The following is a 202506-nucleotide window of genomic DNA, read 5'->3' as shown; positions in this document are numbered from 1 at the left end:
GCTCATGGGGGACCGTTCTCGAGGGGGAGGACGGTGGGGGAGCCGTCGGTGCTGACGCTAGGGGAGCGGCGCCCCGAATGACCCCGAACGGGTGACCCCAGAACGGGCCGGATGTGCGCGACGGCAGCGGATCCGGTCGTCCGGCGGGCGGAACCGTTTGGAAGGCGAGCGTCCTCTCAGCCGCCTGCCACCGGCACGATCCGCAGCCGGCTCATCGCCCAGACCAGCGCCCCCGACGCGAGGAACGCGACCGCGATCCCGACGACGAACACCGACACCTGCCCGTACCCGGTCGCGGGATCCAGGAACGGATAGGGCACCCAGCCGTCCGTCGCTCCGCGGATCAGCACCACGACGAGCCAGACGATCGGGTAGACCACGACCAGCCAGAGCCTGCGCCACGGCAGCGGAGGGCGATCCGCGAGCAGCAGCCAGTCGAGCAGTCCGTAGACGGGGAACAGCACGTGCATGACGGTGTTGGCCCACGGCAGCGCCACTCCGCCCGCCACATCGGTGAGGAGGGTGTTGTAGACGAGGCCGACGACGATGATGTACCCGGTGAAGGCACCCCGCACCAGTAGGAGCCCGCCGGGCGCAGGACGGCGGCGGAGCGCGAGCACGGCGGTGGCTCCGAGCACGACGGCCAGCACGATGTTGCTCTGGATGGTGAAGAAGCCGAAGAAGTTGAACGGGTTCAGCGGCGTCCGAGAGGTGGTGTCGACGGCCGTCGCGATCACGGCGACGAGCACGGCGGCGGCCACGAGGAGGCGGAGGAGCGCGACCGGCACGCGGGCCGACTCCGCCCGGGAGGAGGAAGCGGGCGGCGTCATCGCTCGAGCGTAGCGCCGGAGCGCCTACCCTGTCCCCGTGCTCACGATCGGTGTCGACCTCGCTGCGGAGCCGGTGCGCACCGCTCTCGCCGCCCTCGAGTTCTCCGGCGGTCGGGCCGTCGTCCGCTCGCTCGCCCTCGGCGCCGAGGACGCGATGATCGTCGAGGCGTCACGGGACGCGGCGGTCATCGGGATCGACTGCGCGTTCGGCTGGCCGGTGGAGTTCGCGGCGTTCGTCTCCGCGCACACGCGGCGGGAGGTCTCGCCGCGGACGCTCGCGGGACGCGACTGGCGCCGCCGCCTCGCGTACCGCGAGACGGACCGGGTGGCGCGCGAGGTCACGGGTCGGTGGCCGCTCAGCGTCTCGACCGACCGGCTCGGGATGACCGCGATGCGCTGCGCGGAGCTGTTCGACGCCTTCGCCGCGAGCGGGGAGGACGTCGACCGCTCCGGGCGCGGACGGCTCGTCGAGGCGTACCCGGCGGCGGCGCTGCGGCTCTGGGGAGTGGACACCACGGGGTACAAGACGCGACCGGAGGCCGTGGCGCTCGCCGTGGAGTCGCTGCGACGGGCCGCGCCCTGGCTCGATGTGCCGGCGCCCGCGCTCGCGCTGATGAGCCGCTCCGACGACGCGTTCGACGCCGTCGTCGCCGCTCTCAACGCCCGCGCCCACGCCCTGGGCGCGACCATGCCCGTGCCTCCCGAACTGCAGGAGGCGGCGGAGGCCGAGGGGTGGATCGCGGTCCCGACCGGATCGCTCGCGGAGCTCGCGGGCTGATCCGGCCGTCTCGACGGGTGTGAACTCAGGCCGGGATCTTCGCCCCCAGCAGGCCGGCGGCGACCTCGGCGGCCCGCTCGGCCTCCTCGACGGTCGAGAAGGGTCCGGTGGGGACGAGGGAGGGCGCGGTGGTCAGTCGGGCGTCGATCTCGAGTCGGAACCGGGGCAGCTCCGCCCCGGGAACGACGACGATCCTGACTCCGTTCCGGCTCCATCGCGCGGGTTGGATAGAAGAAATCTGTGTCATGGTGCTCTCCGCTTTCGCGATCATCCGCACGGGTGGCTGACGCCTCGACCGTGCACGCTTCACGCTACGTCCGGTGCCCGTCTCTCCGAACGGGCTTGACCTCTCAGGCTCGTCGGGCGTAGCGCCTCACTGCAGTCGGTCGAGGGTGTCGCTGATCCGCCGCAGGCACTCGATGAGGACCGACACCTGCGCGGCGTCCAGGTCGGCGAGCACCTCGCCCTCGGCGGCGACGAGATTCCGCATCGCCTCGTCGACCCGCTTCATGCCCCGCGGGGTGAGCGAGACGATCTTGCTGCGCGAGTCGGCGGCGTTCTGCTCGCGGACCACGAGCCCGCGAGCCCCGAGGCGGTCGACGCGGCTGGCGAGGTTGCCGCTGGACAGCGCGAGGTGCGTGGCCAGGGCCGAGGGCGTCATCCCGCCCTCCCCGCGCTGCCGCAGCAGCGAGAGGAGCTCGAACTCCCACGGGGCGAGATCGCTGACGGCGAAGGACTGCCGCCGCACCTCCTGCACGCGCGGACTGAGGCGGCGGAGGCGGGAGACGACGTCCAGAGGCGCGAAATCGAGGTCGGGCAGGGCCCCGGCCCACGCGTCGATCACCAGATCGACATCGTCGTCTTCGCGCATGCCCCGATTATCCCCGCACGGCGCGGGCGCCGACGACGGGTGGTCCGGGGAGGCCGGCGGGCCTAGCCTGTGCGGACGACGGGCGGGCCGGTCAGGCGCGGGCGGCCCGGACGTAGGCGACGATCGCGTTGGCGTGGCCATGGCCCAGGCCGTGCTCGGTCTTCAGCCAGGTGACGACCTGCATGTGCGGCTCGGAGCGCAGACGCTCGTCGGCGAGGTCGAGCCAGTCCTGGACGGGACGGCCGTAGGTCTTCTCGATGCTCGGGAAGTACGAGGCCGGTCCCTTCGGCTTCGCACCGTCGGCGGGCGGTTCGGGAGCGAGCACGCGGTCGGTCATGCGGTCACGATAGCGAGCCGCGGTCAGGTCGTGTAGGCCGAGGGGTCGAACCGGCCGAGCTCCTCGCGGAAGGCGAAGGCGAAGTCGGGCCAGAGCAGGGTGAGTCGCCGGTTGTCGTCCAGGTACCAGCTCTCGCAGCCGCCGTTGGTCCAGACGGTGTCGGCGCTGAGGGCGTCGAGGCGGGCGACGGAGGCGGCCTCGGCCTCGGCGGTGACCTCGAGCCGGTCGGCGCCGGAGACGGCGAGGTGGTCGAGCGCGGCGAGCACGTAGTCGATCTGCGTCTCGATCATGTGCACCGCGGAGTTGTGGCCGAGGCTCGCGTTGGGGCCGTTGACGACGAAGAGGCTCGGGAACCCGTGGACCGCGGTCGACTCGTACGCGACCATGCCGTCGGCCCAGCGGTCGGCGAGGAGGACGCCGCCGCGGCCGCGGATGCGCCGGGCGAAGGGCGGCCGCGTGGAGTGGAAGCCGGTCGCGAAGACGAGCACGTCGACCCTGTGCGGGACGCCGTCGTCGCCGAGCGCGGCGCCCTCCTCGATGCGCCGGAGCGGACCGGGGACGACGCGGACGTGCGGCTGCGCGAGAGCGGGGTAGTAGTCGTCCGAGAGGAGCACGCGCTTGCAGCCGATCTCGTAGTCCGGAGTCAGCACGGCGCGGAGCGCGGGATCGATGATCTGCGCCTCGAGGTGGCCGAGCGCCTCCGCCCGCAGCCGGTCGATGGCCTCGGGCACGGCGACGCGGCCGGCGAAGCCGAGCTCGGCGCGCCAGAACAGCTCCTCGCGGAGCCTCGCCAGGGCCCCGGGCGCGCGGGAGAGGGTTCGGCGCTCCTCCGGCGGGTACGGGCGGTTCCGGCGGGGGACGACGTACGGGGCCGAGCGCTGGAAGAGCACCACCTCGGCGGCGCGCTCGGCGAGGTGCGGCACGATCTGCACGGCGGAGGCACCCGAGCCGACGATGCCGACGCGCTTCCCGTCGAGATCGACGTCGTCCCGCCAGCGGGCGGAGTGGAAGGCAGGACCCGCGAACGAATCCAGGCCCGGGACGGCCGGGAGGCGTGGCTCGGAGAGGCGCCCCGCGCAGATGAGGAGGACCGCGGCGGAGTAGTCGCCCCGGGAGGTGCGCACCCGCCAGCGGTGCGCCTCCTCGTCGAAGACCGCCTCGAGCACCTCGGTCCCCAATCGGAGTCGCGGCGTCAGACCCTCCTTCTCGACGACGCGCTCGAGGTAGGACTGGATCTCGGCCCCGGGGGCGTAGAACGCCGACCAGTCGGCCTCGGGGGCGAAGGAGTAGGAGTAGAGGTGCGAGGGGATGTCGCAGGAGACTCCGGGGTAGACGTTGTCCCGCCAGGTCCCGCCGATCCGCTCGGCGCGCTCCAGCACGACGAACGAGGTCCCGCCGCGGCGCTCCAGGCGGACCGCGGCTCCGAGCCCGGCGAACCCGGCGCCGATCACGACGACGTCGACGTCCATCAGACCGTCGTCCTCGCCATGACGCTGCCCGCCGGGTCGCGGTGCGGATCGGCGAGGAAGTGCTCGAGGACGGCGAGGAGCTCGGCGGGCCGCTCGGCGAGCACCGCGTGACCGGAGTCGAGGACGACGTAGCGGGCGTCGTCGATCGCGCCGAGCAGGGCCTCGGCGCCCTCGACGCCGGCGACGGCGTCGGCGGAGCAGCCGACCACGAGGGCGGGAACCCGGCAGTCCGAGGCGGCCGCAGCGACGTCGGCCTGGGCGGAGGCGGCGAGCATCCGCGCGGCGTCGGCGCCCCACGGGGAGGAGGCGGTGGCCGAGCGGACGGCGAGGAGCCGAGCGGCCTCCTCCTGCGCGTCGGGCGGCAGCATCGGCCAGAGGCGCGCCGTGCGGAGGAGGCGCTCCGTCGGGCGCAGCCATCCGGCCACGAGGGCGAGGGCGCGCACCCGCCGATCGCCCGCGGCGAGGGCCACGGCGGCTCCGAGCGAGTGGCCGATCAGGACGGCCTCCTCGGCGCCGAGCGCGTCCAGGGAGGCGCGGACCGCGGCGGGTCCGTCGAGCCAGGGATCGCCGAGATCGGCGAGCTCGAGCGCGGCGACGCGGTGGCGCCGCGCCAGCATCGGCAGCAGTAGCCCGGTGTCGCTCCGCGCGCCCCGGCCGACCCCGGTCAGCAGCAGGACCGCGCGCGGGCTCTCGGCGCCCGCGGTCAGCAGCCGCACGGTGGCGCTGCCCGACTCGATCCGCTCCTCCCGGACCAGGTCGGCCTGGCGCCGCAGGTACTCGGAGCGGGTCATGACGCCCGGCGGGTCCCGCGGACCGGGAGGCGCATCCGCTGCGGACCCGCCGCTGCGACGGGCTCCGCCCGCAGCGCCCTCTCCGGCGCGACCACGCCGTACGTCGTGGTGCGCTGGCGCCAGCCGCGGCCGATCTCGCCGCTCAGCCGGGCGACGGTCGCGATGTCGAGCGAGCGGTAGGCCTCCGCTCCGGCCTCGGGCCGCAGGGCGCCGTCGAGCAGCAGGCCGCCGAGGTCGTCCGCCCCGCCGCGGAGGAGGACCTGCGCCGCGTGCAGTCCGAGCTTGGTCCAGGCGGTCTGCACGTGGGCGATCCGGCCGTGGAGGACGAGCCGTGCGACGGCGTGCACGGCGCGGGTCTCGCGGAGGGTCGGCCCGCCCCGGCTCGCGCGCACCACGGAAGGAGGCGCCTCCGCCGGGACGAAGGGCATCGCGATGAACTCGGTGAAGCCGCCCGTCTCGTCCTGGATCGCCGCGAGCGTGCGCAGGTGCGCGAGCTGCTGCTCGGGGGTCTCGACGTGTCCGTAGACCATGGTCGAGGTGGAGCGGAGGCCGCTGCGGTGCGCGGCCGTGATCGCCTCGCGCCACTCGGCCACGGTCGGGTCCGTCCCCTCGCTCAGGACGGTGCGGACGTCGTCGTCGAGGATGCGGGCGGCGGTCCCCGGGACGGAGTCCACGCCGGCCTCGCGCAGAGCGTCGAGCATCGCGGGCAGGGTTCGGCCCGTGCGCCGGGCGACCTCGAGGATCTCGCCGGGCCGGTAGGCGTGCAGGTGCAGCGAGGGCTGCCGCTCCTTCAGCGTGCGGACGATCAGCAGCAGATCGTCGCCCGGGTGCTCCGGTCCGATCGCGCCCTGGAGGCAGAGCTCGGTGGCGCCGAGCGCGACCGCCTCGTCGGCGAGCTCCTCCAGCCGCTCGACGGTCAGCCCGCCGTCTCCCCAGAGGGAGGTGTCGATGTTGCGGTTGACGACGACCGAGACCTCGTCGCCGGCGGCGTCGTGCCGCAGGTCGTCCGCCAGAGCGGAGAGGGCGTCGAGGTCGTCGCCGTCGGCTGCGAGCAGGGCGAGGTAGTCGGCGTCCTCGAGACCGGCGGGGTCCGTCTCCGCCCGGGCGAGCACGGCGCCGAGGGCGGGCGCGACCGGTCGGGGCAGGGCGTCGAGCGAGTCGCGGTAGGGCCGGGGGAGGACCGCTGCCGCCTCGTCGGCGAGCCAGGTCCCGCGGTCGGCGAGCGCCTCGACGTAGGGAGCGACCCGCGGATCGATCCAGGTGGCCGAGTCGCGGAGGTACTGCGGGTGGGCGGTCAGCCGCTCGTGCAGCCGGTAGCCGGCCGCCGCGGTGAGCCGCGCGAGGTCGTCGATGTTCGGCCAGGGGCGCTCCGGATTCACGTGATCCGCCGTGAGCGGGCTGACACCGCCCCAGTCGTCGACCCCGGCGCGCAGCAGCAGCCCGAGCTCCTGCTCGTCGGTGAGGTTCGGCGGCGCCTGGATCGTCGCCTCGGCGCCCAGCACGAGGCGCGCGACCGCGACGTTGGCCACGTACTCCTGCAGCTCGAGGTCGACCTCGTTCTGCATGGCCGTCCGCGGCTTCGCGCGGAAGTTCTGAACGATGCACTCCTGCACGTGGCCCCACCGCTCGTGGGACTCGCGGATCGCGAAGAGGGCGTCCGCCCGCTCCGCCGCGTTCTCGCCGATGCCCAGCAGCACGCCGGTGGTGAAGGGGATGCGGCTGCGTCCCGCGTCCTCGAGCACGCGCAGGCGCAGCGCCGGGTCCTTGTCCGGGGAGCCGTAGTGCACGCCGCCCTTCTCGGACCAGAGGCGCTCGGCGGTCGTCTCGAGCATCATGCCCATCGAGGGCGCGACCGGGCGGAGCCGCTGCAGTTCGGCCCACGACATCACGCCGGGGTTCAGATGCGTGACCATGCCCGTCTCGCTCATCACCAGGACGGCCATCGCGCGCACGTACTCGAGCGTCGAGGCGTAGCCGTGCTCGGCGAGCCAGGCGCGGGCGACCGGCCACCGGTCCTCCGGGCGGTCGCCGAGCGTGAACAGGGCCTCCTTGCAGCCGAGCGCGGCACCGGCGCGGGCGACCTCGAGGATCTCCTCCGGCTCCATGAAGGTCGACTCGCGCTTGGCCGCGAGCCCGCCCGGTGTCTCCACGAAGACGCAGTAGTGGCACCGGTCGCGGCAGAGCTTGGTCAGCGGGACGAAGACCTTCCGAGAGTAGGTGACGACGCCGGGCCGTCCGCGGCGGGCGAGTCCGTCGTCGCGCAGGCGGCCGGCGGCCTCCAGCAGCAGGTCGAGGTCGTCGCCGCGCGCGCCGAGGAGCTCTTCTGCGGTCTCGCGCGTCAGCGCCTCGCCGTGGTCGAGCCGGGCGAGCAGGGTGGCCGTGGTCATGCGGGAGCGGCCCTTCCGAAGGGGGTCGTGGCGGAGGCGGAGGTCAGAGCGCGCGCAGCCGCGGCGCGAGGTCGCGCTCGAAGGCGTCGAAGAAGCGCTGCTGGTCGTCGCCCGGGGCGTGGAAGACCAGGTGGGTGAAGCCCGCGTCGACGTAGGGCTTGATCTGCGCGACCGTCTCCTCGGGGTCGGAGCCGACGATCCAGCGCTTCGCGACCTGCTCGATCGGCAGCTCGTCGGCGGCGCGCTCCATGTCGACCGGATCAGTCAGCGAGTGCTTCTGCTCCGGCGACAGCGAGAGCGGCGCCCAGAAGCGCGTGTTCTCGAGCGCGAGCGCCGGATCGGGATCGTAGGAGAGCTTGATCTCGATCATGCGGTCGATGGTCGAGGAGTCGCGATCGGCCGCCGCGGCGCCCTCCTCGACGGCGGGGAGCAGCTTCTCGGTGTAGAGCTCCATGCCCTTGCCCGATGTGCAGATGAAGCCGTCGCCCGCGCGGCCGGCGTACTTGGCGACGACGGGGCCGCCCGCCGCGATGTAGACCGGCACGCCGCTCTCGGGCTTGTCGTAGATCGACGCCTCGTGAGTGGAGTAGTACTCGCCGTCGAAGGTGACGCGGTCGCCCGCCCAGAGCGCGCGCATCAGCCGCACGGCCTCGCGCAGGCGGGCGAAGCGCTCCTTGAAGTCCGGCCAGGTCTGCTCGCCCGCGCCCTGGTAGCCGGTGGCGACCTCGTTCAGCGCCTCGCCGGTGCCGACGCCGAGCATGATCCGCTCGGGGTAGAGCACGCCGAGCGTGCCGAACGCCTGGGCGATGACGGCGGGGTTGTAGCGGTAGTGCGGGGTCATCACGGAGGTGCCGAGGGTGATGGTGGAGGTGCGCTCACCGGCCGCGGCGAGCCAGGCGAGGGAGAACGGCGCGTGCCCGCCCGTGTGCCGCCACGGCTGGAAGTGGTCCGAGACGACCGCGGTCTCGAAGCCGTGCCGTTCGGCGCCGACCGCGAGCTCGACGAGCTCCCGGGCGCCGAACTGCTCCGCCGATGCCTTGTACCCGAGCGTGATCGTCATCTGCAGCCTTCGTGAGGGGTGGGACGGCTCCCGGAGCGGGAGCCGTCCCTCCATTCTGCGCCTGCCGCGGCGCCCGGCGGGACGGGTGGACGCACCCGGGGGAGGCGTGCCCCGACCCCGCGCTGGGGAGGAGCGTCAGGCCGGCGGAGCGGCGATGTTCACCATCCAGCCGACGCCGTAGCGGTCGACCAGCATCCCGAAGCGGTCGCCCCAGGGCGAGGCGACCAGCGGCTCGACGACCGTGCCGCCCTCGGCCAGGCCGTCCCAGTAGCCGCTCAGCTCGGCCTCGTCGTCGCCGAAGAGCGCGATCGTGATGCGGGCGCCGCTCTCGGCCGGGCTCGAGGAGGGGGAGTCGGAGCCCATCAGGATCATCCCGCTCGGCGTGACGAGCTGGGCGTGCATGATCCGGTCCTGGTCGGCCGGATCCGCGCTCATCCCGAAGTCGCCGAAGCGGCTGGAGCTGAGCTCGCCGCCGAGGACGTCCCGGTAGAACTCCATCGCCTCCTGCGCGGAGCCGTCGAAGCCGATGTAGGGGCTCAGTGAAGTGGGCACGGCACGCCTTTCCGTCGAGGTGCGCCCAGTATCTCCGCGTCCCGACGCGAGCACCAGGGGCGTCCTGCAGAAGGTCCGCCCCCGGTCCTCAGAGCTCGTCGCGGGTGGGCGGGTTCGCGCCGGAGCGGGAGGTCGTGATGCCGGCGACGTGCGCGGCGTGGCGGCCGATCGCGTGCAGGGCGGGGCCGTCGAGGAGCATCCCGTTCGCGGCGCCGAGGCCCTGGCGGAACGCCTCGTCGAGGATCGCGCCCATCGCGGAGTCGCCGGCGCCGATCGTGTCCGCCACCACGATCCGGGCGGCGGGCACGGTCACCCGCGTGACGGCCGAGGCCAGCAGAAGTCCCTCCGCGCCGCGGGTGACGACCGCGAGCTGCGACCCGAGGGAGAGCAGCCGGCTGAGGACCTCGTCGAGCTGCATCGTCGGGTAGAGCCACTCCGCGTCCTCGTCGCTGAGCTTCACGACCTCGCACGCGGCGGCGATCCGCTCGAAGCGCGCGAGCGCCTCGGCGTGCGCGCCGACCAGAGCCGGACGGATGTTCGCGTCGACGCTCGCCGTCACTCCGGCGGGCAGAGCCTCGAGGAGCCCGAGCACGGCGGATCCGCCCGGCTCGAGGAAGATCGCGATGGAGCCGGTGTGGACGTGGGAGGCGCCCTCCGGGTCCGCCGCCGGCGGGTTCCAGGAGAGGTCGAAGACGTAGCGGGCCGACCCGTCCGCGGCGAGGACCGCCCGAGCGGTGCTGGTGCGCTCCGAGTCGCCGTGCCGGACCTCCACTCCGGAGGCCTCGAGGTGGGCGCTGATGCGGCGGCCGCGCTCGTCGTCGGCGATGTCAGTGACGAGGGTCGCGGGTCGCCCGAGTCGGGCGAGCGTGAGGGCGACGTTGGCCGGGGAGCCGCCGACGTGCTCCGTGGCGCTGCCGTCGCGCTCGACGATGTCGATCAGCGCCTCGCCGATGACCAGGGTGCGGGAAGCCGGGCTGACGCGCTCGTCGGTGGAGGACATGCCGACATCATGCCGGGTGACGGGGTCGCCCCGCGACGCGCGGGGCCGACCGGCGCAAGCGGCTCGCGTCCCGACCGCGGTCTCAGCCCCGGGCGCGCAGGTCCGCCAGCACCGCGTCCACGGTCGTGATCTCGATCAGCGGCGCGTACAGGGACATGGCGTCGAGCGCGCGCTGGTGGTCGGCCTCGGAGGCGCCCGCGCAGGCGTCCGCGGCGACCCTGACCCGCACTCCGGCGTCCGCGGCCGCCAGCGCCGTCGAGAGCACGCAGCAGTCGGTCGAGACGCCGGTGAGCACGAGCTCGCGGGAGTCGTCGAGCTCGGCCTCGAGCTCGGGCCCCCACTTGCCGAAGGTCGTGGCGGTGATCGTGCGGTGGCCCTCGAACCCGGCCGCGAGCTCGTAGAGCCGGTCGCTCTCGGGGACGAGCGCGAACGGCCATTCGCGGTAGTAGGGGATCCACGCGCCGGCGGGCCGCTCCGGGGCGACGAAGCGGGTGGTCACGACCCGCTCGCCGAACGCCGGGAGGAGCCGGCGGGTCCCCTCGGCCGCGCGCTCGAATCCGCCGGATCCCCACGGCGACTCGGCGTCGGCGAAGACGTGCTGCAGGTCGATCGCGACGAGCAGGCTCACGCCGAGGCCTCCTGGCGGCGGACGGCCCCGCGCGAGAGGGCGAGCGTTCCCGCGAAGCCGATCACGAGCGCCACGAGGACGCCGAGGTTGGCGCCGGCCCAGTCGCCGTCGCGGCCGCCGAGCGGGCCGAGGAGGTAGCCCTCCCACTCGAACCCGGGGGAGTAGTTGACCACCAGGCCCCAGCCGACGACCGCGCCGATCAGCACGAGGGCCACGGGGACCGCCGAGACGCTGCCGTAGCGGCCGCGGGAGTCGTACAGGGCCTCCTGGTCGTAGTCGCGCCGGCGGAGGAGGAGGTCGGCGAGGAACACGCCGAGCCAGGCCGCGATCGGCACGCCGAGGGTGATCAGGAAGCCCTGGAACGGGCCGAGGAAGTCGCCCGCGACGAACACGACGTAGACCGCTCCGAGGACCATCAGCACGCCGTCGATCCCGGCGGCCACCGGCCGCGAGACCTTGAGCCCCGTGCTGAGCAGCGCCAGGCCCGAGGAGTAGATGTCCATCACGGCCCCGCCGATCAGGCCGAGCAGCGCGACGACGATGAAGGGGAGCAGGAACCAGGTCGGCAGGATCCCGGCGAGCGCTCCGATCGGGTCCGCGGCGATCGCGTCCGAGAGCTCCTGCGAGGAGCCGGCCAGCAGCAGGCCGACGACCACCAGCACGACGGGCGCGACCGCTCCGCCGATCGTCGTCCACGCGATCACTCCGCTCGTGCGGGCACCGCGGGGGAGGTAGCGGGAGTAGTCGGCCGCGGCGTTCACCCAGCCCAGCCCGAAGCCGGTCATCATGAACACGAGCCCGCCGATGACCGCGGCGGCCGAGCCCGCGGGCAGGGCGCCGACGGCGGCGAGGTCGATCCGGTCGAGGACGAGCACGACGTAGACCACGGTCAGCACGGCGGTCGCGACGGTGATCGCGAGCTGGAGCCGCATGATCAGGCGGAAGCCCGCGATCCCGGCGATCACGATGAGCGCGGCGACCACGATGAGCGCGACCACCTTGGTGAGCACGCCCCCGTCCCAGCCGAACTCCTCGAACACCGTCGCCGTCGCGAGCACCGCGAGGGAGGCCAGCACCGTCTCCCAGCCCACCGTGAGCAGCCAGGAGATCACCGAGACGAGGCGGTTGCCGTCGACCCCGAAGGCCGCTCGGCTGAGCACCATCGTCGGGGCGGAGCCGCGCTTGCCGGCGACGGCGACCAGACCGCAGAAGAGGAACGAGACGACGATCCCGATCACGCTGACGAGCGTCGCCTGCCCGAAGGAGAGGCCGAAGCCGAGGAGGAAGGAGCCGTAGCTCAGCCCGAGCACGGACACGTTCGCGGCGAACCACGGCCAGAACAGGTCGCGAGGGCGGCCGTGCCGCTCCGACTCCTGGATCGTGTCGAGGCCGTTGAGCTCGATGCCGCCGGCGGGGCGGGTGCTCGGACGATCGGGGGAGGTCATCGCGTCCTCGTTCTCACGGGTGCCGGCCCTGCGCCGGAGCTGTGACGAACCTACAGCGCCCCGCGCTCGAACAGCAGCCGGAGCGATTCGAGGTCGTCCGCGACCCGCGCGCAGTCCTCGTCCCAGTCGTCGAGGCTCATCCCGGGGCGCCGCCGCACGGTGAAGGCCACCTCGGCGCCGTCCCCGTTCACGAGCACCCGGAGCGGATTGTCCACCACCGTCCCGTCGGGGAGCGTGACCTCGTGGTCCGCGACGCCGAACGGGTTCTGCGGGGCGAAGCGCACCTCGACCCGGCCCATCGGCGAGTCGGCGAACCAGCGTCCGTCGACCTGCTCGAGCGCGGAGGAGGCGAGGCCCGCGGCCCACCGCGGGAGGTTCGCCGGGTCGGAGACGAAGGCGTACACCTCCGCGGCCGGAGCCTCGATCACGACGCCCACGGGGCGCGATTCGTACAGGGTCATCCGCTCGTCCTTCCTCTGCGGCCGGTCAGTGCTCGTCGCCGAAGCTGGCGACCAGCAGCGCGGCGAGCGCCGTCCGCTCCAGCATGCCCTCGATGCCGATCGCCTCGCTGCGCGCGTGCGCACCCTCGCCCGGGGCGCCGAGCCCGTCGAGGACCGGCAGGCCCAGCGCGGCGACGAGGTTGCCGTCGCTCGCCCCGCCGACCGCGATCTCGCGGAGGGGGACGTCGATCCGCTTCGCGACCCGCTCGGCCCTGCGGTAGAGCGCGGCGACGGAGGCGGTCCGCTCGAAGACGGGCCGCTCCCAGGAGCCGCGCACCTCCAGCCGGATGCGCGGGTCGGCGGCGGCGAGCGCGTCGAGCTCGGCCTCGACGCGGGCGGCCTCGGCGGATCCGCGGATCCGCGCCTCCAGCTCCAGGCGCACGCGGGCCGTCGTCACGTTGACCCGCGAGCCGCCGGAGACCACTCCGATGTTGACCGAGGTGCCCTCCTCCTCCCGCGCGATCGCCAGCACCCGCGGGATCAGCGAGCCGAGCTCGTGGATCGCGCTCGCCCCCTTCTCCGGCTCGACCCCGGCGTGCGCCTCGACCCCGACCACGTCGATCACGAAGCGCCCGATGCCCTTGCGCGCCGTCTTGACCGCGTCGCCGATCGCGCCCTCGAACACCAGGACCGCGTCGGCGCCCGCGCACTGCCGCTCCAGGAACGGGCGCGAGGCGGCGCTGCCGATCTCCTCGTCCCCGCTCATCACCAGGCGGACGGCCGGATGCGGGACGCCGGCGTGGCGGAGCGCGGCCACCAGCCACACCATCTGCACCAGCCCGGCCTTCATGTCGTAGCTGCCCGGGCCGCTCAGGCGGTCGCCGTCGACGGCGAAGGGCCAGGAGCGGGTCGTGCCCAGGGGCCACACCGTGTCGTAGTGGCCGAGCAGCGCCACGAACGGACGCGTGCCGCGGTGCGGTCTCGCGCCGCCGCTCGCCGGGACGGTCCAGCTGGTCGCGGTCGGCGCGTCCTGCGCACGCCGGTGCTGCACGTCGGCGTCGTGCCCGAGCCGCTCTCCCACCCAGTGCACCAGGAAGGCGTGCAGCTCGCCGAGCGCCTCGAGGGAGTCGCTGGGGCTCTCGATCATCACGAGGTGCCGGACGTCGTCGAGCATCCGCGAGCGGTTGTCGCGGAGGAAGGAGCGCACGCGGGCGGCGTCGTCGGCATCGGGGAAGGTCATCGACTCCGGAGTACCAGAGTGGGGCCGCTCGCGCGAACCGGCTGAACCGTTCGGGCCCCCGTTACGTTGGTGCAGGAAGAGGTGGAGATGTCCGAGGATCAGGCCCAGATGCTGCGTGCGCTGCACGACGAGCACGCCAGCGCGCTCTGGCGGTTCGTGCTGCGCCTGACCGGCGACCGCCAGATGGCGGAGGACGTCGTGCAGGAGGCGCTGCTGCGCGCCTGGAAGCACCCCGAGATCCTCGCCCAGGGCGAGGCCGCCGCCCGCTCCTGGCTCTACACCGTGGCCCGGAACCTCGTCATCGACGACCGCCGCAGCGCCCGCTACGCCCGGGAGCTGGGCACGGACGAGGTCCCCGAGCGCCCGACCGCCGACCGCACCGACCAGGTGCTCGACGCCTGGCTGCTCTCGGACGCGCTCAGCGGACTGAGCCACGACCACCGCGCCGTCATCGTGCACGCCTACTACGGCGGCCGCACGGTCACCGAGATCGCCGCGCTGCTGGGGATCGCCCCGGGCACTGTCAAGTCTCGGATGCACTACGGGATGCGGGCCCTCAAGCTCGCACTGCAGGAGCGGGGGGTGACGGAGCTGTGAACCGCGACCCCTCCTCCGACGACCGGCACGACGACCCCTTCCGCGACTGGGACGCCGCGTACCTCCTCGGATCCCTGACCGCCGCCGACCGCCGCGAGTACGAGCTGCACCTGCGCGGCTGCCCCGGCTGCCGCGAGTCCCTCGCCGAGTTCGTCCCGCTGCCGGGCCTGCTGGCCCACCTGCCCCAGGACGAGGCGATGCGCCTGGTCGAGGAGCCGGAGGCGGCCGGCGATCCGGCTCCGGCGGCACTGCTGACCCGCCTCGCCGCGGCCACCGACTCCGTCCGCCGCCGGACGCGGCTGCGCATCGCGGGCCTGGTGCTCGCCGCCGCGGGCGTCTCGGCCGCCGCCGCCGTCGCCCTGCCGCTCGCGATCGGCCCGTCCCTCGCCCCCGTCGAGACCGTCGGCTCGACCGTCTCGCTCGCCGCGGCTCCGGGCGTCCCCGTCGAGGCCTCCGTGCGGTTCGTGCCGCAGCAGTGGGGCACGCGGATCGACATGGACTGCAGCTGGGCCGACACGGCCGAGCAGTACGCGGGCTCGGCCGGCTACGTCCTCTACGTCACGGACACCTCGGGCGGCACCGAGGCCGTCGGATCGTGGACGAGCGCGCCGGGGACGACGATGGAGCCCAGCCTCGCCACCGGGCTCCCGCTGTCCGAGATCGCCTCGGTCGAGGTGCGGCTGCAGGGATCGGACACCGTCGTGCTCACCGGCCGCCCCTGAGCGGGCCGCCGGATTCCCAGGTGCGCGCTCGGCGGACTGAGTAGCTTCTCAGTCATGACGATCGCGACCCTCGCCCTCGCCCCCGCCTCCGTGGCGACCGCCTCCTCCTCCGACAGCATCGACGAGCTCTCCGGACTCGTCGGCGTCGCCGCGCGGGTGATCGCCGCGCTCGGAGAGGCGGGCGTCGGCCTGCTGACGCTGATCGAGACGGTGTTCCCGCCGATCCCGAGCGAGCTCGTGCTGCCGCTGGCCGGCTTCCTCGCCCAGCAGGGCCGGATGAACCTGGTGCTGGTCGTGATCACGGCGACCCTCGGCGCCTACCTCGGCGGCCTGATCCTCTACGCGCTCGGCCACCGCATCGGCACGGAGCGCTCGATCCGCCTGCTCTCCAAGCTCCCGCTGGTCGACCGCGAGGACTTCGAGAAGGCGGTCGGCTGGTTCCGCCGGCACGGCACCTGGGCGGTCCTCTTCGGTCGCCTCATCCCGGGCGTGCGCAGCCTCATCTCGCTCCCCGCGGGGGCCGAGCGGATGAACCTGCTGCTGTTCTCGGGACTGACGATCCTCGGCTCCGGCGTCTGGAACGGCCTGCTGATCGGCCTCGGCGCGGCCCTCGGCACGCAGTACGAGCTCGTCGACCAGTACGCGGGCGTGCTCGACGCGATCATCTACAGCGCGTTCGGCGTGCTGCTGCTCGCGCTCGTTGTGCGCCGCGTGCGGCGGCACCGTGCCGCGGCGCGCACCGGATCGCGCCACTGACCTGCGTCCTCGGGCGGGCGGGCGCAAGGCCCCGCGCCACCCCGCCCCGGTGCCCTAACGTTCGAGGGGTCCGCACTCCCCGACGCGAAGGAACGCCATGTCCGAGACCGCCGCGCCCACGATGTCCCGCACCTCCGTCGAGCGCTGGTGGATCATCGCCGTCTCGCTGATCGCGATCGTGCTCGGCGTCATCGCCGTCCTGATCCCCGGTCCGACGCTGCTGACCGTCGCCATCGTCTTCGGCATCCACCTGATCGCCGCGGGCGTCTTCCGCCTGCTGCTGGCCTTCACCGCCTCGCGGCTCGATGCCCGGGTGCGCTGGCTCGCGGGCCTGCTCGGCGCCCTGATCCTGGTCGCGGGCATCCTGTGCCTGTCGAACCCGTTCGAGTCGCTGAGCGTCCTGGGCCTCGTGATCGGCGCGGGCTGGATCCTCGACGGCGTCTCGAGCATCACCAGCGGCCGCACCGTCGCCGGCCCCGCGTGGCTGCCGATCGCGGCAGGGATCGCCTCGGTCATCGCGGGCGTCCTGACGATCATCATGCCCGTGCTGGCGCTGGCCTCCTTCGTCACGGTCGCGGCCATCCTGCTGATCGTCGTGGGCGTCTCGGGCCTGCTCCTGCTCCCGGGCCGCACGAAGCGCCCCGAGGGCGCCGAGGCGTAGACCGCGCGGATGGCCGATCCCGATCTCGTCCCCGAGCTGCTCGTCGCCGACCTCGACCGGAGCCTGGGATTCTGGTGCGGTCCCTGCGGGTTCCGGATCCACTACGCCCGGCCCGAGGAGGGCTTCGCGTACCTGGTCCTCGGCTCCGCGCACGTGATGCTCGAAGAGGCGGGGCGGGGCCGCAACTGGATCGCGGCACCGCTGGAGCGCCCGTTCGGCCGGGGGATGAACCTGCAGCTGCACGTCGACGACGCCGACCGGACGGCAGCGGCACTCGCCGAGGCCGGGACGCCGCTGTTCTCGCCGCTCGAGACCCGCTGGTACCGGGTCGGAGCGGAGGAGGCGGGCGTCCGTCAGCTGGTGGTGGCCGATCCGGACGGGTACCTGCTGCGGTTCCAGTCGTCGCTCGGACGCCGACCGGCCCGAGCGGACGTCCCCGTCGCTCCCTGACCGGCCGACCGCGCCACCATCCGCTCGGCTCAGGACGTCATGCCAGCGAGTGACGACCGTGACACCGCGCGGCTGGTTCCCTCGAGACATGACGCAGCACCCCGCCACCGCGACCCTCCCGCAGGTCCCGGCCGCCGCCCTCTCCGAGCCCGCGATCGACCAGGCCGCCTCGGCGGAGCACGAGCCCCTCGTCCGTCCGGCAGACCTGGTGTCGGCGCTCACGGGCGTCGCGCTCTGCTTCTTCTCCCTCTTCGTCTACGCCATCGCGCACTGGCAGTACTTCGGCACGGACGTCGACGAGGTGAGCGTCCTCGGCTGGCTCGCGCCGCTGATCGCCGGCGTCGCCTGCCTGCTGTCGGCCGTCGTGTCCGTCGGGGTCCGCGCCTCCGGGCGCCGCGCCGAGCGGACCGCGGCATGATCCCCGTCCTCGCCGGGCCCGGCCTCGAAGCCGCGGAGCAGCTCCTCGTCCGCGCCGGATGCCTCCGCCCCGAGCACCCGTGGGCGGCCGGTGCCGCCACGGAGGCAGCGCCGCGGATCGACTTCGCCGTCCTCGCCGAGCAGGCGTGCCTCCTCGACCTCTCGGAGGAGGCGGTCGCCCGAATCGCCGTGTCGCTCGCCACCGGCCGTCCCGTCGATCTGCGGAGCGCCTTCGGACATCTCGCGCGCGACCACGCTCAGCTCGTCATGACCGCGGTCGCCGCTGCCGCCGGGCACCACCGCGTGAGCAGCCGGATCCGCGTGGTCGGCGACGAGCGCCGGATCGAGACGGCGCCGCCCCGGGCCGTCTGGCCCTCCTGAGCCCCGCCCGCCCCGATCGGGCGGGCGCGCTCGCCGATCCGACCCGGCGCTCCGCGTGCCTCCGATGCTCCAGGCAGGTGAGCCGTACGGAGGTGCCGTGCCGCCGACCCGCGTCGCTACGGCCTTTCGGAGGTGCCCGGTTTAGGGTGTCCGTGTGCAACGAGTCGACGATTTCCCAGGAGCCGGACCGGTGGCGACCTCACCCGAATCCGGTGACCAGGGGGAGGCGTCCGCGCATCGGCTCTCCCCGACGGCGACCTCTCCCGTGCAGGTGACGAGCGGCGAGGCCGGCTACCAGGGCGGCAACGTGGCCGATCCGGTGTGGCAGTCGTGGCGCGACGAGCTCGCCAAGGTCGGCGGTCCGTCGCCCCTGCTCCACTTCGTGGACTCGCCCCGGACGCGCATCGAGCTCTCGACCACGCACCCCGGCGGGCTGCCCCCGTTCATCTCGGGCAAGACGACGCTCCTCTCCTCGCTCATCCGCGACGAGCTCGCCCTGCGCACAGCGAAGAACGCCGCGGGTGCGATCACCGACAAGGGGATCGAGCTGCGCTCGGTCCGCGGTATCGAGGGCGTCCACCTCGCCATCGGCCTCGCCCAGTGGCGCGCCGGCGACACGGAGTTCACCGCACCCGTGCTCCTGCGCCCGCTCGCCATCCGCCGCTACGGCCGCGACTTCGAGCTCAAGCTCAAGGGCCAGCCCTACTTCAACCCGCAGCTCGCGCGTGCCCTCAAGCAGCAGTTCGGCATCACGATCGACCCCGAGCAGTTCGTCGAGCTGGCCGTGCAGAACGGCGTCTTCAAGCCGCAGCCGGTCATCGACCAGCTGCGCGGCCTGACCTCGCACCTGCCGTGGTTCGCCGTGCACCCGCGCCTCGTGGTCTCGAGCTTCGCCGACGTGGCGGGCGACATGCTCCGCGACGCCCGGATGCTCGAGCACCCCGTCCTCGACGCCGTCGCCGGGAACCCGGCCGCCAAGCGGGCGCTGCAGCAGTCGCAGAAGGTGGCGTCGATCATCCCGCAGGACGAGCGTCCTCCGGCGACCGACAACCTCCTCCTCGACGCGGACGCCGAGCAGGAGCAGGTGATCGCGAACATCGCGGCCGGCAACTCGCTCGTCGTGAAGACCCTCCCCGGCACGGGCGGCACCCAGACCATCGTCAACGCGATCGGCGCCCTGGCCGCCCAGCACAAGCGCGTGCTGGTCGTCAGCGCCCGCCGGTCGAGCCTCGACAGCATCCACCAGCGCCTGCTCTCGGCGGGCCTGGGCGGCATCGCGGTCGGGCCCCGCACGCTCCGCCGCGACCTCATCCAGTCGATCGGCCGCAACGAGAAGGCCGCGCGCCCCTCCGTCAGCGAGATCGACGACGCCCTGCTCCGGCTGCGGAAGGTGCTGCTCGACTACCGCGGCGCGCTCTCCCGGCGCGACGAGAGCTTCGGCGTCTCGGCGCTGCAGGCGCTCGAGGAGCTCGCCCGCCTCTCGCAGCTGCGGACGCCCCCGTCGACCGCCGCCCGCCTCGACCGCCGCTCCGTCACCGCTCTCGCGCACAGCCGCCCCGAGGCGACCCGGATGCTGATCGAGTCGGCGCGCCTGGGCGAATTCCGCTACGGCCCGGGCGACTCGCCCTGGTACGGGGCCCAGTTCGACTCCACCGCCGACGCCGAGATCGCCCACGAGCTGGCCAAGCGCCTGCACCTGCGCGACCTGCCGCGCCTGCTCGACCGCGCCCAGGACGTCATCGGCCAGACGCGGATGCGCCCGTTCGAGTCGGTCGCCGAGCTCGGCATCTACCTGCGTCTGCTGCAGGACGTCCGCGAGACGCTGGACAAGTTCCAGCCGGCCGTCTTCGACCGCTCGATCCAGGACCTCATCGTCGCCACCTCGCCGCGCCGCGAGGCAGCCGAGATGTCGTCCACCAACCGCCGGCGCCTGAAGAAGCTCGCCCGCGAGTACCTGCGTCCCGGCGCGCACGTCACCGACTTGAACGCGGCGCTCCGCCGGGTGCAGCAGCAGCGGACGCTGTGGCAGCGCTACGCGGTCGCCGGCACGATCCCCGAGGTCCCGGTCGGCGTCGCCGACGTGCAGGTTGCCTACCAGCAGGTGACCGACCAGCTGAGCCGTCTCGACGAGCCGCTCGGCCGCCGCGGGACGAACCTGCAGCTCGCCTCGCTCCCTCTCGCGGAGCTGGCCTCGATGGTGTCCGGCCTCGCCGAGGACAGCGAGGTGCTCGCCAACCTCCAGGAGCGGACGACCCTCCTCGCCACCCTCCGCGACTGGGGCCTGGACCCGCTGCTCACCGACCTCTCGCGCCGCCACGTGCCGGCCGAGCTGGTCGCGGGCGAGCTGGACCTGGCCTGGTGGCGCTCGGCGCTCGAGATCATGCTGACCGACGAGCGTGCGCTGCTCGGCGGCAACACGAGCGTGCTCGACCGGCTCGAGGCCGACTTCAAGCTCGTCGACGAGGCGCACGCCGCCTCGAGCGCCGAGCTGCTGGCCTGGAAGCTCTCCGAGACCTGGAAGATCGGGCTCGTCGACTGGCCGCAGGAGCGCGACGCGCTGCGCGCGCTGCTGCGCACCGAGGCGGCGACGACCCCTCAGGAGCTGCAGAAGGCCGCTCCGCACCTCTCGCGCGTGCTCGCTCCGGCCTGGCTCGCCTCGCCGTACGAGGTGCACCGCATCGGCACCGAGACGACCTTCGACGCGGTGTTCCTCGTCGACGCCGGGGCGACCACGCTGGCCGAGAACGTCGGAGCGATCCGCCGGGCGAAGCAGGTCGTCGCGTTCGGCGACCCGGTCACGCAGACCCCCACTCCCTTCGGCCTGCGCGTCGACGAGACGCCGGAGTTCGGCTCCACCGCCTCGCGGACCGACGTGGAGGCGCTGCACGCCCAGTCGGCGCTCGCCCGACTCGGCGAGCTGCTCAACACCGTCACGCTCACCCGCAGCTACCGCGCGGGCGGCGAGGACCTGGCCGAGCTGGTCAACCGCCGCTTCTACGGCGGCCGCATCGACTCGCTGCCCTGGGCCGGCTCCTTCCTCGGACACGACTCGCTCCGCTTCCACTACATCGCGAGCGGGCACGGCATGCCCGAGAACGACTCCGGAGCCGTCGAGTCCGTCGACGCCGAGGTCGCGAAGGTGGTCGAGCTGGTGCTCGAGCACGCCGTGATCCGTCCGCGCGAGTCGCTGATGGTCATCACCGCGAGCCCTCGCCACGCCGTGCGGGTGCAGCAGGCGGTGCTGACGGCCTTCGCCAAGCGCACCGACCTGAGCGACTTCATCCTCGGCGATCGGCCCGAGCCCTTCGCCGTCGTGACTCTGGAGCAGTCGGTCGCGCAGAGCCGCGACCGCGTCATCTTCTCGATCGGCTACGGCCGGACGCCCCACGGTCGCCTGCTGTCGAACTTCGGCGCGCTCGCGGAGCCGGGCGGAGAGCGTCTGCTGGCGGTCGGGATGACCCGTGCCCGCCGCTCGATGGACATCGTCTCGTGCTTCCGCCCGGGCGACATCGACGAGTCGCGCATGCGCTACGGCATGGTCGCGCTCGCGCAGGTGCTGCAGGAGGCGGAGGACCGCGTCCAGCCGAGCGACCGCGACGACTACTCGGAGCCGATGCTGGTGGATCTCGCCGCGCGCCTCGAGCGCCGCGGACTCCGGGTCAACATCGGGCACAAGGGCAAGCTGGCCCTCGTCGCCGCGCACGGGACCCGTGCCGTGGTGGTCGAGACCGACCGCGACGTGAGCACGCAGAGCCTGCGCGTGTCGCTGCGCCTGCGTCCGGAGCTGCTGCGCCGGCTGGGCTGGCACTACCTGCGGGTGCACAACTTCGAGCTGTTCGCCGACCCCGAGGCCGTGGCCGCGCGGGTGGCCGGGCTGATCGGTGCGACCGCGGGGGAGGAGCAGACCCCTGCTCCCGCCGCCGGCGAGGCTGCTGCTCCCACCGCTGCTGCTCCCGCCGCTCCTGCTGCCGCCGCCGCTCCGGCATCGGGGGAGACGCAGCCCGTCGAGCCGCTGCCGCACGACTGATCGTGGCGCCGGATCCCGACGCCCCCGCGGGTGCCGACCGCCCGTTGCGGCGCACCCGCGGCGGCCGGCGGGCGACGCTCCCCGCGAAGCCCGGCACCGATCCGTCCCCGCACGACGCTCCGATCGCCGACCCCTCCGCACCGCCCGCGCGCCCGGACACCGGCCCGAACGACGCGCGCCTGCGCCAGGACGTCCCCCCGCACTACTGACGTCAGCCGGACCGGTCGGTGATCCGCGAGTCGAGACATGTCCCGTCGGCGACCTCGGACCTCCCCCCGGCGCGCCCCCGCTCGACGAGCGGATGGACGCGTGGAGACAGGGCCGGTCGGTCCCCGCCAAAGTCGCTCAAGGTCCCGATCGGCGACCTCCCGAAGATGCAGGTGCCGTCCGAAACGCGTGCCGACGTTTCGGACGCACCCTTCGCACAACGCTCTGCGAAGCGTTCCCTCATCGGGAAGCCGACCGCGGTCCTCTTCCGCCTCCGGCGGAAGGAGACAGAGCAACTCAGTCGACGTGCTTGCCGGAGTTCGCGGTGGTGGCGGTCCCGTTGTTGGCGAGCAGGTCGCGGATGTCGGCGAGGAGCTCGAGCTCGGTGGGGGCCTTGTCCTCCGCGGCGGGGGCGTCGGCGGCCTTCTTGGCGAACGCGGCGTTCTTGAGGTGGTTGATCGGCAGGACGAACGCGAAGTAGAGGACGAAGGCGACGATCACGAACTGGATCAGGGCCGAGACGACCGAGCCGTAGGCGATGACGGTCGGGTCCTCGCCGTTCTCTCCCGGTCGGATGGGCCAGTCCAGGGTCTCGAGGGAGGAGGCGTCGAAGATCACGCCGATGAGCGGGTTGAAGATCCCCGTCACGATCGCGTTGACGATGGTCGTGAAGGCGGCGCCGATGACCACGGCGACAGCCAGGTCGATGACGTTGCCGCGGAGGATGAACTCCTTGAAGCCGTTGATCATGATCGTTCCGTTTCTGCCGTGAGCGGTGGGTGGCGGGTCAGCTCCCGGAGGAGGAACCCGAGGAGGAGGACCCGGAGGAGCCCGAGGACGACGAGGAGGAGGACGATCCGGAGCCCGAGGACCCCGAGCCGGACGAGGAGCCGCCCGAGCCCGATGAACCCGAGGATCCGGAGGAGGAGCCGCCCGATCCCGAGGAGCCCGACGACGAGTCGGATGAGCCGGAGCCGGATGCGCCCGAGCCGGACGAGCCGGCACCCGAGGAGGAGGAGCCGCCCTCGCTCGACTTCCCGCCGGAGCGGGAGTCGGTGCGGTAGAAGCCCGAGCCGTTGAAGGTCACGCCGACCGCGCTGAACACCTTGCGCAGCGCCCCCTGGCAGCTCGGGCACTCGGTGAGCGTGTCGTCGGTGAACTTCTGCTGGATGTCGAAGGCGTTGCCGCACTGCGTGCAGCGGTAGGAGTAGGTGGGCACAGGGGGCTCCTCGGAGGCGGGTGGGGGAGAAGGAGGACGGGGTCAGTGGCGCAGGTCGACGATGCCGGAGGGAGTGACGACTCCGTCGACGGCCTGGTCGTGGACCTCGCTGGGCACCCGGTCGACGAGCTCGCTGTCGAAGACGACGGCGTAGACCGGCGGGCACTTCTCCATCGAGCCGAGGGTCTTGTCGAAGTAGCCGCGCCCCCAGCCCATCCGCATCCCCTGCCGGTCGACGGTGGCGGCCGGGACGACGATGAGGTCGACGTCGTTGATCGCGATGGGGCCGAGCAGCTGCCCGACGGGCTCGGGCATGCCGAACAGGCCCTGGGTCTCGGTGTGGCCGTCGCCGACCGCCCAGTCGAGCAGGCCGTCCTGGCGCGAGACGGGGAAGAGGACGCGGATGCCGTGGCTCTCGGCCCAGCCCAGGAACGGCCGGGTGCTCGGCTCGTCCGGAGCGGAGAGGTAGCACGCGAGGGAGCGGGCCCCCACGCGGGTGGCGAGCTCGATCAGGTGGGCGGTGATCTGCTCCGCGGCCTGGTCGCGAGCGGTCGAGGTCTGCGTGCGGCGGCGCTCGCGCAGCTCGGCGCGCAGCGCCCGCTTCTCGTGCGTGATGTCGGCTGGCATGCGCTCAGTCTAGAACCGGGCCCCGCGCCGGCCTCCGCGCGGACGACCCTGAGGGACGCTCGTCCCGGACCGCCCCGGAACGGGGTCCGGCGCCTTCCGTCGCCGGTCCTGGCGCGAAACTCCCGCGACTTCCCCCGCCGCTAAGATGGCGCCCCATGGGCACTCGAATCCGCAAAGCAGTCATCCCCGCCGCAGGTCTCGGCACCCGCTTCCTGCCGGCGACGAAGGCCATCCCCAAGGAGATGCTGCCGGTCGTCGACAAGCCGGCGATCCAGTACGTGGTCGAGGAGGCGGCGGACGCCGGCCTCCAGGACGTGCTCGTGATCATCGGGCGCAACAAGAACGCGCTCGCCAACCACTTCGACTCGGTGCCCGAGCTCGAGCAGAACCTGTCCCAGAAGAAGGACGACAAGAAGCTCGAGCACGTCAAGTACGCCAGCGACCTCGCCGACGTGCACTTCGTCCGTCAGGGCGAGCCGAAGGGCCTCGGCCACGCGGTCTCCCGTGCGCAGCGCCACGTCGGCGACGAGCCCTTCGCCGTGCTCCTCGGCGACGACCTGATCGACGCCCGCTACCCGCTGCTCTCCCGCATGATCGACGTCGCCGAGCAGCGCGACACCACGGTGGTCGCGCTGCTCGAGGTCGACCCCGACCAGATCCACCTCTACGGCTGCGCGGCGGTCGAGGCGACCGACGAGGACGACGTGGTGCGGATCACCGGCCTGGTCGAGAAGCCCTCCAAGGAGGACGCCCCCTCGAACCTCGCGATCATCGGCCGCTACGTGCTGAAGCCCGACGTGTTCGGCGTGCTCGAGCACACCGCTCCGGGCAAGGGCGGCGAGATCCAGCTGACCGACGCGCTGGAGCGCATGGCGCAGGACCCGGCCGAGTTCGGCGGCGTCTACGGCGTCGTGTTCCGCGGCCGCCGCTACGACACCGGCGACAAGCTCGACTACATCAAGGCCATCGTGCAGCTCGCCTCCGACCGCGACGACCTCGGCAAGGACCTCAAGCCCTGGCTGAAGGACTTCGTCGCCGGCCTCTGAGCCCCGGCGAGCGCTCCTCCGGAACGGACGGGACCCCCTGCTGCGGCACGGGATCCCGTCCGTTCGTCCGTTCCCCGAGAGCACGGAACGCCGCGGAGTCCAGTCCCCCTCCCGCAGTGCGGCGGAGCAGTAGGGTCGCATCATGCCGCTCCCGATCCCGACGCTCACCGAGGGTCGTGTCACCGTCCGCCCCATCCGCGTGCGCGACGCCCGCCCTCTCGAGCGGGAGCTGATCGCGAACCGGTCGTGGCTGCGCCAGTGGGAGGCGTCCGACCCCCGGGGAGGCGCCGCATTCGACGTGCGCGCCAGCATCCGCTCGCTGCAGCAGAACGCGCGGGCCGGCGGGGGAGTGCCGTTCCTCATCGACTGGGACGGCGAGCTCGCCGGGCAGCTCAACATCTCGAACATCGGGTACGGCTCGCTCTCCTCCGGGTCGATCGGCTACTGGGTGTCCGAGCGCTACGCCGGGCGGGGGATCACTCCGATCGCCGTGGCACTCGCTGCCGACCACGCCTTCCTCGACCTGGGCCTGCACCGGATCGAGATCTGCATCCGCCCGGAGAACCGGCCGAGCCTGCGCGTGGTCGAGAAGCTCGGCTTCCGCTACGAGGGCCTGCGGCGGCGCTTCATCCACATCAACGGCGACTGGCGGGACCACTTCTGCTTCGCCCTCGTGGCGGAGGAGGTGCCCCGCGGCGTGCTCCGCCGCTACCTCGACGGGCAGGTCCCGTCGGAGGTCGGCCTGCCGACCGACGCGGACCTCCGCGCCTCCCGCCGCTCGGGTCTCTCCGGACCCTCCGACGGCGCCGGTGTCCCTCCGACGGGGCCCCGGCTGATCCGCGATCCGCACGGACACACCTACCCGTAATGACGGACGGGAGTGCCCGGTGCTCCTAGCGTTGTCCGCATGAGTAGCGACTGGCTGGGCGGGGGCGTCGTCTGGGCGCTCGCCGCCGTTCTGTGGGTCGCCTACCTGATCCCCACGTGGATGCGCAGGCGGTCGTACAACGCGACCGAGCGCAACGCGGTGAGGCTGCAGCAGACGCTGCGGATCCTCGCCGAGACCGCGGAAGTGCCCGAGCACGTGCGTGCGGAGGCGACGGCCCGCGAGGTGGCGCTGCAGCAGCGCCGGCTCCGGGTGACCGAGACACGACGACGAGCCGAAGAGAAGGCACAGGCGATGGAGCTGGCACAGGCGGAGAAGGCGGCGCGCGACGCGCTGCGACGGGCGACCGCGAGCGCACGGCGGAGCACGCGGTCAGGGCCCTCGGTCCTGCGCTGGCGCCAGGGCGCCGCGCTGGCCGTGCTGGTCGGCGCGGTCGCCGCGCTGGTCGGGCTCGTGATGCTGCCCTTCGGCGGCACGGGTGCGGTGCCGCTCGTCGGCCTGCTCCTTGCCGTCGCGGGGCTCGGCACGCTGATACTGCTGGCGCCGGGTCGCCGCCGCGCTGCCGCTCCGGCCGCGACCGCGACGACGGCCGCCGCGACCGAGCGCCGGCGCGCCGAGGTCTTCGAGGCCGAGCTCGCCGAGGAGGCCGCGGACGACGCCTCCGAGGAGCTCGCCGAGGACCGTGCGAGCTGGACGCCGCAGCCGCTCCCCAAGCCGCTCTACCTCTCCCGGGGCACGGTCGCCGCCTCCGCGATGGCGTCGATCGACGCCGTGGAGCGCCTGCGCACCGCCGCGGCGGAGGCGGAGCTCGCCCAGCGCGCCGCCGCGACCGCTCCCGAGGTGGCGCCGCTGCGCGTCCCGCGTGCCGCCGCTCCCGCTCCCGAGGCTCCGCGTCCCTCCTCCCGCTTCGCCGCGATGGGCGTCGTGGACGGCGTCGACGCGATCGACCTCGACCAGGCTCTGCAGCGCCGCCGCGGGGCCTGACCCGAGTGCGAGGCGCCTGCTCGTCCGTGCTAGTGTGGACGAGTTGTTCGGGCCGGTGACGGCTCGGAAGGCACGGGTCCGTGGCGCAGTTGGTAGCGCGCTTCGTTCGCAATGAAGAGGTCAGGGGTTCGAATCCCCTCGGATCCACCATGATGCTCTTACTCGAACCCTCGACAAGAGCAATGAGATAATCGGGCAGCACGTCCAGGGAGAGCCCGCCGGTTTCGGCGGGCTCTTTCGATTGCCCCGTGCCGTCGGGGATGACGGTGGACTGTGCATGTCGTGCCTCGTGGACGAGCGCTCGGCTGTCTGAGCCGTAGATGACGTCGAACGGTGTCTGGTAGGTCGCATCGACGTGGTGCCTGCCGTCGTCGTCGGTAGTGACGAGGAGCTTGTCGAAGAGGAGCTGGTTGAGCATGCGGCGGATGTGCTCGGGGGCTTGCCGATAGGTGTTGCCTGCGTGCTGGGCGATGTCGAGCGCGATCCGGATGAGCTCGTCGGCCTCGGTGAGGTCGGCATTGAGGGCGTTGAGGCTGCGGGTTGTGGCGGCGAGTTCGGCGTCGAGGCGTTTCTGCTCGGTGCGGAGCATGTCGATGGGGATCGCGTCGTTGTAGTGGGCTTCGAGGAGCTTGCGTTGGCGACGTTCGATGGTCTGCTTCGTGTTCTCGAGCTGCTGCCGTTCGGCGTCCGTGTCGGCGCGAAGTTGCTTGAGACCGTGCCGGAGGAGCGTTTCGAGGTCGCGACGGAAGTCGGGCGTGAGACTGATGCGGTCGTAGAGGTCTTGGATGAGGTCTTCTGCGTGCTCGATTTGGATGGAGCGGAGGGTGCAGTCGGTGCGTTTGGAGTGGCGTCCGAGGCATGAGTAGTACGGGTATGTCTCGCCGTGCCGGTTCGTGACGATCTGGACGACCATGCGGAACCCGCAGTGCCCGCAGTACATCGTGGACTTGAGGTAGTGGTCGTGCTTGATCGATCGTTCGCCGTTGATCTTCTCTTTGAGGATCGTCTGCACTTCCTCGGAGGTTTCGCGGTCGATGAGCGGGGTGTGGCTGCCGGGGTACTCGACGCCTTTGAACGTGGTGATGCCGGTGTAGTAGACGTTGGTGAGCATCGAGTGGACGTGTCGGATCTCGACGGGCTTCTCGACGAGTCGTGGGGTCGGGACGGTCGTGAGTCCGCGACGGACGAGTTCATTGGTCAGTGTGCGCACGGAGTGCTCGCCGCTGGCGTAGGCGTTGAACGCCCAGCTCACGAGCGGCGCGCGTTGCTCGTCGACGGTAACGGTGCGGTTCTCGCGGCCGTTCTCGATGGTGCGGGTGTTGAGATAGCCGATCGGTGCACGGCTGACGGAGCCGCCGTTCTTCACCTTCTCGCTCATGCCTTTGACGACCTCGTTCGCGAGGTTGCGGGAGTAAAACTCGGCGATGCTGCTCATGATGCCGTGGAGGAGGATGCCGCCGGGGGTCTGATCGATGTTCTCACTGGTGGAGACGAGCCGGATGCCGAGCTCGTTGAATCGCTGGTTGAGGGTGACGTCGTCGGCGCGGTTGCGGGCGAGGCGGTCAAGCTTATGGACGATGACATAGTCGACGTTCCCTTGCTCGGCTTCGAGGTAGCGGAGCATCTCCTGGAGTGCGGGACGGTTGGTGGCGGTGCCTGAGACACCGCGCTCGACGAACTCTTTGACGACCATCGCCCCGACTGCTTGGGCCTTCTTCTTGTTGGCGTCGCGCTGCGCCGGGATCGAGAATCCCTCTTCGCGTCCGCCGCGTTCGGCTTGCTCGCGCGTGGATACGCGCAGGTAGGACACGGCGCGCTTCGGGGTGAACGACTGTGTCAGTGCTGCGAACGGATCGGCGATGGCTGGCTGGGCCTGGGGCGTGTATGGAGTTATGGGCATGCTCCGATTGACGCTCTCTTCGCCCACGGAGTCCAGTGTGAGATGCCTGATCCGACCAGGTTTTCCACAGGCGTCGGGTCGTCGTCGGGTGTACGGGTGATCTTGTTCTGTTGTCGCCGCCACTGGCTGGGTAAGAAATGTGTTCAGCTTTCATAGGGGTTGTTCTCCTTCCTAATCGGGTTGTTCTGATTTGTGAGAGGCGGGCCGTTGCGGATCATCTCGGGGAGCTCGGTGAGCGTGAGGGCGTGGAACATACTCTGCGGGAACTCCGCCTGTTGGATGTGACTGCGCAGTTGCTCGCGGCGTTCGTGAGAGGGCACGATCCAGAGCACGGCGGGAAAGATGCCGTCCGCTTTCTGCTCTGCTCCGGTGCGCCGGTACTGCGTGTACTGCCAGCACTTGGCGATCACCCGAGCGGGATTCTCGGTAGCGCGGTCGACTTCAATGAAGTAGCTGTCGCGGTACTCGGCACTGGTGACGGTCAGGCGCAGGTCGGGTCGGAGCGTGAGTTGCTGTCCGTGCGGGCCGAGGTAGGTCCGCCAGCAGACGGGCTCCGCTTGGATGCTGAGGCGGCCGTCCGGGATGCCCCTGATCGTCTCGGTCGCGGTGACGCGGGTTTCGGCGATGGCGAGCAGGTGCTCGAGAAATGTCGTGGAGATCAGGTGCGGTCGTTGCCGCTTCTTCCCTTCCCCCGTGACGGACCTATAGCCGCTGGTGGTGAGCGCCCAGATCGCGGGCGCAGAGCCGCCTTGCCATCCGCCGACGCGTCGGTCGAGGCGCAGCACCACGCCCTGGTCTTCGAGTGTGTTCAGGTGCCGTGTGGTCTGTCGGATCGCGGATCTTCTGCTGCCGTAGTCGTGTTCGGTGAGTCGCGCGAGCTGTTCCGTCGTCGCAAATCGAAGTTCGAGAAGGTACGACAGCAGCGTCCTATAGGCCGGATAGTCGAGGGAGACGGTCATGAGCGGCCTCCTCGTAGGATGAGCCGTCCGGTGTGACTCCATGTGACGATGTCAGTCACGTCCGGTGTCCGCCGCCGTCTCGCCACACAGCAGCCAACCAGCGAACGGTTCAGTGGAGCGAGTCGTCTCCCGATTCGTCTCGTGCATTGCGCGGAGATCATCGCCTGGTCCTCCCGATCGGGCCATCATCCGCCGCGGCGTGATCGGGTCTGGCCGGGGCGATGAGGTCACGGATCTGCTGTTCGGTCTCGGTCGCGGGCACGCCGTAGCGTTCGTGCGCGGCCGCGTACACCGCTGCCGGGTCGCTGATTGTGGCGGGTGATGGCGTGGTGGCGATGGAGATCCATCCGGTGTTCTGCGCGTTCTGCATGACATTCGCGTACGCGCGGTACTTCGGCAGCAGCAGGAAGTCCTGCGCGTCCAGTCCGGGCGTGTGCTTGCTGATCGTGGAGGCGTCGGTGCCGCCGAGGCCGAAGTAGATTTTGCTGCGCGTGTTCGCCTCGACCGAAGCCTGCATGGCGGGAGTGAACTGCTTCAGGTACTGGTTCGCGAGCGTGAACGCGGCCCCGAGGGATCTGGCCTGTGCGAGCGCGTCGGAGAGGTCGCCGGGGATATCTGCGAGGAAGTCGTGGACCTCGTCGATGTAGACGCTGACGATGTGGCGATGCTGGAGGCCGTCTCGTTGGCGGGCGAGGATCTTGGTCCAGAGCTGCCCGATCAGGAGCGTGCCGAGGAGTTTCGCGGCGTCAGCACCGAGCAGGCCCTTGTTGAGGTTCACGACGACGATGCGTCGCTTGGTGAACAGGTCGGAGAGGTCGAAGCGGGGTTCGGTTTGCCCGAGCATCGCGCGGAGCCCTGGGCGGAGGATCAGCTGGCGGAGCTTGTTCAGGACCGGCCCGATCTCTTCGGCTTGTTGCGCCGGACTCTTCGCGTTGTACTGTTCCCAGAATCCGCCGAGTCCGATCGGGTCGTCGATGCCGCGCAGGATCTTCCGGCGGAACGCCGGGTTGGTCAGCAGCGGCGGGATCCACAGCAGGTTCGCGCCGTCTACCTGTGCGAGAGTGTTGAACACCGACATGTAGATGTCCGCGGAGCGGATTCCCCAGTGCTTCGCGAACACCGACTCGAATGTCGCCAGCAACGTGTCCGCTGTCACTGACGTCTGATGGGCCGGCCCTTTGAGCGGATTGAAGCCGACCGGGGCGGCGTTGGTCGGGTCGATGACGACGACATCGTGTTCTCGGTTCTTCGGGACATGCGCGAGGACACGATCAGCGAGATCGCCTTTGGGATCCAAGACGAGAACGCCACGCCCGGCGTGCATGTCCGCCACGATGAGGTTCAGCATCACCGTCGACTTCGCCGACCCGGTCGGGCCGAGCAGATGCGTGTGGAATGCAGCGTCACGGATCGCTATCCCGACCTTCTCGAAGTGCCCTGGAGCGCTGGCGGTACCGATCACCCGATCAGTCCGAACGAGTGTGGCTGGTGGTGGCAGTTGTCTCGGGTGGAGACTTCCGAGGAGCGGCAACGGCGGTTCCCCGATGGGCCACCCGGTGAGACCGACGATCTCGCCGCTCGTGAGTATCAGTGGCCACCGCCACGGCAACCTCGCCTCATTGACGTGCCGTGCTGAGCCGCCGATCGCGCGAAGACGAGTCGTGGCTGACTCCAGTACGCGGAGCGCTCCGATGATGTCGCCTACCAGTTGCCGGGCACGCGCGGGGGTCGCGCAGACGAGTCCGATGCGCAGGCTCGACGAGAATCCGTGCTGGCCGTCCCGGCGCTTGCGCACCGGAGATGTTGGCATTGGTTGTGCTGGAGAGCCCGCGAGGAGGCTCAACCAAGCGTGCAGAGATTCGCGCGGCCGCACGGGCGGCGTATGCCGCCTCCCGAGGAGGAGCTGCAGCACGACCTCCTCATCGTCCTGAAGTCGCGACAGTGCCCCGTACAGCCCACGGACACCCGCCGTGACCCGTGCGGCGTCAAGGCTGAGATCCGCGCCGGTCACCCGCACGTCGGCAGCGTGCTCCGCTTGCTGACGAACGCGGCGCGGGGTGTGTGCTCGCACGGGCAGGTGCGCGGCCAGCGCGGTCACGACGGTCTCGATCCGTGTCGGACGCGCGGCGATGAGCCAACGCACCCCGGCCTTCGTCGCACGGGTCTCCAGTGTGATCGGGCCGAGAGTGCCGGAGGATGCAAGCTGCTCGAGTACGTCTCGGACAGCTTCCGGGGCGAGCATGTCCGGCCAGGTGAGCTCGCGCCATTCCCACCCCTCGTGTTTAGTGATTCTCGTCATGCCCGCCCCCTTTCTGCCCGGCGGCCTCGTCGGCCGGGTTCTGCTGATTTGTATGCGCTGTGTCGTCCTTTTCGTCAAGATGCATCGCGAGTAGCAGCAGTGCCCGTACGAAGCCGTGCCTGTCGAGTTCTGTTCGCCACACCGGGACCAGTCGGTGGCGACGAGAAGCGGGGTTCTTCTTCCGGTTCATCGCCCGGTCTCCTTCCTGCGGGTCAGAGCCATGTGTTCCGGCGACGCCACCACCACACCAGTGCCGCGGTGACGGCGATGACGACGGCGACGATCACGAGGATCCACCAGATGCTCTTGAGCAGCTCGATCGCGAGCACGAGCAGGATCACCCCGCCGAAGAGGAGCAGACACGTCCGGAAGAACTTCTCCACGACCGAGCGCGGCCCGGTATCGCCCTGCATGTTTCACACCCCTCACGCCTGGGTCTCCGGCACCATCGCTGATGCGCTGTCGTTGTCGGCAGGCACGGGGTATCCCCATTTCGCGAGCGAGATTGTCGCGTCGCACTCGTTGCCCCAGATGTCCCAGTGCTTGCTCGACGGTGTCGGCTGGCGAGCGAATAGCTCGAGGAATGGCCCGTCTCCGCCGACGAGTCGTTCGACGATGAGGTGGATTTCCTCGGGCTTCCGGCTGTGGGCCTGCAGGGCGCGCATGCCCCAGTTCGGCTGGCCTTTGAATGCGACCTTCGTGCCCTTCCCGCGTACGCCGAGGAGCAGCAGTTCCCCGGAGTTGCGGAATGTGTTCCCGAGCATCAGGCGGGGTTTGGCCCAGAAGTAGAAGCTTGTGTATCGGTAGCCCCATGCTTCGAGCACTTTGATGCCCAGAGGGACGGTCGCGGTGGTGACCCACAGGAAGCAGAACGAGTTTTCCGCCATGATCTCCTGCATGGCCTCGCTCATCCCGAGGATGCGCGCATCGGTCATGAGGTCGTAGTGGTTGCCCGCGCCGAGGTCGCCCTTCTGTTGCAGCGACCACGGTGGGTCGCATAGCGCCGCACGGAATGTCCCCGGCAGCGGCGTCTTGTCCGGCTGGTTGTGATTGATGTGAATGCTCATACGCAGACTCCTCCTTTCGAGAGGTAAATAGTTGATGGATCGGCCCGCCAGCAGAGGCCAGCTCTGGGCGGGGTCAGCGCCCATTACGCACCCCGGCCACCGAAGCGTGAAGACCGCTCTGTACTTCTCCAGACGTCGATCCGACACGGCGGCGACCGAGGTAGGCCATGGCGTGCGGTGCGACGAGAGCCGTTGTTGTCGAATAGGCAACGACGTGCCGCACTGAGGCGCTATGAGCGAGGAAGGTCGGTGCGCCCGGTCGTCAGGAACATCGCTCGCGTCAACGCCTTGGAGGCCTCATCGCGGTCGGTCGCGATATCGTCGCCGAGGGAGAGGATCGTCTGCCGGAGCTGCTCAGACTTCGCGTCCAGCTCCGCCTCGATCCGTGCACGACGACGCTCCTGCCACGCCTCGTACTCGTCCCACAGCACGTCGAACACGCACCACGCAACGAAGGCGGCGACCGCGACGAGCAGAACGACACCCGCGAGAGTCGCGACCAGGGAAACGAACTCCATCACAGCCCCCGAGCGATGCGCTGACCCGCACCGATGGCGTATCCGGCGATGATCGCTTCGTAGAACTGTGCGCCCGCCGAGGCGATCTTCATCTGCGCCTCCGCTTGCGAGACGAGCGTCGCCACGTTCGTCAGCGCCTGCGACGCCAGAACGCGTGCCCCTGCTCCCGCACCGCCGCGATCTCCGTGGACGCAGCAACCTGTTCCACCTCACGCTTGGTCTGGCGAACGAGGCTCCCCGTGATCTTCTGCCCCTGCTGGGTCGTGTGCCCACCGAACAGCGGCACCACCTGATTGTTCGACATGTTTCAAGTCCTTCCGTTTGAAGAGAACAGCCCCGGATTTTCCGGGACACTTCGACCGTAGAAACCCGCCCGGGGACACTCTGAAACTCGGAATAAAGTTGGAAGCGAGCACTGGAACGAGAAGGAAGTGATGGCGTGAGGCTTGATGAGGACGACGTCGCCACCCTCCACCAGCAGCTCGCGTGGCTGACCAAACGCGAGGGCTTCGTCCAGCGCCGCCTCACCTATGCCGCGATCGTCGACGAACTCCTACGCGGCTCCCTCGAGGACAGCTTCGAACGCCTCCGTCACCGCTTCATCTCCGCCATCCACACCCTGCCCGGCGAGCAAGCAGACCTCCTGCTCGACGTCTACGCGCTCAGCCCCGACACGCAAGACGTGCCCGAGCTGCTGCAACGGCGGCAGATACACGGCGACAAAATCGGACGGAACGTCGACACCGTTCGCACGCGAGAGACCGCCGCGCTGAAGGCGCCGCACTCGCGTCTCGTCACAGGACGCTACGCGCAGGCACCACTCGTGCTCGACGTGCCCGAGATGCACAGCGGAATCATCTACGAGGAAGTCAGCGTCCTCACCGTCGTCGAGAACCGGCACTGGAAAGCGACGTACGAGCACCACCGTCTCGCAACGTCAGAAGACAGCCTTGAGTATGTGACTATTGGCCGCTCGTACCCCGGCATCGTGACTCCGAGCAGCAAGGGCGACTTCAAGGTGAACACCCGTCCTGTCGACGGCGCGGGCTGGAATGACCACTTCTGGCACCTCAACACCGAACGCACGGCCACCGAGCCGATGCAAGACCGGACGCGCTACGACCTCCGATTCCGCATCACCTCACCCGACGATGGCAGCGAACCAGAGCCGATGACTCTCGCCAGCCGGGCGCTCCACCACCGGTCACTGCTGTTCACCATCCGCGTCGGGTTCATCGGCGACCAGCCAGCCAGTATCTGGAAGTTCGAAGGAGCAAGCCCGTTCGCCCGCCCCCACGCCGCCAACGAGTACAACCGCATCCATCTGGACGCCCGCGGCACCGCGACCCTCACCCTGCGCGACGTCCCTGGCGGCCTCTTTAACGGTTTCGCCTGGGGCTGGGACACCTGACCGAGGCGGCGAGGTCTTCTCGAAAACGGCCGATCATGAGATAATCACAGGTAGATCGCATCGCCCGGTAGACGCGGCACACGCTCCCGGCTGCATCACCCCTCAGGCCCATGCCGCGCATGGCAACCGACTGATGTCAGTGCCTGGCGCTACGGTGAGGTTAACCCGAAACCATAACTTAAGACGCGCCCTAGGCGCAGGAGACGAACCACATGGCACCGACCACCAAAGAAGGACAGCGCGCCGAACTGCACAAGACGATCTGGCGCATCGCGAACGACCTGCGCGGCTCCGTCGACGGCTGGGACTTCAAGTCCTACGTGCTCGGCATGCTGTTCTACCGGTTCATCTCCGAGAACCTCACCGCCTACATCAACGTCGGCGAGCGGAAGGCTGGCGACCAGAGCTTCGACTACGCCCAGCTCGGAGACTCCCAAGCCGAGTTCGGCCGCAAGGAGACGGTGGAGGAGAAGGGCTTCTACATCCTCCCGTCCGAGCTGTTCCAGAACGTCCGAGGGCGCGCCGCGAACGACGCGAACCTCAACGAGACGCTCGCTCGCGTCTTCAAGAACATCGAAGGCTCCGCGGTCGGCACCGACGCTGAGGACGATCTCAAGGGTCTGTTTGACGATCTCGACGTCAACAGTTCCAAGCTCGGCAGCACCGTCGCCAAGCGCAACGAGAAACTCGTCAAACTCCTCGACGCGATCGGTGACCTGCCGCTGGGGAACTTCGAGGACAACTCGATCGACCTGTTCGGTGACGCATACGAGTACCTCATGCAGATGTATGCCTCCAGCGCTGGCAAGTCCGGTGGCGAGTACTACACGCCTCAGGAAGTCTCGGAACTTCTCGCCCGCATCACCGTGGTCGGCAAGACCCAGGTGAACAAGGTCTACGACCCCGCTGTCGGATCCGGATCACTACTGCTGAAGTTCGCGAAAGTCCTCGGCAAAGAAAACGTCCGCCAGGGCTTCTACGGCCAGGAGATCAACCTGACCACCTACAACCTCGCCAGGATCAACATGTTCCTGCACGACGTGAACTATGAGAAGTTCAACCTGGCCCACGGCGACACCCTCACCGACCCCGCCCACTGGGACGATGAGCCCTTCGAAGCGATCGTCTCCAACCCTCCCTACTCGATCAAGTGGGACGGCGACGCCAACCCGCTCCTGATCAACGACCCACGCTTCGCACCGGCCGGGGTGCTCGCGCCGAAGTCGAAGGCTGACCTCGCCTTCACGATGCACATCTTGTCGTGGCTCGCGGTCAACGGCACCGCCGCGATCGTCGAGTTCCCGGGCGTGCTCTACCGCGGGGGAGCAGAAGCCAAGATTCGCAAGTACCTCATCGACAACAACTATGTCGATGCCGTCATCCAGCTCCCACCGGACCTGTTTTTCGGCACCACGATCGCGACCTGCATCATCGTGCTCAAGAAGTCGAAGACCGACAACGCGGTGCTCTTCATCGACGCCTCCGCTGAGTTCAAACGTTCCGGCAATAAGAACAAGCTCACCGAAACCAACCAGCAGCACGTCCTCGACACCTTCACCGCACGGCAGAGCATCGACCATGTCGCGACGCTCGTACCGAACGAAGACATCGCCACCAACGACTACAACATCGCCGTATCCTCCTACGTCGAGCAAGAAGACACCCGCGAGACCGTTGACATCACTGAGCTGAACGCCGAGATCGCACGCATCGTCGCCCGCCAGCAAGAACTTCGCACCTCCATTGACGAGATTGTTGCCGACCTGGAGGGCACGAAGTGAGTCGGATTGACGAACTGATCGAAGAGCTCGCTCCACAGGGAGTCGAGTTCAAGACGCTCGGAGACATCGCGCGGCTCGTGCGCGGCAATGGTATGCCGAAAACTGATCTCACCGATCAAGGTGTCGGTGCGATTCACTATGGCCAGATCTACACGCGGTACAGAGTTTGGACTACCAAGACGATCTCTTTCGTCTCCCCCGAGACGGCTACGAAGCTCGCCAAGGCTGAGCCGGGTGACATCATCATCACGAACACGAGCGAGAACGTCGAGGATGTAGGCAAGGCCGTCGCGTGGCTTGGTAACGAGCCGATCGTCACCGGCGGGCATGCCACCGTGATCAAGCACCGCGAGGATCCGAAGTACCTCTCGTACTGGTTCCAATCCGAGTCGTTCTTCGTTCAGAAGAAGGCGCTCGCTACAGGAACGAAGGTTATTGACGTCTCGGCGAAACAGCTCATGAAGGTGCGAATCCCCGTGCCACCTCTCGAGGTGCAGCGGGAGATCGTGCGAATATTGGATCAGTTCACTCAGCTGGAAGCGGAGCTGGAAGCGGAGCTGGAAGCCCGGCGCCGCCAGTATCAGTACTACAGAGGTAGCCTTCTTGCTTTCGGCGATGAAGTTGAACGTGCGCTTCTTGGGGATATTGCGACGGTTGGCACTGGTAGCCACGACACCAAGGACGCTGTGGTCGACGGAGAGTATGTATTCTATGCGCGTGGTCGCGAACCTCTTCGTCTCGACTCGTTCGATTTCGACGAAAGCGCAATCATTACGGCTGGCGATGGTGTAGGTGTTGGGAAAGTTTTCCACTTCGCGACCGGTCAGTACGCACTTCACCAGCGCGCGTATCGGATTGTTCCCGAGGAGAGTGTAGACGCGCGATATATTTATCATTACCTCGTGGCTGATTTCGCACGATATCTTGAGCGCAATTCGGTTCACGCGTCTGTGACGTCGCTGCGACGGCCCATGTTTTTGAAGTATCCGGTTCCCCTGCCTCCTCTCGATGAGCAGCGTCGGATTTCCTCCGATCTCGATAAGTTCGATGCGCTCGTCAACGACCTGAGCGTTGGCCTTCCTGCCGAACTTGCTGCGCGTCGTAAGCAGTACGAGTACTACCGTGACGAGCTGCTGACCTTTGAGGAGGCCGCGGCATGAGTGACGCGACTCCACGGAAGTACGATCCGATCGCCGTGTCGTCTGAGAGCACGGTTGTTGCCGAGTACATCCCTGACGCGGCGGGTGCTGGCTCGTATCAATCGGAGGCGGAGCTTGAGCGTGAGCTGATCCGGCTGTTGCAGTCGCAGGCGTACGAGTACTTGGCCGTAACGTCGGAAGCGCAGCTCGTCGCGAACCTCCGCACCCAGCTTGAAGCCCTGAACTCGGTGACGTTCTCAGATAGCGAGTGGGATCAGTTCTTCTCGGAGCGGATCGCTGGCGCGAATGAGGGCATCGTCGAGAAGACGGTACGGATCCAGGAGGACCACGTTCAGCTGCTGAAGCGCGACGACGGCTCGGTGAAGAACATCCTCCTGATCGACAAGCAGAACATCCACAACAACCGTCTGCAGGTGATCAACCAGTACGAGATCGGCCAGGGTGACGGCGGCTCCGCCCGCTCGAACCGGTACGACGTGACGGTGCTCGTGAGCGGTCTGCCGATGGTACACATCGAGCTCAAGCGTCGCGGCGTTGACATCCGAGAGGCGTTCAACCAGATCGACCGCTACCAGCGTGACAGTTTCTGGGCAGGCTCTGGACTCTTCGAGTACGTGCAGTTGTTCGTGATCAGCAACGGCACCTTGACGAAGTACTACTCGAACACCACCCGTCGCCAGCACCTGAGCGAGGCGGCCGGGTCCAAGCGGGTGCGGAAGACCTCGAACTCGTTCGAGTTCACGTCGTGGTGGGCGGATGCGCAGAACAAGCCGATCCAGGATCTGTCGGCGTTTGCGAAGACGTTCTTTGCCAAGCACGCGTTGCTGAACATCCTGACGAAGTACTGCGTGCTCACCGCTGACGGGACGCTGCTGGTGATGCGCCCGTACCAGATCGTGGCGACCGAGCGGATCCTGCAGAAGATCGACATCTCCACCAACTACAAGCAACTCGGCACTGTCGCCGCGGGCGGATACGTGTGGCACACCACCGGCTCCGGTAAGACCCTGACCTCATTCAAGGCCGCGCAGCTTGCGTCGAGGTTGCCGAGCGTGGACAAGGTGTTGTTCGTCGTGGATCGTAAGGATCTCGACTATCAGACGATGCGGGAGTATGACCGGTTCGAGAAGGGCGCGGCGAACTCCAACACGTCGACTGCGGTGTTGAAGAAGCAGCTCGAAGATCCGGGTGCGCGGATCATCATCACGACGATCCAGAAGCTCTCGACGTTCATCGCCGCGAACAAGGGGCATGCGATCTACGACGGGCATGTCGTGATCATCTTTGACGAGTGCCACCGGTCGCAGTTCGGTGATATGCACACTGCGATCACGAAGGCCTTCAAGCGGTATAACCTCTTTGGCTTCACGGGAACCCCGATCTTCTCCGCTAACTCTGGCAGCGGCGGGAACCCGAAGCTGAAGACCACGGAGCAGGCGTTCGGCGAGAAGCTGCACACCTACACGATCGTGGACGCGATCACCGACAAGAACGTGCTTCCCTTCCGGATCGACTACGTCAACACCGTCAAGGTCGGCAACGTCATCGATAAGCAGGTCTCGGCGATCGACACCGAGAAGGCGCTGCTCGCCCCGGAGCGGATCAGTCAGATCGTGAAGTACACGCTCGAGCACTTCGATCAGAAGACCAAGCGTGCTGAGCACTACACGCTCGGGGAGCGCCGCGTGCGTGGCTTCAATGCGGTGTTCGCGACGGCATCTATCGAGGCCGCACGAACGTACTACAACCACTTCCAGATTCAGCAAGAAGGTCTGCCGTCCGATAAGCGGTTGAAGGTCGGTCTGATCTACTCCTACGGCGCGAACGACGCCGTGGAAGACGGTGGACTCGATGAAGAGGGCTTCGACACCGGCGCGTTGAACATGGACGCGCGGTCGTTCCTGGAGGATGCGATCCAGGACTACAACGAGATGTTCGGCACGTCCTTCGACACTTCCGCCGACCGGTTCCAGAACTACTACAAAGACCTCTCGCTCAAGTTGAAGCAGTGCGAAATCGACCTGGTCATCGTGGTGAACATGTTCCTCACCGGCTTCGACGCGACCACGATGAACACCCTGTTTGTAGACAAGAACCTGCGCGCGCACGGGCTGATCCAGGCGTACTCGCGCACGAACCGCATCCTGAACTCCGTCAAGACGTACGGCAACATCGTCAGCTTCCGCGACCTCGAAGACGAGACCAACGATGCGATCGCGCTGTTCGGAAACAAGGACGCCCGCGGTGTCGTGCTGCTCAAACCGTACGGCGAGTACTACAACGACTACGCCGAGAAGGTCACCGAACTGCTCAGTACCTTCCCCCTCGGTCAGCCGATCATCGGCGAAGCCGCTCAGAAGGAGTTCATCAAGCTGTTCGGTGCGATCCTCCGCCTGCAGAACATCCTCACCTCGTTCGACGAGTTCACCGGCAACGCAATACTCACCGACCGGCAGGGCCAGGACTACCGCAGCGTCTATCTCGACCTGTACGCGGAGTTCCGCAAGGACAAGGACGCCGACAAGGAACAGATCAACGACGACGTCGTCTTCGAGATCGAACTGATCAAGCAGGTCGAGATCAACGTCGACTACATCCTCATGCTCGTCCAGAAGTATCGCGACGAACGCGGCGACGGTGACGACAAGGAGATCCGCGCGGAGATCTCGCACGCCGTGGACGCCAGCCCGACCCTGCGCAACAAGAAGGACCTTATCGAAGACTTCGTCGACTCCCTCTCCGTGGACGGTGAGATCGACCAGGAATGGCGAGAATTCATCGCAGCTAAGCGCGAGGCCGAACTCGAGACGATCATCACCGAGGAGAACCTCCGCGCAGACGAGACCCGCGTCTTCGTCGAGACCGCCTTCCGCGACGGACAGATCCGCACCAGCGGCACCGCGATCACGAAGGTACTGCCACCGGTCTCACGGTTCTCCGCTGACGGCGGCCACGGCGAGAAGAAACAGCGCGTCATCCGGAAGCTCGGCGCGTTCTTCGAGCGATTCTTCGGGCTCAGTTCTGGAGGTGACGAGTAGCCATGAGCCGAATGCGAAGGCGGCTGAGGGTTGCGGTGCAGGTCTTGTGGCTTATCGTGCTCGTTCTGGCTGCCATCACACTTGTGCTCGTTCTGGTCAATGCCCTGCCCTGGTCGCTGACCTGGGACCTCTGGACCGTGCTCACCGCGGCTGGCACCGTGGGTGCGACATTGGTCGCCCTAGTCTTGGCTCTACGTGCCTGGACCCAGGAGAAGGACGCAACTGCTCGCTTCGTTTCTGCCTGGATTACTGACGAATATCAGCCTCGCAGTGACGGATCGTCATATAAACGGGTTGTACACCTACATGTCGCCAATGAGTCGAACGAGCCAGTTTTCAATGCAATGGTCAATGTCCATATTGGGCGGGATTCGACACCGCTTGGCCCACTGGCAGCTCCGGCACCAATCAGCGTGATTCCTCAGCGCCGGGAGCTGGTCTTCGATATCTCAGTTCCATTGCTTGCCCACGCTGACAGCTGGTATCCGAAAGCGGCACTCACCTTCACCGACCCGAAGGGACGGCACTGGCTTCGAGAGATCAACGGCGAGCTTCAAGACGTCAGCCGACAAGGCCTTCGTTGGTCGAAGAAGTCGGGGCCAGGCGACGAGCGACAGATTGGCAATCAGGAGAGCTTGTTCAATCCGATGCTCATTGCGCTGACATTCCTCAGCGGTCTACGTGATGATGAGACCGAGATGGATGATCTACGCGTGCTTCTCGCGCCAGAGGCTTCAGGTTGGGACAACGCTGACTGGGACGCGCTGCGGACCGAACTCGCAGACTTCCAACCGACGTCGATGGTCGACTACCCCGCGCCCCGTATCGCGCGCGTCAAGCTCTCGGGCGATAAGACGCTTGAGGGAAAGAGCGTTGAGGGTAACGGAAAGCCCCTCGATCTTGATGTCTATATGTTCATGACGTTGACCCTCGATCCACGACGGGGCTGGCGAATCTTCGGTGTAGGTGAATCTGTTCCACCGGATGCAATCTTCTTCGGTGGATCACTGTCCGAGGAGGTTGAACCGCACAGCGTTAGCTCTGCAGCAGAGGGGGAATCTGAATCAAGAACGATGTGGCAATCGTTGGCCAACTGTTCAAGGTTCTTCGCGTAGATCACGATGAAGCAGTGGTCCACTTTCAGAATCAGAATGGCCAAGTTGGGCGGGTGTCTGGTCTTGCGAACATCGATAATGTTCAGCAGGGCGACGTCATCATAGTTGGACAGAACGACTGGGAGTTCGCACCTGATGACATTTGGCGCGAGACGAATTAGATCACGGCTGTGCGACGAATACTGGATGATGGGGCTGTCCTCGTCGACAGTGGAGTCGGATTCCAGCGAGTCAAGAATCCGCGCAAAGTGATTGTCAAACCCGGCAAAATGGTGGAGTACAACGACGCCCAAGGTGTGCTGGAAGTAGTCTCTGAATGTTCTATCAAAAGCGGAATTATCGGTGACGACACTGAGAACGTTGAGTCAGAGTACCTCCGTGACAACGCAATCGAAGGCCCGACCTTTAACGACTTTGGCGGATACCCGGACGTAGTAGCTCGGGCCAAAGAGCTTATTGAGACTCAGCTCGAGCGTCGGGAGCAACTCGATAAGATCGGTGCCCGCCCGGTCAAGGGAGTTTTGTTTACGGGGCAGCCTGGCACCAGAAAGACACATCTAGCGCGAATCATCGCCAGGGAGTCCAAAGCAGACTTCTACTTGATCAGCGGCCCGTCGATCATCAGTAAGTGGCTCGGAGACACCGAGGGCACGCTTCGAAGGATCTTTGAGGCGGCAACGAAGAGCGAGAGCGGTCGAGCGATCATCTTCTTCGATGAGATCGATAGCATCGCCGAGAAGCGAACTGGAGACTCGCACGAGGCTTCTAAGCGACTGGTCGCCCAACTCCTCACTCTGATGGACGGCTTCGACAACAAGGGCAAGAGCGTGATTGTCATCGCCGCTACAAACCGGGTCGACACACTTGACCCCGCGTTGACTCGACCTGGTCGATTCGATTGGGAGATTGAGTTCGGTCTCCCTTCCCTCACGGATCGGTATGAGATTCTCAAGGTCGCAGGTGCTCACCTCAAGACCGCGCCGGTTATGCCTTTGGAAGATATTGCCAGGCTCACCCACGGTTGGTCGGCCGCTGAGCTGACGTTCATCTGGACAGAAGCGGCCCTCGTCGCTGCTGGCGACTCCCGAAGCGAGATCGCCCCAGAGGACGTAGCGCAGGCGCTTGAGCGGATCGCTTTGCGGCCTCGTCGATCTGTCTTGGCGGAGGTAGCGGCATGAGTACGGCATCGTGGTGGCAGCGCCTGTTTCTCAGGAAGCCCGACGTTGTACCCAACCAAACTACGGCTGATCCGAAACGCCCGGATCTTCGCGAGTTCGTCTATCTCGACGAAGTAAGTCTCTCAAGTCTCTTGTCCTCGCAGAACGGCGAGGTGGCGGATTCCAAGTCTGACCAGGCCAGCCAGGGTAGCGAAGCATCGATTGACGCGATCGCAGGTGTCAGTCCTGGGGTCATCGCCAAGGCCGAGATCACCTCGCGCTATCAGACGAACAACAGCAGCACGATCCAGACGTCCCTCTAGGCCACTGTCCAGTCCCGATTTCGCGACCTGCATTCGATTGATGGACTCCGAATCATCGAGCCCGTCGTGGTCGATACGACGCGCTCGTCGGCGGAGGAGTGGTCCGTTCGATCGGCACTCGGTACTAGGCGTCTCCGCCGATCCTGGCTCGACCGCCGAGGACGGCGACTCCTGTCGAGACTCCGGCGACTGCGACCATCGCGACGATGCCCAGTGCCCGGAGCACGAACGCCTTGTGCTCCGAATCCTTGAGTGCTTCGTCGTCGATCGCTTCTTTGAACAACCGAAGGACCGAGTAGCGGTCCGCCGCGCTCAGGGTGTCACGATCCAGTTCGCGGTTCAGGACGGCGCGGTACTCGGCGAAGGCCCTGTGAACCTTCTTCTGACTCTTCCAGTTGGCTCGAACGGCTGAACTCGCCTGATCTCGGACTTCACTGAACGAGTCGAGGACGAGATTCTTGAAATCCGGGAACTGCTCGACGACCTTCAGGGCGAGCTCCTCGCTCATGTTCGGCAGCTCGGATGCGAACGCGATGAACTTCTCTCTCGACAGATTCCTCCAGGAGTCGATACCGATCCTCTGCTTGAGATCGTCCTCGTTCGAGTAGTCCATGCTGATCCCTCTTCCCTCCACGGCGACGGCCGATCATCGCCTCAGAGTATCGAGGAGGAGCCGTCGGTCCACGTGCTCTCCGGGCGGGAGAGCGCGCGGGCCGGTCGTGCAGATCCTGACGATCGGGCGCCCGAAGCTGTGGGCCGCCCGCCTCCGTGCGTCCTCCGTGTCCCCCATCCGGGCCGCGCCGGACGGGAGCCGCCCTCCTCCGGTCCGTCGGGGGATCCGCGGCGACGTACGCTCGCCCCTCGTGCTCTCGCAGCACGCGAGGCACTCGAACGATGGACGACCAGGGGACGGGACGACATGGGGACCACAGCACACAGGGCACGGCGGAGAGCAGCAGGGGTCGGCGCGGGGGCGATCGCGCTCCTGGCGGGGCTCCTGGCGGCACCGCCGGCGCAGGCGTCCGGGACGCAGACGCTGCTCGCGCTCGGCGACTCGATCACGCGCGCGGCCACGACCTGCGGGGTGAACCGCGACTGCGTCGAGAACTCCTGGGCGACGGGATCGGCGCCCGCGGTCGACTCGATCGCGAGCCGGATGGCGGCGGCGGATCCGCAGACGGCGGTCCGCGCGGTGAACTACGCGAAGTCGGGTGCGGTCATCAGCGGAGTCGAGTCGCGGATCGACGCCGCGGTCGCGGCCGGGGAGGAGCCGGACGTGGTCACGCTGCTGATCGGCGGCAACGACCTCTGCTCGCTGAGCCTCTCGCCCGACTCCCGCGACGGCTACGCGATGACGCCCGCGGCCTCCTTCGCCGCGTCGGCGACCCGGATCCTGCGCTCGATCGGCGAGGAGTGGCCGGAGGCGACGGTGCTCGTCGGCTCGGTCCCGGACATCGAGTCGGAGTGGGACGCTGTGAAGTCGACGCCGGGCGCCGCGATCTGGGCCTGGGGCGGGGTCTGCCGGACCCAGCGCGGAGTCGACGCCACGACCGGAGCCCCGCTGACCAGCTCGGCCTACACCGCCTCGCTCGCGGCGGCGGAGGACCGGGAGGCCGCCTTCAACGAGGCACTCGAATCGGCCTGCGAGTCCGCCGCGAACGACTGCGTCTGGGACGGCGGCGCCCTCACGGCGGCTCCGATCTCGCTCGATCAGCTCTCGACGGACGTCGACTACTTCCACCCGAACGTCGCCGGCCAGGCGATGATCGCGGAGGAGCTGTGGACGGCCTGGGGCCTCGGCGACGAACCGGCTCCGACCCCGACCCCGACTCCCACGTCGGCGCCCACCGCGGCTCCTGCTCCGGCACCCACAGGCTCGCCCGCGCCGTCGCGCGACACGACGGCTCCGAAGACCGTCATCACCGCGCCGACGAGCGGATCGACGGTGCGCGGCTCGGTCACCCTGGTCGCCACCGCCAAGGACGACGTCGGCACGACGAAGCTGAGCTTCTGGAGCGGAGCCACGCGGCTGGGCGACGCGACGAGGGCGTCGGACGGCACGTGGCGCCTGACCGTCTCGGCCTCCTCCTACCCGGCCGGGCGGTACGCGATCGTCGCGCACGCCTCCGACGCCGCGGGAAACCTCGGGCGGAGCGCTTCGATCACCCTCAAGCGCTGAGCGGCTGAGGGGGCCGCCACCGGCCCCCTCAGCCCCGCGCGACGAGCAGCACGTCGGGACGGTCCCAGTTCTCGACGGTCTGCAGCACCCAGAAGATCCCGAAGAGGGCGAGCGCGACGGCCTCGCCGAGCAGGAGCCACTGCTCGCCGAGAAGTTCCGCTCCCCGCCCCGTGAGAAGCAGGAGCACCAGCGCCGCATCGACCGCGGCGATCAGCACCGCGAGAACGGCGTAGCAGCGGGAGTAGAAGCGCGGCGTCCCCGGCCCGCTCGCTCCCTCCTCGCGCACCGCGACGGCGTGCTGACCCGCGGTGACGGCGATGAGCAGGAAGAAGACGCCGGCGGCGGCGTAGTGGCCGAGCCGCAGGAACGACGGGAGCGTGCTCCAGGCCGCCAGAGCGATCAGGAGGGCGGCGGCGATCGCGGTGCGGACGAGCGCCCAGCGGTCGAGGACCCGGTCGAGGGCGAGCAGGATCACGGAGGCGACGAGGACGGCCGCGGCCGTGACCAGGTAGGCGGGCAGGGAGGCGGCGACCTCACCCGCGGCCGTCGCGGGAAGGCACGACGCCCCTCCCGCCGGGCACACCGCTCCCTGGAGGCGCTGCAGCTCCTCCGAGGCGAGGGGCACCGGCACGATCGCGATGACCGGCGTCGTCATGCCCGCCAGCAGCAGGAGGAAGCGCCGCACGCTCCTCCCGGCGAGGACGACCAGCGCGACGCCGACCGCGAAGAGCGCCCCGGTGAAGAGGGAGCGGACCGGGGTGTAGTACGAGGCGCTGATCGAGCGCAGCGGGCCTCCGACGACGAGCTGGTGGACGAGGCCGGCCGTGAGGAGCACCACGGCCGCCACCAGGGAGAGGCGGACGTAGCGGTAGGTGCGGAGGGAGGAGACGGCGCCGCCCCCGCCCAGCGCGTCGCCGCGGGCCACCCGGCTACTCCGCGCGCAGGCCGGAGGAGGCGAGGGCGAAGTCGACGTCGATGCGGATGGCGACGCGGAGGGGGTTCGGGCGCGGGGTGCGGTAGCGCTGGGAGTAGAGCTCGACGGCGTGCTGCACGGCGTCCGGCTCCTCCTCGATCGTCGCCGGACCGCCCAGGCTCAGCCACCGGATGCCGTCGACCTGCCCGACCGTCGCGGTGCCGCCCCGCCGGACGTTGAGCACCTTCTGGCTCTCGCGGGAGGTGATGACGCGGACGACACCGTCCTCGTAGGTGAAGCCCACGGCGACCACGTGCAGGCGGCCCTGGCGGCCGGGGGTGGAGAGGGTGGCCAGGTGGCGCTCGGTGACGAAGGCGAGGCCGTCGGCGCTCAGGATGCTCATCCCGCGAGCGTAGCCGGAGGCGCCGACGCGCTCCTGGGGGCGGACCGCCGGTCAGCCCTCGAGGATCAGCGCCTCGCCCTGGCCGCCTCCGCCGCAGAGCGCGGCGACGCCCAGACCGCCGCCCCGGCGCCGGAGGGCCAGCGCCAGGTGCAGGGCCAGCCGTGCTCCGGAGGCGCCCACAGGGTGGCCGAGCGCGATCGCCCCGCCGTCGGGGTTGACCGCCTCGGGCTCGACGCCGAGATCGTCCGCCGACTGGAGGACGACGGAGGCGAACGCCTCGTTGATCTCGATCAGGTCCAGGTCGGACACCGCTGCACCGCGGCGGCCGAGCGCCCGGAGGATCGCCGCCGACGGCTGTGAATGCAGGGAGTTGTCCGGTCCGGCGACCTGCCCGTGCTCGGCGACGGTCGCGAGCCAGGGCAGTCCGCGCTCGCGGGCCCAGCCGCGGGACACGACGACCAGCGCGGCGGCGCCGTCCGTGATCGGGGACGAGCTGCCCGCCGTGATCGTGCCCTCGGGCGAGAACGCGGGGGCCAGCCGGGCGAGCGTCTCGACCGTGCTGTCCTCCCGGATCCCGTCATCGGCGGACACGACGAGGTCCGGTCCGCGCCGCTGCGGAACCGCGACCGGCACGATCTCCTCGGCGAGCACGCCGGTGGACCGTGCCGCGGCGGCCCGCTGGTGCGAGAGCGCGGCGAAGGCGTCCTGGCGCTCGCGGCGGATGCCCCGTGCGGCGTTGCCGTCGTCGGTCACCCTCCCCATCAGGCGGCGGTCGAACGGATCGAGCAGGCCGTCGTGGAGGAGTGCGTCCTCGAGCGGACGCGGACCGACACCCAGGCCCGAGCGGGATCCGAGCAGGAGGTGCGGCGCGTTGGTCATCGACTCCTGCCCTCCGGCGACGACCACCTGCGCCTCGCCGAGCCGGATCATCCGCGCCGCGTCGATCACCGCGGTGAGACCCGACAGGCAGAGCTTGTTGATCGTGACCGCCGGGACGTCCCAGCCCAGACCCGCGAGGACCGCGGCCTGCCGGGCGGGGCCCTGACCGGCTCCGGCCTGGATCACCTGGCCGAGCACGACCGCGTCGACGTCGGCCGCGGAGGCGCCCGAGCGCTCGAGAGCCCCTCGGATGGCAGCGGCGCCGAGCTCGACGCCCGAGAGCGGCGCGAAGGCTCCGGAGAAGCGGGCGAACGGGGTGCGGGCGCCCCCCAGGATCACGGGGGTGGTGTCGTCAGTGGACACGGGGACTCCTTCTCGACGGTGAGAGCGGGGGAAGCGGTGGGGAGACGGATGCCGGATGCCGGCCCGGGTCAGGGAACGAGCAGGATCTTCCCGCGGACGTGGCCGTCCTCGCTGAGCCGGTGCGCCTCTGCGGCCTGCTCGAGCGGGAGGCGCGGACCTGTCGCGACCGCGAAGCGCCCCTCGCTCGCCAGCCGGGCGGCCAGCGGCACCCCCTCGCGGCGGAGGCGCTGCTCCTCCTCGGTCAGCGGCACGGGACTGCCGCCGCTCCAGGCCCGGATGCCCAGCTCGGCCGCCCGAGGACCGGCGACCACCGTTCCGACGTGCTGCGGATCCTCCACCAGCGCGAGCGAGGCGGCGAGCGCCTCGTCCGTCCCGGCCGCGTCGAGCACGCGGTCGACGCCCTCGGGCGCCGCGGCACGCAGCCGCTCGAGCAGTCCGGGCCCGTAGGCGACCGGCACCGCTCCGAGCGCGCGCAGCGCCTCGTGGTTCGCCGGGCTCGCCGTGGCGATCACCCGGGCTCCGCGGTCGACGGCGAACTGGATCGCCGCCCGGCCGACCGCTCCGGCGCCCGCGTGGACGACGAACGTCGATCCCTCCGCGACGCCGAGCGAGACCACCGCCTGGTAGGCGGTGGAGACCGGGATGCCGAGCGCGGCCGCCTCCTCGAAGCCGAGTCCGTCGGGGAGCGGATCGAGGGAGTCGGGGGAGACCGCGACGGCGGTCGCGTAGGTGCCGGTGGCGCCGCTGACGATGACCCGGTCGCCGACGCTCCAACCGGTCACTCCCGGACCGACGGCGGAGACCACGCCGGAGCCGTCCGACCCGAGCCTCCGCGGACCGTCGATCGGCGGGCTCGGGCGCAGGCCGGAGCGCACCTTCCACTCGATCGGGTTCACACCGGCCGCGCGGACGGCGACCACCACGATTCCGGGCCCCGCCTCGGGCTCCGGCGCCTCGACGGTCTCGAGCACCTCGGGCCCGCCGATCCGCTCGTACTGCACGATCCTCGCCATGTCGTCCTCCTCCTCGCGGGCCACCGCCCGCTCCGGTCGCCTCAGTCCAGCAGACTCTCGCGCACCTGGCGGCGCAGCACCTTGCCGATCAGCGAGGTCGGCAGCTCGTCCACCGGGACGATCCGCTTGGGCACCTTGTAGGGCGTCAGGTGCAGCCGGCAGAAGTCGCGCAGCGCCTCCGGATCCACGGCCGTCCCGGCCCGCAGGACCACGGCCGCCGCGACGCTCTCGCCGCCGTCCTCGCGGGGGAGCCCGACGACGGCCGCGCGCGTCACGTCCGGGTGCGACTCCAGCACTCCCTCGACCTCGGAGGGGGAGACGTTGAAGCCGCCGGTGATGATGAGCTCTTTGGCCCGGTCGACGATCGTCACGAAGCCGTCGGCCGAGACGGTCGCGATGTCGCCCGTGCGCAGCCAGCCGCCGGGGAGGAGGGCCTCGGCCGTCTCCTCCGGCCGCTTCCAGTACCCCTGGAACACCTGCGGCCCCCGGAGCAGGAGCTCGCCGGACTCGCCCGGGCCGCGGTCGAGCGACGGATCGGCGGGGTCGACGAGGCGGATCGTCGTGCTGGGGAACGGCACGCCCACCGTGCCGGGCCGGCGGGTCGGGCCGACCGGGTTCCCGAGGGCGACCGGCGAGCTCTCGGTCATTCCGTAGCCCTCGACCAGGAGTCCCCGGCTCGCGCGCTCCCAGCGGTCGACCGTCGCGACCGGCAGGCTCATCGCTCCCGAGATCGCGAAGCGGATGCCGCGCAGATCGAGCTCGTGGCGCTCGGAGGCGCGGGCCAGCGCGTCGTACACGGGCGGCACCGCGGGGAGGAAGGTGGGCGGCGACGACTTCGCGGCCGCCTTCACGAGGCCGACGTCGAAGGTCGGGAACAGCACGACCTTCGCGCCGATGCTGATCGCGAAGGTCAGGCACAGCGTCAGCCCGTAGGCGTGGAACAGGGGGAGCACCGCGTAGAACGTCTCGTCGCCCTCGCGCAGGCCCGGCACCCAGGCGCGGCCCTGCAGGGCGTTCGCGCGGAGGTTCGCGTGCGAGAGGATCGCGCCCTTGGGCGTGCCGGTGGTGCCGCTCGTGTACTGCAGCAGGGCCGTGTCGCCGAGGACCGGGCGGGGGTGCGAGCGCGCGATGCGGCGGTTCTTCAGCAGCGACGCGAAGGGCACCAGGGAGCGGCTGCGGGGGGTCGCGGTCAGCTTCTCGCGCGACCGGCGCACCGACGGCAGGGGGAGCCGCAGCGCCAGGCGCTTGCCGAGCGGGAAGGAGCGGGTGAGGTCGACGGAGACGACGCGCTCGATGCCCAGGTCGGCGGGCATGGTCGCGACGACGTCGGCGATCTTGTCCCAGACGACCGCGAACCGGGCGCCGTGGTCCTCGAACTGCCGCCGCAGCTCGCGCGGCGTGTAGAGCGGGTTGTGCTCGACCACGATCGCTCCGAGGCGGAGAGCGGCGTAGAACGCCACCACGTGCTCCGGGCAGTTCGGGAGCACCAGCGCGACGCGGTCGCCGGCGCGCACGCCCAGGCGCCGCAGGCCCTCCGCCGCCCGCGCGACCTGCTCGCCGAGCTCGGCGTAGCTGGTCTCGGCACCGAAGAACTCGAGCGCGGTGCCGCGGCGGTACCGCGCGACCGAGTCCTCGAGCAGGTCGACGAGGGTCTGGGTGGGAGGGTCGATCTCGGCGGGCACGCCCTCCGCGTAGGAGGTCAGCCACGGCTTCGTCGCCAGGTTCGAGGATCCGGAGGTCACGGGCCGAGTATCGGGCACCCGCCTCCGCACTTCCTCCGAGGCGCGCGGAAGGGGTGCCGCACCGGGCGCGGGAGCGGCAGGCTGGCGGCATGAGCGCAGCCATCGACCTCCTCCGCGACGCCTTCGGCCGGGTGCACGAGAACGTGCACGCCGTCCTCGACGACAGCACCCCCGATCAGCTCGCGTTCCGCGCGGACGCCCGCTCGAACTCGCCCGCCTGGCTCGTCTGGCATCTCGTCCGGGTGCAGGACGACCACCTCGCCCCGCTCGCCGGCCACGAGCAGGTGTGGACGGCCGACGGCTTCCACGGCCGGTCCGGCCTGCCCTTCGGGCCCGACGAGACCGGCTACGGGCAGGAGCCGGCCGAGGTGGCGGCGCTCGCCGCGGTGCCGGCCGCGCTGCTCGCGGAGTACGCCGACGCCGTGCACCGGCAGACGCTCGCCCTCCTCGACACGCTCGGCGACGAGGACCTCGAGCGCGTCGTCGACGAGCAGTGGGATCCGCCGGTGACCCTCGGGGTGCGGCTGGTCTCGGTGATCGACGACGACACGCAGCACGTCGGCCAGGCCGCGTACGCGAAGGGTCTCGCCGAGCGCTCGGCGCGCTGAGCCCGGCCTCTACGCTGGCGGGATGCGCGCGCTCCGGACCCTGCCCGCGAGCGCGATCCTCGCCCTCGCCACCGCGCTGACCCTCGTCGGCTCCTGGATCCCCTCCTACTGGAACGACGAGGCCGCGACCCTCCGCCTGGCGCGGCTCCCGGTGGGGGAGCTCCTCGCCTTCGTGCAGGAGAAGGACGCGGTGCACCTGGTCTACGGCCTGCTGATGCACGGCTGGATCGCGATCGCCGGGGAGTCGGAGCTCGCGGTGCGGGCGCCGTCCGCTCTCGCCACGGGAGCGGCGGCGGCGGGCGTCGTCGTCCTGCTGCGATCGTTCGACCGGCCCCGGGCAGCACTCCTCGCCGCCGCGGTGCTCGTGCTGCTCCCGCGGTCCTCGTTCTCGGGGACCGAGGCGCGATCCTCCGCTCTGGCCACCGCGCTCGTGGTGGGAGCGGCGGTCCTCGTCGTGCGGGCGGCCCGCTCCGGAGGCGCCCTGCGCTGGACCGCGTTCGCGGCCGTCGCAGGTCTGGCGGACGCCGTGTTCCTCTACTCCGTGCTGGTGCTGCCGGCTCTCGTCGCTCTCGCCGCGGCCGCGGCGCCCCGGGGTGCCGTGCGGGCTCTCCCGGCGAGCGCCCTCTCGGCACTGGGCGCCGTGCCGGTGCTGCTCCTCGCCGCAGGGCAGAGCGGCCAGGTCGGCTGGCTCCGCTTGCAGCCCGTGACCGCGTTCACCGTCCTGGTCGAGCCGTTCTTCGGATCCGCGTGGTGGCTGGCCGGGATCGCCGTCGCGCTCCTCGCGGTCGCCGCGGTGCGGGGCGGCCTGCGCGGGCCGCTCCTGCCGGCCCTCGTCCTCTGGATCGTGCTGCCGACCGCGGTGCTGGTGCTCGGGACCCTCCTCGTCGAGCCGATGTTCACCCCGCGCTACCTCGCGTCGAGCACGCCCGCTCTCGCGGTCCTCCTCGGCCTCGCGCTCGACTCGTTCAGGGCCCGGACGGGCGTCGCCCTCCTCGCCCTGATCGCGGTGGCCGCCCTGCCGGTCCTCGTGCAGATGCGCACGGTCACCGGGAAGCCGGCCGGGCAGGACCTCCGCGGTCTGGCGGCCGCCGTCGAGGAGCGGGCCCGTTCGGGCGACGCCGTCCTCCTCGGCTCCTCCGGGACGGTCTCGCTCCGGCCCCGCCTGGCGCTCGCCGCCTACCCGGAGGCGTTCGCGGGCGTGGACGATGTCGCCCTCGCCGCTCCGTACAGGACGACGGGCACGTATTCGGACGTCCTGCTGGAGGGCCAGGCGCTGCGCGCCGCGCTCGCCGGGGAGGACCGGGTCTGGCAGGCGCTGCCGGAGGGCGAGGCGGACGCGGTGCTCGCTGAGGCGGGGTTCGTCGCGCGCGAGCGGATCCGGGTGCCGACGACGGTGCTGACGCTGTGGGAGCGCCCGGAGGGCCGCTGATCCGGAGCGCTCGGGGCGTCGCAGCCCCGGAGTGGAGAGACGCCGGAGTGCCCGGAGCCCCGCCGACGGGGAGCCGCTACCCTTGTCCCCGGCGCCGTCGCAGAGCGGTGGCGTCCGCGGAGCGAGGACCGCGCCACCGAGAGGACCCGAACGTGACGTTGCCCGAGACCACCACCACCGCCATCGCGAAGCGGAAGGGGCGCGACGTCGCCCCCGAGATCGCGCGCTCCTGGCTGCTGGTGAACGCCACCCGCACCGAGACGTTCGACGCCGCGCACGCGTCCCGCGCCGACCAGATCGTCCTCGACATCGAGGACGCGGTCGACCCCAAGGCGAAGCCCGACGCGCGGACCGACGTCGCGGAGTGGCTGACCGGCGAGAAGCGCGCCTGGGTCCGCATCAACGACCACTCCACCCCGTTCTGGTCCGACGACGTCGACGCGCTGAAGGGCCTGCCCGGCCTCGCCGGCGTCATGCTCGCCAAGACCGAGGCCGCCGAGCACGTCACCGAGACCTTCGATCGCCTCGGCGGCTCCACCCCGGTGCTCGCCCTGGTCGAGTCCGCCCTCGGCATCGAGGAGGCGGTCTCGATCGCCCGCGCCCGCGGCACCTTCCGCCTCGCGTTCGGCAGCGGCGACTACCGCCGCGACACCGGCACCAGCGCCGACGATCTCGCGATGGCCTACCCGCGCTCGCGCCTGGTCGTCGCCTCGCGCATCGGCGACCTGCCCGGCCCGATCGACGGCCCGACAGTCTCGAACAGCCACCCCGTGCTGCGCGAGCAGTCCGCGCTCACGGTCTCGCTCGGCCTCACCGGGAAGCTCTGCCTCGACACCGAGCAGCTCGCCGTGATCAACGAGGTCATCAGCCCGACGCCGTCCGACGTCGCCTGGGCCCGCGACTTCCTCGACGACTTCGAGGCCCGCGGCCGCGTCATCCGCGACGGCAGCGACCTGCCCCGACTGGGCCGCGCCAAGAAGATCGACAAGCTGGCCACGGCGTTCGGCGTCAACCCGCTGTGATCCGTCGCGGGGAGCGCGCCTCCGCGGCACACTGAGGGAGCCGCGGAGACCCTCCCGCGCAGGACGGAGACTCCGATGGGCGCGGTCAGCACCTTCCTCTGGTTCGACGACGGCGCGGGGGAGGCAGCGCGCTTCTACACGGAGCTGGTGCCGAACTCGCGGATCACCGGAAGCCAGGTGCTGCCGGAGGGCTCTCCGTCGCCCGGCGAGGTGCTGTCGGTGACGTTCGAGCTCGACGGGCAGCGGTTCCAGGCGATCAACGCCGGGCCGCGGTTCCCGTTCACCGAGGCCGTCTCGATCGTCGTGACCGTCGGCGGCCAGTCCGAGCTCGACCGGCTGTGGGACGCCCTGATCGCGGACGGCGGCGAGGAGAGCCGGTGCGGCTGGCTCCGCGACCGCTGGGGGCTGTCCTGGCAGATCGTGCCGGAGGTCCTCCCGCGTCTGCTCGGAGGCGCCGACTCCGAGGCGTCCGCGCGCGCTCTGCAGGCGATGCTCGCGATGAGCCGCCTCGACATCGCGGAGCTGGAGCGGGCCCATGCCGGCACGTGACTCCGCCCGCCCGCGCCGCTCGACCTCGCTGCGGCGCGCGTACCTCCGCGACTACCGCTACGCCTACGGCTCGCGCTTCGTGCACCTGCGGGAGGGCTGGGACGTGTCGCGGTACGCGTCCGGCGACGGCGCTCCGGTGCTGCTCATCCCCGGCATCTACGAGACGTGGCAGTTCCTCCGGCCCATCGCCGAGAGGCTGCACGCGGCGGGCCATCCGATCCACGTGCTGCCCGCGCTCGGCTACAACACGCGGCCGATCGTCGCGTCGGCCGGACTCGGCCAGGACTACCTGCGCGAGCACGATCTGCGCGGAGTCGTCGTCGTCGCGCACAGCAAGGGCGGCCTGATCGGCAAGCACATGATGGTCGTCGACGACCGCGAGGACGGGCGGATCGAGCGGATGATCGCCGTCTCGACCCCGTTCAACGGCTCGTCGCTCGCACGGATCGCCCCGGCGCGGGCGCTCCGGGAGTTCGCACCCCACCGCCCGCTGATCCGCACCCTGCTGGCTGAGCGCGAGGCCGACGCGCGCATCACGTCGATCTACGGGATGCGCGACCAGTACATCCCCGGAGGGAGCCGCCTCGCCGGGGCGCGCGAGAACATCGCGGTCTCGGTGGTCGGCCACTTCGCGCTGCTCTCGAGCCCGAAGGTGCTCGACCTCATCGCGGCCCGGGTCTGAGGCCGGACGGGATCCGCTGGGCTCGCCGCCCACGTGAGGCGCCTGCCGTGCGGCGCGACCTCGACCGGAGGACGGCCGCCTCAGCGACGGGCCGAGCCGCCCGCCGCGCTCAGGACCAGGGAGTGAGCAGCACGAGCGGGATCTGCCGCTCGGTCTTCGTCTGGTACTCGGCGTAGTCCGGCCACGCGGCGACCGCGCGCTCCCACCAGGCCGCGCGCAGATCGCCCTCGAGCACGCTCGCGGCGTAGTCCTTCTTCACGGGCCCGTCCTGCAGCTCGACGTGCGGCTCCTTGAGCATGTTGCCGTACCAGACGGGGTGCTCGGGCGCGCCGCCCTTGGACGCGACGACCACGTACTCGCCCTCGTGCTCGACGCGCATCAGCGCGGTCTTGCGGAGCTTCCCGCTCTTCGAGCCGACGGTGGTCAGGACGATGATGGGGCGGCCGCGGAGGAGGTTCCCCTCGGCTCCGCCGGTCCGCTCGTAGAGCTCCGCCTGCTCGCGGGCCCACTCGGACGTGCTGGGTTCGTACTCTCCGGTCAGCGGCATGCCTCCGATCGTACGGCCGCGGCGGCCCCGGTGGCCGACCCGCGTGCAGGAGGATGGAGCGGTGTTCTCCGCAGACCCGTTCGACCGAGCCCGTATCGCCCTCCTGCGCGACGATCTGATCCGCGCCCGCTACGGCGTGGACGCCGTGCGGGGGCTCTGGGGCGACGAAGCGGCCGAGGCGCTGCACCGCGGCGACCGGGTCCCCGCCCGCCGCGCCCTCGAGCGCAGCGGCGACCACGACGCGCTGGCCACCCTCGCCCGCCTGTTCCTCCTGGCCGATCCCGTCTCGGCCGACGACGCGGACGAGGCGTTCGGCGCTCTCGCGCTGGAGGGGGCGGTGGAGCTCGGCCTGGTGCGCGTCGAGGCCGGAGCCGTCGTCACCGCGGCCCTCGACCTGCGCCCCTACGACGTGGTCGACCAGCGCGGCGCGGCCTCCTGGTGGATCGCCTCCGACCTCGGGGAGCTCGCCCTCGGCCGCGCGCTCGACGAGGACCACGTGCTCGGCGTCGGCGGCGCGAGCCTCACGCTGACCGGCCTGATGATCCAGCGACCCGTCGGCCGCGTGCTCGACCTGGGGACCGGCTGCGGGATCCAGGCGCTGCACGCCTCCCGCCACGCCGAGCAGGTGGTCGCCACCGACATCTCCGAGCGCGCGCTCGCGCTCGCCTCCTTCACCGCGGCGCTCAACGGGATCGAGAACATCGAGTTCCGCCTCGGCAGCCTCTACGAGCCGGTCGCGGGGGAGCGCTTCGACCACATCGTCACGAACCCGCCGTTCGTCATCACGCCGCGAGCCGAGGGCGTCCCCTCCTACGAGTACCGCGACGGCGGGCTGGAGGGCGACGAGATCGTGCGCCGCGTCATCCTCGGAGCAGCCGAGCACCTGGTGCCCGGCGGTGTCGCGCAGCTCCTGGGGAACTGGGAGTACCGGGAGGGCGCGGACGCCTTCGACCGGATCGCGGACTGGCTCGCCGACGCCCGCAGCCCGCTGGAGCAGGCGCTCGAGGCGGGGCCCGAGGGGCTCGACGCCTGGATGGGCGGGACCGCCTCTCCTCTGGACGTCTGGGTCGTGGAGCGCGAGCGTCAGGATCCGGCGGTCTACGCCGAGACCTGGATCCGGGACGGCGGCACGACCCGCGGCCCCGCGTTCGACGCGCTGGTCGACGCCTGGCTGACCGACTTCGAGCGGCGCGGGGTGACCGGCGTCGGCTTCGGCTACGTCACGCTCCGCCTGCCCGAGCAGCCCCGCCCGCCGATCCGCCGCCTCGAGCGCATCACCACGCCGATGGCGACCGCGGGCCTGGGCGGCCACCTCGCCGCCTGCCTCGATGCGGCCCAGGCCCTCGCGTCGATCGACGATCGCGCTCTGGCGGGTCTCGCCCTGGTCGTCGCCGGAGACGTCACGGAGGAGCGGCACTACTGGCCGGGCAACGACGATCCGACGGTGCTGCGGCTGCGCCAGGGCGGCGGGTTCGCCCGGGTCGAGGAGGTCGACACGGCGCTCGCCGCCGTGGTCGGCGCCTGCGACGGCGAGCTCTCGGTGGCGGCGATCGCGGCGGCGGTCGCCTCGCTCCTCCAGGTCGAGGAGGAGGCGGTGTCCGACTCGGTGCTGCCGCGGGTGCGCGAGCTGGTGGCGACGGGGCTGCTGCGGCTGCCCCAGGGGGAACGCGGCTAGAAGAGGGTGGCGGAGTCCTCGACGGGGGGCGCAGCGGCCGCGGCAGGCACGGCGGCGGCCGTCGGCCATCCGGGTCCGGCGTCGACGGGCTGCCGGCGCTGGTAGGCGGTCGCGGCGCTCCGGGCGCGGACGTCGGCGGCCTCGTTCATCCGGTGGTTGGCGTGCCCCTTCACCCACTCGAAGGTGACCGCCCGGCCCTGCAGCTCCTCGTCGAGCGCCTTGATGATCTCGACGTTCATCACCGGCTTGCCGTCGGCCTTGCGCCAGCCCTTCCGCTTCCAGCCCGGCAGCCACTCGGTACAGGCCTTGATGGCGTACTGGCTGTCGCAGAGGATGTGCAGCGGCTCCTCCTCCTGCGCGGTCGCGCGCAGCAGCTCGAGCACCGCGGTGAGCTCGCCGATGTTGTTCGTGCCGTGCGACCAGCCGCCCGCGGCCCAGCGCTCGTCGTCGACGTACCAGGCCCAGCCGGCGGGGCCGGGGTTGCCCAGTGCGGACCCGTCTGCGGCGGCGATGATGCTCACGTGCGTCTCTCCTCGTGCTCTCGGTGCTCGCGCCGGTGCGGCGCCCTCCGAGGGTAGTCGGCGGGCGGGGCGGTCCGCGGCGCGCGGCGCGGAGTCAGGCGGAGGAGGAGCGGCGCGCGATCGTCACGCGCGTCGAGTACGGCATCGCGACGGTCCCGCTCCCGCCCGACTCCTCGTCCACCACGGCGTCGACCGCCGCGAGGACCGCGGCGCGCTCCTCGTCGGGCATCGCGATGACGGAGCTGCGGGACGCGAACATGTCCCGCACCCCGGCTCGGTCCAGCTCGAAGGACCACTCGAAGGCCGCGAACGCCACCCGCTCGAGAGCGGAGCCGAGCGGCGGCCGGAGCGTCTCGAAGCGCTCGGCGGTGGAGGCTCCGGCGACCTCGCCGAGCCGGCGCACCCAGGGGACCGACTCGTCGCGGATGTTCCACACCAGCGCGAGCACGCCCTCCGGCACCAGGACGCGGGCGACTTCGGCTCCCGCGCGCTCGGCGTCGACCCAGTGCCACGACTGCGCGGCGGTGACGAGCTCCGCGGAGGCGTCCGCGGCGGGGATCGCCTCGGCCGTCCCCTCCTCGGGGCGGACCCCCGGCAGATTCGAGGCGAGCCGCGCGAGCATCTCCGCGTCGGGCTCGACCGCGGTCACGTCGAGGCCGCGGGACGCGAGCGACGCGGTGAACTTGCCCGTTCCCGCGCCGAGGTCCACGGCGCGCAGCCGATCGGAGGCGTCGGCTCCCGCCGCGCGGGCCCGCTCCGGGACGAAGGCGCCCGCCACTCGCGCGGGGGCGTGCCCCACGATCCAGTCGACGGCGTCGTCGGGGTAGCCGGGCCGCCCGCGGTCGTAGGCGTCGACCGCGCTGCCGAAGGAGCGTCCGAGGCCGCTCATCGCTTCTCCGCCGCTCGCGCGAGCACGTCCACCGCGTAGCCGTAGCCGGCGATCCCCGCGCCGACGATCACGGCGATCGCGACGTCCGAGAGGTAGGAGTGCTGCCGGAACGGCTCACGCCGGTGCACGTTGCTCACGTGCACCTCGACCATCGGCAGCTCGGTCGCGAGGACGGCGTCGCGGATCGCGATCGACGTGTGCGTGTACGCCCCGGCGTTGAGCACCACTCCCGAGACGGAGCCGCGAGCCGCGTGCAGCCGGTCGACGATCGCGCCCTCCGAGCTGCTCTGGAAGGTCTCGACCGTGAAGCCGTGCCGCTCGGCCGCCTCCGCCGCCAGCGCCTCGGCGTCGCCGAGGGTGTCCGAGCCGTAGAGCTCGGGCTCGCGGGTGCCGAGCAGGTTCAGGTTCGGGCCGTTGAGGACGAGGATCGGCAGCTTCACGCTCCGACCCTAGCGCCGGCCGTCCCCGCGAGCGGGAGCGGCGGCAGCGCCGCGCGCAGGAGGATCAGCTCGCGCGCATGGGCGTCCAGACGCCGGTCCTCCTCGGTCCGCAGCTCGAGAGGCGGGACCGGCTCGGCCGCCCCGTCGGAGCCCCGCACCACGAAGACGCTCCGGCACTGCGTGGTCAGCTCCAGCTCGCCGGTCCGCGGGTCCCCGGAGCGCACGTGCACCGCCAGGTGCATGCTCCGGGCGCTCGTGTGGATGAGGCGCGCCTCCACCTCGACGAGGTGCCCGATGCGCACCGGACGGTAGAAGTGGATCCCCCCGGAGTAGACGGCCACAGAGTCGCGGCCGGTCCAGCGCTGCGCGACCGCGTCGGCCGCCTCGTCGATCCAGCGCATCACGATCCCGCCGTGGGCGTTGCCGCCCCAGTTGACGTCTCCCGGTGCCGCGAGGAAGCGGAACACGATCCGCGGACCGGTGCCCTCCTCGGTGTACTCCTGGGCGCGCATCACGTCATGCAGCCTCCGGCGGCCCTCGATGCGCGCGGCGGCGCCCTCGGCGAGGGACAGGTCCTCGATCGAGCGGGGCCGCCACTCCGGGACCGACCGCGGCCTCTTCTCGTCGTCGACGGCCACGAACACGAGGAGGCAGTGCGTGGCGTCCTCGTAGAGGCCGGTCCGCGGATCCGCCTGCGCGACCTGCACCAGCACGTGCATGCTCGTGCGCCCGGTGTGGATGACGCGGGCGGTCGCCTCGATCAGGTTGCCGACCGAGATGGGCCGGGTGAAGTGGACGTTGCCGACGTACGCCGTCACGCAGTAGCCACCGCTCCAGCCCACGGCGCAGGCGTAGCCGGCCTTGTCGATCCACTCGAGGACGCGGCCGGCCTGGGCGCTGCGGCCGTCGGCGGTGGCGTCCTGCGGGGCGGCGAGGAAGCGGAGCGTGATGCGGTCGGTCATGGTGCCCGTCGTCGTGGGAGCGGAAGGGGGGAGTGGACCCGCGGGGGTGCGAGGAAAGGGGGATGATCCGCCCGCGGGCCACAGGGGTGTCCGGCAGGAGCCGGCTCGGTCAGGGGGATCAGGCCGCCAGCGGCAGCTTCTCGGCGAGGAGCCGGAGCCGCAGGGCCTGGAGCTCGGCGGTCAGCTCGGGCGGCAGCCGGTCGCCGAACCGCGTGAAGAACTCCTCCGTGAGCGCGCACTCCTCCAGCCACGCCTCGACAGGGACGGAGAACAGCTCCTCCTTCTGGGCCGCGGAGAGCCGGAGCCCGTGCGTGTTGATCGCGACCGGCAGGTCGCCGAGGGGGCTCCGCCGCGCCTCCGCCAGCCCCTCCAGGCGGCGGACGAGCCACTGCAGCACCCGCGCGTTCTCGCCGAAGCCGGGCCAGAGGAACTCGCCGTCCGCGTCCTTCCGGAACCAGTTGACCTGGAACACGGCAGGCGCCGCATCGCCGAGCTCCGCGCCGATCGCGAGCCAGTGCGCGAAGTAGTCGGCCATGTTGTAGCCGCAGAAGGGGAGCATCGCGAACGGGTCGCGGCGCAGCTCCCCGACCGTGCCCTCCGCGGCCGCGGTCTTCTCGGAGGCGACGGTCGCTCCCAGGAAGACGCCGTGCTGCCACGAGGTGGCCTGCGTGACCAGCGGGACGTTGCTCGCCCGTCGGCCCCCGAAGACGATCGCGTCCAGCGGCACGCCCTCGTGGGCGTCCCAGTCGGCGGAGAGCGACGGGCACTGCGCGGCCGGCGCGGTGAAGCGGGAGTTGGGGTGCGCGGCGGGCGTGCCGGACGCCGGCGTCCACGGCTGCCCGCGCCAGTCGGTCAGCCGCTCCGGGACCTCGTCGGTCAGGCCCTCCCACCACACGTCGCCGTCCTCGCGGAGCGCGACGTTGGTGAAGATCGTGTTGCCCCAGAGCGTCTGCACGGCGTTCGGGTTCGAGCTCTCCCCGGTGCCGGGAGCGACGCCGAAGAAGCCCGTCTCGGGGTTCATCGCCCAGAGGCGTCCATCCTCCCCGCGGCGCATCCAGGTGATGTCGTCGCCCAGCGTCTCGACCCGCCAGCCGGGGATCGCGGGCTGCATCATCGCGAGGTTGGTCTTGCCGCACGCGCTCGGGAAGGCGGCGGCGACGTGGTAGCGCCGTCCCTCGGGCGAGACGATGCGGATCAGCAGCATGTGCTCGGCGAGCCAGCCCTCCTCGCGCCCCATCGCCGAGGCGATGCGCAGGGCGAAGCACTTCTTCGCCAGCAGGGCGTTGCCGCCGTAGCCGGAGCCGTACGAGACGATCTCGCGCGTCTCCGGGAACTGGGTGATGTACTTCACGGGGCTGCACGGCCAGGCGACGTCCTCGCGGGTGACGCCGTCCGCGTCGCGGAGGGGCAGCCCCACGGTGTGCACGCCGCGGACGAACGGGGTCTCCTCGGTGAAGGCGGCCAGCGGCTCGGAGCCCACGCGCGCCATGATCCGCAGGTTCAGCACCGCGTAGGCCGAGTCGGTGACCTGGACGCCCAGCTGCGAGAGCGGACCGCCGACGGGCCCCATCGAGAACGGGACGACGTACATCGTCCGTCCGCGCATCGCTCCGTCGAGGAGGGGAGCGAGCTCGGCCCTCATCGCGGCGGGCTCGCGCCAGTTGTTGGTCGGTCCCGCGTCGGCCTCGTCGGTCGTGCAGATGAAGGTGCGGTCCTCGACCCGGGCGACGTCGTCCGGGTCGGTGCGGGCCAGGAACGAGCCGGGCCGCCACTCCGGATTGAGCGGGAGGAGCGTGCCGGAGGCGACGAGCCGCTCGGTCAGGCGGTACCACTCCGCGGGGGAGCCGTCGCTCCACTCGATCGCGTCGGGCTGGAGGATCGCGGCGGTCTCGCGCACCCAGCGGCGGAGGGCGAGGGGCGCCGGCGGCACGACGGGCGCGGGGACGGACGTCGGCGCGGTCATGGTGCTCGGCTCGAGTCGGACGGTGTTGCTGTAGATGCTCATGCTGGCTCCGCTTTCGGTGGTCGTCGTCGACGGGGGTGGGGAGTCGCCGGCCGCAGCCGGGAAGAGGCCGGCCGGGCCGGGAGGGGCGCTCGGTGGCGCCTGAAGCCAGGATGGAGGAGGATCAGGAGGTATTCCCGGCGCTCAGGCGGTCAAGAAACCGCCTTTTTGCGCTTCCGTCACAACCGACCGCTGGAGCTCGCCGTGACCGATCCCTCGACACCTGCCCCGGGCTCCGACGCCGTGCTGCTCGGGCAGCGCCTGCGCCACTTCCGCACCCGGCGCGGACTGACCCTCGGGCAGCTCGCCGAGCGCGTCGACGTGTCGGGGAGCCAGCTCTCGCTGATCGAGACGGGCCGCCGCGAGCCGCGCCTCTCCCTCCTGCAGCGCCTCGCGGCCGCGCTCGGCGTCGAGCTGGCGGCGCTGCTCTCGGACGAGCCGCCGAGCGAGCGGGCCGCGCTGGAGATCGAGCTGGCGCGCGTGCAGAAGGGGTCGCTGTACCGCTCGCTCGGCTTGCCCGAGTTCAAGGTCAACAAGGGGCTGAGCACGCCCGTGCTGGAGGCGTTCCTCGGCGTCTACCGCGAGCTCGCCCGTCGCCGGAGCGAGGCGAGTGCCACACCGGAGGAGGCGCGCCGGGCCAACACCGCGCAGCGGCTCCAGCTGCGCGAGCGCAGCTCCTACCTGCCCGAGATCGAGGAGGTGGCGGGCGAGATGCTCCGCACCGTCGGGCACCGCGGAGGAGCACTGACCCACAGCTCCGTCTCGAAGATGGCCCGGCACCTCGGCTTCGAGATCATCCACGTCGGCGACCTGCCGCACTCCGCCCGCTCGGTGATCGACCTCGCGAACGGCAGGATCTACCTCCCGCCCGCCTCGATCCCCGGGGGGCACGGCCTGCGGGCGCTGGCGCTGCAGGCGATGGCGCACCGCCTCCTCGGGCACGAGCGGCCGGTGACCTACGCCGACTTCCTCCGCCAGCGCCTCGAGATCAACTACTTCGCCGCCGCGTGCCTGATGCCGCTGGAGCCGGCGGTCGCGTTCCTCCAGGAGGCGAAGCGCGAGCGGGACATCTCGGTGGAGGACTTCCGCGACGGCTTCGGCGTCACCCACGAGGCCGCCGCCCTGCGCTTCACGAACCTGCTCACCTCGCACCTCGACATCCGGATGCACTTCCTGCGGGTGCTGGGAGACGGCTCGATCCAGAAGGCCTACGAGAACGACGGGCTGCCGCTGCCGACCGACGTCACCGGGGCCGTCGAGGGCCAGGTGGTCTGCCGCTACTGGTCGGCGCGCTCCGCGTTCACCCGGACCAACCGGACGACGGAGTACTACCAGTACGTCGACACCCCGGCGGGGACCTTCTGGTCGGCGTCGCAGACCGGCACGACCGCCACCGAGGAGTTCTCGATCACCGTGGGCGTCCCGTTCGCCGAGGCCCGCTTCTTCCGAGGCCGCGACACCGACCGCCGCGAGCTCTCCCGCTGCCCCGACGAGTCCTGCTGCCGACGCGCCCCGTCGGAGCTCGCCGCGCGCTGGGACGGCAACGCCTGGCCGAGCGCGCGCCTGCACGCGCACGTGCTCGCGCCGCTGCCGTCGGGGACCTTCCCCGGCATCGACGACGCCGAGGTCTACGAGTTCCTCGACGCGCACGCCCGCGAGTCCTGACCCGCTCTCGCCTCACCCTTCCCCTTCCGCGAGATGCCACTTGTGACGGTCTCCTCCGGCGTGTCGCCCTCACAGGTGGCATCTCGCAGGAGGGGGTGTGGAGAACGCGAGCGGGGTGGGCGGCGGATCGGGCACCCTGCGGGGCATGAGCGAGCAGCAGCACCCCGGGGTCATGAATGCATCGACGAGCGGGCAGTCGCGACACGGTCTCGTCCGAGACTACCCGGTCGCCGTGTTCCGGGGAGCCCGTGCAGCGCTTGAGCCGGCCGATGTCGACGAGCGGATCGCCGCGTTCTCCGCTGTGATGCGGCCGGGCGAGTTCTTCTCCCACGGCACGGCAGCGCATCTGCTGGGCCTGCCGGATCGGCGGATGACCGCGACGAGTCCGCTCGACGTCTCGGTCGCTCCTCCGATGCGAGCCGCCCGACGGGTGGGCGTGCGGTCACACCATCTCTGGGACGAGGCGGTCGCCGTGGTGCAAACGCGATACCCGGCAGCCGACCCCGCTTCGACCTTCTGCCACCTGGCCGACTCCCGCCGTCTCGACGAGCTCATCGTCCTCGGCGACGCGATCGTCCTCCCTGATGACGAGGGACGCAGGCGCGGCCTGCGGGTCGACCTCCCGGTCCTCACGGAGCGTGCAGCGCGGTTCCGCGGGCGTGGCGGCCGGCGAGCACGCGAAGCAGCGGGCCACCTCCGGGTCGGGGCGGAGTCGCCCCGCGAGACCCTGCTGCGGCTCCTGCTGGTCAGGGCCGGGCTTCCCGAGCCGGAGCTGCAGGTGGAGCTGTCCGATGCCGACGGGTGCTTCGTCGCTCGGGTCGACATGCTCTACCGGATCGCGCGCGTCGTCGTCGAGTACGACGGTGACCACCACCGCACCGATCGTGCACAGTACGAGCGCGACATCGCCCGGATCGAAGCGATCGAGGCCCTCGGCTACCGGGTCGTCCGAGTGCGGGCCTCGGGCATGCTCGACCCGGACGCCACCGCCGCCCGGGTCTGCCGCGCGCTCGCGCTCTGACGACCCTCGCGAGATGCCACCTGTGCTGGCGACACGCCGGACGGAAGCGTCACAAGTGGCATCTCGCGGCGGGGGAGAGGGAGGGGAGCGCGGACGTCAGTCCGAGATGAGGGCGCGGGCCGTGCCCTCATCGAGGATGAGGTCGGTGATCAGGCCCGCGGCGAGGGCGCCGCGGAGGCCGGGCAGCTTGGAGGCCCCCGAGACCACGCAGATCCGGCGCGACGCGCGGCGCACGGTGGAGAGGTCCGGACCGCTTGCACGTTCGTTCATGGGGATGTCGTCCCAGCTGCCGTCGGACCGGTAGAACACCGTCGCGACGTCGCCGACGACCCCGGAGCCGCTGAGCGAGGTGAAGTCGCTCGGCTCCAGGTAGCCGCCGATGTAGACCTTCGAGGGGACCGCCGCGAACGGCGACCCGAGCCCGAACAGCGCCACGTCCATCCGCTGCTGCAGCTCCAGGACCCGTCGGGTGGAGCGCTCGCGCCACACCGCCTGCTTGGTGGTCGGGTCGTCGAAGAACGCCGGCACCGGGAACTGCTGGACCTTCGCCGCGTAGGCGTCGCCGAAGCGGCGGAGGATCTCGCTCGAGTAGTTGATGCCCGTGGTCTCGGTGTTGCCGGCGCCGTTCAGCTGCACGATCTGCGTGTTGTGCGTCTCCTTGGCGATCAGGTGGCGGCTGATCGCGCTCATCGTGGAGCCCCAGGCGATGCCGACGATCATGTTCGAGTCGATGAACTGCCCGAGGATCCTCGCTGCGGACAGGGCGACCCGCTCGAGCCGGTCGATCTCGCTGGTGTGGTCCGGCACCGGCACGATGTGCGCCGTGATGTCGAAGTGGGACCGCACCTCGGCCGAGAGGGCGCTCGCCCGGTCGAGGGGGGAGCGGATCTGGATGTCGACCAGGCCGGTCGCGCGGGCGTGCGAGAGCAGGCGCGAGACGGAGGAGCGCGACGTGTGCAGCTCGTGCGCGATCGCGTCCATCGTCAGATCCTGCATGTAGTACAGCTGGGCCGCACGCAGCGCGTCCCGCGTCTTGTCGGGATGGGTCGCGTGGGTCGTCTCGTCGAGTTCGACGACCGGTCTCACCGGGGTCATAGCGCTCCCTGCACGGATTTCCACCCGTCTTGACCGGATGTGTTGTCGGGTCAAGGATGGCTGTATTCCTCCGCGAAATCAATCGGTCATCTCCCCGGTGCACGCTGGTGCGGAGGCCTCGACGACACCCCTACGACACGAAGGCGAGTACGAAGTGGCACAGTCCGACGGAACTCCCGGAAACTCCGCTCTGCGCGAGAGCGTCGCTGCTCTCCGCGACAACCCCCGCGCCACGGTCCTGGTCATCGGCGGTGGCATCAACGGCATCGGGACCTTCCGCGAGCTCGCGCTCAACGGCGTCGACGTCGCCCTCGTCGAGCGCGGCGACTACGTCTCCGGTGCCTCGAGCGCCTCGAGCCACATGATCCACGGCGGCATCCGCTACCTCGAGAACGGCGAGTTCCGACTCGTCAACGAGGGCGTGCACGAGCGCAACGGCCTGCTGAAGATCGCTCCCCATTACGTGAAGCCGCTGCAGACGACGATCCCGATCTACTCGACGTTCTCGGGCATCCTCGCGGCTCCGCTGCGCTTCCTGACCCACAAGTCGGGCAAGCCGCAGGAGCGCGGTGCGCTGCTGATCAAGGTCGGCCTCACGATGTACGATTTCTTCTCCCGCGACGGCGGCACGGTCCCGCGCCACCAGTTCCACGGGCGCAAGCGCTCGCTGAACGAGCTCCCCAAGCTCGACCCGAAGATCAAGTACACCGCCACCTACTTCGACGCCTCCGTGCACGAGCCCGAGCGCCTCGCGCTCGACGTGCTCCACGACGCGCTGATCGGCGGCAGGAAGGCCCGCGCGGCCAACTACGTCGAGGCCGTCGGCGCCGACGAGAAGGGCGTCGTCCTCCGCGACCGCGAGTCCGGCGAGGAGTTCACCTTCGCGGCGGACGTCGTCGTCAACGTCTCCGGACCGTGGACCGACTTCACCAACACGGCCCTCGGCACGTCCACGAAATTCATGGGCGGCACCAAGGGCTCGCACATCGTGCTCGACAACCCCGAGCTGGTCGAGGCCTGCGAGGGTCGCGAGATGTTCTTCGAGCACAGCGACGGACGCATCGTCCTCATCTACCCGCTCAAGGGCCGCGTGATGGTCGGCACGACCGACATCGACGCCGACCCCACGAAGCCGGCGGTGTGCACGGAGGAGGAGATCGACTACTTCTTCGAGCTCGTCAACCACGTCTTCCCGGCCATCCGCGTGGACCGTTCGCAGATCGTCTTCAAGTTCTCCGGCATCCGCCCGCTGCCCCGCCACGACGACGAGGCCCCGGGCTTCGTCTCCCGCGACTACCGCATCGAGCCCTCGACGCTCCCCGGCAACGGCTCGCCCGTGCTCAGCCTGGTCGGCGGCAAGTGGACGACGTTCCGCGCCCTGTCGGAGCACCTCTCGAACGAGGTCTTCAAGCGGATCGGCGTGACCCGTCGCGTCTCCACCGTGAAGACCCCCATCGGAGGCGGCAAGGGCTTCCCGCGCACCGACGCGTCCCGCGCGCAGTGGATCAGCCAGCACCGCTCCGGGCTCTCCTCGGCCCGCACGGGCCAGCTGCTCGAGCGCTACGGCACCCGCGCGCAGGAGGTCATCGAGGCCCTGGCCGACGGACACGACGAGGCGCTCGACTTCGACAAGGACTTCACCACCGGTGAGATCCGCTACCTCGCCCAGCGCGAGAGCGTGGTGCACCTCATCGACCTGGTGATGCGCCGCACCAACCACGCCTTCACGGGCGGCCTGAGCCGCGAGCTCCTCGAGGAGCTCGCCGAGCACACGGGCGCCGTGCTGGGCTGGGACGACGCCGCCCGCGCGTCGGAGGTCGACGCGACCATCGCGCACCTCAAGGAGTACAACGGCGTCGACGTCGGGGGCACCTCGGTGCAGACCCCGACGGCCGTGCCCGCCTCCTGATCGGCGATCAGGCGCGGATCGACGGAAGCCCCGGACCGAGGATCACCTCGACCGGGGCTTCCGTCGTGACAACGCACAAACGTGCACGCGCCGTTCCTTGTCGCTAGGACAGGGCGCCGATAACTTCACACCGTTGGGCATCGAAGCCCGCCGCGGACGCCTGTGCGCGTCCGTCTTACGAAAAGGAAAAGGTCAACGTGGACAATCTCGGAGTGGTCTTCCTCGCCGAAGTCGTGGGAACGGCCATGCTCGTGCTCCTCGGCTGCGGTGTCGTCGCCAACGTCGCGCTCGTGAAGAGCAAGGGTCTCAACGGCGGAACCCTCATGGTCAACATCGGCTGGGGCTTCGCGGTCTTCGCCGGTGTGATCGTCTCGTACAACTCGGGGGCGCACCTCAACCCCGCGGTCACCCTGGGCCTCGTCGCGAGTGGAGCGACCGAGTTCGGTTCCGGCGTGCCCGTCAACATCGTCTCGATCCTCGTCTACATCCTCGCCCAGATGATCGGTGCGATCCTCGGTGCCGTCTTCTGCTGGCTCGCCTACAAGCAGCACTTCGACGAGGAGCCCGACGCGGCCAACAAGCTCGGCGTCTTCTCGACCGGCCCGGCGATCCGCTCGTACGGCTGGAACTTCGTCACCGAGGTCATCGGCACCTTCGTCCTCGTCTTCGTCGTCATCGGCTTCGGCGGCGGACGTCAGGGCGACGGCGGTCTGGCCGCGCTCGGCGCGCTGCCCGTCGCCATCCTGGTGATCGCGATCGGCGCCTCCCTCGGCGGCCCGACCGGCTACGCCATCAACCCCGCCCGCGACCTCGGCCCCCGCATCGCGCACGCGCTGCTGCCGATCAAGGGCAAGGGCTCGAGCGACTGGAGCTACGCCTGGGTGCCCGTCGCCGGCCCGATCGTCGGTGGAGTGCTCGCGGGCCTCGCCTCGCTCGTGCTGCTCCCGGTCCTCTAGACCGCCGCGCTTCCTTTCACCCCCGTTACGAAGGAGTAATCATTCATGGCTGACTACGTCATCGCTATCGACCAGGGGACCACGTCGTCCCGCGCGATCATCTTCGACAAGAAGGGATCGATCGTCTCCACCGGCCAGAAGGAGCACGAGCAGATCTTCCCGCGCGCCGGCTGGGTCGAGCACGACCCGATCGAGATCTGGAACAACGTCCGCGAGGTGATCGGCCAGGCTCTCTCCCGCGCCGACCTGACCCGCCACGACATCGCCTCCGTCGGCATCACCAACCAGCGCGAGACCGCTGTCGTCTGGGACAGGACGACCGGCAAGCCGGTCTACAACGCGATCGTCTGGCAGGACACCCGCACCCAGTCGATCGTCGACCGCCTCGCGGGCGACGAGGGCGCTGACCGCTTCAAGTCGATCGTGGGCCTCCCGCTCGCGACCTACTTCTCCGGCACCAAGATCGTCTGGATCCTCGAGAACGTCGAGGGTGCTCGCGAGAAGGCCGAGGCGGGCGACCTGATCTTCGGCACGACGGACACCTGGGTCCTCTGGAACCTGACCGGCGGCATCGACGGCGGCGTCCACAAGACCGACGTCACCAACGCCTCCCGCACCCTGTTCCTCGACCTCGAGACCCTCGAGTGGCGCGACGACATCCTCGAGGCCTTCGGGGTCCCGAAGTCGATGCTCCCCGAGGTCTGCTCCTCCTCCGAGGTCTACGGCCACGTCGAGTCCTCGTCGCTGCTGCGCGAGGTCCCGATCGCCGGCATCCTCGGCGACCAGCAGGCCGCGACCTTCGGCCAGGCGGCGTTCGATCCGGGCGAGGCGAAGAACACCTACGGCACCGGCAACTTCCTGATCTTCAACACGGGCACCGAGATCGTCCACTCGAAGAACGGTCTGCTCACCACCATCGGCTACAAGCTCGGCGACGGCGAGGTGCACTACGCGCTCGAGGGCTCGATCGCGGTCTCCGGCTCGCTGATCCAGTGGCTGCGCGACAACCTGGGCCTCATCGGCTCGGCCCCCGAGGTCGAGGCGCTGGCCGCCACGGTCGAGGACAACGGAGGCGCGTACTTCGTCCCCGCCTTCTCGGGTCTGTTCGCCCCCTACTGGCGCTCCGACGCCCGCGGAGCCCTCGTCGGCCTCACCCGCTACGTCAACAAGGGCCACATCGCCCGCGCCGCGCTCGAGGCGACCGCCTTCCAGACCCGCGAGGTCCTGGACGCGGTCAACGCCGACTCCGGCGTCCCCCTGCAGGAGCTCAAGGTCGACGGCGGAATGATCGCCAACAACCTGCTCATGCAGTTCCAGGCCGACATCCTCGGCGTCCCGGTCGTCCGACCGGTCGTCGCGGAGACCACCGCGCTCGGAGCGGCCTACGCGGCCGGACTCGCGGTCGGCTTCTGGGAGAACCTCGACGACCTGCGCCAGAACTGGCAGGAGGACTCGCGCTGGACCCCGCAGATGGACCAGGACGAGGCCGCCCGCCAGTACCGCCTCTGGAAGAAGGCCGTCACCAAGACCTTCGACTGGATCGACGAGGACGTGCAGTAGTTCCTTCCGCGGCAGTCCCTGCCTGCCGCGGCGCGGTCGGCTCATCGAGGTGGTCGCGTCTCGGGGAGCGGGTTCCGTCCGGTTAGGGGACGACGCTGACATGCGTTCTCCCCGTTCGCCTCGTGCGGCGAGCGGACCACGTGAGTCCGTTCACGGTGAAGCGCCCTGTCCGACCCTCGGGTCGGGTGGGGCGCTTCGTCGTTCCGACGACGGCGCAACGGGTATCGCAACGGGGTGGTTCGGGGACACCCATGCTGGTCGAGTGGTCGCCGCAGACGGCTCATCGAGACCCGGCAATTCGGACCTGCATGCTGGTCGCGTAGTCGCTGCAGGCGGCTTATCGAGACCCGGACCGGGCGGGGCCTCAGTCCGCCGACAGCCTGAGCTGCGCGTCCAGCTCGTCCAGGGAAGCGATCCGGCGCACGCCCAGCTCGATCGCTTCGGGCGGCAGCTCGCGGCCGTGCTCGGGACCGCCGACGCGGTCGAGCCAGACGCCGCGCAGGCCCGCAGCGGCCGCTCCGACGGCGTCGGTGCCGAGCCGGTCGCCGACGTAGAGGGCCTCCTCCGGAGAGACCCCGAACCGCTCGCAGGCGATCGCGAAGATCCGCGCGTCGGGTTTGGTGACGCCGACGTCGCCGGAGGCGATCACGTGCTCGAAGCGACCGGAGAGGCCCGTGCCCTCGATCTTCCCCCGCTGGAAGTCGAGCACACCGTTGGTGATGACGCCGAGGCGGACCCCGGCGGCGTCGAGCCGGTCGAGGACGGGCAGCGCGTCGTCGTGGAGGGTCCAGGCGGCGACGTAGTGCTCGAGGTACCCGCGGAACCAGGAGCTCGCCTCCTCAAGAGACAGCGCGACTCCGGCCTCCGCGGCGAAGTCCGTGGCGCGCGCCCGGCGCTGGCCCTCGTAGTCGATCTCGCCCGCGAGGTAGCGGTGGTAGTGCTCCTCCTCGAGCAGGTGCCAGCGGCGCTGCACGTCGGCCGGCTCGCCGGCGTAGGCGGCGCCGAGCGAGGCGGCGTACGCGACGATCCCCTCCCGCACAGCGCGGGCATGGGCGAAGAGGGTGTCGTCGAGGTCGAAGAGCGCGAGCCGCAGCACGGCCGCCTCAGCGGACGCGGCGGAGGAGGCCGACGGAGTCGTAGACGGCGGCGAGCGTGCGCTCCGCGGTCTCGGACGCGCGGTCGGCGGCGAGGGAGAGGACCCGGTCGAGCTCGGCCGGGTCGGCGAGCAGCTCCGCGGTCCGCGCTCGGATCGGGTCGAAGGTGGCGGCGACCACCTCGACGAGGCCCTTCTTGAGGTCCCCGTAGCCGCGGCCCGCGTACTCCTGCTCCAGCGACTCGACGGAGCGGTCGGCGAGGACCGAGTAGATCGTCAGCAGGTTCGAGACGCCGGGCTTCGCCGCCCGGTCGAAGCGCACCTCCGACTCGGTGTCCGTCACGGCGCGCATGATCTTCTTCGCGGTCGCCTTCGGCTCGTCGAGCACGCTGAGCAGGCCCGCATCCGACTCCGCCGACTTCGACATCTTGGCGCCCGGGTTCTGCAGGTCGAAGATCTTCGCGGTCTCGCGCACGATGTGGGGCTCCGGCACGGCGAAGGTCTCGCCGAAGCGCGAATTGAAGCGCGCGGCGAGATCGCGGGTGAGCTCCAGGTGCTGGCGCTGGTCCTCGCCGACCGGCACCGCGTCCGTCTGGTACAGCAGGATGTCGGCCGCCATCAAAATCGGGTAGGTGAACAGGCCCACCGAGGCGGCCTCAGCGCCCTGCTTCGCCGACTTGTCCTTGAACTGCGTCATCCGGCTGGCCTCGCCGAAGCCGGTCAGGGTGTTGAGGACCCAGGCGAGCTCGGCGTGAGCGGGCACGTGGGACTGGATGAAGAGGGTCGAGCGCGCGGGGTCGATGCCCGCGGCGATGTACTGCGCGGCGGTCGCGCGGGTGCGCTCGCGGAGCTGCTGCGGATCCTGCGGGACCGTGATCGCGTGCAGGTCGACGACGCAGAAGTAGGCGTCGAAGTCCTCCTGCATCGCGACCCACTGGGTCAGCGCGCCGATGTAGTTGCCGAGGTGCAGCGACCCGGAGGAGGGCTGCATGCCGGAGAAGATGACGGGCTTGGCGCCCGGGGTGCTGGGAGTCATGGGTGGCCTCGAGGGGTCGGTTCGCGGGGGAGAGGGTCAGAGCTCGTAGTCGACGACCACGGGGGAGTGGTCGGACCAGCGGGTGTCGTAGGAGGCGGCGCGGTCGACCTCGTAGCTGCGGGCGAGGTCGGCGAGCGCGGGCGTGGCGAGCTGGTAGTCGAGGCGCCAGCCGGTGTCGGTGTCGAAGGCCTGGCCGCGCTGCGACCACCACGTGTACGGTCCGGGCACCTCGCCCGCGAACCGGCGGCCGAGGTCGACCCAGCCCAGTCCGGCACCGGCGTTGTAGTCCGGGTCGCCCTCGGCGCCGACGAAGCGGTCGACGTAGGCCCGCTCCTCCGGGAGGAAGCCGGCCTTCTTGACGTTGCCCTTCCAGTTCTTGATGTCGAGCGTGCGGTGGCCGACGTTGAGGTCGCCCATCACCACGGCGAGCTCGCTGTGCGCCTGGATCTCGGGCAGGCGCGCCTCCATCGCGTCGAGGAAGCGGTACTTCTCGACCTGCTTGGGGGTGCCGACCTCGCCGGAGTGGACGTAGGTGGAGACGACGGTGAGCGAGCGGCCGCCGACCTCGTAGTCGGCCTCGAGCCAGCGTCCGGCCGAGTCGAAGTCGTCGGCGCCGAAGGTCACGCGGTGGATCGTGGCGCGCCTGCGCGAGGCGAGAGCGACTCCGGCGCGCCCCTTGGCGGTCGCCTCGTCGTGCAGCACGTCCCACTCGTCCCCGAGGAGCCCCGTGAGGTCGTCCGTGGAGGCGCGGACCTCCTGCAGGGCCAGGACGTCGACGTCGCGGGCGGCGAGCCAGTCTCCCATCCCCTTGCGGTAGGCGGCGCGGACGCCGTTCACGTTGACGGAGGCGATGCGGAGGGTGCTGCGAGTCACCGGAGCAGTCTATTCGGAGCCGCGGAGCGGGCCGCCCGGCAGCGCTCGCACCCCGGAACGCGGAAGCCGGCGGCCGCCTCGCGCGACTCCCTCGGAGAGGGGGAGGAGCGCGGAGGCGACCGCCGGCGGGACCGCTCAGGACGGTCGGTCGGAGGGGATCAGGCGGGGACGGCCTGCGCGGTGGCGGGCTCGGGCACCTCGGCGACCACGGGGGCGCGCTTGATGCTCTTCGCGATGATCACGCAGACGGCCGTGACGACCATGCCCACCAGGATGGCGACCAGGTAGAGGATCGGCTGCCCGACGAGCCCGGTGACCCAGACTCCGCCGTGCGGGGCGCGGAGGGTGGATCCGAAGAGCGCGACGAGCGCACCCGTGACGGCCGAGCCGACCATGGCGGACGGGATCACGCGCAGCGGGTCGACCGCGGCGAACGGGATGGCCCCCTCCGAGATGAAGGACGCGCCCAGCAGGTAGGCGGCCTTGCCGTTCTGGCGCTCGGCGTCGGTGAACAGGCGCTTGCGGAGCGTCGTGGCCAGGGCCAGACCCAGCGGCGGGGTCATGCCGGCGGCCATGACGATCGCCATCACCTTGAACTGCACGGAGTTCGGGTCGCCGTCGGCGGGGACGGAGGCGAGGCCGGTGGTCGCGAAGGCGTAGGCCACCTTGTTGACCGGACCGCCCATGTCGAACGCCATCATCAGGCCGAGGATGATCCCCAGGATGATCAGGTTGCCGCCCGAGAGGCCCGAGAGCCAGGACGACAGGCCCTCGCTCAGTGCGCGGAGCGGCGCTCCGAGCACCACGAACATCAGGAAGCCGGTGATGAAGGTCGCGATCAGGGGGATGATCACGACGGGCATCAGCGACTTGAACGCCGCGGGGAGCTTGATCCGCGAGATGTAGAGGGCCGCGTAGCCGGCGATGAAGCCGGAGGCGAGGCCGCCCAGGAAGCCCGCGCCGACGGTGACCGCGACCGCGCCGCCGAGGAAGCCCGGCGCGATGCCGGGACGGTCGGCGATGCCGAAGGCGATGAAGCCCGAGAGCACCGGCACCAGGAACGCGAAGGTCGCGCTTCCGATGAGGAACATCACTCCGGCCCAGTCGGTGATGTTCGCGACGTTGAAGCCGTCGTCGATGATCTGCTGGGCCGTGAAGTCGACGATCCGGTAGCCGCCGAACAGGAACGACAGCGCGATCAGCAGACCGCCTGCCGCGACGAACGGGATCATGTAGGAGACGCCGGTCATCAGGTTCTGGCGGATGCGCGTGCCGACGCCGACCTTCTTCGGCGCGGCGGGGGCCGCGGCCGGAGTCGAGCGGGCGGGGGCGGACGCGGCGGAGCCGGAGCCGCGGAGGGCCAGAGCGCGGTCGAGGACCTCGTCCGGCTTGGAGAGGGCCTCGGCGACGCCCACCTGGAGGATCGGCTTGCCGGCGAAGCGGTCCTTGCCGCGGACCTCGAGGTCGGCGGCGAGGATGACGACGTCCGCGGCGGCGATGTCGGCCGCGGTCATCTCGTCCGAGCCGGCCGCGCCCTGGGTCTCGACCTGGATCGGGTAGCCGCGCTTCTTCGCGGCCTGCTCGAGCGCCTCCGCGGCCATGTAGGTGTGGGCGATGCCCGCGATGCAGCTGGTCACGGCGACGAAGCGCGGGCCGGAGGCGGGGCTCGCGGCGGGCGCGTCCTGCACCTTCGCGACGGCGCGGTCGATGACGTCCGCCGCCTTCGCGAGCGCCTCCGACGTGCCCACCTCGAGGGTGGGCTTCCCGGCGAAGCGCTCCTTGCCGCGGACCTCGAGGTCGGCGGCGAGGATCACGACGTCGGCGTCGGCGATGGTCCGGTCCGACATGGGATCGGAGCCCGCGGCGCCCTGGGTCTCGACCTGGATCTCGTACCCCTTCTTCTTCGCGGCCTGCTCGAGGGCCTCGGCCGCCATGTAGGTGTGCGCGATGCCGGCGATGCAGCTGGTGACGGCGACGATCCTCATGAGACGACGACCTCTCGGGCGATGATGTCCGCGACCTCCTGGCCGCTGGCGGCGGCGCGGAGGGAACCGGTGAAGGACTCGTGGATCAGCTTGCGGGCGAGCTGGGCGAGGATCTTGAGGTGCGCCTGGTCGGCGCCGTCCGGAGCCGCGATCAGGAAGATCAGGTCGGCCGGGCCGTCGGGGGCCCCGAAGTCGACGCCCTGCTTCGCGATGCCGACCGCCACGCTGGGCGAGACGACGTGGGAGGAGCGGGCGTGGGGGATCCCGATGCCGCCGGGCATGCCGGTCGCCATCTGCGACTCGCGGTCGCGGACGTCGGCGAGGAAGCCGTCGAGGTCGGTGACGCGGCCGGCGTCGGCGAGCGTCTTCGCGAGCTGCGCGGTGGCCTCGTCCTTCGTGGCGGCGGTGAGGTCGACGATGACCGTCGACGCCTCGGTGAGAGCAGTCATGCGCTCAGTTCTCCAATCGGGAGGGTGGGGTCGGGGTTCTCGACGACGGAGACGTCGTCGAGGCGGAGGGAGTCGGGACCCGGGGCTTCGCTGCCCGGGAGCTGGACGGCGGCGGTACCCCACGCGACTGCTGTCGCGAGGCGCTCCGCCTCCGTGGCGTCGACGGCCGAGAGGTAGCCGGCGAGCGTGCTGTCGCCGGCGCCGACGGTGCTGAGGGGCACGACGGCGGGGGCGCCCGCCCACCACGACGCGTGCGCCGTGACGAGGAGGGCGCCGTGCTCTCCGAGACTGACGAGCGCTCGCGCGTCGGGCAGCTGCAGGAGTTCACGGGCTCCGGCGACGACGTCTCCGACCGTCGTCAGGGAGCGGCCGAGGAGCTCCTCGAGCTCCTCGAGGTTGGGCTTCACCAGGGTGGCGGTGCCGGCCGCGATGATCGCGGTCAGGGGGGCTCCCGAGGTGTCGACGGCGAGGGGGACGCCGAAGTGCAGGGCGAGGCGGCCGAGGGCGGGGTAGAAGTCCGCTCCCAATCCCGGGGGGACGCTGCCGCAGGCGACGAGCCAGCGGGGCGAGGCCGAGACGTGCTCGCCGATCAGCTCGGAGAGGGCGTGAGCCTCCTCCTCCGTGACGGCGGGGCCGGGCTCGTTGATCTTGGTGGTGCGGCCCGTCCGGTCGTCGACCACGGTGATGTTGGTGCGGATCGGGTGGGCGATCGCCGCACTGGCCGAGCGGACTCCGGCGGCCCGGAGCATCGTGGACAGGTCGAGGCCGGTGGAGGCGTCGGCCGGGTAGACCGCGGTCGCCTCGACGCCGTTGCGCGCGAGGGCACGGGCGACGTTGACGCCCTTGCCGGCCGGGTCGCGCCGCACGTCGTGCGCGCGGTTGACCTCGCCGACGGCGAAGCCGCTCGTGGAGAGGGTGACGTCGATGCTCGGGTTGGCGGTGACGGTGACGATCATGCGCGGACGACCTCCGGGCCGGCCGACTCGATGTCGTCGGCGAGCTCGTCGTCGACATCGGCGTCGGTGATGACGGTGTCGACCGCGGACAGCGGAGCGACGTGCCCGAAGTCCTGCCGGCCGAACTTCGAGTGGTCGGCGAGGACCACGACCCGGCGCGCGGAGGCGATGATCGCGGACTTGACGACGGCCTCGTCGAGATCGGGGGTGGTGAGCCCGCGCTCGAGGCTGAGGCCGTTCGTGCCGATGAAGGCGACGTCCACCGAGACCGTGGAGAGGGCCTGGGCGGCCCACGGCCCGACGGCGGCCTGCGTGACTCCGCGCAGGTGCCCGCCGATGAGGTGGAGGTCGATGTTGGGCCGGCCGACGAGCGCCATCGCGACGGGGAGGGAGTGGGTGACGACCGTCAGCCGGCGGTCCAGGGGGAGCAGCTCCGCCAGCCGCACCGTGGTGGTGCCGGCGTCGATGGCGATCGAGCCGCCGTCGGGCACCTCGGCGAGGGCCGCGGTGGCGATGCGGTCCTTCTCGCCGGCGAGGTGTCCCTCGCGGGCGGCGACCTCGGGCTCGATGCCCAGCCGCTCGACGGGGATGGCTCCGCCGTGCGCACGGCGCAGCAGGCCCCGCTTCTCGAGGCTGGTGAGATCGCGGCGGATCGTCTCCGGCGTCACGGCGAGGGAGAGGGCGAGGTCGCGGACCTCGACGCGCCCGTCGGTGCGGGCGCGGTCCAGGATCGCCTGGTGCCGCTCCGGTGCGTACATGTGGACTCCGTCGTCTCGCCGTGGGTGGTGCGCCGGATCCGCGGTGTCGTTGCCGACCTCGGATCTGCGTTTACCTCTTTTTAGACCCGTTCGGGAGGGAAGTCAACAGAAACGGACAGACTCGGCAGGCGGAATCGGGCGCGGCGACGCCGGGAGGGACGCGAAGTAGTCCGCCGGGTCAGGCGGCGAGCTGCTCGAGCTCCTCCTCGAGCTGCGCGAGCTGGCGCTCCAGGCGCCGTCGTTTGAGGAGGGACGCCTCCGGCAGCGCGGCGCGAAGCCGCTCGCGCTCGGCCTCGGCGAGGGTGCGGCGGGCGGTGCGCAGCTGCTCCTCCCGCTCCTTCTCGCGCTCCTCCGGCGTGAGCTTGCGCGCCGAGATCCCGGCGTCGCTCATCCCGACGGAGATCCACGACGCGGCGATCAGGATCACCTGGCAGACGAGGTTGAACCAGATCAGCAGACCGATGAGGACCGCGAACGAGGCGAGCAGCGGATTGCGGGAGGCGCCGCCCAGCAGCTGCGTCCCGAGGACCTTGAGCGCGCCGAGAGCGATCCCGCCGAGCAGCGAGCCCGCCCAGAGGTTCTTCCAGGGGATCGAGATGCCCGAGAGGATGCGGAAGGAGCCGGCGAGCGTGCCCGTGTCCAGGGCGAGCATGATCAGCAGGCCGACCGCGCTGCCGGCGAGTCGGGCCGGCATCGACTCGCTGCCGATCCCGAGGAAGCCGAACGCCACGTCCACCAGCGAGGTCGAGAACACGGAGAGACCGGCCGAGACCAGCAGCACCGCCCCGAAGACCAGGGCGAGCCCCGCGTCCTTGAGCTTGAGCAGGACGAAGAGTGTCGTGGGTCCGGGGAGCGAGAAGAGCAGCCGGACCGCCTGGCGCAGGCTCCCCAGGAAGTTCAGCGCCGTCCAGAGCAGGCCGGCGGCCGCGATCGCACCCGTCCAGCCGAGGATCGACGAGTCGAGCAGGTCGTCGACCGACACGAGGGCGTTCTTCCCGCCGATCAGGCCGGGGACGGAGCGGGTCACCAGGTCGAGGAGGGAATCGCGCAGCACCGAGTCGTCGCGCACCCAGAAGCCGAAGACGGCGAAGAAGACGAAGAGCGCCGCGAAGACCGCGAACAGGGCCTGGAAGGCGAGTCCGGACGCGAAGAGGGGCCCGCCGGTCTCGGAGTAGTGGAGCATCACCCGCACCGGCCGCGTCCGCATGACCCGCTCGAACAGGCCCGGGATCCCGCGGGGAGTGTCGGCCGCCTCGGTCATTCCTCCAGCGTACTGAGGCCTCGCGGCGCTCCCGTGCACGCGCCCGCCTGCACGCTGGAACGCGTCCGGCCCGCCGGACCCGAGGATCCCGGCGGGCCGGACGCGTTCGCGAGGGGGAGGATCAGGCGCGGCCGCGGATGACGGCCTGCTTCACCTCGGCGATCGCCTGCGTGATCTGGATGCCGCGCGGGCACGCCTCCGTGCAGTTGAAGGTCGTGCGGCAGCGCCACACGCCCTCCTTGTCGTTGAGGATGTCCAGGCGCGCTCCACCGGCGTCGTCGCGCGAGTCGAAGATGAAGCGGTGGGCGTTCACGATCGCCGCGGGGCCGAAGTACTGCCCGTCGGTCCAGAACACGGGGCAGGACGACGTGCACGCGGCGCAGAGGATGCACTTCGTGGTGTCGTCGAAGCGGGCGCGGTCGGCGACCGACTGCACGCGCTCCTTGCCCTTGGGCGCCGGGGTGTTGGCGACCAGGAACGGCTGCACCTCGCGGTAGGAGGCGAAGAACGGCTCCATGTCGACGACGAGGTCCTTCTCGAGGGGCAGTCCCTTGATCGCCTCGATGTAGATCGGCTGCGAGATGTCGAGATCCTTGATCAGCGTCTTGCAGGCCAGGCGGTTGCGGCCGTTGATCCGCATCGCGTCGGATCCGCAGATGCCGTGCGCGCACGAGCGGCGGAAGGTCAGCGATCCGTCCTGGTCCCACTTGATGCGGTGCAGGGCGTCGAGGACGCGGTCGGTCGAGTACATCTCGACGTCGAAGTCCTGCCAGCGCGGCTCGGCGTCCACCTCGGGGTCGAAGCGGCGGATGATGAACGTGACGGTGAACGCCTCCGGGGCCGCGGGGGCGGCGGGCGGCTGCTCGAGGGTAGCGGTCGACATGGCTAGTACTTCCTCTCCATCGGCTGGTACCGGGTGATCACGACGGGCTTCCAGTCGAGCCGGATGTGGTCACCGGCGTCGGAGGAGTGGGCGTCACCGGAGAGGTACGCCATCGTGTGCTGCATGTAGTTCTCGTCGTCGCGCTTCGGGAAGTCGTCGCGCATGTGGCCGCCGCGGCTCTCCTTGCGGTTGCGCGCCGAGTAGACGACGACCTCGGCGAGGTCGAGCAGGAAGCCCAGCTCGACGGCCTCGAGGAGGTCGGTGTTGAAGCGCTTGCCCTTGTCCTGCACCGAGATGTTGCGGAACCGGTCGCGCAGGCGCTGGATGGTCCCCGTGACGGCCTCGAGGGACTCGTCGGTGCGGAACACCTGGGCGTTCTTGTCCATCTCGTCCTGCAGCTCCTTGCGGATCGAGGCGATCCGCTCGGTGCCGGTGGCGGAGCGGAGCGAGGCGAGCATGTCGCGGATCGCGCCGGCCGGGTCGGCGGGCAGGGGGGTGAAGTCGACCGTCTTGGCGTAGTCGGCGGCGTTGTTGCCGCTGCGCTTGCCGAAGACGTTGATGTCGAGGAGGGAGTTGGTGCCGAGGCGGTTGGAGCCGTGCACCGAGACGCACGCGCACTCGCCGGCGGCGTAGAGGCCGGGGACGACGGTCGTGTTGTCCGAGAGCACCTCGGCCTTGACGTTGGTCGGGATGCCGCCCATCGCATAGTGCGCGGTCGGCATGACGGGGACCGGCTCGACGACGGGGTCGACGCCCAGGTAGGTGCGGGCGAACTCGGTGATGTCGGGGAGCTTGGTCTCGAGGACCTCTGCGCCCAGGTGGGTGCAGTCCAGCAGCACGTAGTCCTTGTGCGGTCCGGCGCCGCGGCCCTCCGCCACCTCCTGGACCATGCAGCGGGCGACGATGTCGCGCGGCGCGAGGTCCTTGATGGTGGGGGCGTAGCGCTCCATGAAGCGCTCGCCCGAAGCGTTGCGGAGGATCGCACCCTCTCCTCGCGCTCCCTCGGTGAGGAGGATGCCGAGCCCGGCGAGGCCGGTCGGGTGGAACTGGAAGAACTCCATGTCCTCCAGGGGGAGGCCCTTGCGCCAGATGATGCCGACGCCGTCGCCGGTGAGGGTGTGCGCGTTGGAGGTGGTCTTGTAGATCTTGCCGAAGCCGCCGGTCGCGAAGATGATCGCCTTCGCCTGGAAGACGTGCAGCTCGCCCGTGGCCAGCTCGTAGGCGACGACGCCGGAGGGCTTGGCCACTCCGTCGACCTCGGTCATCACCAGGTCGAGGACGTAGAACTCGTTGTAGAAGTTGATGCCGAGCCGGACGCAGTTCTGGAACAGCGTCTGCAGGATCATGTGGCCGGTGCGGTCGGCCGCGTAGCAGGCCCGGCGGACGGGCGCCTTTCCGTGGTCGCGGGTGTGGCCGCCGAAGCGGCGCTGGTCGATCTTGCCCTCCTCGGTGCGGTTGAAGGGCAGGCCCATGTTCTCGAGGTCGATGACCGCGTCGATGGCCTCCTTCGCGAGGATCTCGGCCGCGTCCTGGTCGACGAGGTAGTCGCCGCCCTTGACGGTGTCGAAGGTGTGCCACTCCCAGCTGTCCTCCTCGACGTTCGCGAGGGCGGCGGCCATGCCGCCCTGCGCCGCTCCGGTGTGGGAGCGGGTCGGGTACAGCTTCGAGATCACGGCCGTCTTCGCCTTGGGGCCGGCCTCGATGGCCGCGCGCATCCCGGCACCGCCGGCGCCGACGATGACGACGTCGAACTGGTGGTAGTGGACGCCGTCGGGTCCGACGGTCTGCGCGAAGGCGCTCTGGTCGGCGCCGGTGTGGGAGTGGCCTGGTGTGCTCACGGGGTGGGTGCTCCGTCGTACGGGGATGGGAGGGGGAGGTGCCGGGACGCGGTGCCGCGGACCGGGAGGGGCGCGGGCCCCTCTCCGATCCGCGGCACCGTGGTCACGCTGCGCAGAAGGAGGGCAGCAGGTCCGCGGCGGTGCCGGCGGGGCACGGGTCGAACGCGAAGACGACCCAGGTGCCGAGCGCGATCAGCGCGACGACGGCGACGAGGATGCCGCCCTTGAAGGCCTTGGCCAGCAGGGGCGAGGTCGCGTAGTCGTTGACCAGCGTGCGCATGCCGTTGCCGCCGTGGATCAGCGCGAGCCACAGCATGAGGACGTCCCACCACTGCCAGAACGGGTTCGCCAGCTTGCCGCCGACGAAGCCGAAGTCGATGGCCTTGATGCCGTCGCCCAGCAGCAGGTTGTAGATGAGGTGCCCGAAGATCAGGACGATCAGCACGACGCCGGAGGCGCGCATGTAGATCCAGCCCCACTTCTCCCAGTTGGTGCCTGAGGAGCGGGTCGGGGTGTGCGGAGTCCGCGGTGCGGCGACGGTGCTCAATGCGCACCCCCCTCGCTGAAGACGTTGATCAGGTGGCGCGGCGCGAAGCCGAGCATCAGCACGACCCAGAGGCCCATGACGACCCAGAAGAGGACGCGCTGATTGCGGGTCGCCCAGCTCCAGAAGTCGACCAGGATGATCCGCAGGCCGTTCAGCGCGTGGAACGCGATGGCGCCCACGAGGCCGGTCTCGCCGAGTCCCATGATCGGGTTCTTGTACGTGCCGATGACCGCGTTGTACGCCTCGGGGCTCACGGCGATGAGAGCGGAGTCGAGGACGTGGACGAGGAGGAAGAAGAAGATGGCGACACCGGTGATCCGGTGGAGCACCCACGACCACATGCCTTCGCGACCGCGGTACAGGGTGCCGGCCGGACGCCGGATCTTCCCCTGCTTCCGGGGTGCGAGGGTTTGAGCAGCTTGAACTGACACGAACAACCCTCCCTGGTTGTGCTCCGACGGCCTGACCTGTTCCCACGTCGCGTGGACGGGGACGGGGCGGGGAGCGACGAGAAACTCGCCCTCCGATTCTAAGCGCGCTCGCAGGCGGGCGCGGCTTAGGCGAGCCTTAGCTGCGGGGCAGGGCGAGGGCGGGCGCCCCCGCGGTCGCGTAGTGCGCGAGGAGCTCGTCGGTGAGTGCGCTCCAGGTGCGGTGGAGCACGCGGCGGCGGCCCGCCTCGCCGAGCCGGGCGCGCAGTGCGGGATCTCGGACCAGGCGCTCCACCTGCCGGCGGAGGTCGGAGTCGCTCTCGGGCGCGTAGAGCAGGCCGTCCACGCCGTGCTCGATGAGGTCGGTGGGGCCGCCCGCGTGCGGCGCGACCACCGCGGTACCGGACGCCTGCGCCTCCTGGACCGTCTGGCCGAACGTCTCCTCCGTGCCGGTGTGCACGAACACGTCGAGCGCGGCGAAGACCGCCGGCAGCCGGTCGCCGTCGAGCCGGCCGAGCATCCGCGCCGCCGGGCCGAGGGCGGCGGCGACCCGGGCGGAGGAGGGGCCGTAGCCGCCCACGACCAGCTCCGCGTGCGGGAGGGAGGCGAGCGCCGCCATCCGCTCCACCCTCTTCTCGGGGGAGAGGCGCCCGATGTAGCCGACGAGCGCGTCGTCGGCGCCGAGTCCGGCACGGACGGCCTGCGCGTAGGGGGAGGAGCGGCGGCGCGGGTGGAAGCGCTCGCTCTGCACGCCGCGGCCCCACAGCGCGGTGCGCTCGATGCCGGCGGCGGCGAGGTCGTCGAGGGCGCTCGTGGAGGGGGCGAGGGTCAGGTCCGCCCCGGCGTGGATCTGGCGGATCACCCGCCAGGCGAGGGCGCGGGCGCCGCGGATGCCGTAGCGGGCCGCGAATCGCGCGACGTCCGTCTGGTAGATCGCGACACTCGGCACCCCGAGCCGGCCGGCCGAGGCGATGGCGCGGGCGCCGAGGAGGAAGGGCGAGGCGACGTGCACCACGTCGGGCTCGAAGTCGGCCAGCTCCCGGGTGAGGGCGAGCGTGGGGATCCCGACCGGGAAGTCGCGGTACGCGATCGCCGGGTGCTCCACGACGCGGTGGCCCGCGTAGTGGCCCGGCGCCCCCGCGGCCGGGCAGACGACGAGCGCCTCGATCCCGCGCTCCGCGAACTCGTCGAGCACCCGCAGGACGCTCGTGGTCACGCCGTTCAAGGACGGCAGGAAGCTCTCGGTGACGACCGCGACTCTCACGCCCCGGACGCTACGGCGGCGGGATGAACGGCGGCGCGCGCTCGGGTGAACGGACGGTCGCGCTCGGGCTCCCTTGTATCCTGCGGACATGACATCACCTGAGACCGATGGCCGCGCCCCGCTCGACCGCTTCTACAGCGTGATCCCCGCCGGCGGGATCGGCTCGAGGCTGTGGCCGCTCTCCCGGGCCGACGCCCCGAAGTTCCTGCACGATCTGACGGGATCGGGACAGACCCTCCTCCGCGACACCTGGGACCGCCTCGCGCCCATCTCGGGCGCCGACCGGATCATGGTCGTGACCGGGCGCGCGCACCGCGCCGCCGTCGAGGAGCAGCTCGAGAGCCTCGAGGACCTCAACGTCGTCCTCGAGAGCGAGCCGCGCGACTCGTCCGCCGCGATCGGTCTGGCCGCCGCCATCCTCGAGCGCCGCCAGCCGGGCGTGATCATCGGCTCGTTCGCCGCCGACCACGTCATCAGCGGTCAGCAGCTGTTCCACGACGCGGTCGCCGAGGCCGTCGTCGCGGCGGACGCGGGCTACATCGCGACCATCGGCATCACGCCGACCGAGCCTGCCGTGGGCTTCGGCTACATCCGCACGGGGAAGCACCTCGGGATCGACGGGGCGACGCACACGCTCGCCGTCGACTCCTTCGTCGAGAAGCCCGACGCCGACACCGCGCGCGCCTATCTCTCCAGTGGTCAGTACCTCTGGAACGCGGGCATGTTCATCGCCCGCGCCGACCGCCTCCTCGAGGAGCTCGGCCGCGCCAAGCCGAAGCTGCTCGCCGGACTGCTCGAGCTCGCCGCCGCGTGGGACACCCCGGAGCGCGGCGCGGTCGTCGACCGCATCTGGCCGGGCCTGGAGAAGATCGCGATCGACTACTCCGTCGCCGAGCCGGCCGCGGCCGCGGGCAAGCTGGCCGTCGTGCCCGGCCACTTCTCCTGGGACGACGTGGGCGACTTCGCCTCGATCGCGAAGCTGCACTCGAGCGGACTCCGCTCGGACCTCGCCATCCTCGGCGAGGACGCGCGTGTTCTGGCCGACTCCGCGACGGGCATCGTCGTCAGCGGCGGCAACCGCACCATCGCCCTCATCGGAGTGAAGGACATCGTCGTCGTGGACACCCCCGACGCGCTCCTGGTGACCACGACCGAGAACGCCCAGAAGGTCAAGGGCGTCGTCGACGCCCTGCGCCTCTCCGGCCGCACCGACGTCCTCTAGCCCTCCGTCCCACCCGTCGAAGCGCGGCCCTCCCCTCGGAGGCGCCGCGCTTCGCCGTTCCGCTCCTCGCCGTTCCGCCCCTCGCCGTTCCGCCCCTCGCCGTTCCGCCCCTCGCCTCATGCGCGTGCGGCGGTCCTGATACGCCGTTCGCGCGGCCACTCGACCACCCTTGATGAGGGCCTCGGCCGTCGCCCTGGGTGCTGGTGGCTGGGTCTCGATACGCCGCTTCCGCGGCAACTCGACCACCATGGAGGAGCATCGCGTCGAGCCCGACCGCGCGCAGCGCGGAGCTTCTCCGAACGCCTTCGACATCCGGCAGCAGGGGAGAGGGCCGCGAGCCGGAATCGCGTGCCAGCGATTCAGGCCAGCCCGACGCGACCCGCTCTGCGGAACGCACCCGTCGCGAAGCCGACCGCGCCGAGCCGCTCCGCGGCTCGGAATCGAGCCCAGCCGACCGCGCCGAGCCGCTCCGCGGCTCGGAATCGAGCCCAGCCGACCGCGCCGAGCCGCTCCGCGGCTCGGAATCGAGCCCAGCCGACCGCACCCCGCGACACGCTCCGCGTGTCGCGAAGATCAACACTGTGTAACGCTTCCTGAGGTCTACCGTCCGGGCGGCTGAGCGGCTTGTCACATTGGGTAACGTGTGGGAATCGACGCCCTGCTGCGCTCGTCGCGCGGGGCCGCATTCCTGGAGGACGACATCTTGACTATCACCTCGCGTAAGGCCGCGTTCGGCGGTCTCGCCGCCCTCGGCGTCACCGCGCTTCTCGCCGGTTGCGCCTCCGCCCCCGAGGAGAGCGGCTCCAGCGCCGCCGCCGGTGGCGACTTCCTGCCCTGCATGGTCTCCGACGCGGGCGGGTTCGACGACAAGTCGTTCAACGAGCTCGGCTACAACGGCCTCGTGAAGGCCTCGGAGGACCTCGGTGTCACGCCGAAGACCGTCACCTCGGAGTCCGAGACGGACTACGCCCCGAACCTGACCAGCCTCGTCGACCAGGGCTGCAACCTGATCATCACCGTCGGCTTCGCGCTGGCCGAGGCCACGTCGGCCGCGGCCGAGGCGAACACGGACATCGACTTCGCGATCATCGACGACGCGTCGATCGACCTGCCGAACGTCAAGCCGATCACCTTCGACACCTCGCAGGCGGCGTTCCTCGCCGGCTACACGGCCGCGTCGTACTCCAAGACCGGCGTCGTCGGCACCTACGGCGGCCAGCAGTTCCCGACCGTCACGATCTTCATGGACGGCTACGCCGACGGCGTGAAGTACTACAACGAGCAGAAGGGGAAGGACGTCAAGGTCGTCGGCTGGGACGTCGACGCGCAGACCGGCTCCTTCACCGGCGGCTTCGCGGCGGGCGTCGAGGCCAAGTCGGCCGCGCAGTCGCTGATCGACCAGAACGCGGACGTCATCCTCCCCGTCGGCGGTCCGATCTTCCAGTCGGCGATCGAGGCGATCCGCGACTCCGGCAAGGACATCGCGATGGTCGGCGTGGACGCGGACCTGTACGAGACCTACCCCGACGGCGCCGACCTGTACCTGACCTCGATCCTCAAGGGCATCGAGGCCGGCACGACCGACGTCACCAGCTCCGCCGGAGCCGACGACTTCGACCCCACTCCCTTCGTGGGCACCCTCGAGAACGACGGAGTCGGCATCGCGCCGTTCCACGACTTCGAGTCGAAGGTCTCGGGCGACCTGCAGGGCGAGCTCGACACCATCAAGGCGGGCATCATCGACGGCTCCATCACCGTCACCTCCCCGTCCGCTCCCGCGGCGTCCTAGCCGCTTCCTCGAAGAGGCCGGCGGGCCCGAGCACACCTCGGGCCCGCCGGCCTCTTCGTCGGTCCGGCGGGCGGATCGGCTCCGCTGCGTCCCTCGATCCCGGCCGACGGCGCATCGTGGCGCGAACCGAAAGTTAGATTGGTCCCATGAAGCTCGAACTGCGTGGCATCACGAAGCGCTTCGGCGCGCTCGTGGCCAACGACCACATCGATCTCACCGTCGAACCCGGCGAGATCCACTGCCTCCTCGGCGAGAACGGCGCGGGCAAGTCGACGCTCATGAACGTGCTCTACGGCCTGTACCAGGCCGAGGAGGGGGAGATCCTGCTGGACGACGCGGTCCAGCACTTCTCCGGTCCGGGTGACGCCATGAAGGCGGGCATCGGGATGGTCCACCAGCACTTCATGCTCGTCCCCGTGTTCACCGTCGCCGAGAACGTCATGCTGGGCCACGAGGAGACGAAGGCCGGCGGGCGCCTGGACCTCGCCGCCGCGCGCGCCCGGGTGCGCGAGATCTCGGACCGCTTCGGCTTCGACGTGGATCCCGACGCCCTGGTCGAGGACCTCCCCGTCGGCGTGCAGCAGCGGGTCGAGATCATCAAGGCCCTCTCGCGCGACGCCCGGGTGCTCGTGTTCGACGAGCCGACCGCGGTGCTGACCCCGCAGGAGACCGACGAGCTGATCGCGATCATGCGCCAGCTGCGCGCGGCCGGGACCGCCATCGTCTTCATCACGCACAAGCTCCGCGAGGTGCGCGAGGTCGGAGACCGCATCACGGTCATCCGCCTCGGCAGAGTCGTGGGGGAGGCGTCGCCGACGGCGAGCAACGCCGAGCTCGCCTCGCTGATGGTGGGCCGCGCCGTCGAGCTGACGGTGCAGAAGGAGCAGGCGGTGCCGGGCGACGAGGCCCTCGTCGTCTCGAACCTCACCGTGCGCGACGCCAACGGCCAGGCCGTCGTCGACGACGTCTCCTTCGAGGTCCGCCGCGGCGAGATCCTCGCGATCGCGGGCGTGCAGGGCAACGGCCAGACCGAGCTCACCGAGGCGATCATGGGCCTGCAGGAGCGGGTCGAGGGCTCGGTGACCCTGGACGGTCGCCGCCTCGACGGACTGTCCGTGCGCCGCGTCCTCGAGTCGGGGGTCGGCTTCGTCCCCGAGGACCGCACCGAGGACGGTCTGGTCGCCGAGTTCACGATCGCCGAGAACCTCATGCTCGACCGCAGCGACCGCGGTCCGTTCGTGAAGGGACTGGGCCTTCGGCTCAAGGAGCTCGAGCGCTTCGCCGAGGAGCGGGTGCGCGAGTTCGACGTGCGCGCCCAGGGGATCGGCACCCACGTCGGCCGCCTCTCCGGAGGCAACCAGCAGAAGGTGGTGCTCGCGCGCGAGCTCAGCCGGGAGCTGCGGCTGTTCATCGCGGCGCAGCCCACCCGCGGCATCGACGTCGGCTCCATCGAGTTCGTCCACAAGCGCATCGTCGAGACGCGCGACACCGGGGTCCCCGTGATCGTGGTGTCGACCGAGCTCGACGAGGTCGCGGCGCTCGCCGACCGCATCGCGGTCATGTACAAGGGCGGGATCATCGGCATCGTCCCCGCCGACACGCCTCGCGAGGTCCTGGGGCTCATGATGGCCGGGCAGACGCCCGCCGAGAAGGGAGCGGCGGCGTGAGCGACGCGCAACTGCCCGCGGTCGATCCCGACGCGGAGACCGAGAAGGCGTCCGGGCTCGAGCCCGGCCAGAAGCCGGATCAGGAGGTGCGCTCCGGCCCGCTCGAGAGCGGCGCCTCCCGCGTCCTGCGCGAGATCCTCTCCGGCACCGCGCTGATGTCGGTGCTCGCCGTGCTGCTCTCCCTCATCGCGGGCGGCGTGCTGATCGCCGCGACCGACAAGGACGTCCAGGCGGCGTCGGGCTACTTCTTCGCCCGGCCGCTCGACACCCTGCAGGCGATCTGGCAGTCCGTCTCCGGTGCCTACTCCTCGCTCTTCCAGGGCTCGGTCTACAACTTCCGCCGCGAGGGCTTCGCCAACGGCATCAAGCCGCTGACCGACACCCTGGCCTTCGCGACCCCGCTGATCGCCGGCGGCCTCGGAGTGGCGCTGGCCTTCCGCGTCGGCCTGTTCAACATCGGCGGCCGCGGCCAGATGCTGATCGCCGCCGCCTGCGCGGGCTGGGTCGGCTTCTCCTTCGACCTCCCGTGGGGCGTGCACCTGATCGTCGCGCTCGCCGCCGGCATCCTGGGCGGCGCGCTCTGGGGCGGACTCGTGGGACTGCTCAAGGCCCGCACCGGCGCGCACGAGGTGATCCTCACGATCATGCTCAACTACGTCGCGTTCTACCTGATCTCCTACCTCCTGCGGACGCCCGGCGCGCTGCAGGCGCCCGGCTCGAACAACCCGAAGTCGCCCGGGATGAAGGAGACCGCCGTCTTCCCGGCGCTCCTCGGCCCCGGCTACTCGCTCACGCTCGGCTTCGTCTTCGCGGTCCTCGCGACCGTGTTCGTCTGGTGGCTCCTGAACCGCTCGACGATCGGCTTCAAGTTCCGCGCGGTGGGGGAGAACCCGCACGCGGCACGGGTCGCGGGCATCGACGTGAAGAACAGCTACGTGTACGCGATGCTGCTCTCCGGCGGCCTGCTCGGCCTCGCCGGCAGCGCCCAGGTGATGGGGACGGTCACGACCGGCTTCACCTCCGGGATCGACGCGGGGATCGGCTTCGACGCGATCACGGTCGCGCTGCTGGGCCGCTCCCGACCCTGGGGCGTGTTCTTCGCCGGCATCCTCTTCGGCGCCTTCAAGGCGGGCGGCTACTCGATGCAGGCCGCCGAGGGCGTGCCGATCGACGTGGTCCTCGTCGTCCAGTCGCTGATCGTCCTCTTCATCGCCGCACCGCCGCTGGTGCGCGCGATCTTCCGCCTCCCGACGCCCGGGGCCGCCCCGAAGCGCCGCACCCGCCGCACCTCGGAGGTGTCCGCATGAGCACCGCCGTCGCCACCGCCCCCGACCGCGTCGTGATCCGCAGCTGGAAGGCGCCGATCGCGTTCGGCGTCTTCGCGCTGCTCGCCGTCGTCCTCTTCGTGGCACTCGGCCGCGACGGGACGAGCTCGTTCCGCCTCGCCGCGGGGACCGACTTCTTCGCGCTGCCGGACATCCCGTTCCCGACGCGGGGGACGGGAGTGGTCGTCGCGATCCTCCTGGTCGGCCTGGCCGTCGCCTCGGCCGCGCTCACCCGCGCCGGCCGCCGGATCCCGCTCTGGCTCTCGGCGGTCTTCGCCCTGGTCTTCCTGATCGGGTTCCTCGTCTGGGCGTCGGCCGGTGCCGCGCTGCCCGTCTCGGGACTGCTGCTCGGGACCGTCGGGCTGGCCACTCCGCTGATCTTCGGCTCGCTCGGCGGCGTCATCTCGGAGCGGGTCGGAGTCGTCAATGTCGCGATCGAGGGGCAGCTGCTCGCCGGCGCCTTCACCGCGGCGATGGTCGGCTCCCTCACCCGCCAGCCGGTGCTCGGCCTGCTCGCGGCGATGGTCGCGAGCGTCCTGGTGTCGTTCGTGCTGGCTGCCTTCGCGATCAAGTACCTGGTCGACCAGGTGATCGTCGGAGTCGTGCTGAACGTGCTGGTGACCGGCCTGACGAGCTTCCTCTACTCCCAGGTCCTCTCCGCCGACGCGTCGACGTTCAACTCGCCGGTGAAGTTCGACCGCCTCCCGATCCCGGTGCTCAGCCAGGTGCCGATCGTGGGCGCCGTCCTGTTCAACCAGACGGTGATCGTCTACCTGATGTACTTCGCGATCTTCGCGGTGTGGTGGGGCCTGTTCAAGACCAAGTGGGGCCTCCGCCTGCGCGCCGTCGGCGAGCACCCGCAGGCCGCGGACACCGTGGGCATCGATGTCGCCCGCACGCGCTTCTGGAACGTCTCCCTCGCCGGGGCGATCGCCGGAGTCGGCGGCGCGTACTACACGCTCGACGCGGTCGGCGCGTTCGGCAAGGAGATGACCGCGGGTGCGGGCTTCATCGCCCTGGCCGCCGTCATCTTCGGCCGCTGGGACCCGATCAAGGCGACGCTCGCGTCGCTCCTGTTCGGCTTCGCGACCAACCTGCAGAACGTGCTCGGCGTCATCGGCTCGCCCGTGCCCAGCGAGTTCATGCTGATGCTGCCGTACGTCGTGACGATCTTCGCGGTGGCCGGTCTCGTCGGCCAGTCCCGCGGACCGGCCGCCGCCGGCAAGCCGTACCTGAAGTCCTGAGAGGAGCCGTCGTGACCGACATCGACTGGGAGGCGCTGCGCGAGGCCGCCCTGGAGGCCATGAGCCACGCCTACGTCCCGTACTCGAAGTTCCCCGTCGGGGTCGCCGCGCTCGTGGACGACGGCCGGACGATCTCGGGCTGCAACGTCGAGAACGCCTCCTACGGGCTCACGCTCTGCGCCGAGTGCGCGCTGGTGTCCTCTCTGCACATGACGGGCGGCGGCCGGCTCGTCGCCTTCACCTGCGTCGACGGGAAGGGCGGCGTCCTGATGCCCTGCGGGCGCTGCCGCCAGCTGCTCTTCGAGCACTCGGCCGAGGGCATGCTCCTCCAGACCGTGTCGGGCGTGAAGACGATCGACGAGGTCATCCCCGACGCCTTCGGCCCGCGCACCCTCGAGGCCTACGCCGCCTCCTAGCGCCGCCGTCACCGCTCCCACTCCCGAACCGAGGACTCCGCATGACCCGCACCACCCCCGTCGAGGACTTCGACGCCGTCGACATCATCCGCACCAAGCGCGACCGCGGCACGCTCTCGACCGCGCAGATCGACTGGCTGATCGACGCCTACACCCGCGGCTACGTCGCTGACGAGCAGATGGCGGCCTTCGCGATGGCGGTCCTGCTGAACGGGATGGAGCGCGACGAGATCCGCGACCTCACCCTGGCCATGATCGCCAGCGGCGAGCGCATGCGCTTCGACGGACTCGGCAAGCGCACGGTCGACAAGCACTCCACGGGCGGGGTCGGCGACAAGATCACGCTGCCGCTGATGCCGCTGGTCGCCTCCTTCGGCGTGGCGGTGCCCCAGCTCTCGGGACGCGGGCTCGGCCACACGGGCGGAACGCTCGACAAGCTGGAGTCGATCCCGGGCTGGCGGGCCGACCTCGGCAACGAGGAGATGCTGGAGCAGCTGCGGACGGTCGGCGGCGTGATCTGCGCCGCGGGCTCGGGCCTGGCCCCCGCCGACAAGAAGCTCTACGCGCTCCGGGACATCACCGGGACCGTCGAGGCGATCCCGCTGATCGCGTCCTCGATCATGTCGAAGAAGATCGCCGAGGGGACCGACGCCCTGGTGCTCGACGTGAAGTTCGGCTCCGGGGCGTTCATGGTCGACATCGAGCGCTCGCGGGAGCTGGCGCGGGCGATGGTCGACCTCGGCAATGACGCGGGGGTGCGGACCACCGCGCTGCTGACCAACATGAACGTGCCGCTCGGTCTGGCCATCGGCAACGCGAACGAGGTGCGGGAGTCGGTCGAGGTGCTCGCCGGCGGCGGCCCCTCGGACGTCCGGGAGCTGACGCTGGCCCTGGCCCGCGAGATGCTGGCCCTCGCCGGGCAGCCGGACGCGGACGTCGAGCGCGCCCTCGACGGCGGCGCGGCGATGGACACCTGGCGCGCGGTCATCCGCGCTCAGGGAGGGGATCCGGATGCGGCGCTTCCCGAGGCCCGCGAGACCCACGTCGTGGTCGCCGAGCGCGACGGCGTCCTGGTGGAGCAGCAGGCGCTGCCGTTCGGCATCGCCGCCTGGCGCCTGGGCGCCGGACGCGCCCGCCAGTCCGACGCGGTGCAGCACGCGGCGGGGATCGACCTGCACGCGAAGCCGGGCGACCGCGTCCGCGCGGGCCGGCCCCTGCTCACGCTGTCGGCCGACGAGCCGGAGCGCTTCGCCCGGGCGCTCGAGGCGCTCGCCGGTGCCTACCGGATCGGCGACGAGGGCGACGAGGTGCTCGACGGCGGCCCCCTCGTGGCGGAGCGCGTCTCCTAGCCCCGCGCCGCCCGGCACGGAGGAGGCGCCGCCCGGCGAGCCGCTCCCGCCGACCCTCTAGGGTGGTCGGCGAACCACCGTCGACCCGCGAGGAGCACCGTGACCGATCAGACCGAGGAGTACCTCCTCCCGGGCGAGGGCGTCCTCATCGACGAGCTCCCCAAGGTGTCGCTGCACGACCACCTCGACGGAGGGCTGCGGCCCGGGACGGTCCTCGAGATCGCCCGCGAGACGGGCGTGCCGCTCCCGGCCGAGGAGCCGGATGCCCTCGCCGAGTGGTTCCGCGCCACGGCCGACTCCGGCTCCCTCACCGACTACATCGCCACCTTCGAGACGACGGTCGCCGTGATGCAGACCGCGCCGGCGCTCGAGCGCGTGGCCCGCGAGTTCGTGCTCGACCTCGCCGCCGACGGAGTCGTGCACGGCGAGGTGCGCTGGGCGCCGGAGCAGCACCAGCGCGCCGGGCTCTCGCTCGACGCGGCTGTCGAAGCGGTCCAGGAGGGACTGCAGCAGGGCGTGCAGGAGGCGGCGGCGCAGGGACACCGCATCCGCGTCGGCCAGCTGATCACCGCGATGCGGCACGCCGACCGCTCGCTCGAGGTCGCCGAGCTGGCGCTGCGCCACCGCGAGCGCGGTGCGATCGGCTTCGACATCGCCGGAGCCGAGGCGGGCTTCCCCGCCTCGCGGCACCGTCACGCCTTCGAGCTGCTCGCGGCGGCGCACTTCCCGACCACGGTCCACGCGGGGGAGGCGGACGGCCTCGACAGCATCCGCTCGGCCCTGCTCGACGGCCGCGCGCTGCGCCTGGGCCACGGCGTCCGGATCGCGGAGGACATCCGCATCGAGCGCCAGGACGACGACGCGAGCTACGTGACCCTCGGCGAGCTCTCGGAGTGGGTGAAGGACCGCGAGATCGCCCTCGAGCTCAGCCCCTCCTCCAACCTGCAGACCGGAGCCGTCGCAGCGTGGGGTGCCGAGCTCGCCGATCACCCCTTCGACCTGCTCTACCAGCTGGGCTTCCGCGTCACGGTGAACACCGACAACCGCCTGATGAGCGCGACGACCCTCAGCCGCGAGCTCGCCCTCCTGTCCGACGCGTTCGGGTACGACCTCGACGACTTCGAGGCCTTCCAGCTGAACGCGGCTCACGCCGCCTTCCTGCCGCTCGACGAGCGCCGCGAGCTCGTCGAGACGATCAGCGCCGGCTTCGAGGCGGCCTGACGGTGCCGCTCGACGCGCTCCCCGAGGAGGCGGTGGCCCTCCGCCACTCCGCCGGATCCTGGCGGGAGGCCGTCCTCGAGGCGGGCCGTGCGCTCGAGCGGACCGGTGCAGTCGACGCCGCCTACTCCCGGCGCATGGTCGAGCAGGTCGACGTGCTCGGGCCGTACATCGTCATCGCGCCCGGGCTCGCCCTCGCGCACGCCCGGCCCGGCAACGACGTCCTCGCGGACGGCCTCTCCGTCGTCACGCTGGCCGAGCCCGTCGCCTTCGGGCACAGCACCAACGATCCGGTGTCGGTCGTCATCGGGATCGCCGCTACCCAGGCGCACGGACACGTCGGCTTCGTCTCCGGGCTCGCCGACGTGCTCAGCCGTCCGGACGCGGTCGGCGCCCTCGCCGCCGCCCGCACCGTCCGCAGCATCAACGCCGTCCTCACCGACAGCACCCCGCACCACCCGCACCACGGAAGAAGCGCATGAAGATCGTCACCCTCTGCGGCGCCGGAATCGGCACCTCCGCCATCCTCAAGCTCGGCGCCGAGCGCGCCCTCGAGACCCTCGACCTCGAGGCCGAGGTGATCGCCTCCGACCTGGCCTCCGTCGACGCGCTCGCCGCCGACGCGCAGGTCATCCTCACCTCCGGCGAGCTCGTCGACCGCATCGGCCGCACCTTCGCCGAGGTCGTCGTCATCGACAACTACCTCGACCAGAACGAGATCACGGAGAAGATCGAGCGAGCGCTGGGCTGAGCTCGACTCTGAGCCGCTCCCTGCGCGGCTCAGCGCGGTCGGCCTCCCGACGGGGTGCGTTCCGCAGAGTGTATTCCGTCGGGCTGCCTCGAATCGCTGCCACGCGCGGTGCTCGACTCTGAGCCGCTCCCTGCGCGGCTCAGCGCGGTCGGCCTCCCGACGGGGCGCGTTCTCAAGAGCGGGTCACGTCGGGCTGCCTCGAATCGCTGGCACGCGATTCTCGGACGCGCCCTCCAGCTTGCGGGGAGGGGGCGCCCCTGCCCCTGCTGGTCGAGTGGCCGCGGAGCGGCGTGCCGGGAGCCGGGTTCCCGCGCGGACGGCTGCTCGGACCTCGGGGGGTCAGCGGGCGGCGAGCTGAGCGAGGACGGTGCCGATCAGGCGGCGGGCCCGGGCGGGGGAGAGGCGGGCGGGCCGCTCGGCCGCGCGGGAGACCGCGATGCCGTCGAGGACCGCGAGGAGAAGCGCGGCGTCGTCGGCGCCGAACGACGCCGCGGGATGCGCGGCGCGCAGCAGCTCCAGGACGACGTCCTCTGTGCGCGACCAGCCGGCGGTGTGGATCGCGCGGATCTCCGGATCGGTGCCGGCGCGGGAGGCGAAGGCGGTCCACACGTTCGCGTCGGGGACGTCCTCGTCCGCGACGCACGCGATCTCGTCGCAGAAGACGCGCAGCCGCACCTCGGCCGAGGGTTCGGCCTCCAGGCGGCTCCGCGTCCGCTCGCGGAAGCGCTCCTCGACCCGGGCCATCGCGCCGGCCAGCAGCGCCTGCTTCGTCGGGAAGTGGTGCTGGACGGCACCCACCGAGACGCCGGCCTCGGCCGCGACGGTGCGGATGCTGAGGTGCTCCGCCCCGCGGGTCGAGAGGACGGCGACGACCGCCGAGAGGATGTCGCTCCTGCTCTCGCGCCGATCCGGCATGGCGTCCCTCTCGTTCGACTGCTCGAGCAGGCTACGCTCTCGGACATGACCAATACGACCGTATTGCCGCCCCGTGCCGGAGCCGGCCGCCGCATCGCGACCCTGGACGTCGTCCGCGGTGTCGCGATCATCGGGACCCTCGGCACGAACATCTGGATCCTCTCCCACCCCTGGGGGATGCTCGGACTGCTCTCCGTCCCGGTGACGCCGGAGACCTCCTCCTCCGCCGGGACTGCGCAGCTCCTGCTGATGGCGCTGGCGCAGGGCAAGTTCCTCGCCCTCCTCTCCCTCGCCTTCGGGGTGGGCCTCGCGATCCAGCACGCCTCCGCGGTCCGGCGCGGGACGCGCTGGCCGGGCCGCTACCTCTGGCGCGCGACGCTCCTCCTCCTGGACGGCGCGGTCAACTACGTGCTGATCGCGGAGTTCGACGTCCTCATGGGATACGCCGTCACCGGAGCGGTCGTCGCCTGGCTGCTGCTCACCCGGCCGACGACGCAGCGCCGCGTGATCCTCGTCTGCGGCGCTCTGCACGTCGTCCTGATCTCGGCGCTCGTGGCGCTCGTGGCGGCGAGTCCGGACGGTGCCGGACAGGGGCCGACCGGCCGGAGCCCCTACGCGGACGCGTCGTTCCTCGGCCTCGCCCTCTTCCGGCTGCAGAACGCTGGCGTCTTCCGTGCGGAGCCGGTGCTCATCGGGCTCCTCAGCCTCGCGATGTTCCTCCTCGGCGCGCGCCTCCATCGGGCGGGGGTCCTCGCCGCCGAGGGCGCGTCACTCCGCCGTCGCCTGATGGTCCTCGGCGCCCTCGCCCTCCCCGTCGACCTCGCGCTGGGCATCGGGGGGAGCGCCGCCGGTCTGCTCGCCGAGCGCTACCTCGTCGCGCCCCTGGTCGGGCTCGGCCTGCTCGCGGCCCTCGCCGAGGCCTGCCTCCGCCGGGGCGCCGAGGGCTGGGCGGCACGCCGGGCGCGGGAGGTCGGCCGGGTCGCCCTGAGCGCCTACCTCCTGCAGAACCTGCTCGGCGGCGCCCTCTTCTACGGCTGGGGACTCGGGCTGGCGGTGACCGCCGCGCAGTGGCGCGTCCCGGCGACCGTCGGAGCGTTCCTGCTCATCGCGGCGGTCGTCGTGCTCGCGGCGCACCTGTGGCTGCGCCGGTTCGAGCTCGGTCCGGTGGAGTGGCTCTGGAAGCGGGGCGAGCGGATCGGTGTCCGCGCGCCCCGCTGACCGGAGGGGGACCTACGCGAGGAGCTCCGCGGCGCCGGTGCGCAGGGCGGCGAGGCGGGACGAGACGGCCGACCGGCGGGCGTCGGCGTCGGAGTCGTGCGACCAGGCGTCGAGGTAGAGCTTGACCTTCGGCTCCGTGCCGCTCGGGCGCGCGATGAGACGGGCACCGTCCAGGGAGAAGCGGAGCGCGTCGGTCGGAGGCAGCGCGCCGCCCTCGGCGAGCAGGTCCTCGCTCCGCTCGACGGCGAGCCCGCCGATCGCGGTCGGAGGCGTCGCGCGCAGTCCGGCCATGATCCGGCCGATCTCGGAGAGGTCGGTGACGCGGAGCGAGATCTGCTCCGATCCGAAGAGCCCGAACCGCTCGGCGAACGACTCCAGCTCGTCGTCGATCGTGCGCTCCTCGGCGGCGAGCCCGCTCGCGAGGGAGAGGAAGGCGAGCGCGGCCGAGACGCCGTCCTTGTCGCGGACCGTCCCGGGGTTCACCAGGTAGCCGAGCGCCTCCTCGTAGCCGAAGACGAGGTCGGGGACGCGCGAGATCCACTTGAAGCCCGTGAGCGTCTCGGCGAAGTCGAGGCCGTAGTCGGCCGCCACAGCACCGAGGGCGGGGGAGGAGACGATCGAGCAGGCGAGCGCTCCTCCGGTGCGGCCCTCGCGGCGGGCCTGCTCGGCGGCGCGCCAGCCGAGCAGCGCTCCGACCTCGTTGCCGGTGAGGCGCCGGAAGCCCTCCGGGGCGGAGGCGTCGGGCACGGCGGCGGCGAAGCGGTCGGCGTCCGGGTCGTTCGCCACGATCAGCTGCGCGCGACCGGAGCGCGCGGTCGAGAAGGCGAGGTCGAGGGCGCCCGCCTCCTCCGGGTTCGGGAACGCGACCGTGGGGAACGCCGCGTCGGGCTCGATCTGCTCGACCACGACGGCCGGCTCGTCGAATCCCGCCGCGGAGAGCACCCGGTGCGCCGTCTCCCAGCCGACCCCGTGCATCGCCGTGTAGACGACGCGCAGCGGAGCGGACTGGCGGCCGACGGAGGCCGTCGCCTCGATGTAGGCGGCGACCACGGACTCGTCCGCGAGCCGGTACTCGCCGCGCGGCAGCTCCGGAACGCGCCGGTCCCGCGCGACCGCGAGGATCCGCTCGGCGATCTCGGAGTCGACCGGCGGCACGATCTGCGAGCCCTCGTCGGCGCCGCCGAGGTACACCTTGTAGCCGTTGTCCTGCGGCGGGTTGTGGCTCGCCGTGACCATCACTCCGGCGTCGGCGCCGAGGTGGCGCACGGCGAAGGCCAGCACGGGGGTGGGCAGGAGCCGGGGCAGCAGCACCGCGTCCACGCCGGCGCCCGCCATCAGCGCGGCGGAGTCCTCGGCGAAGACGCGCGAGTTCTTCCGACCGTCGTAGCCGATCACGACCACGGGCCGCTGGACGCCCTGCGCCAGCAGGAAGTCGGCCAGGCCGACGGCGGCCTGCGAGACCAGCACGCGGTTCATCCGGTTGGATCCCGCCGCGATGGCGCCGCGCAGGCCCGCGGTGCCGAACGCCAGGCGGGCGCCGAAGCGGTCCTCGAGCTCGGCGCGGGCGGAGGCGTCGCCCGAGTCGGAGGCGATCAGCAGCCCGACCAGCTCCTCCCGCGTCTCCGGGTCGGGGTCCTGGGCGAGCCAGGCCTCGGCGAGCTCCCGGACGTCGGCGCTCACAGGGCGCCCGTGATCCCGGCGAGCAGGCGGGCGAGGTCGTCCTCGGCGTCGCGGCCGGCCTCGAGCACCTCCTCGTGGCTGAGGGGGGTCTTCTGGATGCCGGCGGCGAGGTTCGTGATGAGCGACATGCCCAGCACCTCCATGCCCGCCTCGCGCGCGGCGATGGCCTCGAGGGCGGTCGACATGCCGACGATGTGGCCGCCGATGATCTTCGCCATCTGCACCTCGGCCGGGCTCTCGTAGTGCGGCCCGCGGAACTGCACGTACACGCCCTCGTCCAGCTCAGGACGCGTCCCCCGGGCGAGGTCGCGCAGGCGCGAGGAGTAGAGGTCGGTGAGGTCGACGAAGGTCGCGCCCTCGAGCGGCGAGTCGGCGGTGAGGTTGATGTGGTCGCTGATCAGCACGGGGGTCCCGGGCGTCCAGTGCTCCTTGATGCCGCCCGCGCCGTTGGTGAGGATCATCACCGTCGCGCCCGTCGCGGCGGCGGTGCGGACGCTGTGCGCGACGCGGCGCACGCCGTAGCCCTCGTAGTAGTGGGTGCGGGCGCCGATGATCAGCGCGCGCCTGCCGGTGGGGAGCAGGACGGAGCGCAGGGTGCCGCCGTGCCCGTGCACGGCCGGCTTGGAGAAGCCGAGGATCTCGGTGGCCTCCACCGTCGCGGTCGTCTCGCCGATCGCGTCGGCGGCCTTGCCCCAGCCGCTGCCGAGGGTGAGGGCGATGTCGTGCTTCTCGACCCCTGTCGCCTCGGCGATCTGAGCGGCCGCGCGGGCCGCGATCTCGAAGGGATCGGCGTCGGGAGCGTCGAGCGGGTGCAGGGTCTGGTCGGACATCCTCCCACCCTACCGACGGGCTGCGCGGCGGCGGAGGGCGACTCCCGCGGCCGATCCGACACCCCGCGATTGGGCGAACACTCAGTGAGAGAGGACAATGGGGAGCATGGCTTACGAGTTCGAGCGCGCGCAGAGGATCGCTGTACTCGGAGGGGGGCCGGGCGGCTATGAAGCCGCCATCGCGGGAGCGCAGCTCGGCGCCGAGGTCACCCTGGTCGAGCGGGTCGGAGTGGGCGGCTCGGCCGTCATCACCGACGTCGTCCCGTCGAAGTCGCTCATCGCGACGGCGGAGGCCACCAACGCCATCGGCGAGGCCGCCGACCTGGGCGTGCAGTTCTTCACCCGCTCGGAGCTGAACAAGCCGGTGCGCCCGGACGTGGCGGTCAACCTGGCGACGGTGAACAAGCGCCTGCTCGGCCTCGCGCGCCAGCAGTCCGAGGACATGCGCGCGAACCTGGTGCACCACGGCGTGCGCATCGTCCAGGGGGACGGGCGCCTGGACGGCTCGAACGCCCTGATCGTCTCGACGGCGGCCGGCGGCGAGGGCATGGACTTCGACCGCATCGAGGCGGACACGATCGTGGTCTCGGTGGGCGCCAGCCCGCGCGTGCTCCCGACCGCGGCTCCCGACGGCGAGCGCATCCTCAGCTGGACCCAGCTCTACAACCTCAAGTCCGTCCCCGAGCACCTGATCGTGGTGGGCTCCGGCGTGACCGGCGCGGAGTTCGCCTCCGCCTACCGTGCGCTCGGCGCCCGCGTGACCCTCATCTCCTCCCGCGACCAGGTGCTGCCCGGCGAGGACGCCGACGCGGCCGCGGTGATCGAGAACGTCTTCAAGCGCAACGGCATGGTCGTGCTCTCGAAGTCGCGCGCCGACCGCGTCGAGCGGACCGAGAAGGGCGTGCAGGCCGTGCTCTCGGACGGACGCGTCGTCGAGGGCTCGCACTGCCTGATGGCCGTCGGCTCCGTGCCGAACACGGGGGGCATCGGCCTCGAGGACGCGGGGGTGCAGCTGACGGAGTCGGGGCACATCCGCGTCAACCGCGTCGCCCGCACCAGCGTCCCCTCGATCTACGCGGCCGGAGACTGCACCACGTTCCTCCCGCTCGCCTCCGTCGCCGCCATGCAGGGCCGCACCGGCGTGTTCCACGCCATGGGCGACGCCGTGAACCCGACCGAGGTGCGCAACGTCGCGGCGAACATCTTCACGCAGCCCGAGATCGCGACCGTCGGGTGGAGCCAGCGCGAGATCGAGGAGGGCATCGCGCAGGGCGAGATCTACAAGCTCCCGCTCGCCGCGAACCCGCGGGCGAAGATGATGGGCATCCGCGACGGCTTCGTGAAGCTGTTCGCGCGCACCGGCTCCGGCACCGTCATCGGAGGCGTCATCGTCGCTCCGAAGGCGAGCGAGCTGATCTTCCCGCTCGCCCTCGCCGTGGAGCACCGCCTGACCGTCGACCAGGTCGCGCGGGCCTTCACCGTCTACCCGAGCCTCACCGGCTCGATCTCGGACGCCGCGCGCGCCATGCACATCGTCACCTGACGCGCCCCTCCGCCGGGCCGCGCGGGGTGCGGCCCTTCATCGGCAGAGCGCGCGACCGGGAATCGCGTGCGAAGCGATTGACGGCAGCGCGACGCGACCCGCTCTGCGGTACCCCCCCACGCCGAGGAGTTGACCGCGCCGGACCGCGCGGGGAGCGGCCTTTCATCGGCAGAGCGCGCGACCGGGAATCGCGTGCGAAGCGATTCACGGCAGCGCGACACGACCCGCTCGGCGGTATCCCTCACATCGAGGAGCCGACCGCGCCGGGCCGCGCGGGGAGCGGCCCGGAACAAGCTCAGACGATCTGGAGGAGCACGTGTCCCGCGGGGACGGTCGCTCCGGCCGTTGCGTCGAGGCCCTTCACGACGCCGTCCTTGTGGGCGGTGAGCGGCTGCTCCATCTTCATCGCCTCGAGGACGACGACCAGGTCGCCGGTGACGACCGTGTCGCCCTCGGCGACGGCGACCTTGACGATGGTGGCCTGCATGGGCGAGGCGACGGAGTCGCCCGTGACGGTGCTGACGGAGGAGGAGCCGCGGCGCTTCGGGGAGGCGGCAGCGGCCCCGCGGGCGGGTCCCGAGCCGACCAGGTCGCCGGGGAGCGTGACCTCGACGCGGCGCCCGTCGACCTCGACGACCACGTTCCGGCGGGCCGCCGGCTCGTCGGTCGCTCCGGGCTCGCCGCTCCAGGCCGGGATCGTGTTCTCGAACTCGGTCTCGATCCAGCGGGTGTAGATCGTGAAGGGCGCGCCGCCCTCGGGGGCGAAGGCCGGGTCCTCGACGATCGCGCGGTGGAAGGGGAGGACGGTCGGCAGTCCGGTGACCTCGAACTCGGCGAGGGCGCGGCGCGAGCGCTCCAGCGCCTGCTCGCGGCTGTCGCCGGTGACGATCAGCTTCGCGAGGAGCGAGTCGAAGGAGCCGGAGATCACGTCGCCGGCGACGACGCCGGAGTCGACGCGGACGCCGGGTCCGCCGGGGGCCTTGAAGACGTGCACCGGGCCCGGAGCGGGGAGGAAGCCGCGGCCCGCGTCCTCGCCGTTGATGCGGAACTCGAAGGAGTGGCCGCGGGGCGCCGGGTCGTCGTAGTCGAGCACGCCGCCCTCGGCGAGGCGGAACTGCTCGCGCACGAGGTCGATGCCGGTGATCTCCTCCGACACGGGGTGCTCGACCTGGAGGCGGGTGTTCACCTCGAGGAAGGACACCGTGCCGTCCTTGCCGATCAGGAACTCGCAGGTCCCGGCGCCGAGGTAGCCGACCTCCTGCAGGATCGCCTTCGAGGCGCGGTAGAGCTCGGTGTTCTGCGCGTCCGTCAGGAACGGCGCGGGCGCCTCCTCGACGAGCTTCTGGTGGCGGCGCTGGAGGGAGCAGTCGCGGGTGGAGACCACGACGACGTTGCCGTGCGCGTCGGCCAGGCACTGGGTCTCGACGTGGCGCGGCTGGTCGAGGTACTTCTCGACGAAGCACTCGCCGCGGCCGAAGGCGGCGACGGCCTCGCGCGTGGCGGAGGCGAACAGCTCCTCGACCTCGTCGCGCTCGCGGGCGACCTTGAGGCCGCGACCGCCGCCGCCGAAGGCCGCCTTGATCGCGACGGGGAGGCCGTACTGGTCCACGAACTCGAGCACCTCGGCGGCGCCGGAGACGGGGTTGAGGGTTCCCGGGGCGAGCGGCGCGCCGACCTTCTCGGCGACGTGGCGGGCCGAGACCTTGTCGCCGAGGCGCTCGATGGCCTCGGGGCCGGGGCCGATCCAGATCAGGCCGGCGTCGATGACGGCGCGGGCGAAGTCGGCGTTCTCGGCGAGGAAGCCGTAGCCGGGGTGCACGGCGTCGGCACCGGAGCGGCGCGCCACCGAGAGCAGCTTGTCGATGACGAGGTAGGTCTCGGCGCTGGTCGTCCCGCCGAGGGCGTAGGCCTCGTCGGCGAGGCGGCTGTGCACGGCGTCGCGGTCCTGGTCGGCGTAGACGGCCACGGAGGCGATCCCGCTGTCGCGGGCGGCGCGGATGACTCGGACGGCGATCTCGCCCCGGTTGGCGACGAGCACCTTCGTAATCTTCGGCATGGTCCCCAACCCTAGGGGGCGGCTCCGCCCGGCCCGGCGCGGCTCACCACAAAGAAGCGGAGGGCCTTCGTCGGTTCCTCACAAGGGCGGGACGGGCCTCAGCGGTTCCAGAGCGCGGTCCAGTCGACGCCGAGGCTCCGCACCAGAGTGCGGAGGGTCGGCACCGACATCCCGATCACCGTCGAGGGGTCGCCCTCGATCGCGGTGATGAAGCCGGCGCCGCGGCCGTCGATGGTGAAGGCGCCGGCCACCTCGAGGGGCTCGCCGGTGGCGACGTAGGCGTCGATCTCGGCGTCGTCGATGTCGTCGGCGAACGTGACGGCGGCGGAGGTGACCGCTCCGGCCTCGGCGACGATCCTCCCGCCGCGGTGGTCGACGAGCCAGTGGCCGGAGTGGAGGCGGCCGGTGCGTCCGCGCTGGGCGCGCCAGCGCTCCCGGGCCCGCTCGGGCTCGTGCGGCTTGCCGTGGACGACGCCGTCGAGGACGAACGCGGAGTCGCCGCCGAGCACCAGACCGTCGATGTCCGGGCGCAGGACGGCGTGCGCCTTGGCGCGGGCGAGCAGCGAGACGGTGGCGTCCGCGTCCAGCGCCGCGCCCCGCTCCTGCTCGGCCCGGGCGACGGCCGCGGGCTCGTCCACCTCGGAGGGGACGACGACGGGCTCGATCCCGGAGGCCCGCAGCAGCGCGAGGCGCGCGGGGGAGGTGGAGGCGAGGTAGAGGCGCACGAGGGCTCCCTGCGGCCGGGCCCACGCTGTGGGATGCTCGACGGATGGCACAGACCCCGTCCCGAGCATCCGCCCGCCCCGACGGGGCCGACGACGCACTCGGGACCGAGATCGAGCTCGACATTAGCAACGTCGCCCACGGCGGCGTGTTCGTCGCCCGGCACGAGGGCCGCGTCGTCTTCGTCCCGGACGTCCTCCCCGGCGAGCGCGTGCGGGCGCGGATCAGCGAGGTCCGGCACGACAGCTTCTGGCGTGCCGAGGCGCTCGAGGTGCTCGAGGCGTCCGAGCACCGGGTGGAGCACGTCTGGCCCGAGGCCGCCCTCGACCGCCGCCCGGGGGAGCGCGTCGGCGGCGCCGAGCTCGGCCACGCCGACCTGGCCTACCAGCGCGAGCTGAAGCGCCTCGTGCTCGTCGACTCCTTCTCCCGCTTCGCCCGTCGCGAGGTCGAGGTGGAGGTCTCGCCGATCGGCGGGGACGACGCGTCCGGCGGCCTCGGCTGGCGCACGCGGAACCGCCTCCACGTCGACGACGACGGACGGGTCGGCCCCTACGCGGCACGCAGCCACCACGTCGTCACCGTGGAGTCGCTGCCCCTCGCGACCGCCGACTCCTCCCTGGCCGCACCGCTCGGCGAGCGCCTCGCTCCCGGCTCGGTGGTCGACCTCGTCGACGCGGCCGGGTCCGAGGGGGCCGCGGTGCTCGTGCACGACCCCTCCGACAAGCGCGCCCGCCGCGACCGCACGGTGGTGAGCGAGTTCGTCGCCGACCGCACCTTCCGGGTCGACCGCACCGGCTTCTGGCAGGTGCACCGCGGAGCCGCCGCCGCGCTCTTCGAGGCCGTGCAGGCCGCCGTCGACGCGGATGCGGCGGACCCGTCGGCCGCCAACCACGACCTCTACGGCGGGGTGGGCCTGCTCGCCGCGGCGCTGGCCGACCGCCTCGGCGCCGGAGTGCGCGTGACCAGCGTCGAGAGCGACTCCCGCGCCACCGAGCACGCGCTCGAGAACCTGGCCGACCAGGTCGGCGCCCGCGCGGTGACCGCCCGCGTCGACCGCTACCTCCGCGAGGTCGTCGCCCAGGCCGATGCGCGCGAGCGGGCGCGGTGGCGCGCGGCGACCGTGGTCCTCGACCCGCCGCGCTCGGGCGCCGGCCGAGCGGTCACCGACGCTCTGGCGGAGCTGCGGCCGGCGCAGCTCGTCTACGTCGCCTGCGACCCGGTCGCGCTCGCCCGCGACGTGGGCGCCCTGACCGGGGCGGGCTACGAGCTGGAGCGCCTCGAGGGCTTCGACCTCTTCCCGCACACCTCCCACGTGGAGGCCGTTGCGCGACTGGTCCGCCGAGAGGACTGACCGCGGGCTCGCGCCTGCGTACCATGGGCGGGATGGAGCCCCACGTCGACGCAGCCGAGGCCCCGCGCGTGCGCGTGGCGATCGTGGACGACCACGAGTCGGTGCGCCTGGGCGTGGCCGCCGCCGTCGAGAGCGCGGGGATGCAGGTGGTCGCCGCCGCCGAGACCGTCCAGGCCCTCGAGAGCACGATCGGCGGCGCCGAGATCGAGGTGCTCGTCCTCGACCTGTCCCTGAACGACGGCTCGAGCATCACCAGCAACGTCAAGTGGGGGCAGGTGCGCGGCTCCGCCGTCCTCGTCCACAGCATCGCGGACCGCGTCGTGGCCGTGCGGGAGGCGCTCGCCGCGGGAGCGGCCGGCGTCATCCCGAAGTCCTCGCCCATGTCGACGGTCGTCGCCGCCATCCGCACGGTCGCCCGCGGCGAGGTCCTCAACAATCTGGAGTGGGCCTCGGCCATCGACGCCGACGACGACTTCGCGCGGGCCGTGCTCGGCCGTCGCGAGCGCGACGTCCTGCACCTCTACGCCTCGGGGCTGCCGCTGAAGCTGGTGGCCGAGCGGCTGCAGATCTCGGTGTCGACGGCGAAGGAGTACCTCGACCGGATCCGCGACAAGTACGTCGAGATCGGCCGTCCCGCCCCGACGAAGGTCGATCTGCTGCGGCGCGCGGTGGAGGACGGCATCCTGCCGGGCATCGACCCGGACGACGGCGATGGCGGGCGCTGAGGCGCCGATCGCCCGCCGCAACGCCGGGCGCGAGCGCATCGACCGGATCATCAGCACGGTCGTGTCGTTCTTCGGCTTCGGCTTCGGCGTGCAGACCGTCCCGCCGATCCTCGCGCAGCTGCCCCTCCTGCGCCCCGAGGTGGCCTGGCCGGTGCTGGTGCTGGTCTTCGGATCGCTCACCGCCGCCGTGGTCACCGCCGTGCTGCGGCGGGGCACGCGGATCACGGCGGTCCTGGTCGCCGTCGGTGTCCTCGTCGCCCTCCTGACCTGGCCGGCCGCCGTCGCCACCGGGGGCGCGGACCGCGAGACCCCGTGGATCTGGTACCTGCTGACCATCGGCACCGCCTTCTGCACGATCGCGGCTCCCCTCCGGATCGCGATCGCGTACGTGTCGGTGACGACCGTGCTGTTCGGGCTGCTGCGCGTCCTCCCCTCCGGCGGCGGGGCGGAGCCGACCCGCGCGATCCTCGACGCCGCCTACGTGGGCATCGTCGGCTTCGTGATGCTGGTGCTGATCACCGTGCTCCGGCAGTCGGCCGACCAGATCGATCGCGCGCAGACGACGGCCATGGAGCAGTACGAGGCGGCGATGCGCCAGCACGCCGGCGAGGTGGAGCGGGTCGAGGTCGACGCCCTGGTGCACGACAACGTGCTCGCGACGCTGCTCTCCGCCGCCTCCGCCGAGTCGCCGGCCGAGCGTGCGCTGGTCTCCTCGATGGCGCAGCGCACCCTCGCCGTGCTGCTGCCCGACCACGAGCCGGAGCCGCCCGAGGGGCTGGTCCCGCTCGAGCTCCTGCAGCGCCAGCTCGCCCACGCGGCGTCCACCTTCGGGACCGAGATCGCAGTCGCGACGGCCGACGGAGTGGATCCGCGCGCGACGACGCTGCCGCGCCCGGTGGCCGAGGCGCTGCTCGGCGCGGTCTGGCAGGCGCTCGCCAACAGCGTTCAGCACGCGGGTCCGAGCGGCAGCGTCCACCGCGCCGTGCACGGGCTGCTGGGCGACGGCGCGGTGGAGGTCGTGGTGGAGGACGACGGCCGCGGCTTCCGGCTCGCCGACGTCCCGCGCGAGCGGCTGGGCATCCGGCTCTCCATCCTCGAGCGGGTGCACAACGCGCGGGGATCGGCGCGGGTCGACTCGACTCCGGGCGAGGGCACCCGTGTCGTCCTCTCCTGGCGGGCGGACGCGGGAGGAGGGCCGTGATCGCCTACCCGCGCCCCCTGCTCCAGGCGCTCGGCGCCGGCTTCTCGCTGTACCACGTGGTGCTCGCCTTCTTCTCCTTCCGCATCTCCCCGGCCACGCCGGCCGACCTCGTCGCGGTCGCGCTGTACGTCGCGGCGACCGTCGTCGCCCTCTGGCCCGGAGCGACGACCCGGCTCGCCCTGCCCGTCGCGGTCGGGATGACCGCGGTCGCCGTCGCTCTGCCGCTGCTGGTCGCGCCCTCGCTCGATCCGGGTGCCTCCAACGGCTACTCCACCTGGTACATCGCCGCGGTCGGCACCCTCATGACGATCGTGTGCGCCCGCCGGCGCGCGGCCTGCGCCTGGGTCGGCGTCGGCTTCCTGATCGTGCACACCGTGTTCTGGGCCGGCCCGGCCGCGCTGGCCACTCTCGGCGTCGTCGGGGGGATCGCCTGGGTCGCGATCGCGCAGCTGCTCATCGTCGAGCTCGGGCGCGCGGGCTCCGAGGCGCGCGTGCTCGAGGCGGCCGAGCGCGCGGCCGCGTCGTGGCGGGCCGCGGAGGAGGCGCACCTCACGGAGCGCGAGGTCCGGCTGGAGCAGACCCGCGCCCTCGCCGCCGACATGCTGCTGCGCATCGCCGAGCCGGGACCGGGCCTCACCGACGAGGAGCGGCGCGAGTGCCGGCTGCTCGAGGCGGCCGTGCGCGACGAGATCCGCGGCCGGCGGCTGCTGGACGACGAGGTGCGGCGTCTCGTGCTCGACGCGCGGCGGCGGGGGGTGACCGTGTCGGTGCTCGACGACGGCGGCCTCGACCGCACCTCCGAGGGCGAGAGCCGACGGGTGCTGGGGGAGCTCGCCCAGGCTCTGAGCGGGATCCGCGAGGAGGTCGACCGCGTGGTGGTGCGCACCGCGTCGGCCGACTCGGCCTCGGCGGTCACAGTGGTGGGCCTGCGGACGGCCGGCGACGGCAGCGCGGGCGCCCTCGGCTCCGACGACGCGGGGGACGAGGTCGACGCCTGGGTCGAGATCCGGCGCGACGGCGTCGGCGGACGGGACGTCTGAGCGGCGGAGCGCGCGCGGGACGGCGCGGCCGTCCGCCTGCGCAGCGACCGGCGGCGGCCCTGTGCGGATGTCGGATCGGTGCCGCGGGCGGGACGCTCCGGCTCTCAGCACGGCTCAGGTCTCGGCGCGCCCGAACTCTCGGAGCGGACCGATCGTCGGCGCGGCGCGGCACGGCGCGGCACGAGCGTGAGCAGAGCCGTCATGGGCTGAGCCCTTTGAGCGCAGAGCGCGTCAGGACGAAAGCCCGTTTAACGGAGTGCGGCGGGCCGTCCACTCCTCCGAAGAGGGGGCCCGGCCCGCCGTCAAACCCCGAGTGAGGGTAACAACCCGAATATTACCCTCACTCGCCCCCAACACACCCGCCTGCTTACCCTGGTCGGCGAGTGATTGGCGGTGCCCCTTCCGAAGGAGGAGCACCGTACGTCCACTAGTGTGCTCGCTCCGCCAGGAGGCGCATAGTCAGCACTTTAGGGGACTAATCGGGGGACAAATTTCACGTTCCGCGTCGCGGATCGCTCGTTCCCCGACGGGCTGCGTCTGCGAGTCCGCTCAGCCGGAGAAGGAGCGCCACGCTCCCGGTGCCGGCCGGAGCGGCCTGCGGACCGCCGCGGCGCGGTCGTTCCAGCCCCCGCTGAGCTCCTGCGGGGTCTCCGGCTCGGCCTCGGTGCGAGAGGTCAGTGCGGTGACGACGGCCGTGACGGCGGCGATCTCGGCGGCGTCGAGGCCGGGGGTGGAGATGACGACGGCGGGTGCGGAGTCGGAGGCGGTCATCCCGTGACGCTATCGCATGCCGTTCACGGCGCCGGTCGGCGGGGCATGGCTATGCTGACGCCGGATGCCGCCGGAGCGTCGTCCGTCCGTTGCGAACAGGAGCGTCCCCGCATGCCGACGTGGTTCCCGAGGAGCGGTGCCGCGGCGCTGCGCCCCCTGCGTCTGCTGGTCCGGAGGTCGCCTGCGGCCGTCTCGGTCGTCCTGGTCCTCCTGGCCGCGAGCGCGATCACGGGGACGCTCGTCGCCCCCGCGGGAGCCGAGACGACGGCCTGGTGGGCGGCGGGCCCGATGACGACCCTCGACGGCCGTCCGTGGACGGCGGTGACCGCCCTCCTGATCGCGGCGGACCCGCTGCAGCTGCTCCTGGACGTCGTGCTGGTGCTCCCGATGCTCCTCGCCGCGGAGCGCCGCCTCGGCTCGGCCCGCACCCTCCTCGCCTTCCTCGTGACCGGCGCCCTCGGGATCGTCGTCGGGTCCTCCGTGCAGTCGATCGGCGCTCTTGTCGGGGAGTGGTGGGCGGGCGACACCGTCGGCGACCACACCTTCGACCCGCTGATCGGCGCGGTCGGCGCCCTCATCGCCTCGACCGCCTTCATGGGCGCTCTGTGGCGTCGCCGGCTCCGGGTGACCGTCTTCGCCGTCGTGCTGATGTTCGTGCTCTACGCGGGCGACTCCGCCGACGCGTACCGGCTCCTCGCGGGCGGCGCGGGGCTCGTGCTCGGCGCGGTGCTCGCGCGGGGAGCGTCGGGACTGCGTCCGCAGCGTCCGGCCCCGAGCTCGCACCGCGAGTCCCGGGGGCTGCTGGCGGCGGTCGTCGTCGTCACCGCCATCGGTCCGCTCGTCGCCGTCCTCTCGGACTCGGGCTACGGTCCGTTCTCGTTCCTCGGCCGACTGCTGCAGAGCGCCTTCACGGGGACGACGGACCTCGAGGACCCGTGCAGCCGCGCCCTCCGGCACTGCGCGCACCACGTGAAGCTGAGCCTGGTCGCCCCCGGGCCGATCCTGCTGACGTTCGTCCCGCTCCTCCTCCTGCTCGTCGCCGCCTACGGCCTGCGCTCCGGGCGCCGCCTGGGCCTGCTGCTGGCGGTCGGGGTGAACATCGCGATCGCGATCCTGGAGGTCTTCTCCCTCCAGCGCGCCGCCCGTCACCCCGAGTTCCTGTACTACGCCGAGTACCTGCTCTGGGTGGCGACGACGGTGCTGGTGCCGCTGGCCGTCGTGGCGATGCTCGTGATCGGGAGGAGGCACTTCCGCATCCGCGCGCCCCGTGCCGCTGCGAGGCTCTGGACGCGGGTCGTCGCCATCGCCTTCGTCGTGTCCCTCGGCGGCTACCTGGCGCTCTCGGCCGGCGTGCGCACGAGCTTCGAGCCGCTCCTGGGCCTCGGGAGACTCCTCCTGGACGGGCTGCTGCGCTTCGTCCCGGTGAGCTTCCTCGGCGGCGCCGGACTGCTCGCCGTGCCGCGGGAGCCCGTCGCGCGGATCGTCTTCGAGTGGGTCGGCCCGGTGTTCTGGCTCGTGGTCGTCGTCGCGGTGGTCGCCCTGCTCCGGGCCACCGACGTGCAGCGGAACCGCGGCGACGAGGCGCGGTACCGCGCGCTCCTGTCCCTGCACGGCGCCGGCAGCCTCGGCCATCAGGGGACCTGGGAGGGCAACGCGCACTGGATCTCGGCCGACGGGACCGGCGGAGTCGCCTACCGGGTGATCGGCGGCGTGGCGATCACCCTCTCCGACCCGGCCTGCGCTCCCGAGCGGCGGGAGGACGTCGTGGCCGAGTTCGTGCGTTTCTGCGACGAGCGCAGCTGGACGCCCGTCTTCTACAGCATCCACGACGAGCTGCTCCCCGTCTTCGACCGGCTCGGCTGGTCGCGCCTCTCGGTCGGCGAGGAGACGATCATCGAGCTCTCCTCCTTCGAGCTCACCGGCAAGCGGTGGCAGAAGGTGCGCTACCCGCTCACGCGCGGCATCAAGCTGGGCATCGAGGCGCAGTGGACCAGCTGGCCCGAGCTCTCCCTCGGCATGGCCAACCAGATCGTCGACCTGTCGGAGCGCTGGGTCGCCGAGAAGGCGCTGCCCGAGATGGGCTTCACCCTCGGTGGGATCGACGAGGTCCGCGATCCCGACGTCGCCCTCCTGCTCGCGGTCGGACCGGACGGCGTGCTGCAGGGGGTGACGAGCTGGCTGCCCGTGCACCGGGAGGGGCGCGTGGTCGGCTGGACCCTCGACTTCATGCGCCGCTCCGACGACTCGATGCCCGGCATCATGGAGTTCCTCATCGCCTCCGCGGCGCTGCGCGTCAAGGAGGAGGGCGCCGAGTTCCTCTCGCTCTCGGGCGCACCGCTCGCCACCGCACCGGTCGAGGAGGGGGAGGTGCCTCCGGAGCCGACGGTCCTCTCGCGCCTGCTCGAGTTCCTCTCGCGGACGCTCGAGCCGGCCTACGGCTTCACGTCGCTGTTCCGCTTCAAGGCCAAGTTCCATCCGCGCTACGCGGGCCTCTGGATGACCTACCCCGACGCGCTGCAGCTGCCCCGGATCGGAGCCGCGCTGGGTCGCGCCTATCTGCCCGACCTCTCCGCCGCGCAGGCGCTGGCGTTCGCGCGGGTGGTCGGGGCGAAGCCGGAGGAGAAGCCGTCCGAGGCGTCCGCGGCGAAGCCGGATGCTCCGGCCGCGAAGGCAGGCGCTCCATCGGTGAAGGCGGGTGCTCCGACAGCCGAGCCGGACGGTCCTGGGGTGAAGGCGGGTGGTCCTGCGGTGAAGGCGGGTGCTCCGGCTGCGAGGGCGGATGCCCGGGAAGCGGAGCCCGATTCCGCGACAGGGGAGCCGGGTGCTCCGGCCGCGGAGCCGGCCGCTCCCGTCGTGCGGCCCGATGCTCCCGCGGAGTCCGCTGCCCGACGGACCGGCCCCGGCTCCTCCGACTGATCGTTCCGCCCCTCCGCCCCGTGAGGAGGCGGTCGCAGCGGAACGCCGCGGCACGGACGGTCTCCCGTCTCCTGCCGCGGCGTCCGAGCGAGCCGGGTCAGAGCGGGATGTTGCCGTGCTTCTTCGCGGGCAGGTTGGCGCGCTTGGTGCGCAGCGCACGCAGCGCCTTGATGACGGAGACACGCGTCGCCGAGGGCTCGATCACGCCGTCGAGCTCGCCGCGCTCGGCCGCGAGGAACGGGCTCGCGACGTTGTAGGTGTACTCGTTCGCCAGGCGCGTCCGGACGGCTGCGACGTCCTCGCCGGCCTCCTCCGCCTTGCGGATCTCGTTGCGGTAGAGGATGTTCACCGCGCCCTGGCCGCCCATGACGGCGATCTCGGCGGTCGGCCACGCGAGGTTGATGTCGGCTCCCAGCTGCTTGGACCCCATCACGATGTACGCGCCGCCGTAGGCCTTGCGCAGGATCACCGTGACCAGCGGCACGGTCGCCTCGGCGTAGGCGTAGAGCAGCTTCGCGCCGCGGCGGATGACGCCGGTCCACTCCTGGTCGGTGCCGGGCAGGTAGCCCGGGACGTCGACCAGGGTCAGGATCGGCAGCGAGAAGGCGTCGCAGAAGCGGACGAAGCGGGACGCCTTCTCGCCCGCCTCGATGTTCAGCGTGCCCGCCATGGCGCTCGGCTGGTTCGCGATGATGCCGACGGAGCGGCCCTCGACGCGGCCGAAGCCGATCACGATGTTCGGCGCGAACAGCGGCTGCACCTCGAGGAAGTCGCCCTCGTCGACGATGTGCTCGATGACGGCGCGCATGTCGTACGGCTGGTTCGGGCTGTCCGGGATGACCGTGTCGAGGAAGCGGTCCGCGTCGGTCGTCTCGAGGTCGACCTCGGTCTCGAAGACGGGGACCGGCGACAGGTTGTTGTCCGGGAGGAAGGAGAGGAGCGTCCGCGCGTAGTCGAGCGCGTCGTTCTCGTCGCTCGCGAGGTAGTGCGAGACGCCCGAGATCTTGTTGTGGGTCAGCGCACCGCCGAGCTCCTCCATGCCGACGTCCTCGCCGGTGACGGTCTTGATCACGTCGGGCCCGGTGACGAACATCTGGCTGGTCTTGTCGACCATGATCACGAAGTCGGTCAGGGCGGGGGAGTAAACCGCGCCTCCCGCGGCCGGGCCGCAGATGATCGAGATCTGGGGGATCACGCCGCTCGCCGCGGTGTTGCGGCGGAAGATCTCGCCGTACTTGCCGAGGGCGACCACGCCCTCCTGGATCCGTGCTCCGCCGGAGTCGAGGATGCCGATGATCGGGACGCCGGTCTTCAGGGCGAGGTCCATCACCTTGATGATCTTCTCGCCGGCCACCTCGCCGAGCGAGCCGCCGAAGATCGTGAAGTCCTGCGAGTACACGGCGACCTGGCGGCCGTGGATGGTGCCGGTCCCGGTGACGACGGCGTCGCCGTAGGGGCGCTTCTTCTCCATGCCGAAGGCGTGGGTGCGGTGGCGCACGAACTCGTCCAGCTCGACGAACGAGCCCGGGTCGAGGAGGGTGTCGATCCGCTCCCGTGCGGTCATCTTGCCCTTGGCGTGCTGCTTCTCGATCGCCGCCTCGCCACTGGCCGTGACGGCCTCGTGGTAGCGGTTCCTGAGGTCCGCGATCTTCCCCGCGGTCGTGTACAGATCGGGCGCGGGACGTTCGGTGTTCGCGGTCACCCGCTCACCCTACCGGCGGGGCGGACGCCTCCTCTTGTCGCACTCGCACAGGGAGGGCCGCTCCCGACGGGAGGATCCGGACAAGGGCGGGCCGTCGCGCGCGGCGCTCGGAGCGGCCTCGCGGGAGCCGCCGCTACCGTGGCGGCATGCTCCTCCCGCTCTCCTCCGCCGTCTCCCCCCGCGTCCTCGCGCTCGAGTCGGCGGGGTCGACGAACGACGAGCTCCGCGAGCGGGCGGCCGCCGACCCCGCCGCGTGGCCGCACCTCTCCGTCGTCGCCACCGGCGACCAGCGAGCCGGGCGCGGCCGGCTGGGGCGCGTCTGGCAGGCGCCCGCGGGCCGCACGCTCGCGGCCTCGACTCTGGTCGACGCCTCCGCCCTCGGCGCCGAGGCCTCCGGCTGGCTGCCGCTCGTTGCCGGCGCCGCTCTCGCCCGGGCCCTCGCACCCCTCGTCGACGGGGACGTCGCCGTCAAGTGGCCCAACGACGTCCTGATCGACGGCAGGAAGGTCGCGGGGATCCTCGCCGAGCGCCTGCCGGACGGGCGGGTCGTCGTCGGCACCGGCGTGAACCTGCTGCTGACGGAGGCGGAGCTGCCGGTCCCGACCGCCACCTCGCTCGCCCTCGCCGGAGCACGGACGACGAGCGCCGACGAGGTGCTCGCCGCGTTCCTGACCGGATTCCAGGGTCTGCTGGCTCCGCTGCTCGCCCAGGGCGACGCCGAGGCCTCCGGAGCGGCCGCCGCCGTCAGCGCCTCCTGCGGCACCCTCGGCACGCGCGTCCGGCTCGAGCTGCCCGACGGCACGCAGGAGGAGGGGACCGCCGCCGCACTCGCCCCGGACGGCTCGCTCCTGCTCGAGCAGGGCGGCGCGCTGCGCTCGTTCACGGCCGGCGACGTCACGCATCTGCGCTCCTGATGGCCAGGACCGACCCCGCCGACCGCGAGCTGGCGCGGCTGACCCCGCGCGCCCGCCGGGCGGTCGCACCGGTCGTCGGCCTCCTCCTGCTCACCTGGACGGGCTTCTACTTCGCCGCGCAGTTCGAGCTCGCCCTGCAGCGCTGGATCATCGGGCTCGGCACCGCACTTCTGGTGCTGCTCCTCTGCGCTCCCGGGATCGCGGGCTGGGCGAGCGTGCGCTACCGCGTCACCGCCTCCGGCCTCAGCGCGCGCCGGGGCGTGGCGTCGATCCGGCGGGCCGAGGTGGTCTTCGATCGGAGGATGGAGGTCGTGGTCGAGCGCTCCCTCGGCCAGCGCCTCGCCCGGTGCGGGGACGTCCGGATCCTGCAGGCGGGAGCCGAAGTGTTCGTGCTGCGGGACCTGCCGGATCCGGAGCTCACGGCCGACCTGCTGCGGGAGGCGATCGGCGCGGCTCCCGCTCTCGAGCCGGAGTGGCCGCCGCCCGCGTGAGCGCGTCGGGGCCTCGGTAGCATGGAGCCGCCCCGCGCCAGCGGGCGGAGACGGAGGAGCGCCATGCGCGTCGGCGTGATCGGGGGCGGCCAGCTCGCCCGGATGATGATCCCCGCGGCGGTGGAGCTCGGCATCGAGATCGCCGTGCTCGCCGAGAGCGAGGGCGCCCCGGCGGGGCTCGCCGCGACACGGGTCGGCGACCACCGCGACGAGGCGACCGTGCTCGCCTTCGCCGAGACCGTGGACGTGGTGACGTTCGACCACGAGCACGTTCCCCAGCCGATCCTCCGCGAGCTCGTCGCCCGCGGCGTCGCCGTGCACCCCGGCCCCGACGCCCTGCTGTTCGCCCAGGACAAGCTGATGATGCGGCGCCGCCTGACCGAGCTCGGCGTGCCCGTGCCCGAGTGGGCCGAGGTCTCCTCCGCCGAGGAGCTGGGGGAGTTCCTGGCCGAGCACGGCGGCAGCGCCGTGGTGAAGACCGCGCGCGGCGGCTACGACGGCAAGGGCGTGCGCGTGGTGCGCGGCGCCCACGAGGCGGACGACTGGTTCACCGCCCTCGCCGAGGACGGCCGGGGCGGCTCGCTCCTGGTCGAGGAGCTGGTGGGCTTCCGCCGCGAGCTCGCGCAGCTCGTCGCCCGGCGTCCCTCCGGCGAGAGCACCCTCTGGCCGGTGGTGGAGTCGGTGCAGCGCGACGGCGTCTGCGCCGAGGTGATCGCTCCGGCACCCGCATCCGCCGGCCGGCTCGCGGCCGCCGCGGCCGAGATCGCGCAGACGATCGCCGACAGCCTCGGGGTCACCGGCGTCCTGGCCGTCGAGCTGTTCGAGACGACGGACGACCGGATCCTGGTCAACGAGCTGGCCATGCGCCCGCACAACAGCGGCCACTGGACGATGGACGGATCGACCACGTCGCAGTTCGAGCAGCACCTGCGCGCGGTCCTCGACCTGCCGCTCGGCGCGACGGGCTGCCGCGATCCGTGGACCGTGATGGTCAACGTGCTCGGCGGCCCGGTGGGGGAGTCGCTGACCGACCGCTACCCGCGGGTGCTCGCCGATCACCCGGGCGTGAAAGTGCACAACTACGGCAAGGAGCCGCGACCGGGCCGCAAGGTCGGGCACGTGAACGCCACCGGCGACGACCTCGACCTCGTGGTCTACGAGGCTCGCGCGGCGGCGGCCGTTCTCACGGACTGACCCGTACGATGGTCGCCGTGACGAGCCTGCCGACCTCCCCGACCCCTGCCGGAGCCCTCTCGTGAGCGCGGACTCGCTCGTGAACGGGCCCGCGCCGCTCGTCGGCGTCGTGATGGGCTCGGACTCGGACTGGTCCGTCATGCAGGCGGCGTCCACCGTCCTCGCCGAGTTCGGCGTGGCGCACGAGGTCCGGGTCGTCTCCGCGCACCGCACACCGGAGGCGATGATCGCGTACGGCCGCGAGGCCCGCGGCCGCGGCCTGAAGGTCGTCATCGCCGGAGCGGGCGGAGCCGCCCACCTCCCCGGCATGCTCGCCGCCGTGACCTCGCTCCCCGTCGTCGGAGTGCCGGTCCCGCTCGCCCGCCTCGACGGGCTCGACTCCCTCCTCTCGATCGTGCAGATGCCCGCGGGCGTCCCCGTCGCCACCGTCTCCATCGGCGGAGCGCGGAACGCCGGACTGCTCGCGGTGAAGATCCTCGCGACCGCGGACGACGCCCTCTCCGCAGCGCTCGACGCCTTCGCCGCCGACCTCGAGGTGCAGGTCGCCGCGAAGAACGACGCCCTGGTGGCGGGCCTGTGACGGCCGTCGCCCTGCCGCTGCGGCACCCGGACGTCGCCTCCCGCGCCTTCATGACGCGGCGGGCGTGGTGGCTGCTGATCGTCAACCTGCTGGTGCCCGGGTCCGCTCAGGTCCTGGCGGGCAACCGCCGGCTCGGGCGCCTGGGGCTCGGCTTCACCCTCGGGCTCTGGGTCGCCCTCCTGGTCGCGGTGCTCCTCTACTTCGTCTTCCCGACCGGCCTCTACACGCTCGCGACCTTCGACGTCTCGATGCTCGCGCTCCAGGCCGCGCTCGTCGTCTACGGGGTGGTCTGGGCCGTGCTGACGCTCGACACCCTCCGCCTGATCCGCGTCGTCCGGGTGCGCCCGCGGATGCGCGGCGTGCTCGCGTTCGCGACGATCGCGCTGATGGCGGTCTCGGTCGGCACCACCGCCTACGGCACCTACCTGCTCGGCGTGACCCGGGGGACGCTGTCGTCGATCTTCGGCGGCGGAGCGATCGAGCAGCCGATCGACGGCCGCTACAACGTGATGCTCCTCGGCGGCGACGCGGGGGAGGACCGCGACGGTCTGCGCCCCGACAGCATCTCGGTGGTCAGCATCGACGCGTCGAGCGGCAAGGCCTCGATCATCGGCGTCTCGCGCGAGTTCGTCGACTTCCCGTTCCCCGAGACCAGCCCGATGCACGAGCTCTATCCCGACGGCTACGACACCGACAACTGCGCCGTCGACGTCTGCAAGCTCAACTCGGTCTACACCGAGGTCGAGCTGAAGCACCCGGAGCTCTACCCCGACGCCGTCGACCACGGCAGCGAGCCCGGCATCGAGGCGATGCGCGACGCGGTCGAGGGCATCCTCGACCTGAGGATCCAGTACTACGCGCTGATCGACATGGAGGGCTTCGCCCAGCTGATCGACGCGCTCGGCGGCATCGACATCGACTACGTGGCCGACGAGCCGCTGCCCCTGGGCGGGCTGCCCGACTCCGACGGCGTGATGCAGGGCGTGAACCAGTGGATCGATCCCGGGCACTGGCACTTCAACGGCGAGCAGGCGCTCGCCTACGCCCGCTCGCGCTACACCACGAGCGACTACGACCGGATGGCGCGCCAGCGGCAGGTGCAGGAGGCGCTGCTCGCCCAGTTCGAGCCGGGCAACGTCCTCGCCAAGTTCCAGGACGTCGCGTCCGCCGGGTCCCAGGTCATCAAGACGGACGTCCCGCAGGGGATGCTCGGCTACTTCGTGCAGCTGGGGCTCAAGACGAAGTCGCAGCCGGTGGATCCGATCGAGCTGGTCCCGCCGGCCGTCGACCCGGAGGACCCGGACTACGACGTCGTGCACTCGCTGGTGAGTGCCGGACTGTCGGGCGACTCCGCGCCGTAGACGGCCGGGTGCCGCACGCCTCAGAGGTCGGCGTGCAGCGCCCAGACGCGCTCCGCGGAGTCGCGCCAGCTGAAGGCGCGGGAGCGGTCGCGGCCGGCCACCGACATCCGCTCGCGCAGACCGGTGTCGGCGAGCACGCTGCTCATGGCGAGGGCGAGGCGGTCCGGATAGTCCTTCGCGTCGCCGCGCTCGACGGCGACGCCGGCGTCCGCGGCGACCTCCATCAGCGCGGGGTCGTCGGAGTGCACCACCGGCACTCCGAAGTGCATCGCCTCGAGCACGGGCAGGCCGAAGCCCTCGGCGATGCTCGGGTAGACGAAGAGCGTGGCACGGGAGAGGACGACGGCGAGGTCGGCGTCGCTGAGGACTCCCAGGGCGCGCACACGCGTCTCGTCGAGGCCCTCCTCGTCGGCGACGGAGGCCACGTCCAGGTCGCCCCAGCCGGTCGGGCCGACCAGGAGCAGCGGGATCGCCGGCGCGGACGCTCCTCCGAAGGCCGCGATCAGCGAGACCAGGCCCTTGCGCGGCTCCAGCGTGCCGACGCTCAGCACGTACTCCGGGGGGAGGCCCAGCGCCGTGGCGCGCTCGTCGGCGTCCTCCGGGACGACCAGGCCGGAGCCGACGGCTCCGCCGATCACGCGCAGTCGATCGCCGAAGTCCATCAGCTGGGAGAGCTGGTGGGCGACCGCGTGAGTGGGGACGACGACGGCGTCCGCGTGCTTGCGGGCGCGCTTGGCCATCGCTCGGTGCCACTTCGCGCCGTGGGGGGTGAGGGTCTCGGGATGCGTCCACGGCACCGTGTCGTGGATCGTGACGGCGATCTGCTCGCCCTCGCTCCCGTCGTGGCTGCGCAGCGGGGCGAAGAGGCTCGGGGCGTGGATCATGCCGCCGCCGGCCGGGATGGCGATCCCGTACTGCCAGGCGCGCGAGAGCTCGCGGCGCCCGAGCGGCAGCCGGTGGATGCGCGCGAGGCCGGGCAGGCGCAGGCGCAGCTCCTCCTCCTTCTCGGGCGGGTGGGCGGAGACGACGGCCTCCACCTCGCAGTCGCGGGGAGCCGTCGCGATCAGCTCGCGGGTGAGCTCCTCGGTGTAGCGGCCGATGCCGCCGGGCACGCGGGCGAGCATCTGGTCGACGACGACGCGGAGAGTGGTGGTCACGGGGTCACCGCCTCGAGGGGTGCGGCGGCGAGCGCGTCCTGCCAGGAGCGCAGCGGCGGCAGGCCCGCCCGGCTCCAGCCGTCGTGGCCGAGGACCGAGTAGGCCGGACGCGGAGCGGGGCGGACGAACGAGCCGCTGTCGGTCGGGCGCAGGCGCTCGGGATCCAGGCCCGCCTTGGCGAAGACGGCACGGGCGAAGCCGAGCCAGGTCGTCTCGCCGGAGCTGGTGCCGTGGTAGACGCCGGCCGGGGCCTCCGCGTCGACCAGCTCGATCAGGCGCGCGGCGAGGTCGGCGGTCCAGGTGGGCTGGCCGTGCTGGTCGTCGACCACGGTCAGCGTCTCGTGCGCGCCCGCCAGTCGCACCATCGTCTTCGCGAAGTTGCCGCCGTGCTCGCCGTAGAGCCAGGCCGTGCGGACGACGTAGCCGCGCTCCGGGTTGGCCTCGAGCACCAGGCGCTCGCCCTCGGCCTTCGTGCGGCCGTAGGCCGAGATCGGGTTCCGGGGGTGGTTCTCGGAGTAGGGGGTCGTCGCGGAGCCGTCGAAGACGTAGTCGGTGGAGACCTGCACGAGTGCGGCTCCCGTCTCGGCGGTGGCGAGGGCGAGGTTGCGCGCTCCGACGGCGTTGACGCGGTGCGCCTCCTCCTCGTCGGTCTCGGCGTCGTCGACGCGGGTGTACGCGGCGCAGTTCACCACGGCGTCGTGTCCCGCGACGGCGGCGCGCACGGCGTCGAGGTCGGTCACGTCGAGGTCGGAGCGGCCGAGGGCGGTGCTGGGGCGGGAGCCGAGGGCCGCGCGCAGGTCGGTGCCGAGCATGCCGGAGGCGCCCGTGATGAGGAAGGTCACCTCCTCATCATGCCCGAGCGGTCCGTCGGCCGACGGTCGGCGCTCCGGCACGCCGCCGGGTGGCGCAGAGAGGCGTCGCGGGCCCGTGACACGCCGTCGTTACACTGGCGACCGTGCAGATCCGAGAGCTCGACATCCCCGACGTCTACGAAGTGACTCCGCGCCAGTTCCCCGACGATCGCGGGGTCTTCTACGAGTTCTACCGCTTCGACCGCCTGGCCGAGAAGGTCGGGCACCCGCTCTCGCTGCGGCAGGGCAACACCTCCGTCTCGCGGCGCGGCACCGTCCGCGGCATCCACTTCGCGCAGATCCCGCCGTCGCAGGCCAAGTACGTCTCGTGCTTCTCCGGCGCGGTCCTCGACTACGTGATCGACGTGCGCGTCGGGTCGCCGACCTTCGGGCGCTGGGAGTCGATCCTGCTCGACGACGTCGACCGCCGCTCCGTCTACATCGCCGAGGGGGTCGCGCACGCCTTCGTGGCGCTGACCGAGGGCGCCGTGGTCTCGTACCTCGTGAACGCCACCTTCGACCCGGTGCGGGAGAAGGGGATCGACCCGCTCGACGAGCAGATCGGCCTGCGCTTCCCGGAGGAGGCCGGCGAGCTGCTCCTCTCACCGAAGGACACCGACGCACCGACGCTGGCCGAGGCCCAGGCGCAGGGCCTGCTGCCGACCTGGGACGAGGCGCGGGCCTTCTACACGGAGCTCGACTCCGCGTCCTGACCGCCGATCCGGTCGGACGGGCCGCCCGGCGCCGGCCAGGCGGCACGCCCGACCGGACCGGATCAGCTCTTCGAGCGCAGGCGCATCAGCGCGACCCGGGCGCCCAGCCCGGCGCGCACCGCCGCACGGATCGGCGCCTGGTACCAGGCGCCGTACTTCTGCGCGAGGTAGAGGTAGGCGCTGCGGTGGTGGACCGCGAGCATCCGCGCCGAGGCCAGGCGGGTGGAGTGCCCGCCGAGGTGGGAGACGACCGCGTCGGCGAGGTAGACGTTGGTCCACCCGCGCTGTCCGAGCGAGTCGCCCAGCTGGACGTCCTCGAAGTACATGAAGTAGCGGTCGTCGAACCCGCCGATCTCCTCGAAGGCCGTGCGGCGCACCATCACGCAGGCGCCGGAGAGCCAGCCCGCCTCCATCCGGCCGTGGCGGAGGGTCTCGACCGCGCGCGAGCGCCGGTAGGTCGCCGACCACGGGTTGCCGGGCCAGACGTGGGCGAAGACGGCGTGCCCGACGCCCGTGCCGAGCGAGGGCAGAGCGCGGGCGGAGGGGTAGATCGTGCCGTCGGAGTCGAGGATCCGCGGCCCGATCGAGCCGATCCGGTCGTCCGCCGTCGCGGCGGCGTAGAGGGCGTCGATCGAGCCGGGGAGGAAGACCGTGTCCGGGTTGGTCACCAGGATCCACTCGACCTCGGGCCCGAGGCGGTCGACCGCGTAGTTGACGGCCCGGCCGTAGCCGAGGTTCTGCCCGGTCTCGTGGAACTCGACGTGGGGCAGGCGCTCGACGACGCTGCGGACGGAGTCGTCCGTTGTCAGGTTGTCGACCACCACGATGCGCACGTCGTGCTCCGTCGCCTCCGGCACGGACTCGAGGCACGCGCGGAGGACCTCACCCGAGAAGTGGGTGACGACGACGACCGCGATGGGCAACGTCGAGCGGGCGATGGGAGCCTCCGGGTGGTGCGGCGTCGACGGGAGGAGTGCCCCGTCGGAAGAACTCGACGAGGCTAGCACGCGGCTCGAGCGGGGCCCGGGAGCCTGCGGCCCTCAGCGGACGATGTCGACGGGCTCGGTGCTGACGGCCACGGCGGCGGGGGAGACCGTCTCGATCGCGGGCAGCGCATCGTGCGCCGGACGGCGGAAGACGACGAACTTGTACATGCAGAAGTTCCACACCAGTCCCACGAGGACGGCGACGGCCTTGGCGATGTTGATCGCGAGGAAGGCGTTCTCGCCGGAGCTGGGGAGGAAGAGCAGCGAGTTGCCGAAGCGGGTGTCGAAGAAGACCTCGAAGCCGTAGATGATCGCCGACTGCAGGACCAGCGAGCTGAACCCGGTGACGAGGAAGAACTTCGCGAACGTGGCGACCGAGACCCTGCCCGGGTGGCGGAAGACGAAGAAGTGGTTCAGCGCGTACGAGATCGTGATGCCGACCAGGACGGAGAAGACGTTGGCGACGAGGGTCGGCAGACCGAGCAGGAGCACGAGCGTGTTGAGGATGAGGAAGTCGATCGCCGTGTTGGTGCAGCCCGCGATGAGGAAGCGGACCTTCTGCGATTCGAGGAGTCTCTTCATCTGCGGTGCTCTTTCCCGTCCCCCTCTGGCGTCGATGCCCGACCGTCGGGCTCCGACGGGCGTCCATCGGGGCAGGCGAACAAGGGGTGAACCGCCGTGCACTGTCGTCCATCGTAACCGTGGACCCCTGCCGGGCGGTCGAACAGCCGGTGCCATGTTCCTGAGAGAGTGCGCGGACGGGGCGGCGGGCCGCGGGGCGCGCTCGGAGGCTCGCGAGCACCGCCTCGTTATACTCGCAGGGCTCTCACCGGTCAGCCGGTGCACCGGAAGAACGGATCCTCCCCGCCTCATGCGCTCCCTCGCCGTCGTCGTCCCCACCTACAACGAAGTCGCGAACATCGCGACGGCGCTGCCGCGGGTCGCGCTCGCGGCGTCCCGCAACCCCGACTTCCACGTGACCGTCGCCGTCATCGACGACAGCTCCCCCGACGGCACCGCGGACCGCGCGCGCGAGCTCGCGGCCGAGCTCGGGTCCGACACCTTCGAGGTCCTCGTGCTCTCGCGCGAGAAGAAGGAGGGGCTCGGCGCGGCGTACATCTGGGCCTTCCAGCACCTCCTCGCGGCCGAGCGCCGCTACGACTACCTGCTGCAGATGGACGCCGACCTCTCGCACGACCCGGACTACATCGACGCCTTCCTCCGCGAGGTGCGCGCGGGCGCCGACTTCGTGGTCGCCTCCCGCTACATCGCGGGCGGGGGCACTCCCGACTGGACGCTCGACCGCAAGCTGCTGAGCGGTGGCGGCAACCTCTACACGCGCCTCTTCCTCGGCTCGAAGATCACCGACTGGACCGGCGGCTTCAACCTCTTCAGCGCCGACCTCCTGCGCACCCTCCACCTCGAGACGATCCGCGCAGCCGGCTACGGCTTCCAGATCGTGCTCAAGTACCGGGCGCTGCGCCGGGCCCGCGGAGTGAAGGAGATCCCGATCGTCTTCCTCGACCGCACGGTCGGCAACTCCAAGATCCCGAGCGACACCCTCCTGAAGAACCTCCTGCTCGTCCTGGCCATCCGGTTCGGCGGGAAGCACCGGTGACGGCGGGTCCGACGGGATCCCCTCGGACCCGGAGGGCCCTCCTCGAGCTCGCCGCCCTCGCCGTCGTCGTCAGCGGGACCCTGCTCGTGCTCGGATTCATGGTCGGCACGCCGTGGCGGCCGCTGCTCTTCCGCGACGGCGACTCGCTGGCGCTGCCGCTGATCCTGCAGTCCTTCGCCGAGGGCCGCCCCGCGGCGTGGGTGATGACGAGCCAGCTCTTCCTCTTCCCCGAGCTCCCCGTCTTCGGCGTCGCGTGGCTGCTGACCGGTGGCGATCCCGCGGCGGCGCTCGCGGTCAACGCCGTGCTCAACGTCGTCCTCCTCTACGGCGTGCTCCGGATGCTCGCGCGACGGCTCGTCGCGGACCGGCACCGCCGGCTGCGGCCCGCGGCCGCGCTCGCCGGCATCGCCGTGCTGCTGGTGCTCTGCCTGACGGAGGGCCGCGCGCTCAACAACGAGGGGGCCCTGGCGACCACCTTCCTCCTCACGACCTACTACTACGGCGCGGTGCTCACAGGCCTCGCCGGGCTCGCCGTCGCCCTGGGCGCGCTGCGCGAGCGCCGTCCGGCCGCGCGTCCGCTGCTCCTGGTCGGAGCGGCCGTCGCCGCGACGACCCTCTCCGATCCGCTCCTCCTCGTGCAGTTCGTCGGCCCCCTGCTGGTGGTCCTCGTCGTGCTGCTGGTGCTCGCTCTCGCTGCTCCCCGAGCGGTGCTGATCGTCGCGGGCACGGTCCTCGGGGCCGCCGCGCTCGGGGCCGCGCTGCGGGTCCCGCTCGGCTTCCTGATCGGGACCGACGCCGGCGGGTACCTCCGGCTGCCGCTCGCCGGGACGGCACTGGACGACCTGATCGTGCAGTTCCTGGTGCTGAAGGCGCCGCTGATCGGCAAGCTCGAGGTGGCGCTGCTGGGTCTGCTGCTGCTGGCGGCCCTCGCCGTCGTCGTGGCCGGTGCCGCCCGACTGGCGCGGGGAGCCGCCCTCGACGAGGCGGCCCGTGCGCGCTTCGCGGTGTGCGCGTTCCTGCCGGCGCAGACGGCGGTGCTCCTGGTGGTGCAGGTCTTCACCGGCAGCTCGGTCAGCCGCTACCTGATGCCGATCCCGGTGACCGCGACCGTGGTCGTGATCGCCCTGATCGGCGCCGCGGCGGCGCACCGGCGTGCTGCGGGCGCGCGGATGGCGCCGGTCGTCCGCGTCGTCGCTCCGCTGGCCGCCGCAGGCCTCGTCGTCGCCGCCGTGCCGGCCACAACGGCGGTCGCCTCCGCGGCGGCCGAGGCGCGATCGGACCCGGACGCCGACTGCCTGGAGCGCTGGATCGACGGCCGCGAGCTCGCGGGCGTCGGCTCGTTCTGGTCCACGCGGCCGCTGGACCTCTACGGGCCGGCCTCGCTGCACGTCCAGCAGGTCAACTTCGACTTCACGGTGCAGCTGTGGATGAACAACCTGAGCGACTACCGCGACCGGCAGTACAGCTTCGTCCTGGCCGACCGCTCGCCCGACTGGGCGGGGCTCGCGCGCGGGACGCTCGGCGCTCCCTCCGATATCGTCGCCTGCGGGGGGTTCGACATCTACGACTACGCGGGCACCGACGGCGAGACCGAGCTGAACCGGATCGTCCAGACCAGCGTGGAGGAGCAGCGCCGTGAGCGCGGCTACTGACGTGCGCGGCCCGCGGACGGCGAGTCGGCGGCGCCGGACGCTCGTCGAGCTCGGATGGGCCCTCGTCGCCGCCCTCGTCTCGGTCGTCGCCGCCGTGCTCGCGCTCGGGATAGGGCCGCAGGACCTGACGGCCCGCTGGACCGTGGGCGGCGACGACCAGATCCTGCACTACACGCTCTTCACCAGCGCCACGCAGGCGTTCCCGTTCGACGGCAACGCGGCGCTCGGCTTCCCCGACGGCTTCAACGCCTTCTTCAGCGCGCAGTTCGACGTCGCCTCCGCCCTCGCCGTGTCGGTCCTGGCCCTCGTGGTGCGCGACGGGACGACGCTCCTGAACGTCTTCTACCTGGGCACGTTCGCGACGGTCGCCGTCACCGGCTACGTGTTCTTCCGCGCCCTCCGCACGCGGCCCTGGGTCGCGGCGTTCTCCGCGGTCCTGCTGTCGCTGCTGCCGTACCACTTCCTCCGGATCGGATTCGGCCACGCGTTCCTCGCCAACTACTGGGCGATCCCGCTCCTGGGCGTGATGGTGCTGATGGTCGCCGGACCGCGCACCGATCCTCTCCGAGCCTGGTCCGAGCGGGGCGCGACGCGGAGGAGCCGCGTACTGCGCTCCGTCGTCCCGGGAGTCGTGCTCGGGCTCCTGGTGGCGAGCACGGGCGGCTACTACTACGTCTTCGCGGTCCTGGTCCTCGGAGCGACCTGGGCGGTGAGCACGGCCGCCGGGCTCCTCTCCCGCGAGCGGCTGCGCGTGCTCGCTGTCTCGTCGGTGCCGATCCTCGCGCTCGGCGTGTTCGTCGGGCTCTCGCTGCTGCTGCTCTCGCTCGACTTCGGGGAGCGCTACAGCCCGTACTTCACCTCGCGGACCGTGGGGGAGTCGGAGGCCTACGCCGGCAAGCTCGTGCTGCTGGGCCTGCCCTGGTCGGGGACCGGGCTGCCGCAGGGGTACGGCCTGCTGAACACCTACGCGGGCCAGTCCGGCGTGGCGCCGACGACGGAGCCGCCCGGGTTCTCGATCCTCGCCAGCGTCGCGCTCCTGATCACGCTCGTGGCGCTCCCGATCACCGCGCTCGGCGGCGGACGGGCGCTCCGTGCGACCGCGGTCGGCCGGTTCTTCTCGGACGCCCGCGTGCGCGTCCTCGCCGTGGCGACACTGGCCGCGCTCCTCTTCTACACGGTGACGGGCCTGGGCGTCGTGGTCTCGCTGGTGGCGGGGCCGACGATCCGTGCGTGGGCGCGGATGTCGATCGTCATCGCGGTCCTCGTCCTCGGCGTGCTCGCGCTCCTGCTCGATCGGATCACGGCCCGTGGCGGTGTCCGGATCCTCGTGGCGGCGCTGCTCGCCGCCGTCGCCGTGGTCGATCAGCTGGCCGGAGTATCGGCCGCGGTGCCGATCGCTCCGACCGACGACTCCGAGATGCGCTCGTTCGTGTCGGAGGCCGACGCGCAGCTGGACGACGGCTGCGGAGTGGTGGAGCTCCCCCTGAAGAGCTTCCCCGACAGCGGGCGGATCGGAGCGCTCGCCGACTACGACGAGGCGCTGCCCTACCTTGCGACCGAGGAGGGACGGCTCCGCTGGAGCTACGGGGCGGTGGAGGGCACCTACGGCTGGGACGTCTGGGGCGACGTCGACGACCCCGCGGAGTTCGCCGACGCGGTGGCGGGCAGCGGCGCCTGCGCCGTCTACGTGGACACAGCCGGCTACACCGACGACCCCGACGGCTGGCGGGCCTACGTCGAGGCGGCGACGGGGGACGTCGAGCCCGAGGTCGCCTCCGCCTCCGGGCGCTGGCTGCTGTTCACGACCCGGCGCTGATCAGCGGTCGTCGAAGGCCAGCTCGAGCAGGCGCCGGGCGGTGCGGTCCCACCCCGGGATGGGCTCCGGTGCGAGTCGCCGGGGACGGCGCAGCGCCTCTCCGATCGCGGCCGACCACCCGGTGCGGTCCGCCGGGTCGATGAAGACGGCGGCGGACTCCCGCCCGGCGAGCGCGTCGCGGAGGCCGGGGATGTCTGCCGCGAGCACCGGAGTGCCGCAGGCGACGGCCTCGAGGGCGGGCAGGCCGAAGCCCTCGTGCCAGGAGGCCATGGCGACGGCGTCGGCGCCCGTGAGCAGGGCCGGCAGATCCTCGTCGGCGACGTAGGAGGAGGCGAAGCGCACGTCGGCTCCTGCGGCGACCGCGCGGGCGACGGCGGAGTGGACGTCCTCGTTGTCCCAGCCGTCCCCGCCGACCAGGAGCAGGGTGTGGTTCTCCGGCCGCTCGGCCTGCCGGTACGCGTCCACCAGGGTGACGAGGTTCTTGCGGCGCTCGATCGATCCGACGAAGAGCAGGTAGGACCCGAGCCCGTGCTCCGCGCGGACCCGCGCCACCTCCTCCTCGCCGCGGGCATGGAAGAGGTCGGCGTCGATCGTGGTCGGCAGCACGCGGACGCGCGCCGGATCGACGCCCAGAGCGCTCTCGACCTCGGCCGCGGAGGACGGGGTGCCGGTCAGGACCAGGTCGCTGCGCCGGATCCACCGGGGCACGGACCGCGACAGCAGCTCTCGGCGCTCGCGCGGAACGAGCTCGGGCATCACAGCGAAGCAGACGTCGTGCACGAAGGTGAGCGAGCGGGAGCGGGCGAGCGGCCAGCTCCGGAAGTTCGGGAAGAAGTAGGCGCCGCGGCCGAGCAGGAGGTCGATCCCCGGCGCGGGCACTCGGGTCAGTGCGCTCCACACCGGCCGGGGCAGCGGCACCGGTCGGACGCGCAGCGTACGGAAGCCGAAGCGCTCGATCGAGCCCGCCTCGCTCGCCGGCACGACGAGGAGCACCTCGACCTCTGCGGCGGTCGCGTCGGTGTCCAGCGCGTGCAGCAGGCCGAGCAGGACGCGGCCGACCCCGGTCAGGCGCGGCGCCGCGAGGGCGGTCGCGTCGACCAGGAGGCGGCGGCGCCGCGCGGTCACGGCCTGCTGAGGCGGACGGTGGAGTCGATGTCGACGACGCCGTCGTGCACGGAGGCCCGCTCGACCGTGAAGGTCGCGGCGACCGGGATCCGCATGGTCTCGCCCTGCGAGAAGGTGGCCGAGGAGGCGTGCACGGCGTAGTTGCCGGCGCCGAGGTGCAGATCGGGGAGGGTGAACGTGACCGTCATCTCTCCGTCGACCGCGCTCAGCGGCGTGCCGATGCGCTCGGTGTTCGTCCCGAAGACGCGCTGGCCGAGGGGCGTGTCGATGCCCATGCCGATGTTCCAGTCGTCGACCGGGCGGCTGGTGCGCACCGTGACGTCGAACTCGAGGGTCTCGCCGCTGCGGACCACCGTGCCGCCGTGCTCGATGGATCCGCCGCGCAGTCGGCAGCCCAGGATCTCGATGAGCTGGGGGGCGGGCTCGTCCGCAGCCTCGGCGGCCTCGGCCTCGCGCTCCTGGCGGGCGGCCCGACGGTCCTCGAAGCTCTCGCGGAGGACCTGGAGCCCCTCGGAGGTCTCGCCGTCGAAGACGACGGTGCCCTTCTCGAGGACGATGGTGCGGTCGCAGAGCTCGCCGACCTGCTCGAGCGAGTGGGTGACCAGCACGATGGTCTTGCCCGCGCGCTGGAAGGCGCGGATGCGGTCCATGCACTTGCGCTGGAACGGCTCGTCGCCGACGGCGAGCACCTCGTCGACCAGCAGCAGGTCGGGATCGGTGTGGATCGCGATCGCGAAGGCGAGCCGCACGTACATGCCCGACGAGTAGAACTTGACCTGGGTGTCGATGAACTCGGCGATCTCGGAGAAGTCGACGATCGAGTCGAACTTGCTGTCCAGCTCGCTGCGCGAGAGTCCGAGGATCGCGCCGTTGAGGTAGACGTTCTCGCGCCCGGTGAGGTCGGGGTGGAAGCCCGCTCCGAGCTCGAGGAGCGCGGCGAGGCGCCCGCGGCGCTCCACGGTGCCGGTCGTCGGCTGCACGATGCCGCCGATGAGCTTGAGGAGCGTGCTCTTGCCCGAGCCGTTCGCGCCGATGAGGCCGACGGTCGAGCCCAGGGGGATCTCGAGGTCGACGTCGCGGAGCGCCCAGAACTCGTCGCGGTGCTTGCGCCCGCGGCCGAAGTTGACGATCCGCTCCTTGAACGACTTGTCCTTGCGGATGACGAAGCGCTTGGAGGCGTTGCGCACCCGGACGACGGTCGGGGTGCCGGAGGAGGCGGGCACGGACTCCTGCTTGCTGGTGAGGGTCACGATCAGATCTCCTGGGCGAAGTTGCCCTCGAGGCGGCGGAAGATCCGGTGGCCGATCCACACGAACACCAGCCCGACGACGAGGACGATGAGAAGGCGCAGCTCCATGTCCGGCGGCCACACCTGGGGGGCGATCTCGTTGCCGTCGATGATGCTGACGCGCGAGCCGTCTCCCCAGATCGCGCGCTGGAAGGCGAGGATCGCGTTCGAGATCGGGTTGATGAGGTAGAGCTGCTCGGCCCAGCCGTGGCCCGCTCCTGTGGAGGCGGCGACGACGAAGTTCCACGCGTAGACGATGGGGGAGAGCCAGAAGAAGATCTGCAGCCCGACCTCGACGAGGAACTGGACGTCGCGGAGGTAGACGTTGAGGGCCGAGAGGGCCAGGGCCAGCGCGAGGCCGTACACGAGCACGATCGCCAGCGCGGGCACGATGTAGAGGAGCTGGACGCCGAAGATCAGCGAGCCCGTGAGGACGGCTCCCGCGATCAGGACGACGAACTGCACGCCGAAGTTGAACAGGGCCGAGCCGATGGCCGCCACCGGGAAGATCTCCCGCGGCAGGTACACCTTCTTGATCAGTCCGCCGTTGCCGAGGATCGACGTGGTGCCCGCGGTCACGATCTCGCTGAACAGGCCCCAGAGGGTGAGCCCCGAGAAGACGAAGATCGCGAAGTTCGGGACGCCGCGAGAGGCCCCGAGGATCTGGCCGATCGCCACGTAGTAGATGAGGAGCATGATCAGCGGCCGGACGAGGCTCCAGACGAAGCCCAGGCTGCTGTCCTTGTAGCGCGACTTCAGCTCGCGCCCCACGAGCAGGCGGAGCAGCTCGCGGTGCCGCAGGATCTCGGCGAGGGAGGCGACGAAGCCGCCCGAGCCGCCGCCGACGGCCGACGTGGTGCCGGCGATCTGGAACGGCTCGTCGGCGATCGCGCGCGCGCGATCCACAGCTTTGCTGGGCATGGAACTCCAAGCTCTCGGCCTCCGCCGGGCGACGGACCGCATCATTATACGTGCGGCCCACCCTGGAGCCCCCTGGCTGGCGTGCCGGTGCGCGGCGCATGGCGGGTAGTCTTGCTCCCGCTCGCCGACTGAACGACACGAACGAGGTGTTCGCCATGCCCACGCAGCCTTCCGACGTCCCCCTGGACCCGGCGCCGCAGAGCGCTGGGGACCCCGCCCCCGTCCTCGGCGGCACGGGCGAGGACGCTCCTCCCGCGCCCGACCCGAGCCTCGAGTCGGCCGTCGGCGACGCCGCTCCCGCCGCCGTCCCGGCCGAGCCCGCCCGCACGTCCGGGGCTCCCATCGAGCCCCGTCTCGCCGAGCCCGAGTCCCCGGACGAGGAGCTCGCCCGCCTGCGCGCGCAGGTCGACTCCCTCCTCAACGACCCCTTCGACGAGTGGGTCGAGCGGATCCAGGTGGGCGGAGTGACCGCCTCCGGCTTCGAGCGCACCCTCTCCTGGCGGGTGACGAAGCCGCTCCGCCTGGTGCGCACCTTCCAGATCCGCGTCGAGCAGCTCGGGCTGTCGGGCGCCGTCGGCCACAGCGCGCGCTTCGTGAAGCGCCGCCTGTACGGCCGGGCGCGATGAGCGACCGGTCGCAGGCCGCGGCCGCCGGCTCGGCCGCCGCGCGCGCCCACCGCACGGAGGCGATGCTGCAGCGCCTGGAGCAGATCGGCGCGCTCCTCTTCGACGAGGAGCGCCGCGCCTCGCTGCGCACCCGCGGGCCCGGCCCGTACCTCGACGAGGTGGCCCGCGAGATCCGCTCGCGCCAGGACGACGAGCTGACCTGGGTCGCGCTGGTGTCGTTCACGGCCGCGTATCCTACGAGCGAGCTGTTCGACTGGTTCCGCCGCGCCCTCGAGCTCGCCCCCGAGGAGGCGGCGCTGCGCATCTTCCTCGAGGCGGGCTCCCGCACCGCGACCGGGTTCGCCGATCTGGACGCCCGCGTCGAGGTCGTCACCGGGGCCGTCCTGATCGACGTCGACTTCCCCGCCCGCCACGGGCACAACACCGGCGTCCAGCGGGTCGTGCGCCAGACCGTGTCCCGCTGGGACGCCGAGCACGAGATCGTCCCGGTCGCCTGGGTCCACGGATCGATGTCCTTCCGGCGCCTGAGCGCGATCGAGCACGAGCGCGTCGTCGACTGGTCCTCCGCCGGGCGGCGCGACTGGGAGCACGGCGATCCGGAGCGCATCGAGTTCGTCGTGCCCTACCGCAGCGTCGTCGTCATCCCCTCGGTGCCCGACTACAACCAGTGCGGGCCCCTCGCGGCCCTCGCCGAGTACTCCGGCAACGAGGTCGTCGTCCTCGGCCACGACGCGATCCCCGTCGTCAGCGCCGACACGGTGCCGCCGGAGGAGACGGTGCGCTTCGTCAACTTCCTCTCCGTGGTCAAGCACGCCGAGCGCGTCGCCACGGTGAGCGCCGCGGCCGCGCTGGAGTTCGAGGGCTTCGTGCGAGCGCTCCCCGCTCAGGGCCTCACCGGCCCGACCGTCGTCCCGGTCCCGCTGCCCGTGGAGCTCCCGGACGGCCTGCGCTCCGAGGGGCGGAGCGCGTCCGGCCTGCCGCTCGTGCTCTGCGTCGGCAGCCAGGAGCCCCGCAAGAACCATCTCGCGGTGCTGCACGCCGCCGAGGTCCTCTGGCGCGAGGGCCTGCGCTTCCGCGTCCGCTTCATCGGCGGGGCCAACCCCTGGGCGCACCAGGTCTTCGATCCCCGCGTGCGCGAGCTGGTCGCCGCCGGACGCCCGGTCGAGGTGCTCCGCGGAGCCGACGACGACGTCCTGATCGCGAGCTACCGGGAGGCGCTGTTCCTGGCGTTCCCGTCGCTGCACGAGGGGTACGGCCTGCCGGTCGCCGAGGCGCTGTCGATCGGGCTGCCCGTGCTGACCTCGCGCTACGGCAGCACGGCGCAGATCGCCGAGCACGGCGGATGCGTCCTGATCGACCCGGAGTCCGACGAGGAGATCACCGACGGCATTCGCCGCCTGCTGACGTCGCCGGAGCTCGTCGACGAGCTCCGCCTCGAGGCGGCAGAGCGGCCCGAGCGCACCTGGGACGACTACGCCCGGGAGCTGTGGGCCGCCCTGATCGGCCCCTCGGCCCTCATCGAGCACGAGGAGGCGCCCCGTGCGCTCTAAGCAGTACCTGGTCGACCGTCTCGCCACCCTGGTGCGCACCCTGGCCCCCGCCGTGGAGCCGCTGGGCAGCGTCGACGCCCTCACGGGACAGCTGAGCGTTCTGCTGCCCGCCCCCACCGACCGCGAGGTCTGGCTGGTGCTCGCCGTCCTCCGCGGCACGCTCCCGCGCCGGGAGGACGTCGTCGACGGCCGCCGCCGGGCCCGGCTGGACGGCACGGCCGGTCTGCTCACCCACGCCGCGTCCACCATCGCCTCGAACCGGGTCTTCGCCCGCTTCCACCACCCCGAGGTCGAGGTGGTCGTCGGCGCGGTCGTCGTCGACGTTCACCACACCGCGCGCACGGGACTGGCCACGGGCATCCAGCGCGTGGTGCGCCAGAGCCTCGTCCGCTGGACGCGCGACCACGAGATCCTGCTCGCCGGCTGGGACTCGACCCACGAGTCGCTCGTCATGCTCACCCCGGAGCAGAGCCGGAACGCCGTCTCGGGCGACGTGCCCGACGCCGCGGAGGACCGCTCCCGCGTGATCGTCCCGTGGCAGGGCACCTACCTCCTGCCCGAGCTCGCCGTGGAGGACGAGCGGACGTCGCGCGTCTCCGCTCTGGCCGAGTTCAGCGGCAACCGCACGGGCACCATCGGCTTCGACTGCGTGCCGGTCACCACCGCCGAGACGGCGAGCACCGGCATCAGCGCCGCCTTCTCGCGCACGCTCGTCGCCGTGTCGCACATGGACCGCATCGCGACCATCTCCGAGGCGGCCGCGACCGAGTACTCCGGCTGGCGCCACATGCTCGGCAGCGTCGGGATGCAGGGGCCGGACATCCGGCCGATCCTGCTGCCCTCGCAGCCGGAGAGCGTCTCGGACGAGGAGCTGGCCACCGCCGCGCGCTCGCTGGTGACCGGTGACCTCCCGCTCGTCGTCTGCGTCGGCAGCCACGAGCCGCGGAAGAACCACCTGGCGGTGCTCCAGGCCGCCGAGCTGCTCTGGCGCCGGGGCGTGCGCTTCAGCCTGGTCTTCATCGGCGGCAACGCCTGGAGCAGCGCCGAGTTCGAGTACCGACTCGAGGTCCTCGAGGGCCAGGGCCGTCCGGTCCGCTCGCTCTCCAAGATCACCGACGCGCTGCTCTGGAGCGCTTACCGCCTGGCCCGGTGCACCGTGTTCCCCTCGATCAACGAGGGCTACGGTCTCCCGATCGTGGAGTCGATCTCGGTCGGCACCCCGGTCGTGACCTCCGGATTCGGCAGCATGCACGAGGTCTCCGCCTCGGGCGGCGCACTGTTCGTCGATCCGCACGACGACCACGACATCGCCGCGGCCCTCGAGCGGCTGCTGACCGACGACGAGCTGCACGCGCGGCTCTCGGCGGAGGCGCTCGCGATCGACGGCGGCACCTGGGACGAGTACGCCGCCCGCGTCTGGTCGTACCTCGTCGAGGGCGAGGGCGTCGACGAGCGGGGCCGGGCCGAGCAGTCGGACGCGACCGCCTAGGCGTCCTCGACCCACCGCGTGCAGAAGGCCCCCGCTCCAGGAGCGGGGGCCTTCTGCACGCGGTGGGCGCGGCTCAGTCGGAGCGGCGCGCCAGCTCGAGGTCGTTCTCGACCATGCGGGCGACGATCTCCTCGAAGCCGACGGTCGGCGCCCAGCCGAGCACTTCGCGGGCCCGGGAGGCGTCCCCGCGCATCTCGGGGGCGTCCACGGGGCGCGCGAACCGCGGGTCGATCGTGACCCGCTGCTCCCAGTCGTCGATGCCGGCCGCGGTGAAGGCGGCACGGACGAAGTCACGGACCGAGTGCGCGACTCCGGTCGCCACGACGTAGTCGCCCGCCTCCTCGGCGCGCGAGGCGCGCACGAGGGCGTCCACGTAGTCGGGAGCCCAGCCCCAGTCGCGGCGCGCGTCGAGATTGCCGAGCGAGAGCTCCGACTCGGCGCCCGTCGCGATCGCCGCGACTCCGGCGGTGATCTTGCGGGTGACGAAGCCGAGCGGCCGACGCGGCGACTCGTGGTTGTAGAGGATGCCGGACGAGGCGTGGAGCCCTCGGCCGCGGTAGACCGCGACGAGGTGGTGCGCGAACGCCTTCGCGGCTCCGTAAGGGGAGACGGGGCGGATCGGGGTCCGCTCGGTCTGCGGGTTCTCGGTCGCGGCCCCGAAGATCTCGGAGGACGAGGCCTGGACGAAGCGGACCTCCCGGCCAGCCGACTCCTGGAGCGCCAGCGAGGCCTCCAGGAGCGCGGCGACCGCGGTGCCGGTCACCTCGGCCGTGAGCACGGGCTCCTTCCACGAGAGCGCGACGGAGGAGAGGCCGGCGAGGTGGAAGACCGTGTCCGGCTGCGCCTCCGCGACGATGCGGCCGAGGCCGGAGGCGTCGCGGAGATCGCCCTCGAAGGGGCGGACGGCGGCGGGAAGAGCGGCGTCGTCGGTCCCGCGCACGAGCGCGGAGACCTCCCAGCCGTCGGCGAGCAGGCGCTCGACGAGGTAGCCCCCGTCCTGACCGCTCGCTCCGGTGACGAGAGCGGCAGGCATGACTACTTGATCAGCGCGGACTGCTCGGCGAGGTCGTTCTCGACCATCATCGCCACGAGCTCGGGGAACGAGACCTTCGGCTCCCAGCCGAGGACGTCGCGCGCCTTCGCCGGGTCGCCGATCAGCAGGTCCACCTCGGCGGGACGCATGAACGCGGGGTTCTGGGTCACGTACGGAGTCCAGTCCTCGATGCCGACGTGGTTGAAGGCGATGTCGAGGTACTCGCGGATCTCGTGGGTCTCGCCGGTCGCGACCACGTAGTCGTCGCCCTCGGGCTGCTGCAGCATGCGCCACATCGCGTCGACGTAGTCGCCGGCGAAGCCCCAGTCGCGCTTCGCGTCGAGGTTGCCGAGCTCCAGCGTCTCCTGGAGGCCGAGCTTGATGCGGGCGACCGCGAGGCTGATCTTGCGGGTGACGAACTCCGGGCCGCGGCGGGGCGACTCGTGGTTGAAGAGGATGCCGGAGGAGGCGTGCATGCCGTACGACTCGCGGTAGTTGATCGTCATGTAGTGGCCGAAGACCTTGGCCACGCCGTAGGGCGAGCGCGGCCAGAGCAACGTCTCCTCGCTCTGCGGGACCTGCTGGACCTTGCCGAACATCTCGGAGGAGGAGGCCTGGTAGAACTTCACGCGCGACATGTCGGAGCCGGCGTAGAGGCGGGTCGCCTCGAGGATGTTGAGCACGCCCTTGCCGGTCACATCGGTGGTGAGCGACGCGTTCTCCCACGAGTAGGCGACGAACGAGATCGCACCGAGGTTGTAGACCTCGTCGGGCTGGGCGGCGGCGAGCACGCGCACGAGGCTCGACACGTCGGTCAGGTCGCCGGTGAGCAGGGTCACCTCGGGCACGGTGCGGCGGACCAGCTCGTACTTGGGGTTGTTCTGCCCGCGGACGAGCCCGAAGACCTCGTAGCCCTTCGAGAGGAGGAGCTCGGCGAGGTAGAGGCCGTCCTGGCCGGTGATTCCGGTGATCAAAGCGCGGGGCACGTGGTGGTCCAATTCGTCGGGGTCGATGACAGCGGGACACATACTACCCACGGGCACGGCCGGGCGCCGGGAGCGATGCGGCCCGCCGGTATCCTGGCCGGGCTTCGGACCGATTGGACGCCATGCCGGAACTCCGCCCCGTCACGCTCGCCGTGCTCACCGTCGACCCGGGCGGGATGGGCGGCGGCGAGACCTACGCGCGCGCGCTCACGCGCCTCCTTGCGCCGCGGCCGGGGGAGGAGGGGCCCGCCGTGCAGGTGCTCGTCCCCGAGAACGCGCGCGGCTTCAGCGAGGGCGTGCCCGAGGTCGTGGCCGAGGGGGTCGTCAGCGGTGCGGGCCACCGCCGCCGGGCCGTGGGGATGCTCCAGGCCCTCCTGCGCACGCCGCGCCTGCGCCGGCGCCTCGGCCGGGAGGCGGTGCTCTACTTCCCGTTCACGGTCCCGCTCCCGTGGCCGTCGCGGCGGCAGGGGCACGTGCAGATGCTGTTCGACCTGCAGCACCGCGACCTCCCGCACCTCTTCCCCCGCGTCGAGCGCGTCTTCCGCCGACTCGCCTACGAGGCGACCGCTCGCCGCGCCGACGCGGTCATCACCATCAGCGCCTTCACCAAGGGGCGGATCGTCGAGCTGCTGGGCATCCCGGAGGAGCGGGTCCACGTGTCGCATCTCGGCGTGGACACCCGGCGCTTCGTCGCGAATCTGGGGACACGGGAGGACTTCGTCTTCTACCCGGCGCGCGCCTGGCCGCACAAGAACCACGCCCGCCTGTTCGAGGCGGTGCGCCTGCTGCGGGAGGAGGGGCACGCCCTCCGACTCGTGCTGACCGGAGGGGATCTGGACCGCCTCGGCCCGCTGCCGGACTTCGTCGAGTGGCGCGGCCACGTCACTCCGGAGGAGCTCGCCGACCTCTACCGCCGAGCCGCGGTGCTGGCGTTCCCGAGCCTCTACGAGGGCTTCGGCCTCCCGCCCATCGAGGCGATGGCGTCGGGATGCCCGGTCGCCGCGTCCGACGCGGGCTCGCTCCCGGAGATCTGCGGGGACGCCGCGGTCTACGTCGATCCGCTCGAGCCGCGCTCGATCGCGGACGGGATCCTCGAGGCGATCGAGCGGACCGGCGAGCTCGGCCCGCTCGGCGTCGAGCGCGCCCGGTCCTTCAGCTGGGAGCGCTGCCGGGAGGAGCACCTCGCCGTGCTCCGCCAGGTGGCGCGGCGGCGCGGGTGCTGAGGAGTCCGGTCAGTCCCGCGGGTGCAGGAGCCGACGCCAGCTCAGTCCTTGAGCCGCGCGCATCGCGCAGAGCACCACGAGCAGCCAGCCGGCGTCGAGCAGGATCGAGCTCTCGGCCAGCGCAGTGACCATCAGCACGGTCAGCACCAGCACCGGCCAGACATGCACGACCGCCTTGCGCTCGGAGGCGATCAGCCAGGAGCGCCAGAGCGCGAGGCCGATCAGCACGACGAAGAGGACAACCCCGACCGCGCCGACCTGCAGGGCCACGTCGAAGAGCGCGTTGAGGCTCGACGAGTGCGGGCGGCCCGAGAGGTAGTCGATGGCGGTGAAGGGGTAGAGGTCGGGCCGCCAGTAGCCCACCCAGCCCCAGCCGACGATCGGAGCGAGGTCCGTGAAGCGCCAGACCTGCTGCCAGAGCCGCAGCCGGAACTCGAACTCGCTGCCCGCGTTCAGCAGCTCGATCACCCGGTAGCGCAGGAGCCACACGGTGAGGGAGGCCGCGGCGGCGACGCCGAGCACCGCGAACTGCCGCCGACGGCGGTGGGTGCCGTCGCCGTGGCGCACCCAGCGCAGAGCGAGGGCGACGACGACGGCCACGGCGAGCACGCCCGCGCTCACGGCCGAGCGCGTGAAGAGGAGGGTGACCGCGGCGAGGGCGATCGAGGCGACGGCCGGCCCGCGGGCGACGGAGCGGGTCATCAGCTCCACCGAGAACGTCACGATCGCCAGCAGGCAGACCAGCCCGAGCTGGTTGCGCGTGCCGACGAGTCCCTGGATCGGCCCGCCGACCGCGAGCAGGCCCTCCACGCCGAGGAAGCGCAGCGGCTGGTCGATCAGCACCCCCGAGAGCACCTCCACGGCCAGCGAGGCGATCAGCACGACCCGCAGCACGTCGCCGACCGAGCGGATGATCTGGATGATGTCGCGCGTGAGGCCGATCGCGATCGCCAGGAACGCCAGGGCGAACTGGTAGACGACGCTCGAGACCGTGGCCCAGGTGTAGTCGCTCCACAGTACGCTGAGCGCGATCCAGCCGAGGAATACCAGGATGCTCGTGGGCAGCAGGCCCTCCCAGTCGAGCCGCCCGCGCCGCAGGACGAGCATGACCGCGGCGAGGGCGGTGAGCGTGGCGACGGCGGCGATGTAGCCGGGCCAGCCGATGAGCCCGCGGACCGCCGGGGCGCAGAGGACGGTGACGAGAGTGGTCTGCGCGAGGGCCGCCGCGAACTGCGGGGACGCCGTCGCGTCGGCGACGGAGGCGGGGAGCGAGGGGCGGCGGGGCCTCATCGCCTCGGTGAGGCGTCGGCGAGGGGGAGCGGGGTCGCGGCGAGGACCTCGGGCGTCTCGGTCGCAGGCCGCTTGGTCTGCACCGCGAAGAGGACGAGGAGCAGCCAGCCTCCCTCGATCAGGATCCGGCTCTCGAACAGCGACTGCGCCAGGAGGGCGACCACGATCAGCAGCGGAGCGAGGCTGACGGCCGTGTAGGGGAGGGTCGAGGTCGCGTCGCGCCGCGGGCGGTCGACCGCGCGGAACCAGGAGCGCCACAGCGTCGAGACGGCGAGCGCCGCGAAGAGGACGAGGCCGACCGCCCCCAGCTGGAGGGCGACGTCGAGCCAGGCGTCGTGGGCCTGCAGGTAGAGCACGCCCTTGCGCTCGGCGAGGGTGTCGAACGGGGCGGCCCAGGGAGCCCAGTAGCTGACCCAGCCCCAGCCGAGGACCGGGCGCTGCAGCGTGAGCGCGATCACCGAGTCCCAGATGTCGAGGCGGCCCGTGGCGTCCTCGCTCTTGCCGAGCAGGCCGAGGAGGGCGCCCCAGCCCGCGGCGCCTCCGACGACGGCGGCCACCGCCAGCCCCGCGGCGGTCAGGTAGACGGGACGGCGGCGGGACTCGCCCCTCCGGCGAGCCCAGAGCGCGAACGCGGCCGCGAGGACGACGGCGACGAGGCAGAGCAGGACTGTCGCCGAGCGGGTGAGCAGGAGGGTCGCGACGAACAGGGCGACCCAGACCGCCCCCCAGCGGCGCCGGACCGAGTGGGCCGCCAGCTCGATCGCGATCACGATCAGGCCGAGCAGGGCCAGGAAGCCGAGGAGGTTGCGGTTGCCGACGATCCCCTGGACGGGCTCGCCGGTGAAGAGGGCGGCCTGCGACCAGTAGAAGGCGTCGGGCGTCGGTCCGTCGGCGGGAGGCTCGACGCCGAACGGCAGGACGGGCTGCCGCACGACGACCGCGATCACGAGCTCGAAGAGGAGCGAGAGGCCGACGGAGAGGCGCAGGGCCCGTCCGAGAGCCGTGAGCAGCTCCCGGCTGCTCAGCGTGACGGCGAGGACGACGCCGCCGAGCGTCGTCGCGAGCTGCGCCGTGACTCCGATCGCGCTCGCTCCCGGATAGGCGGACCACAGCAGCGAGAGCACCGCGAGCCCGAGGAAGAGGACCAGCGACTTCGGCGTGCGGGCCCAGCGCGGGCGGAGGCGGGCGCGGACGAGCACGGCGATCGACGCGCCCAGGAGCAGCGCGACGACGACGCCCCAGCCCCACCATCCGGCGAGGTTCCGCAGCGACTGGCCGGCCAGCAGCACGGCCAGCACCGCCACCGCGAGCGCTCGGGGAGCGGCGGGGGCGGCGCGTCGGATCATGGCGACCAGTCTAGGGAGCGTGGGCGGCACGGCGGCGTGCCGGGCGCGCCGCCGCACCCTCCCCGGCCGGGGCGCGCCCTCGGGGAAGACGGCTTGGACGGGAGGCTCAGACGAACGCAGCGGTGCCGGTGATCGAGCGGCCGACGATCAGCGTGTTCATCTCGCGGGTGCCCTCGTAGGAGTAGAGGGCCTCCGCGTCGGCGAAGAAGCGGGCGACGCCGTAGTCGAGGACGATGCCGTTGCCGCCCATCACCTCGCGGCACCAGGCGACGGTCTCGCGCATCCGGGCCGTCGCGTAGGCTTTCGCGAGGGCGGAGTGCTCGTCACGCTGCTCGCCGGCGTCGAGCATCTCGGACACGCGGGTCGCCAGGGCGATGCTGGCCGTGATGTTGCCGATGCTCTTGACCAGGAGGTCCTGCACCAGCTGGTGCCCGACGAGCGGCTTGCCGAACTGCACGCGCTCCTTCGCGTAGCGCAGCGCCGCGTCGTAAGCGCCGATCGCGACGCCGATGGCCTGCCAGGCGACCTCGGCACGGGTGAGCCGGAGCACCTTCGCGGTGTCGCGGAACGAGTTCGCGCCCTGCAGGCGCAGCGACTCCGGGACGCGGACGCCCTCGAGCACGATGTCGGCGTTCTGCACCGTGCGCAGGCTCTGCTTGCGCGCGATGGCGGTGGCGCGGTAGCCCGGCGTCGAGGTGGGGACGAGGAAGCCCTTCACCTGGCCGTCCTCCGCGTCCTTCGCCCAGATCACGGTCACGTCGCTGAAGGTCGCGTTGCCGATCCAGCGCTTCTCGCCGTCGAGGATCCAGTCGTCGCCGTCCCGGCGGGCGGTGGTGCGCAGGCCCTGGGCGGAGTCGGAGCCGGAGTGCGGCTCGGTGAGGCCGAAGGCGCCGACGACCTCGCCCGAGGCGAGCTTCGGCAGCCACTCGGCGCGCTGCTCCTCGGAGCCGGCGACGCCGACCGTGCCCATCACCAGGCCGTTCTGCACGCCGACGTAGGTCGCGATGCCCGCGTCCACCCGGCCCAGCTCGAGTGCCACCCAGCCGCGGAACACGGCGGAGTTCTCGATCGCGCGGGTCTCGGGCCAGGAGAGGCCGATGACGCCGGTGGCGTGGATCCCGGGGATCAGCTGCCGCGGGAACTCCGCGCGCTCCCAGTACTCGTCGGCGATCGGCCGCACCTGCTCCTCGAGGAACGCGCGGACGCCGACCAGCAGCTCCTTCTCGGCGGGCGTGAGCGCCGCCTCGAACCCGTAGAAGTCGGCCCCCAGGGTCTCGAAGGTCGTGCTGTCCATGCTCTGTGCTCCCTCGCTCGTCGGATGCGGCACGGCGACCGCTCCGACGGCGACAGTGCTGCGACCCCCAGCGTACGAAGCGCGCCTGCGAGTGCCGCGTCCGCTGGCGGAGAGCACCAACAGGCGGGGCCTCCTCCCGGGCCCGCGTTGTGGATCCTGCTAGCGTCGCAGCGGAGCGGCCCCGGCGCGTCCGGCTGAGCGGCTCGGACCCACCCCTCGGACGGAAGGCCAGCGCTCCCGTGTTCATCCCGATCGGCAACACCCCCCGCGACTACGCCTGGGGCTCGCTCACCGGCATCTCTGAGGCCCTCGGCACCGCGCCCTCCGGCGCCCCCGAGGCCGAGCTCTGGCTCGGCGCGCACCCGGGCTCGCCCGCGCGCATCCTCGACCCCGCCTCGGTCGGCGCCGGCACGCTCGCCGAGTGGATCGCCGATCACCCCGAGGCGGCGCTCGCCGGAGTGGTGGGGTCGGTCGATCCGGTCTCGGGCGCTCCCCGTCTGCCGTTCCTGCTCAAGATCCTCGCGGCGGGCGGGCCGCTGTCGCTCCAGGCCCACCCCTCGTCCGAGCGGGCCCGGCGCCGGTTCGTCGAGGAGGAGGAGGCCGGCATCCCCCGCGACGCCGCCGATCGCAACTACAAGGACCCGTTCCACAAGCCCGAGCTGATCTACGCGCTCAGCGAGACCTTCGACGCGCTCTGCGGCTTCCGTGAGCCGGCGGACGCCCGGGCGCTGCTCGCCGAGCTGGCCGGGCGCGCCCCGGCGGAGGAGGCGGCCGCGATCGCGCGGTTCGCCCGGACGCTCGAGGGCGAGCCCTCGGAGGTCCTCCGCGGCGCCGTGTCGTGGCTGCTCGCCGACGGCGACCGTGCCGAGGTCGCCGCGCTGGTGTCCGCGGTCGTCGCGGCGTCCGCGGGCGACGACCGCCTCGAGACGACCACGGTCCGGGACCTGGCCGAGAGCTACCCGGGCGACGCCGGAATCGTGCTCTCGCTCCTGCTCAACCGCGTCCGCCTCGCCCGCGGCGAGGTGCTCTACCTGCCCGCAGGCAACATCCACGCCTACCTCGCGGGCACGGGCGTGGAGCTGATGGCCGCCTCCGACAACGTGCTGCGCGGGGGCCTCACGCCCAAGCACATCGACGTGCCCGAGCTGGTGAGCGTGCTCGAGTTCTCGCCGCTGCCCGTGCCCTACCTCCCGGCCGAGCAGGCCGGATCGGGTGTGCGCGTCTACCGTCCGGACGTCCCCGACTTCGTGCTCGCCGTCGTGGAGCCGGAGTCGGAGGAGCCGGCCCGCGTCGCCCTGCACGGACCCGCCATCGCGATCGCGACCGAGGGCTCGTTCTCGCTCGAGGGCGCCGAGGGCTCGGTCCGCGTCGAGCGCGGCGGCAGTGTGTTCGTGACGCCGTCGGAGGGCGCCCTCGCCGTCACCGGACGGGGCAGGCTCTTCGTCGCGACGGTCTGACCCCTCCAACGACCCGGCCGCTCAGGCGGCGAAGGTGCGGCGGTAGGCCGCCGGCGTGGTCCGCAGGACGCGCGTGAAGTGGTGGCGCATCACCGCGGCCGTGCCGAAGCCGACCCGCGCGGCGACCGCCTCGAGGGTCAGCTCCGTCTCCTCCAGCAGCACCTGCGCCCGGAGGAGGCGCTGGCGGGTGAGCCAGGCGAGCGGAGTCGTGCCGAGGTCGGCCCGGAAGCGGCGCGCGAAGGTGCGGGGGGCCATCAGGGCCCGACGGGCCAGCGCCTCGATCGAGAGGTCCTCGTCGAGGTGCTCCAGCATCCACTCGGTGACCTCGGCCAGCGAGTCCGCGCGCGCCTCGGGAACGGGGGTCCGCAGGTACTGCGCCTGCCCGCCGTGGCGCTGCGGGGGCACGACCATCCGCCGGGCGACGACGCTCGCCGCCGTCGCGCCCAGCTCCTCGCGCACCACGTGCAGCGCCGCGTCGATGCCGGCCGCGGTGCCCGCGCTCGTCACGATGCGCCCCTCCTGCACGTAGAGGACCTCGGGGTCCACCGTGACGGAGGGGAAGCGCCGGGCGAGCTCGGCGGCGTGCATCCAGTGGGTGGTCGCGCGCCGGTCGTCGAGCAGGCCCGCCTGCGCCAGGGTGAAGGCCCCGCTGCAGACGCTGAGGATCCACGCGCCGCGCTCGTGAGCCTCGCGGAGGAGGTCGAGGACCCGCTCGTCGGCGGGCCCGCGGCCGTGGGCGGGGACGGCGATCAGGTCCGCGTCCCGGGCCGCGTCGAGACCATCGGCGATCAGCAGGTCGAATCCGAGGCTCGTCCGGACGCGGCCCGGATCGGGAGTGGCGATCCGGAAGTCGAGGGCGGGCCCTCCGTCGGCGCCGCGGTCGATCCCGAACACCTCGCAGACGACCCCGAACTCGAACGGCGCGAGGCCGGGCAGGGCGAGGAGGGCGACGGAGCGGAGCACGGCGGCAGGATATCGCGACCCGTCGTCATCCGGCCGATCCGCGCCGTCGATCCCCGCCGCTAGGGTGTCTTCCGGCACGCGGAGTCGCGGGCCCGCACCGAGGAGGATCTACATGGCATGGCTGGTCACCGGGGGAGCCGGGTACATCGGGGCGCACGTGGTGCGCGCGTTCTCGGAGCAGGGCATCGACCCCGTCGTCCTCGACGACCTCTCCTCGGGGCACGCGTCGTTCGTGCCCGAGGGCGTCCCGTTCCACCAGGGCTCGATCCTCGACGAGGCCCTGCTCGACCGCGTGCTCGCCGAGCACGACATCGAGGGCGTCGTCCACGTCGCCGGGTTCAAGTACGCCGGAGTCTCGGTGCAGCGCCCCCTGCACACGTACGAGCAGAACGTCACCGGCACCATGCGCGTGCTGGCGGCGATGGAGCGCGCCGGGGTCTCCTCGATCGTCTTCTCCTCGAGCGCTGCCGTCTACGGCGCGGTCGACGTCGAGATCGTCACCGAGGACACCCCCAAGAGCCCGGAGTCGCCCTACGGCGAGTCGAAGCTGATCGGTGAGTGGCTGCTCGCGGACGCGGGGCGGGCGCACGGCGTCCGGCACGCCTCCCTGCGCTACTTCAACGTCGTCGGGTCCGGCTACCCGGACGTCTACGACACCAGCCCCCACAACCTCTTCCCCCTCGTCTTCGAGGCTCTGCTGGACGGCCGCACGCCCCGGATCAACGGCGACGACTACCCGACGCCGGACGGCACCTGCGTCCGCGACTACATCCACGTCGCCGACCTGGCGCTCGCGCACGTCGCCGCGGCGCGCCGCCTGGCCGCCGGCGAGCCGATCGACCCGGTCTACAACCTGGGCAGCGGATCCGGGGCCTCCGTCGGGGAGATCATGCGCGCGATCGCCGACAGCACCGGCATCGCCTTCACGCCCGAGGTCGCCCCGCGGCGGCCGGGCGATCCGCCCCGCATCGTCGCCTCCGGCGCGACAGCGGCCCGCGACCTGGGCTGGGAGATGCGGCACACGGTCGCCGAGATGGTGGAGAGCGCCTGGCGCGCACGGAGCGCCGCGACCGCCTGACCGGATCTCACGTTCGCGACACGCCGGTGTGTCGTGAACCCTCCACGGCGGGTTGAGGGTTTATGGTCCGCGACTTGACCTGAGCGAATGACACCGCTGTAATTACCTAGGCAGCGGCTCCGGGAGGAGCGGCCGCCGATCATCGGTTCGCAGGCGGGGTAGGAGACGGCATGACGCTTCCGGAACAGCACTCCGGAGTCCCCGAGGACTGGTTCGTCGATCCGGTCCGTCTGGGCGTGCCCGGGGTCCGACCCGGGATCGACACCGCGACCGAGGCGCCGGGGGGCGCGCTCTCCTGGCAGGTCGACTCGCTGTGCGCGCAGACCGATCCCGAGGCCTTCTTCCCCGAGAAGGGCGGCTCGACCCGCGACGCCAAGAAGATCTGCACCTCGTGCGAGGTCCGGGCCCAGTGCCTCGAGTACGCGCTCGAGAACGACGAGCGGTTCGGCATCTGGGGCGGCCTCTCCGAGCGCGAGCGCCGGAAGCTGCGCCGCCGGGCCTAGTCCCCTCCTCGCCGCGACCCGACCGACGGGGCGGCGAGCCGCAGGCGGGCGGCGCGGCGGCATCGCTTAGGGTGGTCCGCGATGTATCCACGAGTCACCGCCGTCCTCGTCGCGCGCAACGGCGCGGCCTATCTGGAACGAACCCTCGCGGCCCTGCGGGCGCAGACCCGTCAGCCCGACGCGACGGTGTTCGTCGACGGAGGCTCGAAGGACACGACCGACGAGCTCCTCGCGTCCTGGGGTCCGACGCAGCTCGTGCAGGTCGCCGAGCACCTCCCCTTCGGCCAGGCCGTGGCCCGCGCTGTCCGTGTGATGCAGCCGCCGGCCGGAGAGGACGAGTGGCTGTGGCTGCTCGCGCAGGACTCCGCCCCCGAGCCCGGCGCCCTCGCGGCGCTGCTGGGAGCCGTCGAGGTCGCCCCCTCCGTCGCGGTCGCCGGCCCCAAGATCATGGACTGGACGCGCTCCGGCTACATCCGCAGCTACGGCGAGTCGATCACCAAGCACGGCACGACCGTCCACCTCGTCGAGGACGAGCTCGACCAGGGCCAGCACGACTCCACGCCCGACGTCCTGGCCGTCGCTGCCGGCGGCATGCTCGTGCGCCACTCCCTCTGGGAGGAGCTCGGCGGCTTCGACCCCGGCCTGCCGGTCGTCGACGACGCGCTCGACTTCTCGATCCGCACCCGGCTCGCCGGGCACAGGGTCAGCCGCGTGCCGGACGCCCGCGTCACCACCGCCCGCATCGGGCTGCAGCGCCCCGACGGCCGCCGCATCGACAGCGGGGAGCGGCGCCGCGCGCGCCAGCACCGCACCGCGCAGCTGCACCGCCGGCTCGCCTACGCGCCCGTCGCGCTCCTCCTCCTGCACTGGCTCTCGCTCGTCCCGCTGGCGATCGGCCGCGCGGTCGTGCGCCTGCTGCGCAAGCAGCCCGGGCTGGTCGGAGGGGAGCTGCTGGCGGCCCTCGTCGTCGCCTTCGGGGGGACGAAGGTGCTGCGGGCCCGCACCGTTCTCCGCTCGTCGAAGAACGTGGGCTGGAAGGCGATCGCGCCGCTCCGCATCCCGCTGGACGTGGTGCGGCAGCTGCGCTCGGTGCGCCACGACGCCGTGCGCGTGCAGGCCGGGCGGGACCGCCATCCGCTGCACTTCTTCCAGGGCGGGGGAGTGTGGGTCGTCCTCGTCGCCGCGCTCGCCGGCCTGGTGGTCTACACGCCGCTCCTCGCTGCTCCCGCGCTCAGCGGCGGTGGTCTGCTGACGCTCTCGCCGACTGTCGGCGAGCTGTGGCGCAACGCGGCCTACGGCTGGCGCGACCTCGGCTCGGGGTTCATCGGCGCTGCGGACCCGTTCGCCTCCGTCCTCGCCGTGCTCGGCTCGCTGACCTTCTGGTCGCCCAGCTACTCGATGGTGCTGCTCTACCTCGTCGCGCTCCCCGCTGCCGCCCTCGGCGCCTGGCTGATGATCGCCCGGCTCACCCCGCGCGCGACCGCCCGCGCCGCCGGAGCCCTCGTCTACATCCTCGCTCCCGCCTTCTTCGCCGCGCAGGCCGACGGGCGCCCCGCCCCGCTGCTGGTGCACGTGCTGCTGCCCTGGCTCTTCTTCGCCGGGTTCGGCGCGTACCGCTCCTGGTCCGCCTCCGCGAGCGCCTCGATCCTGGCCGCGGCCGTCGTGGCGTGCGCGCCGGTGCTGGCCGTGCCGCTCCTGGTGATCTGGCTCGTCGTCGTCGCCACCTCGGGGCGGCGGATCGGCCGCTTCCTCGGCCTGCCGATCCCCGCGGCCGTCCTGCTCTTCCCGCTGGTGGTCGCCCGCGCACCGCGGGGCGACTGGCTCGGCGTCCTCGCGGATCCGGGCGTCCCGCTGCCCTCCGCGCAGTCGGACCTCGTCGCGCTGCTCGCCGGCTTCCCGGCCGGTCTGCCCGACGGATGGCTCGCGTTCCTCGGCGGTCTGGGGATCGGCGCCTCCGCCGCCCCGCTGGTCACGGCCGTGCTCGTCGTGCCGCTGATCGTCGCGGCGCTGGCCGCCCTCCTCCTCCCGAACAACCTCTCGGCCCTCGGCGGCGTCGGCGTCGCGGCGGCGGGTCTCATGACCGCCTCGCTCGCCCAGGGTGTGCAGGTGGCGACCACCGGCTCCGAGGCGGTCTCCGTCTGGAGCGGCACCGGTCTCAGCCTCTACTGGCTCGGCCTGGTGATCGGCGCGTCGCTCTCGCTCGCCGCCGTGCGCTCCGTGCGCGTGGTGCCGGCGCTCGTCGTCACGGCCGCGGCGGCAGCACTGGTCGGTCCGCTCGCGGTGGCCTTCCCGACCGGCGCCGGCACGTCGGTGTCGACCACGTCGGACCGCTCGCTCCCCGCCTACGTGGCGGCCGAGGCCCGGAACGACCCGCGGGTGGGCACGATCGTGCTCGTCCCGCAGGCGGACGGCGGCGTCCTCGCCCGGCTGGAGCGCGGAGCGGGCGCGACCCTCGACCAGCAGTCGACCCTCGCGAACACCGGCGCCGAGAGCACGGACGCGATCGACGAGCTGGCGGGCAACCTCGTCTCGCGGACGGGCTACGACGTCCCCTCCGCGCTCGAGAGCCTCGGCGTGCGCTTCGTCGTGCTGACCGAGCCGGCCGGCACCCAGGTCGGCGACGCGGCCGCCGCCGTGCGCGCGCGGGCGGCCGTCTCCCTCGACGGCAACGCGGCGTTCTCGGCCGTCGGCGACACCCGCTACGGGCTCCTCTGGACGGCCGTCGACACGGAGGGGACCCGCACCGAGGCCGCTCCGTCCGGCGTGGTCGGACCCTTCGGGATCGCCTACACGATCGCCCTCCTCCTCGTCTTCGTCGTCGCCCTCCTGCTGGCGGTGCCCACCGGGCTCTCCCTCGAGCGGGGCCGCTCCAGCGGCGCGGTCGCCGGGATCGACGACGAGCCGGGCGAGGCCACCGGCCAGTTCGACGACGGGAACGACGATGTCTGACCCCGCCGACCAGGAGAAGCAGATGCCCGAGTCCTCCGCCCGCCGCTCCCGCGCGGAGCGCCGCGCCGATCGCGCCGCGGCCTCGACGCCCGATCGCGCACCCTCGGCCGCCCGTCGGCGCCGGACTGCCCTGCGCGGTGCGGTGGGCGCGGCCGGAGTCGTGATCGCCGCGGCTGCCGTGGTCGTGCCCCAGCTCCTCCCGTCCCCCCTGGTCTCGAGCGCCGCGGAGGGCGTCGTCGTGACGCCCGTCGCGGCCGACAGTTCGCTGGTCTGCGGCGGCGATCTGATCGACGCCGGAGAGCCGGAGCAGCTGCGCGCCCTCGACGGCGCGGCGACCGCGGTCCGGCCCGAGGGCTCCACCTCGGACCCCACGGTCCTCGACGAGGACGACGTCGCCGCACCGGGCACCGGCATCACCGGTCTGAGCGTGCCCGCGGGCTCCGACCCCGCTCCCGGTGGAGCCACCGTCCAGGCCATCGGCACGGACACCCTCTCCGGACTGTCCGCCCGCGCCTGCGCCGAGCCCTCGGCCGACAGCTGGCTCGTGGCCGGCTCGACCGACGTCGGGCGCACCTCCGTGCTGATCCTGGCGAACCCGAGCGAGGTCGCCTCCACCGTCGACCTCACGCTCTTCTCCGAGACCGGCACCGTCCAGGCCACCGGCGCCACGGGCATCGTCGTTCCGGCCGGAGCGGTCCGCGCCCTCCCGCTCGCGGGGCTCGCCCCCGGGGTCGTCCAGCCCGTCGTGCACGTGACCGCACGGGGCGGCGAGGTCGCCGCGAGCATCCAGAGCAGCGCCATCTCCGGCCTCACCCCGGAGGGCGTCGAGACCACCGGCCCCTCCGCCGGCCCGGACACGCTCGCCGTGATCGCCGGCTTCACCGTCACGTCGCCTCCGGCCGAGACCGCGAGCGACGACGGCAGCGGCGGCGCGGGCAGCCCCGTGCTGCGCATCCTCACCCCCGGCGACGCCGACAGCACGGTCTCGGTCGAGGTCACCAACGAGGACCCGAGCGGGTCGGGCGCCTCCACCCAGGTCGTCGTCCCCGCCGGCCTCGTCGGCGAGGTCCCGCTCACGGGCCTGGCGGACGGCTCCTACCGCATCGTCCTTCGGGCCGATCAGCCGATCGTCGCGGCGGGGCGGACGACCTCGACCGGCTCGGCCGGCACGGACTTCGCCTGGTTCGCCTCCGGCACCGCGACCACGACGCCCTTCGGCGTCGCCGGCACGGGCGAGGGCGACGTGCGGCTGCACCTGGTCAACGGCAGCGACTCGACCGCCTCGGTCGAGATCGAGGCGCCGGGCGGCACCCGCACGCTCGAGCTCGGCCCGTTCGCGGCTCTCGCGACCCCGCTGGACGGCGACGGCGCGATCGTCAGCAGCACCCAGCCGGTGCAGGCCTCGGTCTCGATCGCGCGCGACGGGCGGATCGCCTCGTACACGATCGTCCCGCCGGGACCGCTCTCCTCGCCGATCACGGTCTACTCGCACTGAGACGCGGGGCGGCGGCGCCTCGGCGGTGCCGGCGCCTCAGAGCTGCCGGCGCCTCAGGGGTGCCGGTAGCGGTCCGGGGAGATGTCCCACGGGTCGCGGCCGAGCAGCTCCGCGACGGCGCGGAACACGTAGCTCTCGATCAGCATGCGCTGGTGCCACTCGTCGCGGCGGTGCAGCTTCGCCAGGCGCTCGATCGGCACGCGGTAGAGCGTGATGCGGCGCGCGGCGTGGTCGACGCGCCACCGGGCGATGCCCGTGCCCTGCAGCCGGTCGGGGTCGACGTCGGGAGTCGCCGCGACGTCGACGCGGATGCCGGCGAGCTCCTCCGGCCAGGTGCCGCGCAGGTAGTCGAAGGCCGAGCCGATCGTCGCCTCGAAGAAGTCGGAGCGGGTCTGCAGCAGGGGGAGGTGCGGACCGGTGATCGGCCCTCGTGCGCCGCGGCCGTGCCGGTCGCGGGAGCCTCCGCGCGACCCGCTCGTCGGGCGAGCGGCGGAACGACGAGCACGGGGCATGGCTCCAGCCTATTGCTACTGTGGGCGGCGATGACCGGACGGCACTGCTCGCGGACGGGCTGCCGTGCGCAGGCCGTCGTCACGCTGACCTACGACTACCGCGACTCGCTGGTGGCGGTCGGGCCGCTGAGTCCTGCGCCGGATCCGCACGGCTACGACCTCTGCGCCGAGCACGACCGGCGGCTCCTCGTTCCGCGCGGCTGGGATACCGTCCGCTACGGCGCGGGGCCCGCCTAGGCCGCTGCCGCGCGCGTCAGGGCCGCTCGGGGAAGCCGCGCGGAGTGCTCGAGAGCACGGGGGCCAGCCGCTCGAGCCGCTGGTCGGACAGGAGCAGGGCGCGCTCCTCCCGTGCCCGGCGGAGTGCGGCCACGGCGAGGAGGAAGTCCTCCGCGGGCGCGGCGGGCAGCGGGGAGACGTGGACGGCGGTCTCGTCGGCCAGCGCGGCGGCGAGCTGCGAGCGCGAGGGCTCCGTCATGCCGTGGCGCTGGCGGAGGAACTGCGCCAGTCGGCGCGCCAGGGCGTCGGGGAGGCGCGCGGTGTCCGCCGTGACGGCCCAGCCCCGCAGCGGCTCCGGGATCTCGACGACCAGCGGCTCCGCGCGGGGAACGCGCTCGAGCTGGCTGTGCGTGCCCGCGAGGACGTCGCCGAGACGGCGCGATCGGCGCGAGAGGAGGCCGACGACCGCGGCGAGCCCGCCGAAGGTCATCAGGATCTCGAGGACACCGGTGAGGCCGCGCACGAGGGCGTGCCGGAAGCCGATGGAACCGCCGTCGTCGCGGACGACGCGAGCGCCGACGGTGAGCTTCCCGAGCGAGCGGCCGCGACTGGCCGTCTCGACGGTGACCGGCACGATCACCACGGCGATGACGAGGGCCGCGATCGCCACGGCGGCCGAGGCGGCGGGGTCCAGGCCGCCGTCCCCGGAGAGGGAGGAGACCAGGAGGAACAGGCCCAGCGCGAGCAGGAGCTCCGCGATCAGGTCGATGATCGCGCCGACCGCGCGGAGCACGAACGAGGTGACGGGCACCTCGAGCGCGATCGCCTCGCCGGTGATCAGGTCGGCGGCGTCGAACTCGGTGCGCTGCTCCTCCACGGTGCTCCTCCCGGATGCTCGGCCTCGGCGGCGTGCCTGGCTATCCTGTCAGGAGATGGACATCGACGCTCTCTCGGCCGCCCGCGCGGCGCAGTGGACCCGCCTCGACGAGCTCTCGCGCAGGCGCCGCCTGACCGGAGCCGAGGCGGACGAGCTGATCGAGCGCTACCAGGCGGCATCCGCGGACCTCGCCACGATCTCCTCCACCGCCGGATCGACGGCCGTCGGCACGCGGCTCGCCGTCTCGCTCTCGCGGGCTCGGGGACGCCTGACCGGCACGCGAGACGAGCCGCTCGCCGCGGTCTCCCGCTTCGTCGTCCTCTCGCTCCCGGCCGCTCTGCACCGGCTGCGCTGGCTGACGCTCGCCGTCGCCCTCGCGACCGCGGTGGTGGCGACGCTCTACGCGCTCTGGATCCTCGGCGACCCGCGCCTGCTCGCCGCGCTGGGCGACGACGAGGAGCTGCGGCGCTTCGCCCGAGGCGACTTCATCGACTACTACTCCGAGAACCCCGCCGCCTCGTTCGCCGGGCAGGTCTGGACCAACAACGCCTGGATCGCGGCGCAGTGCGTGGCCTTCGGGATCGTCGGCGTCTACGTGCCGTACATCCTGCTGCAGAACGCGCAGAACCTCGGCACGTCGATCGCGGTGATGTTCCATGTGGGGGAGGGCGACACGTTCTTCCTGTACATCGCGCCGCACGGACAGCTCGAGCTGACGGCCGTGTTCGTCGCCGCGGCCGCGGGCCTGCGGATCTTCTGGGCCTGGATCGCTCCCGGCGCGCGCACCCGCGGCCAGGCGCTCGCCGAGGACGCGCGGAGCCTGTTCACGGTGGCGATCGGCCTGGTCTTCGTGCTGCTCGTCTCGGGCGTGATCGAGGGGTTCGTCACTCCGGCACCCTGGCCCTGGTGGCTCAAGATCGGGATCGGGGCGCTCGCCCTCGGCGCGTTCCTCTTCTACATGATCGTCGTCGGCGGGCGCGCGGTGCGGGCGGGGGAGACGGGCGACCTCGACCGGTTCGAGGCCGGGTCGCGGAGCATCGCGGCCGGCTGAGCCGAGCCGGACGAGCGCGGCCGTCGGAGCGGGGCCGTCGATCAGCGCTCCCGGGACCGACGACGGCCCCTCTCGCAGGTCAGAGCCGTCCGGCCGCCTTGAGCGCGAGGTAGCGGTCCGCGAGCGCCGGCGGGAGCGCGGAGGGGCTGCCGAGCACGACGTCCCCGCCGAGACGGCGGACGGCGGCCGAGAGCCGGTCGACGTCCGCGAGCGAGCGCTCCGCGGCGGCGGCGGAGTAGACCGCGGCCCGGTCGCTCCGGTCCTCCGCCATCCGCTGCAGCTCGGGGTCGAGCGCGCAGGCGACCACGACCGTGTGCACGCGGGTGAGCTGCGGGAGCACCGCGAGGAGCCCCTCCGCCGAGCCGACCGAGTCGAGCGCGGTGAGGAGGACCACCAGCGAGCGCTGGGAGGCCAGGGTGCGCACCTGCGCGGGGACCGCCGCCCAGTCGGTCTCGATGAGCTGGGGCTGCACGGGGGCGAGTGCGTCCACGACGCGGGTCAGCACCTCCGTGCCGGTCGCGCCGTGCACGCGGGCTCGCCGGGTGCGGTCGAACGCGAGCACGTCGACCCGGTCGCCGGCCGAGGCCGCGAGGGCCGCCAGGAGGAGTGACGCCTCGATCGCCGTGTCCAGGCGCGGCTCGTCCTCGATCCGGGCGGCGGACGTGCGGCCCGTGTCGAGCACGACGATCACGCGCCGGTCGCGCTCCGGGCGCCAGGTGCGGACGACCGGCTCCCGGCGCCGCGCGGTCGCCCGCCAGTCGAGCGAGCGGACGTCGTCGCCGCGGACGTACTCGCGCAGGCTGTCGAACTCCGTTCCCTGCCCGCGGATCATCACGCTGGTCCGCCCCTCCAGCTCGCGCAGCCGCGCCAGGCGCGAGGGCAGGTGGCGACGGGAGCGGAAGGCGGGCAGCACCCGGACGACGGCCGGCGCGGCCCGCGTCGCCTGGCGGCCGGCCAGGCCGAGCGGCCCGCGGGAGCGGATGGTGACGTGGAGTGCCCGGCGCTCGCCGCGGCGCAGCGGCTCCAGGACCGTGGTCACCGCGCGGCGCTCGCCCGGCGGCAGACGCAGGGGCGACCGGGTCTCGAGGGCGCCGGCCGAGGGCTCCCAGGCGTCGCGGAGGACCCCCGTGATCCTCCTGCGGCCGGTGCTCGTGACCAGGAGGGTCGCCTCGGCCCGCTCGCCGAGCCGCACCCGGTCCGGCACCCGCCGCTCGAGCACCACGGCCCGGGGCGAGCCCGCGACCGCGACGTCGATCCCGACGAGGACCGCCCAGGCCAGGAGCCAGAGGCCGAGCACGGCGAAGGCGACCTCGGGGCGGCCGCCCAGGAGGACGACCGGCACCAGGCCGACGAGGAGGACGAGGACGCTGCGTCCGGTGAGGTGCACGGCTCAGACCGGGACGCGGACCTGCTGCAGGATCCCGCCCAGGACGGCCTCGGTGCGGACGCCCTCGAGCTCCGCCTCCGGCTCCAGCTGGATGCGGTGGCGCAGCACGGGCAGGACCATCGCCTGCACGTGGTCGGGGGTGATCGAGCCGTAGCCGTTGAGCCAGGCCCAGGCGCGGGACGCCGCGAGCAGGGCGGTCGAGCCGCGGGGGCTGGTGCCGAGCTTGACGCTCGGGCTCTCGCGGGTGGCGCGGGCGAGGTCGACGATGTAGCCGAGGACGTCGGGACCGGCTCCGACGCGCCGGGCCGAGGCCTGGGCGGCGCGCAGACGGGCGGCGTCGAGCACGGGTCGCACGCCCGCGGCGTCGAGGTCGCGCGGGTCGAAGCCCGCGGCGTGGCGCGAGAGCACCTCCACCTCGACGTCGCGCGGCGGGATGTCGAGCACGAGCTTGAGCAGGAACCGGTCCAGCTGGGCCTCCGGAAGCACGTAGGTCCCCTCGTACTCGACCGGGTTCTGGGTGGCGGCGACGAGGAACGGGTCCGGCAGAGGCAGGGTGCGCCCGTCGACGCTGACCTGGCGCTCCTCCATCGCCTCGAGGAGCGCGGCCTGGGTCTTCGGCGGCGTGCGGTTGATCTCGTCCGCCAGCAGGAGGTTCGTGAAGACCGGGCCCTCGCGGAAGGCGAAGCCGGAGGTGGAGGCGTCGTAGACGAGGGAGCCGGTGATGTCGCCGGGCATCAGGTCCGGCGTGAACTGCACCCGGCGGGTGTCGAGGCCGAGCGAGACGGACAGGGCGCGCACGAGCAGCGTCTTCGCGACTCCGGGGACGCCTTCGAGCAGGACGTGGCCGCCCGCGAGGAGGGCGATCAGGAGCCCGGAGACGGCGCCGTCCTGGCCGACGACCGCGCGGCCGACCTCGGAGCGGACCCGGTCGAGCTCGGCGCGCAGGTCGTCGTCGGAGACCGGCGCTCCGTCGCGGGCGGAGGGGGTGGTGTCGCTCATCGGGAGGGGCCTTCCGGTCGTCGGGCGGTCGTCGGGGAGAGGGCGGCGCGGAGCGCGCTCTCGAAGCGGAGGAGCTCGTCGGAGGCGGCGACGAGGGCGGCGTCGTCGCCCGGCAGGTCGTCGACGAGCAGACGGCGCAGCGCGGCCTGATCGCGGCCGAGGCGCTCGGCGGCGACGGCGACGATCTCGTCGACCCCGGTCGCCGGAGCGAGTCCCAGGAGCGCGGCCGTCCGCCGGAGGGTGCCGATGCGCAGTGCGTCGAGGGCGCGGGGCCGCAGGGCTCCGCGCGCGTAGAGCCGCGCGCGGCCGCGGGCCGTCTCGCTCGCATGCACGACGACCGGCAGCGGCTCGACCGCGAGCGGGCCGAGCCGGCGGCCGCGCCAGACGGCGGAGGCGACGAACACGGCCACCAGCAGCAGGAGAGCCGGGGTCACCCAGCCGGGGGCGAGGTCGGCGGGTGCAGGGGTGGTGCTCGCCGAGTCGGCGGCTCCGGCGCGGTACCAGACCAGCCGGTCCTCACCGCCGAGCAGTCCGAGCGCGAGAGCGGCACGGCCGTCCTGGCCGATGGTGCCGTTGCGGAGGAGGTCGGCGTCGCCGATCGCGGTGACCTCGGCGCCCTGCGGGAACACGGTGCTCACGATCAGGAAGCCGTCGTCGCCCGAGGGGAAGCAGCCGACGGCGTCGCCGTCGTCGAGGATCCGGTACGTGCTCCCTCCGGCGGGGAGCGTCCCGGCGCGCTCGGCCGCCGGGAGCGGGCACTCGGCGCGGAAGGGGCCGTCGCCGGCCGGGGAGCCGGCGAAGCGGACGTCCGGCAGCAGGGCGTCGAGCGCGGCTCCTCCCGGGGTCACCAGGACGAGCGAGGCCGAGGCGCGAGCGAGCCGGCGGTACTGGGCCTCGTCGAGGGCCACGTCCGGGTCGTCGACGAGCAGTGTCGCGTCGGGGGAGGAGGCGGCGAGAGCGGAGTCCAGGTCGTCGGCGCGGACGACCTCGACGCCCTGATCGCGCAGCACCTGGGCGAGCGCGCGGGCGCCGTCCGGGGTCGCGCTGTCGACGTCGAGGTCCGGGGCGGCCACCCGGGTCCCGGTCGCGACGGTGAGCAGCAGAGTGCCGACCGCGACGATCACGAGGAGGAGCACCCACACCCGTCCGCGGCGCAGCAGTGCGCCGAGGGTCGGGCTGGAGACCGTGTCGGCGCTCACCGGGGCGCCGCCAGGGCGTCCAGGACCGGCGAGGCCGCGGCGAGCTCGCGGTCCAGAGCCGCGACGCGCTCGTACTCGGCCGCGCCGCAGGGCTGCCCGAGGTAGCGCCCGCGGTCGAAGTCGTCGGCCGTGCGGCGCAGCGCGGCGGCGGAGGAGGGGAAGGCCGCGGAAGCGCGCGACGCCAGGCCGAGCGCGGTCGTGCCGGGGGAGACCCGCAGGACGGTCCGCTCGTCGAGGGAGCGCACCAGGGCACGGAAGCGCTCGACGAGCGCCTCGTCCCAGTCCCCGCGGGCGGCCGCGGCCTCGGCGAGCGAGCGGAGGGTCGCGGCCGAGCGGGTGTCGTCGTCGGCGAGCACCGCTCCCGTGACGGTGCTGCGGCGACCGGCGCGCGGCCGTCCGGCGATGACGAGCGCGGCGACCACGAGCGCCACCAGCACCAGCACGCCGATCACGGCGGCGATCGGCACCGGCGGGCCGTCGCCCTGCAGCGTGAGGGAGGCGAACCAGTCGCGCACCGCCTGCACCACCCGGTCGAAGAGGGTCGGCTCGGCCGCCCGGTAGCGCGGGTCGGCGAGCTCCTCGAGGAGGAGTCGGCGCGCCTGCTCCGCGTCGGGCTCGAGAGGGGCCGCGGCGAGGATCACGGGCGCTCCGGCACGGGGAAGGGATCGGGGGAGGGGCGGCCCGCCGCGCGCTCCTCGACGTGGCGCATCAGCACCAGGTCGAAGCCCTCGCGGCGCATCCGTCGGTCGAGGTAGACGAGGCCCGTCACGGCCGACTGGAGCACGGTGCCGACGGCGCCGATCACGAAGCCCACGGCGACGGAGGCGATCGTCACCACGAGCGAGGTGACGAGCTGCGCGTCCGGGTCGGTCGGGGCGATCAGGGCGCCGGCGATCGGGATGAGCAGGCTGAACGGCGTGGCCACGATCTGGCCGGCGACCTGGATGATCACGGTCATCAGCGCGAGCGCGCCGAAGGTGCGCCAGAAGCCGCCCGCCACCAGCCGCCAGGAGCGCGCCACCGCACGGCGCAGCGGCAGCCGCTCGACGACGATCAGGCTCGGAACCAGGGCGAGCTTCGTCGACAGCCAGACCCCCAGCGCGAGGGCGACCAGGCCGGAGCCGACGAGTACCAGGATCCCGCCGACGATCGCGCTCGACGTCCCGTCCATCGCTCCGATGACGAACAGCGGCACGGCGAGCGCCACGGCGAGGAGCACCAGGAGGAGGTAGCCGACGCCCTGCAGGACCGTCCAGCCGATCAGCGCCCAGAAGCGGCCCCGCAGCCGGGCGAGCAGCTGTCGGAAGGTCGCCCGATCGCCGAGGACGCCGCGGGTGACCTCGAGCACGACCACGCCCTGCACGAGGGCACCGCTGGCGAGCGAGACGGCGAGGGGGATGAGGGCGGCCAGGACCACGACCGCGAGGGAGCCCGCGCCGACGGCGTCGCGGTCGGCGGACTCCGCCTGCGCGATGCGCCCGACGGCGAGCACCGCGATCAAGCCGTAGACCGCCAGGGCGAGCACCGACCCGAGGCCCTGCACCAGCAGGGCGACGCCCAGGGTCGTGCGGGGGCTGCGGCGGAGGACCTGGAACGGGGCGCCGAGCAGGGTGCCGAAGCCGAGCGGGCGCAGCGGCACGAGACCGGGCTTGGGCGGGGGAGTCCAGCCGGGCGCGGGGCGTCCGGGCGACCAGGGGCCGGCGCCGGCGGGCGACCAGGAGCCCCCGGCGGGACCGGTCGGTACGGGACCTGCGCTCGGCGGCGCGGGCGACCAGGCCGGGGCGACGGGAGCGGGCAGCGGCCTGCGCCGGTCGCCGTCCTGCGCCGGGACGGCCGCGTCGTCCGGACGCCCTGCGGGCGGGGGCCACTGAGCTGCGTCGGTCATCCCCTCCATGCTGTCACAGGCGTGCGGGCGGGGTCCTCCCCCGAGCGGACCCCCTTCGCCCGCAGAGCCCGCTCCCCGCCCGCGGGGAGGTGCGTCGGTTAGCCTGGGTCGGGTCACCGTGCGCGCCGTGGGCGGGCGCGACCCGAGACGAGGAAGAGCAGACCGATGAGCGCGCGCATTCTGGTGGTCGACGACGACGCCGCCCTGGCCGAGATGATCGGCATCGTCCTGCGCGCCGACGGGTACGACGTCTCCTTCTGCGCGGACGGCTCCGGCGCCCTCGAGGCCTTCCGGCGGGCCCGGCCGGACCTGGTCCTGCTCGACCTGATGCTGCCCGGGATCGACGGGATCGAGGTGTGCCGCGCGATCCGCGCCGAATCCGGCGTCCCCGTCATCATGCTGACGGCCAAGTCCGACACCTCCGACGTCGTGCAGGGCCTCGAGTCCGGCGCCGACGACTACATGGTCAAGCCGTTCGACCCCAAGGAGCTCGTCGCGCGGATCAGGACGCGCCTGCGTCCCGCCACCGCCGCCGCGAACGCGGTGCTGCAGGTCGGGGACCTGAGCCTCGACGTTGCCGGCCACGAGGTCCGCCGCGGCGAGACGCGCATCGGCCTGACCCCGCTCGAGTTCGACCTCCTCCTCGCCCTCGCCTCCAAGCCCCAGCAGGTCTTCACCCGCGAGATGCTGCTCGAGCAGGTCTGGGGCTACCACTACAAGGCCGACACCCGCCTCGTGAACGTGCACGTCCAGCGCCTGCGCGCCAAGGTCGAGAAGGACCCGGACGACCCCCGCATCGTGATGACCGTGCGCGGCGTCGGCTACCGCGCCGGCGCCGTCCTCCCGGCCTGACCGTGCGCCGCCTCGCCGCTCCCGACGTGCGCCGGTGGCCCCGCCGCGTGCTCGGGGTGTGGCGGACGTCGCTGCAGTTCCGCGCGGTCGCGATCACGGTCCTGCTCAGCGGCATCGCCATCGGCTCGACCGGCGTCTACCTCTCGTACAGCATCAGCGACAACCTGTTCCAGTCGCGGCTGACGCAGGTCACGGGCGACACGTCGCGCGCGACCCGGGCCGCGCAGGGCTACCTCGACGCCGCCACCGTCTCCACCCGCCAGGACATGGAGGAGGTGATGAGCTCGGTGCGCACCGCCGTCCGGGACGCCTCCTCCTCCGCGCTGATCGCCGTCGTGCGCTCGCCCGACCAGGAGGCGTCCTCGCTGGCGCCCCAGGACATCTACAACCGCGAGCTGCAGAACGGCGTGATCAGCGACGCGCTGCGCGAGCGGGTGCAGGCGGGCTCCGACGGGCAGTACTGGCAGTCGGTGACGCTCGACGCCTCCGGTCAGCAGCAGCCCGGCATCCTCGTCGGCTCGACCCTCGAGCTGCCGAGCTCGGCCGGGCGCTACGAGCTGTACATCGGCTACTCCCTCGCGGACGCGGAGCGCACGCTCCAGTTCGTGCAGCAGGTGCTCAACGTGGCGGGGATCCTGCTCATCCTGCTGATCGGAGCGGTCAGCTGGGTCGTCGTGCGGATCGTCGTCGCCCCGGTCCGGGTCGCGGCCGAGACGAGCCAGCGCCTCGCCGCCGGCGACTTCGACGTGCGGATCCCCGAGCGGGGCCAGGACGTGATCGCGACCCTCGCCCGGTCCTTCAACGGCATGGCCGACAGCCTGCAGGACCGGATCAGCGAGCTCGCGACGCTCAGCCAGGTCCAGCAGCGCTTCGTCTCGGACGTCTCGCACGAGCTCCGGACGCCGCTGACGACGATGAAGCTGGCCGGGGACGTGCTGTACGACCAGCGCGAGGACTTCGCCCCGGTCGCCGAGCGCACGGTCGAGCTGCTGCACAGCCAGATCGACCGCTTCGAGAGCCTCCTCGCCGACCTGCTCGAGATCTCCCGCCACGACGCGGGGTCGGCCGAGCTCGAGCTCGAGCCGGTCAACCTGGTGAAGCTGGCCGGCGACGAGATCGAGGCGATGCGGGGGATCGCGGAGGCGAACGGCTCCCGGCTCACTCTCTCCGCCCCGGGCGGCTACTTCGACGCCGACCTCGATCCGCGCCGCATCCGCCGGATCGTCCGCAATCTGCTGGGCAACGCGATCGAGCACGGCGATGGCCGCGAGGTCGTCGTCACCGTCGACAGCAACGCCAGCGCGGTCGCCCTCGCCGTGCGCGACTACGGGCACGGCATGAGCAGCGAGGAGGTGGTGCGCGTCTTCGACCGCTTCTGGCGCGCCGATCCGTCCCGCCGCCGCACGCTCGGCGGCACCGGCCTCGGCCTCTCCATCGCGCAGGAGGACACCGCCCTGCACCACGGCTGGCTGCAGGTCTGGTCCGTGCCCGATCGCGGCGCCTGCTTCCGCCTGACCGTGCCCCGGCACCGCGGCGAGCGGATCGAGGCCTCGCCGCTCCCGCTGCCCCCGGTCGACGCGGGCGAGCAGGCCTACAGCGGCCCGATCGTCCTCCCTCCGCTGCAGGCTCCTCCGGTCGGGGCCGCGGGGGTGCTCCCGTGAGGCGCGGCGTCCTCCGCGCCGCCGCGGCCGCCGCGCTGCTCGCGCTCGGGCTGGCCGGGTGCGCCGGCATCCCGCGGGACGGCGACGTCGGAGTCGGACGGCCCGACACCGCGCCGCAGGACCTCCAGTACGACTTCCTGCCGTCGGGACCCGCCGTCGGTGCGTCGCAGCGCGACATCCTGACCGGCTTCATCGACGCCGCGTCGAGCCCGCAGAACAACTACAAGATCGCCCGCGAGTTCCTCTCGACCGGAGCCGACTGGACGCCGGGCGAGCACGTCACGGTCGACGAGGGCCAGCGCTCCGCCTCGCCGCAGTCGGGATCCACGCTCTCGCTGACGATCACGCCCGTCGCCGAGGTCGACGCGACCGGCGTCTACACCGACGTCGCCACCACGGCCGGCCTGACCCTCGACTACGGCTTCGTCCAGGAGAACGGCGAGTGGCGCATCAGCGCGCCGCCGAGCGGCGTGGTGATCGACCGCACCACCTTCGAGCAGGTCTTCTCGACGCACGCGCTCTACTTCTTCGACCCCGGATACCAGTACCTCGTGCCAGACCTGCGCTGGTTCGCCTCGCGCGCCGACAGCTCCACCAGCACCACGATCGTCACGGAGCTGCTGCGCGGCCCCACGCCGTGGCTGCGGGACTCCGCCGCCGTCGTGTCGGCCTTCCCGACCGGCACGACGCTGGCGGCCGAGACCGTCCCGGTCGAGTCGCAGCGCGCCGTGGTGGACCTGAACCCTGCCGCGCTCGAGGCCGATCCGGCGCAGTGGCGGCTGATGGCCCTGCAGCTGAACCGGAGCCTCGCGAACGTCTCGAACGTCACCGGAGTCGCGCTCTCCGTCGAGCAGAACCCGATCGACGTCCCCTCCGAGGTCACCGGGCTGCCGACCTCGCCCCGCGTCGACACCCGGCCGCTCGTGCTGACCGACGACGCTTTCGGATTCCTCGGCTCCTCCGGGCTGGCCGGCCTCGGGATCTCGGATCGGATCGAGGCGCTGCAGCCGCGGGCCGCGGTCCTCGGCGAGCAGCGCGGGGCCGACTCGGACGCATCGGCCGCCGTGCTCACCGCCGCGGGCGTGAGCCTCGTGGAGCCCGACGGCGCCGACGTCCTCCTCGACGCGCGGTCGGGCCTCGTCGCGCCGACGATCGATCCGCTCGGGTACGTGTGGTCCGTGCCGTCGGCCTCGCCCGGGCAGCTGGTGGCGTACTCCGCGGACGGCTCGCGCTCGATGCAGGTCGCGACGGCCTGGAGCGAGGTCGAGTCGCTCGCCTCGATCGCCGTGTCGCGCGACGGCACCCGGATGCTGGCGCTCGCCCAGGACGGGCAGCAGGCGACGGTGCTGGTGGCCGGCATCACCCGCTCACGGGACGGCGACCCGGTGGCGGTCGGCGAGCCGGTCGTCCTCCGCTCGACTCTGGGGACCGCGGTCGCCGCGGCCTGGACGGACGAGCTCGATGTGGTGTCGGTCGTCCGCGGCTCGACGGGAGAGGACGCCGTCACGATGAACCTGCTCGGCGGAGGCGCCACGGCGCTCGGCACGACGACGGGCACGGTCCAGATCGCCGCGGGCAACACCTCGACCCAGATCCGCATCCTCGCCGAGGGCGGGGAGCTCCGGCAGCAGCGGGGCTCGGCCTGGCAGACGACCGCGACGGACATCCGGCTGCTCGCGGCGCAGACCGGCATGGGGTCCTGACCGGTCCTGTCGGCGGCGACGAGCCCTTCCGACGGCGGCGCGCTCCGGATGCTCCTCCCCAGGCGCGTCGGGCAGGCGGATCGTCCCGATCCGACGGATCCACCCCCCGCGCCGCGGCCCGGACGGCGAACGTGGAGGCATGCTCTCCGATCACCTGCTCGACGCCCTCGCCGTCCTCCTCCCGCTGGAGTGCCCCGCCTGCGGAGAGCCGACGAGCCGGGCGCCCTGTCCGGACTGCTCGGCCGACGCGGCCGCCTCGGCGTGCCTGCTGACCCGCGTCGCCGGGCCGCCGGACGATCCGCTCCTCGTCGTCACCGGTGCCCCGTACGAGGGCACGGTGCGCCGCCTCGTCGTCGCGCTGAAGGAGGAGGGCCGCACGGCCTGCCTCGCCCCGCTCGGCGCGCTGCTGCGTCCGGCCCTCGGCGCGGCGCTCGCCGGCAGCCCCGCGATCCTGGTCGTCCCGCCCGGCTCCTGGCTCGGCCGCGTGCGGCGGGGCGCCGATCCCGTCGCGCAGCTGGTCGCCGCGGCGGGAGGGCGGGCGGCGCGTCCTCTGCGGCGGTCGCGGATGGTCCGCGACCAGGTCGGGCTCGGCCGCGTCGAGCGGCGCGGCAACCTCGACGGGGCGTTCCGCGCCCGCCGTCCGCTCTCGTCGTGGCCGCCGGTGGTCCTCGTCGACGACGTGGTCACCTCCGGCGCGACCCTGCTCGAGCTCCGGCGCGCCGTGCGTGCGGCCGGCGGGACGGTCCGGGCCGCGGCGGCCCTGGCCGGCACCGCGCAACGAGGAGGGAACGTAGCAGCAGAATCCGGACGAACTCCCGGTGACGATCCGGTGGCCGGGGTCTACGGTGGGGGCACGGCGTGAACGGTCCGCCCCGGAGAAAGGCGGCACGCCGTACTCGACTGGGAGGTTGTCATGGACATCGACATCACAGGACGCAACATCGACATCACCGATCGCTTCCGCGCGTACGCGACGGAGAAGTCGGACAAGGTGGCGCACCTCGCCGATCGTGCTCTCGCACTCGAGATCAAGGCGAGCAGGCACGCCGAGGGCAAGGGCTCGGCCGGCGGCGACCGCGTTGAGCTGACGCTGATCGGCAAGGGGCCCGTGGTCCGGGCCGAGGCGAGCGGAGCCGACAAGTACGCGGCGTTCGACGTCGCCATCGGCCGGCTGCTCGAACGGGTGAGACGCGCCAAGGACCGGAAGAAGGTCCATCGGGGCCAGCATCGGCCGACCTCGCTCCGCGACGCGGCCGCCGACGACTTCAGCGTCGTCGCCATCCAGCCGGCCGACGCGGCGGTGCTGGAGCAGCTGAGCACGGGCGTCATCCCCGTGCAGGAGGCGCCGGAGCCGGTGGAGGACGAGGTCGAGGAGCCGTACTGCCCCGTCGTCATCCGCAAGAAGGTCTTCGCCTCCGTCTCGATGACCGTCGACGACGCCGTCGACTACATGGAGCTGGTCGGACACGACTTCTACCTCTTCATCGACTCCGACACGAACCGCCCGAGCGTGGTCTACCGCCGCAAGGGCTGGGACTACGGCGTCATCGGCCTCGGCGACGAGGCCGACGAGCTCGCCGAGCAGGCCGCCGGCTGAGATCCGACCCCGGGCCCCGGAGCATCCGCTCCGGGGCCTCCCCGTGCCCAGGCAGGGAGTCCGCCCAGGGCGGACGCGTCGCCCCGACCGCTCGCCGCCCGCCCCGGCTAGGCTGGTCGCGGTCCGCGCTTCGGCGCGCGACTCCTGTCTTCTACTTTTTTGGAGTACCCCGTGGCCTCTGTCCTCGAAAAGGTCCTTCGCGTCGGGGAGGGGCGGGTCATCCGCCGCCTCGAGAACTACGCGAAGGCCGTCAACGCCCTCGAAGAGGACTTCACGCACCTCAGCGACGAGGAGCTGAAGAACGAGACCGTCGAGCTGCGCGAGCGCTACTCGAACGGCGAGTCCCTCGACGACCTGCTGCCGGAGGCGTTCGCCGCCGTCCGCGAGGCCTCGCGCCGGACGCTCGGCCTCCGCCACTTCGACGTGCAGCTCATGGGCGGCGCCGCCCTGCACCTGGGCAACATCGCCGAGATGAAGACCGGAGAGGGCAAGACGCTCGTCGCGACCCTCCCGGCCTACCTCAACGCGATCGCCAGCCGCGGCGTGCACATCGTCACGGTCAACGACTTCCTCGCGTCGTACCAGTCCGAGCTGATGGGGCGCGTGTTCCGCGCCCTCGGCATGACGACCGGAGTGATCCTCTCGGGCCAGACCCCGGAGCAGCGCCGTGAGCAGTACTCGGCCGACATCACCTACGGCACGAACAACGAGTTCGGCTTCGACTACCTCCGCGACAACATGGCGTGGCAGGCGCAGGACATGGTCCAGCGCGGCCACTTCTACGCCATCGTCGACGAGGTCGACTCGATCCTCATCGACGAGGCACGCACGCCGCTGATCATCTCCGGTCCGGCCTCGGGCGAGGCGAACCGCTGGTTCGCGGAGTTCGCCAACCTCGCCAAGCGCCTCGACGAGGGCGAGGACTTCGAGGTCGACGAGAAGAAGCGCACCGTCGGCGTCCTCGAGCCAGGCATCGAGAAGGTCGAGGACTACCTCGGCATCGACAACCTCTACGAGTCGGCGAACACCCCGCTGATCTCGTTCCTCAACAACGCCATCAAGGCGCGCGCGCTGTTCAAGAAGGACAAGGACTACGTCGTGCTGAACGGCGAGGTCCTGATCGTCGACGAGCACACCGGCCGCATCCTGGCCGGACGCCGCTACAACGAGGGCATCCACCAGGCCATCGAGGCGAAGGAGGGCGTGCAGGTCAAGGCCGAGAACCAGACCCTGGCCACCGTCACGCTCCAGAACTACTTCCGCCTCTACGCGAAGCTCTCCGGCATGACCGGAACGGCCGAGACCGAGGCCGCCGAGTTCATGTCGACCTACAAGCTCGGCGTCGTCCCGATCCCGACGAACCGCAAGATGCAGCGGATCGACAACGCCGACCTCGTCTACAAGAACGAGCAGGTCAAGTTCGCCCAGGTCGTCGAGGACATCGCGGAGCGCCACGCGGCCGGGCAGCCGGTCCTCGTCGGCACGACCAGCGTCGAGAAGAGTGAGTACCTCTCGCGCCTGCTCGCCAAGAAGGGCGTGCGCCACGAGGTTCTGAACGCCAAGAACCACGCGCGGGAGGCGGCCATCGTCGCCCAGGCCGGCCGCCTCGGCGCCGTCACCGTCGCGACCAACATGGCCGGTCGAGGCACCGACATCATGCTCGGCGGCAACGCCGAGTTCCTCGCGGTCTCCGAGATGACGGCCAAGGGCCTGAACCCCTCCGAGACCCCGGAGGAGTACGAGGCAGCGTGGGACGAGGTCTTCGCCGCCGTCAAGGAGAAGGTGGGCGAGGAGGCCGAGAAGGTCCAGGCCGCCGGCGGCCTCTACGTGCTCGGCACCGAGCGCCACGAGTCGCGCCGCATCGACAACCAGCTCCGCGGACGCTCGGGCCGCCAGGGCGACCCGGGGGAGAGCCGCTTCTACCTCTCGCTCACCGACGACCTCATGCGCCTGTTCAACTCCGGCGCCGCCGAGGCGCTCATGGGCCGGGGCAACGTCCCGGACGACATCGCCATCGAGTCGAAGGTCGTCTCGCGCGCCATCCGCAGCGCCCAGTCGCAGGTCGAGGCCCGCAACGCCGAGATCCGCAAGAACGTCCTCAAGTACGACGACGTCCTCAACCGCCAGCGCGAGGCGATCTACTCGGACCGCCGCCACATCCTCGAGGGCGACGACCTGCACGAGCGCACCCAGAAGTTCCTCGTCGACGTGATCGACGAGATCCTCGAGGTGCACACCGGCGACGGCAACGGCGACGACTGGGACTTCGACGCCCTCTGGACCGAGCTGAAGACGCTGTACCCGATCAGCCTCACCATCGACGAGGTGGTGCAGGAGGCGGGCAGCCGCGGCCGCATCAACAAGGAGTTCATGCGCCGCGAGATCCTCTCGGACGCGCAGCTCGCCTACCAGCACCGCGAGGAGCAGCTGGGCTCTCCCGCCATGCGCGAGCTCGAGCGCCGCGTCGTGCTCTCGGTGATCGACCGCCGCTGGCGCGACCACCTCTACGAGATGGACTACCTCAAGGACGGCATCGGCCTGCGCGCGATGGCCCAGCGCGATCCGCTGGTCGAGTACCAGCGCGAGGGCTTCGCCCTGTTCCAGCAGATGATGGGGCAGATCCGCGAGGAGACCGTCGGCTTCCTCTTCAACCTCGAGGTCGAGGTGACCCAGAAGCAGGGCGAGGTCGCCGGAGTCGCGGCCAAGGGCCTCGCTCAGCCGGTCGCTCCGGCCGAGAAGCTCAGCTACTCGGCCCCGAGCGACACCGGCGGCGTCGAGGTCCGCGACCAGCGCGGACAGGTGCAGCAGGCGGCCACCGCGAAGGCCCGCGCCGAGGAGGCCCGCAGGGCGCTTCCCGAGGGCGAGGCGGAGGAGACTCCGACGACCGGCGCCTTCGGCCAGAAGCCGGGCGGCTCGGACGCCCCCGCCAACCGCGAGGAGCGGCGCGCGCAGTCCAAGCGCCGCTGAGTCCTCCCCGGACGACGCCGACGGCCCCGGTCCCGCAGCAGCGGGGTCCGGGGCCGTCGGCGTTCCTGCGGAGGCTCGGAGCCCGCCTCGCCCGCCGTGAGGACTCGCCGCGCGCGAGAGCCGAGACGAAGCCGCCGGCGAAGGTGTCGCCGAGGCCGATCGTCGTCGGCCGGTCCGTCTCGAGGACGAGCCCGGGGACGCAGCAGGCCTCGAGCGTCGACTCCACCGCTGCGCACACCGCTTGCGAGCCGGGCTGGGGAGGGAGTCCGCCGACGCGGTCGTAGTCGGCGGCGGTGAAGCCGTCCCCGAGGAGGTCGCGGAGCTCGGTCGCGCGGATCATCTCGTCACCGACGCCCCGCCGCCCCCGGAGCTCGAGGAGGCCCTGCGCGACAGGGGAGTGGAGATCGTGCTCCCGGCCGGTGCGGCCGCCCGGGAGCGCTGACCCGCTCCTCACAGCACGTTGATCGCGGTGGCACGCCAGCGCGCGTCCGTGCCTTCGAGCCGGATCGCGACGGCCCGGCTCCGTGCGCGGTGATGCACCAGCACGACTCCCTCGACGACACCGTCCCGCGGCTCCGTGACGATCACCCGTCCGACCGTGAACGGGACGCGCTGCGCCGTCCGCTTCCGCAGGCTGCGGGCGCGAGCCGCGAGCACGACCCGCTTCTGCAGGTGGTGGTAGACCTCGTCGCTCAGCCACCGCGCGATCTGGTCGATCTCGCGCGAGCCCTCGAGGATCTCGATCACGAGGTGCGTGAGCCGGGCGAGCAGGGGCTCCGGGTCGGGCAGCTCCGCGCGGGTCGCAGGCTGCGGGGCGAAGAACTCCGCGATGGTGAGCCGCTCCACGGCCGCCTCGGGGTCGAGGGGGAGGGTGCGGTAGTCGAAGGCGTGGAGGGGAAGGCTCATGCGGCGATCTCCTGGGGCAGGACGAGCTGTTCACGGGTCCGGGTCACCTCTCTGCTCGACGGGCGGGGCGCGCTGGGTCGGCACGCGAGGACGACCTCATCGAAGCAGTCGAGGGATGCTCATGGAGTGCAGAGGCGCAGACTGTGGATAATCGTCGGCCGGCCCGAGCTGTGGACAGCGAGCCCGGCGTGCACCGCCCGGCCGCGCCCTAGGCTTGTCGGGTGTCGACCCTCAGTGACCTCGTCCTCTCCCACGGCCGATCCGACGAAGCGGACGTCGAATGGCTGCACCTGCTCGTCGGCGACCTGCAGCTGCTCGCCGACCTGGCCTTCGCCGACATCGTGCTCTGGGTGCCCACGGCCGACGACAGCTTCGTCGCCGTCGCCCACGCGCGCCCCAGCAGCGCGGCGACGCTCTTCTACCGCGACTTCGTCGGGCAGAGGATCAAGTCGGAGTGGCGCGCCCAGGTCGTCGAGGCGTTCGAGACGGCGCGGATCGTCGACACCTCCGCCCCGGACTGGTTCGAGGAGACGCCCACCCGCGTGCGCGCGGTGCCCGTCCTGCGCCGCCTGGGAGCCTCCGACGGCGGGACGACGGACCGCCCCATCGCGGTCGTCACACGCCACACCAACCTCAGCGAGACGCGCACGCCGAGCCGGCAGGAGTTGACGTTCAACGACTGCGCCAACGACCTCTTCTCGATGATCGCCTCGGGCGACTTCCCCGATCTGGGCGCGCCGACCGGTCCTCGCCGCGGGGCGCCGCGCGCGTCCGACGGCCTGATCCGCCTGGACGTCGACGGCGTCACCACGTTCGCGAGCCCCAATGCACTCTCGGCGTTCAACCGCATCGGCTTCGCCGACGAGCTCGAGGGGGAGTCGCTCGCCGAGGTCACCACGAAGCTGATCGCGGGGAAGGTCGTCATCGACGAGTCGCTCCCGCTGGTCGTGACCGGCCGGGCGCCGTGGCGCACCGACATCGAGGCCCGCGGAGTGACGGTGTCGCTGCGCGCGATCCCGATCCGCGACCGCGGCGAGCGGGTCGGCGCCGTCGTCCTGTGCCGCGACGTGACGGAGCTGCGCCACCAGGAGCGGGAGCTCATCACCAAGGACGCGACGATCCGCGAGATCCACCACCGCGTGAAGAACAACCTGCAGACCGTGGCCTCGCTGCTGCGGATCCAGGCCAGGCGCACCCACTCCGACCTCGCCCGGGAGGCGCTCACGCAGGCGATGCGCCGCGTCGCCGCCATCGCGGTCGTGCACGACACGCTCTCGGAGGGGCTGAACCAGAACGTCGACTTCGACGCGGTCTTCGACCGGGTGCTGCTGCTGATCGCCGAGGTCGCCTCGACCCACAACACCACGGTGCACCCGAAGCTGACGGGGAGCTTCGGCAATCTGCCCAGCGAGTACGCGACTCCGCTCGCCCTCGCCCTGACCGAGCTGGTCACCAACGCCGTCGAGCACGGCCTGGCCGGACGGGAGGGCGACGTGGAGATCGTCGCCTCGCGCAGCGATGACGAGCTCACGGTGAAGGTGCGCGACACGGGCGTCGGGCTGCCGGAGGGCAAGGTCGGATCGGGCCTGGGCACGCAGATCGTGCGCACGCTCATCCAGGGCGAGCTCGGCGGCACCATCGACTGGCACACGCTGGTCGGGCGCGGCACCGAGGTCACCATCGAGGTGCCGCTGCGGTGGCTGGAGCGCGCCCGCTCCTGAGCCCGGAGACGACGCGACCCCCGCTGCCGAGAGGCGACGGGGGTCGGGGTCGTTCGTGCCGCCGAGCGGCTCGTGCGCCTAGGAGGCGCGTCGTGCGCGGGCGGCGCGGCGCTTCAGGGCTCGGCGCTCGTCCTCGCTGAGGCCGCCCCACACGCCCGAGTCCTGGCCGGTCTCGAGGGCGTACTGGAGGCAGACCTCGGTGACGGTGCAGCGTGCGCACACCGACTTCGCCTTCTCGATCTGGTCCACGGCCGGGCCGGTGTTGCCGACCGGGAAGAAAAGCTCGGGGTCTGCGGTGAGGCAAGCGGCCTTGTCGCGCCAGTCCATGCGGGTGCTCCTTGTGTGAAGGCGTGCGTGGAGGAACCACGCAGTGTTCGGGTGGGATGATCGATCCACGCCGACGATCCCGACCAGTACTCGACCTCCGCGCCCTCACCGGCGCACGCCACGAGGCCCCGTGCTGGAGCGCGGGGTGGATCGGGGTGGTGGACGGGAGAACGCTCGGTTCTTGCCGGTGCACTCGACGCGATGCGCGAGCACTGCGTCGGCCACCCGGCTCCAGTGCTGGTCATCCGGCTCGCCCCCTTGCCTGACGGCGCGGCGGGATCGGATGTTCACATCGGCGGAAACCCACGACCCTGTGAGCGGTGAAACGAACTGGACTAGCCTGTCACGGGGATGAGCCCGAATCAAGAGTCCTGGATGGGATGTGCCTGTGACCGCTGACGCGAACGGGTCCCGCGGACCCCGCCCGACCGCCTCCCGGCCGCTCGGTCTGGTGGTGCTGATCGCGGTCCTGGCCCTCGAGACGCTCGCCGTCGCCGGGGTCGCGGCGTGGCTCGTGCTCGAGCTGCTGACGACCCGGGCCGACACGGTCGGCGGAGGGATCGCCATCGTCGTCCTCGCGCTGATCGCCGTGTGCTGGGCCGCCGCGACGACGCTCGGCGCCGTGCGACGGCGCGGCTGGATGCGCGCGTCGGCGCTGACGATCCAGCTGGTGATGATGGCCGTGGCGCTCGGCGCCTTCCAGGGCCAGTACGCCGTGCCCGACATCGGCTGGGCGCTGCTGGCGCCGGCCGTGGTGGCCGTCGTCGCGCTGTTCCTCCCGAGCGTGGTCGCCGCCACTCGTCGCGATCCGGCCGTGTAGCCGGACGGCTGGCGCGCCGCCGCTCGCGGGTGCGACGCTGGAGGGACCCCCTCCTCGACACGGAAGCGACGCGCATGGACTCCACCCGACTCGGCTCCAGCGGCCTGCAGATCTCCTCGATCGTCCTCGGCTGCATGAGCTTCGGCGCTCCCGACCGCGGGGCCCACGGCTGGAGCATGGGCGAGGAGGAGTCGCGGACCTTCCTCCGGCGGGCGCTGGACCTGGGGATCACCACGTTCGACACGGCGGACGTCTACTCCGACGGCACGAGCGAGGAGTTCGTCGGCCGGGCGCTCGCGGACTTCGCGGTCCGCGAGGAGGTCGTGATCGCCACGAAGGTCCACGGGCGGATGCGCTCCGGCCCCAACGGCGGCGGCCTCTCGCGGCGGCACATCCTCAGCGCTATCGACGACAGCCTCCGGCGTCTCGGCACGGACTACGTCGACCTCTACCAGATCCACCGCTGGGACCCCGAGACGCCGATCGAGGAGACGATGGAGACGCTCCACGACGTCGTCCGCTCGGGCAGGGCGCGCTACATCGGCGCCTCGAGCATGTGGGCGTGGCAGTTCGCGAAGGCGCAGTACACCGCGGATCTGGGCGGCTGGACGCGGTTCGTCTCGATGCAGGACCAGTACAACCTGATCCAGCGCGAGGACGAGCGCGAGCTGCACCCCTTCTGCGTCGACCAGGGAGTCGGCGTGATCCCGTGGTCGCCGCTCGCCCGGGGACGGCTCACCCGCGACTGGGACGAGACCACGGCGCGCACCGAGACCGACGTCTTCGGCGGCACCCTCTACCGCCAGCAGGAGGAGGCCGACCGGCGGACCGTCGCGACCGTCGCACGCATCGCCGAGCAGCGCGGCGTGCCCCGTGCGCAGGTGGCGCTCGCCTGGGTCCGGCAGCAGGAGGCGGTCACTGCTCCGATCGTCGGAGCCACGAAGCTCCACCACCTCGACGACGCGGTCGCGTCGCTGGACGTGGAGCTGACCGCCGACGAGCTGGAGGCGCTGGGCGCCGACTACGCACCGCGCGCCAACGAGGGGTTCTGATCCGGCCGATGCGCCACCGCTGATCCGCCCGAGCGGTCTCCGCTATGTTTCCTCTCGAAGATGACGGAAGCTCGGATCGGGAGGCGGCATGGCGAGGAGTGCTGGGGATCCGTTGGGGGCGCGCTACCGCCTGCTCGAGCGGATCGGCTCGGGTGCCGCGGGCGAGGTGTGGCGCGTCGCCGACGCGCAGGGGCCGGACCGCGCGGCGAAGCTCCTCCGCGGTGAGCACGTGCACGACGCGGGCCTGGTCGAGCGGTTCGTCCGTGAGAGGTCGGTGCTCACCCGTCTGCGGCACCCGCACGTCGTGGAGGTGCTCGACCTCGTCGTGGAGGGGGAGACGCTCGGGATCGTGATGGAGCTCGTCGGCGGCGGATCGCTGCGGGAGCTGCTGCGGGACGAGGGCACCCTCCCGGCGGTCGATGCGCTGCCCGTGGTGGCCTCGATCCTCGACGCTCTCGCCGCCGCGCATGCGATCGGCACGGTCCACCGGGACGTGAAGCCCGACAACGTCCTGCTCGCGGAGGGTGCGGACGATGCGGGCTCCGCCGTCCGCGTCTCCGACTTCGGCATCGCTCACGTGGTCGCCGAGGGGCCGCGCGCGACGACGGGTGTCATCGGGACGCCGGAGTACCTCTCGCCCGAGATGCTCGCCACCGGAGCGGCCGGCCCGCCGAGCGACGTCTACTCGACGGGGATCCTGCTCTACGAGCTGCTGTGCGGCCGGACCCCGTTCGCGGGCCCCGGCGCCGACGTCGCGGTCGCCTACCGGCACGTCGCGATGCTCCCGCCGCCGCTGGATCTGCCGCCGCGGCTCGCGTCGCTCCTGGACCGGATGCTCGCGAAGGATCCGGCGTCGCGGCCGACGGCTGCGGAGGCGGCGGGGATCCTGCGTCGCCTCTCCCCGGCGCTGGCCGGGCTGGCGGCGCTGCCGCTCGCGGCGGGCGTGGCGGAGTTCGAGGAGGCCGAGCGCCCGGGCACGGTCCTCCGTGGGATGGCGGTGGAGATGTCGTCGGAGCCGGTGGAGGAGGGGCCTGCTCCCGAGCTCGGCCCGTCGTCGCAGGCGACCGTGCTCCGCCCGGTGCCGCGCCGCGAGCTGCGCCTGGCGGAACGGCCGTTCGAGGCTCCAGCTCCGCGGAGGCGCGGCGGACGTCTGCGGATGATCCTCGCCGCCGTCGGCGCCGGCGTCCTGCTCATCGGGGCGGTGCTCCTCGCCGTCCAGCCGCGCGGCGGCGGAGCACCGGTCTCGGCGCCGGATGCCGACCCGTCGGCCCGGCAGCAGGACCGGCCGCTGCCGACGGGCCTCGGAGTGACGCGATCGGCCACCTGGGACGCGGAGCGACGGGCCGTGGTCGTCGAGATCTCCTACTCCGCCCAGAGCGCGCCCCTCTCGGGGTCCTTCCTCGAGGTGCTGCCGGGCCCGGACGCGGCGGCGGCGTGCCCCGCGGCCAGCTGGTCCGGAGTGACGGCGGTGCGCAACCGGCCGAGCGTCACCGGAGTCGGGGTCGGCTGCGGTTGGAGCCTGACGGACCTGCACGTCCCGGCGCAGGGGATCGTCGACGTCACGGCGACCGTGCCGATCGCGGTGGCCGAGCAGAGCGCCCTGGACGGGTGGCTGGCGGCGGCAGCGTCTGCGACGGCACAGGCCGTGGCCGACCCTGCGGTCACCGGGACGGCGTATCCCGTGCAGCGGCTGCGGGATGTGCGGATCGAGACTCCCGCGCGGACGGTCGGCCGGACCCCGCTGCCGGTGACGCTGGTGCCGGTCTGGCCGAGCGGGGCCGACCCCGTGAACCCCCTGCTCGCGACGCCGTCGTCCGCGCCGGCGAGCAGCATGCTCGAGGCGATCGCGGGCGGAGTGGAGGGCGTTCGCTTCAGCGACGGCTGCAGCGGCGCGGTCGCCGTGTCGTCCGACGGGCTGACGGTGACCGCCCTCACGGTGATTCCGTCCTGCGAGCTGCGCGCCCGAGTGGGCGCGTTCTCGGACCTCTCGAGCAGTCCCTTCGCGATCACCACTCGCGAGTGAGTCGACCTCCCGCGCCAGTGTCGAGCCGTCGACGCCACGCGAGCCGTCTGTGCTGTCTTGCCTTCTACCATGACGAGACATCTTCATGAAACGACGGTGGAGTGGGGAGCGGGCGGGACGGTCCCGTCCGCAGGGGTAGAAAGGTGTGATCCATGTCACGTGTTCTCTCGACCGACGAGGCGAAGTCCGCGATCCAGCAGATCCAGTCGATCGTCAACGGCGGCCTCGCCGATCAGATCAGCCGGCTCGACGCACAGGGGCGGACACTGTCCGATCCGAACGTCTGGGACGGTCCGCTGGCCTCGCAGTTCCGCTCGTCGACCTGGCCGGAGACGAAGTCGGCCCTCGAGAAGGCCAAGCAGGAGCTCGAGGAGCTGCGCAGCCAGTTGGCGACGATCTCGCAGAACATCTTCGCCGCCGGCGGAGGGAGCTGACCGGCCGTCCCGCCCCTGCGTGCTCCGGCGAGCGGGGGCGGGACGTGCTCGTCGTCTCCGCGCTCCTTCCTCTGCGCACCTCCATCGGTGCGTCTCGGAGTGATCGGAGCGCTCTCGAGGAGGACGCGCCGATCGACTCGGTGGCGGAGGCGCGATCACCCGCCCGAGGGCGCTGATCAGCCGCCGTCCGCCGGCGTCGGCGAGACCGACTGCACGAAGTGGATCTCGCCGTCGAGGCTGACGAAGCCCCGGCCCACCGTGGGCGGGACGGGGAAGCGCCGCGGGATCTGCGCGCCGAGGAGAGTGCCGTCGTTGTCGACGTCGGGCTGGAGCAGCAGCACGGAGCGGGAGGCCGCCGCCTTCTTCGTCCAGTTCCCGAAATGGCTGCGGAGCTCGCTCGACCGGCCGGCCAGCACGACGCAGAGTCCCGGGCGACCCGACGAGACCAGCCTCATCAGCGCCTGGTCGGTGTCGTCCCAGCGCTCGGCGTCGTCGAGGAGGAGCAGCACGGGGCCCTCCTCCGTCGACAGCGACGCGAGGAGGGTGCGGAGCTCCTCCGCGCCCACGGCGAGTCGGTCGAGGTCCGCGCCCCTCAGCGGGGAGCGTCGATCGCACACTCCCCAGACGGCGACCGAGCCGGCGGCCCGCGCCGCCTCGGCCAGGGCGAGCAGCACGGTCGACTTGCCCGATCGGACGGGTCCGGCGATGACGACGTGCTCGCCCTCGAAGACCTGGAACGCCAGCGGGGCGAGGTCCGACTCGCCGAGGCCGATCGGGAGCAGCCACGGCTCGCGATCGAAGCAGGCCTCGATCCCGAGTGCGCTCACGGCGACCCTGTCGGGAAGCGTGCCGACCGTGCTCGTCCTGCCGCGCGCATCCGGCCAGGCGGCCGCGAGCTCGGCGATCGCGTCGTCGAGACCGGCCCTCGGAGTCGCGACCTGCGTCTGCAGGAGCGACGAGGTGAGAACGCAGCGCCCCGGCACCGCTGCCGGCGCCTGCACCGGCTTCACCCCGGCGGCGGCGTAGTCCTGCGGGTCGGCGAGGCGGAACAGCCACTTCTGCGTCGTGACCTCCTCCATCACCGAGGGGATAGCCCTCGCCCGGGTGCTCGTCACCGCGAAGTGCAGGCCGAGCTCCGGTCCGTCGGCGTAGGCGCGGGTGAACGCCTCCATCAGAGCCAGGCCCTCCCAGTCCTGGAACTCGTCCTTCAGAGTGGCGAGACCGTCGACGAGCACCAACGCACGACGGTGGCCCCCGGGCGATGCTCGGCGCCGGCGCACCTCGTCGCGCAGGTGACGGAGGAACCGGGTCTGCTTCTCGTGGGATCCGCCACCTGCTCCGGCGTAGGAGACGGTGTGCGGGAGTCGCGCGAGCGGGGCGGAGTCGCGGGAACCGGCATCGAGGACGTAGAGGTCGAGCTCGTCCGGAGGGAAGTGGCGGGCGGCCGTCAGTGCGATCGACGCGAGCGCCGTGCTGGTGCCGCTGCCGGGGATGCCGATGAGGAGCAGGTTCCCCTCGCCCAGATCCCAGCCGGCCGGCGTCCGGCGCTGCCGGTCGGGGTCGTCCGAGAGTGCGACGTAGAGGACGTCGCCGACGACGCGACCGAGGTCGGACTCCTCCGCGCCGAACCCGCTGAGGGCCACGATGTCCTCGAGCGGCTCCGGCCAGATCGGGCGGGGAGGGCCGAAGCCCGAAGCGGCGTCCGCCTCGACCACCGCGTCGATCAGGAGGTCGAGATCGGTCGGGGCCGTCTCGTCGGCGGCGACCGGGGAGGGGCCCTCGACGGGGACGCCCGTGGGTCCGACCGGGCGGACCTCGATCGCCTCGACGGCCGCCGCCTCCGCGCGACCGGTGACCAGCGCCGTCTGGACGGGCGAGATGTCGTTCTGGCCACGCTTCACGTACGCCCGGCCGGTCTGAGAGCGGGAGATCCCGGCCGCGCTCGCGACTCCGATCACGTCGGCGGAGTCGTCCCGGCTCTGCACCCGGAGGGCGACGCGGAGGTTGGTGTTGGCGAGGATGTCGTCGTTCACCACTCCGGCCGGACGCTGGGTGGCGAGGATCATGTGCACGCCGAGCGTCCGGCCGACCGCGGCGACGCTCACGAGGGCCGTCAGGACGTCGGGATGCTCCTTCGCGAGAACGGCGAACTCGTCGACGACGAGCAGGAGCCGCGGCATCGGCTCCGGCGGCGAGGTGGCCCAGTACGCGTCGAGGTCGTCGACACCCTCGCCGGCGGCGGCGAAGAGCCGCTGACGACGCCGCATCTCGGCCTCGAGCGAGCGCAGCGCGCGGTCGGCGAGCTGGGCGTCGAGATTGCTGATGGTGCCGATCGTGTGCGGGAGCCGCTCGCAGGACGCGAACGCTGCACCCCCCTTGAAGTCGATGAGCACGAAGGTGAGGCGCGTCGGATCGTTCCAGGCCGCGAGGCCGGCCACGAAGGAGCGCAGGAACTCGCTCTTGCCCGAGCCCGTGGTGCCGCCGACCAGGCCGTGCGGGCCGTCGGCGACGAGATCGAGCACGAGCGGACCGTGCTCGGACGAGCCGACGGGCGCGCGCACGCCCCGGGCGCTCGACCACCACCCCCGGACGTCCGCGGCGGTCGGACGATCGGCGCCCAGGAGCGGCGGCAGCCGCACGAGCGCGGCGAGGGCCGCCCCCGCGGTGACGAGCTCCGGGTCCTCGAAGCGCGCCAGGTCGCGCGCACAGCGCTCGGCCGTGGAGGAGGCGAGACCGGCGAGCACCACGTCCTCGACGGTGATCCGCTCGTCGGGCCGGGAGAGGAGCGCCGAGGCGTCCGCTCCGACTCGGACGACGACCGTGCAGGAGGCGGGGAGCTGCTCCTCCGACGCCGCGAGGACGAGGCCGGAGATCCGGGTCGCCGCCTCGCGCTCGCCGCGGCCGAGTCCGAGGAGTTCGCGCGCCGGAGCGGCGCGTCCCTCGGTCAGCACGTCGGAGTCGAGCACCAGGAGCACGCGCGGCGAGTCCTCGTCGCGGAGGGCGCGGAGGAGCTCGGAGCTGCGGTCGCGCCGGTCGGAGAGGCGGCGTCCGCCCCCGGGCAGACGCGTGTGGGGTAGCCAGGAGGCCCAGCTCCAGTCGGAGTCGCGTCGCCGGTCGCAGAACACCCCGATCGCCAGGTCGGCCGGACCGCAGTGGACCGCCGCCTGGCAGAGCAGGCTCCTCGCCAGAGCGAGGCCGCCCTCGCGGTCGCCGACGATCCCGACGACGCCCGAGTCCGCGAGATCGATGGACACCGGCGCGCTCGGGACGACGCTCACCGCGAGGATCGCGCGCACCTCCTCCTCGAGCCGCGGCACTCCGCGCTGATCGAGCGGGGGAGACCACGGGACGTCGCCGACGCCGATGTGCAGGCGGAGCACATCGGCGGAGGTCGCGCGCCGCTGCCACAGCGACGTGGCGGGCAGCGCCGCCCGGCGGATCGTCGTCGCCGGGTCGGGCGCGTCCTCCTCGAGGCGGGCCCGTTCGACACGCGCGGAACGGGCGATGGCGTCGCGGAGCGTCTGCAGCGCCTCGCCGTAGCGCTGCTCCTCGGACCGGGTCGCTCGGGCGTGCCGGTGCCGCTGCTCGAACCACATGCCCACCCCGGCCACGGGGCTGAGCGCGGCGAAGAGGGCGTAGCGCGCATCGCCCATGATGAGGACCATCGCGAAGGCGAGGACGAGCGGCGCGGCGACGGTGATCACGCTGAAGGTCGTGGCGGAGGCGATCTCGAGGCGGGCCGGCGGGACGACCGCCTCGCCGACCGCCGGACGTCCCGGTCGCGGCGGCCGGTTGAAGGGCACGGTCGCCGTCGCGGTGACGTTGTCCGTGCTCCCCGGCTCGGGCGCGAGGAGCTCGGGAGGCGCGGGGCGCAGGCGGAGAGCCGCCCCACCGGCGATCACGACCGCGGCGTCGGAGACGAGGACCCCGTCCCCGGTCGCGGAGACGCCGTCGACCAGAGTGCCGTTGGTGCTGTCGGCGTCGCGCACCCGCAGGCCGTCGCCCTCGCGGGTCACCGAGAAGTGCTCCCAGGAGGCGCTCGCCGTGTCGAGGACGACGTCGGCGTGCGGGGAGCGGCCCACGATCAGCGCACGGCCCCGCGGGATCTCGACCACGGCTCCCGCGCCGAGACCGCCCGACAGCACGGCCGTCCACCCGCGGGCCGCGGCAGGTCGGGGCAGGGGGGAGCGGGCGATCCGCGTTCCCTCGAGCAGCAGCAGATCGGCCAGCCGGGTCTCCACAGGATGCAGGGCGGTGTCGACGGCGAGGGCCGTCCCGGGCGGGAGGCGGTGCCCAGTGGCGGTGGCGATCAGCTCGCCGAGTGTCGCGGAGTCGCGGTGGCGGCCGAGGTCGATGTCGGAGCGGGTGCCGTCGAGATCGAGGAGGAGTCGCACCGGGGGCTCACGGTCGGGGCTGTCCGGCGAACCAGAGCAGCGGCGGGTCGGCGGGCCGCAGGCCGAGACGCTGCGGCGAGGAGTGGAGGGGGAGTGCCGGGGCGTCCAGAGCGTGCGCGGCGCCGAAGTCGAGCGGCGGACCGGCGAGCCCGTCCGCCGCTCCGATCGTGCATCCCCGGAGTGCGGCGGCGACCGCCGAGGGTGCCCTGCTGCCTGCGACGGCCGCGGCTCGCACGAGCGCCACGACGGCGTCGTGGCTGGGGGCGTCCGCGACCGCGGCGAGATCGCGGAACGCGCGGTCGCCGAGGAGGGTCGCCCGCGCGGCATCGTCGGCGGTCATCCGTACGGCCCCCAGAAACGCGGAGGCCGCGCGTCCGCGCTCGTCGCCGCGGAGGGCGACCGCGTCGCCGGAATCCGTGCCGATCGTCGTCAGATCTCCCGAGAGGGTGCCTCCGGCCGCGGCCAGGGCGGGAGCGAAGGCGGGGCTCAGCGCGTCGGGCGTGAGCAGGATCGGGACGGACGCCCCCGCCGCCTGCAGAGCGGCGACCGCCGTCGCCTGCGCCGCGGCGGGGCCGGACACGACGACGCGCTCGACCGCCAGCTCGCCCTCGAGGTGCGGGCGGGCGGCGGTGATGATCACGTCCGCGGTGGCGCCGGGATCGGCCGTCACCGTCGCGGCGGGCGAGAGACCGGTCGGGGTGCCTCCACCGGTGTCGACGAGGAGTACCCGGGCGCCTCCGCCGGCCTCCTCCACGAGTGCCGCGTCGGCCGAGGCGGTGTCGGGTCCGAGGGACCAGACGCCGTCGCCGGGCAGGGCGGGGCCGCCTCCGTACGGGAGGACGGCCGCTGTCCCCGCGGCCCGAGCGGCGTCCACGGCCGCAGCGGTGTGGGTGCCGTGGGTCGCGAGGACGAGGCCGGACACGCCCTGCCCCGTCAGCTCCTCGACGGCGGCGCGGGCACCCTCGGGCGTCCCGTGGTCGTCGACGGCGACGAGACCGATCTCGCAGCCGCCCATCGCTGACCGGTGCGCGGCGACGACGGCGCCGTTCGCCGCGTCCTTCCATTCCGCGCCCTCGCCCGGAGCCGAGCTGAGCGAGACCACCACCCCGAGCGTCATCCGCTCGGGCACCCGGGCGCACGAGAAGCCGACAGGCAGAGCGGCGACCTCCGTCATCGGAGCCGACTGCGGGGGCAGGAAGGAGACGAGGGCACCGCTGACGCCGAGGAGGGCGACGGCGCCGCCGACCAGCATCGTGGTCCGTCGGGCGGTGCGGGGGTGCTGCGCCGCGCGCCTGCCCAGGCGGGTCATCGCTCGTCCCCGATCCGGAAGGAGTAGACCGTCCGGGTCCGCGTGCCCTCGGGCAGGTCGAGGTGGAACGCGGGAAGCTCATCCCCGGCGCGGAGGGAGGCCCGCTCCTGGGCCTGCGCCAGCAGGATGCCCGAGACGTCCTCGGACCGCACCGCGGCGTAGCCCCGTGCGCTCTGCGAGGCGAGGGCGAGCTGCACGTCGGCGGTGCCGACCTTCGCGGCACTCGTGGTCATCGATCCGAGCAGGCCGGAGCCGCCGACCGTCCGGTCGCCGAGGTCCAGGAGCATTTTGTGCAGATCGGCTGCGAGGAGCGCGGCGGCCGCGTCGGTGTCGCGGGTCGAGGCGTCGATCGTCGTCGCGATGCCGGCCAGGGAGGCGCGCGTCCGCTCGGAGACGGCCCCGCCGATCCGGGCCTCCGCGGTGCGGAGAGCCCGGTGCCCGGCGTCCACCGTCGCCGCACCGTCGGAGCGGATGCCGGAGGAGGCCGTGCGCAGACTCGAGACCGACCGGTCGAACATCGCGACGACCGCGTCGGCGTCGGCGCCGGAGCGCGTCGAGATCCGCCGCACCTGCTCGTCGAGGAGTGCGGTGACCGCGGATGCGGCGGCCGTGTCCGCCTCGGCGAACGCCTTCTGGATCGCCGGTGCGAGAGCGTCCTGCTGGGCACCGAGAGCGTCGATGCGGGTGCCGAGTGCGTCGCGCTGAGCGGTCAGCGCGTCGACGCCGGTGCGGAGGGAGGCGAGCAGGCCGGTGAGGCGCGTGTCGTCCGAGCCGGCCGTCGCGCCGGCCTCGGCCACGCCTCCGCGGACCGTGGCGAGCGCGGCGCGCAGGGCGGCGAGGTCGGCACTAGCGCCGGTGCTGCCGACGGTGGAGGCGACGGCGGTCCACGCGTGGACCTGGTCGCTCAGCCGGTCGGCCAGGGGGGCCGGATAGCCGTCGGGAGCGTCGAGGCGGCCCGCGCCGGAGCAGGGCGTCGCGGTCAGGTAGGCGCGGAGCTGCTCGACGGAGCCCCGCGTCACCTCCACGGGTGCGCGCGTCGGACGCCCGGTCGGCGTGGGTGCGGCAGCAGGGGACTGTGTCGCCGGCGACAGCTCGCAGAGCCGGTCGGCCAGCTCCTGGTTCTGCGCCGACAGCGACCCCGCACTGGTCGGCGTGCCGAGCTCGTCCAGGGCCGTCGTGGCGGCGGCGCCGACCGAGGCGACCGTCGTCTCCAGGCCCGCGGTGTCCGCGTCGAGCCCGTCCAGCGTCGCCGACAGGGCGGCGAGCGCTTGGGTGACGGATCCCTCCGGGTCGGCCAGGGTGTCCACCGAGGCCGACGCGGCGTCCACCCTGCTCGCGAGGGCGGCGAACCCGGCCTGCACGCCGTCCATCAGCTCCGGCTGCAGGGAGTCGACGAGGTCCTGCCCGCGATCGAGCATCCCGAGCAGCACGGTGTCGACGGCGGCTCCGGAGGCGGCGAGGGAGCAGGTGGTCGAGGGTGCCGTGCAGGTCTCGGCGGAGGGCTGTGCCGGCCCCGCGGCAGCACGGACAGCCGCGACGACCTCGTCGCGGCAGGACTCGGCCGCCGTCCCGTACGCGTCGAGCTCGGCCGTGAGCCGCAGCAGCTCGGAGTGAATCGAGCCGGAGCGGCCGCCGTCGACGGCGACTCCGCATCCGCTGCCCGAGACCGTCGGCGGCGGCACCGCGGCCGATGTGTCGCCCAGCAGGGTGTCCACCGCGTCGATCGCCTCGGACAGCTGCGCCAGCAGGCCGGACTCGGTGCCCGAGACCGTCGACGACAGCTGCGCCCGGAGCGCGCCGAGCTGCCCGGAGAGGCTCTGCATCGAGGCCGCCGTCGAGGCGGCGCCGGCCCGCAGCTCCTCGGCCGTGCGGACACCGAGAGTCTCGGAGGTCGCGTCGAGCGAGGCCCGCACCTCGGCGACGGTGGTGCCGGCCTGGGTCAGCAGGTCGTCCACCGCGGTGACGACCTCGATCGTGCGGCGCTCGAGGGCGAGCGGCGAGGCGTCGGAGGAGTCGAACGCGGCGCCCAGCGCCCCCTCGGTGGTCGGGTCGGTGCTCAGGCCGGGCTGGACCGCCAGGTCGAAGGCGGGGACGGCGAAGTCGGCGACGTCGGCGACGAGGGTCAGCGTCGCCGTCGCGCCACCGGCCGGGGGAGCGAGGAGAGCGGCCCACTGCACGACGGCGTCTCCGTGCTCGTCACGGCTGAGCACGCCGTTGGTGACGGCACCCGACTCGCTCTCGGTGACGACGCGACTCGGCGGGACGCCCGGCAGGACCGCGGAGGCTGCGATCGTCAGCGGAGCGCCGACGAGTGCACTGCGGCGGGCTGCACGACCGGCCGCGTCGAACGCGACCTCCTCGGGCCGGACCGTCAGGTTCTCCACCGCGAGCGAGATCTCGATCCGACCCGAGCGCCCGGCGAGGTCGGCCGGATCGGTGCCCGAGGCGTCGGCGGTGCGCCACGAGGGCCGGACACGGACCGGCAGGTCGGCGGCGACCTCGGGGGGATCGTAGACGGTGGTGGTCGCCGAGGTGTCGGACGGGTCGTCGCCGACGGCGAGGGCCGTCCCCTCGATCGCACGGACACCCCCGTCGGTCGAGACGGCGACGGACACCGCCTGCAGCACCCTGGCGGCGGTGAGCGCCGGCTCCGGTGGCGTGCAGCCCGCCAGTACAGCGGCCACGACCGCGATCGCCGCTCCGGCCGTCGTCCTGCGAGCATTCGAGCGCACCCTGACCACCCCTCGTCCCGACGGGGCACCGGGCGGTGCCGCTCACGTCGACATGAGAGATGCTCGCAGATGAGCGGTACTCCTCGAGCCGCTGGCGCGCGATGACCCGCACAGCGCGCCCCGGGGTCAGACGAGCTTCAGCTTCTTGCGGAGCGCCTGCACGTGCCCGGTCGCCCGGACGCCGTACTGCGCGAACTCGAGCGCTCCCTCGGCTCCGACGACGAACGTCGAGCGCAGCACGCCGACGACGGTCTTGCCGTAGAGGCTCTTCTCGCCCCACACCGCGTACGCGCGGTGCACGGTCATGTCGGGGTCGCTCAGCAGCGGGTACGCGATGCCCTGGGCGTCGGCCCAGCGGCGCAGCGCCTCCGGAGCGTCCCGCGAGATCCCGAGGACCTCGTAGCCGGAGTCGCGGAGGGACGCCGCGTTGTCGCGGAAATCGCAGGCCTCCGTGGTGCAGCCGGGGGTGTCGGCCTCGGGGTAGAAGAACAGGATGACGCGCCGTCCGCGGTAGTCCGCGAGCGAGACGGGCTCGCCGTCCTGGTTCGGCAGCGTGAACTCCGGAGCGGAGTCGCCCGCGGCGAGGCGCGCCTCGGCGGGGAGGGGGGAGAGGTCGGTCATCGTCTGCTTCCGTCGGTCGTGGCGAAGGTGGTCAGGAGGCGCTGGAGCGAGTCGAGGCGCTCCGGTCCGCTGGCGCCCAGCAGTCCGCCCTCGACCGCCTCGATGATGGCGCAGTCGGGGGAGTCGGGCAGGTGCGTGCAGCCGCGCGGGCAGTCCCGGGCGATCACGGCGAGGGTCGTGAACGCACCGAGGATGTTGTCGGTGTTCACGTGGCCGAGTCCGAACGAGCGGACGCCGGGGGTGTCGATGACCCAGCCGTGCCGGTCGCCGCGCTCCACGCGGAGCGAGACGGTGGAGGACGAGGTGTGCCGACCGCGGCCCGTCACGGTGTTCACGCGCCCGATGGCCCGGTGCGCGTCCGGGACGAGCTTGTTCACGAGGGTGGACTTGCCGACTCCGGAGTGCCCGACGACCACGGTCTCGTGGCCGAGGAGGGCGTCGGCGATCTCGTCGACCGGCGGCTCGTCCTGGCTCGAGAGGAACACGCGGAGGTCGAGCCCCTCGAAGTTGCGGAGGAACGGGGCCGGGTCCGCGAGGTCGGTCTTGGTGATGCAGAGCATCGGAGTGATCCCGGCGTCGAAGGCGGCGACCAGGTAGCGGTCGACCAGCCGGGTCCGGGGCTCGGGGTCGGCGGCGGCCACCACGCAGAGCATCTGGTCGGCGTTGGCGACGATCACGCGCTCGATCGCGTCGGTGTCGTCGGCGCTGCGGCGGAGGAGGGTCGACCGCTCGCGGATGCGGACGATGCGGGCGAGCGTCCCCTCGTCGCCGCTGGAGTCCCCGACCACGTCGACGCGGTCGCCGGCCACGATCGCCTGGCGCCGCAGCTCGCGGGCCCGGGCCGCCGTGAACTCGTGCTCCTCGGGCGTCCCGTCGCCGATCATCACCGTGTAGCGACCCCGGTCGACGCCGAGCACCATCGCGATCTCGGCGTCCTCGTAGGCGGGCCTGTTCTTGGTCCGGGGCTTCGTGCCCTTCGGGTTCGGGCGCACCCGCGCGTCCGACTCGTCGTACCCGTCGAAGTCGTCGAGAGCACCGTCGGCGTCGAGGCCGCTGTCCGTCCACCACGACACGGGTCAGACCGATCCGGCGAGGGTCGTCCACAGCTCCGGGAACTGCGGGAGGGTCTTCGCTGTCGTCGCGACGTCCTCGATCACCACTCCGGGGACCACGAGGCCGATCAGAGCGCCGGCGTGGGCCATGCGGTGGTCGGAGTAGGTGCGCCAGCGGCCGCCGTGGAGCTCGGCCGGCTCGATGCGCAGACCGTCCTCGAGCTCCGTGACCCGGCCGCCGAGGCCGGTGATCTCGGCGGCGAGGGCGGCGAGGCGGTCCGTCTCGTGGTGGCGGATGTGGCCGATCCCGGTCAGGGTGCTGGGAGTGGAGGCCAGCGCGGCGAGGGCGGCGAGGGCGGGGGCGAGCTCGCCTCCCTCCGACAGGTCGAGGTCCACGCCCAGGATCTCGTCGCCGCCGGTGACCACGAGGTCCTCGCCGTCGCGCTCGACGCGGGCGCCGAACAGCGGCAGGATCCGCTCGAGGTGCGCCCCGACCTGCGTGGTGACGGCCGGCCAATGGCGAAGCCGGACGCGGCCGCCCGTGACGAGGGCCGCAGCGAGGAACGGCGCGGCGTTCGAGAGGTCGGGCTCGATCAGCACGTCAACGCCGGCGATGGGCTGCGGCGCGACGGTCCACTCGCCGTCGGCGGGCGTGCCGACCTCGACGCCCCGTGCCGCTAGTGCGGCGACGGTCATGTCGATGTGGGGCCGGGAGGGGACGGCGCTGCCCTCGTGGCGCAGGTGCAGTCCCTCCTCGAAGCGGGCGCCGGCCAGCAGGAGCGCCGAGACGAACTGGCTCGACCGCGAGGCGTCGACGACGACGTCGCCGCCCCGGACGGCCCCGGAGCCGTGGACGGTGAAGGGGAGCGCGCCGCGGCCGTCGTCGGCGACGTCGACGCCGAGCGCGCGGAGGGAGGCGATCGTCGCCCCCATCGGCCGCTTCGCCGCGTACGCGTCGCCGTCGAAGGTGGTGGGGCCGAGCGCGAGGCCGGCCAGCGGCGGGACGAAGCGCATCACGGTGCCCGCGAGCCCGCAGTCGATCGTGGTCGAGCCGAGCAGCTCCTCCGCGGGCTCCACGACCAGGTCGGCGCCGAAGCCGCCGGTCGAGCCGGACTCCCGGATCGTGGTGCCGAGCGAGCGCAGCGCCTCGATCATCAGGGCGCTGTCGCGGGAGTGCAGCGGCGCCCGCAGCGTGGAGGGCCCGTCGGCCAGAGCGGCGAGCACCAGCTCCCGGTTGGTCAGCGACTTGGAGCCGGGCAGGCCGACCTCGGCGTCGAGAGCGCCGGCCGCGAGGGGTGCGGGCCAGGCGTCGTCGCCGGGGAGCGCACGGGCGTCGCCGTACGGATCGAACTCGGGAGCGGAATAACGCGAGAAGACCATCGGTTGTCAGGATAGTCGGCGCGCAGGGCGTCGTCAGGAGCGTGACGGAGGCGGAGCATGACGGCAGCACCCCCGGTCCTCCGGAGCAGCAGGCCCGTCGCCCGGAGGCGCCCTCGCGCCGCAACCCCGGTCGTCCGCCGCGCCGCCGCTCTAGAATCGCTCGTGATGACTCGCGACGACGAACCCCGCACCACCCCCGCCGACGAGGCTCCCGAGCCCGCCGACGCGGAGCAGACGATCGTGGAGACCGTCGAGGAGTCGCTGGACGACGCCCCGGTCGAGGCTCCCGTCGATCTCCGCTCCCTCTTCGAGCAGCAGGCGCTGCCCTTCATCGACCAGCTCTACGCGGCCGGTCTGCGGATGACGAAGAACCCCTCCGACGCGCAGGACCTCGTGCAGGAGACGTTCGCGAAGGCCTTCGGCGCGTTCCGCCAGTTCGAGCAGGGAACCAACCTGAAGGCCTGGCTCTACCGCATCCTCACGAACACGTTCATCAACTCGTACCGCAAGAAGCAGCGCGAGCCCTATCAGAGCGCGATCGACGAGCTCGAGGACTGGCAGCTGGGCGGCGCCGAGTCGACCACGGCCACCTCCAGCCGCTCGGCCGAGGCGGAGGCGATCGACCACCTCCCCGACACCGCGGTGAAGGAGGCGCTCCAGGCGATCCCGGAGGACTTCCGGCTCGCCGTCTACTTCGCCGATGTCGAAGGCTTCTCCTACCAGGAGATCGCGGACATCATGAAGACCCCCGTCGGGACCGTCATGAGCCGGCTGCACCGCGGCCGGCGCATGCTGCGCGAACGACTCACCGACTACGCACGCGAGCGCGGATTCCGCGCCGCATTCACTTCCGGGAGCACGAAATGACCGACAGCGGCTGCACGAAGGCGAAGGCCGAGCTCGAGGAGTACCTCCACAACGAGCTGTGCAAGGAGGACGCCGCCGACATCCGCGAGCACATGGCGGGATGCGTCGACTGCGCCGACGAGGCGAAGGTCGGCGTGGTGCTCACGGTCGCCGTGCAGCGGGCGTGCAAGGAGACGGCGCCGGAGGACCTCCGCGCCCAGGTGCTCGGCATGCTCCGCGACGAGCACGCCGCGCACTCGCAGGCGCCCGCCCGCCTCTAGGCGCCGCACGACCCGGGGAGCCCCGGCCGTTCGAGACCTCCCGCGCACCGCGGGCCCTCGAGGGGCCGGGGCTCCGTCGTGTCCGGCGGCCTCCGGTCGCCGCTGGACCTGCGGGCCTGCGGTCAGGCACGGTCCGCCCGCAACGCGGTCGGGCCCGCCGGAACACGAGGTTCCGACGGGTCCGACCGCGTCGTGCGGACCGCGGGTCAGCGGGTGAGCGCCCGCGACAGCAGGTCGGCCTGCTCGGCGGCGTGCCGCTTGGCCGAGCCGGCCGCGGGGGAGGCCGCGGACGGCCGCGAGACCACGCGCATGGACCGGCCCAGCTTCGGAGCGACCTCGAGGGCCATGAACGGCCAGGCGCCCTGGTTCTCGGGCTCGTCCTGCACCCAGACGAGCTCCGCGTCCGGGTAGCGCTCGGCGATGCCGCGCAGCTCCTCGATCGGCGCCGGGTAGTACTGCTCGACCCGGACCAGCGCGATGCCGTCGTCGGGCTTCTTCTCGAGCTCCGCCTTGAGGTCGTAGTGGACCTTGCCGGCGTGGAGCAGGACGCGCTTCACGGCGGAGGCGTCCTGGATCCGCGCGTCGTCGATCACCGGCTGGAAGCGGCCCGAGGTGAAGTCCTCGACCGGGCTCGAGGCTCCGCGCAGGCGCAGCATCGCCTTCGGGGTGAAGACGATCAGCGGGCGGCGGGGCCGGGAGTAGGCCTGGCGGCGCAGCAGGTGGAAGTAGGACGCCGGCGTCGACGGGCGCGCGACGGTCATGTTCCGCTCCGCGCACATCTGCAGGTAGCGCTCGATCCGGGCCGACGAGTGGTCGGGGCCCTGGCCCTCGTAGCCGTGCGGGAGCAGGAGCACGAGCGACGAGCGCTGGCCCCACTTCTGCTCGGCGGAGGAGATGAACTCGTCGATCACGATCTGGGCGCCGTTCGCGAAGTCGCCGAACTGCGCCTCCCACAGCACGAGCGAGTCGGGCCGCTCCACCGAGTAGCCGTACTCGAACGCCATCGCCGCGTACTCCGAGAGCAGCGAGTCGTAGATCCAGAGCCGGGCCTGCTGCTCGGACAGGTTCATCAGCGGCAGCCATTCCTGGCCGTTCTCGCGGTCGTGGAGGACCGCGTGGCGCTGGACGAAGGTCCCGCGGCGCGTGTCCTGGCCGACGAGGCGCACCGGGGTGTCCTCGAGCAGCAGCGAGCCGAGCGCGAGCAGCTCGCCGAAGGCCCAGTCGATGGAGCCGGAGCGGCTCATCTCCTGGCGCTTCGCCAGCAGCTGCTGGAGCTTGGGGTGCACGGTGAAGCCCTCGGGCGGCGTCGTGAACGCGTCGCCGATGCGGGTGACGACCTCGGTCTTCACGCCGGTCACCTCGGGCTCGCCCGGGTAGTCCTCGCCCTGCTGCGCGTCGGGCAGCTCGAGGTCGGCCACGGAGTCGCCGTCGGCGGTGATCACGGGGATCGCGCCGGTCTGCGCGGCGTGGGTCTCGGCGAACGCGCGCTCCAGGCGGTCCTGGAAGTCCTGGTGGGCGCGGTCGTACTCCTCCTCGGTGATGTCGCCGCGGCCGACGAGCGCCTCGGTGTACAGCTTGCGGACCGAGCGCTTGGCCTCGATCAGGCTGTACATCAGCGGCTGGGTCATCGAGGGGTCGTCGCCCTCGTTGTGCCCGCGCCGGCGGTAGCAGATCAGGTCGATGACCACGTCGCGGTGGAACCGCTGGCGGTACTCGAACGCGAGCTGCCCGACGTGGACGACCGCCTCGGGGTCGTCGCCGTTCACGTGGAAGATCGGCGCCTGGATCGTCTTCGCGCCGTCGGTCGAGTAGATCGAGGTGCGGGCCTCGTGAGGGGGAGTCGTGAACCCGACCTGGTTGTTGATGTTGATGTGGATCGTGCCGCCGGTGCGGTACGCGCGCAGCTGCGACATCTGCAGGGTCTCGACCACCACGCCCTGGCCCGCCATCGCGGCGTCGCCGTGGACGAGGATCGGCAGCGTGGTGAAGGTGCCGATGGGCTTGCGGTCCTGCTTGGCGCGGACGATGCCCTCGAGCACGCCGTTCACGGCCTCGAGGTGCGAGGGGTTCGCCGCCAGGTAGACCGGGATCTCCTCGCCCGCAGCGCCGCGGAAGGTGCCCTCGGTGCCGAGGTGGTACTTCACGTCTCCGGAGCCCTGGACCGTGCGCGGGTCCTGGGTGCCCTCGAACTCGCGGAAGATCTGACCGTAGGTCTTGCCGGCGATGTTGGTCAGCACGTTCAGGCGGCCGCGGTGGGCCATGCCGATCGCCACCTCGTCGAGGTGCTCGTCGGCCGCGCCCTGCAGGACGGCGTCGAGCAGCGCGATGAGCGACTCCCCGCCCTCGAGCGAGAAGCGCTTCTGGCCCACGTACTTGGTCTGCAGGAAGGTCTCGAAGGCCTCGGCCTCGTTGAGCTTGCCCAGGATGCGCAGCTGCTCGTCGTGGCCCGGCTTCTCGTAGCCGCGCTCGAGCTTCTGCTGCATCCAGGCGCGCTGCTCCGGGTCCTGGATGTGCATGTACTCGACGCCGACGGTGCGGCAGTACGAGTCGCGGAGGATCCCGAGGATGTCGCGCAGCTTGAGCTGGCGCTTGCCGCCGAAGCCGTCCGTGACGAACTCGCGGTCGAGGTCCCAGAACGTGAGGCCGTGGCTCTCGATGGCGAGGTCGGGGTGCGAGCGCTGCACGTACTCCAGCGGGTCGACGTCGGCCATCAGGTGCCCGCGGACGCGGAACGAGTTGATGAGCTCCTGCACGCGGGCGGTCTTGGAGACGCGCTCGGCGAGGTCGACGGCGATGTCCGTGGACCAGTGGATCGGGTCGTAGGGGATGCGCAGCGCGGCGAAGATGTCCTCGTAGAAGCCGCGGCCGCCGAGCAGGAGCTCGTGCACGATCTTGAGGAACTCGCCCGAGCCGGCGCCCTGGATGACGCGGTGGTCGTAGGTCGAGGTCAGGGTGATGGTCTTGCCGATGCCCAGTTCGACCAGCGTCTTCTCGGACGCGCCCTGGAACTCCGCCGGGTACTCGAGGGCGCCGGCGCCGATGATGCAGCCCTGGCCCTTCATCAGGCGGGGGACGGAGTGGACCGTGCCGATGCCGCCGGGGTTTGTCAGCGAGAGCGTGGTGCCCGCGAAGTCGCCGGCGACGAGCTTGTTGCCGCGCGCGCGCTTGACCAGGTCCTCGTAGGCCGAGAGGTAGGCGGTGAAGCTCAGCGTGTCGGCGCGCTTGATGCTCGGCACGAGCAGGGCGCGCGTGCCGTCGGGCTTCGGCATGTCGATCGCGATGCCGAGGTTGACGTGCGCCGGGGCGACGACCGCGGGCTTGCCGTCGACCTCGTCGTAGAACACGTTCTGGCTCGGGAAGTCCTTGAGCGCGCGGATGAGCGCCCAGCCGATCAGGTGCGTGAACGAGACCTTGCCGCCGCGGGTGCGGCGCAGGTGGTTGTTGATGACGATGCGGTTGTCGATCATCAGCTTCGCCGGGATCGTGCGGACGCTCGTCGCGGTGGGGATGCTGAGGCTGGCGTCCATGTTGGTCGCGAGGCTCTTCGCCATGCCGCGGAGCGGGGTGACGACGTCCTCGTCCGGCGTCGAGTCCTCGGCGGAGGGCTTGGTCACCGGAGCGTCGGCCGGGATCGGCTGCGCCTTCGGCTGCTTCGACGTGGTGCGGGAGGCGGGGGTCGACTCGGTGGAGGAGGCCGCGGCGGGATGGGTCACGGCGCCTCCGCCGCTCGACGAGACGCGCTCGGCGGCAGCGGCGGGCTTCGAGGCGGCGGGCGCGGGGGCCGCGGCGGGAGCCGGAGCCGGAGCGTCCTTGCCGGAGTTCGCGAGCTGGGCGCCGTAGCGCTCCAGGATGGGCCACCAGGACTCGTCCACCGAGGCGCGGTCGGCGCTGTACTGCTCGTACAGCTCCTCCACGAGCCACTCGTTGGCTCCGAAGTCCTCCGCGCCCTGCTCTGTTCCTGCTCCGGTCAACTGGCTCGACACAGCCGATCGCCCACTCTCTCCGTTGATTCGTCCTCGATCATCCGGACGGGCCCGTCGCATCCCTCGGCGCCTGCCACCGCGGCGGAGGAGGTCGTCCTCGCACCAGCGGGAACCGGTGCCGTCGCCTGGTCCCGTCCCGGTCGCCAAGCCTAGCCCCGTTCCCTGCACGGCCGACCCGGGGCCGCGCCGGAGTAGCGTTTCCCCCATGCGTTTCTCCGGCGGAACACCCTCAGGCGACCTCACCTACTCGGACGTCTTCCTCGTCCCCGGCCGCTCGTCGGTGACGAGCCGCCTCGACGTCTCGCTCGCCCCGGGCGACGGCACCGGGGCGACGATCCCCGTCGTCTCCTCCAACATGAACTCGGTCACCGGTCAGCGCCTCGCAGCGACGCTCGCGCGCCGGGGCGGGCTCGGCGTCCTCCCGCAGGACATGCCCCTGCAGGCGCTGGACGCCGCGATCCGCTGGGTGAAGCGCCAGCCGGTCGCCTTCTCCGGCGCCCTCACCGCTTCGCCGGCGACGACCGTGGAGGAGGCGCTGCGCATCCTGCCGGCCGTCGCCGGCCACGGCTTCGTGGTGCAGGAGGAGGGCGGCGCGATCCTCGGCTGCGTCCCGGCCGCGCGCCTGGCGACCGCGCTGCCGGACGCGCGTCTGGGCGACCTGGTGCACTCCGCCACGCCCTCGATCGACGCCGACGACGTGCCCACCGCGCGGGCCGCCTTCGACCTCATGGTGGCCGCCGACCTCGACTTCGCCCCGGTGCTGCACCACGGCGCCCTGGTCGGCACGCTGTCGCGCACCGGCGCCCTCCGCTCCACCGTCTACGACCCGGCGCTCGACGCGGACGGGCGTCTGCGCGTCGCGGCGGCGATCGGCATCAACGGCGACGTCGAGGCGAAGGCGCGCGCGCTCGTCTCCGCGGGCGTCGACGTCCTCGTCCTCGACACCGCGCACGGCCACCAGGAGGGGATGCTCCGGGCGCTCCGGACGGTCTCCGCGCTCGATCTCGGAGTGCCGATCGCGGCGGGCAACGTCGTCACGGCCGACGCGGTGCACGACCTCGTCGACGCGGGAGCGGACATCCTCAAGGTCGGCGTCGGCCCCGGCGCGATGTGCACCACCCGGATGATGACCGCGGTCGGCCGCCCGCAGTTCTCGGCCGTCCTCGAGACGGCCGAGCGCGCACACGAGCTGGGTGCTCACGTCTGGGCGGACGGCGGGGTGCGCTACCCGCGCGACGTCGCCCTCGCGCTGGCCGCGGGCGCCGCCTCCGTGATGATCGGCTCCTGGTTCGCCGGCACGATCGAGGCGCCGGGGGAGCTGCGCAGCGACGCGGCCGGCCGGGTCTACAAGGAGAGCTGGGGCATGGCCTCGGCCAAGGCGGTGCAGGAGCGCTTCGACCGCCTCGACGCCTACGAGCTCGCCCGCAAGCGCCTCTTCGCCGAGGGCATCTCCTCCTCCACCATCTACCTCGACCCGTTGCGGCCCTCGGTCGAGGACCTGCTCGACATGATCACCTCGGGGGTCCGCTCGTCCTTCACCTACGCCGGCGCCCGGAGCGTGGCCGACTTCCACGAGCGGGCGCACGTGGGCCTGCAGTCGGCCGCGGGCTACGAGGAGGGCAAGGCGCTGCCGGTCAGCTGGTGAGCGGGCGCCGCGTGCTAGAACCGAGCCCATGACCATCGTCGACAACGCCGTGTACGTCGACGGCCGCCGCATCCGGAACCCCGACTCGCTCGAGGACACCTTCGAGCTGATGCGCGACGAGCACGGCATGGCCTGGATCGGCCTCTACCGCCCGACGCGCGAGGAGGTCGAGGCGGTCGCCGAGGAGTTCGGGCTGCACCCGCTCGCCGTCGAGGACGCGCTCAGCGGGCACCAGCGGGCCAAGCTCGAGCGCTACGACGACGGGCTCTTCGTCGTGCTGCGGCCGGCGCGCTACGCGGACGCCGCCGAGACGGTCGTCTTCGGCGAGCTGCACGTCTTCGTCGGCCCCGACTTCGTGGTCACCATCCGGCACGCCGACTCCCCGGACCTCGCCCGCGTGCGCCGCCGCCTGGAGGAGGATCCGGCCCTCCTCGCCCGCGGGCCCGAAGCGGTGCTCTACGCGATCCTTGACCAGGTCGTCGACGAGTACGCGCCGGTGGTGTTCGGCGTCCAGGGCGACGTGGACGAGATCGAGGACCAGCTCTTCGGCGACGACTCCGACGACGGGCTCTCCGAGCGCATCTACCGGCTCTCGCGCGAGGTCATCCACTTCCAGCGCTCGGTGCAGCCGCTGACCGCCCTGCTGCACGAGCTGCTGCAGGAGTCGACGCCCGTGGAGGGGGAGCCCTCGCCCTCGCCGGAGCGGATCGAGCTGCGCCGCTCCCTCCGCGACGTGCTCGACCACACCATCCGCGTGACGGAGGCGGTCGACTCCCTGCGCGCGATCCTCGACAAGGCGCTCACGGTGCACTCGACGCTCGTCTCGCGCCGGCAGACCGAGACCGGGCTCGCCCAGAACGACGTGGTCCGCAAGATCTCCTCGTGGGCGGCGATCCTCTTCGCCCCGACGCTCGTGGCCGGCATCTACGGGATGAACTTCGACGACATGCCGGAGCTGCACTGGCGGCTCGGCTACCCCTGGGCGCTGGGCCTGATGGTGCTGTTCGGCTTCGCGCTCTACGCGGTGTTCAAGCGGAAGAAGTGGCTCTGAGCCGCGGCATCGGAGCACGCCCGGCGGCGCTCCGCGGCGGGTAGACTCGGCGCCACAATGGACGACCCTCCCTCTGCGCATCCGGCCTGTTCCGCTCACTGCCGTGCTCCTCGGACTCCCGCTCGACTCTCCGGTGCCGCCGCTCCGCCGGCCCGCACTATCCGGCTCTCCTCGCACCACCCTCTCGTGACCGGGGGCGACCACCGTGGGAACTGAGTGGCTCCTCCTCGGCGTCGGCCTGCTGCTGACCCTGGGCACCGGCGTCTTCGTCGCCAGCGAGTTCGCGCTGGTGAACCTCGACCGGGCCGACCTCGAGGCCCGTCGCGACCGCGGCGAGACGCGCCTGGGGATGACCATCGCGGCCCTGCGCGTCACCTCCACGCACCTCTCGAGCGCGCAGCTGGGCATCACGCTCACGACGCTGCTCACCGGCTACACGATGGAGCCCGCCCTCTCGACGCTGCTCCAGGAGCCGTTCAGCGGACTCGGCATCCCGGAGGAGGCGCTCGCGCCGGTCATGACGGTGGTCGCCATCGTCATCGCGACCCTGCTGTCGATGATCCTCGGCGAGCTGGTTCCCAAGAACTTCGCCCTCGCCCTGCCGCGGGCGACCGCGAAGCTCGTCGTGCCGCTGCAGACCGCGTTCACGACGGTGTTCCGCCCGGCCGTCGCCCTGCTGAACGGCAGCGCGAACGCCCTGCTGCGCCTGGTCGGCATCGAGCCGAAGGAGGAGCTCTCGGGCGCCCGCAGCGCCGAGGAGCTCTCGAGCCTCGTGCGCCACTCCGCCAGCGCCGGACTGCTCGAGGAGGACACGGCCGACCTGCTCGGGCGCACCCTCCGCTTCTCCGCCCTCACCGCGGGCGACGTGATGACGCCGCGCCTGCGCCTGTCGACGGTCGAGCGCGCGAGCACCGCGCAGGACGTGCTCGACCTCGCCCGCACCACCGGGTTCTCGCGCTTCCCGATCACGGACGACGACATCGACGACATCGTCGGAGTCGTGCACGTCAAGCAGGCCGTCGCCGTGCCCCGCGGCAAGAGGTCCGATGTGCCGGTCACGGCGCTGCGCTCCGAGCCGCTCCGCGTCCCCGAGACCATGAAGCTCGACGTGCTGCTCACCGAGCTGCGCGGACGCGGCTTCCAGCTCGCGGTCGTCGTCGACGAGTACGGCGGGACGGCGGGCGTCGCCACGCTCGAGGACCTGGTCGAGGAGCTGGTCGGCGAGGTCGCCGACGAGCACGACCGCTCCCGGGCAGACGTGGTCAAGCTCCCCGGCTCCACCACCTTCCCCGGCATGCTCCGCCCCGACGAGGTCCTCGACCGCGCCGGCGTGCACATCCCCGAGGAGGGGCCCTACGAGACGGTCGCCGGATTCGTGATGAGCGAGCTCGGCCGCCTCCCCGCCGTCGGCGACCGGGTCGACGTCGAGGGCGGCTCGCTGCGCGTCGAGCGCCTGGACGGCCGCCGCATCGACCGCCTCCGCTTCACACCCGACCCCGACGCGGATCCCGACGGGATCCCCGACCCGCTCGCCGACGTCGCCCGCGGACACCGCGGGCGGAAGGAGTCCGACGATGAGTGACTGGGCCGGAATCGCCTGGCTCGTGGTGCTCCTCGCCGCGAACGCCTTCTTCGTCGGAGCGGAGTTCGCGGTCATCTCCGCGCGCCGCTCCCAGATCGAGCCCCTCGCGGAGAGCGGACGCCGCAGCGCGATCACCGCGCTCGCCGCGATGGAGCACGCCACACTGATGCTCGCGACCACGCAGCTGGGCATCACCGTCTGCTCGCTGCTGATCCTCAACGTGAGCGAGCCGGCGATCCACCACCTGCTCGAGGTGCCGCTGCACGCCGTCGGCATCCCCGAGGAGCTCTCCGGCACCGTCGCCTTCGTCATCACGCTGCTGATCGTGTCGTTCCTGCACGTGGTGCTCGGCGAGATGGTCCCCAAGAACATCTCGTTCTCCATGCCCGACCGCGCCGTGCTCCTCCTGGCGCCGCCGCTCGTCGCCATCGCCCGGGTCCTCCGCCCGATCATCGTCGCCCTCAACGCGGTCTCGAACGGAGTGCTCCGCCTCTTCAAGGTGGAGCCCAAGGACGAGGCGAACAGCACCTTCACGCTCGAGGAGGTGCAGACGATCGTCGACCAGTCCACCCGCGAGGGCACGCTCCGCGACTCGACCGGGACCCTCCTCGCCGCGTTCGAGTTCACCGAGAAGAAGGTCCACGACGTCGCCCTGCCCCTCGACGGGATCGTCAGCCTCCCCAGCGGAGCGACCCCCGCCGACGTCGAGCGCGCCGTCGCCAAGCACGGCTTCTCGCGATACGTGATCCTCGGCGAGGACGGCACCCCCGAGGGCTACATCCACCTCAAGGACGTCCTCGACCTCGACGGCGACACGGAGGGCGCCAAGTTCCGCCTCCCCGTCCCCGCCAAGCGCATCCGCCAGCTCGCCTCGATCTTCGAGGCCACCGACCTCGAGGACGCCCTCGCGATCATGCGGCGCACCGGCGCCCACCTCGCCCGGGCGTTCGACGAGCAGGGCCGCGCCACCGGAGTGCTGTTCCTCGAGGACATCATCGAGGAGCTCGTCGGCGAAGTCGACGACGCCACCCGCCGCTAGGCGCGGGCCGCGGAGGGGCCGTCTGCGGCGTTGTCGTCGGGCGCGATACCGCCGGTATCGCTTCCTCCTCCGCCTTGCATCCGACCCCTCCGCGGCCCGCGCCCGCGGGTGCTGGAGGGGGTGTTGTCGTCGGGCGCGATACCGCCGGTATCGCTTCCTCCTCCGCCTTGCATCCGACCCCTCCGCGGCCCGCGCCCGCGGGTGCTGGAGGGGGCGTTCGCGGCGTTGTCGTCGGGCGCGATACCGCCGGTATCGCTTCCTCCTCCGCCTTGCGACTGCCCCCTCCAGCACCCGCGCCCCTCTGGAGCAAGGGGAGAGGGGTGCGGCTGCGCCGGCACGGTCTGTCGGGACGCGCGGCTGCGCCGGCACGGTGCGGGGAGGGGTGCGGCTGCGCCGGCACCGGGCGGGAACCGGGCGGCCCGGTCGCAGGGCGACGTAGGGTGGCGGGATGGGTGAGCGGGTCGGGACGGCGGAGGCGGCGCGGAGCATCAGGGTGCCGCGGGAGGACGACGACAAGTACACGCGCGGGGTGCTGGGGATCGCGACCGGGTCGGAGCGGTACCCGGGAGCGGCGGTGCTCGGCGTCGAGGCGGCGGTGCGGACGGGAGTCGGCATGGTCCGCTATCTCGGACCGGAGCGGCCCGCGGGACTGGTGCTCGCCCGGCGGCCGGAGGTCGTGACCGCGGTGGGGCGCGTGCAGGCCTGGCTCGTCGGCTCCGGCACCAGCGCCGAGGACCGCAGCGACGAGGAGCGGCGCACCCTGATCGAGCAGCTGCACTCGGGAGTCCCGGTGGCGCTCGACGCGGGCGCGCTCGACCTGATCGACGAGGCCGCAGGCCCGGTCGTCATCACGCCGCACTACCGCGAGCTCGCCGGAGTGCTCGGCCGAGCGGGTCTGGACGCGGACGCCGCGACGATCGCCGAGGCCCCGGGGGAGTGGGCGCGCCGGGCGGCGGACCGCCTCGGAGTCTGCGTGCTCCTCAAGGGCGGCACCACCCACGTCGTCGCGGGCGGCGTCGAGCTCGAGGTCTCCGGATCCACGCCCTGGCTGGCGACCGCGGGCAGCGGCGACGTCCTCGGCGGCGTGCTCGGCGCACTCCTCGCCGGTCGGGCCGCGGACACCGAGGCGGCCGGGGCGACTCTGACGGCGGAGGACCTCGCCCCCGTGGCCGCCGCGGCCGCCGTCCTGCACGCGGAGGCCGGACGGAGCGCCTCCGCCGGCGGCCCGATCGCCGCGCTCGACATCGCGGAGCACCTGCCCGGAGTGGTCGCCGCGCTCCTGCGCTGACACGCCCGTCGGACGAGCGCTGAACCGAACCGGGACCGCCGCCGTTGTCCTGGAGGAAGCGACGCCCGCTGCCCGGCTCACCGGCTCCGCACCGCCGCCTCATCGGGTGCTCGAAGCGAGCACCTCTACCGTCGGATCCGCCGCGTCCGCCTTGACCAGGAGAACAGACATGACCGCGAAGACCACGACTCCCGCCCGCTACGCCCTGACCCTCCTCGCCGGCGCCGGCACCCTCGCCGCGCTCGCCGCCTGCTCCAGCACCACCACGACGGGGAGCGACGCCGCCGACGCGGCGACCACCACCGCTCCGAGCACCGCCACCAGCTCCGCCCCCGAGGCCACCGGCGCCGCGTCCTCCGCCGCGAGCGGCAGCAGCTACGCCGACGGCACCTACGAGGCCGAGGGCGCCTACACCTCGCCCGGAGGGAACGAGAAGGTGGGCGTCTCGCTGACCCTCGCCGACGGCGTCGTCACCGACGTGACCGTGACCCCGGAGTCGGAGAACCCCACCGGCCAGCAGTACCAGTCGCGCTTCGCGGGCGGCATCGCGGGCGAGGTCGTCGGCAAGCAGCTCGACGAGCTGAAGGTCTCCAAGGTGTCGGGGTCCTCCCTCACCTCCGGCGGCTTCAACGACGCCGTCGAGACCATCAAGGCCGATGCCACGGCCTGACGCCCCGACGGTCCTCGGCCACGCGTGGCGGTTCGACGCGATCGGCACCGGCTGGCAGATCGACACCGCCGAGCCGCTCGGGCCCTCCCACCGCTCGCGGGTCGAGGCGCGCATCGCGGCGTACGACCGCACCTGGTCGCGGTTCCGTGACGACTCCGCCGTCTCGCAGCTGCGGGCCGGAGGCGAGCACGTCTTCCCCGACGAGGCGGTCGACCTCTTCGCACTGTACGACGTGCTCGACGAGCTGACCGGCGGGGCGGTCACCCCCTTCGTCGGCGGCTCTCTCGAGCAGCTCGGCTACGACTCCGCGTACACCCTCGTCCCGCGCGGACCCGCCGTCCCCGCTCCCTCCTGGGCCGCCGCCCGACGCGGGGCGGCGAGACTGCGGGTCGAGCCCGGGACCGTCGTCGACGTCGGCGCCGCGGGCAAGGGCCAGCTCGTCGACCTCGTCCTCGAGGAGCTCGACAGCGCCGGGCCCGCCGTCGTCGACGCGAGCGGCGACCTCCGGGGCATCGGAGCCGGACCCGTCCGGGTCGGACTCGAGCACCCGTGGGACCCGAGCAAGGCACTGGGAGTGGCGGTGCCCGGCGACCGCGCGCTCTGCGGCTCGGCGAGCAACCGCCGCGCCTGGGGCAGCGGCCTCCACCACGTCCTCGACGGGCGGACCGGAGTTCCGGTCGAGACCGTCGTCGCCACCTGGGCGGTGGCCGACACGGCCCTCGTCGCCGACGGGCTCGCGACCGCGCTGTTCGTCTGCCCGCCCGAGGCCCTCGCCGAGCGCTTCGACTTCGAGTTCGTCCGCGTCCGCAGCGACGGCACCCTCCACTACTCGCCTTCCTTCCCCGGAGAGGTCTTCCGATGATCGGCACCTTCGACCGCGCCCTCGGCCGCGTCACCACCTACCGGCTGGTCTGGATGACGCTCGCCGCGCTCCTGCTCGTCGCCGTCGGCTACGCCGCAGCCGGCCTGATCTTCTCGACGCCGCTCGAGATCCTCGGCACGACGCTGGTCGCCGTCGCCTCGACGGCCCTGGTCAGCGCGGTCCTCGCGCGGCTGTTCCGCAGCCGCGCGCACCTGGAGTCCTCGCTCGTCACCGGTCTGCTGATCGCCTGCCTGCTCTTCCCGACGGCCGATCCCCGCGGGCTCGCCGTGATCGCGCTCGTCGGCGCGATCGCGGCCGCGTCCAAGTACGTCCTGGCCTGGCGGGGCCGCCACCTCTTCAACCCGGCCGCGGTCGCCGTGCTGATCATCGGCTTCACCGGGCTCAACGCCGGAGCCTGGTGGATCGCCAGTGGCGCGATCTGGCCGTTCGTCGTCGTGGGTTCCCTCCTGATCGTCGCGCGGGTCCGCCGCTGGGCCGTCTTCGCCGTCTTCGTCGTCGTCGCCGGCGGGGTGTCCGTGCAGCAGGCGGTGCAGAACGGCCAGGACCTCGGCGCCGCGGCGGCCCTGGTCCTCACGGCCTACCCCTTCGTCTTCGCCGGCGCCTTCATGCTGACGGAGCCGCTCACGCTCGCGCCGCGCCGCTCGCAGCAGCTGATCATCGCGGTCGTCGCAGCGCTCGTGGCGAGCGTCCCCTTCCACATCGGCGTCGTCTCCGCCACTCCGGAGCTGGGCCTCGTGGTCGGCAACGCCCTCGCGTTCGCCTTCGCGTTCCGCCAGCGTCGGCGGCACACGCTCGAGCTCGCCTCGACCCGCGTGCTGGCGCCGGGCATCGCGGAGTACCGCTTCCGCTCCCGCTCGCCGCTGACCTTCGAGCCGGGCCAGTGGCTCGAGCTCGACCTGCCGCACCGCGCCGACAGCCGGGGCAGCCGGCGCACCTTCTCGGTCTCCTCCGCTCCGTCCGACGGCGAGATCGCGATCGCCCTGCGGATGCCGGAGAAGGCGAGCAGCTTCAAGCGCGCCCTCGCCGCTCTGGAGCCCGGCGACTCGCTTCGGGCGACGAGCGTCGGCGGTGACTTCGTCCTGCCTGCCGATCCCGCCGTGCCGCTGCTGCTGGTGGCGGGCGGTATCGGGATCACCCCGTTCGCCAGTCAGCTCCGCTCGCTCGCGGACGGTCCGCGGCGCGACGTCGTCGTCGTGGTCGCCGCGCCGAGCCTCGCCGAGGTCGCGTACCGCGACCTGCTGCAGGAGTCGGGGGCCCGGGTCGTGCTCTGCTCGAAGGAGGCGCCGACCGACCTGCCCGCACGGTGGTCGCACGTCACAGGCCGACTGACCGCCGAGCTGCTCGCGGACGCGGTGCCGGACGCCGGCCGCCGCGTGGGCTACGTCTCCGGGTCGCCGTCGTTCGTCGACTCGGTCCGCGGCGCCCTGCGCGGTGCCGGGGCGAAGCGGATCCGCACCGACGCGTTCGCCGGCTACTGAGTTCATCGGGTCGTGACGCCGGCTGCTGACGCCCGGCGGCGACCGACGCCGCCGGGGGACCGATGCCCGGCGGGAGCGGCGCTCTCAGGCGGGCTCAGGTGCTGCCAGGGTCCCGTTCAGCGGCCCCTCTACAATGACGCGGTGCCGTCCTCCCCTCCTCGAGCGTCCTCCCGCCCCCTCGCCCGGCTGCGCGAGAACCGCGACTCCGTCGCCGTGCTCTGGGGCGCCTTCGCGCTGGTGCACGTGGTGCTCTCCCTCCTGGCGCTGTTCGCTCCGGGTCTGCCGATGGGCGACGTCAGCATCGTCTACAAGGAGTGGATGAGGACCGCCGTCGAGGGCGGCGGCATCGCCGGGATCGACACGGGCTGGGTCTACCCGATCCTCGCCTGGGGCCCGATCGCCGCCTCCTGGCTCTTCGGCTCGGCGGGCTACGACCTGATGTGGCTCGTCCTCGTCGCGCTCGCCGATGCCGCCGCCTTCGCCCTGCTGCTGCGCGGTCGGTCGGCACCGCGCCTCGCCGCGGCGCGCTGGTGGCTGCTGTTCCTCGTCCTCCTCGGGCCGATCGCGATCGGCCGCATCGACGCCTTCACTGCGCCGCCGGCCATCGCCGGGATGCTCTGGGCGGCGACCCGTCCGGGCGTCGCGGCGCTGCTGCTGACCGTGGCCACCTGGATCAAGGTGTGGCCGGCCGCGATCCTCGCCGCTGCCGTGCTGGTCCTGCGCGGACGGCTGCGGATGATCCTCGTCCCCGCGGTCGCCTCCGTGATCATCGTGCTCGCGGTCGTCCTCGTCGGCGGCGGGGACCAGGTCTTCAGCTTCGTCACCGATCAGACCGATCGGGGCCTCCAGATCGAGGCCGTCGTGAGCACTCCCTGGATGTGGCTGTCGGTCCTCCCGGGATCGGGGAGCTACGTCTACTACGCCGCCGACATCAACACCTTCGAGATGCACGGGCCCGGCACCGAGTTCGCGGCGAGCCTGATGACCCCGCTGCTCGCTCTGGCCATGCTCGGCGTGGCCCTGCTGGGTGCCCGTGCTCTCGCCCGCCGGGCGGACCCCGCCAGGCTGTTCCCGCTGCTCGCGCTGACCTTCGTGGTCGTGTTCATCGACACCAACAAGGTGCTCTCGCCGCAGTACATCGTCTGGCTCGCGCCGCCGGTGATCGCCGGGCTGATCGCGTGCCGCGACGGCGCGTTCGACCGGCCCGCGAAGCTGACCCTCGTCACTGCGGCTCTGACCCAGGTGGTCTACCCGTACCTCTACCTCTTCCTCCTCTGGTCGCACTGGTGGATGGTGCTCGTGCTGACCGTGCGGAACATCCTCCTCGTGGTGCTGCTCGGCTGGCTGCTGCGCGAGCTGTGGAGGATGGGGACGGCGCGGGTCGTCGCACCCGGCGCCACGACTTCCGCGTCGTCCCTGACCGGCGAGACCCGCCTGGCGCCCCAGGGCTCGTAGGCTCGGAGGGCGCGGGGCCGGCACGCGGTGCGCGCAGTCAAGGAGGCTCCCATGCTCGTCGCATTCTCGGTCGCACCGTCCGGGGGCGAGGCGCCCGACGCGTCCGTCCACGACGCCGTCGCCGCCGCCGTCCGCATCGTCCGCGAGAGCGGCCTGCCGTCGCGGACGACCTCGATGTTCACCGAGATCGAGGGGGAGTGGGACGAGGTCTTCGACGTCGTCAAGCGCGCGACGGAGGCCGTCGGAGCGTTCGGGACGCGCGTGTCGCTCGTCCTGAAGGCGGACATCCGCCCCGGCTACTCGGGCGAGATCGACGGCAAGATCGCCCGGCTGAACGACGCGCTGGGGGAGTAGCGGGTCCGCGCCGAGACCTCTCGTGTCCGGGCTTTCTCGAATCGATTCGACATCCGCCCGATCCTGAGTAGCCTTGACCGGTGACGCTCTCGCCCGCTCGGACCCGCCTCGCCCTGCTCGCCCTCGCGATGGGGGGCTTCGGCATCGGCTCGACCGAGTTCGTCGCCATGGGGCTCCTCCCGCAGCTCGCCGCCGACCTCCTCCCCGGGGTCTGGGCCGCGAGCCAGGAGCAGGCCGTCTCGCAGGCCGGGATGCTGATCTCGGCCTACGCACTCGGCGTCGTGGTCGGCGCCCCCACCATCGCCGCCGCAGCGGCGCGCTGGCCGCGCAAGAGGCTCCTCCTGACCCTCCTGGTCGCCTTCACCGTCGGGACGATCGGCTCGGCGCTGCTCCCGAGCTTCCCGCTCGTCCTCGCCGCGCGCTTCGTCGCCGCCCTCCCGCACGGCGCCTACTTCGGCATCGCCTCCCTGGTCGCCGCCGACCTGATGGGTCCCGGCAAGCGCGGCAAGGGAGTCGCGTTCGTCCTCTCCGGGCTCACGATCGCGAACGTCGTCGGTGTGCCCGCGATCACCTGGGTCGGGCAGGTGGCCGGCTGGCGCAGCGCCTACCTCGTGGTCGCGGTGCTCTTCGCGCTGACCGTCGTGGCCGTCCAGCTTCTGGTGCCCGCGCAGCCCGGGAATCCGGCGGCGACCGTCCGCAACGAGCTGCGGGCGTTCGGGCGCCTGCAGGTCTGGATGACCCT

Annotated in this window: 181 protein-coding genes, 1 tRNA gene and 1 pseudogene (1 of these 183 running past the window's edge); 95 read left to right on the top strand and 88 right to left on the bottom strand. The window is 72.1% G+C overall.

The features are described from left to right. Positions 1–176: 176 nt before the first annotated feature. Positions 177–830 (bottom strand): Pr6Pr family membrane protein, encoded by a 654-nt coding sequence (locus tag C5C49_RS03525; protein ID WP_104345416.1) that lies wholly within the window; start codon positions 828–830, stop codon positions 177–179. Positions 831–867: 37 nt separating this feature from the next. Between C5C49_RS03525 and C5C49_RS03520 the strand changes: the two genes are divergently transcribed. Beyond that, the gene (locus C5C49_RS03520; RefSeq protein WP_104345415.1) at positions 868–1608 is read left to right on the top strand and encodes a DUF429 domain-containing protein; all 741 of its coding nucleotides are present in this window, start codon (positions 868–870) and stop codon (positions 1606–1608) included. Positions 1609–1633: 25 nt separating this feature from the next. On the opposite strand, the gene C5C49_RS03515 is transcribed toward C5C49_RS03520, so the two are convergent. The 13 genes from C5C49_RS03515 to C5C49_RS03455 all read right to left on the bottom strand — a co-directional run bounded on the left by C5C49_RS03515 (position 1634) and on the right by C5C49_RS03455 (position 13828). Then, complete coding sequence (locus C5C49_RS03515; RefSeq protein ID WP_146076606.1) at positions 1634–1855, bottom strand: hypothetical protein; 222 nt, start codon at positions 1853–1855, stop codon at positions 1634–1636. 126 nt (positions 1856–1981) lie between these two features. Then, positions 1982–2479, bottom strand: coding sequence for a MarR family winged helix-turn-helix transcriptional regulator (locus C5C49_RS03510; protein WP_104249445.1), 498 nt, complete (start codon positions 2477–2479; stop codon positions 1982–1984). Positions 2480–2570: 91 nt separating this feature from the next. Further along, on the bottom strand, positions 2571–2816 hold the full coding sequence (locus C5C49_RS03505) for a DUF4287 domain-containing protein (RefSeq protein ID WP_104225060.1): 246 nt from the start codon (positions 2814–2816) through the stop codon (positions 2571–2573). Positions 2817–2839: 23 nt separating this feature from the next. After that, positions 2840–4285, bottom strand: a complete 1446-nt coding sequence (locus C5C49_RS03500; RefSeq protein ID WP_104345414.1) for an NAD(P)/FAD-dependent oxidoreductase — start codon at positions 4283–4285, stop codon at positions 2840–2842. Continuing rightward, positions 4285–5076 (bottom strand): alpha/beta fold hydrolase, encoded by a 792-nt coding sequence (locus tag C5C49_RS03495; RefSeq protein ID WP_104345413.1) that lies wholly within the window; start codon positions 5074–5076, stop codon positions 4285–4287. Before C5C49_RS03495 ends, C5C49_RS03500 begins: the two co-directional genes overlap by 1 nt. Next, the gene (gene cofG, locus C5C49_RS03490) at positions 5073–7463 is read right to left on the bottom strand and encodes a 7,8-didemethyl-8-hydroxy-5-deazariboflavin synthase CofG (RefSeq protein ID WP_104345412.1); all 2391 of its coding nucleotides are present in this window, start codon (positions 7461–7463) and stop codon (positions 5073–5075) included. The genes C5C49_RS03495 and cofG overlap by 4 nt, the downstream gene beginning before the upstream one ends. A 43-nt stretch (positions 7464–7506) precedes the next feature. Beyond that, entirely contained in the window at positions 7507–8523 is a 1017-nt protein-coding gene (gene fgd / locus C5C49_RS03485) for a glucose-6-phosphate dehydrogenase (coenzyme-F420) (RefSeq protein ID WP_181067747.1), read from the bottom strand. Between the two features lie 135 nt (positions 8524–8658). Continuing rightward, positions 8659–9075: a VOC family protein gene (locus C5C49_RS03480; RefSeq protein WP_104345411.1), complete on the bottom strand. Its 417-nt coding sequence runs from the start codon at positions 9073–9075 to the stop codon at positions 8659–8661. An 88-nt stretch (positions 9076–9163) separates the two neighbouring features. Further along, positions 9164–10075, bottom strand: a complete 912-nt coding sequence (locus tag C5C49_RS03475; protein ID WP_104225065.1) for a carbohydrate kinase — start codon at positions 10073–10075, stop codon at positions 9164–9166. An 82-nt stretch (positions 10076–10157) separates the two neighbouring features. Further along, positions 10158–10703 (bottom strand): cysteine hydrolase family protein, encoded by a 546-nt coding sequence (locus C5C49_RS03470; RefSeq protein ID WP_104273101.1) that lies wholly within the window; start codon positions 10701–10703, stop codon positions 10158–10160. Then, a complete protein-coding gene (locus C5C49_RS03465) occupies positions 10700–12148 on the bottom strand; it encodes a cytosine permease (RefSeq protein ID WP_104345410.1) in 1449 nt (482 codons plus the stop codon). The genes C5C49_RS03470 and C5C49_RS03465 overlap by 4 nt, the downstream gene beginning before the upstream one ends. 50 nt (positions 12149–12198) lie before the next feature. Then, a complete protein-coding gene (locus C5C49_RS03460; protein WP_104249452.1) occupies positions 12199–12609 on the bottom strand; it encodes an SRPBCC family protein in 411 nt (136 codons plus the stop codon). Between the two features lie 25 nt (positions 12610–12634). Then, positions 12635–13828, bottom strand: a complete 1194-nt coding sequence (locus C5C49_RS03455) for a M20/M25/M40 family metallo-hydrolase (RefSeq protein ID WP_104225069.1) — start codon at positions 13826–13828, stop codon at positions 12635–12637. An 87-nt stretch (positions 13829–13915) separates the two neighbouring features. On the opposite strand from C5C49_RS03455, the gene C5C49_RS03450 reads away from it, so the two are divergent. The 9 genes from C5C49_RS03450 (at position 13916) to C5C49_RS03405 (ending at position 22048) form a co-directional block, all read left to right on the top strand. Further along, positions 13916–14425 carry a sigma-70 family RNA polymerase sigma factor gene (locus C5C49_RS03450; protein ID WP_104225070.1) on the top strand — a complete coding sequence of 170 codons (510 nt, stop codon included), beginning with the start codon at positions 13916–13918 and terminating at the stop codon, positions 14423–14425. Beyond that, positions 14422–15147, top strand: a complete 726-nt coding sequence (locus C5C49_RS03445; protein WP_104345409.1) for an anti-sigma factor — start codon at positions 14422–14424, stop codon at positions 15145–15147. The genes C5C49_RS03450 and C5C49_RS03445 overlap by 4 nt, the downstream gene beginning before the upstream one ends. Before the next feature lie 54 nt (positions 15148–15201). Next, positions 15202–15903: a DedA family protein gene (locus C5C49_RS03440; protein WP_104225072.1), complete on the top strand. Its 702-nt coding sequence runs from the start codon at positions 15202–15204 to the stop codon at positions 15901–15903. A gap of 97 nt (positions 15904–16000) precedes the next feature. Beyond that, positions 16001–16564: an HdeD family acid-resistance protein gene (locus C5C49_RS03435; protein WP_104232862.1), complete on the top strand. Its 564-nt coding sequence runs from the start codon at positions 16001–16003 to the stop codon at positions 16562–16564. Positions 16565–16573: 9 nt separating this feature from the next. Then, on the top strand, positions 16574–17014 hold the full coding sequence (locus C5C49_RS03430; RefSeq protein WP_104232861.1) for a VOC family protein: 441 nt from the start codon (positions 16574–16576) through the stop codon (positions 17012–17014). 88 nt (positions 17015–17102) lie between these two features. Next, positions 17103–17432 (top strand): hypothetical protein, encoded by a 330-nt coding sequence (locus C5C49_RS03425; protein WP_104345408.1) that lies wholly within the window; start codon positions 17103–17105, stop codon positions 17430–17432. Beyond that, positions 17429–17812 carry a hypothetical protein gene (locus C5C49_RS03420; RefSeq protein WP_104345407.1) on the top strand — a complete coding sequence of 128 codons (384 nt, stop codon included), beginning with the start codon at positions 17429–17431 and terminating at the stop codon, positions 17810–17812. The genes C5C49_RS03425 and C5C49_RS03420 overlap by 4 nt, the downstream gene beginning before the upstream one ends. Positions 17813–18002: 190 nt before the next feature. Beyond that, the gene (locus tag C5C49_RS03415) at positions 18003–21839 is read left to right on the top strand and encodes a DEAD/DEAH box helicase (protein ID WP_374953841.1); all 3837 of its coding nucleotides are present in this window, start codon (positions 18003–18005) and stop codon (positions 21837–21839) included. A 2-nt stretch (positions 21840–21841) separates the two neighbouring features. Further along, positions 21842–22048, top strand: a complete 207-nt coding sequence (locus tag C5C49_RS03405) for a hypothetical protein (protein WP_104223221.1) — start codon at positions 21842–21844, stop codon at positions 22046–22048. A 295-nt stretch (positions 22049–22343) separates the two neighbouring features. Here the strand turns inward: C5C49_RS03405 and mscL are convergent, their stop codons facing one another. From mscL to C5C49_RS03385, 3 genes are read right to left on the bottom strand one after another with little or no spacing between them, the layout of a single operon-like run. After that, positions 22344–22796 carry a large conductance mechanosensitive channel protein MscL gene (gene mscL / locus C5C49_RS03395; RefSeq protein ID WP_181135694.1) on the bottom strand — a complete coding sequence of 151 codons (453 nt, stop codon included), beginning with the start codon at positions 22794–22796 and terminating at the stop codon, positions 22344–22346. Positions 22797–22833: 37 nt separating this feature from the next. Beyond that, on the bottom strand, positions 22834–23265 hold the full coding sequence (locus C5C49_RS03390) for an FmdB family zinc ribbon protein (protein ID WP_104223220.1): 432 nt from the start codon (positions 23263–23265) through the stop codon (positions 22834–22836). 42 nt (positions 23266–23307) lie between these two features. Next, entirely contained in the window at positions 23308–23892 is a 585-nt protein-coding gene (locus C5C49_RS03385; protein WP_104223219.1) for a 5-formyltetrahydrofolate cyclo-ligase, read from the bottom strand. Between the two features lie 155 nt (positions 23893–24047). On the opposite strand from C5C49_RS03385, the gene galU reads away from it, so the two are divergent. The 5 genes from galU to C5C49_RS17270 all read left to right on the top strand — a co-directional run bounded on the left by galU (position 24048) and on the right by C5C49_RS17270 (position 27670). Then, complete coding sequence (galU, locus tag C5C49_RS03380; RefSeq protein ID WP_104297210.1) at positions 24048–24938, top strand: UTP--glucose-1-phosphate uridylyltransferase GalU; 891 nt, start codon at positions 24048–24050, stop codon at positions 24936–24938. A gap of 142 nt (positions 24939–25080) precedes the next feature. Further along, positions 25081–25806: a GNAT family N-acetyltransferase gene (locus C5C49_RS03375; RefSeq protein ID WP_104273095.1), complete on the top strand. Its 726-nt coding sequence runs from the start codon at positions 25081–25083 to the stop codon at positions 25804–25806. Between the two features lie 39 nt (positions 25807–25845). Continuing rightward, the gene (locus C5C49_RS03370; protein ID WP_104223216.1) at positions 25846–26808 is read left to right on the top strand and encodes a hypothetical protein; all 963 of its coding nucleotides are present in this window, start codon (positions 25846–25848) and stop codon (positions 26806–26808) included. Positions 26809–26882: 74 nt separating this feature from the next. Beyond that, a tRNA-Ala gene (locus C5C49_RS03365) sits at positions 26883–26958 on the top strand. A gap of 208 nt (positions 26959–27166) precedes the next feature. Then, complete coding sequence (locus tag C5C49_RS17270; protein ID WP_258068364.1) at positions 27167–27670, top strand: hypothetical protein; 504 nt, start codon at positions 27167–27169, stop codon at positions 27668–27670. Here C5C49_RS17270 and C5C49_RS17490 read toward each other — a convergent pair. From C5C49_RS17490 to C5C49_RS16830, 9 genes and pseudogenes are all read right to left on the bottom strand, one after another. Further along, positions 27647–28708, bottom strand: a pseudogene (locus C5C49_RS17490) (recombinase family protein); the annotation flags it as partial. The gene C5C49_RS17270 and the pseudogene C5C49_RS17490 sit on opposite strands and share 24 nt — an antisense overlap. A 143-nt stretch (positions 28709–28851) precedes the next feature. Next, on the bottom strand, positions 28852–29667 hold the full coding sequence (locus C5C49_RS03350) for a replication-relaxation family protein (protein WP_104345405.1): 816 nt from the start codon (positions 29665–29667) through the stop codon (positions 28852–28854). 157 nt (positions 29668–29824) lie between these two features. Continuing rightward, on the bottom strand, positions 29825–31966 hold the full coding sequence (locus tag C5C49_RS16700) for a type IV secretory system conjugative DNA transfer family protein (RefSeq protein ID WP_146084831.1): 2142 nt from the start codon (positions 31964–31966) through the stop codon (positions 29825–29827). Continuing rightward, positions 31950–32156 (bottom strand): hypothetical protein, encoded by a 207-nt coding sequence (locus C5C49_RS16695; protein ID WP_146084830.1) that lies wholly within the window; start codon positions 32154–32156, stop codon positions 31950–31952. Before C5C49_RS16695 ends, C5C49_RS16700 begins: the two co-directional genes overlap by 17 nt. Positions 32157–32178: 22 nt before the next feature. Beyond that, a complete protein-coding gene (locus tag C5C49_RS03340; RefSeq protein ID WP_104345403.1) occupies positions 32179–32379 on the bottom strand; it encodes a hypothetical protein in 201 nt (66 codons plus the stop codon). A 12-nt stretch (positions 32380–32391) separates the two neighbouring features. Next, complete coding sequence (locus tag C5C49_RS03335; protein ID WP_104345402.1) at positions 32392–33033, bottom strand: MT-A70 family methyltransferase; 642 nt, start codon at positions 33031–33033, stop codon at positions 32392–32394. 230 nt (positions 33034–33263) lie between these two features. Then, positions 33264–33551, bottom strand: coding sequence for a hypothetical protein (locus tag C5C49_RS03330; RefSeq protein ID WP_146084829.1), 288 nt, complete (start codon positions 33549–33551; stop codon positions 33264–33266). Next, the gene (locus tag C5C49_RS17260) at positions 33551–33676 is read right to left on the bottom strand and encodes a hypothetical protein (protein ID WP_258068362.1); all 126 of its coding nucleotides are present in this window, start codon (positions 33674–33676) and stop codon (positions 33551–33553) included. Before C5C49_RS17260 ends, C5C49_RS03330 begins: the two co-directional genes overlap by 1 nt. A gap of 5 nt (positions 33677–33681) precedes the next feature. Continuing rightward, positions 33682–33855: a hypothetical protein gene (locus tag C5C49_RS16830; RefSeq protein ID WP_181135693.1), complete on the bottom strand. Its 174-nt coding sequence runs from the start codon at positions 33853–33855 to the stop codon at positions 33682–33684. Between the two features lie 135 nt (positions 33856–33990). On the opposite strand from C5C49_RS16830, the gene C5C49_RS03325 reads away from it, so the two are divergent. The 7 genes from C5C49_RS03325 to C5C49_RS03300 all read left to right on the top strand — a co-directional run bounded on the left by C5C49_RS03325 (position 33991) and on the right by C5C49_RS03300 (position 43536). Continuing rightward, on the top strand, positions 33991–34962 hold the full coding sequence (locus C5C49_RS03325) for a hypothetical protein (protein ID WP_104345400.1): 972 nt from the start codon (positions 33991–33993) through the stop codon (positions 34960–34962). Between the two features lie 212 nt (positions 34963–35174). Then, positions 35175–36743 (top strand): type I restriction-modification system subunit M, encoded by a 1569-nt coding sequence (locus tag C5C49_RS03320; RefSeq protein ID WP_104345399.1) that lies wholly within the window; start codon positions 35175–35177, stop codon positions 36741–36743. Further along, positions 36740–37903: a restriction endonuclease subunit S gene (locus C5C49_RS03315; protein ID WP_104345398.1), complete on the top strand. Its 1164-nt coding sequence runs from the start codon at positions 36740–36742 to the stop codon at positions 37901–37903. The genes C5C49_RS03320 and C5C49_RS03315 overlap by 4 nt, the downstream gene beginning before the upstream one ends. Beyond that, positions 37900–40941 (top strand): type I restriction endonuclease subunit R, encoded by a 3042-nt coding sequence (locus C5C49_RS03310; RefSeq protein ID WP_104345397.1) that lies wholly within the window; start codon positions 37900–37902, stop codon positions 40939–40941. The genes C5C49_RS03315 and C5C49_RS03310 overlap by 4 nt, the downstream gene beginning before the upstream one ends. 2 nt (positions 40942–40943) lie before the next feature. After that, positions 40944–42056: a hypothetical protein gene (locus C5C49_RS16690; protein ID WP_146084828.1), complete on the top strand. Its 1113-nt coding sequence runs from the start codon at positions 40944–40946 to the stop codon at positions 42054–42056. A gap of 248 nt (positions 42057–42304) precedes the next feature. Next, a complete protein-coding gene (locus C5C49_RS03305) occupies positions 42305–43234 on the top strand; it encodes a 26S protease regulatory subunit (RefSeq protein WP_258068361.1) in 930 nt (309 codons plus the stop codon). Beyond that, positions 43231–43536 (top strand): hypothetical protein, encoded by a 306-nt coding sequence (locus tag C5C49_RS03300; protein ID WP_104345396.1) that lies wholly within the window; start codon positions 43231–43233, stop codon positions 43534–43536. Before C5C49_RS03305 ends, C5C49_RS03300 begins: the two co-directional genes overlap by 4 nt. A 124-nt stretch (positions 43537–43660) precedes the next feature. On the opposite strand, the gene C5C49_RS03295 is transcribed toward C5C49_RS03300, so the two are convergent. Further along, complete coding sequence (locus C5C49_RS03295) at positions 43661–44149, bottom strand: hypothetical protein (protein WP_146084827.1); 489 nt, start codon at positions 44147–44149, stop codon at positions 43661–43663. A 306-nt stretch (positions 44150–44455) separates the two neighbouring features. Between C5C49_RS03295 and C5C49_RS03290 the strand changes: the two genes are divergently transcribed. Further along, the gene (locus tag C5C49_RS03290) at positions 44456–45715 is read left to right on the top strand and encodes a GDSL-type esterase/lipase family protein (RefSeq protein WP_104345394.1); all 1260 of its coding nucleotides are present in this window, start codon (positions 44456–44458) and stop codon (positions 45713–45715) included. 28 nt (positions 45716–45743) lie between these two features. On the opposite strand, the gene C5C49_RS03285 is transcribed toward C5C49_RS03290, so the two are convergent. The 5 genes from C5C49_RS03285 to C5C49_RS03265 form a co-directional block, all read right to left on the bottom strand. Further along, the gene (locus C5C49_RS03285; protein WP_104345393.1) at positions 45744–46640 is read right to left on the bottom strand and encodes a hypothetical protein; all 897 of its coding nucleotides are present in this window, start codon (positions 46638–46640) and stop codon (positions 45744–45746) included. A gap of 4 nt (positions 46641–46644) precedes the next feature. Continuing rightward, the gene (locus C5C49_RS03280) at positions 46645–47031 is read right to left on the bottom strand and encodes a pyridoxamine 5'-phosphate oxidase family protein (protein ID WP_104223212.1); all 387 of its coding nucleotides are present in this window, start codon (positions 47029–47031) and stop codon (positions 46645–46647) included. Between the two features lie 51 nt (positions 47032–47082). After that, positions 47083–48273 (bottom strand): acetyl-CoA C-acyltransferase, encoded by a 1191-nt coding sequence (locus tag C5C49_RS03275; RefSeq protein WP_104232853.1) that lies wholly within the window; start codon positions 48271–48273, stop codon positions 47083–47085. 68 nt (positions 48274–48341) lie between these two features. Continuing rightward, entirely contained in the window at positions 48342–49286 is a 945-nt protein-coding gene (locus tag C5C49_RS03270) for an NADP-dependent oxidoreductase (protein WP_104345428.1), read from the bottom strand. A gap of 41 nt (positions 49287–49327) precedes the next feature. After that, positions 49328–51028, bottom strand: coding sequence for a long-chain-fatty-acid--CoA ligase (locus tag C5C49_RS03265; protein WP_104345392.1), 1701 nt, complete (start codon positions 51026–51028; stop codon positions 49328–49330). Positions 51029–51117: 89 nt separating this feature from the next. On the opposite strand from C5C49_RS03265, the gene C5C49_RS03260 reads away from it, so the two are divergent. The 5 genes from C5C49_RS03260 to C5C49_RS03240 all read left to right on the top strand — a co-directional run bounded on the left by C5C49_RS03260 (position 51118) and on the right by C5C49_RS03240 (position 55318). Next, positions 51118–51636: a DinB family protein gene (locus tag C5C49_RS03260; protein ID WP_104223209.1), complete on the top strand. Its 519-nt coding sequence runs from the start codon at positions 51118–51120 to the stop codon at positions 51634–51636. Between the two features lie 22 nt (positions 51637–51658). Continuing rightward, a complete protein-coding gene (locus tag C5C49_RS03255) occupies positions 51659–53065 on the top strand; it encodes a glycosyltransferase family 39 protein (RefSeq protein WP_104345391.1) in 1407 nt (468 codons plus the stop codon). 158 nt (positions 53066–53223) lie between these two features. Continuing rightward, positions 53224–54087, top strand: a complete 864-nt coding sequence (locus C5C49_RS03250) for a CoA ester lyase (RefSeq protein WP_208543400.1) — start codon at positions 53224–53226, stop codon at positions 54085–54087. A 75-nt stretch (positions 54088–54162) separates the two neighbouring features. Beyond that, positions 54163–54636, top strand: coding sequence for a VOC family protein (locus C5C49_RS03245; protein WP_104329315.1), 474 nt, complete (start codon positions 54163–54165; stop codon positions 54634–54636). Then, a complete protein-coding gene (locus tag C5C49_RS03240) occupies positions 54623–55318 on the top strand; it encodes a triacylglycerol lipase (protein WP_104223206.1) in 696 nt (231 codons plus the stop codon). Before C5C49_RS03245 ends, C5C49_RS03240 begins: the two co-directional genes overlap by 14 nt. A gap of 109 nt (positions 55319–55427) precedes the next feature. Here C5C49_RS03240 and C5C49_RS03235 read toward each other — a convergent pair whose 3' ends face one another. Then, complete coding sequence (locus C5C49_RS03235) at positions 55428–55865, bottom strand: nitroreductase family deazaflavin-dependent oxidoreductase (protein ID WP_104223205.1); 438 nt, start codon at positions 55863–55865, stop codon at positions 55428–55430. A gap of 61 nt (positions 55866–55926) precedes the next feature. Here C5C49_RS03235 and C5C49_RS03230 point away from each other — a divergent pair, with 61 nt between their 5' ends. Beyond that, positions 55927–57540 carry a methyltransferase gene (locus tag C5C49_RS03230; protein ID WP_258068360.1) on the top strand — a complete coding sequence of 538 codons (1614 nt, stop codon included), beginning with the start codon at positions 55927–55929 and terminating at the stop codon, positions 57538–57540. Here C5C49_RS03230 and C5C49_RS03225 read toward each other — a convergent pair. From C5C49_RS03225 to C5C49_RS03205, 5 genes are all read right to left on the bottom strand, one after another. After that, on the bottom strand, positions 57537–58061 hold the full coding sequence (locus C5C49_RS03225; RefSeq protein WP_104232847.1) for a ribonuclease H: 525 nt from the start codon (positions 58059–58061) through the stop codon (positions 57537–57539). The genes C5C49_RS03230 and C5C49_RS03225 overlap by 4 nt on opposite strands. A gap of 94 nt (positions 58062–58155) precedes the next feature. Further along, positions 58156–58950: a class I SAM-dependent methyltransferase gene (locus C5C49_RS03220; protein ID WP_104261096.1), complete on the bottom strand. Its 795-nt coding sequence runs from the start codon at positions 58948–58950 to the stop codon at positions 58156–58158. After that, complete coding sequence (gene aroQ / locus C5C49_RS03215; protein WP_104345389.1) at positions 58947–59390, bottom strand: type II 3-dehydroquinate dehydratase; 444 nt, start codon at positions 59388–59390, stop codon at positions 58947–58949. The genes C5C49_RS03220 and aroQ overlap by 4 nt, the downstream gene beginning before the upstream one ends. After that, positions 59387–60352: an acyl-CoA thioesterase gene (locus C5C49_RS03210; protein ID WP_104345388.1), complete on the bottom strand. Its 966-nt coding sequence runs from the start codon at positions 60350–60352 to the stop codon at positions 59387–59389. Before C5C49_RS03210 ends, aroQ begins: the two co-directional genes overlap by 4 nt. Positions 60353–60470: 118 nt before the next feature. Then, positions 60471–62315 (bottom strand): phosphoenolpyruvate carboxykinase (GTP), encoded by a 1845-nt coding sequence (locus C5C49_RS03205; protein ID WP_104345427.1) that lies wholly within the window; start codon positions 62313–62315, stop codon positions 60471–60473. Positions 62316–62558: 243 nt separating this feature from the next. Here C5C49_RS03205 and C5C49_RS03200 point away from each other — a divergent pair, with 243 nt between their 5' ends. Together C5C49_RS03200 and C5C49_RS03195 are read left to right on the top strand one after the other, a co-directional pair. After that, a complete protein-coding gene (locus C5C49_RS03200) occupies positions 62559–64019 on the top strand; it encodes a helix-turn-helix domain-containing protein (RefSeq protein WP_104223199.1) in 1461 nt (486 codons plus the stop codon). A 145-nt stretch (positions 64020–64164) separates the two neighbouring features. Further along, a complete protein-coding gene (locus C5C49_RS03195; protein WP_219814565.1) occupies positions 64165–65040 on the top strand; it encodes an endonuclease domain-containing protein in 876 nt (291 codons plus the stop codon). Between the two features lie 96 nt (positions 65041–65136). On the opposite strand, the gene C5C49_RS03190 is transcribed toward C5C49_RS03195, so the two are convergent. Further along, positions 65137–66135: a sugar-binding transcriptional regulator gene (locus C5C49_RS03190; protein ID WP_104223198.1), complete on the bottom strand. Its 999-nt coding sequence runs from the start codon at positions 66133–66135 to the stop codon at positions 65137–65139. Positions 66136–66289: 154 nt separating this feature from the next. On the opposite strand from C5C49_RS03190, the gene C5C49_RS03185 reads away from it, so the two are divergent. The 3 genes from C5C49_RS03185 (at position 66290) to glpK (ending at position 70560) form a co-directional block, all read left to right on the top strand. Then, a complete protein-coding gene (locus tag C5C49_RS03185; RefSeq protein ID WP_258061232.1) occupies positions 66290–68044 on the top strand; it encodes a glycerol-3-phosphate dehydrogenase/oxidase in 1755 nt (584 codons plus the stop codon). A 245-nt stretch (positions 68045–68289) separates the two neighbouring features. Continuing rightward, the gene (locus C5C49_RS03180; protein WP_374952909.1) at positions 68290–69000 is read left to right on the top strand and encodes an MIP/aquaporin family protein; all 711 of its coding nucleotides are present in this window, start codon (positions 68290–68292) and stop codon (positions 68998–69000) included. A 45-nt stretch (positions 69001–69045) separates the two neighbouring features. Next, positions 69046–70560, top strand: a complete 1515-nt coding sequence (gene glpK, locus C5C49_RS03175) for a glycerol kinase GlpK (protein ID WP_104226427.1) — start codon at positions 69046–69048, stop codon at positions 70558–70560. Positions 70561–70924: 364 nt separating this feature from the next. On the opposite strand, the gene C5C49_RS03170 is transcribed toward glpK, so the two are convergent. From C5C49_RS03170 to C5C49_RS03110, 13 genes are all read right to left on the bottom strand, one after another. Then, positions 70925–71656 (bottom strand): HAD family hydrolase, encoded by a 732-nt coding sequence (locus C5C49_RS03170; RefSeq protein WP_104345387.1) that lies wholly within the window; start codon positions 71654–71656, stop codon positions 70925–70927. 7 nt (positions 71657–71663) lie between these two features. Next, the gene (gene trpS, locus C5C49_RS03165; protein WP_104232840.1) at positions 71664–72689 is read right to left on the bottom strand and encodes a tryptophan--tRNA ligase; all 1026 of its coding nucleotides are present in this window, start codon (positions 72687–72689) and stop codon (positions 71664–71666) included. A gap of 36 nt (positions 72690–72725) precedes the next feature. Next, on the bottom strand, positions 72726–73562 hold the full coding sequence (locus C5C49_RS03160) for an exodeoxyribonuclease III (RefSeq protein ID WP_104223192.1): 837 nt from the start codon (positions 73560–73562) through the stop codon (positions 72726–72728). 158 nt (positions 73563–73720) lie between these two features. After that, on the bottom strand, positions 73721–75547 hold the full coding sequence (locus tag C5C49_RS03155; RefSeq protein ID WP_104345386.1) for a PTS fructose-like transporter subunit IIB: 1827 nt from the start codon (positions 75545–75547) through the stop codon (positions 73721–73723). Next, positions 75544–75996 carry a PTS sugar transporter subunit IIA gene (locus tag C5C49_RS03150; RefSeq protein WP_097166616.1) on the bottom strand — a complete coding sequence of 151 codons (453 nt, stop codon included), beginning with the start codon at positions 75994–75996 and terminating at the stop codon, positions 75544–75546. Before C5C49_RS03150 ends, C5C49_RS03155 begins: the two co-directional genes overlap by 4 nt. Then, positions 75993–76952 (bottom strand): 1-phosphofructokinase family hexose kinase, encoded by a 960-nt coding sequence (locus tag C5C49_RS03145; protein ID WP_104223191.1) that lies wholly within the window; start codon positions 76950–76952, stop codon positions 75993–75995. The genes C5C49_RS03150 and C5C49_RS03145 overlap by 4 nt, the downstream gene beginning before the upstream one ends. Continuing rightward, entirely contained in the window at positions 76949–77710 is a 762-nt protein-coding gene (locus C5C49_RS03140; protein ID WP_104226423.1) for a DeoR/GlpR family DNA-binding transcription regulator, read from the bottom strand. Before C5C49_RS03140 ends, C5C49_RS03145 begins: the two co-directional genes overlap by 4 nt. 178 nt (positions 77711–77888) lie before the next feature. Further along, on the bottom strand, positions 77889–78971 hold the full coding sequence (locus C5C49_RS03135) for a YhjD/YihY/BrkB family envelope integrity protein (RefSeq protein WP_104223189.1): 1083 nt from the start codon (positions 78969–78971) through the stop codon (positions 77889–77891). Positions 78972–79092: 121 nt separating this feature from the next. Continuing rightward, a complete protein-coding gene (locus C5C49_RS03130; protein WP_068254543.1) occupies positions 79093–79854 on the bottom strand; it encodes a succinate dehydrogenase iron-sulfur subunit in 762 nt (253 codons plus the stop codon). A gap of 2 nt (positions 79855–79856) precedes the next feature. Further along, positions 79857–81593, bottom strand: a complete 1737-nt coding sequence (gene sdhA / locus C5C49_RS03125; RefSeq protein ID WP_104232891.1) for a succinate dehydrogenase flavoprotein subunit — start codon at positions 81591–81593, stop codon at positions 79857–79859. 202 nt (positions 81594–81795) lie between these two features. Continuing rightward, entirely contained in the window at positions 81796–82239 is a 444-nt protein-coding gene (locus C5C49_RS03120; RefSeq protein WP_104223187.1) for a succinate dehydrogenase hydrophobic membrane anchor subunit, read from the bottom strand. After that, a complete protein-coding gene (sdhC, locus tag C5C49_RS03115) occupies positions 82236–82670 on the bottom strand; it encodes a succinate dehydrogenase, cytochrome b556 subunit (RefSeq protein ID WP_374952907.1) in 435 nt (144 codons plus the stop codon). Before sdhC ends, C5C49_RS03120 begins: the two co-directional genes overlap by 4 nt. A gap of 136 nt (positions 82671–82806) precedes the next feature. Then, positions 82807–83931: a glycosyltransferase family 1 protein gene (locus C5C49_RS03110; RefSeq protein ID WP_181065415.1), complete on the bottom strand. Its 1125-nt coding sequence runs from the start codon at positions 83929–83931 to the stop codon at positions 82807–82809. A gap of 88 nt (positions 83932–84019) precedes the next feature. On the opposite strand from C5C49_RS03110, the gene C5C49_RS03105 reads away from it, so the two are divergent. The 10 genes from C5C49_RS03105 to C5C49_RS03060 all read left to right on the top strand — a co-directional run bounded on the left by C5C49_RS03105 (position 84020) and on the right by C5C49_RS03060 (position 94912). Continuing rightward, positions 84020–85153: a mannose-1-phosphate guanylyltransferase gene (locus tag C5C49_RS03105; protein ID WP_104223184.1), complete on the top strand. Its 1134-nt coding sequence runs from the start codon at positions 84020–84022 to the stop codon at positions 85151–85153. Between the two features lie 703 nt (positions 85154–85856). Further along, positions 85857–86942: a BMP family protein gene (locus C5C49_RS03100; RefSeq protein ID WP_104232890.1), complete on the top strand. Its 1086-nt coding sequence runs from the start codon at positions 85857–85859 to the stop codon at positions 86940–86942. Between the two features lie 146 nt (positions 86943–87088). Then, positions 87089–88609: an ABC transporter ATP-binding protein gene (locus tag C5C49_RS03095; RefSeq protein WP_104223182.1), complete on the top strand. Its 1521-nt coding sequence runs from the start codon at positions 87089–87091 to the stop codon at positions 88607–88609. Next, positions 88606–89916, top strand: a complete 1311-nt coding sequence (locus C5C49_RS03090) for an ABC transporter permease (RefSeq protein ID WP_219812170.1) — start codon at positions 88606–88608, stop codon at positions 89914–89916. Before C5C49_RS03095 ends, C5C49_RS03090 begins: the two co-directional genes overlap by 4 nt. Then, the gene (locus tag C5C49_RS03085; RefSeq protein ID WP_104255401.1) at positions 89913–91178 is read left to right on the top strand and encodes an ABC transporter permease; all 1266 of its coding nucleotides are present in this window, start codon (positions 89913–89915) and stop codon (positions 91176–91178) included. The genes C5C49_RS03090 and C5C49_RS03085 overlap by 4 nt, the downstream gene beginning before the upstream one ends. Positions 91179–91189: 11 nt before the next feature. Next, positions 91190–91594 carry a cytidine deaminase gene (locus C5C49_RS03080; protein WP_104223180.1) on the top strand — a complete coding sequence of 135 codons (405 nt, stop codon included), beginning with the start codon at positions 91190–91192 and terminating at the stop codon, positions 91592–91594. Between the two features lie 41 nt (positions 91595–91635). After that, the gene (locus tag C5C49_RS03075; protein WP_104345385.1) at positions 91636–92943 is read left to right on the top strand and encodes a thymidine phosphorylase; all 1308 of its coding nucleotides are present in this window, start codon (positions 91636–91638) and stop codon (positions 92941–92943) included. Positions 92944–93042: 99 nt separating this feature from the next. Then, positions 93043–94164 (top strand): adenosine deaminase, encoded by a 1122-nt coding sequence (locus C5C49_RS03070; RefSeq protein ID WP_104255399.1) that lies wholly within the window; start codon positions 93043–93045, stop codon positions 94162–94164. Positions 94165–94166: 2 nt separating this feature from the next. Beyond that, entirely contained in the window at positions 94167–94643 is a 477-nt protein-coding gene (locus tag C5C49_RS03065) for a PTS sugar transporter subunit IIA (RefSeq protein WP_104255398.1), read from the top strand. Next, positions 94640–94912 (top strand): PTS sugar transporter subunit IIB, encoded by a 273-nt coding sequence (locus C5C49_RS03060; protein ID WP_104226416.1) that lies wholly within the window; start codon positions 94640–94642, stop codon positions 94910–94912. The genes C5C49_RS03065 and C5C49_RS03060 overlap by 4 nt, the downstream gene beginning before the upstream one ends. Before the next feature lie 339 nt (positions 94913–95251). On the opposite strand, the gene C5C49_RS03055 is transcribed toward C5C49_RS03060, so the two are convergent. Beyond that, positions 95252–95827 (bottom strand): TetR/AcrR family transcriptional regulator, encoded by a 576-nt coding sequence (locus C5C49_RS03055; protein ID WP_104345384.1) that lies wholly within the window; start codon positions 95825–95827, stop codon positions 95252–95254. Between the two features lie 45 nt (positions 95828–95872). Here C5C49_RS03055 and C5C49_RS03050 point away from each other — a divergent pair, with 45 nt between their 5' ends. Next, positions 95873–97045: a DUF418 domain-containing protein gene (locus C5C49_RS03050; RefSeq protein WP_104345383.1), complete on the top strand. Its 1173-nt coding sequence runs from the start codon at positions 95873–95875 to the stop codon at positions 97043–97045. A gap of 12 nt (positions 97046–97057) precedes the next feature. Here the strand turns inward: C5C49_RS03050 and C5C49_RS03045 are convergent, their stop codons facing one another. Together C5C49_RS03045 and C5C49_RS03040 are read right to left on the bottom strand one after the other, a co-directional pair. Next, positions 97058–98725 carry a phospho-sugar mutase gene (locus C5C49_RS03045; protein ID WP_104345382.1) on the bottom strand — a complete coding sequence of 556 codons (1668 nt, stop codon included), beginning with the start codon at positions 98723–98725 and terminating at the stop codon, positions 97058–97060. Then, positions 98722–99555, bottom strand: coding sequence for a purine-nucleoside phosphorylase (locus tag C5C49_RS03040; RefSeq protein WP_104238027.1), 834 nt, complete (start codon positions 99553–99555; stop codon positions 98722–98724). The genes C5C49_RS03045 and C5C49_RS03040 overlap by 4 nt, the downstream gene beginning before the upstream one ends. Before the next feature lie 106 nt (positions 99556–99661). Between C5C49_RS03040 and C5C49_RS03035 the strand changes: the two genes are divergently transcribed. After that, positions 99662–101098: an NAD(P)H-quinone dehydrogenase gene (locus C5C49_RS03035; protein ID WP_104329175.1), complete on the top strand. Its 1437-nt coding sequence runs from the start codon at positions 99662–99664 to the stop codon at positions 101096–101098. Between the two features lie 295 nt (positions 101099–101393). Here the strand turns inward: C5C49_RS03035 and C5C49_RS03030 are convergent, their stop codons facing one another. Both C5C49_RS03030 and C5C49_RS03025 read right to left on the bottom strand, forming a co-directional pair. Then, a complete protein-coding gene (locus tag C5C49_RS03030; protein WP_104223170.1) occupies positions 101394–103154 on the bottom strand; it encodes a biotin carboxylase N-terminal domain-containing protein in 1761 nt (586 codons plus the stop codon). A gap of 98 nt (positions 103155–103252) precedes the next feature. Continuing rightward, the gene (locus C5C49_RS03025) at positions 103253–103879 is read right to left on the bottom strand and encodes a nucleoside triphosphate pyrophosphatase (protein WP_181027094.1); all 627 of its coding nucleotides are present in this window, start codon (positions 103877–103879) and stop codon (positions 103253–103255) included. Positions 103880–103923: 44 nt separating this feature from the next. Between C5C49_RS03025 and C5C49_RS03020 the strand changes: the two genes are divergently transcribed. From C5C49_RS03020 to C5C49_RS03005, 4 genes are read left to right on the top strand one after another with little or no spacing between them, the layout of a single operon-like run. Further along, the gene (locus tag C5C49_RS03020; protein WP_146084826.1) at positions 103924–105228 is read left to right on the top strand and encodes a class I SAM-dependent RNA methyltransferase; all 1305 of its coding nucleotides are present in this window, start codon (positions 103924–103926) and stop codon (positions 105226–105228) included. A 23-nt stretch (positions 105229–105251) separates the two neighbouring features. Then, positions 105252–105953: a response regulator transcription factor gene (locus C5C49_RS03015; RefSeq protein WP_104223169.1), complete on the top strand. Its 702-nt coding sequence runs from the start codon at positions 105252–105254 to the stop codon at positions 105951–105953. Continuing rightward, a complete protein-coding gene (locus C5C49_RS03010) occupies positions 105940–107154 on the top strand; it encodes a sensor histidine kinase (protein WP_104256321.1) in 1215 nt (404 codons plus the stop codon). The genes C5C49_RS03015 and C5C49_RS03010 overlap by 14 nt, the downstream gene beginning before the upstream one ends. After that, the gene (locus C5C49_RS03005; protein WP_104225461.1) at positions 107151–108194 is read left to right on the top strand and encodes a hypothetical protein; all 1044 of its coding nucleotides are present in this window, start codon (positions 107151–107153) and stop codon (positions 108192–108194) included. The genes C5C49_RS03010 and C5C49_RS03005 overlap by 4 nt, the downstream gene beginning before the upstream one ends. Before the next feature lie 549 nt (positions 108195–108743). Here C5C49_RS03005 and C5C49_RS03000 read toward each other — a convergent pair. Then, positions 108744–108965 carry an acyl-CoA carboxylase subunit epsilon gene (locus C5C49_RS03000; protein ID WP_104225462.1) on the bottom strand — a complete coding sequence of 74 codons (222 nt, stop codon included), beginning with the start codon at positions 108963–108965 and terminating at the stop codon, positions 108744–108746. Positions 108966–109076: 111 nt separating this feature from the next. Here C5C49_RS03000 and C5C49_RS02995 point away from each other — a divergent pair, with 111 nt between their 5' ends. Continuing rightward, positions 109077–111881 carry a DUF2156 domain-containing protein gene (locus C5C49_RS02995; RefSeq protein ID WP_181135692.1) on the top strand — a complete coding sequence of 935 codons (2805 nt, stop codon included), beginning with the start codon at positions 109077–109079 and terminating at the stop codon, positions 111879–111881. 97 nt (positions 111882–111978) lie between these two features. Here the strand turns inward: C5C49_RS02995 and C5C49_RS02990 are convergent, their stop codons facing one another. After that, positions 111979–113583, bottom strand: a complete 1605-nt coding sequence (locus C5C49_RS02990; RefSeq protein ID WP_104223164.1) for an acyl-CoA carboxylase subunit beta — start codon at positions 113581–113583, stop codon at positions 111979–111981. Between the two features lie 146 nt (positions 113584–113729). Here C5C49_RS02990 and C5C49_RS02985 point away from each other — a divergent pair, with 146 nt between their 5' ends. The 5 genes from C5C49_RS02985 (at position 113730) to C5C49_RS02965 (ending at position 118123) form a co-directional block, all read left to right on the top strand. Next, on the top strand, positions 113730–114497 hold the full coding sequence (locus tag C5C49_RS02985; protein WP_104256324.1) for a biotin--[acetyl-CoA-carboxylase] ligase: 768 nt from the start codon (positions 113730–113732) through the stop codon (positions 114495–114497). Then, positions 114497–114988, top strand: coding sequence for a PH domain-containing protein (locus C5C49_RS02980; protein WP_104246680.1), 492 nt, complete (start codon positions 114497–114499; stop codon positions 114986–114988). The genes C5C49_RS02985 and C5C49_RS02980 overlap by 1 nt, the downstream gene beginning before the upstream one ends. 63 nt (positions 114989–115051) lie before the next feature. Continuing rightward, positions 115052–116182: a 5-(carboxyamino)imidazole ribonucleotide synthase gene (locus C5C49_RS02975; protein WP_104345380.1), complete on the top strand. Its 1131-nt coding sequence runs from the start codon at positions 115052–115054 to the stop codon at positions 116180–116182. Positions 116183–116294: 112 nt separating this feature from the next. After that, entirely contained in the window at positions 116295–116762 is a 468-nt protein-coding gene (gene purE / locus C5C49_RS02970) for a 5-(carboxyamino)imidazole ribonucleotide mutase (protein WP_104225651.1), read from the top strand. Next, positions 116759–118123: an LCP family protein gene (locus tag C5C49_RS02965; RefSeq protein WP_244230602.1), complete on the top strand. Its 1365-nt coding sequence runs from the start codon at positions 116759–116761 to the stop codon at positions 118121–118123. The genes purE and C5C49_RS02965 overlap by 4 nt, the downstream gene beginning before the upstream one ends. A gap of 20 nt (positions 118124–118143) precedes the next feature. Here C5C49_RS02965 and C5C49_RS02960 read toward each other — a convergent pair whose 3' ends face one another. After that, positions 118144–119280, bottom strand: coding sequence for a glycosyltransferase family 1 protein (locus C5C49_RS02960; protein WP_258068359.1), 1137 nt, complete (start codon positions 119278–119280; stop codon positions 118144–118146). Beyond that, a complete protein-coding gene (gene rfbD, locus C5C49_RS02955; protein WP_104345379.1) occupies positions 119277–120122 on the bottom strand; it encodes a dTDP-4-dehydrorhamnose reductase in 846 nt (281 codons plus the stop codon). The genes C5C49_RS02960 and rfbD overlap by 4 nt, the downstream gene beginning before the upstream one ends. Before the next feature lie 113 nt (positions 120123–120235). Between rfbD and C5C49_RS02950 the strand changes: the two genes are divergently transcribed. Further along, positions 120236–120844, top strand: coding sequence for a dTDP-4-dehydrorhamnose 3,5-epimerase family protein (locus C5C49_RS02950; RefSeq protein ID WP_104329169.1), 609 nt, complete (start codon positions 120236–120238; stop codon positions 120842–120844). A gap of 62 nt (positions 120845–120906) precedes the next feature. Here the strand turns inward: C5C49_RS02950 and C5C49_RS02945 are convergent, their stop codons facing one another. Both C5C49_RS02945 and C5C49_RS02940 read right to left on the bottom strand, forming a co-directional pair. Further along, the gene (locus C5C49_RS02945) at positions 120907–121767 is read right to left on the bottom strand and encodes a glycosyltransferase family 2 protein (protein WP_258061235.1); all 861 of its coding nucleotides are present in this window, start codon (positions 121765–121767) and stop codon (positions 120907–120909) included. 117 nt (positions 121768–121884) lie between these two features. Next, on the bottom strand, positions 121885–122412 hold the full coding sequence (locus C5C49_RS02940) for a GtrA family protein (RefSeq protein ID WP_104223158.1): 528 nt from the start codon (positions 122410–122412) through the stop codon (positions 121885–121887). Positions 122413–122701: 289 nt separating this feature from the next. Here C5C49_RS02940 and C5C49_RS02935 point away from each other — a divergent pair, with 289 nt between their 5' ends. From C5C49_RS02935 to C5C49_RS02925, 3 genes are read left to right on the top strand one after another with little or no spacing between them, the layout of a single operon-like run. Then, positions 122702–123448 (top strand): polyprenol monophosphomannose synthase, encoded by a 747-nt coding sequence (locus C5C49_RS02935; protein WP_104223157.1) that lies wholly within the window; start codon positions 122702–122704, stop codon positions 123446–123448. Further along, the gene (locus tag C5C49_RS02930) at positions 123445–125100 is read left to right on the top strand and encodes a hypothetical protein (protein ID WP_104345378.1); all 1656 of its coding nucleotides are present in this window, start codon (positions 123445–123447) and stop codon (positions 125098–125100) included. Before C5C49_RS02935 ends, C5C49_RS02930 begins: the two co-directional genes overlap by 4 nt. Next, entirely contained in the window at positions 125084–126916 is a 1833-nt protein-coding gene (locus C5C49_RS02925; RefSeq protein WP_146084825.1) for a hypothetical protein, read from the top strand. The genes C5C49_RS02930 and C5C49_RS02925 overlap by 17 nt, the downstream gene beginning before the upstream one ends. Here C5C49_RS02925 and C5C49_RS02920 read toward each other — a convergent pair whose 3' ends face one another. From C5C49_RS02920 to C5C49_RS02910, 3 genes are read right to left on the bottom strand one after another with little or no spacing between them, the layout of a single operon-like run. After that, a complete protein-coding gene (locus C5C49_RS02920; protein WP_104345376.1) occupies positions 126917–128041 on the bottom strand; it encodes a glycosyltransferase family 1 protein in 1125 nt (374 codons plus the stop codon). Then, on the bottom strand, positions 128038–129291 hold the full coding sequence (locus C5C49_RS02915; protein ID WP_244229465.1) for an ABC transporter ATP-binding protein: 1254 nt from the start codon (positions 129289–129291) through the stop codon (positions 128038–128040). The genes C5C49_RS02920 and C5C49_RS02915 overlap by 4 nt, the downstream gene beginning before the upstream one ends. A 2-nt stretch (positions 129292–129293) precedes the next feature. Further along, positions 129294–130250, bottom strand: a complete 957-nt coding sequence (locus C5C49_RS02910) for an ABC transporter permease (RefSeq protein WP_104223153.1) — start codon at positions 130248–130250, stop codon at positions 129294–129296. A gap of 155 nt (positions 130251–130405) precedes the next feature. Between C5C49_RS02910 and C5C49_RS02905 the strand changes: the two genes are divergently transcribed. The 3 genes from C5C49_RS02905 to C5C49_RS02895 are packed head-to-tail and all read left to right on the top strand — an operon-like array spanning position 130406 to position 133915. Next, a complete protein-coding gene (locus C5C49_RS02905) occupies positions 130406–130876 on the top strand; it encodes a hypothetical protein (protein ID WP_104345375.1) in 471 nt (156 codons plus the stop codon). Next, the gene (locus tag C5C49_RS02900; protein ID WP_104345374.1) at positions 130873–132426 is read left to right on the top strand and encodes a glycosyltransferase; all 1554 of its coding nucleotides are present in this window, start codon (positions 130873–130875) and stop codon (positions 132424–132426) included. The genes C5C49_RS02905 and C5C49_RS02900 overlap by 4 nt, the downstream gene beginning before the upstream one ends. Beyond that, positions 132416–133915, top strand: coding sequence for a glycosyltransferase family 1 protein (locus C5C49_RS02895; RefSeq protein WP_104345373.1), 1500 nt, complete (start codon positions 132416–132418; stop codon positions 133913–133915). The genes C5C49_RS02900 and C5C49_RS02895 overlap by 11 nt, the downstream gene beginning before the upstream one ends. 73 nt (positions 133916–133988) lie before the next feature. On the opposite strand, the gene C5C49_RS02890 is transcribed toward C5C49_RS02895, so the two are convergent. Together C5C49_RS02890 and C5C49_RS02885 are read right to left on the bottom strand one after the other, a co-directional pair. Then, positions 133989–134948, bottom strand: a complete 960-nt coding sequence (locus C5C49_RS02890) for a GDP-mannose 4,6-dehydratase (RefSeq protein WP_104345372.1) — start codon at positions 134946–134948, stop codon at positions 133989–133991. A gap of 2 nt (positions 134949–134950) precedes the next feature. Continuing rightward, a complete protein-coding gene (locus tag C5C49_RS02885; RefSeq protein WP_104275317.1) occupies positions 134951–135934 on the bottom strand; it encodes a GDP-mannose 4,6-dehydratase in 984 nt (327 codons plus the stop codon). A gap of 122 nt (positions 135935–136056) precedes the next feature. On the opposite strand from C5C49_RS02885, the gene C5C49_RS02880 reads away from it, so the two are divergent. After that, positions 136057–137157 (top strand): glycosyltransferase family 1 protein, encoded by a 1101-nt coding sequence (locus tag C5C49_RS02880; protein ID WP_104345371.1) that lies wholly within the window; start codon positions 136057–136059, stop codon positions 137155–137157. A gap of 9 nt (positions 137158–137166) precedes the next feature. Here C5C49_RS02880 and C5C49_RS02875 read toward each other — a convergent pair whose 3' ends face one another. From C5C49_RS02875 to C5C49_RS02865, 3 genes are all read right to left on the bottom strand, one after another. Beyond that, positions 137167–138447 (bottom strand): O-antigen ligase, encoded by a 1281-nt coding sequence (locus tag C5C49_RS02875; protein WP_104325375.1) that lies wholly within the window; start codon positions 138445–138447, stop codon positions 137167–137169. Next, the gene (locus tag C5C49_RS02870) at positions 138444–139793 is read right to left on the bottom strand and encodes an O-antigen ligase (protein WP_104345370.1); all 1350 of its coding nucleotides are present in this window, start codon (positions 139791–139793) and stop codon (positions 138444–138446) included. The genes C5C49_RS02875 and C5C49_RS02870 overlap by 4 nt, the downstream gene beginning before the upstream one ends. Positions 139794–139899: 106 nt before the next feature. Next, on the bottom strand, positions 139900–141087 hold the full coding sequence (locus tag C5C49_RS02865; RefSeq protein ID WP_104255244.1) for an acyl-CoA dehydrogenase family protein: 1188 nt from the start codon (positions 141085–141087) through the stop codon (positions 139900–139902). Between the two features lie 239 nt (positions 141088–141326). Between C5C49_RS02865 and manA the strand changes: the two genes are divergently transcribed. Then, the gene (manA, locus tag C5C49_RS02860; protein WP_104345369.1) at positions 141327–142544 is read left to right on the top strand and encodes a mannose-6-phosphate isomerase, class I; all 1218 of its coding nucleotides are present in this window, start codon (positions 141327–141329) and stop codon (positions 142542–142544) included. Positions 142545–142565: 21 nt separating this feature from the next. Here the strand turns inward: manA and C5C49_RS02855 are convergent, their stop codons facing one another. Further along, entirely contained in the window at positions 142566–143507 is a 942-nt protein-coding gene (locus tag C5C49_RS02855) for a GlxA family transcriptional regulator (RefSeq protein WP_104345368.1), read from the bottom strand. Between the two features lie 112 nt (positions 143508–143619). Between C5C49_RS02855 and galE the strand changes: the two genes are divergently transcribed. The 4 genes from galE (at position 143620) to C5C49_RS02835 (ending at position 149532) form a co-directional block, all read left to right on the top strand. Then, complete coding sequence (galE, locus tag C5C49_RS02850) at positions 143620–144585, top strand: UDP-glucose 4-epimerase GalE (RefSeq protein ID WP_104232806.1); 966 nt, start codon at positions 143620–143622, stop codon at positions 144583–144585. Positions 144586–144755: 170 nt separating this feature from the next. Next, positions 144756–145088: a WhiB family transcriptional regulator gene (locus tag C5C49_RS02845; protein ID WP_104224145.1), complete on the top strand. Its 333-nt coding sequence runs from the start codon at positions 144756–144758 to the stop codon at positions 145086–145088. 81 nt (positions 145089–145169) lie between these two features. Then, positions 145170–148037: a glycosyltransferase family 2 protein gene (locus C5C49_RS02840; protein ID WP_104345367.1), complete on the top strand. Its 2868-nt coding sequence runs from the start codon at positions 145170–145172 to the stop codon at positions 148035–148037. Next, complete coding sequence (locus tag C5C49_RS02835) at positions 148030–149532, top strand: DUF5719 family protein (RefSeq protein WP_146084824.1); 1503 nt, start codon at positions 148030–148032, stop codon at positions 149530–149532. The genes C5C49_RS02840 and C5C49_RS02835 overlap by 8 nt, the downstream gene beginning before the upstream one ends. Before the next feature lie 53 nt (positions 149533–149585). On the opposite strand, the gene C5C49_RS02830 is transcribed toward C5C49_RS02835, so the two are convergent. Further along, positions 149586–150044, bottom strand: a complete 459-nt coding sequence (locus tag C5C49_RS02830) for a metallopeptidase family protein (protein ID WP_104224142.1) — start codon at positions 150042–150044, stop codon at positions 149586–149588. Between the two features lie 30 nt (positions 150045–150074). Between C5C49_RS02830 and C5C49_RS02825 the strand changes: the two genes are divergently transcribed. Further along, the gene (locus C5C49_RS02825) at positions 150075–150281 is read left to right on the top strand and encodes a DUF3499 family protein (RefSeq protein WP_104345365.1); all 207 of its coding nucleotides are present in this window, start codon (positions 150075–150077) and stop codon (positions 150279–150281) included. 16 nt (positions 150282–150297) lie between these two features. On the opposite strand, the gene C5C49_RS02820 is transcribed toward C5C49_RS02825, so the two are convergent. Beyond that, positions 150298–151137, bottom strand: coding sequence for an RDD family protein (locus tag C5C49_RS02820; protein ID WP_258068358.1), 840 nt, complete (start codon positions 151135–151137; stop codon positions 150298–150300). 55 nt (positions 151138–151192) lie between these two features. Here C5C49_RS02820 and C5C49_RS02815 point away from each other — a divergent pair, with 55 nt between their 5' ends. Next, entirely contained in the window at positions 151193–152188 is a 996-nt protein-coding gene (locus C5C49_RS02815; protein ID WP_104232803.1) for a stage II sporulation protein M, read from the top strand. Between the two features lie 79 nt (positions 152189–152267). Here C5C49_RS02815 and C5C49_RS02810 read toward each other — a convergent pair whose 3' ends face one another. From C5C49_RS02810 to C5C49_RS02790, 5 genes are read right to left on the bottom strand one after another with little or no spacing between them, the layout of a single operon-like run. Then, entirely contained in the window at positions 152268–153575 is a 1308-nt protein-coding gene (locus tag C5C49_RS02810) for a DUF58 domain-containing protein (RefSeq protein ID WP_104294946.1), read from the bottom strand. Between the two features lie 3 nt (positions 153576–153578). Then, positions 153579–154574, bottom strand: a complete 996-nt coding sequence (locus tag C5C49_RS02805) for a MoxR family ATPase (RefSeq protein WP_104224137.1) — start codon at positions 154572–154574, stop codon at positions 153579–153581. Beyond that, complete coding sequence (locus C5C49_RS02800) at positions 154571–155773, bottom strand: DUF4350 domain-containing protein (protein WP_181135691.1); 1203 nt, start codon at positions 155771–155773, stop codon at positions 154571–154573. The genes C5C49_RS02805 and C5C49_RS02800 overlap by 4 nt, the downstream gene beginning before the upstream one ends. Then, positions 155770–156414, bottom strand: coding sequence for a DUF4129 domain-containing protein (locus C5C49_RS02795; RefSeq protein ID WP_104345363.1), 645 nt, complete (start codon positions 156412–156414; stop codon positions 155770–155772). The genes C5C49_RS02800 and C5C49_RS02795 overlap by 4 nt, the downstream gene beginning before the upstream one ends. Further along, positions 156411–157658, bottom strand: a complete 1248-nt coding sequence (locus C5C49_RS02790) for a hypothetical protein (RefSeq protein ID WP_146084823.1) — start codon at positions 157656–157658, stop codon at positions 156411–156413. The genes C5C49_RS02795 and C5C49_RS02790 overlap by 4 nt, the downstream gene beginning before the upstream one ends. A gap of 165 nt (positions 157659–157823) precedes the next feature. Between C5C49_RS02790 and mtrA the strand changes: the two genes are divergently transcribed. The 6 genes from mtrA (at position 157824) to secA (ending at position 166438) form a co-directional block, all read left to right on the top strand. Next, complete coding sequence (gene mtrA / locus C5C49_RS02785) at positions 157824–158510, top strand: MtrAB system response regulator MtrA (RefSeq protein ID WP_104345361.1); 687 nt, start codon at positions 157824–157826, stop codon at positions 158508–158510. A 26-nt stretch (positions 158511–158536) separates the two neighbouring features. Further along, a complete protein-coding gene (gene mtrB, locus C5C49_RS02780) occupies positions 158537–160171 on the top strand; it encodes an MtrAB system histidine kinase MtrB (protein ID WP_244230606.1) in 1635 nt (544 codons plus the stop codon). Then, on the top strand, positions 160168–161874 hold the full coding sequence (locus C5C49_RS16825; protein ID WP_104325367.1) for an LpqB family beta-propeller domain-containing protein: 1707 nt from the start codon (positions 160168–160170) through the stop codon (positions 161872–161874). Before mtrB ends, C5C49_RS16825 begins: the two co-directional genes overlap by 4 nt. A gap of 139 nt (positions 161875–162013) precedes the next feature. After that, positions 162014–162736 (top strand): ComF family protein, encoded by a 723-nt coding sequence (locus C5C49_RS02770; RefSeq protein WP_104345360.1) that lies wholly within the window; start codon positions 162014–162016, stop codon positions 162734–162736. 51 nt (positions 162737–162787) lie between these two features. Next, entirely contained in the window at positions 162788–163471 is a 684-nt protein-coding gene (hpf, locus tag C5C49_RS02765; protein WP_104224131.1) for a ribosome hibernation-promoting factor, HPF/YfiA family, read from the top strand. A 171-nt stretch (positions 163472–163642) separates the two neighbouring features. After that, positions 163643–166438: a preprotein translocase subunit SecA gene (gene secA / locus C5C49_RS02760; protein ID WP_104238057.1), complete on the top strand. Its 2796-nt coding sequence runs from the start codon at positions 163643–163645 to the stop codon at positions 166436–166438. A gap of 450 nt (positions 166439–166888) precedes the next feature. Here secA and C5C49_RS02750 read toward each other — a convergent pair whose 3' ends face one another. Then, positions 166889–167344: an Rv3235 family protein gene (locus C5C49_RS02750; RefSeq protein WP_219812134.1), complete on the bottom strand. Its 456-nt coding sequence runs from the start codon at positions 167342–167344 to the stop codon at positions 166889–166891. 221 nt (positions 167345–167565) lie between these two features. Between C5C49_RS02750 and C5C49_RS02745 the strand changes: the two genes are divergently transcribed. Further along, positions 167566–169065: a sensor histidine kinase gene (locus C5C49_RS02745; protein ID WP_104224128.1), complete on the top strand. Its 1500-nt coding sequence runs from the start codon at positions 167566–167568 to the stop codon at positions 169063–169065. Between the two features lie 78 nt (positions 169066–169143). Here C5C49_RS02745 and C5C49_RS02740 read toward each other — a convergent pair whose 3' ends face one another. Then, the gene (locus C5C49_RS02740; RefSeq protein WP_055788231.1) at positions 169144–169392 is read right to left on the bottom strand and encodes a WhiB family transcriptional regulator; all 249 of its coding nucleotides are present in this window, start codon (positions 169390–169392) and stop codon (positions 169144–169146) included. A 388-nt stretch (positions 169393–169780) separates the two neighbouring features. Here C5C49_RS02740 and C5C49_RS02735 point away from each other — a divergent pair, with 388 nt between their 5' ends. From C5C49_RS02735 to C5C49_RS02720, 4 genes are all read left to right on the top strand, one after another. After that, complete coding sequence (locus tag C5C49_RS02735) at positions 169781–170212, top strand: hypothetical protein (protein WP_104255262.1); 432 nt, start codon at positions 169781–169783, stop codon at positions 170210–170212. 74 nt (positions 170213–170286) lie between these two features. Next, on the top strand, positions 170287–171264 hold the full coding sequence (locus C5C49_RS02730; protein WP_104283369.1) for an aldo/keto reductase: 978 nt from the start codon (positions 170287–170289) through the stop codon (positions 171262–171264). A gap of 112 nt (positions 171265–171376) precedes the next feature. Next, positions 171377–173287: a serine/threonine-protein kinase gene (locus C5C49_RS17435; RefSeq protein ID WP_308471223.1), complete on the top strand. Its 1911-nt coding sequence runs from the start codon at positions 171377–171379 to the stop codon at positions 173285–173287. 152 nt (positions 173288–173439) lie between these two features. Further along, entirely contained in the window at positions 173440–173721 is a 282-nt protein-coding gene (locus C5C49_RS02720) for a pyrophosphorylase (RefSeq protein WP_104224124.1), read from the top strand. 176 nt (positions 173722–173897) lie between these two features. Here C5C49_RS02720 and C5C49_RS02715 read toward each other — a convergent pair whose 3' ends face one another. From C5C49_RS02715 to aroA, 6 genes are all read right to left on the bottom strand, one after another. Further along, positions 173898–178115, bottom strand: a complete 4218-nt coding sequence (locus C5C49_RS02715; RefSeq protein ID WP_104345357.1) for an FtsK/SpoIIIE domain-containing protein — start codon at positions 178113–178115, stop codon at positions 173898–173900. Between the two features lie 7 nt (positions 178116–178122). Beyond that, positions 178123–179424 carry an ABC transporter substrate-binding protein gene (locus tag C5C49_RS02710; protein WP_104345356.1) on the bottom strand — a complete coding sequence of 434 codons (1302 nt, stop codon included), beginning with the start codon at positions 179422–179424 and terminating at the stop codon, positions 178123–178125. Beyond that, complete coding sequence (locus C5C49_RS02705; RefSeq protein ID WP_146084822.1) at positions 179421–182156, bottom strand: hypothetical protein; 2736 nt, start codon at positions 182154–182156, stop codon at positions 179421–179423. Before C5C49_RS02705 ends, C5C49_RS02710 begins: the two co-directional genes overlap by 4 nt. Before the next feature lie 126 nt (positions 182157–182282). Further along, positions 182283–182777 (bottom strand): thioredoxin-dependent thiol peroxidase, encoded by a 495-nt coding sequence (gene bcp / locus C5C49_RS02700; RefSeq protein ID WP_104232788.1) that lies wholly within the window; start codon positions 182775–182777, stop codon positions 182283–182285. Then, complete coding sequence (rsgA, locus tag C5C49_RS02695) at positions 182774–183850, bottom strand: ribosome small subunit-dependent GTPase A (RefSeq protein WP_104224119.1); 1077 nt, start codon at positions 183848–183850, stop codon at positions 182774–182776. The genes bcp and rsgA overlap by 4 nt, the downstream gene beginning before the upstream one ends. Before the next feature lie 3 nt (positions 183851–183853). Beyond that, the gene (gene aroA, locus C5C49_RS02690) at positions 183854–185209 is read right to left on the bottom strand and encodes a 3-phosphoshikimate 1-carboxyvinyltransferase (RefSeq protein WP_104345354.1); all 1356 of its coding nucleotides are present in this window, start codon (positions 185207–185209) and stop codon (positions 183854–183856) included. A gap of 165 nt (positions 185210–185374) precedes the next feature. Here aroA and C5C49_RS02685 point away from each other — a divergent pair, with 165 nt between their 5' ends. Both C5C49_RS02685 and C5C49_RS02680 read left to right on the top strand, forming a co-directional pair. Continuing rightward, positions 185375–186076: a sigma-70 family RNA polymerase sigma factor gene (locus C5C49_RS02685; RefSeq protein ID WP_104224117.1), complete on the top strand. Its 702-nt coding sequence runs from the start codon at positions 185375–185377 to the stop codon at positions 186074–186076. Continuing rightward, a complete protein-coding gene (locus tag C5C49_RS02680; RefSeq protein WP_104224116.1) occupies positions 186073–186336 on the top strand; it encodes a zf-HC2 domain-containing protein in 264 nt (87 codons plus the stop codon). Before C5C49_RS02685 ends, C5C49_RS02680 begins: the two co-directional genes overlap by 4 nt. Before the next feature lie 206 nt (positions 186337–186542). Here the strand turns inward: C5C49_RS02680 and C5C49_RS02675 are convergent, their stop codons facing one another. After that, positions 186543–190319: a multifunctional oxoglutarate decarboxylase/oxoglutarate dehydrogenase thiamine pyrophosphate-binding subunit/dihydrolipoyllysine-residue succinyltransferase subunit gene (locus C5C49_RS02675; RefSeq protein ID WP_181135690.1), complete on the bottom strand. Its 3777-nt coding sequence runs from the start codon at positions 190317–190319 to the stop codon at positions 186543–186545. A gap of 205 nt (positions 190320–190524) precedes the next feature. Between C5C49_RS02675 and C5C49_RS02670 the strand changes: the two genes are divergently transcribed. From C5C49_RS02670 to C5C49_RS02620, 11 genes are all read left to right on the top strand, one after another. After that, entirely contained in the window at positions 190525–191964 is a 1440-nt protein-coding gene (locus C5C49_RS02670; RefSeq protein WP_104246650.1) for a GuaB1 family IMP dehydrogenase-related protein, read from the top strand. A 28-nt stretch (positions 191965–191992) separates the two neighbouring features. Beyond that, on the top strand, positions 191993–193015 hold the full coding sequence (corA, locus tag C5C49_RS02665; protein WP_104224113.1) for a magnesium/cobalt transporter CorA: 1023 nt from the start codon (positions 191993–191995) through the stop codon (positions 193013–193015). Positions 193016–193220: 205 nt separating this feature from the next. Beyond that, on the top strand, positions 193221–194597 hold the full coding sequence (locus tag C5C49_RS02660) for a hemolysin family protein (protein ID WP_104225499.1): 1377 nt from the start codon (positions 193221–193223) through the stop codon (positions 194595–194597). Continuing rightward, positions 194590–195636: a hemolysin family protein gene (locus C5C49_RS02655; RefSeq protein ID WP_104345352.1), complete on the top strand. Its 1047-nt coding sequence runs from the start codon at positions 194590–194592 to the stop codon at positions 195634–195636. Before C5C49_RS02660 ends, C5C49_RS02655 begins: the two co-directional genes overlap by 8 nt. A gap of 448 nt (positions 195637–196084) precedes the next feature. After that, positions 196085–196924 carry an ADP/ATP-dependent (S)-NAD(P)H-hydrate dehydratase gene (locus C5C49_RS02650; protein WP_104345351.1) on the top strand — a complete coding sequence of 280 codons (840 nt, stop codon included), beginning with the start codon at positions 196085–196087 and terminating at the stop codon, positions 196922–196924. A 169-nt stretch (positions 196925–197093) separates the two neighbouring features. Continuing rightward, positions 197094–197594, top strand: coding sequence for an FMN-binding protein (locus C5C49_RS02645; protein WP_104224453.1), 501 nt, complete (start codon positions 197094–197096; stop codon positions 197592–197594). After that, the gene (locus C5C49_RS02640) at positions 197581–198456 is read left to right on the top strand and encodes an FAD:protein FMN transferase (protein WP_104345350.1); all 876 of its coding nucleotides are present in this window, start codon (positions 197581–197583) and stop codon (positions 198454–198456) included. The genes C5C49_RS02645 and C5C49_RS02640 overlap by 14 nt, the downstream gene beginning before the upstream one ends. Next, positions 198453–199955 (top strand): oxidoreductase, encoded by a 1503-nt coding sequence (locus tag C5C49_RS02635; RefSeq protein ID WP_104232782.1) that lies wholly within the window; start codon positions 198453–198455, stop codon positions 199953–199955. Before C5C49_RS02640 ends, C5C49_RS02635 begins: the two co-directional genes overlap by 4 nt. A gap of 141 nt (positions 199956–200096) precedes the next feature. Then, complete coding sequence (locus tag C5C49_RS02630; protein ID WP_104225503.1) at positions 200097–201410, top strand: glycosyltransferase 87 family protein; 1314 nt, start codon at positions 200097–200099, stop codon at positions 201408–201410. Positions 201411–201461: 51 nt separating this feature from the next. Then, positions 201462–201764, top strand: a complete 303-nt coding sequence (locus C5C49_RS02625; RefSeq protein ID WP_104224449.1) for a thiamine-binding protein — start codon at positions 201462–201464, stop codon at positions 201762–201764. A gap of 128 nt (positions 201765–201892) precedes the next feature. Further along, a protein-coding gene (locus C5C49_RS02620) for an MFS transporter (protein WP_104345422.1) crosses the window boundary here: on the top strand, positions 201893–202506 show its 5' portion. The gene runs 601 nt beyond the window's last position; the window shows 614 of its 1215 coding nt (coding positions 1–614); its start codon is at positions 201893–201895; its stop codon lies beyond the right edge, outside the window.

This window comes from Rathayibacter sp. AY1E2, assembly GCF_002932325.1.
GTDB lineage: Bacteria > Actinomycetota > Actinomycetes > Actinomycetales > Microbacteriaceae > Rathayibacter.
Note: the sequence above shows the minus strand (reverse complement) of the source record. Positions and strands in the feature narration are given on the sequence as shown.

Excerpts from the sequence above, each read along its gene's own strand:
- C5C49_RS03510 (WP_104249445.1), bottom strand. The coding sequence starts at position 2,479 with ATGCGCGAAGACGACGATGTCGATCTGGTGATCGACGCGTGGGCCGGG.
- glpK (WP_104226427.1), top strand. The coding sequence starts at position 69,046 with ATGGCTGACTACGTCATCGCTATCGACCAGGGGACCACGTCGTCCCGC.
- C5C49_RS03290 (WP_104345394.1), top strand. The coding sequence starts at position 44,456 with ATGGGGACCACAGCACACAGGGCACGGCGGAGAGCAGCAGGGGTCGGC.
- mscL (WP_181135694.1), bottom strand. The coding sequence starts at position 22,796 with ATGATCAACGGCTTCAAGGAGTTCATCCTCCGCGGCAACGTCATCGAC.
- C5C49_RS03105 (WP_104223184.1), top strand. The coding sequence starts at position 84,020 with ATGACATCACCTGAGACCGATGGCCGCGCCCCGCTCGACCGCTTCTAC.
- C5C49_RS03060 (WP_104226416.1), top strand. The coding sequence starts at position 94,640 with ATGAAGATCGTCACCCTCTGCGGCGCCGGAATCGGCACCTCCGCCATC.
- C5C49_RS02905 (WP_104345375.1), top strand. The coding sequence starts at position 130,406 with ATGCCCACGCAGCCTTCCGACGTCCCCCTGGACCCGGCGCCGCAGAGC.
- C5C49_RS03500 (WP_104345414.1), bottom strand. The coding sequence starts at position 4,285 with ATGGACGTCGACGTCGTCGTGATCGGCGCCGGGTTCGCCGGGCTCGGA.
- corA (WP_104224113.1), top strand. The coding sequence starts at position 191,993 with ATGACCATCGTCGACAACGCCGTGTACGTCGACGGCCGCCGCATCCGG.
- C5C49_RS03150 (WP_097166616.1), bottom strand. The coding sequence starts at position 75,996 with ATGACTGCTCTCACCGAGGCGTCGACGGTCATCGTCGACCTCACCGCC.
- C5C49_RS03280 (WP_104223212.1), bottom strand. The coding sequence starts at position 47,031 with ATGAGCATCCTGAGCGCCGACGGCCTCGCCTTCGTCACCGAGCGCCAC.
- C5C49_RS02655 (WP_104345352.1), top strand. The coding sequence starts at position 194,590 with ATGAGTGACTGGGCCGGAATCGCCTGGCTCGTGGTGCTCCTCGCCGCG.
- C5C49_RS02830 (WP_104224142.1), bottom strand. The coding sequence starts at position 150,044 with ATGCCCCGTGCTCGTCGTTCCGCCGCTCGCCCGACGAGCGGGTCGCGC.
- C5C49_RS02815 (WP_104232803.1), top strand. The coding sequence starts at position 151,193 with ATGGACATCGACGCTCTCTCGGCCGCCCGCGCGGCGCAGTGGACCCGC.
- C5C49_RS02995 (WP_181135692.1), top strand. The coding sequence starts at position 109,077 with ATGCCGACGTGGTTCCCGAGGAGCGGTGCCGCGGCGCTGCGCCCCCTG.
- C5C49_RS03350 (WP_104345405.1), bottom strand. The coding sequence starts at position 29,667 with ATGACCGTCTCCCTCGACTATCCGGCCTATAGGACGCTGCTGTCGTAC.
- C5C49_RS03055 (WP_104345384.1), bottom strand. The coding sequence starts at position 95,827 with ATGCCGGATCGGCGCGAGAGCAGGAGCGACATCCTCTCGGCGGTCGTC.
- C5C49_RS03240 (WP_104223206.1), top strand. The coding sequence starts at position 54,623 with ATGCCGGCACGTGACTCCGCCCGCCCGCGCCGCTCGACCTCGCTGCGG.
- C5C49_RS03040 (WP_104238027.1), bottom strand. The coding sequence starts at position 99,555 with ATGTCCGACCAGACCCTGCACCCGCTCGACGCTCCCGACGCCGATCCC.
- C5C49_RS03450 (WP_104225070.1), top strand. The coding sequence starts at position 13,916 with ATGTCCGAGGATCAGGCCCAGATGCTGCGTGCGCTGCACGACGAGCAC.
- C5C49_RS02650 (WP_104345351.1), top strand. The coding sequence starts at position 196,085 with ATGGGTGAGCGGGTCGGGACGGCGGAGGCGGCGCGGAGCATCAGGGTG.
- C5C49_RS02910 (WP_104223153.1), bottom strand. The coding sequence starts at position 130,250 with ATGCCCAGCAAAGCTGTGGATCGCGCGCGCGCGATCGCCGACGAGCCG.
- C5C49_RS03245 (WP_104329315.1), top strand. The coding sequence starts at position 54,163 with ATGGGCGCGGTCAGCACCTTCCTCTGGTTCGACGACGGCGCGGGGGAG.
- C5C49_RS03260 (WP_104223209.1), top strand. The coding sequence starts at position 51,118 with ATGAGCGCAGCCATCGACCTCCTCCGCGACGCCTTCGGCCGGGTGCAC.
- C5C49_RS03035 (WP_104329175.1), top strand. The coding sequence starts at position 99,662 with ATGGCTTACGAGTTCGAGCGCGCGCAGAGGATCGCTGTACTCGGAGGG.
- C5C49_RS03295 (WP_146084827.1), bottom strand. The coding sequence starts at position 44,149 with ATGGACTACTCGAACGAGGACGATCTCAAGCAGAGGATCGGTATCGAC.
- C5C49_RS03220 (WP_104261096.1), bottom strand. The coding sequence starts at position 58,950 with ATGAGCGGCCTCGGACGCTCCTTCGGCAGCGCGGTCGACGCCTACGAC.
- fgd (WP_181067747.1), bottom strand. The coding sequence starts at position 8,523 with ATGACGATCACGCTCGGGTACAAGGCATCGGCGGAGCAGTTCGGCGCC.
- C5C49_RS03085 (WP_104255401.1), top strand. The coding sequence starts at position 89,913 with ATGAGCACCGCCGTCGCCACCGCCCCCGACCGCGTCGTGATCCGCAGC.
- C5C49_RS02635 (WP_104232782.1), top strand. The coding sequence starts at position 198,453 with ATGATCGGCACCTTCGACCGCGCCCTCGGCCGCGTCACCACCTACCGG.
- C5C49_RS02710 (WP_104345356.1), bottom strand. The coding sequence starts at position 179,424 with ATGACCCGCCTGGGCAGGCGCGCGGCGCAGCACCCCCGCACCGCCCGA.
- C5C49_RS03335 (WP_104345402.1), bottom strand. The coding sequence starts at position 33,033 with ATGAGCATTCACATCAATCACAACCAGCCGGACAAGACGCCGCTGCCG.
- C5C49_RS03195 (WP_219814565.1), top strand. The coding sequence starts at position 64,165 with ATGAGCGAGCAGCAGCACCCCGGGGTCATGAATGCATCGACGAGCGGG.
- C5C49_RS03495 (WP_104345413.1), bottom strand. The coding sequence starts at position 5,076 with ATGACCCGCTCCGAGTACCTGCGGCGCCAGGCCGACCTGGTCCGGGAG.
- aroA (WP_104345354.1), bottom strand. The coding sequence starts at position 185,209 with ATGGTCTTCTCGCGTTATTCCGCTCCCGAGTTCGATCCGTACGGCGAC.
- C5C49_RS02805 (WP_104224137.1), bottom strand. The coding sequence starts at position 154,574 with ATGAGCGACACCACCCCCTCCGCCCGCGACGGAGCGCCGGTCTCCGAC.
- C5C49_RS03300 (WP_104345396.1), top strand. The coding sequence starts at position 43,231 with ATGAGTACGGCATCGTGGTGGCAGCGCCTGTTTCTCAGGAAGCCCGAC.
- C5C49_RS02640 (WP_104345350.1), top strand. The coding sequence starts at position 197,581 with ATGCCACGGCCTGACGCCCCGACGGTCCTCGGCCACGCGTGGCGGTTC.
- cofG (WP_104345412.1), bottom strand. The coding sequence starts at position 7,463 with ATGACCACGGCCACCCTGCTCGCCCGGCTCGACCACGGCGAGGCGCTG.
- C5C49_RS03310 (WP_104345397.1), top strand. The coding sequence starts at position 37,900 with ATGAGTGACGCGACTCCACGGAAGTACGATCCGATCGCCGTGTCGTCT.
- C5C49_RS16690 (WP_146084828.1), top strand. The coding sequence starts at position 40,944 with ATGAGCCGAATGCGAAGGCGGCTGAGGGTTGCGGTGCAGGTCTTGTGG.
- C5C49_RS02740 (WP_055788231.1), bottom strand. The coding sequence starts at position 169,392 with ATGGACTGGCGCGACAAGGCCGCTTGCCTCACCGCAGACCCCGAGCTT.
- bcp (WP_104232788.1), bottom strand. The coding sequence starts at position 182,777 with ATGACCGACCTCTCCCCCCTCCCCGCCGAGGCGCGCCTCGCCGCGGGC.
- C5C49_RS02685 (WP_104224117.1), top strand. The coding sequence starts at position 185,375 with ATGACTCGCGACGACGAACCCCGCACCACCCCCGCCGACGAGGCTCCC.
- C5C49_RS03440 (WP_104225072.1), top strand. The coding sequence starts at position 15,202 with ATGACGATCGCGACCCTCGCCCTCGCCCCCGCCTCCGTGGCGACCGCC.
- C5C49_RS03010 (WP_104256321.1), top strand. The coding sequence starts at position 105,940 with ATGGCGGGCGCTGAGGCGCCGATCGCCCGCCGCAACGCCGGGCGCGAG.
- purE (WP_104225651.1), top strand. The coding sequence starts at position 116,295 with ATGGGCTCGGACTCGGACTGGTCCGTCATGCAGGCGGCGTCCACCGTC.
- C5C49_RS03385 (WP_104223219.1), bottom strand. The coding sequence starts at position 23,892 with ATGCCAGCCGACATCACGCACGAGAAGCGGGCGCTGCGCGCCGAGCTG.
- C5C49_RS03320 (WP_104345399.1), top strand. The coding sequence starts at position 35,175 with ATGGCACCGACCACCAAAGAAGGACAGCGCGCCGAACTGCACAAGACG.
- C5C49_RS03030 (WP_104223170.1), bottom strand. The coding sequence starts at position 103,154 with ATGCCGAAGATTACGAAGGTGCTCGTCGCCAACCGGGGCGAGATCGCC.
- C5C49_RS03210 (WP_104345388.1), bottom strand. The coding sequence starts at position 60,352 with ATGACCGACCGCATCACGCTCCGCTTCCTCGCCGCCCCGCAGGACGCC.
- C5C49_RS02870 (WP_104345370.1), bottom strand. The coding sequence starts at position 139,793 with ATGATCCGACGCGCCGCCCCCGCCGCTCCCCGAGCGCTCGCGGTGGCG.
- C5C49_RS02825 (WP_104345365.1), top strand. The coding sequence starts at position 150,075 with ATGACCGGACGGCACTGCTCGCGGACGGGCTGCCGTGCGCAGGCCGTC.
- C5C49_RS03465 (WP_104345410.1), bottom strand. The coding sequence starts at position 12,148 with ATGACCTCCCCCGATCGTCCGAGCACCCGCCCCGCCGGCGGCATCGAG.
- C5C49_RS02875 (WP_104325375.1), bottom strand. The coding sequence starts at position 138,447 with ATGAGGCCCCGCCGCCCCTCGCTCCCCGCCTCCGTCGCCGACGCGACG.
- C5C49_RS02645 (WP_104224453.1), top strand. The coding sequence starts at position 197,094 with ATGACCGCGAAGACCACGACTCCCGCCCGCTACGCCCTGACCCTCCTC.
- C5C49_RS03000 (WP_104225462.1), bottom strand. The coding sequence starts at position 108,965 with ATGACCGCCTCCGACTCCGCACCCGCCGTCGTCATCTCCACCCCCGGC.
- galE (WP_104232806.1), top strand. The coding sequence starts at position 143,620 with ATGGCATGGCTGGTCACCGGGGGAGCCGGGTACATCGGGGCGCACGTG.
- trpS (WP_104232840.1), bottom strand. The coding sequence starts at position 72,689 with ATGACTCCCAGCACCCCGGGCGCCAAGCCCGTCATCTTCTCCGGCATG.
- C5C49_RS03370 (WP_104223216.1), top strand. The coding sequence starts at position 25,846 with ATGAGTAGCGACTGGCTGGGCGGGGGCGTCGTCTGGGCGCTCGCCGCC.
- C5C49_RS02790 (WP_146084823.1), bottom strand. The coding sequence starts at position 157,658 with ATGACCGACGCAGCTCAGTGGCCCCCGCCCGCAGGGCGTCCGGACGAC.
- C5C49_RS03435 (WP_104232862.1), top strand. The coding sequence starts at position 16,001 with ATGTCCGAGACCGCCGCGCCCACGATGTCCCGCACCTCCGTCGAGCGC.
- C5C49_RS03015 (WP_104223169.1), top strand. The coding sequence starts at position 105,252 with ATGGGCGGGATGGAGCCCCACGTCGACGCAGCCGAGGCCCCGCGCGTG.
- C5C49_RS03455 (WP_104225069.1), bottom strand. The coding sequence starts at position 13,828 with ATGACCTTCCCCGATGCCGACGACGCCGCCCGCGTGCGCTCCTTCCTC.
- C5C49_RS03130 (WP_068254543.1), bottom strand. The coding sequence starts at position 79,854 with ATGTCGACCGCTACCCTCGAGCAGCCGCCCGCCGCCCCCGCGGCCCCG.
- C5C49_RS03505 (WP_104225060.1), bottom strand. The coding sequence starts at position 2,816 with ATGACCGACCGCGTGCTCGCTCCCGAACCGCCCGCCGACGGTGCGAAG.
- C5C49_RS16695 (WP_146084830.1), bottom strand. The coding sequence starts at position 32,156 with ATGAACCGGAAGAAGAACCCCGCTTCTCGTCGCCACCGACTGGTCCCG.
- C5C49_RS03205 (WP_104345427.1), bottom strand. The coding sequence starts at position 62,315 with ATGACCGCGCCGACGTCCGTCCCCGCGCCCGTCGTGCCGCCGGCGCCC.
- hpf (WP_104224131.1), top strand. The coding sequence starts at position 162,788 with ATGGACATCGACATCACAGGACGCAACATCGACATCACCGATCGCTTC.
- C5C49_RS03525 (WP_104345416.1), bottom strand. The coding sequence starts at position 830 with ATGACGCCGCCCGCTTCCTCCTCCCGGGCGGAGTCGGCCCGCGTGCCG.
- C5C49_RS03270 (WP_104345428.1), bottom strand. The coding sequence starts at position 49,286 with ATGGCGAGGATCGTGCAGTACGAGCGGATCGGCGGGCCCGAGGTGCTC.
- C5C49_RS02680 (WP_104224116.1), top strand. The coding sequence starts at position 186,073 with ATGACCGACAGCGGCTGCACGAAGGCGAAGGCCGAGCTCGAGGAGTAC.
- C5C49_RS02940 (WP_104223158.1), bottom strand. The coding sequence starts at position 122,412 with ATGAAGAGACTCCTCGAATCGCAGAAGGTCCGCTTCCTCATCGCGGGC.
- C5C49_RS02985 (WP_104256324.1), top strand. The coding sequence starts at position 113,730 with ATGCTCCTCCCGCTCTCCTCCGCCGTCTCCCCCCGCGTCCTCGCGCTC.
- C5C49_RS02730 (WP_104283369.1), top strand. The coding sequence starts at position 170,287 with ATGGACTCCACCCGACTCGGCTCCAGCGGCCTGCAGATCTCCTCGATC.
- C5C49_RS02935 (WP_104223157.1), top strand. The coding sequence starts at position 122,702 with ATGCGCTCCCTCGCCGTCGTCGTCCCCACCTACAACGAAGTCGCGAAC.
- C5C49_RS03140 (WP_104226423.1), bottom strand. The coding sequence starts at position 77,710 with ATGTACGCACCGGAGCGGCACCAGGCGATCCTGGACCGCGCCCGCACC.
- C5C49_RS02835 (WP_146084824.1), top strand. The coding sequence starts at position 148,030 with ATGTCTGACCCCGCCGACCAGGAGAAGCAGATGCCCGAGTCCTCCGCC.
- C5C49_RS02750 (WP_219812134.1), bottom strand. The coding sequence starts at position 167,344 with ATGAGCCTTCCCCTCCACGCCTTCGACTACCGCACCCTCCCCCTCGAC.
- C5C49_RS03430 (WP_104232861.1), top strand. The coding sequence starts at position 16,574 with ATGGCCGATCCCGATCTCGTCCCCGAGCTGCTCGTCGCCGACCTCGAC.
- C5C49_RS02890 (WP_104345372.1), bottom strand. The coding sequence starts at position 134,948 with ATGCCTGCCGCTCTCGTCACCGGAGCGAGCGGTCAGGACGGGGGCTAC.
- C5C49_RS03155 (WP_104345386.1), bottom strand. The coding sequence starts at position 75,547 with ATGAGGATCGTCGCCGTCACCAGCTGCATCGCCGGCATCGCGCACACC.
- C5C49_RS03425 (WP_104345408.1), top strand. The coding sequence starts at position 17,103 with ATGACGCAGCACCCCGCCACCGCGACCCTCCCGCAGGTCCCGGCCGCC.
- C5C49_RS02840 (WP_104345367.1), top strand. The coding sequence starts at position 145,170 with ATGTATCCACGAGTCACCGCCGTCCTCGTCGCGCGCAACGGCGCGGCC.
- C5C49_RS16830 (WP_181135693.1), bottom strand. The coding sequence starts at position 33,855 with ATGTCGAACAATCAGGTGGTGCCGCTGTTCGGTGGGCACACGACCCAG.
- C5C49_RS02865 (WP_104255244.1), bottom strand. The coding sequence starts at position 141,087 with ATGGACAGCACGACCTTCGAGACCCTGGGGGCCGACTTCTACGGGTTC.
- C5C49_RS03180 (WP_374952909.1), top strand. The coding sequence starts at position 68,290 with ATGCTCGTGCTCCTCGGCTGCGGTGTCGTCGCCAACGTCGCGCTCGTG.
- C5C49_RS02770 (WP_104345360.1), top strand. The coding sequence starts at position 162,014 with ATGCTCTCCGATCACCTGCTCGACGCCCTCGCCGTCCTCCTCCCGCTG.
- C5C49_RS03135 (WP_104223189.1), bottom strand. The coding sequence starts at position 78,971 with ATGACCGAGGCGGCCGACACTCCCCGCGGGATCCCGGGCCTGTTCGAG.
- C5C49_RS03375 (WP_104273095.1), top strand. The coding sequence starts at position 25,081 with ATGCCGCTCCCGATCCCGACGCTCACCGAGGGTCGTGTCACCGTCCGC.
- C5C49_RS03475 (WP_104225065.1), bottom strand. The coding sequence starts at position 10,075 with ATGTCCTCCACCGACGAGCGCGTCAGCCCGGCTTCCCGCACCCTGGTC.
- C5C49_RS03145 (WP_104223191.1), bottom strand. The coding sequence starts at position 76,952 with ATGATCGTCACCGTCACCGCCAACCCGAGCATCGACGTCACCCTCTCC.
- C5C49_RS02980 (WP_104246680.1), top strand. The coding sequence starts at position 114,497 with ATGGCCAGGACCGACCCCGCCGACCGCGAGCTGGCGCGGCTGACCCCG.
- C5C49_RS03330 (WP_146084829.1), bottom strand. The coding sequence starts at position 33,551 with ATGGAGTTCGTTTCCCTGGTCGCGACTCTCGCGGGTGTCGTTCTGCTC.
- C5C49_RS16700 (WP_146084831.1), bottom strand. The coding sequence starts at position 31,966 with ATGACGAGAATCACTAAACACGAGGGGTGGGAATGGCGCGAGCTCACC.
- C5C49_RS03190 (WP_104223198.1), bottom strand. The coding sequence starts at position 66,135 with ATGACCCCGGTGAGACCGGTCGTCGAACTCGACGAGACGACCCACGCG.
- C5C49_RS02670 (WP_104246650.1), top strand. The coding sequence starts at position 190,525 with ATGCGTTTCTCCGGCGGAACACCCTCAGGCGACCTCACCTACTCGGAC.
- C5C49_RS02720 (WP_104224124.1), top strand. The coding sequence starts at position 173,440 with ATGTCACGTGTTCTCTCGACCGACGAGGCGAAGTCCGCGATCCAGCAG.
- C5C49_RS03050 (WP_104345383.1), top strand. The coding sequence starts at position 95,873 with ATGACCAATACGACCGTATTGCCGCCCCGTGCCGGAGCCGGCCGCCGC.
- galU (WP_104297210.1), top strand. The coding sequence starts at position 24,048 with ATGGGCACTCGAATCCGCAAAGCAGTCATCCCCGCCGCAGGTCTCGGC.
- C5C49_RS03095 (WP_104223182.1), top strand. The coding sequence starts at position 87,089 with ATGAAGCTCGAACTGCGTGGCATCACGAAGCGCTTCGGCGCGCTCGTG.
- C5C49_RS02975 (WP_104345380.1), top strand. The coding sequence starts at position 115,052 with ATGCGCGTCGGCGTGATCGGGGGCGGCCAGCTCGCCCGGATGATGATC.
- C5C49_RS03340 (WP_104345403.1), bottom strand. The coding sequence starts at position 32,379 with ATGCAGGGCGATACCGGGCCGCGCTCGGTCGTGGAGAAGTTCTTCCGG.
- C5C49_RS03255 (WP_104345391.1), top strand. The coding sequence starts at position 51,659 with ATGCGCGCGCTCCGGACCCTGCCCGCGAGCGCGATCCTCGCCCTCGCC.
- mtrA (WP_104345361.1), top strand. The coding sequence starts at position 157,824 with ATGAGCGCGCGCATTCTGGTGGTCGACGACGACGCCGCCCTGGCCGAG.
- C5C49_RS03235 (WP_104223205.1), bottom strand. The coding sequence starts at position 55,865 with ATGCCGCTGACCGGAGAGTACGAACCCAGCACGTCCGAGTGGGCCCGC.
- C5C49_RS03460 (WP_104249452.1), bottom strand. The coding sequence starts at position 12,609 with ATGACCCTGTACGAATCGCGCCCCGTGGGCGTCGTGATCGAGGCTCCG.
- C5C49_RS03515 (WP_146076606.1), bottom strand. The coding sequence starts at position 1,855 with ATGACACAGATTTCTTCTATCCAACCCGCGCGATGGAGCCGGAACGGA.
- C5C49_RS02625 (WP_104224449.1), top strand. The coding sequence starts at position 201,462 with ATGCTCGTCGCATTCTCGGTCGCACCGTCCGGGGGCGAGGCGCCCGAC.
- C5C49_RS03420 (WP_104345407.1), top strand. The coding sequence starts at position 17,429 with ATGATCCCCGTCCTCGCCGGGCCCGGCCTCGAAGCCGCGGAGCAGCTC.
- C5C49_RS03075 (WP_104345385.1), top strand. The coding sequence starts at position 91,636 with ATGACCCGCACCACCCCCGTCGAGGACTTCGACGCCGTCGACATCATC.
- C5C49_RS02900 (WP_104345374.1), top strand. The coding sequence starts at position 130,873 with ATGAGCGACCGGTCGCAGGCCGCGGCCGCCGGCTCGGCCGCCGCGCGC.
- C5C49_RS02880 (WP_104345371.1), top strand. The coding sequence starts at position 136,057 with ATGCCGGAACTCCGCCCCGTCACGCTCGCCGTGCTCACCGTCGACCCG.
- C5C49_RS03020 (WP_146084826.1), top strand. The coding sequence starts at position 103,924 with ATGGCACAGACCCCGTCCCGAGCATCCGCCCGCCCCGACGGGGCCGAC.
- C5C49_RS02845 (WP_104224145.1), top strand. The coding sequence starts at position 144,756 with ATGACGCTTCCGGAACAGCACTCCGGAGTCCCCGAGGACTGGTTCGTC.